General features: G+C 39.2%; 233 protein-coding genes, 1 pseudogene and 1 riboswitch (2 of these 235 running past the window's edge). Of the genes and pseudogenes, 101 read left to right on the top strand and 133 right to left on the bottom strand.

The annotated features are described in order from the left end of the window. The 3 genes in view from GGR22_RS02525 to GGR22_RS02515 are tightly spaced (at most 36 nt apart) and all read right to left on the bottom strand, a layout consistent with a single transcriptional unit that may run on beyond the window. On the bottom strand, positions 1-3,349 hold the 5' portion of the coding sequence (locus GGR22_RS02525; protein ID WP_182492434.1) for a PAS domain S-box protein. It extends 149 nt beyond the left edge of the window; only the first 3,349 of its 3,498 coding nucleotides appear in the window; it begins with the start codon at positions 3,347-3,349; the stop codon falls past the left edge of the window. 2 nt (positions 3,350-3,351) lie between these two features. Next, complete coding sequence (locus GGR22_RS02520) at positions 3,352-3,783, bottom strand: response regulator (RefSeq protein WP_121374828.1); 432 nt, start codon at positions 3,781-3,783, stop codon at positions 3,352-3,354. A 36-nt stretch (positions 3,784-3,819) separates the two neighbouring features. Then, complete coding sequence (locus GGR22_RS02515) at positions 3,820-5,163, bottom strand: sensor histidine kinase (protein WP_121374827.1); 1,344 nt, start codon at positions 5,161-5,163, stop codon at positions 3,820-3,822. Between the two features lie 187 nt (positions 5,164-5,350). Here GGR22_RS02515 and typA point away from each other — a divergent pair, with 187 nt between their 5' ends. Further along, the gene (typA, locus tag GGR22_RS02510) at positions 5,351-7,147 is read left to right on the top strand and encodes a translational GTPase TypA (protein WP_121374826.1); all 1,797 of its coding nucleotides are present in this window, start codon (positions 5,351-5,353) and stop codon (positions 7,145-7,147) included. A 204-nt stretch (positions 7,148-7,351) separates the two neighbouring features. Further along, positions 7,352-7,804 (top strand): hypothetical protein, encoded by a 453-nt coding sequence (locus tag GGR22_RS02505; protein ID WP_182492433.1) that lies wholly within the window; start codon positions 7,352-7,354, stop codon positions 7,802-7,804. A 35-nt stretch (positions 7,805-7,839) separates the two neighbouring features. On the opposite strand, the gene GGR22_RS02500 is transcribed toward GGR22_RS02505, so the two are convergent. The 4 genes from GGR22_RS02500 to GGR22_RS02485 all read right to left on the bottom strand — a co-directional run bounded on the left by GGR22_RS02500 (position 7,840) and on the right by GGR22_RS02485 (position 11,284). After that, positions 7,840-9,135, bottom strand: a complete 1,296-nt coding sequence (locus GGR22_RS02500; protein WP_182492432.1) for an Ig-like domain-containing protein — start codon at positions 9,133-9,135, stop codon at positions 7,840-7,842. A gap of 45 nt (positions 9,136-9,180) precedes the next feature. Beyond that, positions 9,181-9,726, bottom strand: a complete 546-nt coding sequence (locus tag GGR22_RS02495; protein WP_182492431.1) for a dihydrofolate reductase family protein — start codon at positions 9,724-9,726, stop codon at positions 9,181-9,183. A gap of 307 nt (positions 9,727-10,033) precedes the next feature. Beyond that, the gene (locus GGR22_RS02490; RefSeq protein WP_121374822.1) at positions 10,034-10,708 is read right to left on the bottom strand and encodes a hypothetical protein; all 675 of its coding nucleotides are present in this window, start codon (positions 10,706-10,708) and stop codon (positions 10,034-10,036) included. Positions 10,709-10,954: 246 nt separating this feature from the next. Beyond that, positions 10,955-11,284, bottom strand: a complete 330-nt coding sequence (locus tag GGR22_RS02485; protein WP_182492430.1) for a hypothetical protein — start codon at positions 11,282-11,284, stop codon at positions 10,955-10,957. 262 nt (positions 11,285-11,546) lie between these two features. Between GGR22_RS02485 and GGR22_RS02480 the strand changes: the two genes are divergently transcribed. Continuing rightward, complete coding sequence (locus GGR22_RS02480; protein ID WP_182492429.1) at positions 11,547-12,281, top strand: hypothetical protein; 735 nt, start codon at positions 11,547-11,549, stop codon at positions 12,279-12,281. A gap of 292 nt (positions 12,282-12,573) precedes the next feature. Here the strand turns inward: GGR22_RS02480 and GGR22_RS02475 are convergent, their stop codons facing one another. From GGR22_RS02475 to GGR22_RS02425, 11 genes are all read right to left on the bottom strand, one after another. Continuing rightward, on the bottom strand, positions 12,574-13,647 hold the full coding sequence (locus GGR22_RS02475) for a T9SS type A sorting domain-containing protein (protein ID WP_121374816.1): 1,074 nt from the start codon (positions 13,645-13,647) through the stop codon (positions 12,574-12,576). A 249-nt stretch (positions 13,648-13,896) separates the two neighbouring features. After that, the gene (locus GGR22_RS02470; RefSeq protein ID WP_182492428.1) at positions 13,897-14,688 is read right to left on the bottom strand and encodes a hypothetical protein; all 792 of its coding nucleotides are present in this window, start codon (positions 14,686-14,688) and stop codon (positions 13,897-13,899) included. 51 nt (positions 14,689-14,739) lie between these two features. Continuing rightward, positions 14,740-15,615, bottom strand: coding sequence for a tol-pal system YbgF family protein (locus GGR22_RS02465; protein WP_182492427.1), 876 nt, complete (start codon positions 15,613-15,615; stop codon positions 14,740-14,742). A gap of 307 nt (positions 15,616-15,922) precedes the next feature. After that, positions 15,923-16,627, bottom strand: a complete 705-nt coding sequence (locus GGR22_RS02460; protein WP_182492426.1) for a hypothetical protein — start codon at positions 16,625-16,627, stop codon at positions 15,923-15,925. A gap of 54 nt (positions 16,628-16,681) precedes the next feature. Further along, complete coding sequence (locus GGR22_RS02455) at positions 16,682-16,822, bottom strand: hypothetical protein (protein WP_182492425.1); 141 nt, start codon at positions 16,820-16,822, stop codon at positions 16,682-16,684. Positions 16,823-16,996: 174 nt separating this feature from the next. Continuing rightward, positions 16,997-17,530 carry a hypothetical protein gene (locus GGR22_RS02450; RefSeq protein ID WP_182492424.1) on the bottom strand — a complete coding sequence of 178 codons (534 nt, stop codon included), beginning with the start codon at positions 17,528-17,530 and terminating at the stop codon, positions 16,997-16,999. Between the two features lie 739 nt (positions 17,531-18,269). Then, positions 18,270-19,934, bottom strand: coding sequence for a DUF262 domain-containing protein (locus GGR22_RS02445; RefSeq protein WP_182492423.1), 1,665 nt, complete (start codon positions 19,932-19,934; stop codon positions 18,270-18,272). 22 nt (positions 19,935-19,956) lie between these two features. Next, complete coding sequence (locus tag GGR22_RS02440; RefSeq protein ID WP_182492422.1) at positions 19,957-20,946, bottom strand: YiiX/YebB-like N1pC/P60 family cysteine hydrolase; 990 nt, start codon at positions 20,944-20,946, stop codon at positions 19,957-19,959. A gap of 55 nt (positions 20,947-21,001) precedes the next feature. Then, positions 21,002-21,646, bottom strand: a complete 645-nt coding sequence (locus tag GGR22_RS02435; RefSeq protein WP_182492421.1) for a hypothetical protein — start codon at positions 21,644-21,646, stop codon at positions 21,002-21,004. Between the two features lie 6 nt (positions 21,647-21,652). Then, positions 21,653-23,566, bottom strand: coding sequence for an ATP-binding protein (locus GGR22_RS02430; protein ID WP_182492420.1), 1,914 nt, complete (start codon positions 23,564-23,566; stop codon positions 21,653-21,655). Between the two features lie 30 nt (positions 23,567-23,596). Beyond that, the gene (locus GGR22_RS02425; protein ID WP_182492419.1) at positions 23,597-24,007 is read right to left on the bottom strand and encodes a helix-turn-helix domain-containing protein; all 411 of its coding nucleotides are present in this window, start codon (positions 24,005-24,007) and stop codon (positions 23,597-23,599) included. Between the two features lie 138 nt (positions 24,008-24,145). On the opposite strand from GGR22_RS02425, the gene GGR22_RS02420 reads away from it, so the two are divergent. Beyond that, positions 24,146-24,367, top strand: a complete 222-nt coding sequence (locus GGR22_RS02420; RefSeq protein ID WP_182492418.1) for a SymE family type I addiction module toxin — start codon at positions 24,146-24,148, stop codon at positions 24,365-24,367. A 112-nt stretch (positions 24,368-24,479) separates the two neighbouring features. Here GGR22_RS02420 and GGR22_RS02415 read toward each other — a convergent pair whose 3' ends face one another. The 16 genes and pseudogenes from GGR22_RS02415 to GGR22_RS02340 form a co-directional block, all read right to left on the bottom strand. Continuing rightward, a complete protein-coding gene (locus GGR22_RS02415) occupies positions 24,480-25,160 on the bottom strand; it encodes a hypothetical protein (protein WP_182492417.1) in 681 nt (226 codons plus the stop codon). Between the two features lie 76 nt (positions 25,161-25,236). Further along, positions 25,237-25,554, bottom strand: a complete 318-nt coding sequence (locus GGR22_RS02410) for a hypothetical protein (RefSeq protein ID WP_182492416.1) — start codon at positions 25,552-25,554, stop codon at positions 25,237-25,239. Between the two features lie 182 nt (positions 25,555-25,736). Beyond that, positions 25,737-25,817: pseudogene (locus GGR22_RS17125) on the bottom strand (SDR family oxidoreductase); the annotation flags it as partial. A gap of 50 nt (positions 25,818-25,867) precedes the next feature. After that, complete coding sequence (locus tag GGR22_RS02400) at positions 25,868-26,572, bottom strand: SIMPL domain-containing protein (RefSeq protein ID WP_182492415.1); 705 nt, start codon at positions 26,570-26,572, stop codon at positions 25,868-25,870. Between the two features lie 185 nt (positions 26,573-26,757). Next, on the bottom strand, positions 26,758-27,513 hold the full coding sequence (locus GGR22_RS02395; RefSeq protein ID WP_182492414.1) for an SDR family oxidoreductase: 756 nt from the start codon (positions 27,511-27,513) through the stop codon (positions 26,758-26,760). Between the two features lie 81 nt (positions 27,514-27,594). Next, the gene (locus GGR22_RS02390) at positions 27,595-27,981 is read right to left on the bottom strand and encodes a helix-turn-helix domain-containing protein (protein ID WP_182492413.1); all 387 of its coding nucleotides are present in this window, start codon (positions 27,979-27,981) and stop codon (positions 27,595-27,597) included. Between the two features lie 237 nt (positions 27,982-28,218). Beyond that, the gene (locus GGR22_RS02385; RefSeq protein WP_182492412.1) at positions 28,219-28,578 is read right to left on the bottom strand and encodes a rhodanese-like domain-containing protein; all 360 of its coding nucleotides are present in this window, start codon (positions 28,576-28,578) and stop codon (positions 28,219-28,221) included. After that, positions 28,575-28,877 (bottom strand): DUF3817 domain-containing protein, encoded by a 303-nt coding sequence (locus GGR22_RS02380; RefSeq protein ID WP_182493498.1) that lies wholly within the window; start codon positions 28,875-28,877, stop codon positions 28,575-28,577. Before GGR22_RS02380 ends, GGR22_RS02385 begins: the two co-directional genes overlap by 4 nt. 1 nt (position 28,878) lies before the next feature. Continuing rightward, entirely contained in the window at positions 28,879-29,337 is a 459-nt protein-coding gene (locus tag GGR22_RS02375) for a hypothetical protein (RefSeq protein ID WP_182492411.1), read from the bottom strand. A gap of 81 nt (positions 29,338-29,418) precedes the next feature. Next, on the bottom strand, positions 29,419-30,009 hold the full coding sequence (locus tag GGR22_RS02370) for a TetR/AcrR family transcriptional regulator (RefSeq protein WP_182492410.1): 591 nt from the start codon (positions 30,007-30,009) through the stop codon (positions 29,419-29,421). A 75-nt stretch (positions 30,010-30,084) separates the two neighbouring features. Further along, a complete protein-coding gene (locus GGR22_RS02365) occupies positions 30,085-30,387 on the bottom strand; it encodes a hypothetical protein (protein ID WP_182492409.1) in 303 nt (100 codons plus the stop codon). Between the two features lie 58 nt (positions 30,388-30,445). After that, on the bottom strand, positions 30,446-30,910 hold the full coding sequence (locus GGR22_RS02360) for a hypothetical protein (protein ID WP_182492408.1): 465 nt from the start codon (positions 30,908-30,910) through the stop codon (positions 30,446-30,448). A 64-nt stretch (positions 30,911-30,974) separates the two neighbouring features. Continuing rightward, complete coding sequence (locus GGR22_RS02355) at positions 30,975-31,856, bottom strand: tetratricopeptide repeat protein (protein ID WP_182492407.1); 882 nt, start codon at positions 31,854-31,856, stop codon at positions 30,975-30,977. 108 nt (positions 31,857-31,964) lie between these two features. After that, positions 31,965-32,417, bottom strand: a complete 453-nt coding sequence (locus GGR22_RS02350) for a DUF1569 domain-containing protein (protein ID WP_182492406.1) — start codon at positions 32,415-32,417, stop codon at positions 31,965-31,967. Further along, a complete protein-coding gene (locus tag GGR22_RS02345) occupies positions 32,401-32,835 on the bottom strand; it encodes a VOC family protein (protein ID WP_121374799.1) in 435 nt (144 codons plus the stop codon). The genes GGR22_RS02350 and GGR22_RS02345 overlap by 17 nt, the downstream gene beginning before the upstream one ends. A gap of 47 nt (positions 32,836-32,882) precedes the next feature. Further along, positions 32,883-33,335, bottom strand: a complete 453-nt coding sequence (locus GGR22_RS02340) for a helix-turn-helix domain-containing protein (RefSeq protein ID WP_182492405.1) — start codon at positions 33,333-33,335, stop codon at positions 32,883-32,885. Positions 33,336-33,484: 149 nt separating this feature from the next. On the opposite strand from GGR22_RS02340, the gene GGR22_RS02335 reads away from it, so the two are divergent. Continuing rightward, on the top strand, positions 33,485-34,555 hold the full coding sequence (locus GGR22_RS02335) for a type I restriction endonuclease (RefSeq protein ID WP_121374797.1): 1,071 nt from the start codon (positions 33,485-33,487) through the stop codon (positions 34,553-34,555). A 50-nt stretch (positions 34,556-34,605) separates the two neighbouring features. On the opposite strand, the gene GGR22_RS02330 is transcribed toward GGR22_RS02335, so the two are convergent. From GGR22_RS02330 to GGR22_RS02275, 12 genes are all read right to left on the bottom strand, one after another. Then, positions 34,606-37,008 (bottom strand): T9SS type B sorting domain-containing protein, encoded by a 2,403-nt coding sequence (locus GGR22_RS02330; RefSeq protein ID WP_182492404.1) that lies wholly within the window; start codon positions 37,006-37,008, stop codon positions 34,606-34,608. Positions 37,009-37,206: 198 nt separating this feature from the next. Further along, positions 37,207-39,978, bottom strand: a complete 2,772-nt coding sequence (locus GGR22_RS02325) for a T9SS type B sorting domain-containing protein (protein ID WP_182492403.1) — start codon at positions 39,976-39,978, stop codon at positions 37,207-37,209. Positions 39,979-40,009: 31 nt separating this feature from the next. Further along, positions 40,010-42,310, bottom strand: a complete 2,301-nt coding sequence (locus tag GGR22_RS02320) for a T9SS type B sorting domain-containing protein (protein ID WP_182492402.1) — start codon at positions 42,308-42,310, stop codon at positions 40,010-40,012. Between the two features lie 22 nt (positions 42,311-42,332). Beyond that, positions 42,333-43,172, bottom strand: coding sequence for an ABC transporter permease (locus tag GGR22_RS02315; protein ID WP_121374793.1), 840 nt, complete (start codon positions 43,170-43,172; stop codon positions 42,333-42,335). Positions 43,173-43,233: 61 nt separating this feature from the next. Beyond that, positions 43,234-44,130, bottom strand: a complete 897-nt coding sequence (locus GGR22_RS02310; RefSeq protein WP_121374792.1) for an ABC transporter ATP-binding protein — start codon at positions 44,128-44,130, stop codon at positions 43,234-43,236. A 96-nt stretch (positions 44,131-44,226) separates the two neighbouring features. Beyond that, positions 44,227-44,466 carry a hypothetical protein gene (locus GGR22_RS02305; protein WP_121374791.1) on the bottom strand — a complete coding sequence of 80 codons (240 nt, stop codon included), beginning with the start codon at positions 44,464-44,466 and terminating at the stop codon, positions 44,227-44,229. Positions 44,467-44,577: 111 nt separating this feature from the next. Beyond that, a complete protein-coding gene (locus GGR22_RS02300; protein WP_182492401.1) occupies positions 44,578-45,018 on the bottom strand; it encodes a hypothetical protein in 441 nt (146 codons plus the stop codon). A gap of 136 nt (positions 45,019-45,154) precedes the next feature. After that, positions 45,155-46,213: a nucleoid-associated protein gene (locus GGR22_RS02295; RefSeq protein ID WP_121374789.1), complete on the bottom strand. Its 1,059-nt coding sequence runs from the start codon at positions 46,211-46,213 to the stop codon at positions 45,155-45,157. Positions 46,214-46,258: 45 nt separating this feature from the next. After that, positions 46,259-46,618 (bottom strand): four helix bundle protein, encoded by a 360-nt coding sequence (locus GGR22_RS02290; protein ID WP_182492400.1) that lies wholly within the window; start codon positions 46,616-46,618, stop codon positions 46,259-46,261. A gap of 90 nt (positions 46,619-46,708) precedes the next feature. Further along, positions 46,709-47,245 carry an IS1096 element passenger TnpR family protein gene (locus GGR22_RS02285; protein WP_121374787.1) on the bottom strand — a complete coding sequence of 179 codons (537 nt, stop codon included), beginning with the start codon at positions 47,243-47,245 and terminating at the stop codon, positions 46,709-46,711. A 105-nt stretch (positions 47,246-47,350) separates the two neighbouring features. After that, entirely contained in the window at positions 47,351-47,740 is a 390-nt protein-coding gene (gene gloA2, locus GGR22_RS02280; RefSeq protein ID WP_182492399.1) for an SMU1112c/YaeR family gloxylase I-like metalloprotein, read from the bottom strand. Between the two features lie 5 nt (positions 47,741-47,745). Beyond that, on the bottom strand, positions 47,746-48,123 hold the full coding sequence (locus tag GGR22_RS02275; protein WP_121374786.1) for a VOC family protein: 378 nt from the start codon (positions 48,121-48,123) through the stop codon (positions 47,746-47,748). A gap of 164 nt (positions 48,124-48,287) precedes the next feature. Between GGR22_RS02275 and GGR22_RS02270 the strand changes: the two genes are divergently transcribed. The 6 genes from GGR22_RS02270 (at position 48,288) to GGR22_RS02245 (ending at position 54,137) form a co-directional block, all read left to right on the top strand. Further along, positions 48,288-50,441, top strand: a complete 2,154-nt coding sequence (locus tag GGR22_RS02270) for a TonB-dependent receptor (protein ID WP_182492398.1) — start codon at positions 48,288-48,290, stop codon at positions 50,439-50,441. A gap of 223 nt (positions 50,442-50,664) precedes the next feature. Next, positions 50,665-51,291 carry a tetratricopeptide repeat protein gene (locus tag GGR22_RS02265; RefSeq protein ID WP_182492397.1) on the top strand — a complete coding sequence of 209 codons (627 nt, stop codon included), beginning with the start codon at positions 50,665-50,667 and terminating at the stop codon, positions 51,289-51,291. Positions 51,292-51,322: 31 nt separating this feature from the next. Continuing rightward, positions 51,323-52,678 carry a 2TM domain-containing protein gene (locus GGR22_RS02260; protein WP_246336908.1) on the top strand — a complete coding sequence of 452 codons (1,356 nt, stop codon included), beginning with the start codon at positions 51,323-51,325 and terminating at the stop codon, positions 52,676-52,678. Positions 52,679-52,693: 15 nt separating this feature from the next. Beyond that, positions 52,694-53,011, top strand: coding sequence for a 2TM domain-containing protein (locus GGR22_RS02255; protein ID WP_121374783.1), 318 nt, complete (start codon positions 52,694-52,696; stop codon positions 53,009-53,011). Position 53,012: 1 nt separating this feature from the next. Beyond that, positions 53,013-53,330 carry a 2TM domain-containing protein gene (locus GGR22_RS02250; protein WP_121374782.1) on the top strand — a complete coding sequence of 106 codons (318 nt, stop codon included), beginning with the start codon at positions 53,013-53,015 and terminating at the stop codon, positions 53,328-53,330. 51 nt (positions 53,331-53,381) lie between these two features. Further along, on the top strand, positions 53,382-54,137 hold the full coding sequence (locus GGR22_RS02245; RefSeq protein ID WP_182492396.1) for a LytR/AlgR family response regulator transcription factor: 756 nt from the start codon (positions 53,382-53,384) through the stop codon (positions 54,135-54,137). Positions 54,138-54,299: 162 nt separating this feature from the next. Here the strand turns inward: GGR22_RS02245 and GGR22_RS02240 are convergent, their stop codons facing one another. The 6 genes from GGR22_RS02240 to GGR22_RS02215 all read right to left on the bottom strand — a co-directional run bounded on the left by GGR22_RS02240 (position 54,300) and on the right by GGR22_RS02215 (position 60,177). Next, positions 54,300-54,482 carry a CsbD family protein gene (locus GGR22_RS02240; RefSeq protein ID WP_121374780.1) on the bottom strand — a complete coding sequence of 61 codons (183 nt, stop codon included), beginning with the start codon at positions 54,480-54,482 and terminating at the stop codon, positions 54,300-54,302. A gap of 87 nt (positions 54,483-54,569) precedes the next feature. Further along, positions 54,570-56,270, bottom strand: a complete 1,701-nt coding sequence (locus tag GGR22_RS02235) for a S41 family peptidase (protein WP_182492395.1) — start codon at positions 56,268-56,270, stop codon at positions 54,570-54,572. Between the two features lie 2 nt (positions 56,271-56,272). After that, positions 56,273-57,295 (bottom strand): COX15/CtaA family protein, encoded by a 1,023-nt coding sequence (locus tag GGR22_RS02230; protein WP_182492394.1) that lies wholly within the window; start codon positions 57,293-57,295, stop codon positions 56,273-56,275. Between the two features lie 35 nt (positions 57,296-57,330). Further along, positions 57,331-58,764, bottom strand: a complete 1,434-nt coding sequence (locus GGR22_RS02225) for a CCA tRNA nucleotidyltransferase (RefSeq protein WP_182492393.1) — start codon at positions 58,762-58,764, stop codon at positions 57,331-57,333. Between the two features lie 57 nt (positions 58,765-58,821). Then, positions 58,822-59,382 (bottom strand): L-threonylcarbamoyladenylate synthase, encoded by a 561-nt coding sequence (locus GGR22_RS02220; protein ID WP_182492392.1) that lies wholly within the window; start codon positions 59,380-59,382, stop codon positions 58,822-58,824. 3 nt (positions 59,383-59,385) lie between these two features. Next, positions 59,386-60,177, bottom strand: a complete 792-nt coding sequence (locus GGR22_RS02215; RefSeq protein WP_121374775.1) for a glycosyltransferase family 2 protein — start codon at positions 60,175-60,177, stop codon at positions 59,386-59,388. A gap of 100 nt (positions 60,178-60,277) precedes the next feature. Between GGR22_RS02215 and GGR22_RS02210 the strand changes: the two genes are divergently transcribed. Beyond that, positions 60,278-61,186: a hypothetical protein gene (locus tag GGR22_RS02210; protein WP_182492391.1), complete on the top strand. Its 909-nt coding sequence runs from the start codon at positions 60,278-60,280 to the stop codon at positions 61,184-61,186. On the opposite strand, the gene GGR22_RS02205 is transcribed toward GGR22_RS02210, so the two are convergent. Next, the gene (locus GGR22_RS02205; RefSeq protein ID WP_182492390.1) at positions 61,181-62,281 is read right to left on the bottom strand and encodes a glycosyltransferase family 4 protein; all 1,101 of its coding nucleotides are present in this window, start codon (positions 62,279-62,281) and stop codon (positions 61,181-61,183) included. The genes GGR22_RS02210 and GGR22_RS02205 overlap by 6 nt on opposite strands. 5 nt (positions 62,282-62,286) lie before the next feature. Further along, positions 62,287-63,138 carry a glycosyltransferase gene (locus tag GGR22_RS02200; RefSeq protein ID WP_182492389.1) on the bottom strand — a complete coding sequence of 284 codons (852 nt, stop codon included), beginning with the start codon at positions 63,136-63,138 and terminating at the stop codon, positions 62,287-62,289. A gap of 110 nt (positions 63,139-63,248) precedes the next feature. Here GGR22_RS02200 and GGR22_RS02195 point away from each other — a divergent pair, with 110 nt between their 5' ends. Together GGR22_RS02195 and GGR22_RS02190 are read left to right on the top strand one after the other, a co-directional pair. Continuing rightward, complete coding sequence (locus tag GGR22_RS02195) at positions 63,249-64,007, top strand: lipopolysaccharide kinase InaA family protein (protein ID WP_182492388.1); 759 nt, start codon at positions 63,249-63,251, stop codon at positions 64,005-64,007. Between the two features lie 19 nt (positions 64,008-64,026). Further along, complete coding sequence (locus tag GGR22_RS02190; RefSeq protein WP_182492387.1) at positions 64,027-64,839, top strand: glycosyltransferase family 2 protein; 813 nt, start codon at positions 64,027-64,029, stop codon at positions 64,837-64,839. On the opposite strand, the gene GGR22_RS02185 is transcribed toward GGR22_RS02190, so the two are convergent. Beyond that, on the bottom strand, positions 64,836-65,897 hold the full coding sequence (locus tag GGR22_RS02185) for a glycosyltransferase family 9 protein (protein ID WP_246336907.1): 1,062 nt from the start codon (positions 65,895-65,897) through the stop codon (positions 64,836-64,838). The two genes, GGR22_RS02190 and GGR22_RS02185, sit on opposite strands and share 4 nt — an antisense overlap. 74 nt (positions 65,898-65,971) lie before the next feature. Continuing rightward, positions 65,972-66,787 carry a 2,3,4,5-tetrahydropyridine-2,6-dicarboxylate N-succinyltransferase gene (locus tag GGR22_RS02180; RefSeq protein ID WP_121374769.1) on the bottom strand — a complete coding sequence of 272 codons (816 nt, stop codon included), beginning with the start codon at positions 66,785-66,787 and terminating at the stop codon, positions 65,972-65,974. A 205-nt stretch (positions 66,788-66,992) separates the two neighbouring features. Here GGR22_RS02180 and GGR22_RS02175 point away from each other — a divergent pair, with 205 nt between their 5' ends. The 3 genes from GGR22_RS02175 to GGR22_RS02165 all read left to right on the top strand — a co-directional run bounded on the left by GGR22_RS02175 (position 66,993) and on the right by GGR22_RS02165 (position 69,607). Beyond that, positions 66,993-67,583, top strand: a complete 591-nt coding sequence (locus GGR22_RS02175) for a hypothetical protein (RefSeq protein WP_182492386.1) — start codon at positions 66,993-66,995, stop codon at positions 67,581-67,583. A gap of 2 nt (positions 67,584-67,585) precedes the next feature. After that, complete coding sequence (gene ruvX, locus GGR22_RS02170; RefSeq protein WP_182492385.1) at positions 67,586-68,002, top strand: Holliday junction resolvase RuvX; 417 nt, start codon at positions 67,586-67,588, stop codon at positions 68,000-68,002. A gap of 105 nt (positions 68,003-68,107) precedes the next feature. Continuing rightward, the gene (locus GGR22_RS02165) at positions 68,108-69,607 is read left to right on the top strand and encodes a malate:quinone oxidoreductase (protein WP_182492384.1); all 1,500 of its coding nucleotides are present in this window, start codon (positions 68,108-68,110) and stop codon (positions 69,605-69,607) included. Positions 69,608-69,661: 54 nt separating this feature from the next. On the opposite strand, the gene GGR22_RS02160 is transcribed toward GGR22_RS02165, so the two are convergent. Next, positions 69,662-71,884, bottom strand: coding sequence for an FUSC family protein (locus GGR22_RS02160; protein WP_182492383.1), 2,223 nt, complete (start codon positions 71,882-71,884; stop codon positions 69,662-69,664). A gap of 176 nt (positions 71,885-72,060) precedes the next feature. On the opposite strand from GGR22_RS02160, the gene def reads away from it, so the two are divergent. Further along, positions 72,061-72,648 carry a peptide deformylase gene (def, locus tag GGR22_RS02155; protein WP_121374764.1) on the top strand — a complete coding sequence of 196 codons (588 nt, stop codon included), beginning with the start codon at positions 72,061-72,063 and terminating at the stop codon, positions 72,646-72,648. 41 nt (positions 72,649-72,689) lie between these two features. Then, a complete protein-coding gene (locus tag GGR22_RS02150; protein ID WP_121374763.1) occupies positions 72,690-73,127 on the top strand; it encodes a DUF5606 family protein in 438 nt (145 codons plus the stop codon). Positions 73,128-73,181: 54 nt separating this feature from the next. Here GGR22_RS02150 and GGR22_RS02145 read toward each other — a convergent pair whose 3' ends face one another. The 5 genes from GGR22_RS02145 to GGR22_RS02125 form a co-directional block, all read right to left on the bottom strand. Next, positions 73,182-73,730, bottom strand: coding sequence for a PepSY-associated TM helix domain-containing protein (locus GGR22_RS02145; protein WP_182492382.1), 549 nt, complete (start codon positions 73,728-73,730; stop codon positions 73,182-73,184). 95 nt (positions 73,731-73,825) lie between these two features. Further along, complete coding sequence (locus GGR22_RS02140) at positions 73,826-74,257, bottom strand: VOC family protein (RefSeq protein ID WP_182492381.1); 432 nt, start codon at positions 74,255-74,257, stop codon at positions 73,826-73,828. A 35-nt stretch (positions 74,258-74,292) separates the two neighbouring features. Further along, positions 74,293-74,808: a DUF6265 family protein gene (locus GGR22_RS02135; protein ID WP_182492380.1), complete on the bottom strand. Its 516-nt coding sequence runs from the start codon at positions 74,806-74,808 to the stop codon at positions 74,293-74,295. A gap of 74 nt (positions 74,809-74,882) precedes the next feature. Then, positions 74,883-75,692, bottom strand: coding sequence for a helix-turn-helix transcriptional regulator (locus GGR22_RS02130; protein WP_182492379.1), 810 nt, complete (start codon positions 75,690-75,692; stop codon positions 74,883-74,885). A gap of 2 nt (positions 75,693-75,694) precedes the next feature. Beyond that, the gene (locus GGR22_RS02125) at positions 75,695-76,189 is read right to left on the bottom strand and encodes an SRPBCC family protein (protein ID WP_182492378.1); all 495 of its coding nucleotides are present in this window, start codon (positions 76,187-76,189) and stop codon (positions 75,695-75,697) included. 107 nt (positions 76,190-76,296) lie between these two features. On the opposite strand from GGR22_RS02125, the gene prfA reads away from it, so the two are divergent. The 4 genes from prfA to GGR22_RS02105 are packed head-to-tail and all read left to right on the top strand — an operon-like array spanning position 76,297 to position 79,444. Next, positions 76,297-77,373, top strand: a complete 1,077-nt coding sequence (prfA, locus tag GGR22_RS02120) for a peptide chain release factor 1 (protein WP_121374757.1) — start codon at positions 76,297-76,299, stop codon at positions 77,371-77,373. 55 nt (positions 77,374-77,428) lie between these two features. Then, positions 77,429-78,241 carry an orotidine-5'-phosphate decarboxylase gene (pyrF, locus tag GGR22_RS02115; RefSeq protein ID WP_182492377.1) on the top strand — a complete coding sequence of 271 codons (813 nt, stop codon included), beginning with the start codon at positions 77,429-77,431 and terminating at the stop codon, positions 78,239-78,241. 6 nt (positions 78,242-78,247) lie between these two features. Beyond that, positions 78,248-78,634 (top strand): DoxX family protein, encoded by a 387-nt coding sequence (locus GGR22_RS02110; protein ID WP_182492376.1) that lies wholly within the window; start codon positions 78,248-78,250, stop codon positions 78,632-78,634. Between the two features lie 3 nt (positions 78,635-78,637). Beyond that, complete coding sequence (locus GGR22_RS02105; protein WP_182492375.1) at positions 78,638-79,444, top strand: ABC transporter substrate-binding protein; 807 nt, start codon at positions 78,638-78,640, stop codon at positions 79,442-79,444. Between the two features lie 44 nt (positions 79,445-79,488). On the opposite strand, the gene GGR22_RS02100 is transcribed toward GGR22_RS02105, so the two are convergent. The 8 genes from GGR22_RS02100 to GGR22_RS02065 are packed head-to-tail and all read right to left on the bottom strand — an operon-like array spanning position 79,489 to position 85,898. Further along, entirely contained in the window at positions 79,489-80,082 is a 594-nt protein-coding gene (locus tag GGR22_RS02100) for a hypothetical protein (RefSeq protein WP_182492374.1), read from the bottom strand. 33 nt (positions 80,083-80,115) lie between these two features. Further along, positions 80,116-81,618 carry a DUF3570 domain-containing protein gene (locus GGR22_RS02095; RefSeq protein ID WP_182492373.1) on the bottom strand — a complete coding sequence of 501 codons (1,503 nt, stop codon included), beginning with the start codon at positions 81,616-81,618 and terminating at the stop codon, positions 80,116-80,118. Then, complete coding sequence (locus GGR22_RS02090; RefSeq protein WP_121374751.1) at positions 81,618-81,833, bottom strand: DUF4266 domain-containing protein; 216 nt, start codon at positions 81,831-81,833, stop codon at positions 81,618-81,620. Before GGR22_RS02090 ends, GGR22_RS02095 begins: the two co-directional genes overlap by 1 nt. Next, complete coding sequence (locus GGR22_RS02085) at positions 81,830-82,816, bottom strand: FAD:protein FMN transferase (RefSeq protein ID WP_182492372.1); 987 nt, start codon at positions 82,814-82,816, stop codon at positions 81,830-81,832. Before GGR22_RS02085 ends, GGR22_RS02090 begins: the two co-directional genes overlap by 4 nt. Beyond that, complete coding sequence (locus tag GGR22_RS02080; protein WP_182492371.1) at positions 82,816-83,253, bottom strand: thioredoxin family protein; 438 nt, start codon at positions 83,251-83,253, stop codon at positions 82,816-82,818. The genes GGR22_RS02085 and GGR22_RS02080 overlap by 1 nt, the downstream gene beginning before the upstream one ends. A 1-nt stretch (position 83,254) precedes the next feature. Further along, positions 83,255-84,115 (bottom strand): T9SS sorting signal type C domain-containing protein, encoded by an 861-nt coding sequence (locus tag GGR22_RS02075; RefSeq protein ID WP_182492370.1) that lies wholly within the window; start codon positions 84,113-84,115, stop codon positions 83,255-83,257. A gap of 18 nt (positions 84,116-84,133) precedes the next feature. Then, positions 84,134-84,547 (bottom strand): DoxX family protein, encoded by a 414-nt coding sequence (locus GGR22_RS02070; RefSeq protein WP_182492369.1) that lies wholly within the window; start codon positions 84,545-84,547, stop codon positions 84,134-84,136. Positions 84,548-84,572: 25 nt separating this feature from the next. Continuing rightward, complete coding sequence (locus GGR22_RS02065; protein WP_182492368.1) at positions 84,573-85,898, bottom strand: HTTM domain-containing protein; 1,326 nt, start codon at positions 85,896-85,898, stop codon at positions 84,573-84,575. 205 nt (positions 85,899-86,103) lie between these two features. Here GGR22_RS02065 and GGR22_RS02060 point away from each other — a divergent pair, with 205 nt between their 5' ends. The 3 genes from GGR22_RS02060 (at position 86,104) to GGR22_RS02050 (ending at position 90,025) form a co-directional block, all read left to right on the top strand. Then, the gene (locus GGR22_RS02060; protein ID WP_182492367.1) at positions 86,104-87,459 is read left to right on the top strand and encodes an autotransporter outer membrane beta-barrel domain-containing protein; all 1,356 of its coding nucleotides are present in this window, start codon (positions 86,104-86,106) and stop codon (positions 87,457-87,459) included. Between the two features lie 35 nt (positions 87,460-87,494). After that, positions 87,495-88,559, top strand: a complete 1,065-nt coding sequence (locus tag GGR22_RS02055) for an imelysin family protein (RefSeq protein ID WP_182492366.1) — start codon at positions 87,495-87,497, stop codon at positions 88,557-88,559. Between the two features lie 86 nt (positions 88,560-88,645). Next, on the top strand, positions 88,646-90,025 hold the full coding sequence (locus tag GGR22_RS02050) for a di-heme oxidoreductase family protein (RefSeq protein ID WP_182492365.1): 1,380 nt from the start codon (positions 88,646-88,648) through the stop codon (positions 90,023-90,025). 182 nt (positions 90,026-90,207) lie between these two features. Here the strand turns inward: GGR22_RS02050 and GGR22_RS02045 are convergent, their stop codons facing one another. After that, positions 90,208-90,921, bottom strand: a complete 714-nt coding sequence (locus tag GGR22_RS02045) for a DUF4197 domain-containing protein (protein WP_182492364.1) — start codon at positions 90,919-90,921, stop codon at positions 90,208-90,210. A 28-nt stretch (positions 90,922-90,949) separates the two neighbouring features. Continuing rightward, a complete protein-coding gene (locus GGR22_RS02040) occupies positions 90,950-91,708 on the bottom strand; it encodes a DUF4197 domain-containing protein (protein WP_182492363.1) in 759 nt (252 codons plus the stop codon). Positions 91,709-91,874: 166 nt separating this feature from the next. On the opposite strand from GGR22_RS02040, the gene GGR22_RS02035 reads away from it, so the two are divergent. The 10 genes from GGR22_RS02035 (at position 91,875) to GGR22_RS01990 (ending at position 105,200) form a co-directional block, all read left to right on the top strand. Beyond that, on the top strand, positions 91,875-93,356 hold the full coding sequence (locus tag GGR22_RS02035; protein ID WP_182492362.1) for a catalase: 1,482 nt from the start codon (positions 91,875-91,877) through the stop codon (positions 93,354-93,356). 247 nt (positions 93,357-93,603) lie between these two features. Next, positions 93,604-97,044: a methylmalonyl-CoA mutase family protein gene (locus GGR22_RS02030; RefSeq protein WP_121374739.1), complete on the top strand. Its 3,441-nt coding sequence runs from the start codon at positions 93,604-93,606 to the stop codon at positions 97,042-97,044. Positions 97,045-97,216: 172 nt separating this feature from the next. Continuing rightward, positions 97,217-97,741 carry a hypothetical protein gene (locus tag GGR22_RS02025; RefSeq protein ID WP_182492361.1) on the top strand — a complete coding sequence of 175 codons (525 nt, stop codon included), beginning with the start codon at positions 97,217-97,219 and terminating at the stop codon, positions 97,739-97,741. Between the two features lie 194 nt (positions 97,742-97,935). Next, on the top strand, positions 97,936-99,771 hold the full coding sequence (locus GGR22_RS02020; RefSeq protein WP_182492360.1) for an ABC transporter ATP-binding protein: 1,836 nt from the start codon (positions 97,936-97,938) through the stop codon (positions 99,769-99,771). A gap of 80 nt (positions 99,772-99,851) precedes the next feature. After that, positions 99,852-102,512 (top strand): NACHT domain-containing protein, encoded by a 2,661-nt coding sequence (locus GGR22_RS02015; RefSeq protein ID WP_182492359.1) that lies wholly within the window; start codon positions 99,852-99,854, stop codon positions 102,510-102,512. A 231-nt stretch (positions 102,513-102,743) separates the two neighbouring features. Next, positions 102,744-103,073, top strand: a complete 330-nt coding sequence (locus GGR22_RS02010) for an ArsR/SmtB family transcription factor (protein WP_182492358.1) — start codon at positions 102,744-102,746, stop codon at positions 103,071-103,073. A 60-nt stretch (positions 103,074-103,133) separates the two neighbouring features. Further along, complete coding sequence (locus tag GGR22_RS02005) at positions 103,134-103,610, top strand: DUF6428 family protein (protein ID WP_182492357.1); 477 nt, start codon at positions 103,134-103,136, stop codon at positions 103,608-103,610. After that, a complete protein-coding gene (locus GGR22_RS02000) occupies positions 103,583-103,738 on the top strand; it encodes a hypothetical protein (RefSeq protein WP_170148727.1) in 156 nt (51 codons plus the stop codon). The genes GGR22_RS02005 and GGR22_RS02000 overlap by 28 nt, the downstream gene beginning before the upstream one ends. A gap of 6 nt (positions 103,739-103,744) precedes the next feature. Continuing rightward, entirely contained in the window at positions 103,745-104,167 is a 423-nt protein-coding gene (locus GGR22_RS01995; protein WP_182492356.1) for an arsenate reductase ArsC, read from the top strand. Positions 104,168-104,750: 583 nt separating this feature from the next. Beyond that, entirely contained in the window at positions 104,751-105,200 is a 450-nt protein-coding gene (locus GGR22_RS01990) for a response regulator (RefSeq protein WP_182492355.1), read from the top strand. Position 105,201: 1 nt separating this feature from the next. Here the strand turns inward: GGR22_RS01990 and GGR22_RS01985 are convergent, their stop codons facing one another. After that, positions 105,202-105,552, bottom strand: a complete 351-nt coding sequence (locus GGR22_RS01985; RefSeq protein ID WP_182492354.1) for a hypothetical protein — start codon at positions 105,550-105,552, stop codon at positions 105,202-105,204. A gap of 545 nt (positions 105,553-106,097) precedes the next feature. Between GGR22_RS01985 and GGR22_RS01980 the strand changes: the two genes are divergently transcribed. After that, positions 106,098-106,994, top strand: a complete 897-nt coding sequence (locus GGR22_RS01980) for a carboxypeptidase-like regulatory domain-containing protein (RefSeq protein ID WP_182492353.1) — start codon at positions 106,098-106,100, stop codon at positions 106,992-106,994. A 67-nt stretch (positions 106,995-107,061) separates the two neighbouring features. On the opposite strand, the gene GGR22_RS01975 is transcribed toward GGR22_RS01980, so the two are convergent. Beyond that, positions 107,062-108,882 carry a hypothetical protein gene (locus GGR22_RS01975; RefSeq protein ID WP_182492352.1) on the bottom strand — a complete coding sequence of 607 codons (1,821 nt, stop codon included), beginning with the start codon at positions 108,880-108,882 and terminating at the stop codon, positions 107,062-107,064. A 173-nt stretch (positions 108,883-109,055) separates the two neighbouring features. On the opposite strand from GGR22_RS01975, the gene GGR22_RS01970 reads away from it, so the two are divergent. From GGR22_RS01970 to GGR22_RS01920, 11 genes are all read left to right on the top strand, one after another. Then, on the top strand, positions 109,056-109,811 hold the full coding sequence (locus tag GGR22_RS01970) for a helix-turn-helix domain-containing protein (protein WP_182492351.1): 756 nt from the start codon (positions 109,056-109,058) through the stop codon (positions 109,809-109,811). A 32-nt stretch (positions 109,812-109,843) separates the two neighbouring features. Continuing rightward, positions 109,844-111,004 (top strand): FAD-dependent oxidoreductase, encoded by a 1,161-nt coding sequence (locus tag GGR22_RS01965; RefSeq protein ID WP_182492350.1) that lies wholly within the window; start codon positions 109,844-109,846, stop codon positions 111,002-111,004. Positions 111,005-111,088: 84 nt separating this feature from the next. Further along, entirely contained in the window at positions 111,089-111,655 is a 567-nt protein-coding gene (locus GGR22_RS01960; RefSeq protein WP_182492349.1) for an AAA family ATPase, read from the top strand. A gap of 69 nt (positions 111,656-111,724) precedes the next feature. Next, positions 111,725-112,252, top strand: a complete 528-nt coding sequence (locus tag GGR22_RS01955; RefSeq protein WP_182492348.1) for a GNAT family N-acetyltransferase — start codon at positions 111,725-111,727, stop codon at positions 112,250-112,252. A 27-nt stretch (positions 112,253-112,279) separates the two neighbouring features. Beyond that, positions 112,280-112,642 (top strand): cupin domain-containing protein, encoded by a 363-nt coding sequence (locus tag GGR22_RS01950; protein ID WP_182492347.1) that lies wholly within the window; start codon positions 112,280-112,282, stop codon positions 112,640-112,642. Between the two features lie 6 nt (positions 112,643-112,648). Then, entirely contained in the window at positions 112,649-113,530 is an 882-nt protein-coding gene (locus tag GGR22_RS01945) for an AadS family aminoglycoside 6-adenylyltransferase (protein ID WP_182492346.1), read from the top strand. A 64-nt stretch (positions 113,531-113,594) separates the two neighbouring features. Beyond that, complete coding sequence (locus tag GGR22_RS01940; protein ID WP_182492345.1) at positions 113,595-114,467, top strand: alpha/beta hydrolase; 873 nt, start codon at positions 113,595-113,597, stop codon at positions 114,465-114,467. 86 nt (positions 114,468-114,553) lie between these two features. Beyond that, positions 114,554-115,180 carry a hypothetical protein gene (locus GGR22_RS01935; protein ID WP_121374721.1) on the top strand — a complete coding sequence of 209 codons (627 nt, stop codon included), beginning with the start codon at positions 114,554-114,556 and terminating at the stop codon, positions 115,178-115,180. A 131-nt stretch (positions 115,181-115,311) separates the two neighbouring features. Continuing rightward, positions 115,312-115,548 carry a hypothetical protein gene (locus tag GGR22_RS01930; RefSeq protein ID WP_121374720.1) on the top strand — a complete coding sequence of 79 codons (237 nt, stop codon included), beginning with the start codon at positions 115,312-115,314 and terminating at the stop codon, positions 115,546-115,548. A 52-nt stretch (positions 115,549-115,600) separates the two neighbouring features. Then, positions 115,601-116,605, top strand: a complete 1,005-nt coding sequence (locus tag GGR22_RS01925; protein ID WP_182492344.1) for a T9SS C-terminal target domain-containing protein — start codon at positions 115,601-115,603, stop codon at positions 116,603-116,605. A gap of 203 nt (positions 116,606-116,808) precedes the next feature. After that, positions 116,809-117,354 carry a hypothetical protein gene (locus GGR22_RS01920; RefSeq protein WP_121374718.1) on the top strand — a complete coding sequence of 182 codons (546 nt, stop codon included), beginning with the start codon at positions 116,809-116,811 and terminating at the stop codon, positions 117,352-117,354. A gap of 90 nt (positions 117,355-117,444) precedes the next feature. Here the strand turns inward: GGR22_RS01920 and GGR22_RS01915 are convergent, their stop codons facing one another. Next, positions 117,445-119,802, bottom strand: a complete 2,358-nt coding sequence (locus GGR22_RS01915; RefSeq protein ID WP_182492343.1) for a glycosyltransferase — start codon at positions 119,800-119,802, stop codon at positions 117,445-117,447. Between the two features lie 53 nt (positions 119,803-119,855). Continuing rightward, entirely contained in the window at positions 119,856-120,119 is a 264-nt protein-coding gene (locus GGR22_RS01910) for a hypothetical protein (RefSeq protein WP_121374716.1), read from the bottom strand. A gap of 363 nt (positions 120,120-120,482) precedes the next feature. On the opposite strand from GGR22_RS01910, the gene GGR22_RS01905 reads away from it, so the two are divergent. From GGR22_RS01905 to GGR22_RS01860, 10 genes are all read left to right on the top strand, one after another. After that, positions 120,483-122,672 carry a glutamine synthetase III family protein gene (locus tag GGR22_RS01905; RefSeq protein ID WP_182492342.1) on the top strand — a complete coding sequence of 730 codons (2,190 nt, stop codon included), beginning with the start codon at positions 120,483-120,485 and terminating at the stop codon, positions 122,670-122,672. A 463-nt stretch (positions 122,673-123,135) separates the two neighbouring features. Continuing rightward, positions 123,136-123,972 carry a hypothetical protein gene (locus GGR22_RS01900; RefSeq protein ID WP_121374714.1) on the top strand — a complete coding sequence of 279 codons (837 nt, stop codon included), beginning with the start codon at positions 123,136-123,138 and terminating at the stop codon, positions 123,970-123,972. A 61-nt stretch (positions 123,973-124,033) separates the two neighbouring features. Next, a complete protein-coding gene (locus GGR22_RS01895) occupies positions 124,034-124,552 on the top strand; it encodes a hypothetical protein (protein WP_182492341.1) in 519 nt (172 codons plus the stop codon). Positions 124,553-124,556: 4 nt separating this feature from the next. Next, positions 124,557-125,285 (top strand): curli production assembly/transport protein CsgE, encoded by a 729-nt coding sequence (locus GGR22_RS17120; protein WP_245982416.1) that lies wholly within the window; start codon positions 124,557-124,559, stop codon positions 125,283-125,285. Positions 125,286-125,300: 15 nt separating this feature from the next. After that, positions 125,301-125,699, top strand: a complete 399-nt coding sequence (locus GGR22_RS01885) for a curli production assembly/transport component CsgF (protein WP_121374712.1) — start codon at positions 125,301-125,303, stop codon at positions 125,697-125,699. A gap of 4 nt (positions 125,700-125,703) precedes the next feature. Continuing rightward, positions 125,704-127,116: a CsgG/HfaB family protein gene (locus GGR22_RS01880; RefSeq protein WP_121374711.1), complete on the top strand. Its 1,413-nt coding sequence runs from the start codon at positions 125,704-125,706 to the stop codon at positions 127,114-127,116. Between the two features lie 19 nt (positions 127,117-127,135). Further along, complete coding sequence (locus GGR22_RS01875) at positions 127,136-128,620, top strand: carboxypeptidase regulatory-like domain-containing protein (protein WP_182492340.1); 1,485 nt, start codon at positions 127,136-127,138, stop codon at positions 128,618-128,620. A 420-nt stretch (positions 128,621-129,040) separates the two neighbouring features. Beyond that, entirely contained in the window at positions 129,041-129,820 is a 780-nt protein-coding gene (locus GGR22_RS01870; protein ID WP_182492339.1) for an OmpA family protein, read from the top strand. An 81-nt stretch (positions 129,821-129,901) separates the two neighbouring features. Beyond that, the gene (locus GGR22_RS01865) at positions 129,902-130,789 is read left to right on the top strand and encodes an OmpA family protein (protein ID WP_182492338.1); all 888 of its coding nucleotides are present in this window, start codon (positions 129,902-129,904) and stop codon (positions 130,787-130,789) included. A gap of 114 nt (positions 130,790-130,903) precedes the next feature. Beyond that, positions 130,904-132,082, top strand: coding sequence for an AIR synthase related protein (locus GGR22_RS01860; protein ID WP_182492337.1), 1,179 nt, complete (start codon positions 130,904-130,906; stop codon positions 132,080-132,082). Between the two features lie 51 nt (positions 132,083-132,133). Here GGR22_RS01860 and GGR22_RS01855 read toward each other — a convergent pair whose 3' ends face one another. The 8 genes from GGR22_RS01855 to GGR22_RS01820 form a co-directional block, all read right to left on the bottom strand. Next, positions 132,134-132,874 (bottom strand): phosphodiester glycosidase family protein, encoded by a 741-nt coding sequence (locus GGR22_RS01855; RefSeq protein WP_220477621.1) that lies wholly within the window; start codon positions 132,872-132,874, stop codon positions 132,134-132,136. A gap of 30 nt (positions 132,875-132,904) precedes the next feature. Next, the gene (locus GGR22_RS01850) at positions 132,905-133,264 is read right to left on the bottom strand and encodes an iron chaperone (protein WP_182492336.1); all 360 of its coding nucleotides are present in this window, start codon (positions 133,262-133,264) and stop codon (positions 132,905-132,907) included. A 42-nt stretch (positions 133,265-133,306) separates the two neighbouring features. Then, positions 133,307-133,807 carry a hypothetical protein gene (locus GGR22_RS01845; protein ID WP_182492335.1) on the bottom strand — a complete coding sequence of 167 codons (501 nt, stop codon included), beginning with the start codon at positions 133,805-133,807 and terminating at the stop codon, positions 133,307-133,309. A gap of 18 nt (positions 133,808-133,825) precedes the next feature. After that, complete coding sequence (locus GGR22_RS01840; RefSeq protein ID WP_182492334.1) at positions 133,826-134,740, bottom strand: GLPGLI family protein; 915 nt, start codon at positions 134,738-134,740, stop codon at positions 133,826-133,828. Between the two features lie 189 nt (positions 134,741-134,929). Next, a complete protein-coding gene (locus tag GGR22_RS01835; protein WP_182492333.1) occupies positions 134,930-135,295 on the bottom strand; it encodes a heavy-metal-associated domain-containing protein in 366 nt (121 codons plus the stop codon). Between the two features lie 279 nt (positions 135,296-135,574). Further along, positions 135,575-135,733, bottom strand: a complete 159-nt coding sequence (locus tag GGR22_RS01830; protein WP_182492332.1) for a hypothetical protein — start codon at positions 135,731-135,733, stop codon at positions 135,575-135,577. Positions 135,734-135,749: 16 nt separating this feature from the next. Next, the gene (locus tag GGR22_RS01825; RefSeq protein ID WP_182492331.1) at positions 135,750-137,156 is read right to left on the bottom strand and encodes a hypothetical protein; all 1,407 of its coding nucleotides are present in this window, start codon (positions 137,154-137,156) and stop codon (positions 135,750-135,752) included. 110 nt (positions 137,157-137,266) lie between these two features. Continuing rightward, the gene (locus tag GGR22_RS01820) at positions 137,267-137,422 is read right to left on the bottom strand and encodes a hypothetical protein (RefSeq protein ID WP_182492330.1); all 156 of its coding nucleotides are present in this window, start codon (positions 137,420-137,422) and stop codon (positions 137,267-137,269) included. 315 nt (positions 137,423-137,737) lie between these two features. Here GGR22_RS01820 and GGR22_RS01815 point away from each other — a divergent pair, with 315 nt between their 5' ends. Beyond that, the gene (locus GGR22_RS01815; protein ID WP_182492329.1) at positions 137,738-138,355 is read left to right on the top strand and encodes a GNAT family N-acetyltransferase; all 618 of its coding nucleotides are present in this window, start codon (positions 137,738-137,740) and stop codon (positions 138,353-138,355) included. 3 nt (positions 138,356-138,358) lie between these two features. Next, entirely contained in the window at positions 138,359-138,796 is a 438-nt protein-coding gene (locus GGR22_RS01810; protein WP_182492328.1) for a hypothetical protein, read from the top strand. A 52-nt stretch (positions 138,797-138,848) separates the two neighbouring features. Here the strand turns inward: GGR22_RS01810 and GGR22_RS01805 are convergent, their stop codons facing one another. From GGR22_RS01805 to GGR22_RS01780, 6 genes are all read right to left on the bottom strand, one after another. Further along, on the bottom strand, positions 138,849-140,021 hold the full coding sequence (locus tag GGR22_RS01805) for a peptidylprolyl isomerase (RefSeq protein WP_182492327.1): 1,173 nt from the start codon (positions 140,019-140,021) through the stop codon (positions 138,849-138,851). Between the two features lie 38 nt (positions 140,022-140,059). Further along, on the bottom strand, positions 140,060-141,178 hold the full coding sequence (locus GGR22_RS01800) for a peptidylprolyl isomerase (protein WP_182492326.1): 1,119 nt from the start codon (positions 141,176-141,178) through the stop codon (positions 140,060-140,062). A gap of 17 nt (positions 141,179-141,195) precedes the next feature. Beyond that, entirely contained in the window at positions 141,196-141,822 is a 627-nt protein-coding gene (gene gldI, locus GGR22_RS01795; protein WP_182492325.1) for a gliding motility-associated peptidyl-prolyl isomerase GldI, read from the bottom strand. A 4-nt stretch (positions 141,823-141,826) separates the two neighbouring features. Beyond that, complete coding sequence (locus GGR22_RS01790; protein WP_182492324.1) at positions 141,827-142,837, bottom strand: DHH family phosphoesterase; 1,011 nt, start codon at positions 142,835-142,837, stop codon at positions 141,827-141,829. 38 nt (positions 142,838-142,875) lie between these two features. Then, positions 142,876-143,247, bottom strand: coding sequence for a fluoride efflux transporter CrcB (crcB, locus tag GGR22_RS01785; RefSeq protein WP_182492323.1), 372 nt, complete (start codon positions 143,245-143,247; stop codon positions 142,876-142,878). Between the two features lie 150 nt (positions 143,248-143,397). Continuing rightward, positions 143,398-144,861, bottom strand: coding sequence for a T9SS-dependent choice-of-anchor J family protein (locus tag GGR22_RS01780; RefSeq protein WP_182492322.1), 1,464 nt, complete (start codon positions 144,859-144,861; stop codon positions 143,398-143,400). A gap of 469 nt (positions 144,862-145,330) precedes the next feature. Between GGR22_RS01780 and guaA the strand changes: the two genes are divergently transcribed. The 9 genes from guaA to mnmA all read left to right on the top strand — a co-directional run bounded on the left by guaA (position 145,331) and on the right by mnmA (position 156,251). Next, positions 145,331-146,860, top strand: a complete 1,530-nt coding sequence (guaA, locus tag GGR22_RS01775; RefSeq protein WP_182492321.1) for a glutamine-hydrolyzing GMP synthase — start codon at positions 145,331-145,333, stop codon at positions 146,858-146,860. A gap of 98 nt (positions 146,861-146,958) precedes the next feature. Then, on the top strand, positions 146,959-148,977 hold the full coding sequence (locus GGR22_RS01770) for a LysM peptidoglycan-binding domain-containing protein (RefSeq protein ID WP_182492320.1): 2,019 nt from the start codon (positions 146,959-146,961) through the stop codon (positions 148,975-148,977). Beyond that, positions 148,977-149,378, top strand: a complete 402-nt coding sequence (locus GGR22_RS01765) for an OsmC family protein (RefSeq protein ID WP_182492319.1) — start codon at positions 148,977-148,979, stop codon at positions 149,376-149,378. The genes GGR22_RS01770 and GGR22_RS01765 overlap by 1 nt, the downstream gene beginning before the upstream one ends. A 3-nt stretch (positions 149,379-149,381) precedes the next feature. Beyond that, positions 149,382-150,041, top strand: a complete 660-nt coding sequence (locus tag GGR22_RS01760; RefSeq protein WP_182492318.1) for a hypothetical protein — start codon at positions 149,382-149,384, stop codon at positions 150,039-150,041. Next, positions 150,042-150,275 carry a DUF3820 family protein gene (locus GGR22_RS01755; RefSeq protein ID WP_121374688.1) on the top strand — a complete coding sequence of 78 codons (234 nt, stop codon included), beginning with the start codon at positions 150,042-150,044 and terminating at the stop codon, positions 150,273-150,275. A gap of 166 nt (positions 150,276-150,441) precedes the next feature. Then, positions 150,442-152,055 (top strand): CTP synthase, encoded by a 1,614-nt coding sequence (locus GGR22_RS01750; protein WP_182492317.1) that lies wholly within the window; start codon positions 150,442-150,444, stop codon positions 152,053-152,055. Between the two features lie 70 nt (positions 152,056-152,125). Further along, complete coding sequence (gene yidC, locus GGR22_RS01745; protein WP_182492316.1) at positions 152,126-154,069, top strand: membrane protein insertase YidC; 1,944 nt, start codon at positions 152,126-152,128, stop codon at positions 154,067-154,069. A gap of 149 nt (positions 154,070-154,218) precedes the next feature. Beyond that, entirely contained in the window at positions 154,219-154,968 is a 750-nt protein-coding gene (locus GGR22_RS01740) for a toxin-antitoxin system YwqK family antitoxin (protein ID WP_317169769.1), read from the top strand. Positions 154,969-155,048: 80 nt separating this feature from the next. Further along, on the top strand, positions 155,049-156,251 hold the full coding sequence (gene mnmA / locus GGR22_RS01735; protein WP_317169782.1) for a tRNA 2-thiouridine(34) synthase MnmA: 1,203 nt from the start codon (positions 155,049-155,051) through the stop codon (positions 156,249-156,251). 159 nt (positions 156,252-156,410) lie between these two features. On the opposite strand, the gene GGR22_RS01730 is transcribed toward mnmA, so the two are convergent. After that, positions 156,411-157,607, bottom strand: a complete 1,197-nt coding sequence (locus GGR22_RS01730) for a homoserine dehydrogenase (RefSeq protein WP_182492313.1) — start codon at positions 157,605-157,607, stop codon at positions 156,411-156,413. Positions 157,608-157,646: 39 nt separating this feature from the next. After that, positions 157,647-158,825 carry a trans-sulfuration enzyme family protein gene (locus GGR22_RS01725; protein WP_182492312.1) on the bottom strand — a complete coding sequence of 393 codons (1,179 nt, stop codon included), beginning with the start codon at positions 158,823-158,825 and terminating at the stop codon, positions 157,647-157,649. A gap of 148 nt (positions 158,826-158,973) precedes the next feature. Then, a riboswitch (SAM riboswitch) is annotated at positions 158,974-159,082 on the bottom strand. 196 nt (positions 159,083-159,278) lie between these two features. Here GGR22_RS01725 and GGR22_RS01720 point away from each other — a divergent pair. From GGR22_RS01720 to GGR22_RS01710, 3 genes are all read left to right on the top strand, one after another. Continuing rightward, positions 159,279-159,629 (top strand): bleomycin resistance protein, encoded by a 351-nt coding sequence (locus GGR22_RS01720; RefSeq protein WP_182492311.1) that lies wholly within the window; start codon positions 159,279-159,281, stop codon positions 159,627-159,629. A gap of 3 nt (positions 159,630-159,632) precedes the next feature. Beyond that, entirely contained in the window at positions 159,633-161,243 is a 1,611-nt protein-coding gene (locus GGR22_RS01715) for a S8 family serine peptidase (protein ID WP_182492310.1), read from the top strand. A 62-nt stretch (positions 161,244-161,305) separates the two neighbouring features. Next, on the top strand, positions 161,306-162,244 hold the full coding sequence (locus GGR22_RS01710) for an NAD(P)H-dependent flavin oxidoreductase (protein WP_121374679.1): 939 nt from the start codon (positions 161,306-161,308) through the stop codon (positions 162,242-162,244). A 39-nt stretch (positions 162,245-162,283) separates the two neighbouring features. Here the strand turns inward: GGR22_RS01710 and GGR22_RS01705 are convergent, their stop codons facing one another. From GGR22_RS01705 to GGR22_RS01680, 6 genes are all read right to left on the bottom strand, one after another. Beyond that, positions 162,284-162,916 (bottom strand): carbonic anhydrase, encoded by a 633-nt coding sequence (locus tag GGR22_RS01705; protein ID WP_121374678.1) that lies wholly within the window; start codon positions 162,914-162,916, stop codon positions 162,284-162,286. 7 nt (positions 162,917-162,923) lie between these two features. After that, entirely contained in the window at positions 162,924-163,940 is a 1,017-nt protein-coding gene (locus GGR22_RS01700; protein ID WP_182492309.1) for a bestrophin family protein, read from the bottom strand. A gap of 3 nt (positions 163,941-163,943) precedes the next feature. Continuing rightward, positions 163,944-164,360 carry a potassium channel family protein gene (locus GGR22_RS17100; protein ID WP_220477620.1) on the bottom strand — a complete coding sequence of 139 codons (417 nt, stop codon included), beginning with the start codon at positions 164,358-164,360 and terminating at the stop codon, positions 163,944-163,946. 358 nt (positions 164,361-164,718) lie between these two features. Then, on the bottom strand, positions 164,719-166,134 hold the full coding sequence (locus GGR22_RS01690) for an alkaline phosphatase (protein ID WP_182492308.1): 1,416 nt from the start codon (positions 166,132-166,134) through the stop codon (positions 164,719-164,721). 169 nt (positions 166,135-166,303) lie between these two features. Beyond that, on the bottom strand, positions 166,304-167,524 hold the full coding sequence (gene lysA, locus GGR22_RS01685) for a diaminopimelate decarboxylase (protein WP_182492307.1): 1,221 nt from the start codon (positions 167,522-167,524) through the stop codon (positions 166,304-166,306). 124 nt (positions 167,525-167,648) lie between these two features. Beyond that, positions 167,649-168,062, bottom strand: coding sequence for a hypothetical protein (locus tag GGR22_RS01680; protein ID WP_182492306.1), 414 nt, complete (start codon positions 168,060-168,062; stop codon positions 167,649-167,651). A 236-nt stretch (positions 168,063-168,298) separates the two neighbouring features. Here GGR22_RS01680 and sucC point away from each other — a divergent pair, with 236 nt between their 5' ends. Continuing rightward, on the top strand, positions 168,299-169,495 hold the full coding sequence (gene sucC / locus GGR22_RS01675; RefSeq protein WP_121374672.1) for an ADP-forming succinate--CoA ligase subunit beta: 1,197 nt from the start codon (positions 168,299-168,301) through the stop codon (positions 169,493-169,495). A gap of 55 nt (positions 169,496-169,550) precedes the next feature. On the opposite strand, the gene GGR22_RS01670 is transcribed toward sucC, so the two are convergent. The 3 genes from GGR22_RS01670 to GGR22_RS01660 form a co-directional block, all read right to left on the bottom strand. After that, on the bottom strand, positions 169,551-170,072 hold the full coding sequence (locus GGR22_RS01670; RefSeq protein ID WP_121374671.1) for a DUF4269 domain-containing protein: 522 nt from the start codon (positions 170,070-170,072) through the stop codon (positions 169,551-169,553). A gap of 2 nt (positions 170,073-170,074) precedes the next feature. Then, positions 170,075-170,494 carry a DUF1456 family protein gene (locus GGR22_RS01665; protein WP_182492305.1) on the bottom strand — a complete coding sequence of 140 codons (420 nt, stop codon included), beginning with the start codon at positions 170,492-170,494 and terminating at the stop codon, positions 170,075-170,077. Positions 170,495-170,575: 81 nt separating this feature from the next. Continuing rightward, complete coding sequence (locus GGR22_RS01660; protein ID WP_182492304.1) at positions 170,576-171,370, bottom strand: alpha/beta hydrolase; 795 nt, start codon at positions 171,368-171,370, stop codon at positions 170,576-170,578. Positions 171,371-171,427: 57 nt separating this feature from the next. On the opposite strand from GGR22_RS01660, the gene GGR22_RS01655 reads away from it, so the two are divergent. Continuing rightward, on the top strand, positions 171,428-171,829 hold the full coding sequence (locus GGR22_RS01655) for a TerB family tellurite resistance protein (RefSeq protein ID WP_182492303.1): 402 nt from the start codon (positions 171,428-171,430) through the stop codon (positions 171,827-171,829). A 6-nt stretch (positions 171,830-171,835) separates the two neighbouring features. Here the strand turns inward: GGR22_RS01655 and uvrB are convergent, their stop codons facing one another. The 8 genes from uvrB to GGR22_RS01615 form a co-directional block, all read right to left on the bottom strand. Further along, complete coding sequence (gene uvrB, locus GGR22_RS01650) at positions 171,836-173,824, bottom strand: excinuclease ABC subunit UvrB (RefSeq protein WP_121374667.1); 1,989 nt, start codon at positions 173,822-173,824, stop codon at positions 171,836-171,838. Positions 173,825-173,919: 95 nt separating this feature from the next. Further along, entirely contained in the window at positions 173,920-174,504 is a 585-nt protein-coding gene (gene nudK, locus GGR22_RS01645) for a GDP-mannose pyrophosphatase NudK (RefSeq protein WP_182492302.1), read from the bottom strand. Between the two features lie 45 nt (positions 174,505-174,549). After that, complete coding sequence (locus GGR22_RS01640) at positions 174,550-175,212, bottom strand: thiamine diphosphokinase (RefSeq protein ID WP_182492301.1); 663 nt, start codon at positions 175,210-175,212, stop codon at positions 174,550-174,552. A gap of 105 nt (positions 175,213-175,317) precedes the next feature. Beyond that, complete coding sequence (locus tag GGR22_RS01635) at positions 175,318-177,540, bottom strand: NADP-dependent isocitrate dehydrogenase (RefSeq protein WP_182492300.1); 2,223 nt, start codon at positions 177,538-177,540, stop codon at positions 175,318-175,320. A gap of 312 nt (positions 177,541-177,852) precedes the next feature. Further along, positions 177,853-178,617 carry a hypothetical protein gene (locus tag GGR22_RS01630; RefSeq protein WP_121374663.1) on the bottom strand — a complete coding sequence of 255 codons (765 nt, stop codon included), beginning with the start codon at positions 178,615-178,617 and terminating at the stop codon, positions 177,853-177,855. A gap of 180 nt (positions 178,618-178,797) precedes the next feature. Then, positions 178,798-179,148, bottom strand: coding sequence for a 50S ribosomal protein L19 (gene rplS / locus GGR22_RS01625; RefSeq protein WP_121374662.1), 351 nt, complete (start codon positions 179,146-179,148; stop codon positions 178,798-178,800). Between the two features lie 173 nt (positions 179,149-179,321). Then, a complete protein-coding gene (gene trmD / locus GGR22_RS01620) occupies positions 179,322-179,999 on the bottom strand; it encodes a tRNA (guanosine(37)-N1)-methyltransferase TrmD (RefSeq protein WP_182492299.1) in 678 nt (225 codons plus the stop codon). A gap of 93 nt (positions 180,000-180,092) precedes the next feature. Then, positions 180,093-180,542: a DUF1569 domain-containing protein gene (locus GGR22_RS01615; RefSeq protein ID WP_182492298.1), complete on the bottom strand. Its 450-nt coding sequence runs from the start codon at positions 180,540-180,542 to the stop codon at positions 180,093-180,095. A 162-nt stretch (positions 180,543-180,704) separates the two neighbouring features. Between GGR22_RS01615 and GGR22_RS01610 the strand changes: the two genes are divergently transcribed. Continuing rightward, positions 180,705-181,637 carry a peptidylprolyl isomerase gene (locus GGR22_RS01610; protein WP_182492297.1) on the top strand — a complete coding sequence of 311 codons (933 nt, stop codon included), beginning with the start codon at positions 180,705-180,707 and terminating at the stop codon, positions 181,635-181,637. Between the two features lie 100 nt (positions 181,638-181,737). Then, positions 181,738-182,274, top strand: a complete 537-nt coding sequence (locus GGR22_RS01605) for a hypothetical protein (protein ID WP_182492296.1) — start codon at positions 181,738-181,740, stop codon at positions 182,272-182,274. Between the two features lie 9 nt (positions 182,275-182,283). Here GGR22_RS01605 and GGR22_RS01600 read toward each other — a convergent pair whose 3' ends face one another. After that, positions 182,284-182,838 carry a thioredoxin family protein gene (locus GGR22_RS01600; RefSeq protein WP_182492295.1) on the bottom strand — a complete coding sequence of 185 codons (555 nt, stop codon included), beginning with the start codon at positions 182,836-182,838 and terminating at the stop codon, positions 182,284-182,286. Between the two features lie 85 nt (positions 182,839-182,923). On the opposite strand from GGR22_RS01600, the gene GGR22_RS01595 reads away from it, so the two are divergent. Next, positions 182,924-183,277 (top strand): tRNA-binding protein, encoded by a 354-nt coding sequence (locus tag GGR22_RS01595; RefSeq protein WP_182492294.1) that lies wholly within the window; start codon positions 182,924-182,926, stop codon positions 183,275-183,277. Positions 183,278-183,290: 13 nt separating this feature from the next. Here GGR22_RS01595 and GGR22_RS01590 read toward each other — a convergent pair whose 3' ends face one another. The 3 genes from GGR22_RS01590 to GGR22_RS01580 form a co-directional block, all read right to left on the bottom strand. Beyond that, entirely contained in the window at positions 183,291-183,944 is a 654-nt protein-coding gene (locus GGR22_RS01590) for a WG repeat-containing protein (RefSeq protein ID WP_182492293.1), read from the bottom strand. A gap of 80 nt (positions 183,945-184,024) precedes the next feature. Beyond that, positions 184,025-184,402 (bottom strand): PUR family DNA/RNA-binding protein, encoded by a 378-nt coding sequence (locus GGR22_RS01585; protein WP_182492292.1) that lies wholly within the window; start codon positions 184,400-184,402, stop codon positions 184,025-184,027. Between the two features lie 73 nt (positions 184,403-184,475). Continuing rightward, a complete protein-coding gene (locus tag GGR22_RS01580) occupies positions 184,476-186,224 on the bottom strand; it encodes an ABC transporter ATP-binding protein (RefSeq protein WP_182492291.1) in 1,749 nt (582 codons plus the stop codon). Between the two features lie 202 nt (positions 186,225-186,426). On the opposite strand from GGR22_RS01580, the gene GGR22_RS01575 reads away from it, so the two are divergent. The 4 genes from GGR22_RS01575 to yajC all read left to right on the top strand — a co-directional run bounded on the left by GGR22_RS01575 (position 186,427) and on the right by yajC (position 189,329). Then, complete coding sequence (locus GGR22_RS01575) at positions 186,427-187,527, top strand: Glu/Leu/Phe/Val family dehydrogenase (RefSeq protein WP_121374651.1); 1,101 nt, start codon at positions 186,427-186,429, stop codon at positions 187,525-187,527. 116 nt (positions 187,528-187,643) lie between these two features. After that, entirely contained in the window at positions 187,644-188,552 is a 909-nt protein-coding gene (gene nusB / locus GGR22_RS01570) for a transcription antitermination factor NusB (RefSeq protein WP_121376192.1), read from the top strand. A gap of 17 nt (positions 188,553-188,569) precedes the next feature. Then, positions 188,570-189,046, top strand: a complete 477-nt coding sequence (locus GGR22_RS01565; protein WP_121374650.1) for a DUF1573 domain-containing protein — start codon at positions 188,570-188,572, stop codon at positions 189,044-189,046. A 7-nt stretch (positions 189,047-189,053) separates the two neighbouring features. Beyond that, entirely contained in the window at positions 189,054-189,329 is a 276-nt protein-coding gene (yajC, locus tag GGR22_RS01560; protein WP_121374649.1) for a preprotein translocase subunit YajC, read from the top strand. A 48-nt stretch (positions 189,330-189,377) separates the two neighbouring features. Here yajC and GGR22_RS01555 read toward each other — a convergent pair whose 3' ends face one another. The 3 genes from GGR22_RS01555 to GGR22_RS01545 all read right to left on the bottom strand — a co-directional run bounded on the left by GGR22_RS01555 (position 189,378) and on the right by GGR22_RS01545 (position 191,901). Beyond that, on the bottom strand, positions 189,378-189,953 hold the full coding sequence (locus tag GGR22_RS01555; protein WP_182492290.1) for a YdeI/OmpD-associated family protein: 576 nt from the start codon (positions 189,951-189,953) through the stop codon (positions 189,378-189,380). Between the two features lie 13 nt (positions 189,954-189,966). After that, a complete protein-coding gene (gene pepT, locus GGR22_RS01550) occupies positions 189,967-191,208 on the bottom strand; it encodes a peptidase T (protein WP_182492289.1) in 1,242 nt (413 codons plus the stop codon). A 75-nt stretch (positions 191,209-191,283) separates the two neighbouring features. Beyond that, entirely contained in the window at positions 191,284-191,901 is a 618-nt protein-coding gene (locus GGR22_RS01545; RefSeq protein WP_182492288.1) for an HD domain-containing protein, read from the bottom strand. A 161-nt stretch (positions 191,902-192,062) separates the two neighbouring features. Here GGR22_RS01545 and GGR22_RS01540 point away from each other — a divergent pair, with 161 nt between their 5' ends. The 4 genes from GGR22_RS01540 to guaB all read left to right on the top strand — a co-directional run bounded on the left by GGR22_RS01540 (position 192,063) and on the right by guaB (position 197,515). Next, positions 192,063-193,082 (top strand): quinone-dependent dihydroorotate dehydrogenase, encoded by a 1,020-nt coding sequence (locus GGR22_RS01540; RefSeq protein ID WP_182492287.1) that lies wholly within the window; start codon positions 192,063-192,065, stop codon positions 193,080-193,082. Between the two features lie 80 nt (positions 193,083-193,162). After that, positions 193,163-194,026 (top strand): hydroxymethylglutaryl-CoA lyase, encoded by an 864-nt coding sequence (locus GGR22_RS01535; RefSeq protein WP_182492286.1) that lies wholly within the window; start codon positions 193,163-193,165, stop codon positions 194,024-194,026. Between the two features lie 102 nt (positions 194,027-194,128). Then, positions 194,129-195,970 (top strand): tetratricopeptide repeat-containing sensor histidine kinase, encoded by a 1,842-nt coding sequence (locus tag GGR22_RS01530; RefSeq protein WP_182492285.1) that lies wholly within the window; start codon positions 194,129-194,131, stop codon positions 195,968-195,970. 72 nt (positions 195,971-196,042) lie between these two features. Then, positions 196,043-197,515, top strand: a complete 1,473-nt coding sequence (guaB, locus tag GGR22_RS01525) for an IMP dehydrogenase (protein ID WP_182492284.1) — start codon at positions 196,043-196,045, stop codon at positions 197,513-197,515. Between the two features lie 55 nt (positions 197,516-197,570). Here guaB and GGR22_RS01520 read toward each other — a convergent pair whose 3' ends face one another. The 6 genes from GGR22_RS01520 to GGR22_RS01495 form a co-directional block, all read right to left on the bottom strand. After that, positions 197,571-199,445: a monovalent cation:proton antiporter-2 (CPA2) family protein gene (locus GGR22_RS01520; protein WP_182492283.1), complete on the bottom strand. Its 1,875-nt coding sequence runs from the start codon at positions 199,443-199,445 to the stop codon at positions 197,571-197,573. Between the two features lies 1 nt (position 199,446). Next, entirely contained in the window at positions 199,447-200,052 is a 606-nt protein-coding gene (locus GGR22_RS01515) for an NAD(P)H-dependent oxidoreductase (protein WP_182492282.1), read from the bottom strand. Between the two features lie 153 nt (positions 200,053-200,205). Further along, on the bottom strand, positions 200,206-201,552 hold the full coding sequence (purB, locus tag GGR22_RS01510) for an adenylosuccinate lyase (RefSeq protein ID WP_182492281.1): 1,347 nt from the start codon (positions 201,550-201,552) through the stop codon (positions 200,206-200,208). 107 nt (positions 201,553-201,659) lie between these two features. Next, a complete protein-coding gene (locus GGR22_RS01505) occupies positions 201,660-202,352 on the bottom strand; it encodes an SIR2 family NAD-dependent protein deacylase (RefSeq protein WP_182492280.1) in 693 nt (230 codons plus the stop codon). A gap of 65 nt (positions 202,353-202,417) precedes the next feature. Beyond that, a complete protein-coding gene (locus tag GGR22_RS01500) occupies positions 202,418-203,200 on the bottom strand; it encodes an anti-sigma factor (RefSeq protein WP_121374637.1) in 783 nt (260 codons plus the stop codon). Further along, positions 203,200-203,730 (bottom strand): RNA polymerase sigma factor, encoded by a 531-nt coding sequence (locus tag GGR22_RS01495; RefSeq protein ID WP_121374636.1) that lies wholly within the window; start codon positions 203,728-203,730, stop codon positions 203,200-203,202. The genes GGR22_RS01500 and GGR22_RS01495 overlap by 1 nt, the downstream gene beginning before the upstream one ends. 55 nt (positions 203,731-203,785) lie before the next feature. Between GGR22_RS01495 and GGR22_RS01490 the strand changes: the two genes are divergently transcribed. Next, entirely contained in the window at positions 203,786-204,463 is a 678-nt protein-coding gene (locus tag GGR22_RS01490) for a TrmH family RNA methyltransferase (protein ID WP_182492279.1), read from the top strand. 2 nt (positions 204,464-204,465) lie between these two features. On the opposite strand, the gene GGR22_RS01485 is transcribed toward GGR22_RS01490, so the two are convergent. The 4 genes from GGR22_RS01485 to GGR22_RS01470 all read right to left on the bottom strand — a co-directional run bounded on the left by GGR22_RS01485 (position 204,466) and on the right by GGR22_RS01470 (position 208,276). After that, a complete protein-coding gene (locus GGR22_RS01485) occupies positions 204,466-205,224 on the bottom strand; it encodes a carboxypeptidase-like regulatory domain-containing protein (RefSeq protein WP_121374634.1) in 759 nt (252 codons plus the stop codon). An 86-nt stretch (positions 205,225-205,310) separates the two neighbouring features. Continuing rightward, complete coding sequence (locus tag GGR22_RS01480) at positions 205,311-207,209, bottom strand: DEAD/DEAH box helicase (RefSeq protein ID WP_182492278.1); 1,899 nt, start codon at positions 207,207-207,209, stop codon at positions 205,311-205,313. A gap of 100 nt (positions 207,210-207,309) precedes the next feature. Continuing rightward, a complete protein-coding gene (locus GGR22_RS01475; protein WP_121376191.1) occupies positions 207,310-207,882 on the bottom strand; it encodes a non-canonical purine NTP diphosphatase in 573 nt (190 codons plus the stop codon). 88 nt (positions 207,883-207,970) lie between these two features. Further along, positions 207,971-208,276: a hypothetical protein gene (locus GGR22_RS01470; protein ID WP_121374632.1), complete on the bottom strand. Its 306-nt coding sequence runs from the start codon at positions 208,274-208,276 to the stop codon at positions 207,971-207,973. 146 nt (positions 208,277-208,422) lie between these two features. Here GGR22_RS01470 and GGR22_RS01465 point away from each other — a divergent pair, with 146 nt between their 5' ends. From GGR22_RS01465 to GGR22_RS01455, 3 genes are all read left to right on the top strand, one after another. After that, a complete protein-coding gene (locus GGR22_RS01465; protein ID WP_182492277.1) occupies positions 208,423-209,517 on the top strand; it encodes an MBL fold metallo-hydrolase in 1,095 nt (364 codons plus the stop codon). A 432-nt stretch (positions 209,518-209,949) separates the two neighbouring features. Next, entirely contained in the window at positions 209,950-210,111 is a 162-nt protein-coding gene (locus GGR22_RS01460; protein ID WP_170148722.1) for a hypothetical protein, read from the top strand. 47 nt (positions 210,112-210,158) lie between these two features. Next, on the top strand, positions 210,159-210,434 hold the full coding sequence (locus tag GGR22_RS01455) for a hypothetical protein (protein WP_182492276.1): 276 nt from the start codon (positions 210,159-210,161) through the stop codon (positions 210,432-210,434). Between the two features lie 60 nt (positions 210,435-210,494). Here the strand turns inward: GGR22_RS01455 and GGR22_RS01450 are convergent, their stop codons facing one another. From GGR22_RS01450 to GGR22_RS01440, 3 genes are read right to left on the bottom strand one after another with little or no spacing between them, the layout of a single operon-like run. Further along, positions 210,495-211,037, bottom strand: a complete 543-nt coding sequence (locus GGR22_RS01450) for a hypothetical protein (protein WP_182492275.1) — start codon at positions 211,035-211,037, stop codon at positions 210,495-210,497. Positions 211,038-211,043: 6 nt separating this feature from the next. Continuing rightward, positions 211,044-211,736, bottom strand: coding sequence for a response regulator transcription factor (locus tag GGR22_RS01445; RefSeq protein WP_121374627.1), 693 nt, complete (start codon positions 211,734-211,736; stop codon positions 211,044-211,046). Next, entirely contained in the window at positions 211,733-213,091 is a 1,359-nt protein-coding gene (locus GGR22_RS01440; RefSeq protein WP_182492274.1) for a sensor histidine kinase, read from the bottom strand. Before GGR22_RS01440 ends, GGR22_RS01445 begins: the two co-directional genes overlap by 4 nt. 311 nt (positions 213,092-213,402) lie before the next feature. Between GGR22_RS01440 and GGR22_RS01435 the strand changes: the two genes are divergently transcribed. Next, entirely contained in the window at positions 213,403-215,793 is a 2,391-nt protein-coding gene (locus GGR22_RS01435) for a TonB-dependent receptor (protein WP_182492273.1), read from the top strand. Between the two features lie 145 nt (positions 215,794-215,938). Here GGR22_RS01435 and GGR22_RS01430 read toward each other — a convergent pair whose 3' ends face one another. Then, positions 215,939-217,927, bottom strand: coding sequence for a S9 family peptidase (locus GGR22_RS01430; RefSeq protein ID WP_182492272.1), 1,989 nt, complete (start codon positions 217,925-217,927; stop codon positions 215,939-215,941). Positions 217,928-218,331: 404 nt separating this feature from the next. Here GGR22_RS01430 and GGR22_RS01425 point away from each other — a divergent pair, with 404 nt between their 5' ends. Then, positions 218,332-218,718 (top strand): hypothetical protein, encoded by a 387-nt coding sequence (locus GGR22_RS01425; RefSeq protein ID WP_246336906.1) that lies wholly within the window; start codon positions 218,332-218,334, stop codon positions 218,716-218,718. A gap of 331 nt (positions 218,719-219,049) precedes the next feature. Here GGR22_RS01425 and GGR22_RS01420 read toward each other — a convergent pair whose 3' ends face one another. Then, positions 219,050-221,137 carry a T9SS type A sorting domain-containing protein gene (locus tag GGR22_RS01420; RefSeq protein ID WP_182492270.1) on the bottom strand — a complete coding sequence of 696 codons (2,088 nt, stop codon included), beginning with the start codon at positions 221,135-221,137 and terminating at the stop codon, positions 219,050-219,052. Between the two features lie 504 nt (positions 221,138-221,641). Here GGR22_RS01420 and GGR22_RS01415 point away from each other — a divergent pair. From GGR22_RS01415 to GGR22_RS01370, 10 genes are all read left to right on the top strand, one after another. After that, positions 221,642-222,142: a hypothetical protein gene (locus GGR22_RS01415; protein WP_182492269.1), complete on the top strand. Its 501-nt coding sequence runs from the start codon at positions 221,642-221,644 to the stop codon at positions 222,140-222,142. A gap of 94 nt (positions 222,143-222,236) precedes the next feature. Beyond that, a complete protein-coding gene (locus tag GGR22_RS01410; RefSeq protein WP_182492268.1) occupies positions 222,237-222,737 on the top strand; it encodes a hypothetical protein in 501 nt (166 codons plus the stop codon). A gap of 3 nt (positions 222,738-222,740) precedes the next feature. Continuing rightward, the gene (locus GGR22_RS01405) at positions 222,741-222,947 is read left to right on the top strand and encodes a helix-turn-helix domain-containing protein (protein WP_121374619.1); all 207 of its coding nucleotides are present in this window, start codon (positions 222,741-222,743) and stop codon (positions 222,945-222,947) included. Between the two features lie 88 nt (positions 222,948-223,035). Beyond that, on the top strand, positions 223,036-224,325 hold the full coding sequence (locus GGR22_RS01400) for a metallophosphoesterase (protein ID WP_182492267.1): 1,290 nt from the start codon (positions 223,036-223,038) through the stop codon (positions 224,323-224,325). Between the two features lie 66 nt (positions 224,326-224,391). Then, positions 224,392-224,937 (top strand): lipoprotein, encoded by a 546-nt coding sequence (locus GGR22_RS01395; RefSeq protein WP_182492266.1) that lies wholly within the window; start codon positions 224,392-224,394, stop codon positions 224,935-224,937. A 28-nt stretch (positions 224,938-224,965) separates the two neighbouring features. Further along, positions 224,966-225,346 carry a PH domain-containing protein gene (locus GGR22_RS01390; protein ID WP_121374616.1) on the top strand — a complete coding sequence of 127 codons (381 nt, stop codon included), beginning with the start codon at positions 224,966-224,968 and terminating at the stop codon, positions 225,344-225,346. Positions 225,347-225,535: 189 nt separating this feature from the next. After that, entirely contained in the window at positions 225,536-225,868 is a 333-nt protein-coding gene (locus GGR22_RS01385) for a DUF4339 domain-containing protein (protein ID WP_121374615.1), read from the top strand. A 442-nt stretch (positions 225,869-226,310) separates the two neighbouring features. Further along, positions 226,311-226,982: a DUF4339 domain-containing protein gene (locus tag GGR22_RS01380; RefSeq protein WP_182492265.1), complete on the top strand. Its 672-nt coding sequence runs from the start codon at positions 226,311-226,313 to the stop codon at positions 226,980-226,982. 240 nt (positions 226,983-227,222) lie between these two features. Then, on the top strand, positions 227,223-228,491 hold the full coding sequence (locus GGR22_RS01375) for an aminotransferase class I/II-fold pyridoxal phosphate-dependent enzyme (protein WP_121374613.1): 1,269 nt from the start codon (positions 227,223-227,225) through the stop codon (positions 228,489-228,491). Positions 228,492-228,652: 161 nt separating this feature from the next. Continuing rightward, positions 228,653-229,120 carry a hypothetical protein gene (locus tag GGR22_RS01370; protein WP_182492264.1) on the top strand — a complete coding sequence of 156 codons (468 nt, stop codon included), beginning with the start codon at positions 228,653-228,655 and terminating at the stop codon, positions 229,118-229,120. Positions 229,121-229,180: 60 nt separating this feature from the next. Here the strand turns inward: GGR22_RS01370 and GGR22_RS01365 are convergent, their stop codons facing one another. Both GGR22_RS01365 and GGR22_RS01360 read right to left on the bottom strand, forming a co-directional pair. Beyond that, a complete protein-coding gene (locus tag GGR22_RS01365) occupies positions 229,181-230,299 on the bottom strand; it encodes a GTP cyclohydrolase (protein WP_121374611.1) in 1,119 nt (372 codons plus the stop codon). Between the two features lie 6 nt (positions 230,300-230,305). Then, on the bottom strand, positions 230,306-230,686 hold the final stretch of the coding sequence (locus tag GGR22_RS01360) for a transporter (RefSeq protein WP_182492263.1). It continues 585 nt past the right edge of the window; 381 of the gene's 966 nt are visible here — the last part of the coding sequence; its start codon lies off the right edge, out of view — the gene reads right to left on this strand; the stop codon is at positions 230,306-230,308.

The raw sequence follows: 230,686 nt of genomic DNA, 5'->3' as shown, positions 1-230,686 counted from the left end.
GGCCAAATATCTTGTCTTTGTTTCTCTCAATATCGATTCCTATTCCATTGTCTTCAAAGGTAAGAATTGTCTTATCATGTTTCTCCTTTGTCGCTATAGTTATTTTTAATTTTTTTGCTGGATTTCTATATTTTATGGCATTCGTGAGCAAGTTCAGCATAATGCTTTCCAGATAAGCTTTGTTTATAAAGGAAAGCGAATCTTTTTCGAGATTGATTTTTAAGATCGGCTGATGCAGATTTATGAGATAGCTCAGCTGGTCAAAAACACTTTCAAAGACCTCACTGAACAAAACTTCTTCTTTTTGGATGGAAGGATTGTCCTTGATAATGACAACCTTAACCAAATCGTTTATGGTCTCGTTGAGAAGATGCGTCGATTTTGTAAAGCCATTTAGTATTAGCTTTAAGTCGTCATTTTCGATCGGAATGTCTTCTATAAGGTTAAGAAGCCCAGTCAGATTTGACAGCGGCGCCCTAAGATTATGCGACGTGATGTAAGAAAATTGCTTTAAATCTTTGTTGTTTTGCGTCAATTCGCGGATTAGTTGCTCGCGCTCTTTTTCTTGCTTTTTCTGTAAAGTTATATCTCTTTGTATTGAAATCCAGTGCGAAAGCTGGCCTTCCTTATTTGCGATTGGGATCATTGAAAAACTGACCCAATATTCTTCATTATTTTTTCTGTAACTGATAGTTTCTACCTGAGTTTCCTCTTCATTCTTGATTGCATTGATGAGTTTTTTAAACTCCGATTCATCAGAATTTTTTCCTCTGAATATCAATGGTGATTTTCCAATAACTTCAGATGCCTTGTATCCTGACATTTCTGTGAATGCCTGGTTTGCAAAGATGATTTTCGGTATCGGAGTTTCCGAAGTATCGTTTTCCGTGATTATTACGGCATCTTTGGCTTGGGTGATTACGGTTTCAAGAAGTTTTAGGCGCTGTTCTTCTTCTTTCTGTTTGGTGACATCCTGCATGGAACCAATCATCCGAATCGGTTTTCCATCGTTGTCTTTTATAAGGAATCCTCGATCAAAAACGTATTTATAAGTGCCGTCTGAGCATTTGAAACGGTATTCATCTTGCCATTTTTCGACTTTTTTCTCTAGAAAATTATAAAGTTTTACGGATACTCTGAGGCTGTCTTCGGGATGGATTCGGTCGAACCACCATTTTGAAGTATCACCGACTTCGTCTTTTCTATACCCGAAAACACTGCGAATTCCTTTATTCCATTGGAAATCGTCTTCTTGGATTTTCCAGTCCCAGATAGTGTCGCTGGTTGCTTTAGCAACAATATCATAGCGGTCTATAGCTTGTTTCAGCTCTTCGCCAGCTCTTCTGTTTTCAATTAGCACGCCTACTAGGTTTGCTATCCTGTCAAGAAGATAAATTTCGTTTTGATCCGGTTCTCTGTTGGTTTTGTAATACGTTACGAAATTGGCGAGATTGGTACCGTCTGTCTTCTTAATCGGAATAGACCAGCAAGATTTTAAGCCATGGGCAGTTGCAGCGGGAGCAAAATTTTTGCAGAGCGGCTCTTTTTCGATGTCATAAATAAAAGCATTCTCATTTTTGAAAATACTTTTTTTCATATCGAATTCACTCACAGACTCAATATATCCTTTTGGGAGTGAATTGCCTACAAAGTGTTTTATCTTGTGGTTTTTAATCTCAATGATGGAACATATAGCTCCTGGTATGAGAATTTCGATATTTTGGATTACTTTTTCCAAAACTTCTTTCAGCGACTTATTAGGCTCTGCATTGAGCTTATATGTATCTTTTTCAAAAGCAAGTATGGTCTCTTGAAATTTTCGAGTCGTGATGTCTTGAAGCGCTCCTATTTTTTTAATCTGCTTGCCGTCTTCCCATATAAGGTCAAAACGATCAAGAACATAAGCATAGGTATCATCTTGTTTTCTGAATCGGTACTCAATTTCATAATGTGATCCTGAGGCGTCTTCCTTGATAGCTGCTATTTTGGCTCTTACTTCTTCTCTTTCGTCGGGATGCAGTCGCGAGACCCAGAAATCCAGATCGAGATACTGCTGGTCTACAAAATTAAATCCAAATAACTTTTTGTAATTCGATCCTGTAATATAGATTTTTTTGGAAACGGTATCAAATTCATAAATAGCGTCACTAGTAGCCTTGGCAATGGCTTCGTAGCGAAGGTTGCTCTCCTTTATTTTTAGCTCATTTTCGATTCTTTCGGTAACATCGCGGGCATTGAGAACGATTCCGTTGACGGCGGCATTGTCGGTCATGTCGACGATATTAGCTTCGAGCCACCGCCATTTACCGTCGATTTCTATATATCGGAAGGGCCGTGTTGCGACGCGTTTTTCTGTTTTCAGACGGGAAAACTCTTGCTGGAAAAATTCCATTTCATCCGGATGAAGTCGCTCGAAAGCATTAATACCTATATAGTCGTTAGGATTCAGTCCGTAGTTTGTTTCGACATTCGGGCTTATGTAGGTAAAAACTCCGTCCGTATCGAGAATAGCGATAAGTTCGGATCCATCTTGAACTAATGCCCGAAAGCGTTGTTCTGTCAGTTCATTCTCTTTTTCGGACTTTAATTTTTCCGTGACATCTGTAACTAACACGAGTCTGGCTCTTCTTCCGTTAAAATTGATCTCATTACTTTGAGTGATGACATCGATCATCTCTCCATCCTTCTTGATGTGCTTGAAGGAAGTTTCCATGAATTTGCTGTCTTCTCTTATTTCTTTAACCAGATTGAAAGCTTTTTCAGAATCTTTCTTGGCGACAACGGCATAGGCTTTTAGACTTAGGAATTCCTCTTTGGTGTAACCGTATTTTCTCAAGGCAGCATCGTTGGCATCCAGAAAATCTAATGTTTCGATGTCGTAGACTGCTTTTGGAAGCGGACTATGCTGGAAGATATCTTTGTATTTCTTTTCAGAATCGCTGAGCTTTTGCGCAATTTTTTTGCGTTCGATATTGTAAAGCACGCTCTTGAATAGTAACGGTGCATTAAGATATTCTTTTTGAAGATAGTCTGAGACTCCGTAGGAAAGCGACTTAATGCCGAATTCTTTATCCGAAAAGCCTGTCAGTATGATAATCGGGATATTTCTAGATATCGGAATTATTTCATCAAAAAGCTTTTCGCCTTCTGCATCGGGAAGAACCAGGTCCAAAAGAATAATATCTATTTTTTTTGCCGAATTCAGGAAGTTTTTGGCTTCTTTGAGATTTCGCGCCTCATAAAAAACAGGATCAGGGAATTCTTCTTTTATATAATCTTTGATCAGGACCAAATCGCCCTGATTGTCTTCGATTATTAAAAAATGAATACCTTCTTTTTGAAACGTCATCGTTAGTCTTTTTTAGGCAATTGAACTATTGATATCCAAAAATCTTCAATTGCAGCTATGGTATCTAGAAAGTTGTTCGCTTCGACAGGTTTTGTTATAAAGCAATTGACGTGGTTTTGATAGCTTTTCAGGATGTCGCTTTCTGATGACGATGTGGTTAGCATAATTACTGGAATATGTTGAATTTGGGGATTCGATTTTATTCTGGCCAAAACTTCATGGCCGTTTAATTTTGGGAGATTCACATCCAGAAGAATAAGATCTGGCATTGTGGCATTTTCATAGGCTCCCTTTTTTTCCAAGAACTGTACAGCTTCCCATCCGTCTTTTGCGACTGAAACTTCTTTTTTTATCCTGCCGTGGCCTAATGCCTCTTTTGTAAGCAGGATATCGCCTTCGTTGTCTTCAATCAGTAAAATAGCAATTGATTCCATGGGGGCACAGATTAGAATTTAACAAATATAAGAAAACTATTTACTTACTGTGAAATAAAATGTGCTTCCTTGTCCTTCCTCCGATTTCAGCCAGATTCTGCCTCCTTGTCCTTCAATAATCTTCTTACACATGGCAAGACCTATACCGGTTCCAGAGTATTCGTTTTTAGCATGGAGCCTTTGGAAAATCACAAAAATCTTCTCGTTGAACATAGGATCGATTCCGATACCATTATCGCTTACTGAAAATAGCCATTGATTTCCCATGTCTTCATGCGTAATCATTATCTCTGGTGCAATAGCGGTTTTATGATATTTTAAGGCGTTGCCAATAAGATTCTGAAAAACGAGCTGCAATGGAGTTTTTCGGTTATTAATTATTGGAAGATTGTCCCATTTTATGACTGCCTTGCTCTCTTTTATAAAAGCTTCGTTATAAGTAGTGACTTCTTCGATGAGCGTATTGAGATCGATTTCCTCGATTTCTTGGTCAAATTTTCCAACTTTTGAATATTCAAGCAAGTCAAGAATTAGGTTCCGCATCCGATGTGCGCCATCTACTGCATAATGGATGTATTCTTTGCCTTTGTCGTCCAGCTTATCGTCATATTTTCTTTGGATTTCCGACAAGAATCGGGTAATCATTCGTAAAGGTTCTTGAAGATCATGTGATGCTATGTATGCAAATTGTTCCAATTCTGCATTTGAAAGTGCCAGTTCTTCAACTCTTTTGTTGATTTGTATGTTGAGTTCCTTTAACCGCTGTTCATTTACTTTTCTTTCGGTAATGTCTTCCAGCGATCCGATCATGCGGATGGCTTTTCTTTTTTTATTGAACAACAGGTATCCTCTGTCGTATACATGCTTTATTGTACCAGTTTCAGTGATGATGCGATATTCATCAGACCATTTTTCCTTATTGGCTGTTTCGAGAAATTTATCGAACTTTTGGGCGACTCTCGCTTTGTCTTCCGGATGGATTTTATCCGTCCACCAACTGCTGTGGTTCTCGAGATCGGGATAGCCAAGAATCCTTTTTAGCGATTCGCCCCAGATGACTTTGTCTTTTTTGAAGTCCCAATCCCAGATGATATTGTTGGTGGCTTTCGTGACCACTGTATAACGTTTGTTGGAGAGCATGAGCTCTTCGGCCGTGCTTTTCAGCTTGTTGAGGTATTTTTGGTTCTTGTTTTCATAGCGCCTTAGCATAATCCAGAAGACAAAGCCGGATATGACAATGAAAGCTGAACCTTTCAAAGTTTGAAAGAGAATCGAGTCGCCGGTAAAGCCAAAATAGGCGAACGATCGGTCGCTGATTAAAATCCAAAGGATTCCAACCGCAAGATAGATGGAGATTATTTTGCTTGAAGGTTTGTACATGGGGAAATGGTCTTCAATGTAAATATAATGAAAAGTATTTATTCAGATTATTTATGTTAAAAAAAATACGTTTCAATCGATTCTTAATTGATAAGTTAATTGCTTATTATGAATAAGTTAAGCCCTTTGAAAAAAACATTTTTTATATCAAAATAATGCGTACATTTGCACCTTCTAAAAAAATCAGATGGAATCTATCAGAAACATTGCAATTATTGCCCACGTCGATCACGGTAAAACTACTTTGGTTGATAAAATTATGTACCATTGTCAGCTTTTCCGCGAAAACGAAAATACGGGGGATCTGATTCTAGACAATAACGACTTGGAGCGTGAAAGAGGTATTACTATTACTTCTAAAAACGTTTCTGTTGTTTATAAAGGAACAAAAATCAACATTATCGATACTCCTGGTCACGCGGATTTCGGTGGAGAAGTAGAGCGTGTATTAAATATGGCAGATGGTGTTTGCCTTTTGGTAGATGCTTTTGAGGGACCAATGCCACAAACTCGTTTCGTTTTGCAAAAAGCGATTGATTTGGGATTGAAACCTTGTGTTGTTATCAATAAAGTAGATAAAGAAAACTGTACCCCAGAAGAAGTTCATGAGAAAGTTTTTGACTTGATGTTTGAATTGGGTGCAACTGAAGAGCAATTGGATTTCCCAACGGTTTACGGTTCTGCAAAAAACAACTGGATGTCTGATGATTGGAAAAACCAAACTGAAAACATTGAGCCATTGTTAGATATGGTAATCAAAAATGTACCAGCTCCTAAAGTTTCTGAGGGAACTCCACAAATGCTGATTACCTCTTTAGATTTCTCTTCTTTCACAGGTCGTATCGCTATTGGTCGTTTGGAAAGAGGTGTTTTAAAAGAAGGAATGCCAATCTCATTAGTAAAAAGAGACGGTAAAATCATAAAATCAAGAATCAAAGAATTGCATACTTTCGAAGGTCTTGGACGTAAGAAAGTAGAAGAAGTTATCGCTGGTGACATCTGTGCGATTGTTGGGATTGAAGGTTTTGAAATTGGCGATACTGTTGCTGATTTTGAAAACCCAGAAGCATTGCAGACTATTGCAATTGATGAGCCAACAATGAGCATGTTGTTTACAATTAACGATTCTCCTTTCTTTGGTAAAGAAGGTAAATTTGTTACCTCTAGACATATTAGAGAGCGTTTGACTAAAGAATTAGAGAAAAACTTGGCAATGAAAGTTGGTGAAACTGATTCTGCTGATAAATTCATGGTTTTTGGTCGTGGCGTACTTCACTTGTCTGTTCTTATTGAAACAATGAGAAGAGAGGGGTATGAGCTTCAAATTGGACAGCCACAAGTTATCATCAAAGAAATTGATGGTGTGAAATGTGAGCCAATTGAAGAATTGACAATCGATTTGCCAGAAAGTCTTTCTGGTAGAGCTGTTGAATTCGTTTCTATCCGTAAAGGTGAAATGCTTTCAATGGAAGGTAAAGGAGAAAGAATGATTGTGAAATTCAATATTCCATCTCGTGGAATCATAGGATTGAGAAACCAACTTTTGACTGCTACTGCTGGTGAAGCTATCATGGCGCACCGTTTCATTGGATATGAACCATACAAAGGAGAAATTCCTGGAAGAAACAACGGTTCATTAATCTCTATGGAGAACGGAAAAGCAATTCCTTATTCTATTGATAAATTGCAAGATCGTGGTAAATTCTTCGTTGATCCAAATGAGGATATCTATGAAGGCCAAGTAATTGGTGAAAACACTCGTAGTGATGATATGACTGTTAACGTAACTAAAACTAAAAAACTTTCTAACGTTCGTTCTTCTGGAGCTGATGATAAAGCAAGAATTATTCCTGCAATCAAATTCTCTCTTGAGGAAGCTTTAGAATACATCCAAAAAGATGAGTATGTTGAGGTTACGCCTAAATCTTTACGTTTGAGAAAGATTTATTTATCTGAAACAGACAGAAAACGTTTTAAATTTTAATTCGTTTTTCTATATAAATTGAAAGCCGTTCTGAAAAGAATGGCTTTTTTATTTTAATGTAAATCCTTCTTTTTCATCAGATTCGGTTAGTGATATAACAAGTAGAATGTAGCAACTATCATGTCGAAATTAGTTTCGGTCAGGTTGAAAGGAATAGGCATTGATAATTTATAAATTTCTAGTATGTTTACAAAAAAATAAAAGATGAAAAAACTACTATTTTTATTGCTTATGGTTTCTGCAAGTTCTTTTGCACAGCTAAAAGCTACCGATATTAATAAACTGGCCAAAGCTTATAATGCCAAATTGCAAGAGGAGTTTGGTGATAGAGATTTTCAAACTGTAAAAGCCAAAAAGGATGGCAATTCAAATATAAAACAGATTGTCGTTCATACTATTGATTATAATGGGGCTGATATGGATCCTGCTTTTAGGGCTAAGTTAGATGATGAAAATATTGCTGAAGAAATAGAATATTTGTTTGAGTTTGGTTTTTATCCTACTTTCAAAGCTTTAAATGTTCAATATTTTATTGTTGATTTTACCGTAATTAATATCGACGGAAAGAAATATAAAACAACAAGGTCATTCCCTATTAAAGATTATAATGAAACTGAGTATAATGAGGAGAAGGTCATGAAGTTGATTATAAGGTAATTTTTTTGTTGAGGCAATGTAATGAGATTGTGTCTTTATTTTGTCTTGAATTTTACTAGATATTCTTCTTTTAGCGGGTATCCGTCTTTTGATTTGAAGCTTCTGTTGGTCAGTATGAATTCATAGTCTTTGTTGGCTTGTAGTTCAACTAATAGCACCAGCGTATGGTTGTTGTTTTCAAAACCTTTTACTTTTTTTATCGGGAAGAAGTCTTTTCCTTTTTTAGAATAGTTTATGGAATAGTTGTCGGGTTCCATTTCTTTTGAAAATGTCACTCGCAATGCTGTCAAACTTGGATCGACTTCTTTGGAATTATTTTTAAAAGGGCTTATTTCTGTTATATAAGGCAGGTTCTTTTTGTATTCTTTTATGAGTTTCAATTTATTGATCTTTTCTTTGAAGAACTCAGACTTTGAAAGGAAATCTTCGACTGCTTTATCGTTGTCGTAATTTAGTTCAATGATGTCTTTGATGGCTTGTTTTTTGTCTTTTGCAAGGTTGTAGTAGGATTTGCAGATTTCATATCCTACATAATAGCCTAAATCGGCGCTTTCTCCTTTTCTGCCGCCATTGTACAGCCAGTTTGAAAAGTTGCTGGAGAACATTTCTTTTTTGAAGCGTTCTTTTATCTTTTCGGCGTTGGCTCTTCCGTAGGTGAAATATTTTCTTTGTAGAGGCTGTTGCATGGTTAATTCTGCAATAAAGTCGCAGGCACCTTCTTTTATGGATTGGCTCAGTACTCTGTTCCTGTCGCCTATTTGCTGTGTGTGGATGTATTCGTGGATGTTTAGGGTAACGATATTGTCTAGCGACTGTTCTGCAAAAACATTCTTGAGCCAGTTGTTTTGAAACTCTGAAACATCGGTTGCAGGATTTCCGGTTGCTATTTCGGCACCCACAAGTACCATATTTCCTTTTACGGTTCCTCCGGAGCGAAGTCCGCCGATTGTGAAATACATTTCAGCGTCTTTTAATTCGGGATAGAGTTTTCTTAAGGAGCTGATGGCGTTGTCGAATTCTTGGATTTTGGTTTTGGCCGTCAGCGTACTAGGTCTTATGGAATTCCAAAATTTTGGATATTCGTTTATAAGATTTACCCAAAGGGTGTCGTTGAAGTCTCGGGCTTTCATAAAGGCTTTGAGTCCTACGGTACCTTTGTCGATATAGAGCTTGTCTATAAAGTGTATCTTTTTAGAAAAATCGTTTGTCTTTTGGATGCTGTCGTAAGCTGTCCAAAAGTTATCGATGTCTGTGGTAAAAATTTTGCTCGGGCTTTGAGAAAAGGCGTTCGTGATAATAAAGGCTACGATAATTGTAATGGCTTGTTTCATTTGCTATTTTTGATGATGATTTTTTCTGTTTGTAGCGTTTTTAGGTTATGTAGCTTGTTCGTAAATCAATTGCACGACACCTGACTTGAAGGTATTGGTTTTTATCAGTCGCAGAGGTACGCGCTGCTTGAGGTTTTCAAATAAAGGCTTGCCGCTGCCTAAAGCTATTGGGTGCACAGATATTCTGTAGATGTCGATAAGGCCTAATTGCAGGAATGACTTGATTAATCCTGCCCCGCCATAGAGCCATATGTCTTTGCCTCCTTGCTTTTTAATTTCTGCTACTTTGTCGGCTATGTCGGAACTTATAAATGTGGCCTTATCGTCTTGTCTTTCCTGGCTGGAAAAAACGAATTTGTTTTTTGAATGTACGGCTTGCCATAGTTGTTGTTCTGCAGGACTGGCTCCGGCTTCGGGCTGGTAGTTGCCCCAAGCGTCGTAGCTTGCGCGGCCATAGAAAATGGTGTCAATGCTGGCTAAGAAGCCGTCAAAATTCATATCGTCGTCTAGGATGCACCAATCGATTTCTCCGTTAGAGCCTTCGATAAATCCGTCTAGGGTTACGGCTAGGTCTAAAATTACTTTTTTCAATGTTTATGCTGTTTTTTGTGGTTGTTTGTAAACGGATAGCCTTTGTTTACAGGCTTTTGGGTGCTTGCTTTTATTTCTTTGGGTTGCTTAACAAACTTACTAAAACAATTTAAAGGGGTTGAGGTTATTTAGGACAAATTATTTTTATAGAGGGCTCCTACTTTGTTAAAAAGCAGGCCTATTCTTTTGGCACTAGTGGAACTTTTAAAAGGCAGAAAGATGATTTTTTACAAAAAATAATCCCGCCAAAAGGCGGGATTATAGTAGTATTTATACATGTTGTATGGTTTGCAAACCATTATTTGTCTTACATAAGTGAATTAATGTAACGGCCTAACATTACTAGGGATGCTTCTTCTGAAATCGAAAGATCATTGTCTTTAATGAAAGCTGCAATTTCTTTTTCTTTTTCTGGCAGGATAGCAATGATGTTCTTTTTCTTTAGAGGTAATGGTTTTATTTCTGAATCGCCTATTTTTATAAAGTACTCATCTTTTAATTTTGCATAAGTAGCTGGCTTAGAGGTGCCATATCCTAAATCGGCTTCTACTGGAGCTTTACGATAGATGGCTTCTGATTTGTAAATTTTTATTTTTTGATTGTTGCTTATCGTTTTTAAATAGCCTTGTTTTCTTGCTTCTTTTTCAGTCGTATATTCTACGTATTCATAAGATGCAGCACCGTTTGTTAGGTTGATAGGGCTGTATTCAGAAGGGACAATCTTGGTTACATTGTCAATATTAATTTCTATTTCGTCTGTATAGGCATTGTGTCGTATAAAAACGATTTCATTTGAATTTCCAATTTTTGCAGGCTGGAAAGTCTCATTAAAATATTGGGAACCTGGTGTGTTGTCTTGCACAACTTTTTTAGGGAGGAACTTAATTTCGCTAACTGATGTGGTATTGGCAGCTGATTGTGCTAACGCGAAATTTGAAAATAAAGCAACAATAGAAGTGCTTACTAAAAATTTTACTTTCATGTTTTTAATTAATTTTTGATTTGATTGATGTCTTGGATATTTTGTTTTGCAAATAAATGGATTGTTTTTTATTTTTTCTAACTTTTTAGAGGGAATTCTAACGTTAAAATTTATTTTGTAGTATAATTTTTTTTACTTCCGACTAGTTTTAACATTTTTTTTACCAATTATAGTATCGTATTGGACATAGCTCACCGTAGTTGTGAAGTATTTATGTCTTTTTTCTGGGGCTTGCGAAATCAGAGTCTAACTTACAGCTATATAGTTATTTATGATAACAGGAGACGTTATTTTTTTAGCAAATGATTGCATTTCTAAAGGCATAAAAAGAGTTTCTAAAGGCGTGAAAAGAACTTCTAAAGGCATGAAATGAATTTCTAAAGGCGTGAAAAGAGTTTCTAAAGGCATGAAATGAATTTCTAAAGGCGTGAAAGAAGTTTCTAAAGGCATGAAATGAATTTCTAAAGGTGCGAAAGAAGTTTCTAAAGGCGTGAAAAGAGTTTCTAAAAGCATGAAATCAATTTCTAAAGGGGTGAAAGAAGTTTCTAAAGGCGTGAAATGAATTTCTAAAGACATGAAAATAGTTTCTAAAGGAGCAAGCTCTTTTTTGCATAGTAAAGCTGTCCATAAAAATTTGGAAACGGATTTACAATTGGTCTATTTAAAATGTTGTTCGTCTATTGGTGTTTTTTTCGGGAGAACAATGTGAACATCTTTGTTTTTATATGTGAAGCATCAAAACTTTATCAGGCAGGGATTGTATTCCATTTGTACAATTTCTGTAGCGGTGATGACAGCAATTATTTTTTGCAAATAGAAATTTTAAAACCAGAATATTATGAACACTAAATTTAGTATGAAATTATTATCAGTAGCAGTTATGGCCTTGTTTTTTGCTTCGTGCAGCAAGGATGACGACAGCCCGCAACCCGAACCTTTTAGTTATGGAGCTGTTACGGGGATGAGTACGGGAACCGTTTCTATAGCAGGAACGACTTCGCCTGCCGGTTATACTTGGAGCCAAGTAAAAACGCCTCAAACCAGCTGGGGTTTAAATGGAACGATAAATGACCGAATGCTTACCGACGATTTTCAGATTCCTTCGGGTGAAAAATGGACGATCGAGAATTTTTATTTTTATGCCTACCAGACTGGTTTTTCGGGTGCTACGTTTCCGGTGAGTGAGTTTTATTTTGAGATTTACTCTTCAGATCCGTCTGTTGCAGGTGCCGTAAAGGTGTATGGCGATCTTACTACCAACCGATATGTGTCTGCGGAAGATTCGAAAATGTACAGAATTATGCAAGGGCAGAGTGATGACCTTACTAGAAAAATCTATAAAATGAAGATCCAGGCAAGTGATCTTACTCTTAGCTCAGGGACTTATTGGATAAAATGGGGATCTAAAACTTCTAGCGGCGGTCATTTTTATCCGCAGTTTCCACACGACCCGAGCCGAATGAATAATGCAAAACAATTTGTTGTGGCCAATTCTACTTGGGATAATTTGGTAGATGGAGGACAAACGGTAAGCCTGCCTTTTGAAATTACGGGGACAAAACTTCCGGAGTAAATGATTATCGGCTTTTAAAATCACTATTTATTCGGATGAGTTTTAGGTTTTAATAAAACGGAGAAAACCCGAAAGATATAATACCTGACGGATGGTAAAATAGGAATAATGCCTAGCCGATTCATTTTGAAAGGAATCTTTTAGTATCAGGATTATTTTGATAGTAAAATAGTTGCTAGAGGCTTGAAAATAAAAACAAAATCCCGCTTTTGGCGGGATTTTTTTAATATTGTTTTGCCTGTTCTTCTTGTTTATCAGATTGCTGAATCACAAAGAATACCGCAGGTTTTGATTAGTTCTTTACTATTTTTTTATAGGATGTCTTGCCTTCGGCTTCTATTTTTGCAATGTATATTCCGCTTGGCAAGGGCGCTATGTCAATTTGAGCGTTGTTGCTTTTGATGTCGATCTGTTTGCCTCTAACGTCTGTCAATCCTAAAAAGGTACAGTTTTCAAAGTTTACGATGTCTGACGAAGGCACTGGGTAGGCTTTGATTTTGCTAGCCTCTACATCATCGACAGAGAGCGCATTTACGCCTATTTTTATTACTTCATTTCCTTCAACGTCTGAAACATACAGCTTGTTGTCTGTATAAAGCATATCCCAGTTCATTGTTAATGGAGTTGTAACAAAGAGGGTATAGGTTCCATTAGTTGTGTTGACTCTATAGATCTCGCCAGAAGAACTTCCTATTGCTGCATAAATAATGTTATTTGTTTCTCCTTTAACTATTCCGCTTATGGAACTCAAACCAGTAGCAACAACAATTTTTGTTGGATTTGGCGTCACTAAGCTGTATTTGACTAGCTTGCCTTGCTCGCGTTCTGAAACAAAAAGATAATTGCCAATGACTGCCAATCCAACTGTTCCCGAGCCAATTAAGTCGCTTGCAATTACTTCGGGTTCTTGGCCGGGCATGTCGAGGTTAATTCTGAAAATGTTGTTTTTTGACCTTGCATAGAGGTATTGGTTATAGATTGTGAGGCCTGTTGGCAAATACATTTCTACTACATTTTCAACTACAGGATTGGGCTGGCTGACATCTATTCTTATGATTCGATTTGGATTGGGATGGTTGTATTCTGATGCATACAAATAATTACCTCTGAAACAAATGTCGGTAATTTTTCCTAGTCCGGATATAAATATTGACGGGGAAGTATTGGACTGGGAAAGATCTACTTTATAAATGATGTTCGCATTCATACCCGTTCCCGCATATAAAAAATTGTCGTGTATGGCTATTCCGGAAGGGTGTAGCGATTGACCTATACCTGTATTTGTACCTGCAAGTACGGTGGACATGGTTTGGGCCTCGGCGGCAGAAATCACTAAAAAAGAAAATAGGAGTAGTGTTTTTTTCATAGGGGGTATTTTGGTCGGGCTGCTTTTAAGCTGCGCTGGTTTGGTAGTGCTAACTTACAAAATTTTACTCATTACTCTGCATGGGGCGCGGTTGTTTTTTGCTCTATTTGCTTTAGAATAAAGCAATTGTTTTGTGGTGCTTGTCTTTATGTCTGTTGTAATTCTTATACAATAATTTTTGAAAGGCGTGGGTTTGGGACAAAAAAAATCCCGCTTTTGGCGGGATTTTTTTACTTAAGATATCCGAATTTATGCGTCTCCAGCGATGTTTAATTCTGAGTAAGCATGTTTTGTTAGATTTATTTTGAAATGAATATTACAATTTCCGCCATCATGCATACGGATCGTGAAATATTTATAATTCTCATTTACATGGTTTCCTTTACAATAGCAACTAATCCAAACTTCTACTTCTTGTTTCGAGTTTATTACAGGAATACATTGCTTGACGTAATCGTTTATATTTCTTAGTGAAGAATTGTTTTTTGCAAAACATTTCTTCACTATGTTGTCTACTTCTTCTAATTCTGTCTGTTTTAAATCATAGGGTTTTATGGAGTTTGGCTTATAACCATAATATCTAGAGCCATAATGTTTTTCGTTGAATGTGAAAACCGCATAATCTTTGAATTTCTCAAAATTCAAATTATTTTTTGACTTTTGTGCATTTGTTTTTATCTCGATTTTTAATGGAAATTTACCATCTACAAATTCTACAAAATTGTTTTTTATGACTGCCTTTGTTGAATTATTTAGTTTGAAATTAGAGGGAAAAAATAGCATAGTGTCGTTAATAATCTTAAACTTTCCTGTATATCTTTCTATTTTTTCAGAGTTATCATAATCCTGTTTGAATTTTACGTATAAATAGGAACTGTCAGAATATATTTTTAATCCTATTTTTTCTGTAATTCCTATTTGTCCGTAGTTGTTTTCAGCATAAATCTGCTCTGTTTTAGTCGGTTTTTGTATGTCTACTTTTTCTTTTTTACAGCTAAGAAGGGAAGAAGAAATTAGAATACTATATAGAAATTTATTCATTATGTCTGCATTTTTTACACTTTATACAATTGTAAGTGCTATAGTAACTGTTTATTTTTTTTCGCAGAAATCAATCAAATAATTTCTGACTTCGAAATCTGTCTTATCGCCAATCTGATTAAAAATCTGGCAAGCTTCTTCGGTTTTTCCAATAGCTAAATATGACACTCCAAGCTTTTTCTTATATTCTCGAATAAACATTCTAAAGTTGTTGCTTTTTATGTCTATGTCTTTTATTTGCGATAAGGTTTCAATCGCTTTTTCAAACTTATTATTTCTGTAATAATCACCTCCTTTTACCATCAATTCATAAAATTTTTTCTCGTTTTTGTCGGTTAGATCTTGTCTAAATTTGGCATGGTGTACTTCATTTACAATCAATAAGTCTTTACCAGAAATGTTTTTTAAATATTTTTCGGCTTCTTTTAAAGTATTTATATAATCAGTATCATGCTGAGGGTTGATTGAATTTAAAACTTTTATGTCTTTAATTTTGTTGTTGCTTGTTAAGATAAATTCTATCTGAAAGTATAGGTTATTGATAACTTTTGAATCTTTATCTTTTTTGTTGTTACTAATAAATTCATCAAGATCTAATTCGTTATTAAATTCGTATCCTGATAGTTTGTTGTCTAGGTATACTGTATTTCCGTTTCTTTCAATTTCTTTTAATGAAAATTCGGGATACGTCTTGACGTACTCATTTACAGGAAGGAAAAAGCTTGTCTTATTATCTCCTTCATCATAAGCAATCAAATATTTTTCTTCAAAGGCATAATTGATAGTTCGAAAAGGAGTAATGATTTTATTTGATGTAAACGTTGCCTTAAAATTTTGACTATTGATTTTTAAGTTATTCGGATTAATAGTATACACCAATTCTTGTGAATAAAGTGGGGTTGTTGATTTCGATGTTTTTGCCATCATTATAAATGGTCTTAACTAGAATCCATTTTCCAGTTAGTTCTTTATTTTGCGAATAACAAATTGTTATTGAATAGAATAATGCTACGAGTGAAAATATGTGTTTCATTTTTTTATAGTATAATAAAGAAGCTAAGTGTTGAAAATGAATTAAAAATAGGCATGCTTTTCTGGACGAAATTAATAAAAAAACTCTTTATGTAAATCTATCTCTCTTGATATCTTACTTTGTCTGGTTGTTATTGATTATAGTGTGATACTCTGCATCGACAAGACAAAAAAATCCCGCCAAAAGCGGGATTTATGGTTTTTATTTAGGCGTGTTATTATGGGTATTGATGGCTTTTGCGATTTTGGAGAAGCTGAAGAGGTCTTGGCGGGGCCTGTCGTCTTTATAAAATCGGGAGGCGATACGGGCGACTGCCATGACTTGTTCGTAGATGTCGTTAAAGGCTCTTACGGCTTCTTCGGTGTTGATAGGGCGGGCACCTTTTTTGGCTTCCTGCACGGTGTCGAGGGCCTTGAGCTCTTCTCCCATAGCTGCCAAGGCATCGAGGTCTGTCGGCAAGATGCCATTGGCTGTCATTTGTGCCTTGAGGGCGGGCGTAAGGTTGGCCTTGAACTGAAAGAGCAGGTTGATGAGGGCTTCTTGGTCTTTTTGGCGCGCTTTTGCAAAATAGCTGGTGTAGCCCAGGGTGCGGAGCATCTCGGTTTTTTCTGCGGGGAAGTCTTCTTCTATCTGTACCTTGATTTCGGAGGCGAGCTTGTGGGCCCTGTCGCGGGCTTCGTAGATGGCAGCGGTCGAGATGCGGAGCTCGCGGGCATTGTCTGCCCCAAGGTAGTCTGCGGCTATGGCGTCTATCCTGTTTTCGAGGTCTTCAAAATAGGTGCCGCTCCAGCTGGAACGTTTGGACTGCAGGAAGTTTTTTTGGCTGATGGCATTTTTGATGATTGTAGATGCCGTGATGATCATGTCTACGTCTTTTACGCTGTAGTTTCTAGTTAGTTTTTCCATACTATCTCGGTTTTTAAAAATTACTTTTTCTTTTTTGGAGGGTTTGGATTTTGTCTAGTCTTTGTGTTTTTCGAAAAATTCGTCTTGGGTTAATCGGGTCGCGTCGTATTTTCTGATAGCCTCTGGTACTGCAATGACTAAGTAAATGGCGAGTAAAATCAAGACTATGTATAGTATTATTTTTTTGGCTTTCATTATCTGTTGTTTAGAATGTTTAATCTTTATATTTTTCTAGAAATTCTTTCGGGGTCAATGTAGATGCGTCGTATATCTGTATTGCATTTTTTATTACGAATATTAGATATATAAACAAGACTGCGAGAATTATATATAGAATTACTTTTTTTGTTTTCATAGGTATACTATTACTTATTTACATGTATTGCAAATATTTGACTGCAAGCAATCATGATAAGATTCAATTTGTGCCGGAGTATCTCTTGGCAATCCAGAACATCTAAAACTCATAAATAAGCTTACTTTTTGCCAAAAAGAACAAGCTCCTAAATAAATTGTCCCGTTTCTATTTCTAGTGCACGGATCGCCATCATGGGTTCCTAAACCTTCCATTTCAATTTCATGAAGTATCTGTATGTACTCTTCTACCTTTTCTTTTTTATACTTGTCGTAGAGCTCATTTAACGTTTTGTCTATTGCGCTTTGATGTTTTTCTGCAGAGACAAAATCCTGCTTGTCTACTGCTTCTTTCCAGTTTTTTATTTCTGGATCAAGATTGCCAGATTTTGCATCTATTTCAAAAGCTTTTATTGAATCGTCTAGAATTTTCTTGCTTACGATTTCAAGATTTTCTTTTGATTGGATCGTTTCGTCTGTCTCATTATTGCAAGAAATTGAAAGAGACAGTACGCCTAAAAGGAATAGCGTTTTTAATTTGTTGTACATAGTATGAAGTTTTAACGGTTAATAATCAAAATCTTTTAAAAAAGATGCGGCGGAATTACATACTATTCATTGCCCAGAACCTTATTTCTTCCGCCGACATCTTAGTATCTAGAGGATTGCATCAGACTTTTCGCTAAATATATCTATAACCTTTTTGCACTTGTGTGTTTATGTCTTAAAAAAGACGACGACGGAGCTATTGAGAATATCTATGCCTTCAAAATCTAAAAATGATGCTCCGCCGCCCTCTTAAAAACTTGGAGAGATAGGATTAAATACATGACCAAGTTTTGTGATGCTAATTTTTTATTTTTTTTTGAGAAGTCCTAGCAAGAAGTAATAAGTGGTCGATTTTGGGCGTAAGTGGTCGTTTTTTTGGTGTAAGTGGGAAAATGGTAAAAGAAAAAAGGGGTAAAAAACGCGATTTTGAAGTTATAAATGGGCTCTTTTTGTGCCATTAATCGCAAGTTTTTTGATTGTTGTTGTGTGAAGTGTGATGTTGGGTTTTGATAAGGGCGCGGATTATGGTATTAGTAAAGATTGCAAATCTCTGCTGTGGTAATGTACTTGAAGGCCAAAATGTGCTACAAAATAATGTAGCGATAGCATATAGCCGAAGTCGCACAACAAGTAGTGATGCGTTGGGTCCGGGCTATATGCTATAAATCCTCGCTCTGAGCTGCTATCTCTTACGGAAATTCAACATAAAAAAAGGGAATAGATGAATAATTACGTAATACTAGCTATTATCTATTTGTTGTTCTAAATATTCTAATTCTTCTGATAAATTATCTGCTTCTTGTGGAATAATTCTTTTACTAATTTCTTTATTTAGTAATTTTGCTCGCTGTTTGAGGAATTTTCCATAGTCATCTTCCCAAATACCAAACTTATCCAAATCACCAATTAAATGAGTTTTCATCGTTGATTTAATCTCAGTATTTTGCGAATTAAACTTCTTCATATAAATAGATGGTGCTTTTGCTGCAATTTCTCTTTTATTTAAAAAGTCATCTACTATTGTAATATTAAGGATGTGATTTATCCAAAATTGTTTATGTTCCCAATCTATCTTTTTTTCAAGGAATGCTTTTGGAAAAAAATGATGATAATTTTTACTATTTGCCTGCTTTAACCAATCATTACTGATATTCACAATAGAATCATCATTAAAAGATTTGGGTTGCTGGTAGGCATAAATACAAAGCAAGGATTTTATCCAGCTACTTCCAGTACTAAACCAGCCACTTTGTTCCAATTTATTTACAGAATAATCTATAGTCCAATCGTAATAAGGAAGTTCCTCATTTAATATTTTATCAATCCTTTTAATATCTTGTGCAATTTTACCCTCAACACCAGAAGAATAGCGTGTAGCAAGTGAAACTCTCCAAAAGAAATCTTGTAGGTATTTCTGTTTAATTCCTGTTGGTTTATCCTTATGGTGATAAAAGAAATACGAAAAAGGAATTATTAAAGAGTTATATGGCAAAAGTTGAGAAACAGGTATTCTGTAATATCCTTTGAAGTATTCAGCAGCTTTTTCTATAGCATCAACGGCATTATCCCAAATTTCTATAAACTTTTTCTTATCTAGTTTTAGTATGGTTTTCCTGGTACATTCTTTTTCTAGTAAGATTGAAACAGTCTGTAAAACGGTAGCATCTGAAATTGTTTCATAATTAATGCTTGAAAGGTTCTCTATTAACGCATCGTATTTTTCAGCTAAATCAAAATTTTTTTTTGCATCAAATGTTTTTGCAACCATTATTTCAAAAACCGTCAAGGCTTTTCCTCCTTCATTTATTCTTGTGAAAATTTCTGTTGCTACGTCAAGTTCTGCATCACGAATTAAAATAATAGAGTAGCTGTATGCTTCAATCCTTGTTTTATATTCCTGAAGTTTTGAATGATATTTTTCGTTGAACCCAAACAATATTGATAAAGGGCCATATAATAAATCTGTTAGGCGAATTAGTGCACTTTGGTCATAATTTTCTTTATCTATAATAACTATTTCATCATCTTCGTCTGCATCAAGATTTATATATACTTCATCATAATTATCAACTTTCCCGTTTCTTTCTATTTTTAGTCCTTTTAGTGTTGCAAATAAACTTGTTAAACGTTGTTGCCCATCAAGAACATAATCAATGAAATCTCCTTCATCTGGTTCTGGTAAATCAGAATCTCCAAGATTTCTAACCGCACGAAGTCTTTCGTTAGTTTTCCAAAATATAAAAGTTCCTATTGGATAACCCTTAACGATGCTATCCATTAGTTTAGCAGACTTATTAATATCCCAAACAAATTCTCTTTGAAATTGAGGTATTTTTATTTGTCCATTTTCGATATCGGCAATAAGTCCGGTAAAAGTTCTACTAACTGGTTCTGGTAGTTTCATTCAATATCTCGTATTTTAAATTTTACTTTTCTAAATGCTTAAGAACTTTTATAGCTTCAGTTTCTCTTTGCTGACTAAAGCCAATTAATTTTTCATAAAGTTCGATTTCCATTTTAAAGTATTCTCTTGGATAATCTTTGTTCATTTGAATCAACGTATAAATAGTCATATCTAATCTCTCTCTTGTTTTCTTTTCAGTTGAAGCAAAGAACATTGCTGAGCCAGCTAATTGCTTAGGATTTCTATAGTGTTCAATCATTTTTTCAGCGTCATAATGCCATGGATTTTTTTCTATATCACTTTCCATCATTGTTAAATAGCCAGATTCAATAACAAATTTTGTTAGCTCCGCATCAATTTCAGGTTTTTGAATAATCAAGTCATTTACTTGTTCAAAAGTTTGAATGTCTTCTCCTGAAAGTTCTCTAGCCTTTTTGAAAATGCTATTATGTATTTCCATTTGTTTTGCTAAAGGATTTTCAGATTTTGCAAACTCAATTTCTTTTGGAGATGCTTCTCTTAACGGATTCTCTATAACCGTTAGTTCTTCAGACTTTAATAATTCTTCAGGCACACAATAATCAGAGTTTTGAACTAATTTTATTCCTGCGTTTTCATATGCTTGTGCAATAAATCGTGTGCAAAACTGTCTATTAGGTTCTTTTGCCTCCAATTCTTTTGATATAATTGCTATTTTAGCCTCATCTGTTGAATATTCTGTGCCGATTTTTTGTCTTGCAAACTGTTCTGCTTTAATTATCAGTCTTTTTTTACTCTCATCTTTTATTCTTAAAACAACTGCATCATCCTTGCTCTCAATAAGAAGTCTTTGTAAGTTATTTGATTGAACACCATAGCCATCAGAATCAATAATACTCCTAACATCGACATAAAGCATAGCATGTGAAAATTGACTTTCTGTCAATCTTCTTACCATTTGAGAGATTCTTGATTCTGATTTAATCAATATTATATCTCCTAATTCTAGTTTGCTTCCATCTAGTAAATACATACAGTCAATATTTTAAAAAATCACATTTTAGATTATTTATTTTTTGTTACTCAAGTCATTTTTTCATCATGTCAGAAAGATATTTTTCAAGGAGTATAATAAGTGGTTTGCGAAGTCTTTGAATTTCTTTTACCATTTTAATTGACTCAGCTCTAAACTCAGATAGCACTTCATAAGTTTTGTCATCAATATTATCTTGATTGGATTGGATTATACGATTCAGCTTTGTAGCTGTAATATCATAAAGTTGTTGATATTTTAGCGTTTGAATAGTTAAGGGTCCACGTGTTTCATAAAATTCATTCTCTTGGAGGAATAACTCAATTTCTCCTTCCTTCAAGTTATACATATGTTTTGCTTGAGCAATCTCCTCGTATCTTTTTCTATTAATTTCATTACAGTTTTCTGAATAGTCTAAATCAGCATTTGTAATTGTTCTATCCCAATTATTATAGGCTGCGAAGTAATCTAAAATTATTTTTCGTTTTATTGAATTATAATCAACAATGTTACCTGTTAAGACATTGATATTGCTTTCAACAGTTTTAATTTTTTCTGTAATTATTTCAATGTCTTCTTTTGTTGCCATATTTTTTCCTTTTTCAGAAAAATAACTTGGCAATAAGTTCTTAACAGTAAAAAATAAATAGAGACCACCCAAGAGAAGTGCTATTTCAAGTATGATGCTTAGAATTTCCATTTTTAATTATATCGCGGCTTTTGTTTGTTGAGTTAAGATGTCACTATCTGTAAATTCAGAATATCTTTCTGATAGTTTGCTTCTTAAATTAAAAAGTCTTCTTTCGGATGAATCTACAATTTGAGAGAATAGGCAAATTTGGACTTTCCCCATTTCTACTTGATTTTCATTTTTAATTGCTTGGATAGGTTGGATTTTTTCAGAAAATGATTCTCCAACAACAAATGCATTTATATAAGGATTTCCTATGATAGTTCCACAACTCATGAAATCTTCAACATAAGTCACTGCTTGATTACGTTCATCTCTTCCAATTTTGAAACCTCCTCGTTTTAATTCAATAATCAGAATTTTTTTGATACTAGATATTCCAGAATCAGTGTCAACATCATCAGTACAGTTGATTGAAAAAGTAGAATCGCCCATTACAACAATATCAGGTCTTTTTTTATAGTTATTAAAAATACCTCTGTCTATTTTTTTTCCAAAAACATTTTCTACTGTAGTATGTAACTGATTATTATAAGAATATTCAGGAGAGTCAAATTCTGGTCCAAATATCCATCTGGCACTTGCAATTAAAGGGTGGAGTACATGCAATTCATCAACAGTTTTATCGGATGATAATTTTCGAATAGATTCAATAACAGATATTCTTTTATCAATTTCATCTAATACCGTTAATGCATCTTTTATTGTCCAGTTATCTAACAGTTTGTTTAGTCCCTCAACATCTTCAGATTTAAAAGTAGAAAGCTTCTGTAAAAGTTCGCTTCCGCCTCTTGTGTTTTCCAAGTTTATTAAGGTTTCCATTGCAAGATTAATTGAATCTTGCTTTGCTGTAGGGTTAGTTTTTGCAATGTGTTCTAGAGCCTCATTAAATTCATATTTGGCTAATGGACTCAATGAGTTATATTGATTTTGATATAGTTTTTTGACACTTTTCTTAGTGTCTTCAATATTTTCAATCGCTATTTCAGAAAATATCTCGGTAACTCTATCTGCCAATTTTGAAAAGATTAAATTCAAGTTTTTATGATATTTAAAGCCTGACCAATCTTCTCTAATATATTGTTCTAAGTCATTAGTTTCTATAACAATGGAATATTTCTTTGCTTCTTGTGTTCTACCATCAAGTATAATATTTGCTCCTAATGCCCATGAAGGTTCTCCAATTAATCTGCCTGATTGCCAAATTGCAACTCCTTGATATAAGGTGTTTTTTCTGGATTTTTTTGTGTCAATTAAATGGATTTTAAAATTATAATCTTCAAAAGGGAAATCAATCGTTTTTATCAAACCAGCATGTGTAGCAAGATTAATAATATTTCGATTGATAGTTATTTTAAAATTAGGGTCATGCAAAAATCTAGCAGAGATAATATCATTAATTTCGCTTGATTTAGGTAGATTTTTTGTTACTACAACTTCTAATGTTGTTCCTTGTGAAGTAGCTTTTTTGCGTGATTCTTCCTTTATAACAAAAGGTTCTTTCTCACTTTGAGTAGTTATTTGGAAAGTTGACTGAATGGCATTTTTACTAGTAATAACAGTATACTCGTCATTAAAGCACAATAAACCATGTCTACCAACGCCATTTCTTCCGTATGCATATCTTTTAAAATCAACACCGCTAGGAAATACAACTTTTTTGCCTTGATTTTCTAATCTATTATAACCAAGTTTCATCCAACGACTTTTAAACTCCTCTTGTGTAAGACCAGTTCCGTTGTCTTTAATAGTTAAAAGTTCACCATGCTTTTCAGGTATAAAAATTTCGACTTCCGTTGCACCAGCATCCCATGCATTTGCAATTAATTCAGTTAAAGCAATGTCAGGTTGATTGGCTAAATTTCCTAATGTTCTCACTAAGAAGTCTTTTTCAAACAATGCGCCTTGAACGTAATCTTTATTTTTCATAATTTTAGTTTGGCTTTTAGATAATAAAAACTACTTCTTCTCAATCAGCTTCTCCAACTTCTCAATCATTTCCTTTTGCTGTTGAAGCATACGCTCATAAAGCTCAACCATTTTATCAAGAGGATTAAATGTTGGTTGAATATTTATAGCATTTAAGGTAGATGTATCGTTGCTTGTAAATGTATTTGAGATAATATTTACCGCCTGTTCCTCATCAAAATTCTCAATAGCCTCGGTAGGCACTTTCAGGATTTTAGCCACTTGTTCTAAAATATCCTTTTCTACGGATTCTTTTTGTTCCAGGAGAGAGATTTTCTTTTGGTTCCAGTCTTCGCCCAGCTCAAAAGCTAGGGCTTCTTGCTTGATGCCAAGCATTTCGCGAAAGCGTTTGATGTTTCGGCCTTGGTGTATTTTTTTGTTTGGCATGTTGTTGTGTATCATAACTGTATGTATAAATTTTTGTTAAATATAAACAAATATTGTTTCTGAAATATTCTTTGCTTTAGAATAATGTATGCTTTTGCCCACTTGATTATGCTTTTGGTCTTTTGTTGCTTTGGCGTATTAAATGATAACGATATGGAAAATTCTACACCAAACAGCAACAAAAATAAAAAAGGGAAAGAACGTTACCTTACGGTTTTTAGTAAAGGTTTTGCAAGGGCGTATCGGCGCATCGCTTTTTTTCCGGAAATCAGGATTCAGGGGAAATGGCTCCAAGACTGCGGCTTTTATGAAGGCGACAGCGTGAAGGTGAGCGTAGGGAGGGGAAAAATTGTGATTAGGAAGGTGAGGAGTTGAAAGTTGAAAGTTGAAAGTTGAAAGTCGAAAGTTGAAAGTTGAAAGTTGAAAGTTGAGAGGTTATTAAACAACTGTGCTTTTGGCAATGTTTTTTGTTTGTCGAAAAGATAGTCTATTGTATATGCTTGATTTTATAAAATATATGTCTTTCTATATATTGATTGATGTTTACCTGAAGTTTTTTTGGCCTAAATTCATTAAAAAAATCTACTGATTTTTTTGCTTTTATGTCTTTTTTGACTTCTTTATATTCTTTGGTTGTTTTGAATAGCTTAAACTGTTTTTTTGATTCGGTTATATATTCTTGCTTGCTTAAATCTAATTTTTTTGTTATTTCTCCGCTTTTGAATTCAAATATCAAATAGTTTTTATAATATCCGTCTGACCAAGAATCTTCTTCTATTAGATCTCCGTATGGAATAACTGTTATTTTGGAGACATCCATTAGTATTTTGTCTTCATGCGGGAAGTATTCTTTGAAAATGCTTTTTGAATTGAGATCTGTCATATTGGGGTATTTTTTATTTGGTTCCAGTAGAAGGATTTCAACATCTGTCAAGTAAAGTTTTTCGTTGATTATTTCGTACGTGAATAGAAAAATTTTTTGATTGCCCGTTGTTTGAATTGCTTCTTTTGGCGGTTGAAATCCCTTGTCTTGAAAATATTTATGGGCGGGAGAGAAGCTTCTTAGTTCGTATTCTTTTCCGTTGTATTTTAAGACATCAGGAATTTGTTCTGTTGCATAAATTAGGCTTGCAAAAAGAAAGAGTGTAATTAGGAATAGATTCTTCATAAAAAGATGATACTATTATGAGTAGTTGATAATTGATAGTTGATAGTTGGAAGTTGATAGTTTGTGGTGATTAATTTTAATTTGTTTGGAGTACTCTTTTGTTTCCGCAGGCCGCACAAAAAGAAGCTAGAGGCGTGCGGTAGGGCTTGCCACAGTTTTCGCAGGGTGGGCCATATTGTTCGATTCGATGATGCAGTATTGCATTTGGTTCTGTTTCTTCAAATCCCGTAAGGTTGTTGTAGTAGTCAAGCATCGGCTTGAACCGTTCTTCTCTTGACTTGCCTGATTCTATTTTTTCGAAGCCTTGAGAATATAGCTTTGCTGCTATTGCATATTCTTCTTCATCGAGCATAGGTACTTCCATCTGGCAACGCCAACACCAAAGGTTTTTCATTTGTGTAATTTAATTTGTAGTAAAGCTAGGGAATTATTGTAAAAGTTGATAGTTGATAGTTGATAGTCGAAAGTTGAAAGTCGAAAGTCGAAAGTTGGAAGTTGGAAGTTGGAAGTTGAAAGTGAAGTGATGGTTAATGATTTAATAAAAAAACCAGCAGTACTACTGCTGGTTTTTTGTTGCTATCTCGTGGTATATCTGCCGTTTGCAAAAATGGTCTGGCCTGTGATCCACCAGCCCTCAGTTACGATAAACTCAATCATGTGCGATGTTGTTTAGGATGTAGTCAAACATAAAGTTATAAATGATTTTTTTACTCTAATGTGAATCGTACTGTCACTTGTGTTTCGAATTTTAATTTTTGGAAGTCTATTAAAATAGGTTCTGTAGCCCTGTTGCCATAAATACTTGCAGCACCTCTAATTTGTATGCCAGCGACTTGACCTTGAAGATTAAAAGGTGTTGATGAAGTGTCTGATATAAAAATTGCCTTTCCGACTTTCTGTCCTATAGGATTGGCTAGCTTATTGGCATATTTTTTTGCTTTTAATATGGCCGAAGATTTTAGATTTTCAACCAGTTCTTCTGCTTTGGAATATTCTGTTTTGGCAATTTCGACGTTAGAGATACCAACATTTTCAAGTGCTGCCAGAACCTTGCCTGCAATAACAGCATCGTGAACCAATAAGGAATAATTTTTTGATTTTAAGATATTTTGCCCTTTAAGGAAGTATTTTTTAAAATCGCTGCTGTAATCCAAAAGACTCAAATCCTTCTGCGTATTAATATTTAATTTTTTAAGTGTTTGCTCTAGTGTAGTTTCTAATTCTTCGGTAGATTTTTTGTTTTTGCTGTCGCTTTCGTTTAAAACTATGGTGATATAAATATTGTCTGGAACTACTAAAGTGTCTGAATTTGCCGTGGTTTCTATATACGGATGGTCAATAAAATTTTTTTCTTGGCTTAGGAGGTTATGGCTCGTGAGTAGCAGCAATGTGATTAAAGAAAGTGTTTTCATGTTTTGATCGAATTATTTATTAAAAGCTGTTTTTAACTAAGATATAAATTAAGAGCTAAAGGTTGGAAGAGATAATAAAATCTTTTCCATTGGGTAGCTTTTTTAGTTTATCAATCAAATATAGTATTAATAGTTGAGGAGCGTTATAACAAAACCAGCAGTACTACTGCTGGTTTTTTTTGTTATTATCTTGTAGTATATCCGCCATTTGCAAAAATGGTCTGGCCTGTGATCCACCAGCCGTCGCTTACTAGAAATTCGACTAATGGGGCTATGTCTTTAATGTCGGTCAGGCCGCCTAGGGCTGAGGCTGATTTGTGATAGGCTACAGCGTCTGGGGCTTCTTGTCCGTAAAAGAAAGGCGTGTCCATTGGGCCTGGGGCTACGGCTGTAACGGAAATGCCTCTCTGTCCGAATTCTTTTGAGGCCATTCTGGTAAAATGCTCTACGGGAGCTTTGGCTCCGGCATAGGTAGAGTACAGTCCGGTGTAGGCTGCCAATAACGAGGTGACAATGGTGCAGATCTTGCCGTTATCATTAAGCGTCCTGCCTGCTTCTTGGATAAAGAAATAGGCTACTTTTGAGTTGATGTCGAACATGGTGTCGTATTCTTTTTCGGTAGTGTCTAAAAAAGGCTTTTTTAATACCATGCCTACGGTGTTTATAGCAATGTCGATACCGCCGAACTTGGCTTTGGTTGCTTCGAAAAGCTTTTTGATGTTTTCAACTTTTGTCAAATCGGCCTGAAACAAAAAGGCTTCGCCTCCTGCTTTTTGAATGGCTGCCAGTGTTTTTTCGGCATCTGCTTGGGTGCTGCTGCTATTGTAATGTAGGGCTACTTTTGCGCCTTTTGCGGCAAAACCGCGGCTTAATAGGCCTCCTAAGTTTTTAGCGCCTCCGGCAATTAAAACTACTTTTCCGTTTAGATCATTTCTTGTCATGGTCATTGATTGTTTTACGATTATTACTACTGTAAAGGAGCGGAAAATCGATGACTGAAATGTGGTGAACTTTTCGGAACTTTAGGTGTTGTTTATTTTTTGCTTTTTTCTGAATGCTCCGGGTGTCTCTCCTGTAAACTTTTTGAAGAATTTAGAAAAATTGGAAGGGTCGTAGGTTAGCGCTAGTGCAATTTGCGCAATAGAGAGCTGCGGATCTGCCATGAGCTGTTTTGCTTTTTCGATAATTTTTGTGTCGTAAAAATGACAGGGGTGGTGCTGTGTTTCTTTTTGGACGCTGTCTGTGAGGTGCTTGTGTGAAACGGCCAATTCGCGTGCTATTTGGTTTAGTTCCATGAATTCGGAAACACGGCCGCTGCTGACATCGTTTGTATGCCTGTCTATAAAATCGAAATAGCGCCTGGTTATTTCGGCACTTCTTTTTTGGTCGCTTTTTTGTTTATTGGCCATGTCGCATATTCTTTAGTAACTCACAAAAGTCGGCATCTGGATGCAGAGGAGCGTGGTGAACTTTTCGGAATAAAGATAGGCGGAGTACTATTAACAACAATGCCTCTTAAACTTTTATACTCCGCTCTTATCTTTATAATGTAGTATTATTCAAAGATGGCAATTATTTTTGCTATTCTATACCCTAAAACTGCAAAACGGCTGTATGAGTGAGGATTAGCGGGGAGTAAAAAAGAATTAGTGTTTTTTAAGGCTTTGCTGCAGATCGTTCCAAGCGCCTCCGTTGTATATTTTTTTAAATCCTTTTTCTTTTAAGATGTTTTCGACCTTGACGCTGCGGAGTCCGTGGGAACATACGGTGATGTAGGTTTTTGAGGTATCGAGTTCTGTATAGCGGTGGCGGATTTCGCCTAAAGAAATGTTGAGGGCGCCTTGGATATGGCCCATCTCGAATTCTTTTTCTGTACGGACGTCGAGGATGATGGCTCCTTCTGAAATGAGCTGGCCTAGTCCTTTGTCTAAAGTGTAGATCTTGTAGATGCGGTATCCGATATAGGCAAGCAAAAGGATGCCGACGATGAGGATTGCTTTTTTCATATTTTGCTTAAAATTTTTCGGTCGATATAAAAGGTTCCGAACGGAATGATGCAGGCGAGCATGACCTTGTAGGTGGTTTGCCTGAACTTCCATTGCTGTTCGACTCCAACGCTCAAGGTGTTGAAGATAAAGAGCAGGAATAGGGCTCCGTGAAGCGGTCCCATGATTTTTGAGAGCGAGGGATCGCCGGCTGCATATTTAAGAGGTACGGCAATGAAGAGGAGGACGAGGAGGGAAAGTCCTTCGATGTATCCGATGAGGCGAAGGCGCCCGATGGGTGTTTTTAAAAGTGTCTGCATATTATCTGAAATAGGGTCTGTTTGCGAAAGGGGAGAACGGCCAGGGTATGGCAATGAAAATGATGAGCAGGGCCAAGGTATACCAGAAGAGCATCGTCTTGAATTTTTCGGGGCTTGTGGTTTTTCTTTTTGCCAAGGAAGAACCAATGGTAATGATGATTATGGCAGCGAGCATGAGCAGGCTGTGGATGATTCCGAAAAAAAGCAGGTCGAAGCTTTCTTTGGCGGTGCTGAAATTGTTGAGAAAGTATTTTATGATGGGACTCTGGAAGTATAGCGTCATGCCGACCATTAATTGTGTGTGGGCTATGGTGGCTGTCCAATGCCTAACGGCATTGTCTGTTTTTGTGAATGCTGCTTTGCGGAAATAGCCACGGTAGGCTCTGTATAGTGAAACAATCAGGCTGACCAAAACAAGCCAGCGCAGTGTGGAATGGAGGAAGGTAAGGGCTTGATACATATCGAAAAACGACTATTTGTTTGTTACGGGAACAAAAGTAAATAAAAAACATACTAATTAGTATGTTTTTGAATAAAAAAATTATCGGAGGGTTTCGAGGTAGTCTTTTAGCTGTTTTAAAAACACGAGGTATACGGCTTTGCTGTTGCTTAATTTGCCTATGTTTCGGATGCCCCAGTAGCCTGACATGATAAAGATGGCGACCTGGTCTGCTTTTACGTCTGGGTGAATGCTTCCGTCTTTTTTGCCGTTTTCGATGCAGGCAATGATGGCGTCTTTCCATGCTGCGGAAAGGTCGTTTAGTGCTTTTGTGAAATCGGTATTCCAAGGAGCCATTTCTTGGGTGAAATTGGCCGCGGGACAGCCGTATTCTACTTTGAGGAATTCGTTGTCCATGAGTATCTCGTGCATCATGTCGTAGATAATCTGTACAGGATCGCCGCCGGACGCAAGAGGTTTCAGGAATGTGGCCTCGAACGTGGGTTTTAATAGTTCATTGATGATAGCAATGCCCATTTCGTCTTTGTTCTTGAAATGGTAATAGAAGGCTCCTTTTGTTACATGGGTAGTGGCCAAAATCTCGTCGATACTGGTAGTCAGGTAGCCTTTTCCGTAGATGAGCTCAAAGGCTTTCTGGAGGATATTCAGCCGAGTGATTGCCGCTTTTTTCATGTGGGTTGGTCTTCTTTTAAACAAAGAAAGAGATAATTTGTAATTCCTGCAAACGATGTCTTGGCGGTGCGGGGATTATTTCTCTACATATCTTGCGCTTTTTCCGCTCGGAATTGCTTTGATATGGAGTACTTTGTCTCCTGCTAGCCATCGGGTTTCTAGCTTTTCGATTCTAGCTATTGCGGTATCGTTCTTGAAAATGGTGTCGTTTTTTATTTGGATGGACTTGTTTTTGAAATCAATAATATCGCCTATGTAAAATCCTCCGGCATGTTTCCAGAATCCTTCTTTTAATTTGTCGTTCGTGTTGCTGCAGGATAATGTAAAAGCGATGGGGATTAAAATAAAGAATATACTAAACCTTTTTATATGTCTCATGGCTTTCTTTAGATTGATTTTGTATTGTGCCCATTTATTGTTTGTGGCTGCCAATATTTTATTCCTTGACATCGAAAATCATAAGACCTGGAATTTCAATTGTCTTTTTATTATAAGGTATTTTTACTAAAAGTTTTAATTCTTTATCGTCAATGGATTTTGGAGTAAAATTGTAGTCAAATCTAGTACTAGTGTTACTGCCTATTTTTATTTGTTTATCGCCTTCAATTTTATAGATATCGTATTTGGGTAATTTTTTATCAAAAGTTTGAAATAGCATAACTATATTATTGTTTTTGCCGACTTTTAAAAAAGGTTTGTCTGGAACACCAACTAATGTCTGCGAGTATAAAAAAATTTCTTCATATTCAGATAATGAATCTCTTAAAATCTTATTTTGCCTTTGAAGTTCAGAAATCTTACGTGATAAATGATTTATTTCCTCCGTTTTGGTAATAGCGTCAGGGTTTTTACATCCCATGGTTGTTAAGAGTAAAATAATAATAATTCCTGTTAGTCTCATGGTTTTTGATTAGGTTTTGTTCAGAACAAGTTAGCATCACCTCAAAAATACAATTTAATAAAGGTTATTTATTCTCTTCTATTATTTTTCTAGCATTGTCATTTTGAGGATTGAGCGCTAATGATTTTTTATAGGCTTTTAGAGCTTCTTTCTTTTGGCCAAGCTTCATCAGGCATTCGCCGTAACTGTCAAAAGTATTGAAGCCGTTTGGATAGAGTTTTGTGTTTAGCTTGAAGATTTTTAGGGCGTCTTCGTTTTTATTGGCATTCAGCAGGCTATAGCCAAAATTATTGATTTCTTCTTCGCTACTGTTGTATTCGGATTGGTTTCCTTTTTTGAATTCTTGTTCGATAAACTTGATGGTCTTATCAATAGAATTGTTGCTTTCATAATAGGAAGAGACTGATTTTAGATTCATGAATCTTTCTTTTTTTACTTGCTCGGCAAGGCTTTCTACGCTGTAATAGCTGCGATCTTCGTCGGTTACTTTTGTGGTATCGATTTTGTATCGCGCCCATTTGTTGTTTGTGGCTTGGTTTTTTATGAACTGGGTTCCGTAAATCTGGGGCTGTCCTCTTCGCATCAGGTCTCTGTCGACTGCTGCGGCATACCACCATTTGTTGAGCGTTGCATCGAGTTCTATGGCTTTTTTGAAACTTTGTACTGCTATTCGCGAATCGATGGTATCGTTGCCGTGCTGGAAGACGATTCCGGAATTGAAGTGGTCTTTGGCGGTCTTGACTTTGTCTTCTTTTATGAGTTCGAAAATCCTCACGCGCCTAAGGCTGTCTTCTTTGTTGAGGATCATCCAGTTGATGTCTGAAGCCATTCTTGCGCTTTGGTCGTCGTCGGCCATTTTCTGCAATTCGGGATTGTCTGTCTGTGAAAATGCTTGCAATGTGAAAAGCAGCAGCAAAAGGATTTGAAAAGGGATTCTTTTTTTCATGTGTTTGATTGATGATTTTTTAAAGATAAAAATATTTCCTTAAAGAATGACAAACTTGTATAATTGGAACAAGGGTATTTTTTAACACATGGAAACAAAGCTGTTGCCCTAGACGCTAAACTGCCGCAGATGATGGTCGTTGTGTTTGTAGGCAAATATGCCGATTTCTTCTTTTGTCATTTTGCCGAAAAAGTCATGGACGAAATCAGGATTGGAAAAGTGTCCGTAGCCTGCGATCTGTCCTGCCCAGATGTTTTTTTGAGCTTTTAGGTTACCTTCTTTTTCTTTTACTGTAAATGCTGCTCCGGCCGGCATCTTTTTGGCTAAAGGGCGGTCGTCTTTGGTATTGCTCTTGAGGGCCATCTTGCCAAATATCTTGCCTAGAAATTCTTGCTTATAGACATGGTTTTCCTTGCCTAAAACCCACTCGTTCCATATCGTACAGTGCTTGGCCATTTGATAAGCGTTCATTTTTCCCCATTGCCTTGTGCTGTTTTCATCGAAGGAATTGATCCTGCTGATCAATTCCTCTCGTGCTGCTGGATCAAATATTGTTTTCATTGTCGAAATTGTTTAGCGGCTGTAATGAAAAATAGTTGCCGGAGTCGTCTTTGAACAAGGCTTCTGTGCCATAGAATTCTTTTGTGGGCGGTTTGATGAATTCTACGCCTTTTGATTTTAGTTCTTCGTAGGTAGCAAAGATATCGTTGCAGGTGAGTACTCCGCATCCGAATATTCCTCTTTTGATCAGGTCGATTAATGTTTCTGCGACTTCTTTAGGAAACATCTTGCTTACGGTAACGGGAAAGAGGACTAATTGTAGGTCGGGTTGTTCTGGAGGAGAGACGGTGAGCCATCGGGTTTCGGGTCCCATTGGGATGTCGTCTACGAGCTTGAAGCCTAATTTGTTGATGTAGAAATCATAGGCGCTGTCTTGGTCTAAGACATGGATGTTGGTAATGGTCATTTTTGTAATCATGGCTTTTCTTTTTTTATGTTGAACACATTACAAAGATGGGCAATGATTTATTTTTCGGCTTCTTCAAAATTGCTATTTTCTTTCCAGCCGTGCATATAGGCATAACAGCCGGGTACAAAGGCTAAGGGCGTCTGCTGTATCTGGGCTTGTCTTTCTTTATGGGTATCGAGGTATTGGGAAGGTGTTTTGCCGACGAGTTTGGTAAAGAGGCCGCTAAAGGTGCTTGGGCTTTCGAAACCTACTAGGGAACAGGCTTCGGTTACAGGCTTGCCTTGCTGTAGAAACTGTTGGGCTTTTTCGATGCGTACGCTCGTGAGGTATTGGTGGGGCGTCTTTCCGTAGATGGTTTTGAACAGACGTATGAAATGGAATTTAGAAAAATAGGCTTCGTCTGAGATATTGTTAAGGTCGATTTTTTCGGCATAGCATTTATCAATGAAGACTTTTGCCTGGACAATCCTGCGGTAGAGGTAGATCTTTGGATATTGGTCTGCTGTCATGGTGTTGTCTTCTAGAGTTTTGAATTATAAATTTAAATTATTATTTAATTCTTTTAGCGCTTTTTGACATTTATTCGAGAAATGAGGAAAACCGTAAAAATGTGGTAATCAATAGTTATATGTTTGGTACAAACAAACTTATTGATATTATGGATTTTAAAGATCAAATTAGAATACTTGGAGAAAGAGTTTTAAAATTAAAGAGTCAGGTAAATACTGAGGAAGCGACCAAAAATGCTTTTATTATGCCTTTTATTAAAGAATTGGGGTATGATGTTTTTAATCCGTTTGAAGTGACTCCAGAATTAGTAGCCGACATAGGCATCAAACAGGGAGAGAAAATTGATTATGCAATCATGCAAGATGGAGAACCTATTATTTTGATTGAATGCAAACATCATGCTTCCCCTTTAAACGTGAACAATGCTTCTCAACTGTTTCGTTATTTTCATACAACGAAAGCAAAATTTTCTATTTTAACTAATGGTATTGAATACAAGTTCTACACTGATTTGGTAGAGACGAATAAGATGGATGAAAAACCATTTTTTGCTTTCAATATTACTGATATAAAGGATAATCAAATAGAAGAATTGAAAAAGTTTCATAAGGCATATTATGATTTTGAAAACATAGTAACCACAGCCAGTGATTTGAAATATACTTTTGAATTAAAGAAACTTATTAATTCAGAATTTACCAATCCAAGCCCAGAATTTGTAAAACATTTTGCTAAACAAGTTTATCCAAGTGTTATTACAGCCAAAGTATTGGAACAGTTTACCAATCTTACTAAGAAGTCATTGCAACAGTATATCAGCGATATGATTACGGATCGTTTAAAATCTGCCTTGACTAAAGAAGATGAAGTGACAAAAGAGCAAGAAGCAGAATTAAATTCTGAGATAACAAAAGAAGAGGCTAACAAAGTAGAAACTACTCAAGAAGAACTTGAAGCTTTTATGATTGTAAAAACTATTTTGAGACAAAAAATACCTATAACTAGAATTGCATATAGAGACGCCCAATCTTATTTTGCAATACTCCTAGATGATAATAATCGTAAAACAATATGTAGGCTATATTTGGCAGGAGCTAAGAAATATTTTGTCCTACTTGATGAACAGAAAAAGGAAATTCGTCATGAGATTGTTTCAATTGATGATATTTTTGGCTTTGCAGATTCTTTACTTAAGGTTGTTGACTGGTATGAGAAATAGTCAACATAATTATATATAAAAAGAGCCATGATAATTCATGGCTCTTTTTATTATCGCAACAAACTAAAATGCCCTCGAATGGTCCTGCCGCTTTCTAGTTTGACTAAGTACCAATAATCATTGGCTGGCAAAGGGCGTCCGTTGTAATTTCCGTCCCAGCCTGCGCCTTTAGGATCGATATCTGCGAGTAGCTTTCCGAAGCGGTCAAAGATATAGATTTTTGAGCTGGCGAAAAATAGCGGGTTGATGCCGATAATGTCCCAAGTGTCGTTAGCGCCATCTGCATTAGGCGTAAAAAAGGCAGGAATCTTTAGCACGGATATTTTTTGGGATACGATGCCGCAGCCATGGGTATCATAGACATAGACGGTATGTATTCCTGCGGCTACGTTTTCAAAATGATTGGAATCTTGAAACGGGCCGTTCGGCAGGTCAAGACTGTATTGGTAGCTGCCAATGCTGGCAGGGTCTAGAATAACGGTTACGGTATTGTTTTGTGCCAAATCTACAATTACGACTTCGGCTATCGTGGCATTGTTAGACGGGAAGACAGTTATGGTTCTGGTCTGGATGCATCCGTTGGCGTTCGTGACTTTTACAGTATAGATTCCTACTTCGTTTACGAGGATGGCGGGAGTTGTCTGTACGGGCGTAGTCGACCATTCGTAGGTATAATCCGTCGGATTGCCTTGCAGCAGTCCTGCATCGAGGGTAATATAACGGTTGGGCAAGTTGGTGCAAACATAACCAGTGTCTTGTACTTCAATCTGTGGGAGGCGGTTTACTGTTAGCTGGATTGGAGCTATTACAGAACAGCTATTGGCTTCTTCAACGCGTACATAGATAGTCGCGTTATAAGGCGTAGCATTCGGATAGTTGGCGGTATTTGTAATTTCGTTTTGCTCTAGCAGTGCATCGTTTAGGTTGGCGTAAAAATGCGCCGTTTCAGTCGGTGTCAGGACAAGGTCTGTAGTGCTTAGATCGAACGGCATGACACCGGTTTCGGCGATGTCGCATTGCGGAGCGATGGTCACGGTCCTGTTAATTACGTTTACGTTAAGGTCTAGGGTGCTCATACTGGAACATCCGGTCGTAAGGTCGGTAATCTTTACATCGATGGTTTCAGGATTTGTAGTATTGGTATAGGCTGTCGGTAACAGGATGTTGCTCTTAAAAAACTCTACGCCTAAGTTTGGATCTCCTCCCGTGAGGGAAGGAATGGCTTCATTGAGGTTGAACAAAGTGAGTCCGTCTGGAGTAAGTCCGGAATCGCACTGTACCAAAGTGGCAGTCGTTTTTGCAGGCAAGGGATTGACGACAAGCTTGATTTCTTTTATCTTGAAACATCCGTCTGTATTGGTGACTTTGATAAAGGTGCTTTCTTCGTTCGGAGTCATATTGTAATGGGTGGTTCCGTAAGCTGCAGTATTGTTCATGGCATCTCCAAAAGTGGGGTAGTAGCCTACGATGAGTCCGGATTGGTTGGTGCCTGATAGAATACCAATGGTAACATCGCTCATGTTAAAGGTGGCCTGGCCATTCTGGTCGTCGCCGTCGATATTATCGTCGCAGATTGCAAATTGGTCGTTCGGAATATCGACTGAGTTGATTACTTCGATAGAAAATTCGGCAGTCGAAAAGCATCCGGTAATAGTATTGGTGATTCGTGCAAAAATAGGCTGTGGGTTTATAGTATTCGGGAAACTGCCTGATGGTGTTATAGCATTTTCTCCCGTCAGTACGTCGTTGGTGTTGAGGTGATAGGTAACGGCTACCGAAGTCTGGCTGCCGATAATAGTGCTGGTGTTTTGCTCGAGGTCAAAAGTGGTACTGTTGTCGATAAAGCCGTCGTTGTCGCAATTTGTAATATTGAGTGCCGTACCTGTTGGATTCTGGAATGTTGGGGGCTGATTGAAGGTAGCCGTTCCCGTCCACGTGAGCGAAAAATTGCTCGAGCCTACCGGCCTGTCGATGACTAAAAAGTAGCTTTCGCCATTGTTGACGGTGAGCCATTGCACGAAGCTGTTTCCGTCTGCCCCCGGGCCTTCGGAAGTATCGGTTTCGTCTTGGTTCAGGCCTGTAAGATTGTCTGAGGCATTTGCCGCTATTGGGTTGGTGGTCGAACAGCGGATAGCTTGCCCTAAATTAGTACAGTCGGCATTGGGTCCGAATATAAAAAAGTCGAAATCGACATCTATATCACTGCTTTCGGGAGTAAGGGTAAATCCAAGCGTACCGCCCGTGTCTATAGAAAGCATAAGCCAAATACTGTTGTTTTCTTGGCTGCTGCAGTTGTTGAATCCGAGTTCTTGAATGCCAATTCCTGTTGCGCTCAATCCTTCAAATCCAGTATTTCCGCATACAATGATGGCATCGGTGCAGTCATTCTGCGAAAAAGTCTTGGTGATTGTAAAAAGGAGGAGGAGGGCAATGAGGGATTTTTTTAAAGTCATTCGTTACGTATGTTTGCTCAAATTTATTATATTTTTAGTATTTGAAATTTAATTCCTTCTGAAAATTAAGAGTTTCAATCGTTTTAATCCGCTAAAAATTAGTTTTTTAATAGCAATAAGGCAATATCTAAATAGCAAATGGCTATTGTGAATGAGGATTCGATAGATTTGACTTGCTAGTAGCTAGGAGATGGGCAATTATCTTTTTAGCGAAAAATGCCCTCTTACAGTTCTTTCGTTGTTCAAAATAACAAGATACCAATAATCTGTCGCGATAGCGGGATGATTGTTGTAGATTCCGTCCCATCCAGCGCCTCTAGGATCTACGTCGGACAGAAGCTTTCCGAAACGGTCAAAAACATAAATTTTTGCATCGGAATAGAATATGGAATTGATTCCGATGATGTTCCAAGTGTCGTTATAGCCGTCGCCGTTCGGGGTGAAATAATTGGGTATCTGCAAGACAGAAATGTCTTTCTTCACGATGCCGCAGCCATGAATGTCATAGATATAGACCGTATGGAATCCAGGCGAGACATTTTCGAAATGGTTCGAGTCTTGAAAAGGTCCGTTTGGTAGGTCGAGGCTGTATTGGTAGCTTCCGATACTTTCCGGCGCCAACAGCACAGTAACCGTATTGTTAGCAACAAGATCGACGATGACAATTTTTTGGATGGTGGCATTATTAGAAGGCAATACGGTCAGGGTGCGGATTTTTGAGCATCCATGGATATTGGTTACCTTGACGTTATAGGTTCCGGCTTGATTGACTTGTATGGTCGAAGTATGCTCTCCAGTAGACCATTCATACGTATAGTCGGAAGGAATTCCTTGCAATAAGCCAGGTGTAAGCGTTGTGTAGCGGTTCGGCAGATTCGTACATACATAATAGGTGTCCTCGGTCTTGAGCTGTGGCAGCGGATTGACGATGAGGCTGATGGGATAGATGCCCCAGCATTGGTTGTTGTCTTCGACTCTTGCGTAGATTGTCTGCTGGTGAGGTATTGTGTTGGTATAGTTTTCGGCTATGGGATGCTGCTCAAGCAGGGCATCGTCAATATTGGCATAATATAGCGTAGTTGCAGTCGGAGGCAGTCCTGATATCTGGGCATCGGTTAGGGTGAAGTCGGATATTCCGTCTTCGCTATTCAGCTCGTCGCATTTTTTAATTTGCAATGGGGTGTTTGCCATTGCGTTTACAGAGAGGTCGAGCGTAGTAGTGGAAAAGCAGCCCGTAGTGTTGTCGGTTACTCTGACAAAAAGTTGTTGCGGATTAGTTGTGTTCGGGTAGTTTATTGGCAAAGCATTCGTGTCGTTGATGGCTTCTGGCAACGAGCGAAAGAAAGTAAGACTCAGATTGGGGTCGTTTCCTATGATGGACTGTGTGGCTTCTGATAGCTTAAACGGAATATTGGTGTCGGCTGCCGTAGGGCTGCATTGCACGAGGGTTGCAGGCGTGGCTACGGGCAGGGCATTAATCTGCAGATTTTTGGTGCTTCTGATGGTTGTTCCTTCAACAACTACGGTTGCTGTGACGGTATAGGTACCCGGTCCAGGAAAGACATGGGAAGGCAATAGAGAATTGCTGAAGACGCTGCCGTCGCCAAAATTCCAAATGGCGCTTTGCACAAATCCGTTGGCACTTATTTCGAAGGTGGTAGCTTGGCCTGCACAAAGGTTTTTTGCAATGATATTGGTGTTGAAGACCGAGGTGATGAACGGAGGCAGTCCAAAGCGGGATGTACCTGCTCCTAAATTGACTGCGGCATTTTGATAACCGCAGGCAGAGCCGTCGAGTTCGGGATTGTTGATGGCATCGAGGAAGCCATCGTCTAATCCGGTATTGATGTTGGCCTTGTAGATTTTTTTGTCGGGACCGAGCTGCAATGAAGAATAGCTGCGGCTTGAAATGAGCTGTCCTGAATTGGGTATGGATGGGGCTTCGAGATTGAATTGTACGACACCACTTTCTGTAGAGACGTAGAGCTTTTTGGTTTCGGCAGAAAATTCAACTCCGTAGCAGCCGCTGTCTGTTATTACGGCTTGGCCATTTGATACGATTCCTGTGCTGTTGTCAAAGTCATAGAGGTACATCGCCCCTCCCGAAGAAGTTCCGCCCGCGGTCTGTCCGTTCTGTACGTGTGCGATGGCAATCTTTTTTCCGTTTGGAGAAACTTTGATCTGGCCGATGGCGTTTCTCCTATAACCAGAAACGGGAACTACAGGATTTAGCTGCGAAATTACGGGCGTGGTACTTACGCCGCTCGGGTCAATCTTAAAAGCATAGAATTTGTCAATAAAATGGGTTATGACCCAATAGCCTCCTCCGTTACGGATCCTGACGGCTGTAATTTTTTCGGAGCATTTGTATTTGATTTCTTCTCCTGCTGGGTCGGGATTATAAGTAACGAGATGGGTATTGCGAACGGTTATGTTGCCGATGCTTCCGTTGGCTCCTGTGATAGACATATCGACTACAGAATAGTTGAGTCCGTTGTTGAAGCCATCGTCTGCTGCGGGAACGCGTCCTCCGCCTCCGTCATAGTCTCCTAAAAATTGATTGGGATAGACCGATGCGTTTTGATGGTGCGGCTCATCGACCGTAAAAATATAATAGAGGTTTGAATTGGCAGGGTTCGGTACGATTATTCCAGACTGTGTGCTCGAAGGGTCGCCCAGCAGTCCTGTTCCTGCATTATAGTTTCCGTTGGGCATGATGATATGGTTCCTGTCCCAAACGGTCCGTCCGTCCGTGTATAGGAGAAGATTGCCATTAGCATCTGAGAAAGAGCTGCAGCCTTCGTCGGTAACGATTCGAATAGGATTCGGGAAGTTGGAAAGCGTGGTTATGGTATTGTCGCTATTGAACTTAATGCCCGCCCTGTTGCCAAAAAACCAATTGGAGGCTTCTCCTTGCGAGAAGGATTGTAGGGACAAGCATAGAAAAAAGACAAGTAGTTTTATTCTCATAACGAGCCGATTAGCTCTCAAAGATATAGAATTATCTTAAGAGTGAGAAGTGTCCTCTTATTTCTCTTTTGTCTTGAAGTATAATCCTAAACCAGTAGTCGTTTGCAGGCAGGTCGTAGCCATTCAGCTTGCCGTCCCAACCAGGCTGTCCTCCTTTAAAAAAGTAGAGCAGCTTGCCGTAGCGGTCAAAAATAGCAACGGTAGCATTGGGCTGGAACTGCAGGTATGGAATCCTCCACATATCATTCGTACCGTCGTTATTTGGGGTGAAGAATTTAGGGTAATCCATGATGTAAAATACATGGGTAATGATACCGCAGTTGGCTTCTTTTATGATGACTGTGTATCTGCCTGGATCTAGATTTGTAAAGGTAGGCGAGTCTTGGAAAGTAATGCCGTCTAGAGAATATTGGTAAGTTCCGATACTGTCTGATGTCAAGACTACCGTCGCGGAGTTATTGCCTCCTTGGAAATCTCTTATGCTCATGGATGCTACCGTGGCAATGCTGGAAGCCGTGACGATGAATTTTTTAGTGCCTTCACAACCATCTGAATTGGTGACGGTAACGGTATAGGTTCCTGCTGCGGTTACTCGAATGGTCTGCGTCGTTTCGTTGTTTGGAGTATTCCATTTGTAGCTTGAAAAGCCGCTTCCTGCATTAAGCAATACATCGCCGCCTCTGCAGACAATTGCCTGTACGTCGTTTAGACTGTTGCCGAAAGAATTGACTATGACGTTAAATTCGGCAATTCCATAACAATCGATTCCCGAACTTAGTTTGGCATAGATACGCTGTTGGAAAGGAATGGTATTTGGGAAGACATCAGGAGCAGGAATCGGATTTAATCCGGATAGGGCGTCTTCGTATGAAGTATAATAATTAATGTTTCCTGATGGCAGGTTGGCGAGTATAGCAGCCTCTCTGTCACGCAGGTTAAAAACCGACTTGCCATCTGTAGGATTGGTATCGGTATCACACTTTTTCAAGTCTTGCGGATCGGCAATATTATTATTGGAAACGTTCAGCGTTACTTCTGAAATAGCGTAACAGCCGTATTGGTTTTCTGCACGGGCATAAACAACCGGCTGGGTATTTTCGAAATTTGTAACGTTGGTAATTGGATTAGTATTTGAAGCTGCTTCGCCGTTTGTCCTAAAATACACAGGGTCGGTTAAAGTCGGGTCTCCCGCAATGACTTGAGCGTCTGCTTGGTTGAGGTTGAACAGGGCAAGGCCGTTATTGTCTTCGTCGCATTGTACTAGAACAGCATTAGAAACTGCGGGTGCTCCAGCATATTCTACTTTGATTTCTCCTGTAGAAAAACAACCGCCTGTCAGCTCAACGCGAACCGCATAAGTGCCTGCTACAGTAACAGGGTAGGTAGGCGTGATTTCTGGCTGTAGGACTGTGTCTTTGTACCATTCGTATCGTATTGCATTGGCATTCGTAGCATTTAGGGGCAAGGTTTCGTCTTTGCAAAGCGGATTTCCTGTGGCTAATAGCCTGTCTTCGCCAAGATCAGTTTCTATCTTGAAGCTTCCGCCTCCTAAGAAGATGGCCGAGTCGTATCGGTAGTTACCTTCGTCTGCCACGACTAATTTTATGTGGTAAAGTACTCCTGGTGTTACGTCTGAAAGAGCAGTCAGAGCTACGGTCTGTCCGTTAAAATTGGTCGGATGCTCAAAGCCGTTGAAGGCTCCGAAATATTCTTCGTTTTGGGCTTCACAGCCGCCGTTTCCTCCAATCTCTGGGTGAACGGATGTTACTTTTACGGGTATGGTAGTTCCCGGAACGACTGCAAGATTTTTATAACCTCCCGTGCCTCCAACTTCTTTTAGAAGAAACGCAAACCCGTCTGAATAGCGGCATGGAGCATTGTCATGGTATTCTTCTGAAGAGAGGATATAGTCGAAACTGATCTTGTTTCCGAGCGGAATAAAGTCGAATTCGAGTATGGTAGCGTTGATAGAATTGTTTATTTCCAAGGCAGCTTCCAGATCGGTATCGCCCGGCCAGTCCATTCCTTGGCCGTCATCGAGCAGGCTGCTGTTTGGGCCTTGTGCTGCGACGGCTCTTCCGGTACTTAATACGATTCCGTCTGCAAAAGGAAAGGTGCTGCTCCCGGCATTAAAGTAGCCGTAGCTTTGCTGTCCTGAAGCAAAATTTCCTCCAAGCACCGAAATATTTGAAACGCTGGCGCAGGTATTGTTGATGAGTACATCTCTGACCAGCTGTTCCTTTGTATAGGTGTCGTTGACTGTTATATATTGAGCTTTGGCCAGAAACGGAAGGCAAAGAACAAATAAAATAAAAATGTGGGGTTTTGTCATTTTCATAGTATCGGCAAAGATACTATAAATCTCGTTTTTTCAGAATTTTATACGACATTAACATAAAAATAACCGTCCAAACAACCACAATGAGAATTTCATACCAGTGAACACTGTAGTCTTTTGGGGCCACGCCGCCAGAGACTTGGTTTTCGATGGCTTTATAGGCTTGGAATCGGGTTATAGGTTCTTTTATCAGATTTGACATGGATTCCAATGGTAAAAAAGCCGTTACTTTCTGAACTTGCTCTGTGCTTGAAAAAACAAGCCATCTCAAAAGGCCGAAAATAATTCCTTCAAAGAAAAACCACACGAGAAGGAATCCTAGTGCAAATGCGGAACGTTTTACTAATATTCCTAAGAAAAGGCAGAAAGAAAAGAAAGCCACGAGTTTTACGAAATAGGCTAAAAGGTATTCGAGATCTGAAAAGATAATGCCTGCCTCGTCATAGGATGAGAAGCACAGGCCTAATATCATTGACATTATAAAAACAAAAATGGTCGAACCTAGGGCGAACAGAATTACAGTAATAAGCTTGGACTTGATAAATTCGTTTTTGCTAAGGCCGTCGATAAGGTTTTGTTTGAGAGTACCGTAGGTGTATTCGTTTGCCATCATCGAAACAATTACTACGGCCAGAAAGAATTTCAGTATCGAGGCCACATAGGTATTGAAATGCCAGATGTAAGGGAAATTGAAGATTCCTTGGTCGGCAATCCTAAAGTTGATGCCTAGAAAGCTAAAATTGATGGAGGCTATCAGGGCGATGAAGGAAAGCAGGACGAAATAGGTAAGGGTAAGTACTCTGCTTGCCTTGTTCTGCCATATTTTTTGAAGTTCGATGGATAGTAATCGTTTCATGGTTGCTAGTTTTATCCTGATATACTATGAAAGGTATCGGGTTTTGGATTGTTTCGGTTTGTTATTTGTTGTTGGTCAATTGCAGGAATTGTTCCTCTAGGCTGTGCTTGCGTTTCACCAAATGGCTTAAGAAGATGTTTCTTTCGATGAGGAACTTATTCAGCTCAGAAGCATTCACGCTGCCTTTTGGATAGGCAATAAGACGCCCTTCTTCTTCCTCGATCTTGTCTATGGAAGGATGTTGTGCCAAAGCATTTTTTAATTCTTGCAGGTTTTCTGCCTGTAATTCGAAGAAGCCATCCTGGGAGTTCATTCCGTCGACAGTGCCAGAGTATAAAATTTCTCCTTTTCTTAGGACGAGTACATGGCTGCATACTTTTTCTACTTCGTCAAGAAGGTGTGATGCTAAAAGGATTGTGGTTCCGTGAGAAGCGATGGTCTTAATGATGTCGCGGATCTGACGGATTCCTTGCGGATCAAGGCCATTTGTAGGCTCATCGAGAATCAAGATCTCAGGATCGTTAAGAAGTGCTGAAGCAATGGCAAGTCTTTGTTTCATTCCGAGCGAAAAGGTCCTGAACTTGCTGTCTTTCCTATCGAGAAGCCCGACAATTTCTAGTTTTTCTTGAATCTTAGAATAGTTGGTTCCTTTAATCTTGCAGACTAGCTGTAGGTTCTGCTCAGCAGTCATGTAGGGATAAAAGTTAGGCCTTTCGATGATTGCGCCTACTTTTTTAAGGGCTTCATGAGTTTCCATCTGTCCTCCAAACCAGCTGTAGCTTCCTGAGGTTTTATTGACAACGTTGAGGACTATTCCGAGGGTAGTGGATTTTCCGCTTCCGTTTGGTCCTAAAATACCGTAGACATTTCCTTTTTTGATTTCTAAAGAAACGTTTTTGACGGCTTTGACCAGCCCGAAATTTTTATAAAGATTTTCAATTTTAAGTATAGTTTCCAAAATATATAGAGGTTTGGTTTAAAGATAGGACGTTTCAGGCAACAATTTGTTACAAGGAATTAAAAACTCTTTTTTGGAACCGAATTTTGAAAAGATTTATAGGGCAACCTGCCTTTTCTGATATAGTTGATTTAATGTCTTGTTGATGTCTTTTAATTCATCAGAGAGATGAATCTTGTTGCCTTTCACATCGTTTGTTGCATGGCAGTGGCATACTTTGCATTCAAATTCCTTGAAGTGGTCGGTTACTTTTCTGACAGTCTTGAACTTGTGTCCAAAAAATCGACAAAATGCTTTTTCAAAAAGCACATTGTGGCGGGAGGTTAGTGGATTCATGTAGGTTATGTTTGTTTTGGGGTTATAAACATACTACTTTATCCGATTAAAGGCAAAAATAATCGATGAAATGCATAATGTAACTGATTTGTAAACAAAACGTTATGGATTTTATGCCAAGCCATGTTCTTTTAAGGCTTTTTCTTCATCACCTGTTATAAAAGCAAAAATCTTGTGTTTGCCGTCCTTGAAATTCAGGAAATAAGTGATTTCAAAGTCTATTTTTCCTGCTGCTTTGTCTTTTTGGTAATTCGATCTCCAATAAATTTTTACCATGACATAGTATTCGTCGAGAACGGTGATTTCTTTTGAAAGTATGTCCATTGAAGTAATGCCTATTTTCTTATAGAATTCATAGCCTTTCAGCATCTGCTTTTTGAATTGGGCATCGTTTTTTCCACAAATCACTCCCAGCGGACTTGATTCTATAAAGCAGTCGGCAAAGGAATCGGTTGCTTCATCAGCATCTATTTTTTTGCCTATCAGCGCATCGTTGACTCTTTTTTCGTAGTGATTGAAAAAAGTTTCTATGTCTTTGTTTTTTGTTTTCATAGCTAGTAGGGTTTTGATTTGTAATAGATTAGTTCCTAAAATTACAACTACGAAAGAAGATTGTTTTTATATAATTATAAGCAAATAAAAATCCCCAACTGTTGCCAATTGGGGATGCTTAGATTATTTTAGAAAATTAAGATTTTTGCTCTTTGTTGAAATAAACCAGATAATAGTACATCTGTTTTTCTTCGTCCCAGCCTTTTTCTACAAATTTTTCTGCGCTTTCTGGATTGATGAAATCAAGCTTGATCTGGATGTTGGTATCCAAATTGATTACGTTCTTGATTTTTTTTCGGGCATCAGAAACAGCAGCGTTTGCAATTGGAAAGCTTGTCACATCTTCGATGCTGTATTTTTCTCCTTTGTCAACTTTATAGTTTTTGAATTCCGACATCAGGTCTGGATTATCAAGAACTTCATTTAAGAAATTTTGCTCTTCGAAATCGTCGTTTTTCGCAAAATAGTTCACAGAACGGTTCATGAACATGACTTCTTCTTTTTTGTCTTCGGCAGGCAAGACCACGTCTTTTGCAAAGTCTTGGCAGAATTTCAAATATTTTTTAGTGATGAAGTTCTCATCTTGGAAAGCATCTACCGAAAGGAAATGCTCCAGCCAATAACGTGCATCATATCTGTTGCTGTCAACAGTCAATATTTTATAGCCTTCTTCTTTTTTGTGATTGAAGATAAGGCAGCCTTTGTCGAGCTTGTTAAGGTTGATTCCTTGCTGTAGGATCATCTCTAGATTGCTTTCTTTTTCTTCAAATTGAAGGAAATCGGACTGCAGTTCGCTTTTAAAAATACCAACGGCGTCAACTACATTGTTATCGATACTCAAGTTGGTCAGATACGCTACATACACTTCTCCGTTTTTGATGTGCGGATGGTTGGACTGCTCAAACAAATGTTTGGTTATCTTTTTTGAAACTTCGTGAACGCTGCTAGGGTTGGTGAAAATCTCGCTGGCCAGATTGTACATTTCATTATAGTCCAAATCTACATCGTGTGCGAATTGGAAATAGTTTTCTTCTTTTTCTCTAAATGATTTCAAGAAAAATTCTTTAAGCAAAGGCATGATCTCGTCGTTCAGCCCGTATGGGGATTCAGACAAAAAGAAGGCTTCGTTACGGCTTTTGTTTCCGACTCTATGAATGGAAAGAGTCTCGATGTGGGTGTTAAATAAGTTGATCATGTTTAAAAATAAGTTGCTAAGGTAAGAGGGACTAAGGTGCTGAGGTTATTTGCGTTCTTTTATTTTGTTTACAAAAGAGATAAGCATTCTCTCAACCTCTCGGCTGTCTTCATATTGTTTATTAAATTGTTCTGTTGTAAGGTAGCTAATATTTTTGGCTATTTCTAATTGTGTTTGCAATTCAAAAAGAGAACCCACTGAAATATTTAGAAAACGGAGATATTCTTTGTTGCTGTCTCTGCCAAATCCCTCGGCAATATTACTTGGAATTGAAATGGCGCATTTTCTAATTTGTGATGTAAGGCCAAATGTTTCTTCTTTTGGAAATGCTTTTGTGGAATTGTAAATGCCTGTTACCAAAGCCATGGACTTTTGCCAAATAAGTAAGTTTCTAAAATTGTTCATGGTGTATATTTAAGATCTCCTCAAATATAATTTAAATCTAGAATAAAACCTTTGAATCTTAGTGACTTTTGCCTTTTTGGCTCAGGAAAATTAATTCCAGTTCTCCTCGAAGCCGTAGTCTTCAAAATTGTCGCCTCCGTCTAGCATGTCTAGGTCGTCTTCGTCAAAATCGTCTTCGTCGTAGTCAAAATCATTAACGGCTGAATCGCTAAAATCTTTGTCTGGAGCTTCAAGTGGCACTTCACCATGAGAGAACAATACGTCTGGATAAATTTGTCCTGGAACGTGTTCTTCGACTGCTGCCAACTCAACAAAGAAAGTCCACATATTGATGAAATCATACACATAGATGATTTTTGTTCTTTCTTCGTCTAGGACTTCGGAAAGCATAAAATCCGACATTACTTTTTGCTCGCCAGGAACGTCACCCGTATCAAACATCGGAATTTCTTCGTCTTGGTTCCATTGATCATCGCTTGTGTAGAATGAGGCAACTTCCATTCCGTCAAAGCCAAAAGCATTGACAATAGCATTGTGCAGATCCTCTAGGCTGTCATCGTCTAGAATGGCAATATCTCTGAAAACATCTTCTTCCGCATCGAGAATTACCCTGAATTTATAAACCATAATATAAATGTATTGTTGAAACGCCAAAGGTAAAATTTAAATTCTGATTTTTAGATTTTGCGTTCTTGGAATTTTTAATATACGGTCATAAAAAAGACTCAATTCTTAGGCTTCATAGAATTCAATCGGCAGATTATCAGGGTCTGCTATAAATGTGAATCTTTTGTTCGTGAATTCGTCTGTCCTGACGGGTTCTGGGTTTAAATTATTATCGACAAGATAATGCAACGTCTGCTTGATATCGTCGACTTCAAATGCGAGATGGCGCAGTCCGCAGGCTTCCGGCTGTGAAACACGGCTTGGCGGATTGGGAAACGAGAAGAGTTCGATAGAATAATTTCCATTCAAGGCAAGATCCAATTTATAAGAATCTCTTTCGCTGCGGTAGGTTTCGGCCATGATTTCGAAGCCTAATAGTTTGGTGTAAAAATGTTTCGATACTTCATAATCGGAACAGATTATGGCAATGTGATGTACTTTTTTTAGTTTCAGCATAAAGATTATTCGCTTAAAGGTTCTGTAATCCACCATTGGTTTCCGAAGGGATCTTCAAAACCTGCAGTATATCCGTAGTCTTGCTGGCCAGGATTTTTTAGGCTTTTAGAGCCTTTTTGCATGGCAAGATTAAAAACATCGTCTACCTTTTCTATATAGAGAAACATACCAGCTGTTTTTTGATGCCAGTTGTCTGTCGCTTGGGCAAACATAATGACAGCATCCTTGATTTTAATTTCTCCGTGCATTATCGAATTGTTTTCTCCGGGAACAATCAGCTGTTCTTTGGCTCCGAAGACTGCTTTTGAAAATTCAAAAAAATCATTCGCCTTATTCAAGATAAGGTAGGGCATGACCGGAAGGTATTGTTGCGGGATTCTCATGATAGCGGTTTTAACGATAGATTAAAATTATAAAAACAAAACCACATGGCGAAGGGTTTTATGATTTGGATTGCAATTCATCCCTAAAAAAATACAATTCGGCAATCTTTATTATGAAACACGATTTCGGGAATGCAACTTTGCCTCATCAAAACTAACAGACCATGAAAACTATCTTTACATTTTTATTTCTTGCTTTTTCGATTGCTGCTTTTGCGCAACAGACTATTTCTGGAAAAGTTACAGATGAAAAAGGGCATCCCATTGCAGGAGCCAATATTTTTATAGAAGGAACGTATGATGGAGATTCTTCTGATGAACAAGGAAATTTCAGTTTCCAAACGACAGCAGCAGGAAAACAAAATCTTGTCGTTACGTTTTTGACTTACGAAACTTTGAATCAAGAAATTGCTGTTGAAGATTTTAAAGGCAGGACGGTAAAATTAAAAGAATCGGTCAATACACTCGATGCAGTCGTAATCACGGCGGGAACTTTTGAATCGGGCGACAAAGCAAGAGTATCAGTATTGAAGCCGATGGATATCGTAACAACTGCCGGAGCTTCTGGCGACATTATTGGAGCGCTTCTTACGTTGCCAGGAACGCAGACTGTCGGTGAAGACGGGCGACTTTTTGTAAGAGGAGGAGAGGCTGATGAAGCACAGACGTATGTAGACGGACTTCGTGTTTCGCAACCGTATGGAGCGACGACAAACAACCTGCCAACTCGCGGAAGGTTTTCACCTTTTCTTTTCAGTGGTATTGCTTTTTCAACGGGAGGTTATAGTGCAGAATACGGAGAAGCACTTTCAAGCGTTCTGTTGCTGAATACGATTGACGAGCCAGATAATGAAAAGACGGATATTTCTTTAATGTCTGTCGGTTTGGGAATAGGCAATACGCAGAAGTGGGAAAAAAGTTCTTTGAGCGTGAATACTTCTTACGTGAATCTGGCGCCTTATCAGGTAGCTATCCCTCAAGCAGTGGATTGGAACAGGGCTTATCAATCTATTTCTGGCGAAATGGTTTACAGGTATCAGTTTAATAGCGGTTTGTTGAAAACGTATATAGCTTTTGATGCTGCAGATTTCGACCTAAATCAAGAGAACATCAACCAGCCTGAGAAAATTCGAGTAGACGTACGAAATAATAATCTTTACCTCAATTCTTCGTATAAAGGTTATTTTGGAAGCAATTATCAGCTTACGACAGGAATCAGCTATGGCTATTCGCATAACAAGATTGGTATTGGTTTGGACGACGTAAAGAATGCAGAACATGCAACTCACATGAAAATAAAAATAGGAAAAAATCTTTCTGAACGCGTAAGAGTTACTGCAGGAGCCGATTATTTCACGACAAAATTTGATGAGGATTTTAAAGAAAATGCAGGAGATGCTTTTTCTTCTGGATACGACAATAATATTGCCGCGGCGTATGCTGAAACAGATATCTTTTTTTCGAAAAACTTTGCTGCAAAAGCCGGTTTCCGATTCTCTCATTCTGATTTATTGCAAGAATCAAATCTTTCGCCAAGACTTTCACTAGCTTATAAGGTGAGCAAAAACGGACAGTTTTCTCTCGCTTATGGAGATTTCGTGCAGTCGCCAAGGCAAGAATACTTGAAATATTCCAGCCAATTTGAAAGCGAAAAGACAGCACATTATATTTTGAACTTCCAATACAATAAGACAGGAAAAACATTCCGAGCTGAAGCCTATTTCAAGCAATATAGAGATTTGGTAAAATATGATACAGAGATTTCTCAATTCGATTCGCAGTTCAATAACAACGGAAAAGGTTTCGCAAAAGGAATTGATTTGTTCTGGAGAGACAACAATTCTTTTAAGAACTTGGAATATTGGATTTCGTATTCGTATATCGATACAGAAAGAGACTATAAAAATTATCCGAAACAGGTAACTCCAAGTTTTGTGGCCGACCATTCGTTGTCTATCGTAACCAAATATTGGATCAGCGATTTGAGGTCTCAAGTCGGTTTTACGAACAGCTTTAATTCAGGAAGACCTTACAACAATCCTAATGAATCGGTTTTCATGAACGGCAAGACAAAAGCGTATAACAATTTAAGTTTTAGCTGGGCTTACTTGGTTTCACAGCAAAAGATCCTTTACTTCTCTGTTTCCAACGTGCTAGGTACGGACAATGTCTTTGGCTATCAGTATGCGGATAATCCAAATATGAATGGCGAATTCCAACGCCAAGCTATCAGACAGCCAGCCGACCGCTTCTTCTTTGTAGGCTTCTTTTGGACGATAAGCGAGAATAAGAAGGAGAATCAGTTGAAGAATCTTTAAAAAGGTGCTAAGATACTAAGGTTTTGAGGTACTAAGGGTTTGCGAAGACAATTCAAACTTAGCTTCTCAGAACCTTAGCACCTCCAAAAAAACAATTCATCCTCAAAAATCGACAGTTCAGAAAGTCTCTTTTTTATAAGAGCAGATTCTGAAGCAAATTTGTATCAGAAACAACAAAGAGTTTTAATCATCAAAATAGTATCAACTTAAAAACATCACGATCATGACAAAATTTATTCTTACCATCGCTTTTTTTATCACTACGCTAGCTGGCGCACAAACACAATATGAACAAGGAATGCAAAAAGCATTTGCGCTTTGGGGCGAAGGAAAAACTACAGAAGCTTCGGCTTTGTTTGAAAGAATCGCTTCAGCTGAAAAAAACAACTGGCTTCCTAATTATTATGTAGCTTTGGTTAATACGACGACGGCTTTCCAGACCCAAGACAAAAACCAGATTGTAGCATTATTAGGAAAAGCGCAAGAGGCATTAAATACGGAATTGGACAAAAATCCGGAAAATCCTGAACTGCTAGTAATGCAAGCGATGATCAACACGGCCTGGATTGTTGCCGACCCGATGACCAACGGAATGAAGCTTTCGGCAAAAACAATTGAAATTTATGACAAGGCACTTAAAATTGCGCCAGAAAACCCAAGAGCATTGTTTTCAAAAGCCGAATTTGAAATCGGAGGCGCTAGATATTTCGGAAACGACACGAAGCCAATGTGTGCACAGATTGACAAAGCAATAGAACTTTTTGCTAAATTTAAACCGGAAACGCCTTTTCACCCAAATTGGGGATTGGACAGAGCGCTTGAAGCACAAAAAGAGTGCAATAAAAAATAAGCTACAATACTAAGCAATAATACTATTCCACATGCGAGAAATAATCCGATACATTTTTAAGACAATCATAACAGGCGTTATTGTCAGCTTGGCAATCATGGCAATCATGTTCGTGATCGAAGCTATGTTTGGAAGGGATTTTATCGTGAATGCTTCGTTATTCAAAGAAATGGGCTATTACTCGCTTTATGGAATTGTACTAACTTTTATAAACTCTACATATTTTGACTACCTGAACAACGAAATTGTTTGGGGAAAATATAAAAAGTACAGGATAGCTATCAGCATTCTTGGGAGCATTGTATTGACACTTGTAGGTATTTTTATCGTAAGGATGATCATAGCGTTGGTCATAAACAATCGTACTTATTCTGAATTTTTAGAAAAAGAAAATTTTAGGTTTTATGTCGTCTGCCTGATTATAACGATGATTGTGACCTTATTTTTCCACCTGATTTATTTTTATAAGAAATCACAGGAAAATAAAGTCAAGGAGCAAAAGATTATTGCAGGAACGGCTTCGGCAAAATTCGAGACGCTTAAAAACCAGATCGACCCCCATTTTCTTTTTAACAGCTTGAATGTACTGACATCGCTTATTGAAGAAAATCCGGATAATGCGCAGAAATTCACCACGTCGCTTTCTAAAATCTACCGATATGTTTTAGAACAAAAAGACAAAGAATTAGTAAGTGTAGAAGAAGAACTTTCATTTGCAAAAACCTATATGAATCTTCTAAAAATGCGATTCGAAAATAGCGTTTTTTATGAATTGCCAGAAACTTTAAATAATCCTGATGCAAAAGTAGTTCCCTTGTCATTACAGCTGATTCTCGAAAATACGGTCAAGCACAATATTGCCAGCGAAATGAAGCCGCTTCATATCCGGATTTATGAAAAAGATGATTATCTGATTATCGAAAACGATTACCAAAAAAAGGAAGTATTACAAGACAGAAAAGGAGTAGGATTGCAAAATATTGTCGACCGCTATTCCATCATAACCAATAGAAAAGTAAGAATTGAGCAGACAGAAAAACATTTTAAAGTTGAATTGCCGATGCTCACCAAACAAATAGCAATTATGGAAACAAATTATAATACACAAGAAAGCATGTATCTCAAGGCTCAAAAAAGAATAGAGGATATCAAAGGATTTTATGGCAACCTTACCTCCTATATTGTCGTTATTACCGGATTGGCCATCTTAAACCTGATCAGTTCTCCAAGCCACCTGTGGTTTCTTTATCCAGCAATTGGCTGGGGAATCGGAGTGGCCGTTCACGGAATGTCGGTTTTTAACTACATGCCGTTCTTAGGAAGGGATTGGGAAGAAAAGAAAATCAGGGAACTGATGGAAAAGGATAAGTCGGATAAATGGCAGTAATTTAAGTTGGAAATCATGGAAAATTTTGATTCTGAAAAAATGGCGTATGATAAAGCCAAAAAAAAGGCCAAGGAAATCAGATCCTTCTATTTTAACCTTACGTGCTACTGCGTCGTTATACCGATTTTAATTGTGATTAATTTGGTTTTTGTTCCTCAATTTCACTGGTTTTGGTTTTCGATGTTAGGCTGGGGAACAGGACTTTTATGTCACGGAATGGCAGCTTTCGGTTACAATCCATTTTTAGGAAGAAACTGGGAGGAAAAAAAGCTGAAGCAGTTTATGGAAGAAGAAAAGCAAAAACAACATTATTATAATCAAAAATATAAATAAAATGGAAAATCTGACAGCCATAGAGCAACAAAAGCTAGAAAGAGCGCAAAAACGCGTAAAAGCAATTTCGGGTTTTTATAAACATTTGATTGCATACATCTTGGTCAATCTATTTTTAATTTCGAGAGCCTATTTTAATCTCAAGCCAGGCGAAGAATTTTTTGAATTTTCTAATTTTTCAGTAGCTTTTTTCTGGGGTATCGGACTGGCTTTTAATGCCGCGGGAGTCTTTGGAAGAAATGCCTTTTGGGGACAAAACTGGGAAGAAAAGAAAATTAATGAAATCATGGAAAAAGAAAAAACGGCTAAATGGGAATAGTTTTGTAATTATGAATTATTTTTCCCTTAAACTTTAAACGATCAACCAAAGATGACGACCATAATTATTGAAGACGAAAAGCCTTCTGCAAGATTGTTACAGCGAAAGCTACAGAAATTAGCCATAGAAACGGATACCATGCTGCATTCTGTGGAAGAAGCGATTAATTGGTTTCAGAATAATCCGCATCCGGATTTGATATTTTTGGATATTCAGCTTTCTGACGGCCTGTCTTTTGAGATTTTTGACGTCATCGACATCAAGAGTGCTATTATTTTTACGACAGCCTATGATGAATATGCCTTGAAAGCTTTTAAGTTGAACAGCATCGATTATCTTTTAAAGCCGATAGATGAAGAAGATCTTGAGATTGCTATAAATAAATTTAAGGCACGCCAGCCAAAGTCAGAACCCATGTCGCTTGATTTGGAAATGATAAAGAAGATGCTGGTTAGTCCGGATGTAAAAAGCTATAAGAAGCGTTTTACCATCAAAACAGGACAGCATCTGAAAATGATCAATATTGAAGAAGTTGAATGTTTTTATAGCGAAAATAAAGGCACTTACCTGCATACCATCGACAATCGTGACTATCTTTTGGAAGGAACTTTAGAGCAGCTGGAAACAGAATTGGACCCGAAAGATTTCTTTCGTGTGAGCCGGAAATTCATCGTTCCGATGAAAACGATAAAAGATATTGTAGTGTACAGTAATTCCAGGCTAAAACTCATACTGCCAACCTATAAAGAAGATGAGGTGATTGTGAGCCGGGAGCGTGTCAACGATTTTAAAAGCTGGATAGGATAAAAAAAACTGTTTCAAAAGCCAATCAAATTGATCGGGCTGATGAAACAGTCTTGAATGCATCTTAATCTAAATTTTGCAGCAGCATTTGATTATTTTGAATTCATGAACATGAATTAGATGAAATCACTTTCGGCTGCAAGGGTCAAAAAAAATGGATTCGTATTAATCAAATAATGATTTGATTTCTTTTTCAGTCTTGCCTAGCTTTTTTTGAAGCTTGCCCCACATTTCGTCTTCTTTTCCTTCTTCATACAACAAATCGTCGTCTGTGAGTTCGGCAAATTTTTGCTTAAGTTTTCCTTTAAGCTCGTTCCAGTTTCCTTTAATTTCTCTTGAATTCGGCATACACTTTGTTTTGCGATTAATAGTATTGTAAAGTTACTTGTATCACATCAAAAAGGTATTACATCATTTCTGTAAAGAGTTACATCTTTATTTTTTCAGGATGACTTCAAAGCCTTTGTTGATAAGCGGATCGATTTTATTCTGCAAATCAGAAATGGTCGGTTTGACTACAACATCAGGAACAATTCCGATTCGTTGCGTTTCTTTTTTATCTGTATAAAAAATTCCGACACCAGAAAAAATCATCTTTTCGCCGTTCACCAATGGAATTGGAGTCTCATTTCCATCAGCACCAGAAGTCTGGCTTCCTACGATTGTAATATTAGGAGCCATTTGGAAAATCATCGACCACATTTCAGAAAGACTTTGTGTATTTTCATTTACAAGAATGACGATTTTTCCTTTATAATAATCAGGATTTGTCTTGCCTATATATTTGTAATCTTCTGTAATGATATAGTCTTGCCAGCAAAATCTTCCAGGCTTGCCGAAATCAGGCTTGGTCACAATACCAAACCATTTTGGTTCGGGAAAAAGATAGTTGAAAGTTTTTATGACGCCACCGTTTGGATTATATCCTCTTAGGTCAAAAACAATTCCCTTAGTGTTTTTCATGGCTTTCATGATGCTATCAATCTCAGAAGTTTCAAGTAAAGAAAAGTCTATAAAGCCTACATTGTCTTTGTTTATGACCGAATAGATTGCTTTCTGTGCGACTTCATCATAACGTAATAAATTGTTATCTGGAAGTCCGTCTTCAAACCAAACGCCACTACTTCTGTCGATTCTTTCTATCTTCTTTTCAAACGGTTTTTTGTTTTTGTCATAACCTTTGATGGTAAAACCGCTTCCTTTTTCACCAGAAAACATATAATGGTAAGAATCCCTAAGTTTTACGGAATTGTTTGAAGCCGAAATATATTTTGAATTACGTTGGATAATTTTATCAATCGATTCACCATTAACTGTTTCGATTACATCGCCATATTCGATGCCTAAAGCTTGGCAGGTTTCGACATTTACTGGTTTTGTAACTACAATTTTATTTTCGGCAATCTGATACGTAAAAGGCGCACCGTAATTTCCGAAAATTTCGGTGTATTTTTTTGGTTCGATTCTCGAATGCGTATCTTCGATAGCACCCGAAAAAGCCATCATTGTCTTTTTATAAGAAAGCTTATCTGTCGCGTTTTTAACCAAAGGAATAAATTCTTTCAAGACGGCGTCCCAATCTTTGGAAATCCCATATTTGTACGGATAGAAATATTCAATAACATTCCAAGCTCTGAATAAGTTGAGGATGCGGTAATTTTCTTCCAGTGCTTTTTCTTTGTATTCTTTTTCGTTCTGGCCATTATAACGGATGTTATCTGCCTTTTGGCAATAGTAGCCTCCAGGAATTTGATTGGACGAGACTAAGCCTGAAAGATAATTTTTTTGTGCAACACTAAGATTTTTATCTTTTTGGATCCATGCTGTAGAAACGTTTCTGTTGTCTTGGTCTTTGCAAGAAATCAACTCCGAAGTTTTTACAGCAGTTTTGCTTTTCAAAAAATCCATCCAAACTGCTATCGTTTTTTCGGCTGGCAGTTTTTGATCTAAAGCCGTTATCAATAAGGAATCAGCATCTATTTTTCCGTTGGAAACAATAGGATCGTAATATTTCAGCAATCCCCAAGTTTTGCAGATTGTAACCAAATCTTTATCTGAAATAGAACTTTTCTTTTGGCCGAAAGCCAATGTCGTCACCAAAAGACAACTGCAAATAACGTAAAAGGATTGCTTCATGTTTATTTTATTTCTCTGTTTTTGCTTTCTAAAATTAGATAAAATTGCGTTCCGAACAAAAGCGAGGCGATGACAAGATGAACGGATTGAGAACCGAAAGGGAAATCGTACCAATACATCAAAATTCCTGAAAAAATTTCAATAGCCAGCAGCCACATTACCCAATTCATTTTTTTGAAGCCTAACTTTAATTTATTATTTTGCGTAATCAGAATTACGTTAATCAGCAGAACTATAAAGGAAAAAGTCCTGTGGAAATAAAACCCGATAATCGGATCTTCAAGAATTTTATGCATGGCATCATAGCCATAACTTTTTACTTGCTCGTCTACGAATTGGCGTACTTGTGTACCTAATATTATTTGCGTCAGAGTTAGGATCAGTGAAATAATCAGGACGCTGTCAAACACTTTGTCAAATTTCAATGAGGTAGCTTTTGGCTTGGCCAAATTTAAGATATACAATATAACACAGACAATGAGCAGTGCCATCACCATGTGGATCGTAATTTTTACAGGATTGAGTACAGAATACACTACCGTTGCACCTAGCCAGCCTTGAAAGCCCATCAAGAAGACCACAAGCCATGAAAGCAGAGTGATTTTTTTATTGTCTTTCCAAAGGCTGAAAGAAAAAATAGCCATGACAAAACAGGCGAATCCTGCCAAAGCTCCGACCAAACGGTTGATATATTCTACCCAAGTATGCGTCGGGTTAAAGAGTGCGTAATCGTGTTTTGTATAGACTTGCCAATGATTTTCATCGAATTCGCTTCCCGATTTGAAATTGTCTTGGGCAACCAGTAGTTTTTCACCTCTGATAATTACTTGTCCTTTTTCAAATTCACGGCCCGGAGACCATGTCAGTTCTGAGATATCTGTCGGAGGGATATAATAACCGAAGCATTTTGGCCAATCGGGGCAGCCCATTCCGGAACCGGTCATTCGGACCAAGGCGCCTGCAATAATTACCAAATAGACTAAGACTAATGCGGTTTTGGTAATGGAGGGGAAATGTTTTTTCATCTTTTGTTTATTGGATTGCGTATTTTAGGATAGCGCTATTTTGTTGTTTTTTGTAACCCTAGCTTTGCAGCTCTTTTCAGCATGAATTCATAAGCTGGCTTATATTCATTAGGAATTTCTCCTTCTAAGATAGCTTCTTTGATGGCTTCTTTGAGGATGCCTATTTCTCGCCCTGGTTTTAGGCCAAATGTTTCCATGATTTCTTCGCCAGAAATAGGAGATTGGAATTGGCGGATATGGTCGCGTTCTTCAACTTCTACAATCTTTTGACGTACAATCTTGAAATTATTATGGTATTTCTTGAATTTATTCGGGTTTTTTGTCGTGATATCGGCTTCGCACAAAGTCATTAAGTCTTCAATGTCTTCACCAGCGTCAAAAACAAGCCTGCGTACGGCCGAATCGGTCACAATATCTTGAGACAAGACGATAGGGCGCGAGCTCATCATGACCATTTTTGAAACGTATTTCATCTTATGGTTTAGCGGCATATGAAGTCTTTCGAATAATTTCTTGACCATTTTTCCGCCCACAAATTCATGTCCATGAAACGACCAGCCATTTTTTTTGTGATGGCGTTTCGTAGGTGCTTTTCCGATATCATGGAGCAGGGCAGACCAGCGCAGCCATACATCTTCAGTGTTTGGTGCAATGTTGTCTACTACTTCCAACGTATGGTAAAAATTGTCTTTATGGGTTTGACCTTCCGATTCGTCAACGCCTTCTAAGGCTGTTAATTCTGGCAATATGATGTCGAGCAGTTTTGTTTTGTGCAGCAATAAAAAACCAAGAGAAGGTTTATCAGTCATCAGAATCTTGTTGAGTTCATCAACAATTCTTTCGCCTGAAATGATTTTGATTCTTTCCTTGTTCCTTTCGATAGCCTTGAGCGATTCTTCCTCAATGTCAAAATTGAGCTGTGTTGCAAAACGGATGGCGCGCATCATACGAAGCGGATCATCAGAAAAAGTAATATCCGGATTTAGCGGCGTCTTGATGATTTTGGTTTCCAAGTCAGACAAGCCGTCGAAAGGATCGATAAGTTCTCCAAAATTAGCTTCATTGAGTGACAGTGCTAATGCATTGATCGTGAAATCCCTGCGATTTTGATCATCTTCAAGCGTTCCGTTTTCAACAATAGGATTTCTGCTGTCGAAATTATAGGATTCTTTGCGAGCACCGACAAACTCGATTTCGGTATCTTCAAAACGAAGCATTGCCGTTCCGTAGGTCTTGAAAACTTGGACTTTTGGTTTTTTCGGAAGCATCTCTGAAACTTTCAATGCCAGTTCGATACCGCTTCCAACGGCAACAATATCAATATCTTTCTTGAATTTTCTTTTTAGTAACAGATCTCTAACGAATCCGCCAATGACATAACTGTCGATGTTGAGTTCTTTGGAAGCCTGCGTGATTACATGAAATATTTTACTGTCTACTGCTTCTTTATATGAAGTTTTGTCTTTCATTAATTATGCTTAAAGTTCAGGGTTTAGAGTTGGAAACTATAAACGGGGAACGGAATATTATTTTCGGATTACTTTTACTTGGCTGTCAGCTGTCAGCTTGATAATAGCCGAAGGTTTTCCGGTCATCTTTTCCTGTTGCAAATTTACGACATAGTCGACGCCCTTTATAATCTCAGAGCTGATTTCTTTGAAATTTACAGGCGTTGGCATTCCGGAAATATTAGCCGAAGTCGATACCAGAGGTTTTTTCATACGCTCCAGCAGCTTATAGCAAAAAGGCTCTTTTATGATTCGCATGCCTAGTGTTTTGTCAGGAGCAATGAGATTAGGAGCGATGTTTCTTGGATTGTCTAAAATTAACGTAGTAGGCTTTTCAGACAAGTCTAAAATCTGCCAAGCTACTTCAGGGATATCCTTGAAAACATTGTAAATCATTTTCTCGCCATTCATCAGCACGATCATCGATTTTGTCTCCTCACGTTGTTTTAGGGCATATATTTTTGCTACGGCTTCAGGATTGGTGGCATCACATCCAATTCCCCAGACAGTTTCTGTCGGATATAGAATGATGCCACCTTCTTTGATAACTTCGTAGGCTTTGTGAACCTCTTCGTTCATGTTTTAAGCTGTTTTTAGAATACCATTTGGTACAAATATTATTTTTTCTTTAAAAGCCTTTCTTAATAGCATTATGTTGAAATCGGCATTTTTTCGGCAGAGGATAGGATGGTACATGTGATACAGAATTGCTGAATAATAGACTCTTTTCCAGCCAATACCGTTGTTCATCAATCGCTGCGTCATTTCGGAATCTTCTGGTCCCCAGCCGACAAAATCTTCGTTGTATCCATTTATGGCCATGACATCTTTTTTGAAGAATCCCATGTTACAACCGTATGTTCCGTTGGATGATCCTGAAATATAGCGGTTCGTTCTGTTCCACATGAATCGAGCTCTTATCTGGTGCTTTACATTCCATTTTGTTTCTACGAAAATTTCATGGAGATTAGGCAGTCTTTTTCTTCTGACCAATCTTTTTGTAAGCCTTTCTCTCAGGTTTATTCGGTATCCCGAAATATAAAAACCTTCTTCGGCTTGGAGGCTGTAATCTAATATGAAATTTTTATCCAAAATGCAGTCTTGGTCTGTTGTTATGATAAAATCAGACTCCGACATCATGATGGATTTGTTCAGTATTTTGGCTCTTTGATAGCCAGTATCTTCATGCCAAGCGTGTTTCAGATTTTTGATTTTACTTTTGTACGAATTAATCAAATCTCTTGTTTCTTGTCTCGAACCATCATCAGCAATAATTACTTCATCCGGCTGTTTCTTTTGCCTGACAATGCTTTGCAAGGATAGTTCCAATGCTTCAGGCCAATTGTAAGTTGTGATAATTAAGCAAATTTTCATAGCGGCTTTTTTATGGCAAAATTAGCAATTAAAAATGATATAGCGATTCCTTACATTTGTGTCTTTCTTTTATTATAAACGTATAAAATTATTTAAATCCATGGGCTTAGCGAAATATTGGTATAAATACACCAACAAGAAGAAATACCGCAGCTTGAAAAATAAGCTGAACCAGGAGAAAAGGATAAAAAGATATAACCGTGATTATAGTTCTATTATTCAAGGTATTCTTCATAAAATTCAACATCAAAAAAACTTAAGCTTTAGGCATTCGGGGCATTTGGGCGATATTGTCTATTCTTTGCCTGTCATCAAAGAGCTTTCGAAAACCCATAACTGTACCTTATATATCAGAGCTGACAAACCAATGACTTCTGAATATTATAAGCATCCGTCTGGGAACGTGATGCTCTCAAAAAAAATAATTTCTAAATTTTTGCCGTTGCTGCAAGAACAGGACTACTTGCGCCATGCCGCTTTTTGGGAAGACGAAGAAATAGATATTGATTTGGACTTGTTCAGAGATCTTCCGGTTGATTTCAGTTTCTTATCGCATCGATGGTATTTCCATATCGCAGGTATCCAGCCCGACTTAAATCAAAAATATCTGGAAGTTGCAGATCATGCCACCATAAAAGATAAAGTTGTCATCGTAAGAAGCTTAAGAGCCCAGAACTATTTTGCAGATTACAGTTTTCTTTCTAAATATGAAAACTTGCTTTTTATCGGAATCAGGGAAGAATATGAAGAGCTGAAAAAAATGGTGCCTAACCTCGAATTCTATGATGTAAAAGATTTTTATGAAATGGCACAGATTATCAAATCGTCTAAGTTTTTCTTGGGAAACCAGTCTTTTGCTTATGCGTTGGCAGACGGACTAAAGGTGCCAAGATTACTCGAAGCCAATCCTGAATTTCCGGTAGTGTATCCGATTGGAGAAAAAGCGTATGATTTTTATTTTCAAGAACATTTCGAGTTCTACTTCGACAAGCTGTATACTAATTTATAGGCTTTTGTAAAATTGATAATAGTTCTCTTTGATGACGTGGACATCGTGATTTTCTTGCACTAATCTGAATGCATTTTCGGTAATTCTTTTTGCAACTTCACTATCTGTCAAGACTTTCAAAGTGTATTCTGCCAAAGTTTTTGAATCTTTTATGTCGGTCAAAAACCCCGTTTCGTTGTTTTTAACCACTTCGCGGATGCCGCCTGCATCGGTACTGACAACTGGGACTTTGCATGAAAATGCCTCATATACCGTCAAAGGAAGCCCTTCGGTTAAAGAAGTCAGAAGAAAGACATCAAACTCTGGAAGCAAATCCGGAACGTTATTCTGGTAGCCGGTAAAAATTAACGAATCTTCCAATCCTTTTGAGCGAGTATATTCATGAAGTTCATCCCATAAGACGCCGGTTCCGATAATTACAAATTTAATAGCTAGGCTTTCTGGCTTGGTTTCCAGAATGATTTTTGCTGTATCGATAAAAGTAAAAATGTCTTTCTGGTTCGATAATCCCGCAATATTTCCGACAATTTTCGTAGCATTGTCCATTCCATATTTCTGGTGAAGAAGATTTTGGCTTTTTCGATTTGCGAAAGAAGCAACATCAATAGCATCATAAATGGTGACCAGACGACCTTTATCTGGAATGATGTGGTCAAAAATTGCCTCTACAGCTTTTGAAACCGAAATTATTTTTACGATTCGAGGATGGGAATATTTATATCGGTTTAGGAATTTGTCCTTGATGCGATTGTTTCTCTTTCTGCTTAAGACTATCTTGATTGTGCTCGGTAAAAATTTAATAGCAATCAATGTATAGGTTAGAGCAGTAGAATCATGAACGTGGATAACATCGATATTTTCCTGTTTGCAGATTTTGATAATCGCCTTGATGGTATTAAAAAAGCGGAATTTGTTCTTTTTGTAAGTACGGCAGCCCATCTTTTCGATGCCGCACATTTTTGCTAAATCAGAATTTTGAGGACAGAGAATAAATTGTTTCAAGTCATTTTTTTCCTGCAGAAGCTTATAAACGGTGTACATCTGCAAGTCACCGCCTCTCATGCCAACCATAGTTGTAACATTTAATATCTTCATCCAGATTATTTTATTTTATAAATACCTAAAGCTTTCTTTACTTTTTTGCTTAAGAGAACCAGTTTTACATATAGGCGATTTTTTAAGCTCAAAAACAGCCAATTTTTATGCGGAATCAATTCTCTCTCGATTAAGGTATTTATTTTTTCTGAGACTATGAAATCTTTATTAATATTTGTCCACTTTACATTATCATAACCGTCAAATTCATTCACTTTATTTTTTTCGTGAATGATTGACATCCATAAACGTTTGTTGGTAATCTGGGTAATTCTGGTTTCTTTCTTCCAAAGCGTGTGGTCGTTGAACCAAACTGTTTTTGGTTCTTCATTTTTTTCAATGAGGCTGATGAACGGATTGAAAATATGTTCTTTTTTTCCTAATATAAAACGAGGCTTTACTTGAAGCGAATAGCCTTTTATAATATCGACAGCTTCGTAGTCCTGCGACTTGAATTTATGCTGTACTTCGTTGATGAAATTTTTGTGGATGCAGTCGTCGTTGTCAATTCTTGAAGTAATCAGAAAAGGAATACCTTGTGAGTCTTCAGAAATAAATTGTTGAATTGACGGATAAAATTCAGGCATGCCGTTAATATAAAAAGCCTTGATGTTTGCATGATTCGAAATCAAGTCAGCAATAGCCTTTTTGTATTTTTCAGGCGTAGTAGTATCAAAAAATAAAAGCCAATTAAAATTTTTGTTGGTTTGAGCCGCAACAGAAGGAAAGCAAAAGTTCTCAAAGAGCCACATTCTGTCTTCCATCCATTCATCCGTCAGCAAGGTTTCGTTATTTTTAGTAACGTCCCATTCTGGATTTTTCAGATTAAACCTAGTAATAAGATAGTGTTTAAACATTTATCAGATTCTAATTTACTTTTCAGCAATTTTTTTGTAAATTTAAATTAAATATTTGAACTCTAAAATCGAAAATGGTTACTTTTGTGAACAAAATAAGAAAACCATAGATGCACGAAGTTTACAATCCAAAATTCTTATACCAGAAAGAAGCAATAAAAGACTGTATTGCTAATTTTGAGGCTAAAGGTATTTTGTTTGTTGATGGAAAGCGCAATAAGATTAGGCTTTTTGAGATAGAGGGTATTACGCTGAATGTGAAATCTTTCAAGATTCCTAACTTCGTCAATCAGGTTGCTTACAAATTCTTCAGGCGTTCTAAAGCACGCCGTTCTTTTGAATTTGCAAACATACTTTTGGAAAAAGGAATTGGTACCCCGCAGCCAATCGCTTATTTTGAAAATTTTAAAAATGTTCTTTATGACAGCTATTACATCAGCGAGCAACTGGAAGCTGATCTGACATTTAGAGAACTGACTACCGATTTGAATTATCCTGATCATGAAATGATTCTTCGTCAATTTACCCAGTTTTCGTTCAACTTGCATGAAAACGGAATCGAATTTTTAGATCATACGCCAGGAAATACATTGATTAAGAAAAGAACCGAAGGAAAATACGATTTCTTCTTGGTAGACCTAAACAGAATGCAGTTCCATAAGTCGATGACCTTGAAACAGCGCATCGTGAATCTTTCAAAACTGACGCCCAAAAGAGAACTGGTCGAAGTGATGAGCGATGAATATGCTAAGCTGTATGGAAAGCCTTATGAAGAAATACTGGAAATGATGATTGCCGAAACAGAATCTTTCAGAAACAGGTTCTACAGAAAAAAACGCATCAAGAAAAGACTGCTGTTCTGGAAATAATATTTCTTACCAATTGACTATGAAAGCATCCGTAATAATGAGTACCTATAATGCCGAAGAATGGCTTGAAAAAGTCATATGGGGATTTAGCGTGCAGACCGAACTTGATTTTGAAATCATTATTGCCGATGACGGATCCAAACCAAAAACTAAGGAACTGCTTGATACTTTGAGACCTCAGATTTCGATGCCGCTCATCCATGTATGGCAAGAAGACAACGGTTTCCAAAAGTCACAAATCTTAAATAAAGCGATTGTTGCTTCTAATTCCGACTATCTTATTTTTACCGATGGCGATTGTATTCCGCGCAAAGATTTTGTAGAAACCCATCTTCATTACAGAGAAAGAGGCTATTTTCTTTCAGGAGGCTACTTTATGCTCCCGATGAATATTTCGCAGGCTATTACCAAGAATCATATCTTGCACCAAAACTGTTTTGATGTGAAATGGCTTGTCGGGCGAGGCTTGAAAAAATCATTCAAGAACACAAAATTATCCGCTACAGGTTTCTGGGCTCGATTCTTAAATTTTATTACGCCTACAAAAGCGACTTGGAACGGACATAATGCTTCGGGCTGGAAAGATGATTTGGTTGCCATTAACGGCTTCAACCAAGAAATGCAGTATGGCGGACAGGATCGCGAGTTGGGCGAACGGCTTTTTAATAAAGGGTTGAAGTCAAAACAAATCCGCTATAGCGCTATTGTCATTCATCTGGATCATGCGCGTGGCTACGTAAATGAAGCTACTTGGAAGAAAAATTTTGCAATCCGCGAAAACACAAGGAAACACAAGGTCGTAAAAACACCAATCGGAATCGATTCCAACTAATTTTTTCCTAAATAACTCTCAAGCTCTGGAATAATCAGTTCTGGAATAAAAGCCTCATACAATTGCATAGCTTGGTCTTTCATCTCCTTAGCCGATTTTTTTCCGTACAATTCAGGTTTCAAATCTTTTAGATGTACGGACACATTATCTGAGCCATCTTCGAAAGCATTCCATGCTTCTTTTTTTATCCACGTAGAAAAAATTGTAAAAGTCGGTTTGTAAAGTGCTTTCGCCATATTTACCGCACCTCCTTCGTTGCCAATCAAAGCGTTGCAATGATAGGTAATCGATAAAAACTCACGGATGCTTCCCGGAACAATATCAATCTTGATATTTTTTTGAGTTTCCGGTTGGCACAGCTCGAATATTTGTTGTGCCTCTTTAGATTGTGATGGCATATAATTGAATAGGAGGGTAGCGTCAGTTTTTGCTACTATCGTATCTAGAATTTTTGCCATATAGGGGAAAGGATACGTCTTATTATTACCGCTGCCCAAGGCTCCAATCATGTAGACTTTCTTTGAAAAATCGATATTGTTTTTTGTCAATATCTCTTTGCCATTTTTGATTTCTTCTTCTGTCAAAAAGATTTTAGGACGGTTATCGAAAGGAATTTTTGAAGAAAAAGGTTCCAGCAATAACATTCGGTTTTCTATGGCCAGGCCTGCCGGAGTTTTGGGTTTAGAAAGCGCTCTAAAAGTATCTGTATATAAAAAGCTGGTATAGGATTTTCGGAAGCCTATTTTCTTTTTGGCGCCAGACATTCCTACGACCAGATTGCTTTCCAGCTTTCCGTAAGCATCGATGACAATATCATATTTTGCCTTCCTGATCGAAACTAGAAACTGCAATAAAGCCTTTTTGCTTTTGCGAAATTCTTCCTTGAAAAGTATCAGGTTATCGATATTCGGATTGTTTTCGACCACAGGTTTCGTGAACGGATAAATCAGATAATCAATCTGCGCATCAGGATAGGCCACTTTCAAATTATTGCATAGGATTGAACTGGCCAAAACATCGCCGATCATTTTCTGCTGAATCACAAGTATCTTTTTCATCGTTACATAAATTATGAATTACGAATTATGAATTACGAAAGCACAATGCGAATTCGTAATTCCAAACTCATAAATTATACCGCAACATCGTATTCTCTTAACGCATTGTTTAGAGAAGTTTTCAAGTCGGTCGAAGGTTTTCTTTTTCCGATAATCAAGGCACAAGGAACTTGGAATTCCCCTGCTGCAAATTTTTTAGTATAGCTTCCCGGAATCACAACTGATCGGGCAGGAACAACACCCTTCATTTCTACAGGCTCGTCACCAGTTACATCGATAATTTTTGTAGAAGCTGTCAGGCAGACATTGGCACCAAGGACCGCTTCCGTTTCAACACGCACGCCTTCTACTACGATACATCTAGAGCCAATAAAAGCACCATCTTCAATAATTACAGGAGCTGCTTGCAAAGGTTCTAAAACACCGCCGATTCCTACGCCGCCGCTCAAATGCACATTCTTTCCTATTTGTGCGCAGCTTCCAACGGTTGCCCAAGTGTCTACCATAGTTCCTTCATCAACATAAGCACCAATATTTACATAGCTTGGCATTAAGATTACACCGCTGGAGATATAAGCTCCGTGGCGGGCTACTGCATTAGGAACAACGCGGATTCCTTTTTCAGCATAGCCTCTTTTTAACGGCATCTTGTCGTGATATTCAAAAATTCCCGCCTCAAGAGTTTCCATCTTTTGGATAGGAAAATACATTACTACTGCTTTTTTTACCCATTCGTTAACCTGCCAACCGTTTTCTATAGGTTCGGCAACACGAAGCTTGCCGCTATCCAGAAGCTCGATAACTTCACGGATTGCTGTTGTTGTTTTTTCTTCTTGCAGCAGCGCTCGGTTTTCCCATGCCTGCTCTATAATAGTCTGCAAAGTGCTCATAAAATTTGATTTTCAACAAAGATATGTTTTTTTGGATTTATGATTTTCGATTTGAGAAGTAAGATTTTTCTAAAGTCCAGCAATAATACAAAAGCTTCGTAAGATTAGTCAAGATTTGCTGAAGCTTACTAAAAAGCAATTGTTTTTTCGATGCTTTTGAGATTGGGAAAATAAAAATGTAATTTTGAAGCAATTAATTTATTTTATGAAGAATACAATTCTTTTGCTAGTTGCTTTTGCAGTTATTTCTTGTAAAAAACAACAATCTGTTGATGAAGAAAACAATAATTATAGGCTGGAATTAAATAAAAAAATAACTCCTAACAAACCTTTTTTTGATTTTGATGAAGTTACGCATTATCAAATTTCGATTTCTGAGAAGGACTTTTTAGATTTAGTCCATGTAGATAGTGTTTCAGAAGAAGGTAAACTACTTTCCTGTTTATTAGAAGATCCTTGTCCTATAACCCAAGAGGAGAAAGTAAAATTTGAAAAAGCTATTAAATCTGTAGATAAACAGGAAAATGTTATTAATCCCAAATATTATAATGAATTAAGAAATAAAATTTTTACAGAAAAAAAATGTAAGGAGAGTTGGGCTTATGCTTGTGCGCCTCTCTATAGAGATATTTTTATTTTTAAAAAAAATAAAATGGAAACTGGAATGGCAAAAATTTGCTTCGAATGCCAATTGTTTAGTTTTTCAAATGAACAGGCAGTCACAGATTGTTTTAATATGAATGGTGAATTGGGTAGGCTTAAAAAAATAATTTTAGAAAATAAAAAGAAAAACTAAAAATGCCAAGAATTCTAGCTATAGACTACGGACAAAAACGCACAGGAATTGCTGTGACCGACGAGATGCAGATTATCGCGTCTGGATTGACCACAGTTCCTTCTGAAACGGCAATCACATTCCTCAAAGATTATTTTGCAAAAGAAAAGGTAGAAAGAGTGCTGATAGGCGAGCCGAAACAGATGGATTATACGCCATCGGAAAGCACAAAAATTATCGAGGCATTTGTAGAAAAATTCAAAACTAATTTTCCAAACCTCCCAATCGAAAGGGTTGATGAACGGTTTACGTCAAAAATGGCATTCCAGACCATGATTGATAGCGGGCTCAAAAAAAAGCAACGGCAAAAAAAAGCACTAATTGATGAAATTTCGGCAACAATAATGCTTCAAGATTACTTATCTAGAAAAAAATTCTAGATTTTATTTTTATTTTGTCAAAAATCCTTTTTCCTATTTAAATTTAGTATAAATAACAGAATTTTTGCATCTTTCAAAGTATCTTTGCACGACAAAAATTTTGTGATGACAACTACAACTTTACAAACCGAAACGGATGTGGTTTTAATCGGCGCCGGAATCATGAGCGCTACTTTAGGCTTGCTGCTTAAAGAACTGAATCCCAATATTAAAGTTGAAATTTACGAGAGGCTTGATATGGCTGCTGCCGAAAGCTCCGACGCATGGAATAATGCCGGGACGGGCCATTCTGCTTTTTGCGAATTAAACTATACGCCTCAACTTCCTAATGGAGAGATCGAGACTAAAAAAGCGGTAAAAATTGCCGAATCTTTTGAAGTTTCAAAACAATTTTGGGCCTATCTGGTAGAGAAAAATCTGATTTCAAATCCTGAAAACTTTATCAAGAGTATTCCGCACATGAGTTTTGTATGGGGCGAAGAAAATGTAGATTTCTTGAAGAAACGATACGATGCCTTGCAACAATACAGCCTTTTCAAAGGGATGGAGTATTCTGAAGACCGAGAAGTAATCCAGTCTTGGATGCCTTTGGTCATGGAAGGTCGAAATCCAAAATCTTTAATCGCTGCAACTTCGATGAAAATCGGAACCGATGTGAATTTTGGAGAGCTGACCCGAAATATCTTTAATTATCTAAAAACTCTCGATGGCGTGAATATGCATTTCCATCATGAGGTAAGAAGCTTGAAAAAAGGAAGTAATGGAGGATGGGAATTGAAAATAAAAGATCTCGAAAAAAGCGACAAGACCAAAGTAAAAACTCGATTTGTTTTTATCGGAGCCGGAGGTGGATCACTGCCATTGCTTGAAAAAGCAGGCATCCCGGAAGGAGATGGTTTTGGCGGTTTCCCTGTAAGCGGACAATGGCTTAAGTGCGTAAACGAAGAAATAATCGCGAAGCATAACGCTAAAGTATATGGCAAAGCTTCTGTAGGTGCACCACCAATGTCGGTACCGCACATCGATTCTAGAATGATTGACGGTAAAAAAGCATTATTGTTTGGTCCGTATGCCGGATTTTCGACTAAATTTCTGAAAAATGGGTCCTATTTAGATCTGCCGCTTTCGATTAAAACAAACAACCTGATACCAATGCTTTCTGCAGGATTTCATAATCTGCCGCTGACCAAATATTTGATCGACCAAGTGCGCCAATCTCCTGAAGATAGGCTTCAAGCCTTAAAAGAATACTTGCCGGATGCAAAGATGGAAGACTGGGTTTTGGAAACTGCCGGACAGCGAGTCCAAGTTATCAAAAAAGGAGAGAATGGCGGTGGTGTTTTAGAATTCGGGACAGAAGTTGTAACGGCTGGCGATGGTTCTTTAGCCGTATTATTAGGCGCTTCTCCGGGAGCTTCTACTGCTGTTTCAATTATGCTGGACCTGATTCAGAGATGTTTTACAGAACATGAAAAAACAACAGAATGGCAAGACAAGCTAAAAGCAATGATTCCTTCTTACGGAATTTCACTCAATGAAAATGAGGCATTGCTTAAACAAGTAAGAGAACATTCTGCGCAAGTTTTAAAACTGGATACGCTTTAAATTGTAAAAAAATATATAAAAAAGCCCGAAACTCGTAAGAATTTCGGGCTTTTGCTATTTTGTCTGATGTAATTGCTTAGACGCTTTTACAATACTTTCCGAAAGATTTGTAAGCCATACCAGTTGCTCGATAACCAGCTGTGCTTCCTGCATTTTAAGCTGGAATTCGTCATCTTCAGAAAGATGCGCTTCTTTTAATTCTTTGGCGCGCATATTCTTCAATTCCGTGAAACGCATGGCTAAGTCCTCGTTGGTATCGCTGTTTGCCATCTTTTCTGTAATTTCCAAATCGGCAAAAGTTATGGCATAATTCAGGTTTTTTATTACAGTCTGTACCACGACATTAAATGCTTCGGAAGCTTTAGATGTTTTGTGTGTCTGTATGTAAGTTCCCAAAGAAGCCAAAGAAGAAAGTAACGTATGATTTAACACGGCAAGCTTATATACCTGCTGTACTTGTTTTTGTTTCGATTTTGGCTCTTGCGTCATACGCTGGAAAGAAGCCATCAAGTTTCCGATTTCTATAAAAGCATTTTTCCTGGCAATTCTGTAAGATGTCGTCACATCGCCTTTGTTGTTGTAAAAAAGCGAAATTTCGTTGAGATAATCGCGGTTGGCTTCAATCGACTTCTTGATGTAAATTGGCTGGTTCATAAATTCCCACGAAGGCCAGAAAAAGTAATTCGCCAAGAAAGCCAGTCCAGCTCCGACAACAGTATCTAGAATTCGATATTGGATGACATCGTTGATGTTCGGCGTAATGATTCCGTATACAAAAACCACATAAATCGTCACGAAAGTAGCGCCTATCTTATAATTGATAGAAGTAAACGTAAAGCCTAAAATCATTGCTGTGATAGCCAAGGCTCCAATGATAATGTGATTCTGCACAAACAATAATAGGGCAAAAGCAATAAGTCCGCCCGCTACAGTACCTATAATTCTATGGAAAGAACGTTCTTTTGTCAGTCCGTAGCCTGGACGCATAATCACGACAATCGTCAGCAAAATCCAGTATACATTTTGAAACGGGAACAGGCTTCCAATCAAGAACGCAATCATGATTGTGGATGTCAGTCGCAGCGAATGGCGGAAAATGGTTGACGAAAAACTCAAGTTCTCCCTAAGTGTACTCCACGGATAATACTGCGGAGTTAATAGCTTATCGAGGTTCTTATCTCTTCCTTTATAATCATTGCTGTTGAAGTTCGGCATAAAAGCACGCTCGACAATCTTGATTTTCTCGATCTGCTTTTCGGCATAATGGAGCATATTCGAAAGCATCCATACACCTTCAGAAGCTTTTTCTTTTCCTAATTCCTTCTCGTAATCTGAAATGATTTTCTCGAGTGCTTCCAGATCTTTGAGAAGCGAATTCTTCGGAATGTATTTTTTATGGCTTTCTATGCTCTTGAAAATAGCTTTCAGTGATGAGGCCAGATTATACGCCAAATTTTGGTAAGTTGCCAAGACTTTCGGATGGTCTGCAAATTTTTGATGCAGCTTATTGTGGTCGAAAGAGGTCGACAAAGCAAGCTCTAAAATCTCCATCAAAGAGATAAAAACCAAGGTCATCTTTCGCGTTTGGTCAGACGTACCGTTAGAATTACTTCGGTTACGAATCAGAATCTCACGCAAGTTTTCATGAATGGTATTCAATTCGACCTGCAGATACAATTGTTTTTCAATAATTTTTTCACGTGGGGAATCTACTTTCCATAAATCGCCGCGAAGCTTCATGTATTTTGAAGTGAGGCGTATGCATTCCGCAATCTGCAATTCGGCATAGCGATGCGGCCTGATGTAATTAAAAGTCAATGATATGGCAAGGTAAAACAAGCCGCCTACCAGCATCAATCCTGAATATTGTAGCATTTCCCACCCTTCGTGGATGTGCCCAAAAGCCAAACAAATAGACAGCAGCGCAGAAAACGAAACCTGTGTCGCACGCTGGCCATATACCGAAATCATAGAGAAAAAGAAAATCATGACCGCAATGGCAGGATACAATATCCACGGCAGCGGATACAGGAGATTGACAACCAGATTGTTTCCGGCTACTATTAATGCAGCGACCAAAATACCGTTTATTCGATGTTTCCTGTTACTTGGAATATCGCTCGGGTAGGTCAAAAAAGCCCCGAGGGCAATATTGAATCCTATCTGGAAATTTCCGGTATAAGAAAATAAAAGTACAGGAATAGCTGATGCCAAAGTTACTTTTAAGGCATTGGAAAAATTGGTGCTGTCGGTAAAATTTCGGACTTTCTGAATCATTGCGAAGCGGTTCCTAGCAAAGATAGGAATTGATAAACATTTTCGGAATTAAAAAAATAAAGATTTAACGCTTTCGATGTTACTAAAAGATTACCATCTATTATCTTTTTTCACTATTTTTGCCCTCTGAATTTTGCAGAAACCCTGCTAATTCTTTATAATTCAATACAAAAGAAATGATTTTACCAATTATAGGATACGGTGATCCGGTTTTAAGGAAAGTAGGAGAGGAAGTGCCGAGCGATTATCCTAACCTAAAGCAAGTGGTTGCTGATATGTATGACACGATGTATAATGCTTATGGAGTCGGTCTTGCAGCGCCGCAGGTAGGCCTTAGCTTGCGTCTGTTTGTTATTGATACTTCTCCGTTTGCGGATGATGAGGATTTAGATGCTGAAGAACAAGAACAACTAAAAAACTTCAAGATGACTTTCATCAATCCAAAAATGCTGAAAGAAGAAGGAGAAGAATGGGGCTTTAACGAAGGCTGCCTAAGTATTCCTGAAGTACGTGAAGACGTGTACAGAAATGAAAAAATCACAATTGAATTTTTTGATGATGATTTCAATAAAAGAACAGAAGAATACGATGGTTTGATTGCCAGAGTAATCCAACACGAATACGATCATATTGAAGGAATTTTATTCACAGATAAAATATCTTCGCTAAAAAAACAGTTAATAAAGAAAAAACTTCAAAACATCATGGATGGAAAAACGCGTCCGGATTATAAAATGAAGTTTGTTGCCAAAAAAGGCAGATAATACGAACATAAATTAATTTCAATTATAAAAATATCTTTAAAATGAATTTAGAAAAAATATTAGCCATTTCTGGCAAGCCAGGTTTATACGCTTTAAAGCTTCAAACTCGTACGGGATTTGTTGCAGAATCTTTGCTTGACGGAAAGAAAATTACTGTCGGTTTAAGAAGTAATGTGAGCCTTCTTTCAGAAATCTCTATGTATACCTACGATCAAGAAAAACCATTGGCTGAAGTAATGAGAGCTATTGCAGTAAAAGAAGACAATGGTCCTGCTATATCACACAAAGAAGACAATGCAAAATTAGCCGCTTATTTCTTGGAAATTTTGCCAGATTATGATCAAGACAGAGTATATCCGTCAGATATCAAAAAAGTATTGAACTGGTACAATATGCTTCAGGCTAAAGGTTTGGTTTCAAAAGAAGCTCCAGCTCCAAAAGCGAAAGAAGAAGTTCCGGCAGAAGAAAATTCAAAGTAATATTCTCCTAAAACATAAAAAAACCTCGTTTAGCAATAAACGAGGTTTTTTATTTTAGCTCAATAAGAACAAAAAGAGCAGTGGAAAGACGACGCCTGCAATGGCTAATTTCCAGCCTCTCTGCTTGAACGTGAATTTTCCATACGGAATCATCAATGCTCCTGTTACTGCAATTAGGATTAATGAAATTCCAAAAATGTCTGAATAGTAGATCCACCATTCCGAAGTGTTTTTATGCAGCTTCATGGCTTGGCTAATGATAGGCGTTTTCTTGAAAGCGACAATTTCTCCTTTTCCAGAAGCCATATCGATTTCTACATCGTGGTTTTCGAAAGAAATCTTGAATGTTCCTTTTTTTATGGAGTGACGCCTGATTTTGTCGTCGATTCCGAATTCTTTGCCTAACGATTCGGCATATTTCTCGCTGATGAGTTCTTCCGACGGTAATTTTACTTCAATCGATTTTGTTTCAATCGTATATTTTTCAGGATGCCAGCTTTCTCGGTGGTTCATCAGGATGCCCGAAAAGGCAAAAGAAATAATCAATCCGATATAGAAATAGCCTAAGTCGCGGTGCAGTCCTCTTATTTTTTGTTGCTTCATGGTAGTTTTTAAAAAAGATGCCGCAAATATACTTTACTTTTCTAAAGTGCTAGGCAAAAAAAAGCCCCGTTTTAAACGAGGCTCTGTATCTTAATTTATTTCTGTTCATAATCATAATTCACCATCCAAAGGATACCAAATTTGTCTATGAACATGCCGAAAAAGGCACCCCAGAAAGTTTTTTCTAGCGGCATAGTTACTTTCCCGCCATTAGAAAGTCCGTCGAAAAGTTTTTGAGCTTCCGCTTCGCTTTCTGTATTGATAGAAACTGAAAAATTGGTTCCTGCAATAGCTGCTTGCTGTCCGAAAGCTTCGCTTGTGTCGCTTCCCATCAATACAGTTTCTTTGCTGATAGGCAGTGAAACGTGCATGATTAATTCTCCTGTTCCATCAGGAAGCGGCTGTTCTGAAGGCATGTCTTTGAATTTTCCGATATATGAAAATTCGCCACCAAATACAGATTTGTAAAATAGAAACGCTGCTTCGCAGTCTCCATTAAAAGTAAGATAAGGATTTACTTGTGCCATTTTTGATTGTTTTATTGTTTTGTTCGTTTGTAAAGCTATTGAACTTTTTTCATAGGAAATTGCTCTGCTTTTGCTTTTCCGTCTTTCATTCCAGAAATTTCTGCTACAAGGCTGTCATTTGTAATCTTGTTATAGGTGATTTTATTTGGATAATCGTGTTTAGTGTTTTCAAAAATCAACTGTTTGTCAGAAGAAGAAGTCAGGGCAAAGTCGACAGGCTTTTCATCGTTTTGGCCTTTTACCGAAACTTCATAAACCAGCTGGTTTTCTTTCTGCCACAATCGTACGCTTTCAGCAAAGACAGTGTCTTTTCCGATGACGAAGTAGCTTTCTCCGTGAAAAGTAGAATCGTTTTCTTTGGTCCAGATTTCAGACATATTGCCTTCTTTAGAACTGTTTTCCCAACGTCCCAAGAACCAGTTTGCCTTTTGGATTTCAGCAAAGCTTTTTGGTGTAGGTTCAACAGGAGGCAGTTTTGCATCGTGTGCTTCTTTACAAGAAACAGCAGAAATTGCTGCCAAGATAGCTATTGCATAAAAAGTTGTTTTCATAATGTTCTGTTTTTGTTTGTATGCAAATATGGGGAAATTGGCACGGATAAAAATTGTAAAAAAGCGACTTGGACTTATTCTAAGTTGAAATATTTTGCCATTTCCAGATTTTCAGAGAAATATTGCTTCGGATTTAGTCCCGTAAAGTACTTGAAATCTTTGATAAAATGGGCTTGGTCATAAAAACCGCCGTCGTGGGCGACATTAGTAAAATTCCTAAAATCTTTATTTTCAATCAGCTGTAAGGCATTGTTGAATCGGATGATTCTTGAAAATAATTTCAAGCTTAATCCGACGTTAGAAAGGAATTTTCGTTCCAGATGTCGCTTTCCTGTGTTCAGATCTTCGGTTAGTTTTTCTATAGAAATCATTCCGTCCGATTTGATGATTTCTTCAACACAGCGTTCGATGTCGTCATTGTTAGGAGCATTTTCGAGTCTGCTTTCAAGAAAGTTTTCGATTACGGTAATGCGCTCGTCATTGCTTTGGCAACGGTTCATGTCTTCTTCTAAAAGACTTCCTTCTTTCCAGATTTTTGAAACCTCCATGAAGACTTCGGTCAGGTTGCTGACAGGAAGATCAATAAAAGGTTGTAATCCAGGAGGCTGAAATCGGATGCTGAAAATCCCCACTTTTCCTATTCCTTGTACTTCGATAAATTTTTTAAGCTGTCCGTGAATAAAGCTTTTTGGCTGTACTTCGGCCTCACCTTTAGGATTATAGGTAACAAATAAGTCGCCATGATTAAAAATCAGCTCGATACAACCATCAGGAAAAATCCGTTCTCTCGAATGAGGCGTGGAATCTTTCAGGTTGTCGAGACTCCAATAACAGCGAATGTATTTCGAAAGCCTATTGTTTGGTGAATAAAGTTTATAGTCCATCCCTAATTGTTTACCATAGGAAATGTATTTTCATCCTTGTTTCTTAAATCGAGTCCGCCTTCATAAACCGATTTTAGATTGACTAGGTAGAAGCTCCAGCCAGTGTGACAGCCCAAGCGAATGTCTCTTTTTGAGCCTTCGTCGGTCGGAATGTTTTTCTGGGTCAGTTCCACAATAACATAATCATTTTCTTGAGAGAGTTTTATGTCGACAAGACAATTTCCGGCAAACGTAAATTGCACGAAATCGGCACCATTAGCTTCTGTAATCTTTCCCTTTTCAACATCCTCATATAAAAACCATCGCCATTCATAAGAAAAACCTTTAGCTACAGGGCTGTCAGCATGAATCTTTTTTCCGTCTAAATCAAAGAAAGAAGCGTTGCTTAGAAACCATTTTTCTATCTCAGAACTTTTTGTCCAGGCATCATAAAGTTTTGAAATGCTTGATTTTACTGCAATTTTTCTTGTAAATTTTGTCCAGTCGAAATTTTCCATAATCAACGTTTTTATTTCAAAAGTAAGTAAAAAATCTCATGGCCTTGCTCCATAAAACGTAAACAATTTTTTTGTAAATTTGCACTCCAAACAAAGGAAAGAAAAAGATGTTAGATAGATTGCAGATTGTAAAACAGCGTTTTGACGAGATTTCGGATCTGATCATCCAGCCGGATGTGATTGCCGACCAGAAGCGTTATGTTCAATTGAACAAGGAATATAAAGACTTAAAAGCGCTTGCTGAAAAGCGTGACGAGTACGTAAATATAATGGGCAACATCGAAGAAGCAAACGAAATTATTGCTGACGGTAGCGACCCAGAAATGACTGAAATGGCAAAAATGCAGTTGGATGAAGCCAAACAGAGATTGCCAGAACTAGAAGAAGAAATCAAATTCATGCTGATCCCAAAAGATCCGGAAGATGCCAAAAACGTAATGGTTGAGATTCGTGCCGGAACAGGTGGTGATGAGGCGAGTATCTTTGCCGGAGATTTGTTCCGTATGTATACTAAATATTGCGAAAGCAAAGGCTGGAGAACTTCAGTTGTAGACATGAACGAAGGAACTTCTGGAGGTTTCAAGGAGGTTATTTTTGAAGTAACTGGCGATGATGTTTACGGTACTTTAAAGTTTGAAGCAGGCGTACACCGCGTGCAACGTGTTCCGCAGACGGAAACACAAGGTCGTGTGCATACTTCGGCAGCAACGGTAATGGTTTTGCCAGAAGCGGAAGAATTTGACGTGCAGATTGATATGAATGATGTCCGTATTGACTTTTTCTGTTCATCAGGACCTGGTGGACAGTCGGTAAATACGACAAAATCTGCTGTTCGTTTGACGCACATTCCGACAGGATTGGTAGCGCAATGCCAAGATGAAAAGTCACAGCACAAAAATAAAGACAAAGCATTTACCGTTTTGCGTTCTCGTCTGTATGAGCAAGAATTAGCTAAAAAACAGGAAGAAGATGCTCAAAAACGTAGTTCGCAGGTAAGCTCGGGTGACCGTTCTGCAAAAATCCGTACCTATAATTACGCTCAAGGGCGTGTAACGGATCACAGAATCGGATTGACGTTATACGATTTAGGAAATATCATGAATGGAGATATCCATAAAATTGTAGACGAGCTTCAATTGGTAAGCAATACCGAAAAATTAAAAGAAGCCAGCGAAGTATTCTAAAATAAACAAGCCTCATTATTGGGGCTTTTTTTATAAAATTAACCTTTTCCAAGCAATGACAACACAACAACTAACTGAACAAATTCGCCAAAAAAAATCATTTCTCTGCATCGGCCTTGATGTGGATTTAAATAAAATTCCGCAACATCTTCTAGCAACAGAAGACCCGATATTTGAATTCAACAAAGCCATAATCGATGCTACGCATGACCTTGCTGTTGCTTATAAGCCGAATACTGCTTTTTATGAAGCGTATGGTATTAAAGGCTGGATTTCGTTAGAAAAAACTATTGCCTATATCAATCAGAAACATCCAGAGATTTTTACGATTGCGGATGCAAAACGTGGCGATATCGGAAATACTTCGGCTATGTATGCCAAAGCATTTCTACAAGATATGGCTTTTGATTCGGTAACTGTAGCGCCTTATATGGGAAAAGATTCGGTTGAGCCTTTTTTAGCTGTGGAAGATAAATTTACGATACTCTTGGCACTGACTTCTAATGAAGGTGCTTTTGATTTCCAGACCAAATCTGTGGACGGAAAAGAGCTTTACAAACAAGTAATCGAAACGTCTAAGTCATGGAAAAATTCTGAAAACCTGATGTATGTTGTAGGTGCGACCAAAGCGGAATATTTCACTGAGATTCGAAAGATAATTCCAAACAGCTTCTTATTGGTTCCTGGTGTTGGTGCTCAAGGCGGCAGCCTATCGGAAGTATGCAAATACGGAATGTCTGAAAATGTAGGCTTGCTGATCAATTCTTCAAGAGGAATTATTTATGCTTCGCAAGAAAAAGATTTTGCGGAAAAAGCTAGAGAAGAAGCTCTAAAAATACAGCAACAAATGGAAGCCATCCTCAAATAAATCTCTATGGACAGAACTTTTATCCTTCGTTTTGCCGTTGCCGTAATCTTGATCATGCACAGCGTCCCGGGCATGTTTAACAATGGCATTAATGATTTTGGTAATCTGTATCTGAATACGGTAGGTTTTGCACCTTACGGAGTTTTTCTGGCATGGCTGATCAAATTGTCGCATGTGGCAGCGGCTGTATTGTTGCTCTGGAACAAATATGTTAAGCTGGCATCGATTGTTACCATTTTTATTTTGGTTATAGGAATCGTCATGGTTCATTTTAGCGAAGGCTGGTTCGTTGTCGGCGGTGGAAGAAATGGAGTGGAATTTAACTTTCTGCTTATTTTCGTATTGCTGGCGATTATGTTTCCTAACGGAATTAATAATAAGATAAAAGAATAGCCATTGAAAACCTATACTGACCAATTAGGAAATCAGTTTGCCTTTGAGACAGCGCCGAAAAGAATCATTTCATTAGTGCCGTCGCAAACGGAATTGCTGTTTGATTTAGGCTTAGAGGAAAGTATTATCGGAATAACCAAATTCTGCGTGCATCCTTACCATTTAAAATCGACCAAGAAAATTATTGGAGGAACAAAAAAAGTCCATTATGAAAAAATACGGCTTCTTCAGCCGGATATTATCATTGCGAATAAAGAAGAAAATACCTTAGAAATTGTTGAAGAACTACAGAAAATCTGCCCTGTTTGGGTGACTAATATTGTAACTATTGAAGACAATCTGCAGATGATTTTAGATTTCGGACAGTTATTCAACAAACGTACCGAAGCTCAAAAATGGATTGACAAGACCAATTTTGCTTTGGCCGATTTTCAGCATTTTATCAAAGATAAAGAAGTCCAAAAAGTAGCCTATTTCATCTGGGCCAATCCATATATGGTTGCTGGCGGCGATACTTTTATCAATGAATTGCTGAAACTGAATAAGTTTGAAAACATCTACGATAACAATCCAAAATACGAAGGCAGGTATCCTGAAGTTGTCGTTCAGAAGATGCGAATCCAGGGCGACCCTGATCTAGTCTTGCTCTCTTCAGAACCTTTCCCGTTTAAAGACGAGCATGCTTTTGAATTGGGAAGACATACGCATCATGCCAAAACGATTTTCGTCGATGGCGAAATGTTTTCTTGGTACGGAAGTCGTGTGTTTAAAGCCTTTGACTACTTTAAGAAATTACACGAAAATCTATAAAAAAAGCTGTTCTAAATGAACAGCTTTTTTGTTTGGGGAATGTCTTATTGCCTTTGGAAGACGTAGCGTTTTACTTTTGTAACTCCACTAACAGTTATGGTCTTTTCATAATAAAATCTGTTATTGGCATCAGTAAAATGAATCGTCAGGTTTTCTGAAATGCCATCTACAGTAAGGACATAATTATTATTCTGTGCCGTCCAGAAACCTATTTTTTGATCTTGCATCAAGCATTCTCCGCTCGGATTGTCGTCATTATCATCAGACACGTCGTCAGAGGTATCATCTGAAGTATCATCGCTTCCATCATCCCCATGGTCATCGCTAGAATCATCATCTTCATCGTCGCTGTTATCATCGCCGCCATCGTCATCTCCTTCATCATCAGAAGAAGCTCCAGATCTTCTGGAAGAATTCGAATAAATCTCGTGTGTAAATTGCTCCGCTCCGAAAATATAAGTTTCTTGCAAAGCGCAGCTGTTTAGGCTCACGGCAGTCCCGTCGGTATATTCTTCAATAATTTTCCATGTCCCGATGATTGAATTTCCGCCATCACGAGCATTTTCGTCATCCTTATTGCAATTGGAAAGGATGAGTCCAGAAAGGATTAATAAAATAATAGCTGTAATTTTTTTCATTGTTTTGATTTTTAAAAGAGTGATATAATTGGTTTATTGGTTTACGAATTTGATGGCGATTGTAAAAATATCGGCTTCTAGCTGGTCGCTTCGGCTGTAATGGTTGTATCTGAAATCGACGTTTTTCAATCCAAACTTGAAAATTTTAAACGGAGAAAATACAGCCGCATAGCTGAATCCTGCCCCATATTGATGGCTGTCAAACGAAGAAAGATCATAATCTGAGGTATAATACTTTTCGCTGGAATAATGCTGTTCAAATGGTGCGAAATAATCTAGCGCCTTTTGGGTATAAAAGCGATACATCGGATAAGCCGTAAAAGAATTCGAGATTTTTATGGGAAGCTCGATGCTGGCCGTATGCGACACAAGCCCCCAGTCATCGGAATAAAAGCGATAATAAGTCCTCAATACCATCAAGTCATTGATATAATAATTCAGCCTTGCTCCAAGCGGCAATTTGAATCGATTATCAGGCAATCGTTCTACATCATCGGCAAGCCTGTAAACACCTTTGTTTTGCGGCGTATCATAAAGAGGAATATAGCGTTTCTGGCCTATGTAATAGTTCGCTTTGTCTGCAAAATAGACTCTATGATAAGGAGTCGAGAGCAAGCCTTCCTGATACAGCACATCCATGAAAATCGAAACCTGCAGTTCTTTCGTAAGCACTTGTGAAAACCCTAGCGACAGCGAGTATGAATTTCTTTTTTCATTATCAAATTCAGAGAAATAGAACGGAAGGTAATTGCTAGATTCAAGCCCGTACTGGTCATAAACCGTTACGTTTTCAAAATAGCCGTTATTTTGAAAATTGAAGCCGTATTTGGCATATTCATGAAGTTCTGTAGGATAGATGGCTTTCCATTTGTCCAAATAAGCACTGGCTTTTATTGAAATTTCAGAATTTTTTTCATTGAACAATTTTGCAATTCCGCCGCCAAAACCAAAGGACTGGTAATCGTATTCTCTTGAAACAGACAGATTCCCGTTCCAAATTAGGTTCCTGTCATCCGAACTGTGGCTGTAGTTGGCAGACAATGTGGTCAAAACGTCTTTTCTAGAAGCCCCAGTCGATTCAATCCAGGGACTGCCATACGGCAAGGGCTGTGTCGTTCCGTAGTCATCGTCGTCGTCGCTATCTCTATTCAGGTCTTTTGTGCTTTTGGCATAACCGCGCGATGCTCCAGTATTGTTGCCGTTATCGACGTAACTTCCGTCCGTAAAAAATGGATTTATATTGCTGGAAGAAGCCGAAGTGTAGGCAGAAAATCCAGCGTCGATTGTCAAGACATTATCTGCATTCAAAGGGATTGTAAGAACAATGTTTGAAGCTACGTCGGTCAGTTTTTCTGTTCCAATGCCGCCTGAAACAGCAGAATGGCTTCCGTCTTGCTTGTAATAACTGCTGATAAATTCAATTTCGGATGCTTCAAGAAGACGCCTTTTATAGACCACCTCTGTAGAATCGTTTTCTTGCGCAAATCCGCTGATGCTCAGTAAAAAAACAAAAATAATTTTTCGTATAGTATACATTAGTTGCAGCCACAGCCTCCGCCTGTCTTGCCTCCGTTGGCACCTGAAGCGCCTTCACGATAGACTTGAAAATTTGTTTCGTGCCGTTCTGCTGTTTTGGCAGAAAGCTTCATCTCGGGATCGTTAATATGTTGTTTTTCATATTCTTTAACTTGCGTACTCTTGCAAGATTGCAGGATCAACAAGCAGAAGAAAATCAATAGCGTATATTTCATTTTTGGTATTTTTTTATGTCAATCGCGTCAGAGTAAAAAATCTGGCCGTTTTCGTCAACAATTACGCAGCTCATGCCTGAAATCTGATTGACTAAATTTAAACCCGCATCTTTTCCCATGACCATTATCGAAGTCGAAAGTCCATTGGCCAATTCAGCGCTAGAAGCAAAAACTGTTACGCTTGAAAGACCATGAGCCGGATAACCAGTACGAGGGTCAATAATGTGCGAGTATTTTTTTCCATTCAGCATGACGAATTTTTCATAATCACCCGAAGTGACCACGGCATTTCCAGACAAAGGAAATGTCGCAAAGACTTTGTTCTGGTTCATCGGATTTGTAATTCCGATAGTCCATTCTTTTCCGTCAGGCTGTTTTCCCCACGTATTCATATCTCCGGAAGCATTGATTATCCCTGCTGTTACGCCTTTAGAAACCATTAATTCTTTGGTCTTGTCGGCAGCATAGCCTTTTCCGATGGAACCAAAACCGATTTTCATTCCGGGCAATTTTAGGAAAATCGTGCTGTTTTTTTTGTCGAGAATGATGTTCTTGTAGCCGACTTTTTGCACTGATTTCTTGACCGATTCTTCTGAAGGCAACTCGGTCATCGAGCCATCGTATTTCCAGATTTTGTCCATAGAAGCAAAGCTGATGTCAAACGCGCCATCTGTTAGTTTTGAAAATCCTAAAGCTCTTTCGGTCAGGCCAAAAAGCTCTGGAGTTACCTTAACAGGTTTGATTCCTGCGTTTCGGTTGATTTCTGAAACTAGCGTTTCTGCTCTCCATTCGGATATTACGTTTTCAATCCGCTCAATTTCTGTAATCGCCGTATCGATATAAGCTTCCGCATCAGGAGCTGATTTTGCGGAAATCGTAATATCAAAACGACTTCCCATTAGCTTGACTGTCCTTTTTCGAACGATTTGGGCTTGAAGAATTGTTGTGCTTAAGAGGAAAATCAGTAAAACCGCTTTTTTCATTATTTGGAAAGAAAAGATTTGATCAAAGAAATATATTCTGAGGCTTTGATGCTGTTGAAGCCTGTCTTTCCCAAGACTTTTCCAGTTTTGTCAAGTACAACAATGAGCGGAAAAAAACCTTCCTTGTTGTACTTTTCAGCCAAGGCTCGGTTTTGTGCTTTCAGCTCTTCCGACTGTGTATTGTTTTTCTTTTTAGGGAAATCGGCTTTGACCAAGACCCAATTGTTATTGGCTTCTTTTTTGAATTCTTCCGATTGCCACACGCTTTTTTCAAGCTTGATGCACGGAGCGCACCAATCAGACCCAGAGAATACGAGTACGATTGGCTTACTTTCTTTAGAAGCGATTGATTTTGCTTCTGCAATTGAAGTGTTCCATTTTTGCGAAAAAGCAGGGAAGCTGACAGTAAGCAGAAACAGTAGCAAAATATTTTTCATTCTAGAAGATTATTTTTTTATTGATGATATGGTTGTCGGCAGTCTTGATTTGTACAATCAGAACTTGTTTGGCCAAGTTTAGGTCGATGGTAGCCGTTTCTGAATTGCTTTTGATTGCTGCAAGTTTTCGGCCTGAAAGATCAAAAACAGTAATTTCTGAGATAATTGTTTTTTCTGAAGAGATTTGTAATTGTTGGTTTTGTGCAAGAATCTGTACATCGTCTTTCGCTGAAATAGTTTCTCCAAGTGAAAGTGAAGATTGGAGTGTCAATACCAAATTCGGACGTTCCCAAACTGGCGACATAGACGAAGTAGAATTCCAAGTATTGGTTCCGTCACACCCGATGCTTCCATCTGTAAATCCTGCCGACATTTTAGAAGGTGTTGTCGTGTATCGATATTGAGGCCTTCCAGAAGAAATGCATGTTGAACCAACGACTAGAACGGATAGGTTTTTTGAACCATCAGTAAAAAAGAATGGAGTCTGTAAGCTAATTTCCATTGTACCTGAAGGCGTAGCATTTGGAATTGTTCCCTCATAAACCAGCGTATAATTGCTGAAATTACTATCGCCGATAGAATATGCCGCTGTTCCGATTACAGCCAATTCAGTAGTCTTCATATAGATTCTCACATTCGGCTCTATGGTGGAAGAACCTGATGCTTTTTGATAGGAAATTTTAGTGATAATTCCAGTCGTACCAATTTCTGTTCCCGTATAGATACTTTCAGTTGCCGAAGAATTATACCAAGAAGCGACTGGAGCTGATGTACCTGATGAAGTACCGTTTCCTAAAGTGATTGTTTGTGCAATCATGCTCGTTGTGGCAAGCATAATAGCACTAAAAAGTAATGATTTCATTGTGGGGATTTGATTGGATTAATTTTTTCTTCCGGTAAGAATGACTTTCCAGACGTCATAATAAGAAGCAAAAACCACAATGGCTACGAAAAGAGGAATTCCGGTTTCTACAAGCTCGTGCGGACGGTTGTCAATAAGCAAGTGGAAGAGAAAAATAGTAATGATTACAGGAAGTAAAATGATGCTGCCCAGCAATCTTGTTCTTGGAATAATCAGGAGAATTCCCGAAGCGATTTCTAAAATTCCGACTACTTTGGTGAACCCAGAGGTGCATAGTGCTGTTATCAGATTTCGATAGTTTAATGGCAACGGACTGTCCGGTTCATATACTTTGCATTCTGAAAGAAAATGCTTGTCAAGGCCTTTGTAGATAAAGAAAGCTCCAAGGACAATTGCTAATCCGGCGACTAAATAATGTATTGTTTTTTTCATAAGGTTGGTGTTAAAAGTGATTGTATTAATGAATAAGATTTCCGTTTTTGTCGTACAATAAGATCCAGTCGTTATGCCAGAAATAATTCCACTTGACCCTGCCTAAATCCACATCGGGATTGATCAGCCTTCTTGCTTCGCCGTGATTTATCGAAACTTTTGAATCTGCATAAACGCTGACGTCTTTTCCAATTCGCGCATATTTTTCCCGAATCTTTTGTGCTGTCTGCCAGATCATGTCAGGTTTGGACTGCATGCCCTTGATTTGTTTTTTGGTTAAGATTTTCTTGAGCTTATAGAATTTGACTTCTTTAGTCTGGTTGTTAACGACCTTGAATTTCGTAGTTCCTTTTCTGGAACGAAGCATCATTCTCCAGCTTAATCTGTGGCCTTCTTCGGTCCAAAGTACATCGCCTTTTATAGCGTAATGCCTGATGGGCAGCAGTAGTTGGAGGACGAAATAGGGGACGAGTATCCATTGGATGACTTTCTTTCCTTCCGTACCATCTTCATTGACTATTGCTTCAGGCTTTCTCCACAGAAATAACTTTCGTATGGTTTCTGGCGGATAAAAAAACACGATAAGACTCAACGCCAAAAAAGGAAAAATTCCTATCCCCAAATGTGCTTTGTTGAAAATGTGAAAGAGGATAGAAGCCACAAGAGCAAGATTGCGTGTTTTCTTCCAGAGAAGCAGTGGAATGACAAGAAAGTCAAAGGCTAGCCCGGCATAAGCGATAAAAAGATAAAACCATTCTTGAGCATAAAAATCTTTTAGGAAATCAGGCGCATGCCTTGCTAGCATTCCTTTGGTAAAAGAACCGTCCATCCATCCCGAATACAGCTTGGCGACTGAGGCATAAAAATAAACAATGGCAATCTGCAATACCATTATCCACGAACACCAAGAAGGCATTGTGAAACTCTTTATTTTGGGATTTATTCTTGAATCGATAGAGGCATAGGCGTTAGCAGGCAGTAAACACATCAAGAAACAAATCAGTATGATGAGGTAATGATGGTTGTTATACGTCGTTTTTTGCATGAAATAAATACCCGACCATAAAATTGTAAATACTATAATACTCATACGGTATTGCAGCCCGATCAAAATCAACAAGGCCGAAACTTCCATCAAAGCAAAATAATAATACATGCCATTGCCAGGAAGCGGTTGCAACCATTCTATGCCGATATGTGAAAATGTAAAAGAAGGTTTTATAAAATTGTTCTTCACCCATCCAGATAAAGCATAATCGAGTACTTGCCATAGAAGAAGAGCTCCGAATAAAATCCGAAATACAACTAGCTGGCTATTATCTATTTGCTTGTAAATAAATTGGCGTACCATTTGTTTGGAGAGCGTAATTTCTTAATAAATTTTGGACAAATGTATTTAATATTTATTTAGACTTATTTAAAATAGATTGATTTTTTTGAAAATATTTTTTAATTATTTCAAAATCAAGTTCTTAAAATTAAGTTAAAAAATATTCTATTTTTATTTAGACTGTATTTAAATAATTTTATAGATTTGCGCTAAATTCTATTTTCCAATGAAAAAAGCAGTACTATTTTTCTTCTTATTTGCGTCAGTTTGTTTGTTTGCCCAAAAGACGGATTCGTTAGATATTGAAAAAATAAAAACAGAAATAAAACAAGAACTCCGCGAAGAATTAAAAGCAGAAATCAAGAAAGATTTTGCCAAAGAAAACAAAACACTTTTCAATTGGAGCAACTTTACTTTAAGCGGCTACGGAGTCGTGAATTACTATAACTACACAAAATTCGATACGGATCCCAACATGAAAGACAAGTTCGATGCAGAACGTCTGAACCTGTATCTAGGCTACAATTTCAACGATTGGATCAGCTTCAAGTCAGAAATCGAGTTTGAGCATGGTGGTACCGGATCTACAGTAGAGCTGGATACTCAAGAAGAATTTGGTGAATACGAACAAGAAATCGAAGCAGGAGGAGAAGTAAAAATCGAGCAGATTCATATCAATTTTGCCATCCGTCCGTATTTTAATATTAGGGCGGGTAGGATGAAAATACACTTCGGATTGGCTCAAGATTTAGACCGTCCAATTTCTTATTTTACGACGCACCGTCAGGAAATGGAAAACGAAATCCTGCCGTTGGGCTGGTACGAAAACGGAGTGCAATTTCACGGAACTTTCCTGAAAAGAGTAAAATATGAATTCTCAATCACGAACGGTCTTGATGCTTCAGGATTCAGTTCAAGAGGCTGGATTAAAGAAGGCTACCAGACTCGTTTCGAAATGTCAAATGGAAATTCTTGGGCTTTCACCGGGCGTTTGGATTATAAATTCGGAAAAAACAAATACACTTATTTCGGAGCTTCAGCTTACATCAACGATGCGGCGGCTAACCGTCCGAAGAATGACATGAAAGAATCGGCTTATGTGATGATTTTTGAAGGGCATATCACATATGATGAAGACTACCTTCGATTCAATTCCATCGTATTATGGGGAAATCTTGAAAACTCAAACATCGTCACAGCAAAAAATGCTTCGCTTTCTAACAATTTGGGCGTGAAGAGAACGCCTGTCGGGAAAAATGCTTTAGGATTCTCGTTTGAAGGCGGTTACGAAGTATTGCATTTCTTCAACCAGACGACAAAACAAAAAGTCTATCCATTCGTACGCTACGACTACTATGATACCATGAATGAAGTCGAAGGAACCGTAGTCAAAAAGCCAAGATGGGAAAGAAGTGCCATCATGGGAGGCTTCAACTGGTTCGTTCACCCACAGATTGTATTAAAAGCACATTACCAAAACAGAAGGCTAGGTTCTGAAAACTTCGATCCAAACACATTGGCTTTCACAGGGAAAAAACAACAAGAAAATACCTTTTCAGCAGGAATCGGATTTTCATTCTAAAATAATTACTAACCAATATTTTAAACTTGAACATAATGAAAAAGAGAATTTTTAGCCTGAGCTTATTGGCAATGTCTTCTGTAATGTTAGTGAATTGCAGTAATAATGATGATTCTTCTGGAACAGACCCTAATGCAGGATTATATTCAGAAGTACTTACAGATTTGTCGAAAGACGTAATCACTAAAACGTACGAAGATTTGAATAACAAAGCAATCGCTTTAAAAACAGCTGTAAATGCTCTGACAATCGGAAACGAAACAGCTTTGACAGCGGTAAAAGAAGCTTGGAAAGCGACAAGATCTCCTTGGGAACAATCAGAAGGATTTTTATACGGACCAGTAGACACAGGAGGAATCGACCCTGCGATGGATACTTGGCCAGTTGATGTTAACGCGATGAACGACATCTTGAACAGCGGTAACCCAATCACGACAGCAACTATCGAATCAAACGTAGAAGCACGCGGATTCCACTTGATCGAATATTTAGTTTGGGGAATTAACGGAAACAAAGCTGCAAGCGCTTTGACAGCTAGAGAATTGGAATATTTGAGAGCCGCAGCTGCTGATTTGCAAAACAATACACAGCTTCTGTATGACGGTTGGAAAGAATCAGGAGGTAACTTCGCAAGACATTTCATCAATGCTGGAAATACAGGTAACCAAGGATATGCTTCACAAAAAGCAGCTTTAGAAGAAATCATCAACGGATTGATCACGATTGCTGATGAGGTTTCTACAGGAAAAATCCAAACGCCACTAGACGAAGGTGTTTCTCAAGAAGAATCACGTTTCAGCAACAACTCTAAAAAAGATTTTGCTGACAACATGAGAAGTATCAAAAACATCTATTTAGGTGATTTTAATGGAGGTACAAACTCAGGACTGACTGATATTGTTGCTCCAAAAAACAGCGCTTTGGATGCTAACATCAAGGCGAAAATCGACGGCGCTATTGCAGCAATCGAAGCCATCCCTGGAACTTTCACCGATGCCGTTACAAACAATGTCCCAGCAGTAGAAAATGCAAGAGACAAAGTAGCAGAATTGCAAGTTTTGATCCAGTCACAATTGAAACCATTTATTGCTAACAACTAGGCAGTTTTCAATCATAATCAAAAGCAAAAAGGATATTCAGGATATGGATATTCTTTTTGCATTTCTATAAAAATCAGACAAAAAGAATGATCAGAAAAGGATTTTTACTGGCAAGCTTAGGACTCACGCTGCTTTCCTGCGATAAAAATGATGACGAGTCGTATATTGATATCGATCTTTCCGAAAGGATGTATGCCGGAGGCGAGACTACCATATTCTCTGCCACCAGTATTGCATTCAGGACACCGGCACCCAACCTTTCGGCAGCTGACTTGCAGATGCATCTTATGGGAGATACGCAATTCGAAGCGGTTTTTGTCACGGCTCCCGCGCTTGTAAACTCTGGATTGGGATCAATCTTTAATAATTCTTCCTGCATTTCGTGCCATCCGAATGACGGACGTCCTAATTTTCCAGCCAACTTAAACAGCAGGAGCGGACTGCTAATGAGAGCCAGTATTTTTGGACAAGACGAACATGGCGGGCCGAATCCTGTTCTTGGTTTTGGCGTGCAGATTCAGAACCAAGCCGTTTTTGGATTCCTGCCAGAAGCACGTTATCAGGCTGCTTTTATAGAAAAAACAGAAACATTGGCAGACGGCACTGTAATTGTTTTGCAGAAGCCGGTCATTTCTCTGGTCGATCCTTATACAAACCTTCCGGGCGGACTCATGCTGTCGCCTCGAATTGCGACACCGGTTTTCGGTTTGGGACTTCTGGAAGCCATTCTTGAGCAAGATATTTTAGCAAACCAAGATATCAATGATGCCAATGGTGACGGCATTTCAGGAAAAGCCAACTATGTATGGGATCCCTATTTGAGACAGACTGTCTTGGGAAGATTCGGATGGAAAGCCAATACAGGTACATTATTAGTACAATGCACTGCTGCATATGTAGAAGATATGGGAATTACCAATTATGTCTTTCCGAACGAAACAGGACACAATCAGTCTAACGGACAGGACGGACGCGATGATGATCCCGAAATACCGCAAGCTATCGTAGATCAAGTTGTCTTATACTGCAAGACATTAGCTGTTCCAGGAGCTAGAAATATCAATAGTAAAAGCGTAAAACAAGGAGCAAGACTGTTTGAAAGCTTAGAATGTTCCAAATGCCATATTCCGAAGCAAGTGACAGGACCGAGCTCGATTTCGGCTTTGGCGTATCAGACTATTTATCCCTATTCCGATATGCTTTTGCACGATATGGGCGACGACCTTGCAGACGATAGGCCCGATTTCCTAGCCACAGGAAGAGAATGGAAAACACGTCCGTTGTGGGGAATTGGCCTCACGGGACTTGTCAACGGGCACACTACTTTTTTACACGACGGAAGAGCCAAAAACTTGACAGAAGCCATTCTCTGGCATGGCGGAGAAGCCCAAAAAGCAAAAGAAAAATTCAAGCAATTATCCGCAGCCAAAAGAAATGCCTTACTCGATTTCTTGAATTCCTTATAAAAAAAACAGCATCAAATAAAAAAGCCAGAGCTCCTAAAAGCACTGGCATTTTTTTTCTAACTAACCCTAACCAAATGAGAAAACCATTAATCTCTTTGCAAATGTCCAATTTTTTTCGGAGCATATATGTTAAGGCAATGTTATTTATATGTTATTGATTACTAATTTTTTACGAGCCCTTTTTAACTCTTCTTGTCTTGCATTGCAAACACTCTTTTTAACAAGTCAGACGTCCTGGCAGAAAGGTTCGTGCGTATGTCTTTTTCTTCTACGGCAATCATTTTAAAAACACCTTCCATAGCCTTGTCGGTAACATAATCTGTCAGGTCAGGATTCACATCGGCAGTCATCGGAACAGCATTGTATTTTGTGATGATGGTGCTCCACACTTTATCAGCTCCAACCTTTCCTAAAGAATTTTGAACAACCGGACTGAATTTAGAATACAGTGCCTGAGAAGTAGAATTCTGCAAATAGGTCGTAGCCGCATTATCAGCTCCCAACAAGATATTCTTGGCATCAGTAAATGTCATGTTCTTGACCGCATTCACAAAAATAGGAGTGGCTTCTTTTACGGCATCCTCGGCGGCACGGTTCAACACCTTTAAGCCTTCGTCGGCTAGGCTTGATAAGCCTATGTTGCGTAACGTTTTATCTACTTTCTGCAGTTCTGCCGGAAGCAAGATCTTTACCATCTGGTTTTTAAAAAAGCCATCCGTTGCGGTCAATTTAGAAACCTCTTTCGTGATTCCGTTATTCAAGGCTTCCTTGAGTCCTGCCGCAATATCCGGATTTCCGAGAGCCGTTCCCAATTGCGGGTATTGGCTGGCAACCTGCTGCAGTTCGGCACAGCCGAAAAGAGAAATAAAGGAAGCAAAAAAAATAATCTTTTTCATAGTTCTTAATTTTTTAAAAGGTACGGAATTAATCCTGCATTGCAAACACCTTTTTTAATAGCGGCGAAGTGCGTGCGCCTATATCCGTACGGATTTTTTTCTCTTCTACAGAAATCATCTTGAAGACGCCTTCCATCGCTTTGTCGGTTACATAATCATTCAGGTCCGGATTTACTTTTGTTACCAAAGGAATCGTATTGTACTTTTTGATAATGCCTTCCCAGATCTTGTCGGCTCCTACATTGCTTAGTGAAGTCTTTACCACCGGACTGAACTTAGAATATAATTCTGTAGAAGTAGTACCTTCAAGATAAGTCGTTGCGGCATTTTCATTGCCTAATAAGATATTTTTAGCATCCGAAAATTTCATGCTCGTAATAGCGTTTACAAAAATAGGAGTAGCTTCCTTCACGGCATCTTCAGCAGCGCGGTTCAATACTTTGATGCCCTCATCTGCTAGGCTCGACAATCCCATAGAACGTAAAGTCTTGTCGACTTTCTGCAATTCGGCAGGAAAAAGAATTTTTACCGCTTCGTTTTTATAAAATCCGTCCACGGCTGTCAGTTTGGTCACCTGCTCGGTAATACCTTTCTGTAGCGCTTCTTTCAGGCCGGCACTGATATCGGTACTGCCTAAAATACCTCCAGAACTTTTAGAACTTGTTTTAGATTGTAGTTTTTCAGTTTTAGATTGCACCTTGTCAGATGCCTTTTTAATGAATCCGTCTAATTGTCCAAAGCTCGCGATTGGCACAACAAATAACGCTAAAAGGAATAGTCTTTTCATAAGATTAAATTTTCGATTTCAAAGATAATCAAACATCATACCGTTTACTACTATAATGTAAAGCTATTAAAAGATAAAAACAATCAATTTTGTTTATAATAATCAATTTCCTAAATTTGAGAAAACAAACTAGAAATAAAGCATTTATCAATAAATCAACTAAATTATGAAAGAACACAACAAACTCACCACGGCCTCCGGAAAACCTTATGTAGAAAATGAAGACTCACAATCCGTAGGGCCAAGAGGACCACTTTTGCTACAGGATTTTATCCTGCACGAAAAGATGGCGCACTTCAACCGGGAGCGTATTCCAGAAAGAGTAGTGCACGCCAAAGGCTCGGCAGCCTTCGGAACCTTTACCGTAACACACGACATTACGAAGTACACCAAGGCAAAAATTTTCTCCCACATTGGTAAAGAAACAAAAATGCTACTGCGTTTTTCTACCGTTGGTGGTGAAAGGGGATCGGCCGATACCGAAAGAGATCCTAGAGGATTTGCCATGAAGTTTTATACCGAAGACGGAAACTGGGACCTTGTAGGAAATAACACGCCTGTGTTCTTCATCAAAGACCCGAAAAAGTTCGGCGACTTTATCCACACCCAAAAACGCGATCCGTATACCAATATGAAATCGCCTACGATGATGTGGGACTTCTGGTCGTTAAATCCCGAAAGCCTTCATCAAGTCACGACGCTCATGTCTGACAGAGGAACGCCTTACGGATACCGCCACATGCACGGATTCGGAAGCCACACCTTTTCTTTTATCAATAAAGATAACGAACGCTTCTATGTGAAATTCCACATGCTGACCAAACAAGGCATCAAGAACTTTACCGATACCGAAGCCGCCGAAATGAAATCAAAAGACATGGACTTTGCACAGCGAGACCTGATCGAAAACATCGATAAAGGAAACTTCCCGCGTTGGGACATGAAAATACAGGTAATGACCGAAGCCGAATCAAGAACGTATCACATCAATCCGTTTGACTTAACCAAAGTTTGGCCGCACGGCGACTATCCGCTGATTGATGTAGGTGTTATCGAGCTCAACAAAAATCCAGATAACTATTTCCAAGATGTAGAACAGGCCGCTTTTGCTCCGGCACATGTCGTAGATGGAATAGGCTATTCTCCAGATAAGATGCTGCAAGGAAGGTTGCTGTCCTATCCTGATGCGCACCGCTATAGGCTGGGAGCCAACTACGAGCAGATTCCTGTGAATAGATGTCCGTTTGCCACAAACAACTACCAAAGAGACGGGCAGATGCGTGTTGACGGAAACGGAGGCAGCGCACCGAACTATTTCCCAAATAGCTTTGACGATATTGTAGTAGACCAATCCTATAAAGAACCAGCATGGGCATTAGAAAGCAATGTGGCTGCATGGTACGACCGCAATGCCGAAGGCGAAAACGACCACTATACCCAGCCGGGCAACCTATTCAGGCTTTTAGTGCCAGAACAGCAGCAGAACCTAATCAGCAATGTCGTTGGAGCCATGTCTGGAATCGAAGGGCCGAAGCGAATGGAAATCATCAACCGCCAGCTATGCCACTGGTTTAGGGCCGACCCTAGACTAGGAATGGGAATAGCGCAAGGATTAGGTGTCGATATCGACCCAGCGATGATGAAATAATGCAGTCCACAGAATACCCAATAGTTTTGTAAATGTTGTGTCCATAAACAATATTTAGAGTTTTTATCCCCGACCCTTCTAGCGTCCAAGCGCTAGGAGGGTTTTTTATACGATGTTATTCGTTAAGACCCTGTCAGGGTTTTAAACCCTGACAGGGTCTTAACCTTAAATTAAAATACCAAATAAATCCTTCCAGATTTTTAGGAATTTCGTAAATTGCACACCTAAAATTGACATATATTTTAAAATGGAACAAGCAAAACCTTATATTCCTAAAAATAAAGTAAGAATTGTAACCGCTGCAGCTCTTTTTGACGGACACGATGCTGCAATCAACATAATGCGACGTATCATCCAGTCGACTGGAGTCGAGGTAATCCATTTAGGACACGATAGAAGCGTTGAAGAAGTAGTAAATACCGCCATCCAAGAAGATGCCAATGCCATTGCCATGACATCTTACCAAGGAGGACACAACGAATATTTCAAATACATGTATGACCTGCTCAACCAAAAAGGTGCAGGGCACATCAAAATCTTCGGAGGCGGAGGCGGCGTAATCCTGCCAGACGAGATAAAAGAACTCCAAGACTACGGTATCACCAGAATTTATGCTCCAGACGACGGGCGCGAGCTTGGCCTTCAAGGCATGATCAATGACTTGGTACAGAAATCGGACTTTCCTATCGGCGACAAGCTGAACGGCGAAGCCAGCCACCTCGAAGACAAGAACCCTACGGCAATTGCCCGTGTTATTTCCGCAGCAGAAAACTTTCCGGAAATTGCAAAAGAAACTTTAGACACGATCCACAAGCAGAACGAAACCAGCAAGATTCCTGTATTGGGTATTACCGGAACAGGCGGTGCTGGAAAATCTTCTTTAGTAGACGAATTGGTGCGAAGATTCCTGATCGATTTCCCAGAAAAAACAATCGGTCTTATCTCTGTAGATCCGTCAAAACGTAAAACAGGCGGAGCACTTTTGGGCGACAGGATTCGTATGAACGCCATCAACAACCCGCGTGTCTATATGCGTTCGTTGGCGACAAGACAGTCCAATTTAGCATTGTCTAAATACGTTGCCGAAGCCATTCAGGTCTTAAAAGCCGCCAAATACGACATCATCATATTAGAAACTTCAGGTATCGGACAATCGGATACCGAAATCATGGACCATTCCGATGTGTCATTATACGTAATGACTCCAGAATTTGGAGCGGCAACCCAGCTTGAAAAAATCGACATGCTTGATTTTGCCGACCTTGTCGCAATCAACAAATTCGACAAAAGAGGTTCGCTTGATGCGCTTCGCGATGTCAAAAAACAATTCCAAAGAAACCATAACCTTTGGGATGCCAATCCAGATGACCTTCCGGTTTTCGGAACCATCGCTTCGCAGTTCAATGACCCGGGCATGAATACGCTTTACAAGGCCATCATGGACAAGATTGACGAAAAGACCGAAGCCGACCTAAAATCGACTTTCGAAATTACCCGCGAGATGAGCGAAAAAATCTTTGTCATTCCGCCGCACAGAACGCGCTACCTTTCAGAAATTGCCGAAAATAACCGTAAATACGATGCTACAGCGCTTACACAGCAGCAAGTAGCCCAAAAACTATACGGAATTTTCAAGACGATCGAGACCGTTTCCGGAAAGACGCCAGAAATCAACAAAGCCGGAATCAATGATGATTCTGTTTTGCCAAGCGCTCTAGAAGAACAAAACGAGACCCGCATCTTCTTGAACCTGTTGCTCAACCAGTTCGACAAAGTAAAGATGGACCTTGACCCGTACAACTGGGAAATCATCTTGACATGGGACGAAAAAGTAAACAAATACAAAAATCCAGTCTATACGTTTAAAGTACGTGACAAAGAAATCAAGATCGCCACGCACACCGAATCGCTGTCGCACTCGCAGATACCAAAAGTAGCCCTGCCAAAGTACGAAGCCTGGGGCGATATCCTCAGATGGTGCCTGCAAGAAAACGTGCCGGGAGAATTCCCGTTCACTTCCGGGCTGTATCCGTTCAAGCGCGAAGGCGAAGACCCGTCAAGAATGTTTGCCGGAGAAGGAGGGCCAGAAAGAACCAACAAGCGTTTCCACTATGTGAGCGCCGGACTTCCTGCCAAAAGGCTGTCTACCGCTTTTGACAGCGTGACCTTATACGGAAACGATCCGCACCTTCGACCAGACATTTACGGAAAGATCGGTAATGCCGGAGTATCTATCTGCTGTTTAGACGATGCCAAGAAATTATATTCAGGCTTTAACCTGGCGCATCCGCTTACGTCGGTGAGTATGACCATCAACGGTCCGGCGCCGATGCTGTTGGGCTTCTTTATGAATGCCGCTATCGACCAGCAGTGTGAAATCTACATCAAAGAAAACAATCTCGAAGACGAAGTAGAAGCGACGATCAACGAAATCTACAAAAAGAAAAAAATAGAAAGGCCGCGTTACAACGGTGCGCTTCCAGAAGGAAACGACGGACTGGGTCTTATGCTCTTAGGAGTAACGGGTGACCAAGTACTGCCGAAAGACGTCTACGAGCAAATCAAGGTCAGAACGCTCTCGCAAGTGCGCGGAACCGTTCAGGCCGATATCCTTAAAGAAGACCAAGCACAAAACACCTGTATCTTCTCTACCGAATTTGCCTTGCGATTGATGGGCGACGTACAAGAGTACTTCATCACCAACAATGTCCGCAACTTCTATTCCGTTTCAATCTCCGGATACCACATTGCAGAAGCAGGAGCTAACCCAATCACGCAGCTGGCGTTCACGTTGGCCAACGGATTCACTTATGTAGAATACTACCTAAGCCGCGGCATGGACATCAACGACTTCGGTCCGAACCTTTCGTTCTTCTTCTCGAACGGAATCGACCCAGAATATGCCGTAATCGGACGCGTAGCCAGAAAGATTTGGGCTAAAGCCTTAAAGAACAAATACGGCGCTAACGAAAGAGCCCAGATGCTGAAATACCATATCCAGACATCAGGCCGTTCGCTGCATGCGCAGGAAATCGATTTCAACGATATCCGTACAACATTGCAGGCATTGTATGCTATTTATGACAACTGCAACTCGCTGCATACCAATGCCTACGATGAAGCCATCACGACGCCTACAGAAGAATCCGTACGCCGTGCCATGGCCATCCAGCTGATTATCAACAAAGAGCTGGGACTTGCCAAAAACGAGAACCCGATACAAGGCTCGTTCATCATCGAAGAACTGACCGACTTGGTAGAAGATGCCGTACTGCAAGAATTCGACAGGATTACCGAAAGAGGAGGCGTATTAGGTGCTATGGAAACCATGTACCAACGCTCTAAAATCCAAGAAGAAAGTATGTACTACGAAATGTTGAAGCATACAGGCGAATTCCCGATTATCGGTGTCAACACCTTCTTGAGCTCTAAAGGATCGCCAACGGTCATTCCGGCTGAAGTTATCCGTGCCAGCGAAGAAGAAAAACAATTCCAGATCCACACGCTAGAAAACCTGCACAAGGCCTATGGCGAAAACATGAAAGAACAGCTCGCCATCATTCAAGATGCGGCCATCAACAACCAAAATATCTTTGCACAATTGATGGAAGCCACGAAAGTATGTTCTCTTGGCGAAATCACCGCATCGCTATTTGAAGTTGGCGGACAGTACAGAAGAAATATGTAATCGGCTTTGCCATCTTCATAAAAAACAAAAAGACCTTCCAAAGAAGGTCTTTTTTTAGTTTCCTATCCAAAACAGTTGCTGTTCATAGATTAAAAACGCCGTTCGTATATTTTAGCTTTTGGGCTTGCCATGGGTTGCTTAGTTTCGTGGTATAAATGAAAACCTAATTGTTATGAAACCAACCCTAAAACCAACCCACTTACTAGTAGTGATGATTTTTGCCGCCTTGGCTATTTCTTGTTCTGATGATGGAAAAGATGGTGAAGACGGACTCAATGGCGAGCCCGGAACAGCAAACGTAATCTATAGCGAATGGCTTGCCGTTCCAACGGGAGCACCCGCAACCATAGACGGTACTTCTGGACTCCTCTATAATTTTGCTGCGCCTGAGATTACGACAGGCATCTTGGAAACAGGTGCCGTATTGGCCTACCTTCGGTTTAGCACAGAAACCGTTCCCTTGCCTCATACTTCGCGCGCAGGAGGCACTGAAAATACAATTGCAGCCTATCCCGCTCTAGGCAATCTCAAAGTTTTCAGGTTCCGTCACGATGGAGGAACCCCAGCGGTACCTATAAGCTCCTTGGTGACCATCCGCTATATAATTATCCCAGGCGGCACTCCTGCGGCACGGCAAGTAAATTATAGAAATAAGAGCTACGAAGAAATCTGTGCCCTGTTTGGTATTCCAGAATAACCAATTACAAGTGCGGCCTGTTTTTATAATTCAAGTGAATGCAGAAAGACCTTCGTTACGGAGGTCTTTTTTTATGCGGCTAACCAAAAGAATACAGCCTTTGTGCTGCAAACAAATGTGGTTATCGTTTCAGAGTACAGAAAACCAAGTCCGGCGCCTGCCATTGGCCTTGCAAAAATTTGTAAATTTAAGGCATGAAAAAACCACAGCCGCCCATAGCTCCCAAAAAGCCTACCTTCAAAGAAAAGATAAGCGCCTTGAGCAACCTTCCTGCCTTTTTCAAGCTCGTCTGGCAGAGCAGTCCCAAAAAGACATTGTTCAGCATCGTCCTTCGCGTCCTTCGTTCCGCCATGCCCGTAGCCCTGCTCTATGTTGGCAAGCTCATCGTAGATCAAGTCGTGCAGCTCAGCACCACCCCACAGCCGCACGACACCACTTACCTGTGGGAACTCGTTGCCCTTGAGTTTATCCTTGCCATCACATCAGACGCCCTGAGCCGTACCATTGCGCTCCTCGACAGCCTGCTCGGAGATACCTTTTCCAACCATACATCAGTCAAGATCATGCGGCATGCCGCCGACCTAGATTTAGAACAAACCGAAGACTCAGAATACTACGACAAGCTCGAGCGTGCCCGCCAGCAGACCCTCGGCCGTACCATGCTGCTCTCGCAGGTCATGTCGCAGCTGCAAGACATTATCTCTATGGTCTTCCTTATCGCAGGGCTCGTTACTTTCAGTCCGCTGCTCATACTATTGCTCATCATCACCATACTGCCGTCCTTTCTCGGAGAATCCTATTTCAACAGCCAGAACTATTCCCTTACCCGAAGCCAGACCCCCGAGCGCCGCGAGCTCGATTACCTCCGCTACCTCGGTGCCAGCGACGAGACGGCCAAAGAAATCAAGATATTCAATCTGGCCGATTTTGTCATCGCCCGCTTCAAGAAGCTTTCAGACCAGTTCTATTACGACAATAGCAAGCTCGCCAAACGCAGGTCGTTCTGGGGCACGCTCTTTTCCATGCTCGGCAGTACCGGATACTATGGCGCCTACGTTTATATCATTACCCGCACCATTACGGGCCACCTTACGGTGGGCGACCTGACTTTTCTGGCAGGTTCCTTCCGCCAATTGCGAACTTTTACCGAAGGCATACTGTTGCGCTTCACCGTCATCTCGCAAGGCGCCATCTATCTCAACGACTTCCTTGACTTTTTCGAGATCAAGCCCTCTATAGCTGTTGCCAAGGATCCGATACCGTTCCCGAATCCGATTCGCGAAGGATTCACCTTCGAGAATGTCGGCTTCAAGTACCGCCACAGCGAGAACTGGGCCAACCGCCATCTTAATTTCACGCTGCATCCCGGCGAAACGCTGGCGCTCGTCGGCGAAAACGGAGCCGGAAAGACCACTTTGGTCAAGCTGCTCGCGCGCCTCTACGAACCGACGGAAGGACGCATCCTGTTAGACGGGATCGACCTTAAACAATACGACCCCAAAGAGCTGCAGCACAATATCGGCGTTATCTTTCAAGACTACCTTCGCTACCAGATGACCCTATCCAGCAACATTGCCGTAGGCGATATCACCCAGCTTGGCAACCAAGCGCTGATCAAAAAAGCAGCACAAGGCAGCATGGCAGATGCCATAGCCGACAAGCTGCCCAATCAGTACGAACAGGCACTCGGCAAGCGTTTTAATAATGGAGTAGAACTCTCGGGAGGCGAATGGCAGAAAGTAGCCTTGGCCCGTATCTATATGAAAGAAGCACCCGTGCTCATTCTCGACGAACCGACGGCCGCGCTCGATGCCCGTGCCGAATACGAAGTCTTTCAGCGTTTTGCCCAAATGACCGAAGGACGTTCTGCCGTGCTGATCTCGCACCGTTTTTCTACAGCCCGCCTGGCCGACCGTATCCTGGTGTTAGACAAAGGGCAGCTCCTTGAAATCGGAACGCATGAAGAATTGCTTGCGTTCAATGGAAGGTATGCAGAGTTGTTTTTGTTGCAGGCGAGGGGATATAAGTAATTATAAATAACAATTTTATTTTATTGTAAGAAAAGTATTTAAAAATATATACATTAGCAATATCAATAAAACTAACTAAGATGCAAATAAATCTAAAATCATCCCAATATACTTCGAAAGTTGAGTTTAAGGAAATAGTAAGAAATCTTTTCGATTTTAATTTAGGCTCAGTTTTAACCGATATAATTACTATAGACAATACAAAAGAAATGAAAGCGTTTCTTTTAATTTTTAAAACTATCAAAAAGACCAATTTCGATTTGTCAAAAGAACTTGGACAGTTAGAATTAAATAAATCTTCGGATTTATTATCTATAACTCAAGGAATTGAGACAGAACTTATAGAACTCTTAGAAAAAGAAATAAAAATAACTAAAGAATTTTTTGAAGATGTAATTAATTATAACCCAGAGTATTTGACAAAAACATTTTTAGTTTTTAAAAAATATTTAAATGTATTGGGAATAAAAATAGAAGATGACTTAAATTATAAATATTATAAAAGCTTTAGAAATAATCTTGAAATTGAATACCAAGAAAACAAAGAAATTTATAAAGAGCTTGTAGATTTTTTTGATAACCCAATTTTTAAGCAAAATATTCAATTGGATAAGCAGTTAGATTATTATAAAAACTTAATAAAGTTGTTTACAAATCCACTGCAACCCAAGCTACCAGAAAATTTAGAGACATTAAAGGATCTTTATATTGAGCCATATTTCAAATTTCATAAAAACAATATTCACAAACAAACTAGCTATAAAGATTTCCACGAACCGTTAGACAATACATTATCGTTACATAAATTTGTTAATGAATTTTTTCTTAAAGGAGTAACTTATCCTGATTGTAAAGAAACATATAATTTGATTTTTTTGCTAGGACAACCAGGTCAAGGAAAAACATCTTTCTGTTATAAATTAATATATGATTATTTAGAAAGTTCTATTGGGTTACCATCATCACCATTATATTTTATAAAGATTAGAGAACTAGTTGCAAGAGATTTCATAGATAATCCTTTACAAACTGTAAACAGTTTTATTGGTCAAAATATAGATTTTAGAGAAGATAAATGTGTCTTAATTCTAGATGGTTTAGATGAAGCATATATGAGCGGAGGACTAAATGATAATGATTTAAGGGTTTTATACGAACGATTAAATAAAGTTTCTTTTCAGAACAAAAAATTGAAAATAATTTTAACATCACGTTTAAATTATTTAAATGTAAACGATTCATGTTTCGATAATTCCTTGGTAATACAATTAGAAGTGTTATCTGACAATCAAATAAAAGAATATTCAGAAAGATTTAAAACGTTTTATCCAAATAACAAACTAGTTGAAAAAATAGACTCCATTTTGACAGATTATAATTATGAACATATCAAGGAATTATTACAACAAGCAGTTTTAATTTATTTTATAGCAATGTCTAATATTGACATAGATAAAGATGATTCCCGTTCAATCATATATGACAAAATATTTTCATCGTTAGCAAAACGAAGTTGGGAAGAAAATGGACAATTAAGCTATTTAAAATCAGATGTCAGGACTAATCCTAAAAAATATGAACGGTATTTGCGCGAATATATAAGAAATATTGCTTTTGAAATTTATCAATCTCCCAATTTACATATTTCAGTAGATAAATTAAGAAAATTAGATGCAACTAAAATATTTATAAAAAAATGTTTTGACGATTCAATAGAAATAACACCTGATAAAATCAATGAGATAAGTAAATATCTATTGATAAGTTTCTATTTTCAAGAATCGAAAAATAATCAGAGTTCCGAAACAGCAATTGAGTTTTTTCACAATTCTTTATGGGAATATTTAACTGCCGAGTATATGTGGGAAGAAAATAAAAAAATGCTATTGCAAAAAGATTCTGATGGAGACATTATTACAAAAACAGCAGATGAATACTTTGAGTTTATAAACAAAATAATAGGCCAGAAAAAATTAGTATTTACAATTAAAAATAATTTAGAGGATATAATTTACAGAGAAAATAATGTTGTAAAACAAGAAATTTTTAATAATTCGAAAGAAATATTTTTTAGTTTATTACATAATGATTTTCTATTAGAATATTCAAGTAGAAATAATAGTTTAACATCTTTTGAAAAATCAGTTAGTATTTTTGAACTTTTTTGGACTTTTTTTTATAATTCAAATGATTCTCGATTGTACATATATACTAATACTAAGTTAAATTCATATTTATTATCATTCTCATATAATTATTATGCAGATTACCAATTTAATGATATTGTTTTTGGCTATGATTTTCCATTATCTCGAACATTTAGTGATTGTGAATTTAATAATGTACATTTTAATTTTAATTACATAGAAGATCTCTCTTTTATTAATTGTAATATAAACGGAGGCTCTATCTCTTGCATATTTGACAATTCACAACTCATTAGAAATAAATTTTCTAATGTAATTTTCAGGGAATGTATAATTGATTTCAAAGCCTTCTTTGAGAAAAATGAATTTATTGATTGTATTTTCTTAGATCTTCACATTCCTGATAAATTATGGCTTGACAATTTTTTTAAAGACAACAATATGGATGAAATTATTTTAGCAAATCATAAGGTTGTTAAAAGAAGAGAAACTTATGGAGGAAAATATGTTTATAGATATTTTTTTGATTACAAAGGGAGTGCTGATCTTTTAAAAAAAAGAATTCCAAAAGAATGGTATCATAAAAAAGTCTGAATTCCCCCTAAGAGAACAACATTTTTTATTCCTCAACTTCCTTTAAAGTATGCTATGGTATGATCCAACAGGCAACAATGAAAATTACGAGTGCTATAGTTGTAAAAAAAGCAATATAGTTATGGTAGGCATTGGTGTTTTCTTATTTTTTTTCCAAGCAGCATAATTATTTCACGAATAATTTGGTGGCGTAAATTATATATCGTAATATTGCGATATAATAAACAAAACATGGGCGCTACAAAAAAAGATATCTTTAATGAAGAGCAGAACAGGCTGGCAACAGTCTTGAAAGCTTTGGCGCATCCGGCCCGCATTGCCATACTGCAATACATCATCAAGCAAGATGCCTGTATCTGCAACGACTTGGTGCAGGAACTCGGACTGGCCCAAGCCACCATCTCCCAGCATCTAAAAGAACTCAAGAACATAGGGATAATAAAAGGGAATATTGAAGGCGCCAGCGTTTGCTATTGCATAGACGAAAAAGCCTGGAAACAGATAAAAATAGAATTGAACCATTTTTTTGCAGATACCATCAAAACAGAAGAATGCTGCTAGGCTTTTTTTTGGATTTATATATCGCAATATTACGATTAATACGTTAAAAGTAGACAGCACATGAAATTATCAGACGTAAAACAAATTTTGCCGGCATTAGAAAATGTCGAATTCCAGCTAGAAGACGGGACATTTGTTCCCGAACACTTTCACGTTACAGAAGTAGGGACCATCCAAAAACACTTTATCGACTGCGGCGGTACCGTCCGCCATGAAAAAGCCGTAAGCTTCCAGCTCTGGAATGCAGATGATTTTGAACACCGGCTAAAGCCAAACAAGCTGCTGCACATCATCCAGCTGTCCGAAGAAAAACTAGGCATAGAAGATTCCGAAATAGAAGTAGAATACCAGAGGGGCACGATCGGAAAATACGATCTAGACTTTAACGGAAAAACATTTGTACTAAAAAACAAGACAACCGCGTGCCTAGCGCAAGAAGCGTGCGGCATTCCGTCCCAAAAACAAAAAGTAGCGCTATCAGGACTACAAGCAACGGCAGACACTTCCAGATGCGCGCCAAATTCAGGATGCTGCTAGTCATGAAAGAAAAATGGATTCGATATAAAAAACCAATAATTATCACCACATCGGTTATCGTCTTGCAGCTTATTTTCGGATTCGATCCTAAATTCTGCATCATCAACCTGATCTGGCTGCTTGTATAAGAATATATGAAAACAAAAAAGATTTTAGTGCTCTGCACGGGCAACAGTTGCAGAAGCCAGATGGCAGAAGGCTATCTCAGGCACTTCGCGGGCGATAAAGCCGTTATCGTTAGCGCCGGAGTTGAAACCCATGGCGTAAACCCTAAGGCCATTGCTATCATGCAAGAAGACGGTATCGACATTGCGTACCATACCTCAAACAATCTCGACGAATACCTTGATATTGATTTTGACTTTGTCATCACCGTATGCGACAATGCCAAAGAAAACTGCCCTTTCTTCCCGACCAAAGCATTGCGTTTCCATCATAATTTCCCCGATCCTGCCAAAGCGCTAGGCACGGAGGATGAAATTAAGGAACAGTTTAGGCACACAAGAGAGCTCATAAAAGACTACAGCAGAAAATTTGTAGCCGAGCAATTGCAATAAGGAAAAAGCCGTACTTCTGAAACATTGCTTCAGAGGTACGGCTTTCTTATTCCTTTATAATAATTTCCCGTAGTGCTTTCTCCCTCACGCAATGAATATGATACATACAGCAAGCTGCAAGAATAACCACAAGTGCTACGGCAGTAATAAAAAGCAATATATTTCTGGACAAGCATCCGGCGTTTTCATGCACTTCGTCTAAGCGATCATTTTTAATCATAAAAGGAGAGTCTTTTTTCAGGCATTTAAAATACTTCCATTTAGGTAGCTAAAAATTATACGATTTCACGCAGAATTTATATCGTTTTATAGTTTTTCTTTGAAAAAAGCAAAATAATCTGCTTTTTCTAGCAACGCTCTAGCGAATAAACAAAAAACATTACGTTATGTGATAAGAAGAAAACGGAAGTCACTAGATGCTGTTTAGTAAGAAGGATCTCAAAGTAGAGATCACCAAAGAAAGCTTTATAAATTAAAGCCAAAGCCAACAATACCCTAAATAAAAGCCAAAAAAAATCTTTTGGCTGCTTTTTGACTACCTTTACGAAAAACGTATAAATTACATTATTAATATCGAAGGTCAATGAAGGAGTATGCTATTACGAATATAGTTTTGGTGGATGAAGATATAGAAGAATGCCGTAATTTCCGCAAAGCGGTCGAAGAAATCGACCGCAACCTAAAGCTCTTGTGTTTTCATAGCTGCGAAGACGTGATGGAGCATCTGAACGATACCGATATACAATTGCCGAATATTATTTTTTTAGAAATCCATTTTCCGGCAATGAGCGGTATCGACTGCCTTAAAGAAATCCGTTCCCACAATACTCTTAAAGATTTGACAATTGCCATCTATTCCAATTCCACTACAGAAAGCAATCAAGAACTGGCGTTTAATAATCGGGCAAATATCTTTGTCAAAAAGCCAAAAGACTTTGAAGGACTTAAGAAGATTATCAAGTCCATCGTAGACATCTCGTTTCAGTTCGACAGTGCAGATTTTAATAAAGATACCTTTCTTTTTTCGGTATGACCTAATCAATATAAAGGCTTACGCCCTTATCATCAATCCCAATCTGCTGTATCGTGTTTTCTGAAAGCGCAGACAATACCAATTCAAACACGTCTTCATCACCGACCTTATAGTTGATGCTGGCCGTTTTTTCGCCGTTAAAGTAAAAATGGATATGGCCTGACTTCTGGAGCTCCGAAAGAAATTCCCCTTCGTTGCATTCGATGCTCCCGTCCAGTTCTTTTCCAAAATACCGTGGCAGTTCCTCTCCGCTCTCGATTCTCTCGGTCAAAAACTGCCTGATATCTTTTTCCTCTATCAGGACCTTGCACTTAGAAAAACTCAGGGTAAGAATGTGGGATATAGCTTGCATCTGGATGTGTTTATTGTAAAGCTAGTCATTAATAGTTCGGCAGTACCCAAAAAGAACGTTAAATTAAGGCAGGCACAAAATTAAATAAAGCCAAGAAGAGTACCATCGCAGAATATGAGGCTGCTATAGCCAAAAAGCAACAAACAACAGTAATTCATAGCGGTGCAATCGACTTTTAAATCGCTACAATCTATTTTTTGTTTCATGCAATTCACTTATAAAAGCATGCAATCCATCTTTTACCTTTAAAAATCCACTTTTTTATCGCTACAAGTAGCTTATTAGGTGCTGCAATCGACTCTGTATCCTGTGCAATACGCTTTTAGAGCATGCAATCGTCTTTACAAGTTCAGCAATTGCCTTAAGAGTGTGTACAACGCACTTTAATCACTCTACAATCGACTTTACAACCTTTTCAATTAAATATAACAATCAATAATTTATATCAATAATTGTGATAATTGATATAAATTATCATAAAATACAATATTATATAACAAAATTCGTTAAATTTGGAAAAGTATAAACCATAAAATCAGCTCACGATGAACAAGACACAAGAAGCACGCCTGCGAATGAGCAGGGCCGTAGAAGCCCATGGAGACAGCAACGCTGTAATTATCGCCACAGTACCCGCCTTTCAAGAATCGTTTCTTTTACTCAAGGCCAACAATGCAGCCATAGTAGCAGCATTCCAGCAAGAAGACCTGGTCACCAAAGGAATCACGACCGACAAGGTGGAAGCCAAAAAAGCACTGGCCATGATGGCCATAGACATCGCCCTGCCGATTTCTGCCTATGCTGTCAAATCAGGCAACAATGAACTCAAGGAAAAAGTTAGTTTTTCATTTTCAGACCTATTCCGCACTAAGGATGGACAAGTAGGCTCGCGTATCCGCAACATTAGCGATATCGGAAAAGAACACCTGTCGGGGCTGGCACACTACGGAATCAACCAGTCTGCGCTCGATACCTTAGAAGCCATGATAGACGACTATGAGCAGAAGGTGCCGAATCCCAAGAATGCGGCGGCTATCAAAAAAGCAGTACGCGAGAACATCAAAAACCTATTTGCGAAGAACGCCCTCCTTTTAAAAGAGCACCTCGACAAGACCGTTGTAGGCTTTAAGAAGAACTATCCCGATTTTGTATTGGCCTACAAAGCCAACCGCGTGATTATTAATCTTTCCTCAACCTCCACACAGCTCAAGGGCAAGATTGTCGATACGCAAGGAAAACCCATACCCGATGCCGTACTAGCCCTGAACGGCACGGCCTTTACCGCTGTTACAGATGACAACGGACACTACCAGATGAAAAGCATTCCTTACGGAATGATCATTGTGACAGCCAAGGCCAGAGAGTACCAGCCGTTTAGCTCCAGGCCATTCCAAATCAAAAGAGGGCAGATCAACAACCTTGATATGACACTCTCCAAATAAGCAGATTCGCTAGTAAGAAGGCCTTTCAAAAGAAAGGTCTTCTTGTATAATAGTATAGGGTAGTGCTCTAGCCAACCGATGGAAGAACAGGCGTATTATTTTCTATAGTAATTCTCTCAATCTCCTCCTGTAACACGCTCCATGGATCAGCATCCGTTCCCAAAACCACAGGAACCGACTCGAACAATTCCTTATAATACGCAATCCCCCCAAGCAAGTTCTTCTGAAACGCAGCCCATTTCTTTAGCTGTCCTGCCGTAGCTGCCGCGCCATTTTGCAGCACCTCCTTTTTTAAGTAATCGATATACAGCCGCGCCTCTTTTACAAACAGATTCGGACGGTCCGGAAAATCCATTACCGAACCGTTGCCGTAAATATGGCGCACCATATCATACAGCGACACCTCTCGGTCAAAATACGCCATATTAGGTCCCGGGCAGACCACAACGCCCTGCGCTTCGCCCTTTACCGTGATGCCCTGCTCCAGATACGACGCATTGGCAAGCCCCACGCACAGGCAGGCTTTTTCCGTAATATCAGACCGTTTCTTTTCATACGCTTCGGCACTAAGCCCCTCTTTCTCATGCTCTACTAAGGCCAGCTGATGCTCCTGATACTTGCGTGATGCCGTACAAAGCCCCTTCTCGTCAAGCGTCTTATCCAGCGCAAGGTATTTCTTTGGACACGAACTCCCCGGACGTCCTAAATCGATGCGGTGCTGTTTCAGCCGCTCGTTCGTCGTGCCCCGTACCGTATTAAAAGGCACGCCCAACGGCGAAATGTGACTCAAGTACAAATCCTTTTCGCCGGCGGCAGCCAGCAGCTTTCGGGTTTCACCATCAACAGAGGTGGCCTCGGGCACCAGCAAGAAAGGAGAGCCCCATCCCACGGCATCGGCCCCGTACTGCTGCCGTAAAAAATCATGCTCAGCCGCCGTACCCACGCCTCCTTGCACCGTAATCTTTAACGGCAGCGGCCGTGCCGGAACCGGAAGCCCTTTCTGTTCCAAGGCTTTCGACAACAGCGCGTGCGCTCCTGCCGCCAGCTCATTGCGTTTCAGCCGAAACTCCTCCAGTATCGGGCCCAGCAGCAATCCTTCCGTAGCAAACGCATGCCCGCCGCAGTTCAGTCCTGATTCGATACGGTATTCTGATACCCATAAGCCTTTCTTGGCCAAAAAATTTCCCTGTATCAAGGCAGATCGGTAATCGCTCACCTTCAAGACGATTTTTTTCTCGAGCCGTCCCTCCGCATCCGGAAAAAAACAGCCGAAGCTTTCCAGATAGCTGTAGAGCCGCGGATTCATGCCCGCAGAAAATACGACCGACGATTGCAGCCGGCTCATCGCAAAGCCCCGCAGGGCCGTATGGGCATCGCTAAAGGCAGGCGGTAGCAGTTCATTTTTGTCATAAGTATCCCTGTCGACTTTCGTCATGATGTTCACGTCGATAGCCCCCGGCGAGAAATGCCGCTCCAGAAAGTCGCGTACGCTCTGTCCCAATTGGTTGCCGTTCTCGAGCAGTTCGAGCAGTCCCTTTTTAAAGTCCGATTGGTTCGGCAGCATGCCGAGAAAACGGTCGAGGGCCAGCCGGCTTTCCGAAAGCTCCAGTTTAAAAGCCTCAAATTTCTCGCCAACGATACGGTCCATCAAGTTGAGGTAGCTTTTGATGCGTTCCGCACGATAATCATGAAATTTTTTGGTAATCTCCTGATACGGCAGGCTAAATTTCTGGCTGTAAAACGCGCTCATCTTTTCGATAAGCTCATCATCGACTATAGAAACGACAGAAGAAATTCCGTACTGTGCGACCCGTATCGGACTGTCGATCGTAAACGAAAGCCCCATGACAGGAATATGGAAGGTATGGATAGAAGAAGTAGTGGTCATGTAATACAATTTAAAAGAATAGCAAAGATGGGCAAACCTGTTCGTCTAAAAGATGATAAATATCAGCTTCGGCGCGGCAAGAAGTAATGATGCTTTGCGCAGGCGACTTTTTTTAGTAATTTCGTAGGGCAGTGAGGCCAAGAAGCCATAGTACTGCCAGCATACAGTAAAGAATGGAAAGCCCGCTACTATACAAGATTGCCAAGCCCGATCCCTCGATAGCCCACTATGTCGAAAGCTTCTGGATGCTTCATAGCACCTCGTCCGAGCCCAAAAGTATCATCGTGCTGCCCGATGGAAGGATCGATATATTGTTTTCCTATTCCGATTCAGACCCTTTCGAAAGCAACCTTCGCGGACTCGATACCGAACCTTCGTATACCAAATTGGAACCCGGACGGATCATGCTTGCCGTCAGCCTTCGCCTGCTTGCAGTAGAATACCTGCTAGAAAACAGCGTTTCTTCGCTGCTGAATAACGGATGTATTCTGCCTGCCGATTTTTGGGACATCACAAAAGACGACCTTTCCGATTTTGATTCTTTCTGCCATAAGATAACCCAGAAGATACAAAGCCTGATACAGACCAGTCCCGACAGCAGGAAGTTGCGGCTTTTTGAACAGATCTACGCTTCTAACGGTAGTATGACGGTAAAAGAACTCTCCGAAACAGCCGGATGGAGCAGCCGGCAGATCAACCGCTATTTCAGCAGCCAGTTCGGCCTTCCGCTCAAGACCTATTGCGACATACTACGGTTCAGGGCCTCTTTTGACCACCTCAAAGAAGGCAAGCTGTTCCCCGAACAAGACTTTGCCGACCAGGCCCATTTCATACGCGACGTCAAGAAGTTTTCCGGTGTGCCTCCCAAAGCTTTATCCCAAAACAAAAACGACCGATTTATACAATTTTCACTGTTGAAGAAGCAATAGTTTTGCCCTATAAAACTTAAATTTTCAACATTATGGTACTACAAGACAAAAAGATAGCCATCGTAGGCGGCGGTCCCGGAGGACTCACGCTCGCCAGGCTTTTGCAGCGCAAGGGCGCCAACGTAAAAGTATACGAAAGAGACGCCGGACGGTTTGTAAGAGTACAAGGAGCCACGCTCGACCTGCATGACGACTCAGGACTCAAAGCCCTTAAAGAAGCAGGCCTTATGGATGCCTTTAAGCAAAGCTACCGACCGGGAGCCGACAAGATGCGTATTGCCGACAAGCACGCGCACATCGCTTACGACCAGCACGAAGAAGAAGACAGCCGCACCGACTTTGGCCACGAACACTTCCGTCCCGAGATCGACCGCGGGCCGCTGCGCGACATCCTGCTCGATTCATTAGAGCCCGAAACGGTCGTATGGAACAGCCACATACTGTCGCTACAGCAAGAAGAAAGGGGCTGGACGCTGTTCTTTCAAGACGGTACGACAGCAACGGCCGACCTGGTTATCGGAGCCGACGGCGCCAATTCAAAAATACGTCCCTATCTCACGTCCATCAAGCCGTTCTATTCCGGCATCACTGTCGTAGAAGGGACGCTGTACGAAGCCGAAGAGAACGCGCCCCGTATCTATGAGCTCGTCAAAGGAGGCAAGGTCTTTGCGTTTGGCGACAGCAAATCCTTAATCGTCAGTTCCAAAGGCGACGGCAGCCTGGCTTTCTATACCGGATGCTGGACAGACGAATCTTGGGTACGTGACAGCGGTATCGACTTTAAGGACAGCCAATCGGTAGCCGCCTGGTTTCAAAAAGAATTTTCAGATTGGGATGCGCTCTGGCAAGAGTTAGTAACGGCCAAAGGGACCTCTTTTGTTCCAAGGCCGCAATATTGCATGCCGCTCGACCAGACTTGGGAGGCCCGTGCCGATATGACCTTGCTTGGCGATGCCGCGCACCTTATGCCGCCCTATGCAGGAGAAGGCGTGAACATGGCCATGCTGGATGCTTTAGAACTTAGCGAATGCCTCACGTCGCCAGAATATGCAGACATGACCACTGCCATCGCACACTACGAAAAACAGATGCGCAGCAGGGCCTCGCAGACCGCAAAGATGACTCTCGAACAGACCGATGCCCTGCATTCAGAAGGAGCCATCGACCACATGCTGCGCCTGTTTGAAGAATAAAGAAAACCAAGAAACCTTTGCCGCGGCAAAAAGCCGCTTTTTCCTAACTTTGAAAGCAGTATCAAAAAGACAATACAGATTGATATGAAATTCCAAAACGAACATTTTTACATTCTTACGGGCGGACCGGGGGTAGGCAAGACCGCCGTTTTAGAGGAGCTCCAAAAAAGCGGCTACAGTACCGTGCCCGAAACCGCACGCGCGATCATCAAAGAACAGATAGCCACAGCAGGAGAGGCGCTCCCATGGAAAAACAAGGAACGTTATATGGAACTGATGCTGCTGGCTTCTGTAGAAAGCTATAAAGATGCGGCAGCTGCGGCTAGTCTGTCGCCTCTGTTTTTTGATCGAGGTATTTTAGATGCTTTTTGTTATGCGGCTATCATAGGCAAAGATCCAACGCCCGAGATGCAAGAAATAGCCGCAACCTATCGCTACAGTTCTACCGTTTTTATCTTCCCGCCCTGGAAAGCCATTTATGAAACCGACAGCGAAAGAAAGCAAGACTGGAACGAGGCCGAAGCCACCTTTGAACAGATGAAAAAGACCTATGAAGCCTACGGCTACAAAATCATTGAAGTACCAGAAGGCACTGTTGCAGAAAGGAAAGATTTTATACTGCACCAGATCCACAAGCAAGAACAGAAGTAAGTAAACCGCCCAATCGAGCTTTATTTTTTATAACTTCGTGTTCAGCAAGAAAACGCTGCTAGAGCAAGTATGGAAAGCAAAGAATACATCGTACGAAAAGCACGGCCTTCCGAATTTGAAGAAATCGGAAAGCTGATGGTAGCAACCTATTCGCAGCTCGAAGGTTTTCCAAAACCGTCAGAACAGCCCGACTACTATAAAAAGCTGGCTGCCGTTGGCGAATTTGCCGACAAGCCCAGTGGAACGCTTTTGACAGCCGTTTCTCCTTCAGGAACTATTGAAGGTGGCGTGGTTTATTTTGGCGATATGCAGTACTATGGTTCCGGAGGAACCGCCACGCAGGAAAAACACACTTCAGGATTCAGGCTTTTGGCCGTAAGTCCTTCCGCAAGAGGCAAAGGCATCGGCAAATTGCTGACCGAAGCCTGTATCAATAAAGCCAGAGAAGAAGGCAACAGGCAGATCATCATCCATACGACAATGGCCATGCAGACCGCCTGGAAAATGTATGAACGCATGGGATTCAAAAGATCAGAAGACCTCGATTTTATGCAAGGGGAACTGGCCGTTTACGGATTCAGGATGGTTTTAGAATAAGACACAATAACAAGTCACGGTAACGAAATGGAAAAAGTAAACATAACACAAAAACTTTCCTTATTCAACGATTATTGGAATCCAAGAATTGTCGGAGAGCTGAACGGACAGCACGTCAAGCTGGTCAAGTTTCAAGGAGAATTTGTCTGGCACAAGCACGATAACGAAGACGAGATGTTCATGGTTCTCAGCGGCCAGTTCCAGATGGAATTTCGCGACAAAACTGTAGAATTGAAAGAAAACGAATTCCTGATCGTGCCGCGAGGCGTAGAGCATCGGCCGGTAGCACCGCAAGAAGTCTCTGTCTTGCTTTTTGAGCCCGCAACCACGCTGAATACAGGCGATGCAGAAAACAGCGAACTGACAAAACGCACCCTAGATACCTTATAACCGGCAATGGAAAACAAGCGAGAAATCCAATTGATGGAAATTGTAGACTGGGCGGCCTCCAGTGAGGCTATCAGGGCGGTACTTTTGACCAGTTCGCTCGTGAATCCCTATGCGCCAGTAGACCCGTTCAGCGATTTGGACATTGAGTTTGTCGTAAGCGACATCCAGCAGTTTTTATCAGACGATACTTGGGTTGAAAACTTCGGCAAAAAGATAGCCATGATTGTCGAAAACGAAGAGGCCTTTGAAGGCAGGCACGCCATGCGGATGGTCTTTTATGAAAACTATACCAAGGTAGACTTCAAGATCTATTCTGTAGAAAAGTTTTTAGAAGATGTCGAAGCAGACGAACTCCAAGAAGATTGGGATGTAGGTTATGTCGTGTTATTAGACAAAGACCGCCTTACAAAAAACATGAAGCCGCCTACTTATGAAGCCGTAATGATCCACAAACCTACGGAGCAGGAATTTGCAACGCTGTTTAATGATTTCTGGTGGGACATGACCTACGTAGCCAAATGCCTTTGGCGCGGCGACCTGTTCTACGCCAAGTTCATGTCTGAAGATAACATGCGGACGCAGTACTTCACCACAATAATCGAATGGCACATCGGACTGGAGCACGATTGGAAAGTCTCGACCAATAAAAAAGGAAGGCTGTTTAAAAAATACCTGCCGCCAGTCCTATGGAAAAAAATTGAAGCCACATTTTCTGGCAGCGACATAGAAGACAACTGGCGTGCCCTGTTTGCCTATGCCGATATCGGCTCAGAATTAGGAATCGAGATGGCGAAAAAGCTCGGCTATCCCTATCCGATAGAACTCGAGCAAAACATAAGGACCTATCTGGAGCACGTACGGACCATGAAAAAAAAGGAAGAGCTATAAACACCGCAACGTTCTCTTCAAGATGTTGAAATTAAATCGTTAATTTGAATCAATATATTCGCTTATGAAAAATATAAAGCTACTCTTAGTTGTTTTCTTCCTGCTGTCTGGCCTCGCTTCGCAAGCAGCCAAAGTAGATACGCTAGCCATTCCAAGCACCGCTATGGGAAAAACCTACAACGCGGCGGTAGTCTTGCCGAACTCGTATTCAAAAAGCAAAACGAAATATCCGGTGATGTACCTTCTCCACGGAGCCTACGGACATTTTAGGGACTGGCTGAAAAGCACGCCGAATAAAATGACGGTCAAAGACCTGGCCGATCAATACGATATCATTATCGTGATGCCAGAAGGCGAGACGTTTAGCTTTTATCTCGACAGTCCCGTAAACAAAGGAAGCCAGTTTGAAACTTACATCACCAAAGAAGTCGTCCAGAAAATCGACCAGACCTATAGGACGATCCATGAGAAAAAGGGACGTGTCATCACGGGCCTTTCTATGGGCGGACACGGCGCTTTGTATTTAGCGACAAAACACCCTGACCTATATGCCGCAGCCGGAAGCATGAGCGGCGCCGTCGATATGGGAACCATGAAAAACATGGGCGTAGACGCGCCAGAAAGAATAGACAAACTGATGGAGCCTGTTTTCGGGCCGGAAGGAGCGCCCCAAGAAGTATATGCAGCCCATGCCGTGCTGAATATGGTTGACAAGATGAAGGCAAACGCCCTGCCGCTGATTATTGATTGCGGCGTAGATGATTTCTTGATCGGACCCAACAGAGAATTGCACAGAAGGCTTGTCTACGGCAAAGTGTCTCATGAGTATACCGAACGCCCTGGCGCCCACACTTGGGAATATTGGGAGAATGCACTGCCGTATCATGCTTTGTTCTTTTCAAAAATTTTTAAAGCCAATGGCACTGTAGCACAATAATATAAGAGACAGTAATTTAAAAGACAAAATAAAAAGATTTTTAAAACGTTCTTTCTATACGCTATTAAAACAAGTAAACCCACATAATGAAATTTCTACAAGCAATTGTTCTCTTGATATCGCTTAATGCTATGGCACAAGCGGATATCGGAATCGGAATCGTATCTGTAAAATTGAACGGACAGACGGTACTGAAACTATACGCAGACCCTTATGACAAAGAACCCAAGCACATTCTCGAGTTCTTTAACGATGAAAATACAGAAAGCCTCGACCTGAAAGATTTCGAAAACCATGAAAAATGGCTAAAACCCGAGATATTTGCTATAGAAGACAATCAGCTGATTTTTAGATGCAAGTCGGAAGAACGATTTTGGGTCGAAATAATTGTAAACAACGAAACAGGAGAATCATATTGGCTCAGGAAAACCAAAACAACCGACCTCAATACTTGGGAAGGGTTCTTGAAAGAAATGTTTATGATTTCCCGAAATGATTTTCCGCAAGAAATCAAGACACAGCCCAACGATGAAGCCAAAGAAATCCAATTTGATGGAGACGAATGCTTTCAGGTCAAGACCATGAAAGGCGACTGGATCCAGATCTTCACAGGTCCGCATTGCGACGATGTTGGCGGCGGCAGTCTGAAGTCGGGCTGGATACGATGGAAAGAAGGCAGCAAGTTGCTCATTGATTATTTTTTGACGTCGTAAACTATTAAAGAAATAACAAAAAGGCTTTCAGGATGTATTTCCGAGAGCCTTTTTTTGTTAAAACACTTATGGAGTAGGGGATTCTCTATTTCAAATCCCGTACTTTGTAGTACAAGAATTTTAGCCTCACCATGATCAAAAAACTAAAAGAAGAAATCCTGCTGAAAGACGCTTCCATAAAAAAAGTACAGTTTGACAAGTATTGGTTTTACGACCTGAAAGATGTAGAAGATTATCTGAATGAAGACCTTTCAGAAGTAGAATGCATACACCTGCCTTTTTTAATCGATGAGGTCAGGGTCAACACCAAATGCGCCACGCTAGAAGATATAGAACGTGCAAGAAATAGAGAAGGCAAAACTTTTTAGCCGAACACAATCCATTTCTTTTTCGTTATTTTTATGCGGTAAATAAAAAAACATGAAGACTCTCTGCTGGCTCGTCGTCCTTCTGAATATTGCTTTTACTTTAGGTGCAAGAGCGCAGGTTTCGGGCTGTACAGATCCGCTGTCTAAAAACTATAATCCGCAAGCCACATGGAACGACGGGAGCTGCGACTATAAAAAAGCAAAGATAAAACCCGATTTTTCTAAAAAGCTAGACAAGAAATTGCACGAAACTTCTGGCCTTCTCTTTTGGGATGGAAAACTGTGGACGCAGAATGACGACAAGGATACGGCTCTTTATGCCTTGGACACGATTTCCGGCGAAATACAGCAATCGTATGAATTGAAAAATGTGACAAATAAAGACTGGGAGGAGATTTCGCAGGATAGCAGTTATCTTTATATAGGCGATTTCGGAAACAACTCGGCCGGAAATAGGAAAGACTTACGCATCTTGCGAATTGAAAAGAATTCGCTTTCCGTAAATCCAGTAATTGATACGATTCATTTCAGTTATTCCGACCAGATAGATTTCACGCCTTCAAGAGCCAACAAGACAGAGTATGACGGCGAAGCTTTTATCGTTTCAAAAGACAGCATTTACATTTTTACCAAGCAATGGACATCTCAGAAGACGGCGGTATATTCGCTTCCAAAACTTCCAGGCCAGCACATAGCAAAATTAAAAACAGTACACGATGTAAGAGGATTGATTACCGGAGCTACTTTTTTAGAATCAAAGAATTTGGTCGTCTTATGCGGCTATACCAAACGACTCAAGCCTTTTTTATATCTCTTATACGATTTTAACGGCGCTGATTTTTTTGCCGGAAACAAAAGAAGAATCAAGCTGCGGCTGCCATTCCATCAAGTAGAAGGAGTTGCCACAGAAAACGGATTGCAGTATTACCTGACCAATGAAAATTTCTCCAGAAAGCCTTTTATAAACAAACCTCAAAAATTCCACAAGGTGGATTTGAGTGGTCTTTTGAAAGCATATTTAGAAAAGAAAAAAGAAATAGTTAGAAAGGAAAATTAGTAGTGATTTACTATTTTTTGAAAAAGACGGATTATTTAAGAGAAAATATATTTTTAGTTTATTTAATTAATATGTAATAAGTTACAACCTTTTTAAGGAAAGTAAAACCCAGAGAATCGAATAAAAAAGTATTAAATTTCTCTAAAAACTTTTTTTTGGCTTTATTTTTGGAATACATTTATAAACAAATAAAAAATAACATTATGAAAAGAATATTTTTACTTTTAGCTATTGTCGGAATGACAGCATTACAAAGTTGTACTAACGATGACGACCGTGTTGATAACGACACAATTGCAGAGGTTTTTGAAATCAACCAAAACACAACTTTCAACGCAGGAAACGGTTATAAAATTAACTACTCTTTGCTTCCTCCTATTTTCAATTCAGACATGATTATGATATATAGGCTTTCAGGTACTGCAGGAGGACAAGATGTATGGGAAGCACTTCCACAAACGTATTTCTTTAGCTCTGGAGCTGAGTATTTGCAATATACTTTTGACTTTACTGTAAATTCAATCAATATTTATATTGATAGTAATTTCCCTGCTGAAGAAGAACCAGCATTTTCTGTAAACCAAGTTTTCCGTGTCGTAATTATTCCAGGCTACCTGTCTAACAAAGCAGCAAATTCTGGTAAAGGAGCGACAGCTGCACCTGCAGTTGACCTTAGCGACTACAATGCAGTAATCAAAGCATACGGATTGAATGACAGCAATGTGAAAACATTAGAATCCAGAAAATAATATAGAAATAAAAAAGAGGCTTCGGCCTCTTTTTTTATGCCCATAAAAAAAGCCAGCTAAACAGCTGGCTTTTTTGCAGTGAATTAATAATTAACTCTTTAGAAGCAAAAGTTTTGTTGCTTTTAATTTTTTGCGGAAGTAAATCGTATTTGCATTTCCGAAATAGCGTGCTATTGTCAGTCTGGCCATCAAATAACTCAAAGTAGATTCGGCGCCTTGGTTAAGGTTTACGTTGTTTTCTTCAAGTCCGTCGAAACAGCCGCCCGTACACGGATTGTAAATAATCTGTTTTAGATGATTGTTGCCCAAGAACCAGTTGAAAGCAATTTCCATCTTATTAAGGTATTCTTCATCCTTAAAAATATCATGGAACTTACGCAAGGCTAAGATAGTATACGCCACATCAATTGGCTGTTCTCCATAACTATGCTTGTCTTGCCCTTTAATATGCCAGCTCTTGTTGGAAATTACTTTGATACTGTTATCAGAAAAAGTATTGTCCAGCAAGAAGTCAAAAGATTCTCTTGCAATTTCTTTATATTCTTCTTTATTTGTGACAGCATAAGCACAAAGCAGCGCTTCTGGAAGTACGCTGTTGGCGTAGGTAAGGTAGCTTTCAAACCATTTCCAGTTTATAGAGCTTTCATGCTTGTACATCTGCACGAGCCTGTCGGCAAATATTTTGATGTAGATTTGATTGTCGAGATCTTTCACCTGTCTGTTGAAATAATACAGTCCTTTGATTATAAAAGCCATCGCTCTTGTCGAGTGCATCTTTTCGGTCTGCAGCATGGCTTTCCTGAATAAGGCTTCGGCTTTTTTAGTAAAATTTGAAGGCAGCATAGGAGCCAATGATACCAAATATCCTAAAGCCCATATAGCACGGCCGGAGCTGTCTTCAAGATTTACAGAATTATTCTGAGGCGTGAAATTTTTGTCTACATCCACATAATTCTTGAATTTTCCATCATCGTCGATACAATAGGAAATAAAATTGAGGTAGATGTTGATGTATTTTAAGTCTTCAATATCTCTTGTGAGCTTGTAATCTTGGCACAAAGCAATTAATGCTCTGGCATTGTCGTCAAGCGTATAGCCTGAATTTGGGTCCGGACGGTTTAATTTTGAAAACTGGAACATTCCGAATTCAGTAGTCATCTTTTTAATATGATCCAAGTTGAGTTTCGGATTCCTGTAATGCAATTCTATTTTTCCGCCTGAAACTTTCTGGAACAATACGGCATGTGCCACCGCTGAATTTTCCCAAGCGGTATGCATGATTTTATGAAGACCATTCAGTATCATATTTTTTCGCAAGCCGATGTCGTAAATAAGCAAGTTGACGGCTTCGGCTAATTGTTTGGAATTTCCAAAGTCGAAAGTAAGTCCAGAACCGTCGGCAAGCATTTCTTTGGCATGAGGAATCGGCGTGGAAACAATCGCACAACCACAGCTCATGGCATACGAAAAAGTACCGCTGACAGCTTGGTTTGGGTCTTTAGAAGTGAAAAGATAAATATCGGTTAGCTGCAAATAATCCAGCAATTCATTTAACGGAAGATATTTGTTTACGAACTGCACATGATTTTCAAGTTTCAATTCTTTGATTTTTTGCTGTAAGGAATCGCGATACGATTCTCCTTCATGCAACACAACGCCCGGATGGGTCTTGCCTATAATTAGGAAAAGTACGTCCGGGCTTTTGTTTATAATGTTTGGCAGTGCGTCTAAAGTCGTCTCAATGCTTTTTCCAGAACTAAGAAGTCCGAAAGTAGAAAGCACCTTTCTGCCTTTTACGCCATATTTGGCTTTCAACGCGTTTTTATCGGTATGCGGTACCAAGTGGGTTCCGTGCGGAATCACACTGATTTTTTCAGAAGCTACCGTATAATCTTCTTTAAGGATGGCTTCTGAATTTTTTGTCATTACAATTATAGAATCCGCCCTGTCGAGAATATGCTGTACCTTTTTCTGGAATTCAACATCGGGCCTTGGCAATACCGTATGGAAAACAACCACCAAAGGCTTCTCGATTTCTAATAAGAATGCATTGAAGCTCTCATTGTCCTGAAAAAGCCCGAACTCATGCTGAATTACGACTACCTTAATATTGTCATCATTATTTATAGTTTCTGCAATAGTCCTAAATGAAGCAGGATCAGAAGTATTTAAAGTATATTTTACTTCTTCGTCGGCATACAGATGTTTTTCGTGTTCGTTTTCCAGAGCGCAAACGGTCAAGGAAAAAGAACTTACATATTGATTGTTCAATGCTTTCATCAAATCTTGAGAATAGGTGGCAATGCCACACTCTCTCGGAGGATAGGATGTTATAAATAAGATTTCCGGCAATTGCTCGTCATCTCCAAGCGTATTGACGCGTGATGGAAAGACAAGACTGTCTGATTTTAAGATAGGAGTAGCGGAGTTGTGTGGTAGGTTTTTCATATTCCTTTTCAGTTTTTGGCAGTTCTTATTAGTATAGTTCTCTAGTGATGGATTTATGGATTAACTCGATGCGCCCATTCATTAGCTCTGTCTTTCGCTTTATTAGCCAAAGCTTCACCATCTTCCAAAGCACTATTGAATTCTTTTTTTGCCTTGCGCTGCAATTCGTTCAGTTTGCTTTTGAAGTTGTCTCTTGCCTCAAGGGCTTTTTCAGACAGCTTGTTCTTTTTGGATTTCTTTTTTGCGACTATAAGTCCGACTACAGCTATGGCAGCGACTCCTACGGCAATACCTAAAACTAATTTTTTTGAGCTCATAACGATTATTTTTTAGTGATTAAATATCTTGGATTCTAAAATTAGTTATAAAGTAGTAAAAGTGTATTTGTGTTATGTAATGTTTAACATAATTAACAAATCATTGATTTTTTAGTATTTATTTTGAATTGTTTTTGTTTTTAATGAATATTATATAATTCTTAGATTAAGTTATAAAATTCTGAATGACTAATAATGGTCTTTTAAATGTATGTTTGGTGTTTTTGATATATTTTAGGGGTGTATGGTATGTTATTTTGTAAAATTATAGGTTTGACCCTAAAAAAAATAGGGTAAAAATAATTTCAAGTAATAAAAATTATATCTTTGCATCAAATTAATCAGAAATCTAAAATCACTCTTATGTCGACATTTCGTTTTCAAGCATTAGCACAGACGGCCGGAAGAAAGCCAGTTAAATTTGAAGAACTGGAAAGAAAATCTGCAATTTTTGGCAGCAATGTATTTAATGACAAAGCCATGCGCCAATTTTTAACGCAAGATGCCTATCAAGGTGTAAAAGATGCCATCCAGCACGGAAAAAAAATTGATAGAAAACTAGCGGACTATATTGCTCTTGGAATGAAAGAATGGGCATTGACAAAAGGAGTGACACATTATACGCACTGGTTCCAGCCTTTGACAGGAACAACTGCCGAAAAACATGATGCTTTTTTTGAAACATCGTATGACGGAAGCGATCCAGTTGAAAAATTCGGTGGCGGACAATTAGTACAGCAAGAACCAGATGCTTCTAGCTTTCCGAATGGAGGAATCAGAAATACCTTTGAAGCTAGAGGATATACCGCTTGGGATCCTACATCTCCTGCTTTTATTTTTGGAACGACATTATGTATTCCTACAGTTTTCATCTCCTATACAGGTGAAGCTTTAGATTATAAGACGCCTTTGTTGAGAGCTTTGCACTCTATCGACGAAGCTGCAGCATCTGTTTGCCGCTATTTCGATAAAAACGTAAAGAAAGTCACTGCAACTTTAGGATGGGAACAAGAATATTTCCTTATCGATTCAGCTTTGGCTAATTCTCGTCCAGACATATTAATGACGGGAAGAACATTATTAGGACATACTTCTGCAAAAGGACAGCAATTGGACGACCATTATTTTGGTTCAATTCCGACAAGGGTCCTTACTTATATGAGAGAGTTGGAATACGAATGTATGCTTTTGGGAATTCCAGTAAAAACACGTCACAACGAAGTAGCTCCGAATCAATTTGAGTTGGCTCCGATTTTTGAAGAAACCAATTTGGCTGTAGACCACAATTCATTATTGATGGACGTAATGCAGAAAGTGGCAGAGCGTCATGATTTTAAAGTACTTTTCCACGAGAAGCCATTCAAAGGCGTAAACGGTTCTGGAAAACACAATAACTGGTCTTTGGCTACCGATACTGGAGTAAACTTATTAGGTCCTGGAAAAACGCCGATGAGCAACCTGCAATTCCTGACTTTCTTTATCAATACAATCAAAGCAGTACACACACACGAAGAATTATTGAGAGCTGCAATTGCAACAGCGAGTAACGACCACCGTCTTGGTGCCAACGAAGCGCCTCCTGCAATCATCTCCGTTTTTATCGGTCAGCAATTGACTAAAGTTTTAGAAGAATTAGAAGGTGTTTCTAAAGGAAAACTATCTCCTGAAGAAAAAACCGATCTTAAGTTGAACGTGGTAGGAAAAATTCCAGACGTATTATTAGACAATACAGACAGAAACAGGACGTCGCCATTTGCATTTACAGGAAATAAATTTGAGTTTAGAGCTGTAGGTTCTTCTGCGAACTGCGCGAACGCGATGACTACTTTGAATTCGATCGTTGCAAAACAATTGATTGATTTCAAGAACGAAGTCGATGCCTTGATCGAAGGTAAAGACATGAAGAAAGATGACGCCATCTTCAACGTATTGAGAGAATACATCAAGCAGACAAAAAATATCCTTTTTGAAGGCGACGGTTATAGCGATGCTTGGCAGAAAGAAGCAGCAAAACGAAAATTGAGCAATTTCAAGACAACTCCTGAAGCTTTAAAAGCGAAAGTTTCTAAAAAAGCAATCGAATTGTTCCAAGAATTAGGAGTAATGAACCACGTAGAAGTTGAGGCTCGTTATGAAATCGAAATGGAAGAATACACTAAGAAAATCCAGATTGAAGGAAGAGTTCTTGGTGACATTGCTAGAAATCATGTAGTTCCGACAGCGATTCGCTACCAAAACCTTTTGATCGAAAATGTAAGAGGCCTGAAAGATATCTTTGGTAAAGAATATGAAACGATTGCTAAAGAGCAGATTTCATTAATCAAAGAAATTTCCGGACATATCGAAGGTATCAATACTAAGGTAGAAGAAATGACGGAAGAACGCAAAAAAGCAAACAACCTTCCAGATACAGAAAAAATGGCAATAGCTTATTGCAATAAAGTGAAGCCTTATTTCGAAATCATCAGAGAACACTGCGATAAGCTGGAACTTTTGGTAGATGATGAAATCTGGACACTGACTAAATACAGAGAATTATTATTTACAAAATAATAATAATCTGCTATACACAAACAACACAACAACACAAAAAGCCTGCTTAAATAGCAGGCTTTTTTTATGAAAAATAAGAAACAAGGAGATAACGAATTATTAATAGCAGAAAATTTGTACACTTTAATTTCTACAAAATTGTTTTTTGCAAACAATCTCTTACGAAATAGTTAATCTAATATGATGTAAATATGAATTTTTTAATTATTTTTTTAAAAATGTATTCAAAATGATGTATTTCATCCGATATTTTGCACAATTCATAGAAAAGTTGGTTTTTGACTCGCTTTTCTTGTAGTTCAGATTTTGTTTTTTGTAAAAAAGAAATACCTTTGAAAAGCAAGATACCACAATTGCAATCCAAAAATACTTCATTATAACAGGCTATTCTATGGCCTCCCTCTAGAACTTTTTTCGACCCCCAATATTAAATTGTAATTATAACCAATTAAATATTTTTATTATGAAAAAAGTGATTTTAAGCATCTCAGTGATGCTGGTAAGTGCAGTTTCTTTTGCACAATTCAACGACAGCAACGTGTTGCAGTTAGGAGGATCTAACAATTCGTCGGTTAACCAAAAAGGATCTTACCAAGATTCAGACGTAAGACAACAAGGAAACAGTAACGTTTCAAATGTTACACAAGGTATTAATCCTAACAATTCTTCAGCTTCTAACCACAACAAAGCTGACGTGAAGCAAATCGGAAACCTAAATAATGCATTTGTTTCTCAAAACAACCTTTACAATGAAGCTTACCAAGTTCAGACAGGAAATAGCAACCAAGCTACGATCTGGCAAGACCAATTAAACCCAACTGCTGGAAACGGAAATGACTGGGCTAAGCAATTGCAAACAGGAAACAACAACAAAGCTACCATTGACCAAGGTACTTCTGGAAACGAGATGCCAACAGGTGCTCCTTTCAGTGCAGAAGCTCTTGGATTTGTAAGTGCTGTTACAGTTCCATTCATGCCTCACGGATTCAATGATGCGTTACAAACTCAAGTAGGTGACTTTAACGTTGCTTATACTAGCCAAGGCGGTGAGTTGAACGACTCTAAAATTACGCAAACAAGTACAGCCGTAGCTGTTTCTGGAGCAAACAAAGCAAGCCACTACCAATATGGTAAAGACAATGATGCCTTGACTACTCAAAACGGATTCGGACATCTTGACAATACGCTTCAAATAGGAAACTACAACTATTCTAATGTTATGCAAAGCGGCAACAACCAAACTAGCATGAACGTTCAAAAAGGAAATTCTAACATTAACAATGTTACTCAATCTAACTAGTTGAACACTAAAAATGGGGCGGTCACACAAGGCAGCCCCATCTTTTATAAAACAATAACTTATGAAACCTTTATTTAAGATAATGCTCTTTGTCTTTGGGCTTTTCTTTCAGGCTGCGTTCGCACAGGAAGAAGACAATCCGGGATTTGACCAATATAGCTCGTCTATTTTTGATTCAAAAGAAAAAACATTGCATGTGGTTTCAAGCATGAATCCTGAACAATCAACCTCAGTGTTATTGCAAAAAGGGGATGTTTTGGTACAGCAGATCGGAAATTATAATTTGTTCAATGCCAATCTGAAAGCCAACGATGTTGATATCTCTGTGCTTCAAAATGGTAACGACAATGCCGTTTCCTTAACAAAACAAGCCAATACCATAACACAAAGAATTGTACAGTCTGGAGAAAATAATGCAATACAAGATTTTACCTATTATACAAGGTATGATGTAAATACGCAGATGATCCAGCAGGGCAATAACCAGAATATACAAAGCTATGGAACCAATTCGCTTTCAAAAGATATGAAAGTGACCCAATCGAGCAATGGTTCGTCAGTCATTATTTTAAACCATTAGAACAATGCAAAGATATCTTCCATATAGCCTTTTTATGATGTTGCTTTTTGCTCCGGTTTCCTATTCGCAGCTGTCGAATACTCAGGTCAAGGCAAAAATACATCTAGAAGAAATTGAAGGAACCATAAAAATTACCGGTACTGCGGAAAATTTAACCGATATCGTTCAAAGCTTATCGTATAAATTATCAGTAATAAAAAAGAATAAGACAAGTAATAACCAATCTAATAATGCCCAAGAAGGACTTTTTACCTTGGAGCCAAGCGAAACAAAAAAACTGTCGACAACCCAAGTAAATTCGGGAAAAGACGACGAAATTATTGTGATGCTCCTTTTTTATGATAGCGATAAGAAACTTGTCGGAAAGGACAGGATTGTTATCGGCGAAGAAAAAAAAAAGGATGAAGGAATGATTCCCGCAGACGGTTTTGAATTGTCAGGTATTGTTACCGATGACACGAAAACCAAGGCAGGTAAAGACTTTTATGACTTATATTTTTACCGATATAATGACCTAAAAGTCAATTCCAAAAAGATGGTTACTGTTAGTGAAGAATTGAGTTTTGCAAGAAATACAAAAATTATAATAAGCATAGAGAACAATGTGATCTACGAATTTTTAGTGAATCCAGACGAAGAATTCCTGAGTCTTGTCGCCGGAGATGCCGTCAACGTAACCTATGCCTATCTTAAAAACTTGGAAAAACAAAGCCAATACATCACTCAGTATTAATTTATTACTTAAATTATGAAACTCCTATCCACTGCAATTATCATTTTGCTGGCACATGCCGCAAATGCCCAGGATTTGGTCTATAAGCCCAAAAATCCAAACTTCGGAGGTGATACGTTCAACTACCAGTGGCTTCTAAGTTCTGCAGAAGCTCAAAATAAATTAAAGGATAATACTGCTACATCTAAGACAAAAACAGAATTAGAAAGCTTTACAGAAAACCTAAACTCGCAGTTATTAAACCTAGTTTCCAGATCATTGTTCACGCAGCAATTTGGCACTAACGGAATTTCCGAAGGAAGCTATACATTTGGCAGCCTTTCTGTCGAAATTTTTCCCTCAGAAAACGGACTGACCGTTACCATTCTGGATACCAACACTGGAGAACAAACCCAAGTTATCATCCCAAAATAGCACTATGCAAATCAAATATTACTTAGGAATAGCTATGCTGCTATTGCTGTCAGGCTGTGGTGCCTATTATAACCAGCCGACCGGAATAGAAAGAGCATCTATAGGCGAAATCACGCCCGCAACCACGCTATTAAGAGAACTCCCAAAACCAAAAGAACCGATTGTTGTCGGCATCTATAAGTTTAGGGACCAAACCGGACAATACAAAGCCTCTGATAACGGAAGTACATTCAGCACTGCCGTGACCCAGGGAGCTACCTCTATATTAATCAAAGCATTAGAAGACTCCAAATGGTTTATTCCCATTGAGCGCGAAAACATCGGAAACCTGTTGCAAGAGCGTAACCTGATCCGATCTACAAGACAAGAATATTCTAAGAACCCAAATCCCAACGATCCGCAGCTCACGCCTTTGCTGTATGCAGGTGTATTGTTGGAAGGCGGTATTGTTTCTTACGATTCCAATATCATCACAGGCGGTTTTGGAGCAAGATACTTTGGAGCCGGAGGTTCTACAAAATACAGACAAGACCGAGTAACCATTTACCTTCGGATGATTTCTACCGCAAGCGGAAAAATCCTCAAATCAGTTTACGTTTCTAAAACGATTCTGTCACAGGCAGTCGACCAAAGCCTTTTCAGATATGTGAAATTTAAGAGATTGCTGGAAGTAGAAACAGGTTATTCTACCAACGAACCCGTACACATGGCCGTAACAGAAGCCATCGAAAAAGCAGTACAATCTTTAGTGCTCGAAGGAATTAAGGATAAGATATGGGAAGCTGATGCAGATAAAGCCGAAGTCGATTCCATCATCTCAAAATTTGAAATGGAAAAAGAAGTGGCCGATGCTACTGGAATTTATCAACGACACAAAACTGAAAGAAGATCAAGATTCGCCATGGAAATCTCAGGAGGCGCAACGCTTATTGACGGCGATTACGATAAATCCCTACTTCGTCCAATGGGACGAGGTGCTTTAAAATATTTTTTGACTCCAGGTTTTAACCTGAGTGCTTCTACCAATGTGATCAACCTCGCCAACAAAGATCGTCTCGACGTAGGCTATCTAACGTTTGATCTGAATGCAGAAATTATTTTGCTTCCAAAAGAACAATTCAGTCCCTATATTTTTGGCGGCGGCGGATTCGGAGCCAATCGCCTTTTCGAAAATACGCATGCAAAAGTGCAATATGGTGCAGGATTGGAATATCTGGCTTCAAAAACAGTCGGCATAAAAATATATGCCGAGCACAATCTCAACTTTAGCGACAATATAGATTATTTAGAAAGAGGCGTCCGTGACGATTATTATTTCCGATTCGGTTTTGGCGTTACCTATTATTTTCCAAAGAAAAAAGAGAAGGTGTATGAGAAATACATCATTGAAGAAGCCCAAAACCCTGTAAAGCAATAATTTTTAATCTTTAAAAATCATGAAAAATATTCTTATAAAATCAGGCCTCTTTCTTTTATTGCTGCTGTTTTCGTGCAGCGAAGAAAAGGTCGCAGGAGAAGATTTTGGAACCGTTACCGGAAGGGTAGTTATTGCCGATACTTTTGAACCGTTAGTCAATGCAAAAGTTTTTTCGAATCCGACCTCGAGCATTGTTTTTACCGATGAAGACGGAAGATTTACAGTTTCTAATGTTCCTGTCGGGCAATATTCTTTTCAAGCCCAAAAAGATGGATACTTGACAAAATTTGAAGCCGCCACAGTCAATAGTAACAGCACCACAGAAATTGTTTTTGAATTAGACCTCTCCACAAGCGGCAACAGATCACCCAATACTCCAGCTTTGGTTTTACCAGCAGATAATGCCGTAAACCAAAACAGACAAGTAGTATTGACATGGACCGCGACTGATCCTGAAGAAGACTCGCTTACCTATGAAGTGACCCTCCGAAATGATGCCAACAGCGATGTTGTAGTCTATTCCGATATTGTAACGCCGACCTATACGTTGCAGAATCTTGCTTTCGGAACGAAATATTTTTGGCAGGTTTCAGTTTCAGACGGACTGAATCCTCCTGTATTGAGCGCTGTGCGATCCTTCACTACGACTTCTTTTCCTGATGCTCGGTTCCTGTTTGTCAAAAAACTCAGCGAAAACAATGTGATATATGCCGGCGACAATTCCGGAAACCAGATACAGCTCACAAGTTCTGAAACTAACAGCTGGCGGCCTCGCAAAAATAACCAGTCTAATAAGATTGCTTTTATCCGTTCTAATGGCGCCCAAAATCATCTCTATACGATGAACCTCGACGGAACAGGAGTGTTTAAAGTAACCAATTCAGTTCCTATTGCAGGATTCAATTCAGAGTTTATCAATTTTTCATGGAATACGGCCGGAAGCCAGCTCATCTATCCGAGTTTTGACAAGCTTTATAAGATAAACAGCAACGGCAGCGGATTGACCCAGATTTTCCAGACACCCAACGGCAAATTTATTTCAGAATGCGACTGGAGTTATGACGGTTCCAAAATAGCCCTGAAAGTTAACGATGCCAGTGGTTATAATGCCGAAATATATGTGATTACGGCTGAAGGTGCCATTTCAGATTTGGTTATTTCGGGCGTGAATGGTGCTGTCGGAAGCTTGAATTTTTCAATAACAGGACAAAAATTACTTTTTACCAGAGACGTGTCAGGTTTTGAAAATCCAGATTATAGGCAGTTGGATTCGCGTATCTTCCAGCATATTTTTAGCACAAATACGACAGCAGAAATAAATACCGAAAAACCAGCCGGAACAGTGGATATCGATGCCCGGTATTCGCCAAATGAAGCAGAAGTTATTTTTGTCAACACGTCTAATGATTTTATAAGCGCTAGGAACGTGCAAAAATACCTTATCGGAATTGTGGCTTCAAGAACTACTTTGTTCACCAATGCATCAATGCCCGATTGGGAGTGATTTTTTTGAACAATTTTTTCGCTTTTTGTTATTTTGTTTTTACAAATTGCTGGTAAATAGTGTTTTGTCTAAGAATGTTGCGGTTTGTCGATTATAAGGACAAATACATGAAATCTTTATTCTTTTAATTTAATTTAGTAATGATATAACGAGTTTCAATAGAAACTTTATCCCCATAAGTTTTTTACTTATACTTATTTATTTACCCCCATCGTAAATAAATATTTTAATTTGCTCTGTTAGAATTTTGTGTATTTGAAATACCCCATTCTGTTTTTTGAAAAAAATTCAGACGTAACCTAAATTCTAATTTTTCCAAGCAAATTAATTCTAAAACCGGTGAGACAGTTTCGGCTGTCTCACTTTTTATTTTGGCGTAATAAAAATCTTATTCTTCCGTTTGCTGTAAAAACCATAAACGTGAGACAAAAAATTACGACAGCTTTCCTACTGTTATTTTCGACTTTTATTTATTCACAAGAAAATCGTTTCCAGGTCTTTTTTGATTTTGACATTTCAGAAACAAACACAACATCTTCCAACAAACTATCCCAATGGATTAGCGAAAATCCCACAGCAATAATCGATAAGATTTATGGCTATTGTGATGCCGTTGGTACGATGGAATACAACGACGCACTTTCAGTAAAACGGGCAGAGTATGTCCTTCAAACGCTTAAAGCCAATAGCATAAAAATAAACGAAGCTATTGAATTAAAAGGCTTTGGAGAGCAGTTTGCCCAAGCTACCGTGCAAGAGGCCAATCGAAAAGTAACAGTCTATTATACAATTCCCCAAAAAGAAGCACCCAAAAGCAAGCTCTCTGAAGAAATCAAGACCCTTAAAGCAGGGGATAAACTGACGCTTAAGAACCTAAATTTTTATGACCGCTCCGGAATTATTGTCCCAGCCTCAGAACCTACCCTAAGAGAATTGCTAACTATTTTGACAGAAAAGCCAAACCTGAAAATAGAAATTCAAGGACACATCTGCTGCCAATTAGGAACCGACTTAGAAGACATCGCTACGATCCGAGCCAAAGCGATTTATAATTATTTAATTGCAAACGGAATCAGCAGCAGCAGGCTGAAATATAAAGGATTCGGAAGCACCAAGCCCATCTATCCAATACCCGAAAAGAACGAGCAGGAACGTAACGAAAATAGGAGGGTAGAAATATTAGTGCTCCAAAGCGAATAATCCTGTAGGCCAGCTCTTTCGGGCAGGCTTTTTTATGTAATAAATAATTTGTTACTTCGTTTTTAATTATAAACTTATCCCATGAAAAACACAGCCATCTATATACTCTTCTTGCTTTTTTCTGTAGCTACGCAAGCACAAGAAGCGTTCTCGGTCTATTTTGACAGCAATAAACACGAACTTAAAAAACAAGAAAACGACAAGCTTCAGAATTTTATCAATGCCAATAAAGACATCAAGATTGTTGCTATAAATGGATATACCGATGAAGACGGAACTTCTGGATTTAACGATACGCTGGCTCAAAAACGCGTTAATTTTGTGTATGAGCTAGTAAAAGGAAAGCTAAAAATAAGAGAAGACTTCAAGACTCGAAGCTTTGGCGAAAAGCACAAGCATTCAAAAATAAAAGCCGAAAACAGAAAAGTGGTAATCTACTTTATCGAAGCGAAAGACTTGGCCCGGGAAAACGAAATTCTCGGAATCAAAGAACAGCCTGTTGTCATAAAGCCGAGAGAAATGCCTAAATACCCCGAAAAGATAACCATCCAAAATCCTAACGGGAGCTCTACAGAACTGGTTTTTGATGTGGCTTTTATGGAAAAACTGACCGTTGCAAAAGCGGGAGAAAAACTAAAGCTCGACAACCTCAATTTCCAATTAAATACTTTTGCGATCACCAACGATTCCAGACCCAAAATGTATGAATTGTTGGAAGTCATGAAAAGAAATCCGCAGATGAAGATTCAAATACAAGGACACATCTGCTGTATGCAGAATGACAAGCAAGATTTGTCTACCAAAAGAGCAAAAGCCATTGCCAAGTTTCTAGAAATAAATGGAATCGAAGACGAAAGAGTCACCTATAAAGGATTTGGGGTCACGCAGCCGCTTTTCGCTATTCCAGAAAAAACCGAGCAAGAAAGAGCTTCCAACCGTCGTGTAGAGATTGAAATTATAGAAAATTAGTTTCTTGTATTTTAAAGTTTTTTGCTCGTAAGAAAGTCTAAAATCTATAGCCATACAGCAATCTTAACTAAAAAAAACTGATTATCTTTGCGCCACAACAACACAACCAATTTTATGAGTTCCGATACAAGCAAGCGCTATAATCTGCGAGGAGTTTCTGCTTCAAAAGAAGACGTTCACAACGCAATCAAAAACATAGACAAAGGATTATTTCCAAAAGCTTTTTGCAAAATAGTTCCCGATTATCTTACCAACGATGAAGAGTATTGCCTGATTATGCACGCAGATGGCGCCGGAACAAAATCTTCGCTGGCCTATTTGTATTGGAAAGAAACAGGCGATTTGTCGGTTTGGAAAGGCATTTCTCAAGATGCCCTTATCATGAATATCGACGATCTTTTGTGCGTTGGAGCCACAGATAATATCTTGCTTTCCTCAACTATCGGAAGAAACAAAAACCTGATTCCAGCCGAAGTAATTTCTGCCATCATTAACGGAACCGAAGAACTTATAGACGAATTGAAATCATTTGGAGTTACGATTAATTCCACTGGAGGCGAGACTGCCGATGTTGGAGATTTGGTCCGTACGATAATTGTCGATTCTACCGTAACGGCAAGAATCAAAAGAGACAAAGTAGTCGATAACGCAAACATTCAAGCAGGCGATGTTATTGTCGGTTTGGCTTCTTTCGGACAGGCTTCTTATGAGAAATCATACAACGGAGGAATGGGCAGCAACGGACTTACTTCTGCACGCCATGACGTTTTCCATAACTACCTCGCGCAGAAATATCCAGAAAGCTTTGATGCTTCCGTACCGTCTGACTTGGTCTATTCTGGCAATGTCAGATTGACTGACGAGGTGGAAGGTGCTCCGATTGATGCCGGAAAATTAGTACTGTCGCCTACAAGAACCTACGCACCTATTATTAAAAAAATCTTGGATACCTATTCTCCAAAACAAATTCACGGAATGGTACATTGCAGCGGTGGCGCACAGACAAAAGTGCTTCATTTTGTAGACAATGTCCATGTTATAAAAGACAATCTTTTCCCGATTCCGCCGCTTTTCAAATTGATACAAGAACAATCTAAGACAGATTGGAAAGAAATGTACCAAGTATTCAATTGCGGCCACCGAATGGAAATCTATGTACCGCAAGAAATCGCAGACGAGATTATTGCGATTTCAAAATCATTCAATGTAGACGCTCAGATTGTCGGCAGGGTAGAAGCGTCAGAAAGTAAAAAGCTTACGATACAAAGCGAGTTTGGAAACTTTGAGTATTAAAAACTAGAGAATTTTAAATAGAGAAAACTCCCGATACCACTCTGGAGTTTTTTATTGCTTTTTCTTTTTTGTAGTTACACCAACGATCACGCCAAAATTGCCATCAACTTGAAGCCAATTTTCTTTTGGAAGATACGTTCGAGAAACAAAACCATCTAGATATAGTGCATTCTTGCAGCCCAGGCTTTTAAAATAAGAAGCAAAGTCATAGAAGCTTATTTCTTCTTTTGACATCGCGAAAATAATCGTGTTGTTTGGCAGAATACCCACGCCGTTTCTAATATTTAGATTGGCAGAGCCCTTTTTAAATTTAGGATGAATTTGTCCATCAATTACCAGCATCGGGCCAGACTGCGTGGCATATTTCATCGTGTTCTTATTTGCAATTTTTTCAGTAGCGCACACAAAAGGAACATTTTCTTTAGTGATATAAAATACGCCGTTAGGTTTCAGATAAAAATTCCCATTACCGCTGGCCGTGTCTAGAGGAAACAATTCTTTTTGATTTTCAATGTAAAGACCTTGAGGGGAGTTATCCGTTTTATACATTCCAGCATTCATCGCAAATTCGAGATTTTGGCTCTTTTTTTCGAGCCAAAGCTTTAAGTTGTTAATGCTTTTGAAATTTTGCTGCTTTTCGTCTTTTAAGTACAGTTTTAAAGTTTGCTTTTTTGGATCAACCACATAACTGATAAAGCGGCTGTCGCTATAGGATACCTTTTTTGCAAATGCACAAAACCCTAACGTCCCTAAAGCCAGAACGAATAGTGCGATCGTAAGATTTTTTTTCAATGCTCTCAATATTAAAAAATGATTTCTTGGCTATTTCTTTTTCTCAGAATTCTGTTTTGCCCTAAAAGCCGTTATCTTAGCAATCAATTCCAAAGGAATCGGCTGGTCAAGCGGAAACTGTACAGAACCTTTTCCTTTTTTATAAGCCGAAAATTCTTTATCAAATTCTTCCATGCCCTCAGGAGCAGGATAGAATCCGATATGATTTTTAAAAGCGGCAAAATGCACGAGATTTCCGTTGAGCACAAAAGTAGGGATGGCATATTTGATGGCTTCGGTTGCCTCTGGAGCCGCCTTTTGTATCGTGGCGCGGACTTTTTCCAGAATCTCTTGCACCTCGATTGAAAAATCTGAAATGTACTCGTCTATGGTGTTGTGTTTGACTGCCATGTTACGCTATTTAATAGGCTAAATATAATCTATTTATAGAATCTATGGTTCGGTTGCTTCCAGATACTTGCTGTCCCAGTTTTTATAAAGCCTGATTAAGCTCGAATAGTTGCGGTCTTTCGGAAGGTTTTTGTCCCAAGATTTAATAATCTTGCTTAATTTTTCTTGGTCTCTTTCGATAAAGGCCACCGTTCCTTTGGCATAATAATACCATGTTTTTCCGTCTTCGCCGCCAAACCATTTGTATAAGAAATTATATGTTTTTCGAAAGTAATGCACGGCTAATCTATCGTTTTGCGCTTTTGCAAACATTTGTCCTGCATGCCAATGTAGAGCATGTATATTGGAGCGTTTTTTATTGTTTTTAAGATAAGAAACAATCAAATCGCCTGCTTTTTCATATTCGTTATTCTTCGCAAGTTTCCTCCAGCAGCAAGTGTCGCTGTCAAAAATAGGCTGTTCATAACCCAGTTCCCTGCTCCTGTTTTGGGCACGAACGCAAAGACAAGAAAATAAAAAAAAGACGATTGTTGCTGTTTTCATATCAACAGTCCAATTAAGTTAAGGCATTGAACGCTCAATAGGATTATTAAATACAGGCATTTGAAACGGAACAGGGGAGCTTTTGCCCTTAGAAACCGGTTGTAGGCCGCCAAGTCCTAGCAATTCCATTTGGGTTTTAAAAAATTTCTCAGGATCTTTTTTCTGAAGATCTTTCAATTCCTTTATTTCTTCAGGAGTTGCTTTGAAGGTATGAGCATCTGTAGGCAGTTGGATTTTGGTATCGGAAAGAGCGTTGCTGCTTCCCATTCTTGGTACGTATTTGTATTCATCAGCAAGAGGCTTTGCGTTTTCATCAATTTTCTCCAACCCGGCAAATACAAAGCTTACTTCGCTATCCTCATCATAGGCTTCAATGATTAGTCCTGGTAATCCAACCAACTTCCATGGGCCGCTAGAAAAAGGTAATTCTTCTGCAAACCATACTGTCCAGTTCCGGCCTCTAAAATAACCTGTCGCTTTTTTGCAATTTAGGTTCTCGATGATGCGAGTTTCTGATGTGATGTTCCAATCTATTTTTTCAACTTTTTCCTCCCAAAGATAAAAAGCGCCCAAATGCTCTTTTATTATAAACTTGTGGGCATCGGCAAAATAGAAAATCTCCATGCTGTTCGTCGGTCGTTTTTTAGGCGGCATACTAAAGGTTGGGGTTTTTACATTGGCCTGCTCACGAGTTTGTTTTTCAAAAACCTCTTTAGTCTGAATATCTTGTAAAACTTTATCATAGCTCAAATATACCGAAGCCTTTTTTCCCGCAATGAGTACCATCGTTTCCTTATAATAATTCTCCCTGTTGTGTATGTCATGCATATGCGAAAAGGCATATTTTACCCGAATCAAAACTTTGTCAGGTTCTTGTGCATAAGCACTAGAAGCAATCGCTGTGGCGAAAAAAGTAAGTAGAATTGTTCTCATGTCTTGTTGTTTTAAGTAAGTTTTACATCATATATAATTTTGGAATTTAAAAGTCGGTTACTATTCAGTCTTCTTTAAGTAATGTATATCTCTAGCGTGTTGAAATTTAAGTATTTATGTCTATGAAATAAAAAAACTGCAAGAGTTTTTGAAGCTTGCAGTTTTTTGAAATTACAGTTTAAAAAAATATTATGCTTTCTTACAGCAGTTATCCAATTTGTCATAAGCCGCTACATCTGCCTTCACATCATCGGCATCATAACCCAGTTTAGAAATAGCTGTTTTGATAGTCTGCAGGTCGGTTTTTGTAGCATTATAATATACCGTTATGGTCATTTCTTTTTCATCGAGCTCATACATTCTTACGCCTTTTATTTTCAGCATATTCGATTGAAAATTAGCCCCGCAGGTTTCACACTCCTTGCAGTGGTCGCAAGAGATAGAGGTTTTGATTACCGCTTTTTGGTTCTTTTTATTTTCTTGCCCAAAAGAGGTTGCAATGGCAAACAGCATAAAGAAAGCTACGAATGATTTTTTTAGGAAATTGCTTTTCATAAAATATGTTTTTTTACAAATATAGAGTAATTTTAAAACCAGTAGTAAGAGAGATTAATTTTTCATATCGATCAATCTCGTATTAAAAAAAATGCTAATTCAAAGATCATTCAAACTTTAATATTTTCCTAACAAGAAGTAATAAGTGGTCGATTTTAGGCGTAACTGGTCACTTTTTTGGTGTAAGTGTATTTCGCTCGTAACCAAAGGGCATTCTAACTAACAATAAAAAACGGCAAGGAAATATCTTGCCGTTTAACTTAAAAGCCCGTAGTTGTATCAAGAATTCTTATCCAAAAAATTGATAACCTTTCTATAAAGTTTTACGATAAAATAGATAATAGCTACAAGCAGTGCTAGATTAAGTACCTCCCATACCGTACTCAAGATAAAATCTAGATGGTAGACCGTTTCCGTTTCAAAAACTTGTTCTCTCATAAGTTGTTTTTTTTAGTTAGTTATAATTCCATGAAGAACTTACGATGGTGGCATCGGCTGGATTTAAGATCAGGACTAAGCGTATTCCTTTGATAACCTTGAGACCCAAGCCTTGGATAGAATAGTCATACGTCATAGAGCCTATAACTTCAACCCTTATATTGCCATTTGGCAAAATATCGACACTATGGTCGCTTTGTTCCCATTCTCCTAGAGATGCCCCATATTGTTCGGTATTCACGCTTGTGACAGTGTGATTGTATTCACGTGAAACAGAAAATTTGATATTGATTTTTATGCCGGTGATCATATTGATCTTGAATTTGTAGCTCCCCAAAAAAGAATTTCTTTGGTTAGGCAGCTGGTCTGTTGATACAGAAGTAATCTCTAAATTGTTTAACGAAGCCCCCAATTGTCCAATACTGTTGATAGGCACCGCATTTTCTGCAACAGTATCGTCAAATGCAAAGGCAAACGAATCTTCCATAGCCAAGTTAATCAGTTCCCATCCAAACTGTTGGGCCTCCTGCCGATACTGTTGCTGTATGACATATTCCACAACACTCTGACACATTTCATAATTAGTCATCAAAAAGCCCAATTTAGCCTTAAACTCATCTCGAATGTCCACGATAGCACTAATAGATGGCACGCCAATATACCCCTCGATAAGCCTTGCTTTAAAAAACGGATTCGCATCCAGCCAGCCCTGTTGTACCAGATCAAGCTCTAAGGCAGTCATAAAAACCTTAACCGGAATACCGCCGCCGCCAGGATTGATGCCAAATCCAGGCTCTCCGCCAGTGCCGGTACCCGGGTCTTCAGGCTGGGTCGTGCCGCACGGAACAGGAATGGCACTCGAAGAAACACACAAGTTACACAAGTCGCAGTTGCCTCCTGCACAAGGCCCCGTACGCGTACAGTGAAATTTATATTCCGTTCCCCAGCACACTACATTGGTGCTACGACTCGAATATACCTGCTTGATGTTTTCATAGAGCGTATTGCTTCCTTCAACAACCTTTATTTCGGCAGAAAATATACTCGTTTCCCATTTGCCGTTCTCTTTATGATAGACCAGGTTGAAGATTTCATCCTTTCCCGCCGTTTTATCATTGACCGGATATACAAAAAATGAATAAGTAGGATTGCTGTCTGAACGTTTCTCTATAGAAGTAGTGTCAATAACAAAGCCCTGAGTCAGCCCAGCCGTTCTTGCATTTTCTCCAAAATGTGAAGCCTTTACCCTAAAGACCGTCTGAAAATCAACAATATCCGTTTCCTTTTTAAACTGGCTAAAGGAAATCGCCATATTCTTAGTCTGATGAGCATGCGCCGTCACTGGCTTTTCGTCATCGCAGTTAAGAAACAATAATACAATACCCGCATACAGCAGGCCCTTAAAAAATGCAGTGTTTTTCATAATTGATTGGTTTAGATTACTAATTATTTGGCGGGTAAAATTTTATGAGAAGACTGCAAGCCGTCTGGTCTAGAAAACAGTCGCTGATTTCCAGCTAAGACAAGCTTTACTTATATTTTAGGAGGAGGCTTATAAGACCCTTCACACCTTTTTGTCAAGACGATAGACACGATTTCTTCTTTTGGTGTGACACAAGCCAGACAGCTAGGCACCAATTTGCCTCGGGTAGAATAAATGCTTCTGATAAAGTGCTTTTTTGGATTCATATCATTGGTTTTTAATTAGTTATTTAGGTTAGATAGGCTACAATAATACAAAATATAATTTATAAATAAACTAATTTATTTATTTTTTAATTAAAAAAATACAAAACCATCAAACCAAATAGGTACATATAAACCCAATTATCCTTATTTAAACTACTAAAAGCAACCCCTTTAATAAATTATTTAATAAACAATACTATTTATTAAAGTAATAACCATCTCGTAAAACAGTAGTAAACATTTTATAAGAGTTTTATAATAATTTATAGCCACATAAAACCTATTTTTGATATCCAAAAGAACCTACCACACTATATGGCACAGATAAAAGAATTTGACTTTTCAAAAGAAGTGATACTCCAAGACGATGCAGTCCTGTTGCGGCCGCTGCAACATTCAGACATAGAAAACCTGCTGCACTTTTCGCTCAACGAGCCCGAAATCTGGACATTTTCTTCTATTCCAGCCGCAGGCAAAGAAAACCTCGAAAACTACATAGACTTGGCGCTAAAAGCACGAGAAAACAAGACCGAATTCCCCTTTATCGTCTACGATAAAAAAACAAACACCTATGCCGGCAGCACCCGCTTTTACGATATCAATCTGCCATTCAAGACGCTCCAATTAGGCTATACGTGGTACGGAAAAGACTATCAAGGGACAGGACTAAACAAGCGCTGTAAGTTCCTGATGCTCGAATTTGCCTTTGAAGTGTTGGGAATGGAAAGAGTAGAGTTTAGGGCCGACAACAATAACGCCAAAAGCATTGCCGCCATGAAAAGCATAGGCTGCCAAGTAGAAGGCGTATTGCGAAGCCACATGCCGACAATCCAGAACGGAGTCCGTCGCGATTCTATCATACTCAGTATCCTAAAAAGCGAATGGGAGGGGGGCGCAAAAGAACAATTGAAGAATAAAATAAACAACAGATAAAACATGAAAATAAACCCAAAAATCGGAATCGACAAGCTCATCTTCGGGATGCTGCAGAAAGACGTAGAAGCACTTTATGGCAAGCCAGACAAGATCTATAAAGACGAAGAAGACAATGTCATCTTTCAGTACAACAAGCAAAAAATCCGCTTGACATTTTATCAAGAAGAAGGATTCAAGCTCGGATATCTCGTAGCATCAAGCCCAGAATTGGCTTTGTTTGACAAGAAAGTCATCGCCCGTCCGATAGCTGCGCTTCAAAAAGAACTAGAAGCAAAAGGACTGGCAAAGTGGGAGAAAGAAGAATTCGATACTTTTGAAAACTTCTTCAACGAATCCAACTGGCTCATCCTCCAAGCCGAATTTGATGAAGTCGTTAAAGTAGAACTGGGAGCCATCATCAACTCCAAAGACGAATTTGAATGGAAGTTTAAGAAATAAAAAAAAGAGGTTCATTTAGAACCTCTTTTTTAGTATAAATACTTGCGATTAATTATTGTTTAGGAGCTTCCAAAAGTTCCACCTCAAAAATAATATTAGCATTTGGCGGAATTACGTTTCCAGCACCTCTTTCGCCATAGCCCAAAGCAGCTGGGATAAAGAACGTAGCCTTGTCTCCAAATGACATAAGATTAATACCTTCAAGGAAACCAGGAATCAGGCCGCCTTTGTTAGAAATGTCGAAAGGAAAAGGCTGGTAGCCGTTCTGAGCTGCGCGGTTAGCATCGAACTTACCGTATAGCTTAGATATTTCGGCATCGCTGCTGTCAAACAAGCTTCCATCTTCAAGATATCCTGCATAATTAACATATACCGTTCCAGAAGCCGGTTTTATTCCTTTGCCTTTTGTGGTAATACTATATTCTAAACCAGAAGCAGTCTTTGTTGTTGTCGCTCTGATGGCGTTCAATTCGGCCACTTTTTTAGCTTTTACAGGAGCAAATTCAGCTTCAAGCGCTTTCTTTTTCTCGGCTTCGGCAGCTAATTGTTTTTTCTCAACTTCATCTTTGTTAGCAAAGTACTCATTAAATACTTTAGCCGCGTCAAACTTCTTAGCCTCGGCGCCATTTCTAATGATTTTGATTTCCATGATTACGTCGTTTTGCTCGATTGCATTCACAACGTCCATGCCGCTAGTCACTTTGCCAAACACAGTATGCTTGCCATCCAACCACGGCGTATCTTTGTGCGTAATAAAGAACTGGCTTCCGTTGGTTCCAGGACCAGAATTGGCCATAGAAAGAATTCCTCCCGTATCATGTTTCAAAGTTGGGTCGATTTCATCCTTAAACTTGTAGCCAGGATCTCCAGAACCATTGCCCAGCGGATCCCCACCTTGAATCATAAAATCTTTGATAACTCTATGAAATTTAAGTCCGGTATAAAAAGGCTTTCCTTTGTATTTTGCATTTACGGCAGTATTGGTGCCTTCTGCCAACGAAATAAAATTGGCAACCGTAATTGGTGTTTTTTGGTATTCTAATTTGACCATGATTCTTCCTTTGGTCGTTTCAAACTGAGCATAGATTCCAGGCTCTTGGTTAGGAGTTCCAGCTTTTTTAGTTGTAGTTGCAGCTTTTTTTGGAGCAGCGGCTTTCTTTTTTGTCTGCGCACCTAAGCCAGCTGTCATGGCCAAAAACAATAAGCAAATAAATTTTAATTTCATTTTAGTACAGATTAAGTTTTCTACTTTATTTTATATGCCTATTTGTTGGCAGGCATTGATTCGAGCATTTCAATTTCAAATATAATATTAGCGTTTGGAGGAATAGCACCTTCCATGCCTCTTTCTCCGTAGCCCAAATACGAAGGGATAAAGATAACCGCTTTGTCGCCAATAGATAACTGTTCGACTCCCTCAATAAATCCAGGAATGATGCCTTCTTTGACTCCAATCTGGAAAGGAATTGGACTATACGCTTTAGCCGCAGCTCTGTTTGGATCTAGCTTTCCGAAAACTGTCGCCACGCTTTCAATGTTGGTGTCGAACAAGTCGCCGTTCTCAAAATAGCCCGCATAGTTGATGAAAACCTGCGCTCCGGCAACAGGCTTTTTGCCATTACCTTTAGATAAAATCTTAAATTGCAATCCAGATTGAGTTTTAACTGATTGCGATTTTAATTGTTGGAAAGAGGCCTCCTTTTCTTTAATAACGCCAGTATATTGTTCTCTTAATTTTAGCTGTTCCTCTTCCATCTTTTTTTGTTCGGCAGCCTGCTTTGCAAAATTATCTTTGAAGATTTTTGGAGCATCAAATTTTTTAGCATCCTCTCCTTTGCGGATGATGGTAATTTTGTTGATTACGTCATCCTGCTGGATAGCGTTTACCACTTCCATGCCGTTTTCAATCACATGTCCAAAAACAGTGTGGATTCCGTCAAGCCAAGGCGTTGCTTGGTGTGTGATAAAAAACTGGCTGCCGTTTGTAGCTTTTCCACCATTTGCCATAGACAAGATACCGCCTTTATCGTGTTTTAGTTCTGGTACAATTTCGTCTTGAAAACGATATCCTGGACCGCCACTGCCATTGCCATCAGGATCACCGCCTTGGATCATGAAATTAGGCAGTACTCTGTGGAATTTTAATCCGTCATAAAACGGCTTTCCTTTATATTTTTCGCTCACCATTGGATTTTTTCCCTCCGCTAGCGATACAAAATTGGCAACCGTCACCGGTGTCTTTTTGTATTCTAATTCAACTACAATAGTTCCTTTGTTGGTTTCGATTTCCGCATACATGCCATCAGGCAGATTGCTGCTCGGGTTGTTACACGAAAAAAACAGGGCGCTGATACCTAAAAATAGACTTGTTATTCTCTTCATTTTGATAAATTGGTTGTTTATTGTTTCGGCTCTTCCGTTGGTTTTGGAGCTTCGGTAGGTTGTTGTGTTTTCGATTCGTTTTCTGTTCGGGCTTCTTTTTCAGGCTTGATGTCTTTCAACGCAATGGTAACCATAAGCGGCTGATTGTGGCCGATTCTTCTGTCATCGCCATGATAGCCGTAGCCCATGTGCGAAGGAAAAAGAAAAGTGATTTTTTCGCCTTTTTTCATCAATTTGATGCCGTCGCGCATTCCCATCATGATGTTTTGCTTGTCGACAAGATACACTTGCGGACGGAGTTCCAGTTCCGTATAGATTACATTGCCGTCAAGATCTTTTACTTCGTAATCAAAATAAGCCACATCGCCCTTTTTAGGAGTTATAGAATCAGTCGCTGTGCTTTTTACGTCATATTTATACCAATATCCTTTAGCCGTAGCGATATAGTTCGATTTTGCATCTTTTTTGATCACAGACTCGATTTTGGCTTCTTCGCCAGCAATCAGTTTTTTGTTTCGCTCGACAGACTCTTTCATGAAAGTTCCCGAAGAATGCGAAAGAGGCTTGCGAGCCTGTTGTTGCGTACAGCCTGTAACCAACATAGTGCCAGCCGCGACACTCAAAATAAGCTTGAAAAGTTTCATAGGCCTACACATTAAAATTTTGTTTTGATAAAATGCTTTCAAATTGTTTTACGGTTTCTTCCAGCGATAATGTCGATTTTCCGCCTGCCGCATTAATATGGCCGCCGCCGTTGAAATAATCACGTGCAAATTGGTTCACGTCAAAATTGCCTTGCGAGCGGAACGAAATCTTGATGATTCCTTCGTCTTTATTCTCAATAAATATGGCTGTAAAGATAATTCCGCTGATAGTTAGTCCATAATTCACGATGCCTTCAGTATCCCCTTTGACATAATGAAACTCGTCAAGTTCCTGCTGCGTAAGCTTTATATATGAAGTCTTGTATTCTGGCAGCACTTTCATGTTCTGTAATGCCCGTCCTAAAAGTTGTAATCGATGGTACGAATTATTGTCGAATAGCGAATTGTGGATATCCCCGTTTTGTACTCCGATGTCCAATAATTCAGCAACAACCCTGTGTGTCATACTCGTTGTTGACGGAAAACGGAACGATCCTGAATCGGTTACGATTCCTGTATAAAGGCAAGTTGCGATTGTTTTGTCAAGAAGCTCTTTATAGCCTAAGAACGTAATGAAATTATAAATCATTTCGCAAGTAGACCCAAAGTTAGTGTCAGAATAGCGGTAAAGCGCGTAATCATCAGGCTTTTGATGATGATCAATCATGATGAAAGGCGCTTTTAGCTTATTGAGTACGTTTTCCATTTCGCCTGTTCTGTGCAAGGCATTGAAATCTAGCGTAAAAATAAGCTCGGACTCATTAAGAATTTTTGCTATGTTTTCTTTGTCTTTTTCAAAAATAAGTACCTTTTCCGAGCTTGGAAGCCAAGCCAGAAAATCAGGAAATTCATTCGGAGCGATTACGATCGGCTCGTGGTTCAATTTTTTTAAAAAATGATACAGGCCTAAAGTAGAACCCATTGCATCGCCATCGGGGCTTCGGTGCGGAATAATGGCAATCTTTTTAGGAGAAGCCAACAATTCCAGTATTCCTTTAATCTCTTCTTCTTTCATAGATTGCGAAATTACATTTTTTTATGTGGAAACATAAATTATTTGGTAAGAAATAGCCCGAACCAGACCGCCAGAAGTCCGAAGAATAAACTTGCGCCGATATAGGCAAAAGCCAGAAGAGAATTATTGCTTTGGAAAAGGCTAATGTTTTCATAGCCAAATGTAGAAAATGTCGTGTAGCCGCCACAGAATCCGGTTGCGAAAAATAATTTCATATCGGAATTGACTAGATTGTTTTTTTCGAAATAACCAAACAGCAATCCGATAATAAAACAGCCTAAGATATTAGCCGTAAAAGTTCCCAAAGGAAATTTAGTAGGCATGTATTTTCCAATCGCTAAAGAGGTGAGGTATCTAAAAATACTTCCTAAAGCGCCACCTAAGCCAACTATCAACAAGGATTTAATCATTTGTAGTGTATTTAGTATGACAAACTTAATGAAAAAACGCGAAGAATGTTTTGTTTGAAAAGGAGGAATACTTGTTGGGTTTAACGCAGGAGCCATAAAAAAATACCGCTCATTGAGCGGTATTTTATATAAATGGAAAAATAAATTTACTTATTTTTTCAATACTTTAATCATTTTAGTCTCATTTCCGCTTGTCACTTTTACCAAGTAAGTACCTTGCTCTAAAGCTGACATATTCAGTTGAGATTCATTTTCGTTAACTGTTTTTTGCATTACTTGTTGTCCTAATACATTAAAGACAGCTACTTCAGAAATACCGTTTTGGTAGGATAGATTTAATACATCAGTAACTGGATTCGGATAGAAAGAGAATTTAGGAGCATCAACAGTACCCGTTCCTAAAGAAGCATTAAACGCTGAAATTTTAAATTCGCCTCTAACTGCAGGACCAAAGATACTTTCATATTGCCAAACTGCTATATATAAAGTTTCTCCTGGCGTTAAGCCTGTTAGTGATATTTTAGAGAAAAAAGTATCTTCTACATCTTCATTATCATCATTACATCCAGATGGTACTTCAACCAATGCAGCACAAGTGCCTCTAAAAGCGGCTATAATTGTATCATCATTTTCTGATCCAACTACTTCGTTTGTTTCAATAGTTACATTTCCATCTGCTGGAACAACTAACGAAAACCACACGTCATATACGCCTGAATCTGAACACGACGGTATTGTCGCGCTTGTTGTAGCACCAACTGAAGTTGCAGTTACCGGATTGGTATCAAAAGTAGTTCCTATTGTTAACGGAACTGCACCAGCGCAAATGTCATTTGCAACTGGGGTTACAAATACAACGCTTGACCATACGCTTTCACTTGTTCCGCTGCAAACAGCTTTCACATAAGCTGTATATGATGTACTGCCTGCTAAACCAGATAGAGGTGTGGAAGTTCCAGTAGTGACATTTACAATTGTTCCAGTACCTTGTGTAAAGCCAGTAACGCCATATTCTACAACAAAAGCAGAGGCTGCAGAGGTCCAACTTATATTGGCTGTTCCTGAAGTAACCCCTGTTACAACGACTGCATTAGGTTCCAAACATGCTGGTAATGCTGAACTCACTACATCATCGATGTCAAATACAAATTGATCAGTCGTTGTGCTTTGGAATCCAACATAAATGGTTTGTCCAACATAAGCAGATAAATCATACGAATACTTTACGAAGGCAGTTCCGCTTGGTGGTGCAACCGAAGCTTGTAATGTGTTCGTAAAACTTGCGGCTTCAGGCGTTGTTGTTGATACCTTCACTGCAATCGTTTCAGGATATAAAGGGTCTCTACTTCTCCCCCAAAAAGAGATTAGATCGTTCACGCCTGCGGTTACAGTTATGCTAGGCGTAATCAAAAAGTCATTGTGGGCTGTTGCTCCATAGCGAATTGACGCCGCATTTGTGCCTGTATGTGCTTGAACTTCACCTCCCGTAAAATCAATTACAGTCCACGTTTGGGCTGCATCGCCACCATTAATTACTGTCCATCCCGCAGGAATAGTCGTTGCTCCTTCAAATCCTTGATTAAATTGGCTAAAGCCTAATAGAGGTGCTAACAAGAATAAAAAAAGTAGTTTTCTTTTCATAAGTATATGTTTTAATTAAAAGTTTATTAAAAGTAAGTATATTTTTACGTTCGGCATTTATAATGTTATGATTTTAACATCGTTGAATTTAAATTTAACATATATTTAAGTATTGTGTTTATGGGCACTAATAATAAAAAAACACACCAAATTAGCAGAAATCCTATACTTTTTTTAGCCTATAACACGAAAGACTTTTTATAAAAGCCTGCTTTTCCTTCGACTTGATTTGAAGGTTTAAACAAGAATATCACAGCTGAAATTTTCAAATCGATTTTTAGACTTAAAAAAGGCACTATTGTGTCTCCTTTTTGCTCATTTAATTGTAAATTTGCGCCTTTATTTCTATTGAGAGTAGGAAGAGATTGTCCTTTCGACCAAAAAAGATAAAAAACACAGCTACTAACAAACAACATCTTACAAGATTAACTTAATTTTGCGCATGCAACACAACGTACTTATTTTAGATTTCGGATCGCAATACACACAACTAATTGCGAGAAGGGTTCGCGAGTTAAATATTTTCTGCGAAATTTTCCCATACAATCATTTTCCGAGTGATTTATCAAGTTATAAAGCCGTAATTTTATCTGGAAGCCCTTTTTCAGTAAGAGCCGAAGATGCGCCGCATCCTGATTTGTCTCAGATTCGCGGCAAGTTGCCATTGCTAGCTGTTTGTTATGGCGCCCAATACTTAGCCCATTTTTCTGGAGGCGAAGTAGCACCGTCTAACATTCGCGAATACGGTAGAGCTAATCTTACGTTTATTAAAGACGAAGAGGCTTTCTTCGACGATGTGCATTTGAACAGCCAAGTCTGGATGAGCCATAGCGACACCATTAAAAAGATGCCGGAAAACGGAGTGAGATTGGCGAGTACTAAAGATGTAGAAAATGCCGCCTATAGAATTAATGGCGAAGAAACCTATGCAATTCAGTTCCATCCTGAAGTATATCATTCTACTGACGGGAAGCAGATCTTAGAAAACTTCTTGGTCAAAATTGCAAAAGTGCCTCAAAACTTCACGCCAAATGCTTTCGTAGAAGAAATCGTGGCGGAATTGCAAGAAAAAATAAAAGACGACAAAGTCGTTCTCGGACTTTCAGGCGGAGTTGATTCTACTGTAGCTGCAGTTTTGCTGAACAAAGCGATCGGTAAAAACCTGTACTGTATCTTCGTGAATAACGGATTGTTACGCAAAAATGAATTCCAAAATGTTCTTGAACAATACAAAGGAATGGGCTTGAACGTTAAAGGAGTTGATGCTTCGGCACGTTTTTTGGATGAATTGGCTGGTATCGATGATCCGGAAACAAAAAGAAAAACAATCGGACGCGTGTTCATTGAAGTATTTGACGATGAATCGCACCTGATAGAAGACGTGAAATGGCTGGCGCAAGGAACAATCTACCCAGATGTAATCGAATCGGTTTCTGTAAAAGGACCATCGGCTACAATCAAGTCGCATCATAATGTGGGCGGATTGCCTGATTTTATGAAACTGAAAGTGGTTGAGCCGCTTCGTATGCTTTTCAAAGACGAAGTAAGAAGAGTAGGCGCGACACTCGGAATTTCGCCAGAATTGCTAGGAAGACATCCTTTTCCTGGGCCAGGATTATCCATCCGTATTTTGGGAGATATCACGCCAGAAAAAGTAAGGATTCTTCAAGAAGTAGATTATATTTTTGTAGAAGGATTAAAGTCACACGGATTGTATGACAAAGTTTGGCAGGCTGGAGCGATTCTTCTTCCTGTAAACAGCGTTGGTGTGATGGGAGACGAAAGAACGTACGAAAAGGTAGTTGCCTTGAGAGCCGTAGAGTCTACAGACGGTATGACAGCTGACTGGGTGCATCTTCCGTATGAGTTTCTAATGACAATCTCGAACGAGATCATCAATAAAGTAAAAGGCGTGAATAGAGTGGTCTACGACATCAGCTCAAAACCGCCAGCCACAATTGAGTGGGAATAAGAAATTTAAAAATTAATTAATTAAGTCGTTGCTTTTCTCTAAATTAGTAACGACTTATTAGCTTATAAAATCTAATAGCCTTAAAAAGTAAGAATAAAATGAAGCAGTTTTTTATAGTATTTGTATGGATGTTTTTAATGTCTTTTTCAGGACAGGCACAGCAGAATGTGAAACATACGGTGTCGAGCGGAGAGACCGTGACGCAAATCGCACAAAAATATAAAGTTACTCCTTTAGATATTTATACCCTGAATCCAGATGCGAGGAATGGTCTGAAAGAAAAATCAGTTTTGCTTATTCCTTCAAAAGGAGTAGTGAAAATTCCGGTAAAAGAACAGAAAGTTGTCGAAACGCCATCGGTTCAAAAGAAAGGAAACACGCATACTGTTGCTCCAAAAGAAACTGCTTATGGATTAGCAAAGCAGTACAATGTTTCTGTGGCTGATTTAGAAAAAGCAAATCCAGAAATAAAAGACGGACTAAAAATTGGCCAAGTCTTGACAATTCCTGGAAAACAACAAGAAACGCCAAAACAAGAAACTAAGCCTTCTAAAAAAGAAGAAAGAAAAGCAGAAAAGAAAGCCGAGAAAGAAGAAAAAAAAGAGGCTAAAAACGGCGGACAAAATATCGTCCACGAAGTACAGCCCAAAGAAACGAAATACTCGATCGCAAAGAAATACGGCATTACTTTAGAAGAGCTAGAGAAGAAAAACCCAGAAGCTAAAGAAGGCTTGAAAATAGGACAAGTGCTCGTCATCAAAGGAAATGCTCCAAAAGTTGAAATAGCTGAAAAGAAATCCGAAACTCCTAAGCAAGAAACTCCGAAGCAGGAAACGACAGATGCTGGTTTTGGAAAATACGAAGTAAAGCCTAAAGAAACACTTTACAGCTTGTCGAGACAGTTCGGATTGAGCCAAAACGATTTGACAGATTTGAATCCGGAATTGAAAGACGGCGTAAAAGTGGGAATGATATTAAAAGTTCCAAATACGTTACCATTAGCAAATGCTTCTTCTAAAAACTTTACCGATTTGACCAAGTCGCTTTCAACAAAAGAAAGAAAAGAATTAGTATTGCTGTTGCCTTTCAATGTGTCAAAAATTGAAGGCGATACAACCTCTAGCGTTCAGGCAAGATTGAAAAAAGACAACTTCCTGAACATGACCCTTGATTTTTATTCAGGTGCGTTGGTGGCTATAGATTCTGCAAAGACGTTGGGCTTGAATATCGACGTGAAGATTCTTGATTCCCAAGAAAACAGAAATTCGTCAAGCATTTCCAGCACTTTTGTACAAAATAATTTGACAAAAGCCGATGTAGTCGTAGGACCATTTTACCAAGCCCATGCTGAAAAAACAGCCGAAATGCTTAACAAAAGCAATGTTCCTGTGATTTCTCCTTTGTCAAAAGACAGCGGAAAACTGTACAGCAATCTTTACCAATCAATGCCGACTGTTGACTATCTTAAAAGCGCCATGTTTGATTATATGAACAGTAAAAATGGTAATATAGTCGCTGTTGTAGATCCGAAAAAAGCGAGTACACGCAAATACATTTCAGACAATTACAGTAATGTGAAATTCGCAAGCTTTACAGATAAAGGCGGTTTGTCCCCAGAAAGCCTTAAGTCGCTGTTGGTGAAAAACCAGATGAACTATGTTGTGATGGAAACCGCTAGCATATGGATGATCAAATCGACTATCTCCGCTTTGCTGGCTGCACAATCAGAATATCAATTGCAGTTAGTGATTTTGGAATCGAATGATGCTTTAGATTCGGACGAAATTTCTATAGCCAACTTGGCAAAATTAAGAATGCTGTATCCGGCAGTAACGCGTGATAATGATACGCCTGAAGCATTGATCTTTTCAAAAGTGTACAAAAAGAAAAACAATATTTTCCCTAATCAATATGCTACGCGCGGTTTTGACGTGACTTTCGATGCGATGCTCAGATTGTCACAAGAAAAAAGTTTCGAAGAAACAATCTATGATGCGACTACAGAACAGGTCGAAAATAAATTCAATTACAACAGGAATCCATCAGGAGGCTATTCAAACAAAGGAGTGTATATCCTTTATTATGATGAAGACCTGACGGTTAAAGAAGCAAAATAATGACATCAAAAGTAACCTATTTAGGAGATTTAAGAACATCTTCAATACACTTGCAATCGGGAACTGAAATACTTTCTGACGCACCAACAGACAATCACGGAAAAGGCGAAGCTTTTTCACCGACAGATTTGCTAGCCAATGCTTTGGGAAGCTGTATGATTTCGATAATGGCAATCAAGTCAAAAGACATGAACCTAGATTTGGTAGGCTCTACTGTTGAGGTAACGAAAATTATGCAAGCCGAACCACGAAAAATTGCCAAAATTGAAATCGTGATGAATATGTCAGTTTCAGTTGATGAAAAAGCCAAGACTATTTTGGAAAGAACGGCAATGAACTGTCCGGTTCTTTTGAGCTTGAATCCTGATATCGAAAAAGCAATCACCTTTAACTGGAAATAATCGTTGGAAACCCCTCAATTTATTACGTTTCAAAAATTCAACTTAAAAGAAGATGCCGTAGAATTGGCTACCTTTTTAAGAGAAAGCCAAATTGAATACCGAATTGAAGATACTTCTTCAGGATTGGACGGCAATTTTGGAAATTCAGAATTATCAAAAGACTACCTCATAAAGCTGAAAAAAGAAGATTTCGAAAAAGCAGACATTCTGTTATTGCAGATTTCTTCAAACTTGGTTGAAACTATAGACAGAGACCATTATCTACACGAATTTACAGATGAAGAACTCAAAGAGATTATTGTAAAAAAAGACGAGTGGAGTCATCTTGATTTTTTGCTGGCTCAGAAAATACTCAAAGAAAGAGGGCAGGAGATAATTCCCGAAGAAATAGAAAAACATAGAAAACAAAGGCTGGAAGATTTATCTAAACCCGAAGAACATCAAGGCGGTTGGATTATTGCGGGCTATTTGTTTGCCTTTTTAGGAGGCTTTCTCGGTTTTTTCATTGGATGGTTTTTAAAAACTCATAAAAAGACATTGCCTAACGGAGATCGAGTTTACAACTACACAGAATCCGATAGAAAACAAGGGAACAGGATATTGATTGTAAGTTTGTTCTTCTTCTTATTTTGGATCGGAGTCAGAATTTTTTTCTCTGAATAAATGGACGACCAGAAAAAGCTTCTTATAAAATTAGCCCACACAAAAATGCCCTTCGGCAAGTATGAAGGTTGGCATTTGATTGATCTGCCAGAGTATTATGTAGTTTGGTACAGCAACAAAGGCTTCCCGAAAGGAGAATTAGGACAGCAACTCCAATTAGTCTATGAGCTAAAATTAAACGGACTAGAAGAACTGATCAGAAACATAAAGAAACAATACCCAAAACCATCCTAAACAGGTTTTTTTGCTTCCCAAAAAGAGGCGTACGATTAATTACAGGTTTGCAAATCTAAAAATATAACTTCGGAGTAATCTAAGCGATGGAATTTCTAATATTCCAATTTTATTCACTACTTTTGCCACGTTTTTTTACACAACTACAACGACAAACAACAGCACAATGAATCAGACAAAATATATTTTTGTTACAGGCGGTGTGACATCTTCTTTAGGGAAAGGAATCATAGCCGCATCTTTAGCAAAATTATTACAGGCCAGAGGATACCGAACGACAATCCAGAAATTTGACCCATACATCAACGTTGACCCAGGGACATTAAATCCTTACGAACACGGAGAATGTTATGTGACAGATGATGGAGCTGAAACCGATCTAGATTTAGGACATTACGAGCGTTTTTTAAATGTCCCGACTTCGCAAGCCAACAACGTGACGACTGGAAGAGTCTATCTTTCGGTTATCGAAAAAGAGCGAAGAGGAGAATTTTTAGGCAAGACAGTACAGGTCGTTCCGCATATCACCAATGAGATCAAGGAAAGAATGCAATTGCTTGGAAGATCTGGCGACTTTGATATTGTGATTACTGAAATTGGAGGAACGGTAGGGGATATCGAATCGCTTCCTTATATTGAGTCGGTTCGCCAATTAGTTTGGGAATTAGGCGAAAACAACGGAATCGTTATTCATTTGACGTTAGTTCCGTTTTTAGCTGCTGCGGGCGAATTAAAAACTAAGCCAACACAGCACTCAGTAAAAACCTTGATGGAAAGTGGTATCAAAGCCGATATTTTGGTTTGCAGGACAGAACACGAAATTTCAGACGAATTGCGTCAGAAACTGGCCTTGTTCTGTAACGTAAAAAGAGAAGCTGTGATTCAGTCTATCGATGCTTCTACAATCTATGACGTTCCGAACCTGATGTTGGAAGAAGGTCTTGACAAAGTAGCCTTGAAAAAATTAGACTTGCCAGAAAAAGCAACTCCAGATTTAAAACAATGGAACGAGTTCTTGCAAAAACTGAAAAATCCAAAACATATCGTGAACATCGGTCTGGTTGGTAAATACGTAGAATTGCAAGATTCATACAAATCGATTTTAGAAGCCTTTATTCATGCAGGAGCTGCAAACGAAACGAAGGTAAATGTAGTGAGTATTCATTCAGAATATTTAGACGAAAAAAATGCGTCAGAGAAACTGAAAGATTTAGACGGAATTCTGGTAGCACCAGGTTTTGGAGAAAGAGGAATTGAAGGAAAAATTGAAACAGTTCGTTATGCAAGAGAAAAGAACATTCCGTTTTTCGGAATCTGTCTAGGAATGCAAATGGCTGTCATAGAATATTCAAGAAATGTTTTGGGACATAAAGATGCCAATTCAACAGAAATGAATGCCGGGACAGCACATCCGGTAATCAATCTAATGGAAGAGCAGAAAACCATTACAGACAAAGGTGGAACAATGCGTTTGGGAGCTTGGAAATGTGATATCAAGCCTGATACATTAGCCTCAAAAGTTTATGGCAAAAGCCAAATCCAAGAGCGTCACCGTCACCGTTATGAATTTAACGGCGAATATTTAGAAGCTTTGGAAAATGCAGGATTAAAAGCATCGGGTGTAAACCCAGATACAGGATTAGTAGAAATCATTGAGATTGAAAGCCATCCGTTTTTTATCGGAGTGCAATACCATCCTGAATATAAAAGTACGGTCGCAAAACCACATCCGCTTTTTGTGAATTTTGTGAAAGCGACTGTAGCACATAAAAATAAATAGTAGTTGAAGAAAACCTTCAAGACCGAGCATAACGCATAAATGCGGAATTAAATTAATTATTTAGAATAAAATGGAAGAAAAAAAGTTTGACCGTAATTCGATTATTGGCTTCGTGTTGATTTTTGCGCTCCTTATTGGCGTAATGTACATCAATAAACCTTCGCAGGAAGAAATTGACGCAAAAGCTAAAATTGAGCAAGCAGAAAAACAAAAAGCAGCAACAACAGCAGTAAAAGAAGCCGCATTGACGGTGGCAGACACTACAGCAAAAGATTCAGTTCAGTTAGAAAAACTGAAAACTTCTTTAGGCAGTTTTGCTTATGCTGCAACGCTTCCATCTGCAAAACTTGAAACCAAGACGATCGAGAATGATCTTGTAAAACTTACTTTTTCAAACAAAGGAGGTTATATCGTTGGTGCTGAAATGAAGAATTTCGAAGCTTTCAGCAAAGGTTCTGGAAAATTGGTCAAAATCATAAAAGATAACAATGCCAATCTAAATATTGAACTTAAGACGCAAGGCAATTTGGTGTTGAACACAAAAGACTTGTATTTTGAGCCTACGCTTACAAAAGAAGGCGAAAACCAAGTCTTGACGATGCGCTTGAAAGCAGGCCCAGAACAATATTTAGAATACCGCTATGTGCTGAAGCCAAAAGACTATATGCTTGATTTCTCTATCAGAACGCAAGGGTTGAGCAAGGTACTTCAAACATCGAATCCGCTTCCGATGGAATGGAGCCTGAAAACCTACAGAAACGAAAAAAGCGTTTCTTACGAAAACCGTTATTCTGAATTGGTGTATGAATACGAAGGAGGAAAAGATGATTATTTAGGGCAATCTTCTGATAGCCAAGAAGCCAAAGAAGTTTCGTATATTGCTTTTAAACAGCACTTTTTTGCTTCGATTCTTTTGACGGATACGCCGTTTAAAGTAGCAGAACTGAAATCTGATAACTTGGTTAAAGATGTTGAAAAAGATACCATCTTCACCAAATCGTTCAAAGCAACCGTTCCTTTAGCTTTCAAAGGAGGCGAAGTCAACTATAATATGAACTGGTACTATGGGCCAGCCGATTATAAAATTTTAAACAGCTATGAGAAAAACCTTGACGAAGTAATTTCATTAGGTTGGGGAATCTTTGGTTGGATCAACCGTTGGATTTTTATTCCAGTATATGATTTCTTGAGCCTATTCTTGGCACACGGAATCGCAATCATTGTCTTCACGATTTTAGTTCGTTTGGTGATGTCACCAGTTACCTATAAGTCCTATCTGTCGCAGGCAAAAATGAAGGTTCTTCGCCCTGAAATTCAGGAATTGAATGAAAAATTCAAGAAAGACCCGATGAAGAAACAGCAAGAAACGATGAAACTGTACAATAAAGCAGGCGTCAACCCAATGGCGGGATGTCTTCCGGCATTGATGCAGATTCCGGTATTCTATGCCTTGTTCCAGTTCTTCCCGTCGGCAATCGAGCTAAGACAAAAGAATTTCCTTTGGGCAGAAGATTTATCTTCTTTTGATGCTATTTTTTCTTGGAAACAGCACATTCCTGTAATTTCCTCTTTCTACGGAAACCATATCAGTTTGTTCCCGATTTTAGCAGCAATCGCAATTTTCTTCTACATGAAAATGACGACTGGCGATCAAGCCATGAGTGCGCCTCCGCAAGAAGGTATGCCAGATATGGGCAAGATCATGAAAATGATGATTTACATTTCGCCATTAATGATGATGATTTTCTTCAATAATAACGCATCTGGATTGAGTTTGTACTATTTTATCTCTAACACGATTACGATTGGAATCATGCTGGTCATCAAAAATTACATCATCAATGATGAAAAGATCCACGCTAGAATCCAAGAGAACAAGACAAAAGAGAAGCCAAAAAGCCGTTTCCAGCAAAAAATGCAAGACATGATGGAGCAGGCGCAAGAGCAGCAGAAACAAAAAAGCAAGTCTTTAGAGGATAAGAAAAAATCTTTAGAAGACAGAAAAAAGAAATAAAATTTAAAAAGCACTCATCACCGGGTGCTTTTTTAAATTCACACACATTTATTGCGAAAGGTTCTTTAATAGTGGAAACTTGAAAGCAGAAAGCAATAAAATGGCATATTTTTAGTTAACAAGAATAATAAATCAGCTATTGCATGACTATGAAATCAATTATTATAATAGTACTCTCATTTTTATCTTTTTTTCAGTATTCCTATTCTCAGGAAACCAATAAGCTCGATGATAAAGGTCAGCGACATGGACTTTGGAAAGGAACCTATACCGAGTCTAAAAGACCGCGCTATGAAGGAACTTTCGATCACGGAAAAGAAACAGGAGTCTTTAAGTTTTTTGATGATACTAAAGAATTAAAAGTAATTGCGACGCGAGATTTTACGGCAAAAGACGGTTCTGCCTATACCACTTTTTTTGATCAAAAAGGGAATAAAGTAAGCGAAGGAAAAGAAGTCAATAAGCTCAATGAAGGTGAATGGAAATACTATCACCTTGAGTCGAAAGAAATAATGACCCTTGAAAACTATTCGAAAGGAAAGCTAAACGGAATCCGAAAAGTGTTCTACAGAAGTGGCAAGATAGCCGAAGAAGCAACATATACAAACGGAATTAAAAACGGACAGTACAAAAAATACAGCGAAAAAGGCGCTGTTCTTGAAGATGCCATCTATAAAAACGGCGAATTTGACGGAGCGGTAACCTACAATGACGACGCTGGAAAAATGATAAAAGGACAATTCAAAAATGGTAAAAAGTTTGGTATCTGGAAATATTACGAAAACGGCAAACTTGTGAAAGAAGAAAATCCGAATAAAGTAAAAAAAGAAAAGTTCAAAATTGACAGCAAAAACAAAGGAGCTAGAAAATTGCCGCAAAACGCTCCGAGCAACAAATAAATTTCTCAAATACATTCATAAATTAAACAAATATAATAGAGCATAAATCATGCTCTATTTTGGCGTACTTTTGGAGCGTCATAAAATTAGAAAAAATGAAACGTGTAGTAGTTGGTCTTTCTGGAGGTGTTGATTCTAGTGTTGCTGCTTATTTATTGAAGGAGCAGGGCTATGAAGTCATTGGCCTTTTTATGAAGAACTGGCACGACGATTCTGTTACAATTTCTAACGAATGCCCTTGGCTAGAAGACAGCAATGATGCACTTCTAGTGGCAGAAAAATTAGGGATTCCTTTCCAGACAGTCGATTTAAGCGAACAATACCAAGAAAAGATCGTGGATTATATGTTCCGCGAATACGAAAAAGGAAGAACGCCTAATCCAGACGTATTGTGCAATCGCGAAATTAAGTTTGACGTTTTCATGAAAATTGCGTTAAGCTTAGGAGCCGACTATGTAGCGACTGGACATTATTGCAGAAAAGGCGAAATTGAAGTGGACGGTAAGCCAGTATATCAATTGCTTGCCGGTGTCGATGGAAACAAAGACCAATCTTACTTTTTATGCCAGCTTTCGCAAGAACAATTAGCAAAATCCTTGTTCCCGATTGGAGAACTGACAAAACCGGAAGTTCGTGAAATCGCCGCAAAAATGGAACTGGTTACGGCAGAAAAGAAAGATTCACAAGGATTGTGTTTTATCGGAAAAGTACGCTTGCCAGAGTTTTTACAGCAAAAATTACAACCAAAAGACGGACTGATTTTTGAAATTGAAGCCAGTCAAGATATTTATACAAAAGACAAGGCTGAGTTCGATTCTTTGCAAGAAGAACTGGCGTTCGAAGCTGCGTCTATTCCATATGCTCCAGAAATGGGGAAAGTAGTCGGGAAACATCAAGGGGCTCACTATTTTACGAAAGGACAACGCAAAGGACTAAATGTTGGAGGAACAGCTGAACCGCTTTTCATTATCGAAACCGATGTGGAAAATAATATCATTTATACCGGACAAGGAAGCCACCATCCCGGATTATTCAAAAAAGCACTCTTTGTTGAAAAATCTGAAGTACATTGGATTCGTGAAGATTTAGCCCTAAAAAATGGTGAAACTATGGAAGTAATGGCAAGAATCCGTTACCGCCAGCCGTTGCAAAAAGCGACTTTATATCAGTTTGAAAACGGTTTGTATGTCGCTTTTGAAAATCCACAGTCCGCCATTACAGAAGGACAATTTGTCTCTTGGCATTTAGGAGAAGAACTTATAGGTTCTGGCGTTATAGCATAATTTGAAAATACTATCATAGATAAAAACCCGACAAGAAATTGTCGGGTTTTTTAATGAACAAAATATATAAACAAACAATTGAAATAGTATAGCTAGCTAGCATTCTTCATCGCTTATTGAAGTCTTCTATTGCTTGGAAAAATAACCAGTAAAAAGGCACTAATTAGCAATTTCCAGCAAAACAAAAGATTTATCAAAGCTTTCATCAAAATGTATATTTCGTAAGTTTTCTAAGGAAATAGTTCCAGTGATATAACCCGACTCATGATTTAGATACGATTCGTCAATAGTTGAAAAATGCTTCTTTAAAGTAACTGCATCCTCAATCTGATGTCTTAAGAATACTTTTAAATTTACGTCATCAGACAAGCTTATGTTTTCCTGCTGAGCAATTTTTTTGTACTCGTACTGGTAATCATAACTCAAAGCAGAAATATCGCTTAACACTGCCGAAGCTGTCGGATGAGCACCCGCGCCTTTACCGACAAAAAACTGTTCGTCTGCAAAACTGGTTTTCGTAATCACGCCATTAAAAACATCATCCACATTAAACAAGCGATCTTCTGTATCTACGAATTTTGGAATAACAAAGGCCGAAATGTTTCCATCATTATTTTTAAAAGCTTGGGCTACAAGCTTAATCTTTAAGCCTTTTTCTCGAGCATATTTTAATTCTAAACCGCCAATATTATTAATTCCGATATTCAGTAAATCCTCAGGTTTTGCAATATATCCGAAAGAATGCGCTAGCAAAATCAACAACTTGTATTTGGCATCAAAGCCGCCCGTGTCTAAAATCGGATTGCTTTCTGCAAAGCCTTTTTCCTGTGCTTGTTTCAGCGCCTCATCATACGATAGATTTTCCTTGAACGTCTTTGTAAGGATGTAATTAGTAGAACCATTCACGATGCCTTGGATGGATTCCAAAAGATCATTATCATAGTATTCTTCTAAATTTCGGATAATCGGCATGCTCGCACAACACGCAGCTTCATACAATAAAGGGACATTGTGTTTTCGCTGCAATTCGAGCAGTTCTTCAAAATGCTCTGCAATCATTTTTTTGTTGGCAGAAACCACTGCTTTGCCGCTTTTTAAGGCTGTAGTTACAATTTCATACGCCGCATCGGCATCATCGATTAATTCTACAATGACGTTGATTTCCGGATCATTGAAGATATCATTCTTATCGAAAGTGAAGTTTTCTACACCAATTTCGCGCGTTTTGTTTCTGTCTTTTACGCAGATATTCTTGATGTTTGCTTTCAGTCCAGGGGTTTTCTGTAAAACTTCATACAGTCCGAAACCGACGCATCCGAAACCAAACAATCCTATATTTAATTTTTTTCTTGACATTTTGAGTGTTATTTATATGATGATTAAAATAGGATAGGATTAGTTTTTATGGAATTCGATGGCAACATTTTCTTTGACTGCATTTTGGATAGCCTGTTTTAAGTCGGCAATCAAATCATCGGCATCTTCCAAGCCAACAGAAAGTCGGATCAAACTGTCGGTTACGCCAGACTGGTATCTTTTTTCTGCAGGAATTGATTTATGAGTCATTTCGCAAGGCAAACAACACAAGCTTTTCACGCCGCCCAAACTTTCGGCAAGCTTGAACAATTTGGTTCCCGAAACAATTCTGGAAGCCAGTTTTTTATCATCAATCACTAAATCAAACGTTACTACGCCCCCAAAGTATTTCTGCTGGCTTTTAGCAATTTCGTGGTTGTGATGCGTTTTCAGCCCCGGGTAATAAACGTTTTGGATTAGTTTTTCTTTTGTCAGGAATTCGGCTATTTTTTGCGCATTTTCAGCATGCTGTCTAATTCTCAAGTTTAAAGTCTCGATTCCTCGTATTACCAACCAGCTGTCGAAAGGTCCTAAGATAGCACCCGAAGCATTTTGGATAAACTTAATCTTACTGCCTAATTCTTCAGTTGCCGTAATAACCAAGCCTGCAATCAGGTCGCTGTGTCCCGAAATGTATTTTGTTGCACTGTGCACGATTAGGTCGGCTCCAAAATCAATTGGCTTTTGGGCAATAGGAGAGGCAAAAGTGTTATCGACGCAAAATAAGATACTGTTTTCTTTTGCGATTTTTCCAATAGCACGCAGGTCAGCGATTTTTAGCGTAGGATTCGTCGGAGATTCAATCCAAATTAAAGCTGTTTTATCTGTAATTGCTTCGGCTACATTTTTAGCATCAGTAGCATCGACATACTTTACTTTGATTCCGAATTTTTCATAAATGTGCGTAAATAGGCGGAAGGCACCGCCGTAAATATCGTCAACCGCTATAATCTCGTCTCCAGCCGATAATAATTTCACGACCGCATCGATAGCTGCTAGGCCGCTGGAAAAAGCATAGCCATTAGTTCCATTTTCTAGTTTGGCGACTAAATCTTCTAAGACTTTTCGTGTAGGATTATTGCTTCGTGCATAATCAAAACCTTTGTGAATGCCAGGTGCTTCTTGTACGAAAGTGGAAGTCTGGTAAATTGGAACTGAGATAGAACCTGTTAATTCGTCAACTGGAATGTAATTTAAGATTTGTGTCTGCTCTTTCATCTTGATACTTTTTAAGATTGTTTTTAAATATTTTTTGTTTTTAAAAAAAATATTCGAAACCAGATATCGGGAGAGCAGAAATAAAAAATGCTCTTCCGATAAGTCAGAAGAGCATATAATATCTTGAAGTATTATGTACTATTTTCTAAGCTTATCTTTCCCTGCCAAAGCAAGGGTTGAATGTGGCACCTTATCCGAAAATGGACAGGTTGCCAAGACGTCATAGGGTCAATTCCCTCGGTCTTTCTGGATAAGAATAATTTTTTAAAGAACTTAAGTGCAAATTTAGAGTATAAATATTTTAAAAACCTAATAAATTTTAAAATATTTTTTATTTCGTTGATATTTAGTGTTTTATATAGTTGTCTGACTCCTGTAAATATTGGCGGCTAAAGCGTTTTATAAAATTTCATTTTTGTAAATTTGACTTTTATATCTAAAACAATAGAGGTTTTGAATTCAAAAATTGCCCAAATCATATCCCAGCTTCCATCTTTAAATTTTGAAAAATCTAAAAAATTTTACCAAGAAATTTTAGGCTGTGAACTAGCAAACGAATATGATGATCTTCTGATTTTTGTTTGGGATGGTATTGAAATTCATTTATGGAAATGCGATGATGAAATAGTTGCAGAAAACTCAAGCTGCTATATTCGCGTAAATGATATTGAGGCTGTTTTTGAGCGGTATAAGAAAGTGCTAGGCGATACAATAGCGCTAAAAAAACAACCTTGGGGAATGCGCGAATTTTATATAATCGATGACAGCGGTAATCTGTTCAAGTTTGGACAACCAATACAATAATTTATGAAAAAAATTACTCTTTTACTGCTTTTGCTTTCGAGTGTATATGCCATAGGCCAAGAAGATGCCTGGGTATATTTTACAGATAAGCCGGATGCGGCTCATTATCTTGCAAATCCTTTAGAAATGCTTTCGCAAAGAGCTTTGGATAGAAGAACGACTCAGAATATTCCGCTTGATGATAAAGATGTTCCGATTTCAGTTTCCTATATCAATCAAGTTACAGCTACGTCCGGAATTACGGTAAAAGCTAAATCCAAATGGTTGAATGCTTTGCATATCAGAGGGTCAATAACGGATATTCGTGGTCTTGAAAATTTGGCTTTTGTAGATCGTGTGCAATTTGCAAATCCAACATTGAATGGTGAAGGAAGGGCGTTGCGCCAAACCAATTCGGTTGGGGTAAAAGACTTAGAAGTTCAGGTGAATTATGGATATGGTACTTCTGGTAATCAGATTAGGATGTTAAAAGGTAATCTGTTGCATCAGCAAGATTTTACAGGAAATGGGAAGATAATTGCGGTTATGGACGCTGGATTCCCGAATGTAAATACTGCACAGCCTTTCCAAAGGCTTCTAGTCAATAATAAGATTTTAGGAGGCTATGATTTTGTTACCAGAAATGCTGATTTTTATAGCGGCGGCACGCACGGAACGCAGGTACTTTCAACCATGGGAGGCTATGTTGAAAACCAATTGGTAGGAACAGCTCCAGATGCTTCTTATTATCTTTTTATCACAGAAGATATTTTAGATGAAAACCCTGTTGAAGAATCCTACTGGGTCGAAGCCGCAGAAATGGCAGATAGTTTGGGCGTAGATATAATCAATACCTCTTTAAGCTATTTCGGCTACAACAATCCTGATTATAGCTATGCATATTTTAACATGAATGGCACAACGACTTTTATTTCTCGTGGAGCAGAAATTGCCTATTCTAGAGGTATGATTTGCGTGGCTTCTGCTGGAAATACAGGAGCTGGCCCAGAGCCACATATCGGTGCTCCAGCCGATGCAGAAAATGTTTTGGCTGTTGGTGCGGTGACATCAACAAAATTATATGCAAGTTTTAGCTCTATCGGGCCTTCTGCAGATTTTAGGGTCAAGCCTGATGTCATGGCTCAAGGTGAAGCAGCAGTCGTTTCCAACCAGTTAGGAAATGTTGTGTTTGCTAACGGCACTTCTTTTTCGTCGCCTATTATAGCTGGAATGGTAGCTTGCTTGTGGCAGGCTTTTCCGAACAAGACGAATACAGAAATCATGCAGTTGATCAAGCAATCGGCTCATTTATACAATACGCCAAATGATCAGTTCGGATACGGAATTCCGGATTTTAATTTGGCTTTGACAAATGCTTTGGAAGTTCCTACTTTTTCTTCTAAAACATTTACCATTTATCCAAATCCAGCCACTTCTATTGTAAATTTGGCCTTTCCGAATGACTATGAAAAAGCTCAGGTTTCTATTTATAACAATCTGGGACAAGAAATTCTGTATACGGAAATCCAAAATTCAAGGCCGAGTTTTTCGGTTGAAAATTTGGTAGCAGGTATTTATTTTTATAAAATTAAAGCAGGAACCAATTACCAAACCGGAAAATTAGCCATAAAATAATTCCCTGAATTTCAAGATAGAATCAAATAAAAACCAATAAAATAATACTATAAATCATTTAAATGAATAAGATTACGCAGCTTTTCAACATACAATATCCAATCGTTCAAGGTGGCATGATTTGGAATAGCGGTTATAAATTAGCAAGTGCTGTCAGCAATGCAGGAGGATTAGGGTTGATCGGAGCCGGATCGATGTATCCAGAAGTCTTGAGAGAACACATCCAAAAATGCAAAAAAGCAACCGACAAGCCGTTTGGAGTAAACGTTCCGATGCTCTACCCGAATATCGAAGAAATCATGAATATTATTGTTGAAGAAGGCGTAAAAATAGTTTTCACTTCTGCAGGGAATCCGAAAACATGGACTAGCTTTTTAAAGGAAAAAGGAATAACGGTTGTTCATGTAGTCAGCAGTTCAAAATTTGCATTGAAAGCCCAAGAAGCTGGAGTTGATGCTGTAGTTGCCGAAGGTTTTGAAGCCGGAGGACATAACGGAAGGGAAGAAACGACAACATTAACGCTGATTCCGATGGTTCGTGAAAAAATACAGATTCCGTTAATTGCGGCTGGAGGTATTGCGACAGGAAGAGGAATGCTGGCAGCTATGGTTTTAGGCGCTGATGGAGTGCAAGTTGGAAGCCGTTTTGCGGCGTCGGTTGAAAGCTCTTCACATGATGATTTTAAAAAGACTATCGTTGATTTAGAAGAGGGCGGAACGCAGGTAACGTTGAAAGAATTAGCACCAGTGCGGTTGATAAAAAACAAATTCTACCAAGACATCCAAGAACTTTATGCCAAATGTCCGACTCCAGATGATTTGAAAGTCTTGTTAGGAAGAGCCCGTGCCAAAAGAGGAATGTTTGAAGGCGATTTAATTGAAGGCGAATTAGAAATCGGACAAATTTCTGGCCTCATCCACGATATAAAACCGGTTAAAGAAATTATAGATACCATGGTTTCTGAATTTGAAAGTGCCAAACAAGAGGCAATTCATTTATAAAAAAAATCCCTTTACAAAACGTAAAGGGATTTTTTTTTTTTAATCGTGCCCAAGATTATAAATTTCCATGATGTTTTTCATGATATGGTCAAAATCTAGTTTTAGATCGATTAGCTTTCCAGAGTGTATGTCGAAAACCCAGCCATGAATCTGAAGCCCTCTTTCGCTATACGCTTTTTGCACTTCAGCAGTCTTGACGAGATTGATGCACTGTTCTTGTACATTTAATTCGACCAATCGGTTGTATTTTTGAGTTTCGTCTTCAATTGCGTTAAGCTCGTTCTTATGAAGGCGGTAAACGTCACGGATATTTCGCAACCACGGATTGAGCACGCCTAAATCTTCTGCCTGCATCGCTGCTTTTACACCTCCACAGAAATAATGTCCGCAGACTACCACGTGGTTTACATGCAAATAATTTACGGCATAATTTAAGACCGACATTACATTCAGATCAATACTGATGACCATATTGGCGATGTTTCTGTGTACGAAAACTTCACCAGGAGAAACTCCCATCAAATCTTCTGCCGTAACGCGGCTATCCGAACATCCGATATACAGAATATCAGGACTTTGTCCTTTCGACAAATTTGCAAAATAGTCTGGATCTTTTTCTAATTTTTCAGCGATCCACTTTTCGTTATTTTTGAATACTTTTTCTAATTCCATAAATAGTTTACATTAAAATATTGTTGATTGGTGTTATGGCTGGAGGCAGGTCGGTTTCGTCCAGCATGTCTTTTAAATCTATTTCTATAGTTCTGCTCATTGCGGTAATCGGAACATCGTTTGCGCTTCCTTCAAAAGGATTTTCAGTGCTTTCGCCAACGCGTTCCATCGAATTGAATACCCAGCCGACGATGACGCTAAACGGAACGGTAAACCACACGCAATGTTCTCCTAATTTAGCAAATTCATTGATGAGTCCGAACGGCAGCATGATGACGAACAGTCGGATGAAAAACATATTTATACTTGCAAATTGGCGCGGATAAGGAAAGTTTTTTATGCGTTCGCATCTTCCTTGATGGTCGAATAAATCTTTGAGTCGGTCTTCCAAAGCTACGTGCTTAAATTCGCTTAAGAGTCCTTTTTCGGTAAGTTCTGTAAGATGTTTTGATTGCAGGGTTATAATTTGGGTGGCCCTGTTTTTTTTGCTTACGATATAATTCAGCTCTTCTTGGCTTAGGTATTTTTGAAGTTCTGCCTCTAGTGTGGTTTCGTATTCCAAGACTTTGTACAATTGCTGGTATTCTTTGTTGGATGGCTTGTCCATGTTTTCCCAAGCTCTTTTTTCTCTAAGTTGGAAACGCAGTGCCGTGAGCCATGCAATATGTCTGTAGATTAGTGTCTTACGTATCGAATGAAGTTCTTCTTCAGTTGCAGGTAAAGCAGGTGAGTTTGTTATAAAATCTTTTGCCATGATTCCCCAAGTACGGCTCGTATTAACGATGCTTCCGTAAATCTGCCTTGCTTCCCATAATCGGTTATACGTTTGTGTGTTTCTAAAACCTACAATAAATGCCGCTGCCGTGCCAATCATGGCAATCGGAACCCAAGGAATGGCGAGCCATTTAAATCCGAAAAAATCAAAAAGAGCAGTCGGAATCGCAGCAAGCAGAAAAATCCAATAGATGTCTCTTCTGGTCCAGATGATAAATTCTTTTAGGGAGTATTGTTTTCCTGAATGCATAATTTATTTTTTAGACGAATTTCCAGTTTCTGAAGTATACTTACTGATCATTATTCCCACCAATACTACCGAATAAAACTGACCTGCAATTCCCAAAATAGACGTTGCCAGTTTTGCATAATGATTGGAAGGCACAATGTCTCCAAATCCGATGCTGGTAACCGTAATGCTGCAAAAATAAACAATATCGAGATATATGGTAGTGAAAGAAGTGGTATCAATACCTTTGAACGGATTTGTAGTTCCATAATAAATGGCCTGCATCGAAAAGATCCCGATTTCTATCAGCAGCAAATAGCCGCAGGCTGAAGCAGAAACGATATCAGAATTAATATAGCTCGGCTTTAGCAGATAACGCAAAACTTCAATAAAAATATAGCAGTAGAATGCGATATGGGCAATATTGATCAACTCCATCATTAACGGAGTCGGTTTTAAGTAAATAATAGAAATAGGAAGGAAGATGATCAATGCGAGAAGAATATTCTAAAAATGAGCTGCATTCTTGATTTTTCCGAAAAAATTCCCAAGCTAAAAATTCCTAAAATGAGCATGTTTAAAGGCCAAATAATGTTGGTGTAAAAATCCAAATCATACAGCAATACAGCAATAAAAAGATGAATCAGCAATGCTGCTAATAAAAATTCATACTTTCTTTTATGTAATATCTTCGGAATATTCATCTTCTCGGCAGTCCTAGTTTTAGTTACAACTTTATGTTAAATATAAAAAAAAGACTGCCTAAAAAGACAGTCCTTGAATTTTATTTTAATTATTCTTAAAATTTGTTTTCAACTTCAGCAGCCTGTAACATCAAATAGTGCAAATCTGTATTTTTCACGAAAGGTTTCAAAAGTTCGCTTCCCGGTCCAAACATAGCCAATTCCACATAATCTGCAGAGTGGTCCATGCTGATCCATCCGACAGAATTTGTCTTCTGCTGCATTTCAGAAAATGCTTTATACGGAAGCTTTTTGTAATTGTACAATCCGTCTTCTTTATGCAGCCCGTCGTAGTAACTCAATACGGTTTTCGCATCTTCATCACCTAAAGTGTGCCCATTTGCCTTTTCAATGATTTCCTTTACTTCGGTAATAGAGAAGCTAGGCTTGATCTGGTTCAAGATCCATTCGTTGGTCTGAGTATACTTTTGGATGCTGTCAAAATTATCGTTAGCATCCTTTCCGTAAATGACTCCTGGGTTTGCATTTCCGTGGTCAGTAGTAATAATGACTAAAGTTTCTTTGTCTTTTTCGGCAAAATCAATAGCGACTTTCACGGCTTCATCAAAAGCAATCTGGTCGTGTATCAAGGCCGCAATATCATTAGCATGTGCCGCCCAGTCTACTTTTCCGCCTTCGATTTGGAGTACAAATCCATTTTTATGGTTTTTCATACGATCGATTGCTTTTTGTGCCATTTCGGCCAAAGTAGGAATCGTTTTCTTGAGGTTTTCATCGCTATTTCTATCTACGGAATAAGGAAGTCCGTCTTCATAAAAAACACCAAGAATAGGAGAGTCGTTTGAAACGTTGAACATTTCTGAACGTGTTTTTGCTATCTGGTATCCTTTTTCTTTGAAAGCGGCAAACATATCTTTTTTGTCTTTTCGTAATTCTGGCGCGAAATAATTAAGTCCGCCGCCCATCATAATGTCGAAATTTAAATCAAGGTATTGTTCGGCAATATCTTCTTGGCTATTTCTGCTTTTGCTGTTCACGCAAAAACCAGCAGGGGTTGCGTGGGTAATCGGAACAGTGGTTACGCATCCCGCCATTTTTCCAGATTTTTTGAATTTTTGCCAGATTGGCAAGTGCGCTTGTCCGTCAGGGCCAACGTTCAATGAGCCGTTATTTACGCGAAAACCGCCACCCCAAGAAGAGCTTGCTGCTGCTGAATCTGTGACGATAGAACTGGCCGAAGCCGTATCCATCAAAGCTCTAGAAACTCTATTGTCTTTATATAATTGGATCCAATTGGAACCTTTGCCATATTTTCTGTTTAGAAACAAGTCGGCCATATTAAGAGTTCCTGTGCTCATACCATCGCTTACAAGCAAAATGATATTCTTGGCTTTCTTATTCTTGTTTAGGGTTTCGAAATCCAAAACATTGGCGTTGCCTTGAAAAGGATTCAAAACCGCTGTTCCGATTGTAAATAGCGAACCGTTTCTGAAAAATTTCCTTCTATCCATCTGAAAAAATACTTCTTTGGGTTTGTAAAGTTCAAAGATAATGAACAATCATTTTATGCAGATTAACTATCTGTTATTTATTTTTAGAAGTTTCTAGACGCCAGAAAGCCTCAAAGCGGCAGCAATGAGGCCTTCACGCAAAATATATTTACCAAACTAATTTGGGAAACTAACTCATGGTTTTTTCAAATTCCAAAATGACCTGATTTTTGACCAAATCGTCAAAAGTTTCTCTTTCTCTGATCAAGTGTCCTTTTCCTTCGTACCAAAGGACTTCGGCTGGCTTAAATCTGGAATTGTAATTGGAGGACATTGAGAAGCAGTACGCTCCTGCATTTTTAAAGCATAAGATATCCCCTTCCTTGATTTCTGAGATTCTTCGGTTGTTGGCAAACGTATCTGTTTCGCATATATAACCGACAACAGAATAGAATCGTTCTTTACCTTTCGGATTGGAAATATTCTCGATATGGTGCTGGGAACCGTATAACATCGGGCGGATTAAATGATTGAAACCACTATCTATTCCTGCGAAAACCGTTGAAGTTGTCTGTTTTACGACATTTACTTTGGCAAGAAAGAAACCGGCTTCGCTGACCAAGAATTTTCCAGGTTCGAAAGCTAGCGTTAGTTCGCGTCCGTATTCTTTGCAGAAAGCATTAAACCTTTTGGTCAGTTTTTTGCCTAGTTCTTCGATGTTGGTTTCGATATCGTCTTTTTTGTAAGGTACTTTAAAGCCACTTCCGAAATCAAGAAAATCCAGATTGCTGAAATGTTTTGCCGTGTCAAAAAGAATTTCTGCAGCGTATAAGAAGACTTCAATATCCAAAATATCAGAGCCTGTATGCATGTGGATTCCGTTGATGTGCATGCCTGTATTTTCTACGATTCTCAAGATGTGCGGCATCTGGTGTACAGAGATTCCAAACTTGCTGTCGATGTGACCTACCGAAATGTTGGCATTTCCGCCAGCCATAACGTGCGGATTGATTCGAATACAGACAGGAATTGACGGGTATTTTGTCCCGAAATGTTCTAATATAGATAAGTTATCAATATTGATTTGAACGCCAAGATGGGCTACTTCTTCAATCTCTTCAAAAGAAACGCCGTTTGGCGTATAGATTATTTTTTCTGGCGAAAATCCAGCCAATAATCCTAATTGTACTTCTTGGATAGAAACGGTGTCTAATCCAGAGTCCATTTCTTTCAAAAGTTTTAGGACGGAAACATTGGATAAGGCCTTTACGGCATAATTTATTCGCAGGCTTTCTACTTTTGAGAAAGCATTTGTGAGTCTTGTGTATTGAGATTGGATTTTTGCAGCATCATAAACATAGAGCGGACTTCCAAATTCTTCTGTCAGATGCAATAAATCTTTGGTTTGCATAACTTTAAATTTCTTTCTGCAAAGCTATCACTCCATTTCTTCTTATGCAAAATAAATAACGAAAATAACAAAAAACAACAATTAGTTATGAATACAACTTATTTTTGCTAATAAACGAGATTTTCTAACGAATAAGTTTGATAATAATTCCATCCGCTTCACCTTGATTAATCTGCAAAGTGGTAGTTGTCATAGAATAACAGCCGTAATTTGTTCCGTCTAAGACTAAAGTCCGGTTGCATAGTTCAGGCGTGGCATCATTGCCTTCGATAGAATAAGTATAGGTGCCAGATTCTAACACATCTTGCTTGGTTTCATCAGTATTGTTATTTACGACTGTAAACGTATGGTTTGAAGTATTAAAATTCCATTTGATGATTCCAGGCACAAATAGGTGTCTTATGCCAGCGATAGTGCCATTCACTTCTATCAATTTCCATTCACCGCTTAATGTAATATCATTTCGATTATCGTCGTCACCATTGCAGCCGAGCAATATCAATAGTGCAAATAAGCTTAAGAGTTTAAGATTTTTCATGATTATTTGTTTTGATTAGTGTCCTGTTTGTTTTTTGATATATACTAAAGATGTTAAAATGGTAAAAAGGTTGCTTCTGAAAGAAGATTTTTAATTGCAAAAAGAAGATTTGGAAAATCTAAAAAGGTTCAGCAGAAATCACTTGCCAAGCATCAAATAAAAAAGATAATTCCTTTCGCTGATTAGATGGAATTTGCTATTTTTGTGGCACTTTTAAAAAGTCAAAAAACTTTAATATGGATATACACGAATACCAAGGAAAAGAGATATTAGCCAGTTATGGCGTGAAAGTTCAACGTGGTTATGTTGCTAACAACCCGCAAGAAGCTGTAGCAGTTGCAAAACAATTGACAGCTGAAACAGGAACGGGATGGCACGTTATCAAAGCTCAAGTTCACGCAGGTGGAAGAGGAAAAGGCGGTGGTGTGAAATTGGCTAAAAACTTGCAGCAAGTTGAAGAATTGGCAGAACAAATCATCGGAATGCAGTTGATTACGCCACAAACTTCTGCTGAAGGAAAAAAAGTACACAAAGTTTTGGTTGCTGAGGATGTTTACTATCCAGGCGAAAGCGAAACTTCAGAATTCTATATGTCAGTTTTGTTAAACAGAGGAAAAGGACGCAACATGATCATGTATTCTACAGAAGGTGGAATGGATATCGAAGAAGTTGCCGAAAAAACACCTCATTTGATTTTTACTGAAGAAATCGATCCAAATGTTGGATTGCAAGCTTTCCAAGCGAGAAGAATTGCTTTCAATCTTGGACTTTCAGGAAATGCTTTCAAAGAAATGGTTCAGTTCGTTGACTCTTTGTATAAAGCATATATCGGTTCTGATTCTTCAATGTTCGAAATCAATCCAGTATTAAAAACATCTGACAACAAAATTATTGCTGTAGATGCGAAAGTAAATCTTGACGATAACGCATTGTACAGACACCCAGCTTTAGCTGAAATGCGTGATGTTCGCGAAGAAAATCCAATCGAAGTTGAAGCGAAAGCTGCAGGCTTGAATTATGTGGATCTTGACGGAACTGTAGGCTGTATGGTTAACGGTGCTGGTCTTGCGATGGCAACAATGGACTTGATTAAGTATGCAGGTTTTGAGCCAGCGAACTTCCTTGATGTTGGTGGAACAGCTGATGCTAAACGTGTAGAATTGGCTTTCAGAATTATCTTGAAAGATCCTAACGTAAAAGCAATCTTGATCAATATTTTTGGAGGTATCGTTCGTTGTGACCGTGTGGCGCAAGGTGTTATCGATGCTTACAAAAATATGGGAGACAGCATAAAAGTGCCGATTATTGTTCGTTTGCAAGGTACTAACGCAGAACTTGCTAAAGAAATGATTGACAACTCTGGAATGCCGATCTTGTCTGCAGTACAATTCCAAGAAGCAGCTGACCAAGTGAAAGCAGCTTTGAGCAAATAATAAAAGAATATATTCTATAAAAAAATCCTAATCGAAAGATTAGGATTTTTTGTTTTTATTCAAGTTCCAGAAGTGCTTCGTAAGGATTTCCTTCTAAGCCTAAAAGTGTGGCAAAGGCAGGCTCTGTCTTATAACCTTGTTCTTTAAGCGCTATTATTTTTTTTCGGAATTGTTTGCCTTCTTGTTCTAAAATTTTATTTTCGATGAGCATGTGGCGATAGCCATATTGCTCTATCACAGGAATATTCTGTCCGAAGATTTCAATCTCAAAATTGTCTATAAAGAAACTGGCAATAATTGTTTCTCTGTTAGAAATTAAAGTTTCGGTAATTTCAAAATCAATTTCATTTCCGAAAGCTTGCGTGACTTGAGCTGTAAAATACTTTTTATCATTCCAATAACAGGCAATGTCTAAATCGCTAGAAGCAATGTCAATATTGATAGGAATAGTCCCGACTAAGACAGGAGAAAATTCAGAAAGCTTTTCAAAAACGGCTTGCCTTATCAAGATTTCAAAGGCTTGCTGTTGTCTTTTGTTTCCTGATTTGAGATAGTCTAAGGTCAGAAAATCAATCAATGCTACGCTTTTTTATTCTTTCCGTTGTTAAAACGTACTTTCTCAACCGGATTGACTTTGCTTTCAACCTTTTTAGGTTTGAAGTTTTTCCCAGGAGCTTTAGGCGCGGGCTTTTTTACATTTTCTTTCGGAACAATTTTTTTAGCAACCGATTTTAATTGGGCTCTATTTTCATTGATAACATCCATCGCATTCTTTGGATTCTCTTTTGTGCCTCGTAGGTGGATGATCAGTCCGTTTAAGAAATTACGCAATACTTGGTCGCCGCATTCCATATAATTCGGATGATCTTCTGCTCTGAAAAAAGCGCCCAATTCCGCTTTAGAAATCCTGAAATCTACCAATTGCATTATTTCTGCTATTTGGTCATCACGCAATTGCAATGCTACGCGAAGCTTTTTGAAAATATCGTTATTGTTCATATCCTTGATTTGTTGCAAAGATAGATTTATTTTATGAATAACCCTGTCAGAGTTGAAAACTCTGACAGGGTTTGGAATTACTTACAACAACCATAAAATTGCTTTGGCAAAGCCTTCTCGCCATAATTTTTCGCCATGCTGTCCGCCTTTTACAACAACGGTCTTGTCAAGCTTCAGGCAGTAGCACCTATTTTCGTCTAAAAGCTTTTTTATCTTTTGGGCATCGATGACCATGTCGTCGCTTTCAGAATCGCCATATAAAAAATAAATCTTGGCTTTGATCTTTTTTGATTTTTCTGTCATCGTATAAATTTCATCCGTAAACCAGAACGAAGGCGAGAAGACACCCGCTTTCCCAAACACGTCAGGATATTTCAGGACGGCATAATACGAAACCAATCCTCCCAGAGAACTGCCAAAAATTATAGTATTATTGGCATTGGTTTTTGTCCTGTAATTTTTATCTATATAGGGTTTTAAGGTGCTGACAATAAAATCTAAATAATCATCTGCCTTGCCGCCGCCATGCTTTTTGTTCGGAAAAGGAGTCAGCTCATCCATACGTTTTTCATTTCCATGCTCGATGCCGATGACAATGGCCTGCGTTTTCAGACTGTCCAGCGTCTCATCCACGTTCCATTCGCCCGCATACGAAGTCTTTGCGTCAAACAGGTTCTGTGCATCATGCATATAGATTACAGGATATTTTTTTTCAGAAGTCGCATAGCTTTTCGGAAGATAGACCCATATTTTCTTGACGGTTTTTAATTGAGGGGCTTCTATTTCAAAAGTGCTGACCTGCGGCGAGGCCGTGCTTTTCTGTGCTTTTACATTTAGAAAAAAGCAGAACAAGAAAATTGTGAATAAATATCTCAAGCGAATGATTTTTGGGATTGGACAAAAAAGAATATTTTAGCTAAAAATAAGGATTTAATGAATACTTACAAACAGAAATTAAGCCTCCTTGCCGAAATGATTGCTTTTGCAATCGTCGATGGGAAGCTCCATGATAGAGAATACCAGTTTTTGAGCATCGTTGCCCAAGAATTAAAAGTTACTAAAGAAGATTTCAAGAATCTTTTCCACCAAGAATTAATTGCTATTCCTATAAAATCAGAACAACAGCGCATACAGCAATTCTACAGGCTGGCCTTGTTGATGCATTGCGACGGTGTCCTTCATGAAAAGGAGGAAATAGCCATCAAGCAGATGGGCGTCAATATGGGACTGAATCCTTTTGCCATCAAAAGAATCTTGAAAGCTATGGAAGAATCACCTAACGGCATGATAGCACCCGAAGTGTTGATTGAAATTTTTAGGGAACAGCTAAACTAAAAAGCTCTATATTTTCTCCTGCAGCGCTTTTATCTCATCACGATATTTCGCTGCCTGCATGAAATCTAAATCTTTGGCCGCTTTTTCCATTGCTTTTCTGGCTTCTCGAATCTTTTTCTCGATTTCGGGCTTGGTCAGGTATTTGCTTTCGGGTTCGGCAGCTTTTAAGGCTTGGTTTTCGAAGTACTGTGTCGAAACAGAATTTTTTGCCAAAGTGCTTTCTATTTTTTTGTTCAGCGCTTTTGGCGAAAGATTGTGTTTCGTATTATAATTCATCTGTTTTTCTCTTCTGTAATTCGTCTGGTCGATTGTTTTCTGCATGCTTGCCGTAATCTTATCGGCATACATGATCGCCTTGCCGTTGATATTTCTGGCGGCCCTTCCTACGGTCTGCGTCAGCGAACGGTTATTTCTCAAAAAGCCTTCTTTGTCGGCATCTAATATGGCCACAAGAGATACTTCGGGCAAATCCAGTCCTTCTCTCAAGAGGTTTACGCCAATTAGCACATCAAATAATCCTTTTCGTAAATCTTGCATGATTTCTACGCGTTCAAGCGTATCGACTTCAGAATGGATGTAGCGACAGCGGATAGCTACTTTGGTAAGATATTTTGCAAGTTCTTCCGCCATTCTTTTGGTCAGCGTGGTGACTAGTACCCTTTCGTCCAATTCGACACGTTGCTGGATTTCTTCAATCAGATCATCGATTTGATTGAGGCTCGGGCGTACTTCGATAATCGGATCCAACAGCCCAGTCGGACGTATGATCTGCTCTACGTATATTCCTTCTGATTTTTCCAACTCATAATCGGCTGGCGTTGCAGAAACATAGACGACTTGGTTCTGCATAGCCTCAAATTCTTCAAACTTTAACGGACGGTTGTCCATAGCTGCTGGAAGGCGAAAGCCATATTCTACCAGATTTTCTTTTCTAGATCGGTCGCCGCCATACATGGCATGGACTTGCGAAACGGTTACGTGACTCTCATCAACGACCATAAGATAATCTTTTGGGAAATAATCAAGCAGGCAGAACGGCCTTGTGCCAGGCAGACGTCCGTCGAGATATCGTGAATAATTTTCGATTCCAGAGCAGTAGCCTAGTTCTCGAATCATTTCCAAGTCGAAATTGGTTCGTTCTTCCAAACGTTTTGCTTCCAGATGTTTTCCTATTTCTTTGAAATAATCGACTTGCTTCACTAAATCTTGCTGAATTTCCCAGATAGCGCCATTCAAAACTTCAGGTGAAGTCACGAACATGTTGGCAGGGTAGATGTTCAGATTGGTATATTTTTCTAAAACTAATGATGTCTTGGCATCAAAGGCTTCTATTTCTTCAATTTCATCTCCAAAAAAGTGAATTCGGAAAGGCTCGTCGCCATAACTCGGGAAAACTTCGACCGTATCGCCTTTGATTCGGAACGTTCCAGGATTGAACTCAGCTTCTGTCCTTGCATACAGTGACTGGACCAGTCGGTGCAATAGCTTTGTCCTAGAAATAATTTGGTTTTTGGCTACCGAGACTACATTTTTTTGAAATTCCACAGGGTTTCCGATACCATACAAGCAGGAAACGGAAGAAACCACGATGATATCCCTACGTCCCGAAAGGAGCGAAGAGGTCGTGCTCAATCGCATCTTCTCCAATTCTTCATTGATAGATAAGTCTTTCTCGATATACGTTCCAGTTACGGGAATAAAAGCTTCCGGCTGGTAATAATCATAGTAGGAAACGAAATATTCTACCGCATTGTTCGGAAAAAACTGCTTGAATTCAGAATACAGCTGTGCCGCCAGCGTCTTGTTGTGCGCCAGTACCAAGGTAGGCCGTTGTACTTCTTGGATGACATTGGCCATCGTAAAAGTCTTTCCGGAGCCTGTCACTCCCAAAAGCGTTTGAAAACGTTCGCCGTCATTGATGCCCTTGCTTAATTTTTCAATGGCTTGTGGCTGATCGCCAGTAGGTTTGTAATCTGATACGACTTGAAATTTCATTTGGAGATAGAAGTTTAAGTAACAAAGTTACAAAGGAAAATACGAAAAAAGACTTTAGGAAAACTTAAAAATTTAAAGCTTTCTCTATGGATTGTCTAACCCAAAAGGTTGTTGATTTTGGCATATTGCAGCAACATGATGGTCTTGGCGTCTTTGATTTCGCCGGTCTCAATCATCTGCATGGCCTTTTCAAAGGGAATTTCCAGCACGTCGATATTTTCATGTTCAGTTGACAATCCGCCGCCTTCGCTTACTTTCATGTCTTTGGAATATTCTGCCACGAAGAAGTGTATGATTTCAGTAACGGAACCAGGCGACATATAGGCTTGGAATACTTTTCTGACTTCGGTCAGGCTGTAGCCAGTTTCTTCTTCCGTTTCGCGCTTGATGCATTCTTCTGCATTTTCTTCTTCCAAAAGTCCAGCACAGGCTTCGATAACCATTCCGGTTTCGTTGCCATTTACAAAAGTGGGCATGCGGAACTGACGGATAAGGATGACGGTTTTTTGAATTTTGTTGTAAAGCAGAATGGTCGCGCCATTGCCACGGTCATAAACTTCTCGGGACTGGGTTTCCCAGCTGCCATCTTTTTTCTGGTAATCGAAAACAATCTTCTTGAGGATGTACCAGTTATCAGAAAGAATTTCTGAACTCTTGATTTTTATAGCAGGATTTGTCATTTCGTTTTAGGGTTGGTTTATACTGTATTTATTTGGGTGAAGGCATTAGTCAAAGCATTCCATCATCAATAGGTCGCCTTCTTTGTACTCAATAATCACCATGCCGTCTTGTGCTACATGGTTGCTGCTTCCGGTGCGATAGCCCATGGTCAGCGTCTCGTTATGCAATAGGTAATCAAGGTTGGTAGAGGTAACGCCGTTTACGGTTCCTACGGGAATCAGTGAAATCGGAAAGCCTTTCGGGTACCATTTCTCATAGCGTTTCGGAAGCTGGAAAATTTTGGAATAATCATCTAAGATGACAATTTTCAGCTTATTTTGGAAACGCACGATATTGGTCATATTTACGATCGTATGGTCGGCTCTACGTCCGGTTGCCCAGACTACATTCACGGCCTTATGTCCTTTTTCGATCAGATAATCAAAAGCTTTTTCTAGATCGGTCTTTTCTTGGTCAGGAGTATAGACGATTTCTAGCGGAAACTGCAGGTTTCTGTAATATTCCGGATCAAAGCCATAGTCAAAATCGCCTAACAGCACATCTACCTTTATGCCTAATTCCAAAACTCTTTCGATCGCAGAATCCAATACGATAACTAGGGGCGACCATTCGAGCAGCTGTCCTAACAATTCGTTGCTGCAGGCGGCACCGTTGGCAATGATTAAAGCAGGTTCTTGGTCGTCTCGGACAATGTGGTGGCTTGACATTTTGTAATTATGAATTATGAATTAGGAATTGCGAAGATTGAGATGTAAAAATATAAAAAAGACGACCGTTTCCAGTCGTCTTTTTTTATAAAATACGTTAAAGCCTTACGCTAATTTAGCTAAAGCTTTGTTAAGCGTTTCGCTTGGTCTCATGGCTTTGTCCGTCAATTTGAAATCGGGCTTGTAATAGCCGCCAATTTCTTGGTGTTTGCCTTGAGCGCCGATCAACTCTTCGTTGATTTTGGCTTCGTTTTCTGTCAGTTCTTTTGCAATTTCAGTGAAAGTAGCTTTCAATTCAGCATCTTTGTCTTGCGCAGCCAAAGCCTGTGCCCAATATAAGGCGATATAAAAGTGAGAGCCTCTGTTGTCGATTTGGCCTACTTTTCTTGCAGGAGATTTGTCGGTATCTAAGAATTTTTCAGTAGCCTGGTCTAAAGTTTCAGATAATACCAACGCTTTTGAATTGTTTAAAGTCTGTCCTAAATGCTCCAAAGAAGCGCCCAAAGCCAATACTTCGCCAAGCGAATCCCAACGCAGGTAGCCTTCTTCAATGAATTGCTCTACGTGTTTTGGTGCAGAACCTCCAGCTCCGGTTTCGAACAAGCCTCCGCCGTTCATCAACGGAACGATAGAAAGCATTTTTGCTGAAGTTCCTAATTCTAGGATAGGGAATAGGTCAGTTAAATAATCACGCAAAACGTTTCCTGTTACTGAAATCGTGTCTTTTCCGTCTTTGATTCTTTCTAACGAGAAATTAGTAGCGTCTACCGGATTCATGATTCGGATGTCTAATCCGTTCGTATCGTGGTCTTTTAGGTATAGTTTTACTTTTTCGATCAGTTGTCTGTCGTGCGCTCTATTTTCATCCAACCAGAAAACAGCCGGAGTGTCAGACAATCTTGCTCTATTCACGGCTAATTTTACCCAGTCTTGAATCGGAGCGTCTTTTACTTGGCACATTCTGAAAATATCGCCTTTTTCAACTTTTTGTTCTGTAAGGACTTCTCCTTTAGAATTGATAACTTTTACAGTTCCGTCAGCAGTCATTTGGAAGGTCTTGTCATGCGAGCCGTATTCTTCAGCAGCTTGCGCCATCAAGCCTACGTTTGGAACGCTTCCCATAGTTTTTGGGTCAAAAGCGCCATTCTTTTTGCAGAAATCGATCGTTGCTACATATACGCCTGCATACGAACGGTCTGGAATGATTGCTTTGGTGTCTTGGCCTTTGCCGTCTTTATTCCACATTTGTCCAGAGGTACGGATCATTGCTGGCATCGAGGCATCAACAATTACGTCAGAAGGAACATGAAGATTCGTGATTCCTTTGTCTGAATTAACCATGGCGATGGCTGGTCCGTTTTCGTATACAGCATTTAGGTCAGCTTCTATCTCCGCTTGTTTCGGATGCCCTGCAATTTTAGCATACACATCGCCTAAACCATTTTTAGTGTCTATTCCTAATTCTGCAAATAGTGTTTTGTATTTTTCAAAAACCGGCGCGAAGAAAACGTCTACGATCGCTCCAAAGATAATCGGGTCGGAAACCTTCATCATCGTAGCTTTCAAGTGTACTGAGAACAGGACGCCTTTTGCTTTTGCATCTTCGATTTCTTTAGACACAAAGCTTTTTAGTGCTTTCATGCTCAAGACTGCGCTGTCTATAATTTCTCCTGCTTTAAGCGGAGAGGTATCTTTTAATGTTTTTGTAGTTCCGTCGTTGCCAACGAATTCGATCTTGAAGGTATCGGCATCTTTTACCGTTACTGATTTTTCACTTCCGTAGAAATCGCCTTCGCTCATACTGGCTACGTGCGTTTTAGAGTCTGCACTCCAAGCGCCCATAGAATGCGGGTGTTTTTTAGCATAGTTTTTCACGGCTTTCGGAGCTCTTCTGTCAGAGTTTCCTTCGCGAAGTACTGGATTTACAGCAGATCCTAAAACTTTTGCATAACTTGCCTTGATGGCTTTTTCTTCGTCAGTTTGCGGATTTTCAGGAAATTCAGGAAGCTTGTATCCTAGAGCTTGAAGTTCTTTGATGGCTTCTTTTAATTGAGGAACCGAAGCGGAAATGTTCGGTAATTTGATGATGTTTGCTTCAGGAGTCGTTGCCAGCTTTCCTAATTCGATCAAGTCATTATTGATTCTTTGCTCTGGAGTCAAATACTCCGCCAGATTCGCGATAATTCTTCCTGCTAAGGAAATGTCTCTGGTTTCTACGGTGATTCCAGCCGGAGCCGTAAAGGATTTTACAATAGGTAAAAAGGAATGTGTGGCAAGCATCGGCGCTTCGTCCGTAATCGTATAAAAAATGGTTGCTTTATCTGACATTTTGGAAAAGTTTGTTTTGTTTATTTTACTTGTAAGGATTGCAAATATAAGAAAAGCAACGCGAATTTAAGAATTTGGAGAATGCGAAAACGTTTGATTTAAGGAATTGATAATTAAAAGATTGATTACTGCGAAATCGACAAATAAGTAGAAAGTTTTAACGCGGATATTTTATAAGATGAAAATATTTTAGCACTTGAAAGTAACGGTAATGGTCAGTCGAGCTGTGGCAGGTAGCTGGGTTTAAAACTAAAAAAAAACAGCTATAAGGAAAGAACCTATAGCTGCTATTGGAATTGTAAAGATGTATTTTTAATAAAACAGATGGTCTGCCGCCGTATTACTGTCTTTATTGATCGTTTTAGGGAATCCTTTGTCGTTGTATTCGTAGGTATTCATGATTTCAACTACGTTTGGATTGGCAATCAGGCTGTTGCTGATACAGTTTTTGGAGCTTCCGATGTTTGTCGTAAAGCCATTAAAATGCGCCGAATTGTAAAAGTAATGGAATAGGGATAGCTTGTTGTATCCTGTTACGTTTTTCAAAGGATGGTTTTTATTGTCGTATTGATACCGTACAGATGGCCTAGGCGTACCTCCGTTCAAGTAGACGTATTCTGTGATTTCATTGTCTTTTACCAAGAAATAGCCTGTGAAATTATAAGCGCTTCTTGCAGCAACTGCAACAAAGTTTACGGTATCGCGGCCAGCGTAAGTAAAGTCAACAGCTAAAGGGTAGCTGCTGTGCTGGTTGAATTTTTTTAATTTTCCGTCGGCAGTATATTCAAAATCTACATATTGAGAAAGGGTGTTGTCGGTATCCGGATTGTCATACCAACTGATTTTTGAGATATTCTCGCCTTGATAGCTGAACTTTTTATTTTCTTTACTGCTTCGGGCTTCCAGCAATTTTTTGCCGTCGTATTTATAAAGGGTCTCGTAACTCCCATCGAGGCCATAAGTTATGGTCTTTTGCAGCAGCACATTCGATGTGTCCTCGTGTGACGGCGAGTCATCGCTAGAACAAGATGAAAATAGAAGCGCCACAAGACTGGATAATAAAACTATTTTTTTCATAATGTTTGGTTTTAAGGAGGTTTGCCTACTTGAACGTAAAGGTATAATTTTTTAGTTTATATCAATCTATAAATATTCAAGGTATGTTTTCTCCGAAAATCTTCTAGGGCTGAAAGGATAGAAAAAGGCAAAAAAAAATCCCGAACTGCTTCGGGATTTTTATAGATAAGAGATAATAAATTATCTTCTTCTGTCTTTAATTTTAGCTTTTTTACCAGTAAGTTCTCTGAAGTAGAAAATTCTAGCTCTACGAACTTTACCAGTTTTGTTTATTTCAACTTTTTGCAAAGCTGGCATATTCACTGGGAAGATACGCTCAACTCCAACAGCACCAGACATTTTACGGATTGTAAAAGTTTCAGTCGTTCCAGAACCTCTTCTTTGGATTACAACTCCTTTGAAGAACTGAGTTCTTGTTTTTTCACCCTCTTTAATTTCGTAGTAAACTGTGATTGTGTCTCCAGCACCGAAATCTGGGAAATCTTTTTTTGTTACAAATTCGTCTTTAACGAATTTCATTAAATCTGCCATTTTGTTTGATTTAAGTATTTGATTATCAGAGCAACATTCACGGTTCTCGCCAGAGGTTGGTCCAAAGTGGGTGCAAAGATATAAAAAGTTATGAATTATGGATTATGAATTGGAAGTTTTTTTATAATTATCATTAAACTGAAATCTAAAATCTCAAATCCGAAATCTCAAAATTATCGATCCAACAAATCCGGTCTTCTGTTTTTCGTATGTTCAAAGGCTTTTTCTTCGCGCCATTGATCGATTTTGGCAAAATGGCCGCTGAGCAATATGTCGGGCACTTTCCAGCCTTTGTATTCTGAAGGGCGGGTATAGATAGGAGGAGAGAGCAGGTTGTCTTGAAAGCTGTCGGTCAGTGCCGAAGTCTCATCGCTCAATACGCCGGGAATCAATCGAATCAATGCATCTGATAAAACTAACGCTCCTAATTCGCCGCCCGAAAGTACATAATCGCCGATAGAAATTTCTTTGGTAATAAAATGGTCGCGTACTCTTTGGTCCACGCCTTTATAATGGCCACACAGGATAATGATGTTTTCTAAAGACGACATCTTGTTGGCCATGCCTTGATTTAAAGTTTCTCCGTCGGGAGTCATATAGATGACTTCGTCATACTTGCGTTCGCTTTTCAGCTTTGCGATGCAGTCGTCAATCGGCTGGATCATCATTACCATTCCCGCACCGCCGCCAAACTGGTAGTCATCTACGCTTTTTTGTCGGTTGGTAGTATAGTCTCTCAAATTATGGAAATGGACTTCTACGAGTCCTTTATCGATAGCTCTTTTCATGATTGAGGCTTCGAATGGGCTTCTTAATAATTCGGGAAGTACGGTAATAATGTCGATTCTCATCTTGGGAAATTAGGGTTTTATGATTTTGGATTTGAGATTTAAGATTTCAGACAGTCCTAAATCTAAAATCTTAAATCAAAAATAACAAATGAATTAAGCTCCAAACTGTTTCAGGTGGTGATCCAAATGCTTCCATTGCATATAATCCCATTCTTCGGTTGTCAGGTGGCCGAAAAAAGGATGCTTGGTATTTTTTATAACGCTTGGGCCTTCGTGTGCAAATCGTGTAATCATAGAGACTAAATCAGCTTTTGACTGCTCAAAATCAGGATGCCCCTTTACGACAAATTCTTTGGCTGTAGGAAGGTTTTTCTTGATAGGATTTTTACTGGTCAAGTTTCTCTTTGCTAACTTTCCGAAGAAAATCGCTATAAGTCCTGCCTTGATTTTTAGTTCTCCAAAAGCTACTTTGATAGGCATCTGGCAATGCACAAGCATCTGGCTAACGTTCATCGTTCCCCATTCGTTATGCGTAATCGGCGTAAGCGTTTCGATACGCTCGATTAATTTTTTATTTCCTTCTGGATGAAAAATACTGTTCATGTGGTCGGCGGTTTTATTTTTTCAAAGCAGATAATTGTCTTTTTTTCTGTGGTGCAAATTTAAGCAAATACCAAGCTAGTTTGTTTGACATAGGTCATTAAATTGTATTTATTTTCACATTTTAATTCGTAATTTTGGCAATTCAAAAATAAAACAAATAAGATGGAAAACGGAATATACGCAAAATTCAATACTCCAAAAGGTTCGATTTTAGTGAAATTGACTCACGATAAAACGCCAGGAACGGTTGGCAACTTTGTTGGATTGGCAGAAGGAAATTTAGAAAACAAATCAAGACCACAAGGAAAGCCGTATTATGACGGATTGAAATTCCACCGTGTGATCCCTGATTTTATGATCCAAGGAGGATGTCCTCAAGGAACAGGAACAGGCGGCCCAGGGTACCAATTCGATGATGAGTTTCACCCAGAATTGAAGCATGACAAGCCAGGAGTATTGTCTATGGCTAATTCAGGTCCGGGTTCTAACGGCTCTCAGTTTTTCATCACGCACGTTCCTACGAACTGGTTGGATGACAAGCATACGGTTTTCGGACATGTAGTTGAAGGACAAGATGTAGTAGACGCTATCGCTCAAGGCGATGAAATTGAAAGTATCGAAATCATCCGCGAAGGCGAAGAAGCAAAAAAATGGAACGCTATTGAAGCTTTCAGAATATTTGAAGGTTCTCGTGCCAAACGCGAAGCTAAAGCCAAGGAAGAAGCTGAAGCTAAGATGGAAAAATTAGCAGCCGGATTCGACAAAACCGAAAGCGGACTTCGTTACAAAATGATCCAAAAAGGAAATGGTAAAAAAGCAGAAAACGGCAAGACGGTTTCTGTACATTATACAGGACAATTGGAAGATGGAAAAGTATTCGATTCTTCTTATCCAAGAAAAAAACCAATCGAATTTCCTTTAGGAAGAGGCAATGTTATTGAAGGTTGGGACGAAGGAATTGCTTTGTTGCAAGTAGGCGATAAGGCACGTTTTGTAATTCCATCGCACTTAGGATATGGTTCTCGTGGCGCAGGCGGCGTGATTCCTCCAAATGCTACCTTGATTTTTGATGTAGAATTGATGGACGTGAAATAATCGCGTTCTGCCTATAAAGTTAAAAGCACTCTATTTCAGGGTGCTTTTTTATTGGAATGCTATTTGCTTTTGTATTTTTGCCACTCTATAAATTGATCTGATGCGTTATTTGTTTTTTATACTTTTTCTCGTTTCGTTTTCCTCAAAAGCCCAAGTTGCACAGCATTGCGGTTATGATTTTACTTCGTATTTTGTGCTGAATGTCCATGAATCGGGCAAAAAAGAGAACATCCCTGGACTGAAAATTACTATTATCAACGGATTGGGCATGGACCTGCTCAATGCAAATAATCTGTACAGCTGGACCAACAGCGGCAAGCCTTTGGTTTTTACGGCTAATTATAAAGTAGATGACAAAGGAAATAGGATAACGGCAGATTCTCAAGTTTCAAAAGAACGCTGGTTTTTTCCGTTTGCAAAAGACAATTACCTGCTTTCTATAAAAAGTACTTTTCCTGCGGATGATTTCAGCTTAAAGATCGAGGATGTTGATGGAGATGAAAATGGAGGGCATTTCAAGACGCAAGTCGTAAAACTGAACAGCTTTAATATGTATGTCTTGTGCTCGAGCAAAGCCCGTGAGGTGCAATTCGGTCCAAAAATGAACCGCCCGATAGATATTGTGTTGGAAAAGTAATAATTTTAATTACTTCCACTTGATGTTGCAGCCCAGGCTTGGCTTTTGGATGGCAGCAAGGCTTCTGTTGTAGATCAGCGCGTCGATAGCATTTCTCAGGTCGCTTCCACTTAAAGGAATTCCATTTGAAGGTCTTGAATCGTCCAACTGTCCTCTGTAAAATAATTTTTCCTGAGCGTCAAAAAGATAAAAGTCTGGCGTACAAGCTGCATCGAAGGCTTTCGCAACTTCTTGCGTTTCGTCGTATAAATAAGGAAAATCAAAACTGTTTTTAAAGGCAAACTCAGTCATCATTTCGGGTCCGTCCTGCGGATATTTTTTTACATCATTGCTGCTGATGGCGATGATTCCGATTCCTTGTACTCTGTAATCATTAGCAATCATCAAAATTTCCGGCAAAGCATGGATAACATACGGACAATGGTTGCAGATAAACATTACCAAGGTTCCTTTGCTTCCTTTGAGGTCTTCAAAAGAATAATAGAAATTGGAATTGGTATCTTTTAGCCTGAATTGTGGAGCGGCAGTCCCCAGCGGGAGCATATTGGATGGAGTTTTTGACATGGCGCCTTGAAATGAAATTGAGGTTTAAATATAAGCAGAAAATTCCGAACTTTGGACAATCCAATCAGTATAGAAAACTAAAATTATGAACCCAGAAGCACAGAACAATTTATCTTGGACTGAATTTGAAAGAGTCGAAATGCGTGTCGGGACTATTCTCGAAGCTAATGATTTTCCTGAAGCCAGAAAGCCAGCTTACCAATTAGTCATTGATTTTGGCAATGAAATTGGAACCAGAAAAACTTCGGCGCAAATTACTAAGTATTATGAAAAAGCAGATTTAGTCGGAAGACAGATTATTGCTGTCGTAAACTTTCCTAAAAAACAGATCGGAAAATTCATGAGCGAATGTTTGGTTTTGGGAGCTGTAGGCGAGGAAGGATCTGTTGTTTTGTTGTCTCCGGATTTAAAAGTGGAGAATGGCTTGAGGATCGGATAAAAGATTTGAAAGATTAATATGCTTTTGAGCAATCTTCTTTGGTTAAAGGTGCTATTTCTTTGCCTGATGTATTTACATAGCCACATTTTCCATCTTTGACAACAAATGCTATATCTTTCCTGAAGAAATTTGCTTTATCATAAATACAAGGAACAATTTCTTTACCGCTTTTATTGATAAAGCCCCATTTCTTGTTTCTTTGGACTCGTGCAAATCCGGACGTGTCATTGTTGAAATTATCCATGCCGTCATAAATAAGCGGAGTTACTTCTTTTCCTTTTTTGTCTATAATGCCGCATTTGTTATTGTTTCTAACGATAGCCACACCGCCTTTGAAATCATCGGCAATATCATAAATAAAAGGAACGACCATTTTTCCGGTTTTATTAAAAAAACCAGATTTGTTTTCCTTTGTAACGACTACTAGTCCTTCTTTAAGATTTCCGACTCCGTCATAGATGATCGGAATAACAACAGTGCCAGTGCTGTCAATCAGTCCGAAAGATTTGCTGTTTGAAACAGGAGCAAACCCGTGTAAAAAGAACCTTATGCTATACGTATTGTCGGTCGTGGTAAATTTTTGAGTATTCGTGTCATATGTGCCAGGAATTTTAGTTTGCGCCAAAAGGCAATTCCCAAGCAAAAGACAGATGATCAGGTATTTCATATAGCTAAAAGAAAATTAGTTATTTCTCTAAATAAAAATTCCCGAAAGGTTATTTCGGGAATTTTGGTATTGTAAATCGATTAAATATCGTCAAAATCAATATCTGTAAAGCTTGCCGTCGCGGTGGTTTCAACTGGCGCTTTCTCTGCGTAGAATTCTTTCTTGAAATCTTTCTGGTGTCTTTCAGAGATTACTTCTTCGCCTTTGTGGTTTAAGACATACGAAGTCATTTCTTCTAAGATTTCTGAAAATGCAGCAAAGTCTTCTTTGTAAAGATAGATTTTGTGTTTCTTGAAATGAAAAGATCCGTCTTCTTCAGTGAATTTTTTGCTTTCCGTGATTGTGATATAGTAGTCGTCAGCTTTTGTAGCCCTAACATCGAAGAAATAGGTTCTTCTTCCGGCTCTCAATACTTTAGAAAAAATCTCTTCTTTTTCTAGCATGTCATTTTCTCTCATAATCCTTCTTTCAAATGGTTTGTGTGTTATCTTGAACCAAAAATCTAAAAAATAGCTGAATTAAACAACATTTTTATAGGATTTCTTTTTCAGAAAGTTGTTTCAGATACAAGTCTTTGTAATATCCTTCTTGGTTTACCAATTGATTATGAGAACCTTGTTGGATGATTTTTCCATCCTCCAGAATAATGATTTTGTCAGCGTTTTTAGCTGATGATACCCTATGGCTCACCAAAATTGTAGTCTTGTCTTTGCAGAACTCGAGAAGGTTGTTCAAGATTGCTTCTTCTGTTTCTGTATCAACGGCCGAAAGGCAATCGTCTAGCAATAAAATCTTTGAATCCTTGATGATAGCTCGAGCAATTGAAACACGCTGTTTTTGTCCGCCGGATAATGTAATTCCTCTTTCGCCGATAACCGTCTGATATTTATCGTTGAAGCCCATGATGTTGTTGTGGACTACCGCTTTTTTAGCTGCTTCCATAACCTCTGCTTCTGTCGCGTCTTCTTTCCCGAACTTGATGTTGTTCATTATAGTATCTGAAAACAAAAAGGCATCCTGCGGTACAAAAGCGATACTGTTTCTGACATCATGAAGGTTGAGTCCTTTGATGTTATGATTGTCTATGGTAATCTCGCCGTCTTTTATATCGTACAGTCGGCTAATTAAGCTTAGTATCGTCGATTTTCCAGAACCTGTTTTTCCTAATATGGCCAGCGTCTCTCCTTTTTGTATTGTGAAGCTTACATTGTTCAACGCTGTTATATTGGTGTCTTCGTATGTGAAGCTCACGTGGTTGAAAGTGATTTTTCCTTCGATTACCGAACTTTCTAAAGTCTTGTTTTTGATTTCAGGCTGTATTTTAAGGAACTCGTTAATTCTTTTCTGCGAAGCTTCGGCTTCCTGAATCATCGAAGATACCCATCCTAATGAGGCTACCGGCCAAGTCAGCATGTTTACATATAATATGAACTCCGCAATAACGCCGATGCTTTTTACCGAACCGTTGATATACATCATGCCTCCGACATAGATTACGACCAAGTTGCTCATTCCGATAAGCAAAATCATCAAGGGTCCGAACAATGCGTTGGTCTTGGCTAATTTCATGCTCTTTTCACGGCTTTCTTCCGACAAGTCCGAAAATTCATTATGTGATTTTTCTTCCAAACTGTAGGCTTTTATGACGCGGATTCCAGAAAAGATTTCTTGAGTGTAGCTCGAAAGCTGGGAAAGATTCTGCTGGAAAATACCGCTCCTTACGTTAATCTCGTTACTCAGCTTGAATATAAGGTAAGACAATATCGGCAGCGGAAGCAAAGTATATAAGGTAAGTTTCGGTGAAATGATATACATCTGAACAATTACGACTGCAAAACGGATGAAGGTATTGAGCGTATACATTACGGCAGGACCAACATACATCCTTACTTTTCCGACATCTTCGCTGATACGGTTCATCAAATCACCCGTGCGGTTTCTTTTGTAGAAATTCTGCGAAAGATTTTCATATTGCCTGAAAACCTCGTTTTTAAGGTCGAATTCTACATAACGTGACATTACAATCAACGTTTGGCGCATTAAAAAAGTAAGTATTCCGGCAATAAATGTAGTTGCTAATACCCATAAGATATTTTCAAGCAGGATGCTTTTTGTCGTTTCTGCATCAAACTCATTACTAGTCAAAGCATTGATGGAATTTCCAATTAATTTAGGAGTATAGAGGGAAAATATCTGCGCAATAATTGTAGTGACAATTCCTAATAAAAAATGGTATTTGTATTTGACGAAATATTTGTTTAAATATTGAAGTTCTTTCATTGTATTATATAAAAAATAGGGAAATAAGTGTGTTTATATGTTAAAAATATATCTAAAATGATTTTTTATTTAAAATGCAAAAACGCTAATCTCATTAGTGGATTGCTAATAAAAGTTAATTTCATTGCAAAGTTTTGATTTAAATCTTAATTTTGCCACATCTTTTTGATGAAATCATAATTAACCACTTAATAAAGATAGTATGATAACAGAAGTAGCAAAAGCAAGTGAGCTTCACAAAATCGACCCGGTTTTTGGACAATTATCATTTGACAATCACGAACAAATCGTATTTTGTAATGACAAAGATACTGGTTTGAAAGCAATAATCGGCATTCATAACACAGTTTTAGGACCAGCTTTGGGTGGAACGAGAATGTGGAAATATACCAACGAATGGGAAGCTCTTAATGACGTTTTGAGACTTTCAAGAGGAATGACCTTCAAATCTGCTATTTCAGGTTTAAACCTTGGTGGTGGAAAAGCGGTCATCATTGGTGACGCAAAAGTGGACAAGACTCCAGAAATGATCACAAAGTTTGGTGAATATATCAATTCATTAAGCGGTAAATATATCACGGCAGAAGACGTAGGGACTACAACTCCAGACATGGACTTGATTAGAGACGTTACGCCTTATGTAACGGGAATTTCTGAAGCTAGAGGCGGTTCTGGAAATCCTTCTCCTGTAACAGCTTATGGTGTGTACATGGGAATGAAAGCTGCTGCAAAATACCAATTCGGTTCTGATAATCTTAGCGGTAAAAAAATCTTAGTTCAAGGTACTGGAAACGTTGGGGAAACGCTTATCAAGCATTTGACTGCTGAAGGTGCTTTGGTTCAAATGACCGACATCAACGAGGCTAGATTACAAGAAATTAATGCAAAATACGGTGCTCAAATTTATACTGGCGATATCTATGGTGCCGATGTTGATATTTATGCGCCTTGTGCACTTGGAGCTACTATCAATGACGAAACTGTAAACAAAATCAAAGCTAAAGTTATTGCTGGTGCGGCTAACAACCAATTGGCAAACGAAGAAATCCACGGAAAAATCTTGAAAGACAGAGGTATTGCTTATGCTCCTGATTTCTTGATCAATGCTGGTGGAATTATCAATGTATATGCTGAAATCGTAGGTTATGACAGTGCTGAAGCATTAAGAAGAACTGAAAATATCTATAATACTACATTGGAAATCTTCAGTTTTGCTGAAACTAACGGAATCACTACGCACCAAGCTGCTTTATCGATTGCTCAAAAACGTATTGACGACAGAAAAAAAGAAAACGCTAAATAATTTAGGGTTTCAATAATATTCTTATTTTTGCAAAGCGAAAGAAAATCTCTTTCGCTTTGTTAATTTTTAAAAGTTCTTATAAGGTGTTAAATAGAAGACATATCCGTGTGAAAGTAATGCAGTCAGTATATGCCATGCATCAAAACAATTCTGATAATCTTGAAAAAGAAGAAAAATTCTTATTCTACAGTATCGAAAATATTCAAGATTTATACCTTATCATGCTGTCTTCGCTGATAGAAATCCAAAAAAGAGAAGAAGATTTTCTTGATAAATCAAGCAAGAAACATCTCGTGACAGCCGAAGAACGAAATCCAAACAAAAAATTTATCAATAATTCAGTACTACAGCTGTTGGTAGAAAGCAATTCTTTAAGCATGGCCTTAGAGAATCGAAAAATCAACGACTGGCATTTGAATGAAGACTATATAAGAATCCTGTTAGAAGAAATCAAGAACAGCGATCTTTATAAGACTTACATGAGCAATCGGGTGAACAATTTTGAAGAAGACAAACGATTCATCGTTTCTGTTTTTACCGATTTAATTGCTCCTAACGAAAAGCTATACGAATATCTTGAAGATAACAAATTGACCTGGGTAGATGATATTCCGTTAGTCAATACGCACATCGTAAAACAGCTAAAGGCATTGAAATCTACAGATGAAGATTTTTCAATCCCGAAAGTGTATAAAGATTCTGAAGATAAAGATTTTACGAAAAACTTATTCCGTAAAACAGTTTTAAACGAGCCAGAATTATCTAAAGAATTTATCGACAAGACACCTAATTGGGATTCGGACAGGATAGCAGAAATCGATACCATTATATTAAAAATGGCTATCTGTGAGTTATTGAAATTCCCGTCTATTCCTGTAAAAGTAACTATTAACGAATATTTAGAAATTGCAAAGGAATATTCTACGCCAAAAAGCAGTATTTTTATCAACGGAATTTTAGATAATCTTGTAAAAGATTACCAAACCGCAAATAAACTTAACAAAACCGGAAGAGGTTTGATGTAACTTAAATACTAGTAATTATGATTAGAAAAACTGTAGGTTTGCTGGCAATTGCCTCGCTAGTCTTAACCGTTTCTTGCAAAGACAATGCGTCTTCAAAAGTAGAGGCTTCTAACGTTCAAGAAACAGCAATGCGCGAAGAGTCGACTGGAAAAGTTCCTGTGATGAGCTTTACAGAAAAAGAATTCGACTTTGGAACGATTAAAGAAGGAGATAAAGTAGAGCACGTTTTTACATTCACTAATACAGGCGATGCAGATTTGATCATTGCAGATGCTAAAGGAAGCTGTGGCTGCACGGTTCCTGTATTTAAGAAAGAACCGATCAAGCCGGGTGAAACCAGCACAATGAAAGTAACTTTCGATTCTACTGGAAAACCTGGAAAACAACAAAAATCTGTAAACATTACAGCGAATACGGCTTCTGGAAACGAATTATTAACAATCAAAGCAGAAGTGACGCCAAAAGCTGGTGGCATTGGAGTAACAAATCACTAAAATTATCATGGAACAATACGGAAATATATTATTATTTGGAGGAATGTTCGTGGTCATGTACTTTTTCATGATCAGGCCTCAACAAAAAAGAGCAAAAGCAGAAAAAGAATTCGAATCAGCACTGAAAGTAGGAGACAAAGTCATTACTAAAAGTGGTCTTCACGGAAAAATTTCTGAATTGGCAGAAAGAACAATTGTTCTTGAAACGATGTCTGGAAAATTAAAAATGGAGCGTTCTGCAATTTCTTTGGAATTGAGCAAAATGGCAAACGAAGCTAAATAATAAGCTTTTCTATAAAATAAAAAGTCCCGATTTATCGGGACTTTTTTGTTATCTGTATTTGTCATTCAGGCCAATTCCTTCTAAAATCATGGGCTTGATTTTTTCAAACCTTGAAATTTTTGTTTTTTCCTGTTTGGCAGTTTCGATATATTCTAGAAATTCTCTTTGCTTAAAAGGAGTGAACAATTCAAAAGCCTTTTTCAGTGCCATATCTGATTTAAAATGCTCTTCCACAAATTCCGAAACGATGGCTTCTTTTTTTGTTGGCTTGCTTGAAATTCCGGCCTTTTCATTTTCAATCGCTTCTTGTATGTAATAAAGAACGAGTTTTTCATCAATCTCTTCTTTGGATTGAAAACGCCATTGTCTTAAAGCTTTGGTAACACCTTCATTAGCATTTACCAATACTTTTTTTGGATCTTTCAGAAAAACGCCATTGTAAAACCAGATGGTAAAAAAGTTCTTGAAGCCTCCGATTGCCAATACATTTTTGTTGTTTAAGGTATAAACCGGTGCTCCCCATTTTACCATTTCAACAAGCTCTGTCTTGATAATTATCGATTTTAGATACTCCAATTCCTCTTCCCATTGATTGGTCTTGTCCCATATGTGTTTTTCTTCCATCGGCAAAAAAAGTTTATTTTTTTTCTGCAGTCAGCTCGGCAATTTTCACAATAACTTCTACCGCTTTCTGCATGCTTTCTACAGGAACGTATTCGTATTTCCCATGGAAATTATGTCCGCCTGCAAAAATATTAGGACATGGGAGTCCCATATAAGACAGCTGGCAGCCATCAGTTCCACCACGAATCGGTTTGATGATTGGCTTAATTCCAAGCTGTTTCATTGCTTTTTCGGCAATATCAACAATATGCATGACTGGCTCGACCTTTTCCTTCATGTTGTAATACTGATCCTTGATTTCGGCAGTTGCTATATCTTCGCCAAATTGAGTCGCAAATTTTTTGTTGATTTTTTTCGTGATTTTTTCGACTAGTTTCTTTCTTTTTTCGAATTTATTCTTGTCGTGATCACGAATGATCAGTTCTAATGTAGTTTCTTCGATTGTTCCGTTTAAGTGATGTACGTGGAAAAATCCTTCGTAGCCTTTTGTTCTTTCAGGAACTTCATCTTTTGGCAATTTCGAAAGGAATTTATTCGCGATCAGCATAGAATTAATCATTTTTCCTTTGGCATAACCTGGATGCACGCTTTTTCCTTTGAAGGTGATTTTCGCGCCAGCAGCATTGAAATTTTCATATTCCAGCTCGCCAATCTGACTTCCGTCCATTGTATAAGCCCAGTCGGCATTGAATTTTTTTACATCAAATTTATGAGCACCGCGACCGATTTCTTCATCAGGAGTAAATCCGACTCTGATCTTTCCGTGCTTGATTTCCGGATGTTGGATCAGATATTCCATAGCTGTCACAATTTCGGTAATTCCAGCTTTATCATCAGCGCCAAGTAACGTTGTGCCATCTGTCGTGATAATCGTCTGGCCTTTGTATTGTAATAAATCTTTGAAATAATTTGGAGAAAGAACAATGTTCTGCTCTTTGTTTAAGATAATATCGCCACCGTCATAATTTTTTACGATTTGCGGCTTGATGTTAGCTCCCGTAAAATCAGGTGTCGTATCGAAATGCGAAACAAATCCGATAGTTGGAACTTCATGGTCTACATTGCTAGGCAAAGTTGCCATGATATACGCATTTTCGTCAATCGTAACATCTTCCAATCCGATTGCTTTTAGCTCCTCAACTAATTTGTTCGCTAAGTCCCACTGTTTTGCTGTACTTGGAGTTGTATTTGAATTTGGGTCCGATTCCGTATCAATAGTAACATAACTGATAAAACGGTCAATAATATGTTGCATAATATATGTTTAAAATGTGACGCGAAGTTACAATTTATTTAGGTTTTCTCCCTTTTTTAGCGGAAGGTTTAACGATTATTTGCCTAAAATCTGAAGCTCTTTTTCTAGATTTCTTCTAGCTTGACTTTCGTATTTGTTTTGGAAATAACTCGTCTTGAAAATATATTCCATATCTAAGAAATGCTGTAGCGCTTTTTTCCTGCCATTAGTGTACATGAAATCAGGATAGATGCTGTATTCTTTTCGAATTTGCTGGTAATAAGTTGCATAAACTTCCCAGCTTTTTCCTAAAATAGATAAGTCGGCATCGGTAAATAAGTTCGTATCTGGATCGGCGACAGCATGCAATTTTGTGGCAAGAATTTGGCGTTTGCATTTTTGAACATTGTCTTCAGGATAGCTAATCTGTCCCAACCTTTCCACAGCAAGCTGAGCGCTTTTTTCTTCATTGTCGCTTCGTGTCGTTTTGTAAACAATGTCGTGATAGTATATCGAAAACTGTACGGTATCCCAATCCTCAAATTCTTCTTTAATAGGAATTAATTCTTCGAACAAATTTTCCAAATGCGACAGGTTGTGATAATTTCTTTTTTTAGAAGAATGATTTTTCTTGATTTCTAGCCAAAGCTTCTCTTGTAAAGAAAAATCTTGATTGTATTTTTGAAAGAGACTATTGAAGTTTTGTTGTAACATATCTAAATTTAGAAAGTATCAATGCTCATTCTGAGAGTCTACAGAAGAGATTTTGTAGGCTAAATATAAAATAAACAATTGATAACATCTACAAAAAAATCTGGCAAACATTTAATAATCGGATTGATAATTCTATTTTTGCAAAACACAACACAGCTAAAATGTACAAATCACTAATCCGCCCACTTCTTTTCGGGTTTGATCCGGAAAAAATCCATTATTTTACTTTTTCAACACTGCGTTTTCTAAACAAGATTCCAGGCTCGAAATCAATTTTCAAATCGCTTTATCAAATTGATGATAAACGACTCGAACGTGAGGTTTTTGGCTTGAAATTTAAAAATCCTGTTGGCTTGGCCGCCGGATTTGATAAAGATGCAAAGTTATATAAAGAACTTTCGAATCTTGGTTTTGGCTTTATCGAAATCGGTACGCTCACGCCAAAAGGACAGGAGGGAAATCCTAAAAAACGCCTTTTCCGCCTAAAAGAAGATTCGGCAATCATCAATAGGATGGGGTTTAACAATGGTGGCGTGGTTGAAGCTGTCGAAAGACTGAAAAAAAATAATGGCGTGCTGATTGGAGGAAATATCGGGAAGAATAAGCTGACTCCAAATGAAGAAGCGACTTCAGATTATGAAATCTGCTTTGATGCCTTATATGATTATGTAGATTATTTTGTCGTGAATGTAAGTTCTCCAAATACGCCAAATCTTCGTGCATTACAAGATAAAGAACCGCTGACGCAGCTACTGCAATCTCTCCAAGATAAGAATGCTACAAAGCCAATACAGAAGCCGATTCTCCTCAAGATAGCACCTGATTTAACAGACGAACAGCTTTTGGATATAATTGACATCGTAAACGACACAAAAATTGCGGGCGTAATTGCTACCAATACGACTATTTCTAGAGAAGGGCTGAAATCCGAAAACAAAAAAGAAACAGGCGGCTTGTCTGGAAAGCCTCTGACAAAACGTTCTACAGAAGTAATCCGCTTTCTTTCCGAAAAAAGCAATAAATCCTTTCCGATAATTGGAGTAGGAGGAATCCATTCTGCCGAAGACGCGCTTGAGAAATTAGAAGCGGGTGCCAGCCTAGTGCAGTTGTATACAGGATTTATTTATGAAGGCCCGGCTCTGATTAAAAAAATCAACCAAAAGATACTAAAAGAAAAGTAAGATAATTCGATAGTTCGATAGTATAAAATTAGGAAAAAACGATTTCGTACAATAGAATTCTTTCCTATCTTTGGACTTCTATGGAACAAGTTAAAATTATAGAATGTCCGAGGGATGCGATGCAAGGAATCAAGGCATTTATCCCGACAGAAAAAAAAGTGGACTACATCCAATCCTTATTGCGTGTTGGTTTTGATACCATAGATTTTGGAAGTTTTGTTTCGCCAAAAGCCATTCCTCAAATGGTCGATACGGCTGAAGTATTAGCCAAGCTTGATCTTTCTCAGACAAGAAGCAAGCTTTTAGCAATTATTGCCAATACGCAAGGTGCAGAAATGGCTTCAAAACACAAACAAATACAGTACTTAGGTTATCCATTTTCCATATCTGAAAATTTCCAGATGCGGAATACCCATAAGACCATAGCCGAATCTTTAATTACTCTACAAGAAATTCTGGATATTGCCAATGCTACCGACAAAGAAGTCGTGGCCTATCTTTCCATGGGATTCGGAAATCCATATGGTGATCCGTGGAATGTTGAAATTGTCGGCGAATGGACAGAAAGATTGTCTAACATGGGCGTCAAGATATTGTCGCTTTCTGATACGGTTGGTTCTTCAACACCAGAAGTAATCGATTATCTTTTTTCGAACCTGATCCCAAAATACAAGCATATCGAGTTCGGAGCGCACTTGCATACAACGCCAGATAAATGGTTCGAAAAAGTAGATGCAGCTTATAAATCCGGCTGTCGACGATTTGACGGCGCTATCCAAGGTTTTGGCGGCTGTCCTATGGCTAAAGACGATTTGACAGGAAATATGCCGACCGAAAAGATGCTTTCGTATTTTACGACGCAAAAAGCTTCAACAGAAACTAGCCCGATGAGTTTTGAGAGTGCCTATAACGAAGCGACAAAGATTTTTACGGTATACCACTAATTCCGGCCAAATTTTGATATCTTTATCGCGGAGTAATTTTAACGTAACGATAGTTTGCCCAGTTCTATAATAAGCTTTTTTACCTTATTAATTTGCTTGGTTTTGCCAAAAACCGAGAGCTATTCTTTTAATCTCCAGAAAGATTCTGTCCGTTACTACCTTGAAGAATCTAAAAAGCAGGTATACAGCGATTTTAAAGCCGCAAAAAAGTCGCTTGTAAAAGCCGAAGCTATTGCAAAAAAATCCAAAGACCCTAATCTGATTGCAGATGTTGCCCATAATTACGCTGCCAGCTATTATATTGTTGGAACGTATGATGTAGCCCTGCAGAAATTTATGGAGGCTTTATCGTTGTATGAAGAAACCGATAATAAGCTCGGGATTGCAAAATGTCTTATAGGCCAAGGCCTTATCCAACAAGGAATCGGCAGAAATAAAGAAGCCATAAAGTTATTTCAAAAGGCAAATACGATTATCAAAGAATTAAACGATACTGTCTTAGAGAGCAAGGTGTATCTGAATATAGGCATTTCCCAAATTGAATTAAAGGAAATAGACGATTCGTACGATAATTTTCATAAATCTTTAAAATTAGCAGTCCAAAATAAAGATTCCAACATGGAACATCTTTCCCAAAACAGGTTGGGAAACCTCCATTATCTTCGGAACGATTTAGATTCTTCTGTCTATTATTACAAAAAAGTACTTGATGCCAGTCAAGCCAATCAATGGGAAAAGTCGTTTGCAAACACGGGGCTTTCAGAAGTTTATATTAAAAAAGGCGATTATAAAAAAGCAGAAGAATATGGCTTGAAAGGCTTTGAAGCCGCAAAAAACACACAAGCGAAGTGGGATATTGCCAGGGCTGCGGAAATCTTATCGATTGCTTATAAAAATGACCATAACTATGAGCTGGCTTTTAAGTATCTGGCCATCTGCAAAAGCTATAACGATTCGCTTTTTAACGACGCAAAATTGAAAGAAATCAACTTGCTGCAGCTAAAAAGAAAAGAAGCCGAAAACGAAAAACTCGTTGCCAAAAATGAAGCGGCACAGCACAAGCTCAAAAACACAAGACTATTTTCAGTATCCGTAATTCTCTTCATGCTGTATCTTTTGACCATCATATATCAGTATACTAAGAATAATAAGGTAAGAGAGAAGCTATATTCAGAATTAGAGCTTAAAAACCAAGACATCGAAAGCCAGCAAATGCTGATAACCGCACAGAACCATAACTTGAGCGAGTTAAATCAAACAAAAAACAAATTGTTCTCTATATTGTCACATGATTTGAGATCCCCGATTGCTTCTATTCAGCAAGTTCTCGGACTGCTACGCGAAGGCGAAATCAGCAGTGAAGAACTGAAAGTATTGGCCGAACATTTGATTACTCAAGTCGATAGTACTTCGATCATGCTGAATAATATATTGCATTGGTCTATGACACAGCTCGATGGAGCAAAAATCAATAAAGAGGATATTGATTTAGAAAAAATGGTCAAAGATTCCATAGCTGGGTTGAACCTTATGGCGAAAGCTAAAGAAATAAAATTTATCCATACAAATTCAGAAAAAGATACTGTTGTCGATGCAGATAAAGGACATGTCCAAATCATACTAAATAATTTGCTGTCTAATGCAATAAAGTTCACTCCTATAGCCGGAACTATTGAAATCAGGTATTCTGAAGACGGAACATTTATCCATATGCATATCAATGATTCGGGTAAAGGTATTTCTCAAGCCAAGATTGAAGAAATCCTGAATTTTGACAAAAGAGTAGTGTCCGAAAAAGGAACTGGTTTTGAAGAAGGTACCGGTCTTGGGCTGCTTCTGGTAAAACAATTTTTATCAGATAATAATGGACAGCTCGATATTGTCCACCATCAAGAAGGCGGGACGGAATTTATTGCCTCATTGCCAAAAGCTAAATATTTCTAAATAAAACCTTAGATTTCCTTTTCTCCCTAAAAATGATTACATTTGCACGCAATTTAACTACAAATTGCAACAATGAAAGCACACTCAACTAAAGTTATAGGAGAAGGCCTTACCTACGACGATGTCCTCCTGATCCCCAATTATTCTGAAGTTTTACCACGCGAAGTAAGCATTCAATCTAAATTTTCCCGTAATATTACATTAAACGTTCCTATTGTTTCTGCAGCAATGGATACAGTTACCGAAAGCGCTATGGCGATTGCTATGGCTCAAGAAGGGGGTATCGGCGTACTGCACAAAAACATGACCATCGAACAGCAGGCTGCAGAAGTACGAAAAGTAAAAAGAGCCGAGTCTGGAATGATCATAGATCCTGTGACTTTGCCTTTGACGGCGACTGTAGGCGATGCAAAACAAGTAATGAGAGAATACAGCATTGGAGGTATTCCTGTCGTAGATGAAAATCAAATTTTAAAAGGAATCGCCACAAACCGTGATTTGCGTTTCGAAAAAAACAATACCCGTTCTATTCTAGAAGTTATGACGACTGAAAAGCTTGTCACTGCTGGTGAAGGAACTACATTGGAAGTCGCGGAAGGTATCCTTCAAAAAAACAAAATTGAAAAACTGCCGGTAGTAAATTCTGACTATAAGCTAGTCGGATTGATTACCTTTAGAGATATCACAAAACTGACGCAAAAACCAATCGCCAACAAAGATAAGTTCGGACGTTTGAGAGTAGCGGCTGCCCTTGGTGTTACGGCTGATGCCGTTCAAAGAGCAGGCGCATTAGTTGCAGCTGGAGTAGATGCTGTTATTATTGATACTGCTCACGGACATACCAAAGGCGTTGTAGATGTTTTGAAAGACGTAAAGAAAAATTTCCCAGATTTAGATGTTATTGTCGGAAATATCGCGACACCAGAAGCGGCTAAATATTTAGTTGAAAATGGTGCCGACGGCGTAAAAGTAGGAATCGGACCTGGCTCTATTTGTACTACTAGAGTTGTGGCTGGTGTTGGCTTCCCGCAATTTTCTGCAGTTTTAGAAGTAGCTGCTGCTATCAAAGGTTCTGGAATTCCTGTCATTGCTGACGGTGGAATCCGTTATACAGGAGATATTCCAAAAGCGATCGCTGCTGGTGCTGACTGTGTAATGTTAGGCTCTCTTTTAGCAGGTACTAAAGAATCGCCAGGGGAAACTATCATTTTTGAAGGAAGAAAATTCAAATCGTATAGAGGGATGGGATCGGTTGAAGCGATGCAAGAAGGTTCCAAAGACCGTTATTTCCAAGATGTAGAAGACGATATCAAGAAATTAGTTCCAGAAGGAATCGTTGGACGTGTTCCATACAAAGGTGAACTGTTCGAAAGCATGCTCCAATTTATCGGAGGCTTGAGAGCAGGAATGGGCTACTGCGGATCAAAAAATATAGAGACGTTGCAAGAAACCGGACGCTTTGTTAGAATTACTGCTAGCGGTATCGGAGAAAGTCATCCCCACAATGTTACAATTACGAAAGAAGCGCCAAACTATTCAAGATAAGCTTCTTACTCATAAAAGAAAAGCCGAGGTACTTTCAAGTTCTTCGGCTTTTTTGTTATGTTGAAGTATCTTTTTTCAAATTTTCGCTGTCCCAAGCATGATCTCCCGGGCCAATAGGATTGAAAAGGTCGCTTTTAAAAAGCTGTTCCTGCATTTCGATTTCTTCCATAGCCGAAATCATAAACGCTTTTTTGTCATGTCGTTTCTTGGCCAACCTGAAAATAGCATCCTCATCATATTTGATGAATCTTTGTCCCTGCCTTGTAGCCGAATAACGACGATGGCCTAAATAAACCAAAGCATCAACGCCTAAATGCACGGCACTATATAGATTTTCACGGTAGATATTTTCTATTCCCATGTCGATGATTTCAAAAGCATCATTTCTGTTTCTGGCTCTAGCCAAAATTTTGAGGTGCGGAAAATGTTTTTTCAGCATCTCAATTACGATTAGGTTCACGGTCGGGTTGTCGATGGCAGCAATAAACAATTTGGCATTTTCACAACCGGCAGCTTTTAATAGTTCTAGACGGGTCGCATCACCATAATATACCTTAAAGCCCATTTTTCGCAAAGAATCCACACGATCTGAATCCAAATCTAATATGGTAGCTGGAATTTTGTTAGTCTTTAGTAAACGGCCTATGGTACTTCCGAAGTTTCCAAAGCCAGCAATAATGACTTCGTTGTTTTCGTTGATTTCGTCATACGTCTTGGACTCTTTTTCTTTTACTCCAAAATAAGGATCGATCAAACGTTCATTAATCAGCAGTAAGAAAGGAGTCGAAATCATGCTTATCGCGATAATCGCCATGATCTGATTGGCCAGCATATTCGGAATAATATTTAGTTCCATAGAAAAACTCATGATCACAAACCCGAATTCCCCAGCTTGACTCAAACCAATCGAAAAGATAAAATTTTGGTCGATTTTTTTGTTGTAGAGTTTTCCGATTCCCAAGAAGACAAAGAACTTAATCATGGTCAGTATAAAACCAAAAATCAAAATAAAAGCTGGATTGTCGATAATCAGCCTGAAATTGATTGAAGCGCCGACACCTATAAAAAATAAGCCAAGCAATAAGCCTTTAAACGGAGCGATATCGCCTTCCAGTTCATGCCTGAACTCAGAATTGGCCAAGACGACTCCGGCCATAAATGCACCCAAAGCAGGGCTTAATCCGACCAATTGCATAAGGTAGGACACGCCTAATACTAATAATAAAGCCGACGCGGTAAACAATTCCTGCAGCCTTGTTTTTGCGACTACATGCAGAATAGGAACAATTACATATTTCCCTGCAAAATAGATGGTAGCAATAACACCGATTACGATTAAAGTCTGTAGCCAGCCGTCTAAATTTGAAATCAGCGAATGGTGAATATCTTCATCAGGGATTATATTAGAACTCGAAACAAGCAAAGGAATGATGGCCAAGATTGGAATGACGGCAATATCTTGAAAAAGCAATACGGCAAAAGAAGAACGTCCGACGGAAGTCTGAAGCATTCCTTTTTCTTTGAGCGTCTGTAATACGATAGCTGTTGAAGAAAGCGATAAGGCCAGAGAAATGGTCAGGGCTGTCTGCCAGTTCCAATCGAAAATAATCGATGAACAGATGAAAAGCACTAATGAAGTAATCCCGACTTGTAGCGAGCCCATTCCTAATATGAACCGTCGCATTTTCCAGAACTTATAAGGATCGAGTTCCAGTCCGATCAGAAAAAGCATCATCACAACGCCAAATTCAGCAAAATGCATCAGGTCTTGGCCTTCCGAGCCAATAAATCCTAATACAAAGGGACCGATGATGATTCCAGAAAACAGGTAGCCTAAAATAGAGCTCAGTCCGATCTTTTTCGCGATAGGAACGCAGACTACCGCAGCGGCCAGATAAATTATTGCCTGAAGAAAAAAACTATTTTCCATGTCAAATATTTTTAGATTGCATCCAATCGTTCATGTAAAAAAACTGCTGTATTTTTTTGGCGTCTATTTCATTAGTTTCAAGATAGTTCAAAAGCCTTGCATAAGATGCCCCGTGTTCATAATAGGTCTCTTCTTCCATTTTGTGCGTACCGTGGATTACAAAAGGCGGCAGGTATTCCATTCGGCAGACTTTTGCGGTCTGGCTGAAAGGACGCAATAACTCAGGTAATGTAAACAAGTTGTCTCCCTCTGTGGAATAATTTTCCATGTTGGCACCGGTAGTTATGGCCTGGAAGATAATTTTATCCTGTAACGCTAATCCATTTTTGCCATACGCCCATCCGTATTCCAAGACCATGTCGATCCATTGTTTTAGCAGTGGCGGACAGCTATACCAATACATAGGATGCTGCCAGATGATAATGTCGTGGTTTTTTAGCAATTCCTGTTCGTACTTGACATTGATGTCGAATTCAGGATAGATTTCGTATAAGTCGTGGAAGGTAATGTTTTTGGAGGGTGGTATATGTTCCGCTAAAATTTTATTCGCAAAAGATTTTTCGAATAAGGGATGGGCAAACACTATTAGTATTTTGTTCTTCGACATCAATTTTAATTTGAATTCGAGGGTGTGTTACAAGGCTAGGGGATTTTGTTAACTAATATCGGAAAAAAATCAAGGCCATCCAAAAATAAAAAATCTCGAGAAGGAAGCTGTTCTATTCCTGCTCGAGATTGTTTTTCTATACAAAATACTATTTTAGATTCCTAGGTAATTGCTTGGCGTAATTTGCAATAGTTCAGCTTTAATGCTTTCCGAAACCTCAAGCGTCTTGATAAATTCATGAATGGATTCTTTGTTCATCACGGTATTGGTTCTCGTAAGGCCTTTCAAGGCTTCATACGGATTCGGGTAGCCTTCTCTTCTCAAGATGGTTTGAATGGCTTCGGCAACAACAGCCCAATTTCTTTCAAGGTCTTCCTCGAATTTTGGAGCGTTCAAAAGTAGCTTGTTCAACCCTTTTAAAGTAGCCTCAAAACCGATAATCGTATGGCCCATCGGCACGCCGATATTTCTCAAAACGGTACTGTCGGTCAAGTCTCTCTGCAATCTTGATAAAGGCAATTTGGCGGCCAGATGCTCAAAAATAGCGTTGGCAATTCCTAAATTTCCTTCTGAGTTTTCAAAATCAATAGGATTGACTTTGTGCGGCATGGCAGAAGAACCTACTTCGCCAGCTTTTATTTTTTGCTTGAAATAATCCATCGACACATAAGTCCAGATATCCCTGTCCAAATCGATGATAATGGTGTTGATTCTTTTCAGCGCATCAAAAAATGCAGCAAAATGATCGTAATGTTCAATCTGTGTAGTCGGGAAAGAATGGTGCAAGCCTAAGTTTCCTTCTACGAAATCTTTTCCGAATTGTTTCCAATCAATTTGCTTGTAAGCGACATGATGCGCATTGAAATTTCCGGTTGCGCCTCCAAATTTGGCAGCAAAAGGAACATTAAAAAGAAGACGCATTTGTTCTTCTAGTCTTTCTACAAAAACGGCAATTTCTTTTCCTAAACGGGTAGGAGAGGCAGGCTGTCCGTGGGTTCTGGCTAGCATTGGCACATCGGCCCATTCTGTGCTTAAATCTTTAAGCTTTGAAGTCAATTCGATTAATGATTTCAAATACACTTCTTGAAAAGCTTCTTTTGTCGATAATGGAATTGCGGTATTGTTTATGTCTTGAGAAGTCAGTCCAAAGTGGATGAATTCTTTATGTTCTGATAAGCCCAATTTGTCAAACGCAGTCTTGATAAAATATTCTACGGCTTTGACATCGTGGTTGGTTGTTTTTTCGATTTCCTTGATGGCTTTCGCATCGTCGGCACTGAAATTTTTGTAGAGGTTTCTCAAGCTGTCAAAAACCGAAGCATCCACCGTTTTTAGCTGCGGCAGCGGAATTTCGCAAAGCGAGATAAAGTATTCTATTTCAACAAGTACGCGGTATTTTATCAAGGCTTCTTCAGAGAAATACTGTGATAAAGAATACGTTTTGTTTCTATACCGTCCATCAATTGGAGATATAGCGTTCAGTTCAGTTAAAGTTGTCATTTTGTGTTGTTATTCAGATAAGCGCAAATATACTTTATATGTCTGAAGTATTAAAAGATAAATGCGATTTGTACTGCTTTTTCTTCCTGCTTTATAACCTTTTCGGATTATAAACGGGCCAGCAGCTTTTCTTTTAGCACTTTCATCCCTTCGGAAGCTGTTGTTGGAATGACTTCTAATTCGTTTCTGAGGTTTGGAATACGTGCAGGATTTAAATCGACATAAAACAAGGGAGTCCCAGGTTTTGTAAAATCAACCAGTCTGGCTGCAGGATAGACTTGCAGCGATGTTCCTACTACCGCAAAGAAATCGGCTTCGTTGGTGATGCTGACCGCTTCTTCTAGAGCAGGGACGGCTTCTCCAAACCACACGATGTGCGGGCGGAGCTGGTGTCCGTTGTCGTCAAGATCGCCAAAATTTAAGTCGTCTGTCCAATCCAATATGTAATTTTCTCTTTTGGTGCTTCGTGCTTTCAGCAGCTCGCCATGAAGGTGAAGCACATTTGAGCTTCCGGCTCTTTCGTGAAGGTCGTCTACATTTTGGGTAATGATATGTACGTCGAAATGTTGCTCCAGTTCGGCCAAAATTAAGTGTGCGGCATTGGGCACGACTTCTTTTAATTGCTGCCTTCTCTTGTTGTAAAAATCCATGACCAAAGCAGGGTTGTTTCTCCAGCCTTCTGGCGATGCGACTTCCATGACGTCGTGGCCTTCCCACAAGCCGTCTGAATCGCGAAAGGTCTTGATGCCGCTTTCAGCGCTGATTCCGGCTCCAGTAAGGACTACAAGTTTCTTTTTCATAGAATTAAATAGAAAGCGGAAACGGACATTACTAATGCCATTTCCGCTCTAAAAATAGTGTTTGATTATGCTTTTCCTAAAGTATATAATTGTTCCAATGTAGGCGATGCACTTCCGCCAGCTGGTTCCAGTGTGATTCCGAAGGCTTCGGCTTCATTGGCATTTTCAACTGTAAAGATTCGTTTTGCATTGCCTTTGAAATTCTCTAAAAGTCCGATACTTGTCGGTGTCAGAGGATTCAGTTTTAAAGCCCATACTTGATAGACCATGCCTTCAGGCGGTTCTGGAAGTCCAGCGGCATCGATATGGACAGCTTTGGTGTCTTTGTTCCAATATACTTTTGCATACGATTGCGGCGAAACTTCTTGCCCTTCCAGCTTTACTATTGTATTGCTGTTGTCGCGAATGATGGCTAAAGTAGCCTCATTGTTTTTATTTTGCAGGGTCAAGTCCACTACCGATTCTTGCAGCTTGCTTTTTTCGGTTTCTACCGTTTCTATTTTCGTTTTCTTGTCTTCCAGTTGTACGTATTGATATCCTACGCCAATCAGCAGTAAAATGGAAGCCGCCCATCCCAAATAAAGATAGATGCTCGATTTCGGCTTCATATCGACAACTCCGTGTTTGAGCATCAATGCTTCGCGTATTTTTTCATAGTTTCCTGACGATAGGAAAGGAGCAACGCTTTCTGAAAAATTGATAATCGCTTTTTCTATAGAAATAATTTCATTGCGTATGTCCTCGTCTTTTTCGGCCATTTTTGTGACTTCGCTGAATTCCGGCTCGTCCAATTGCCCAAAGACGTACAGTTCTAAAATACCTGACTCTATGTATTCTTGTTTGTCCATTATACTTTTAAAAAGTTTCTTAAATCATTGATGCAGTTTCTGTTCTGGGTCTTTACAGTCCCAAGCGGAATCTGCAATTCTTCTGAGGCTTCTTGCTGAGTGTATCCCTTAAAAAACAAAAGGTCTAAAATCTGGATGCATTTAGGTTTTAATTTCTTGACAAATTCTTTGATTCCGATCGTGTCAATCTTATTGCTCAGTTTGTTACTGTCGTCGAGTAGATGTACGAAATTATCAGACGAAAGGTTTTTCTGCCGGTTGTTAAAGCCTTTAGAACGAAGCTTATCGATAGAAGTATTGCGAGCAATATTGAGTATCCACGTATAGAATCTTCCTTTAGATTCGTTGTAGCTGTCAATGTTTTTCCATATTTTCACAAAAGTTTCCTGAAGGATATCTTCGGCCTCTTCATTGTCGCGTACCAGATTGTAAATCACGCTGTAGAGACTTTTAGAATACATATCATACATCAAAGTGAATGCTCTGTCGTCTTTTTTATAAATTTGTGGTAGTAATTCTTCCTGAGTCATAGCCGAATTTTAGGTAAGCCAATTTAAGGAAACTATTTTATAAATCCATCCATCCATGAAAGAAAAAACATCCGAAGTCGAATATCTGGCCTATTTAGAAGAGTTTATAACAGAAAACAGAAAAGAAAAATTCATAAAAGTCCTTCAGCAGCGGACCAATCATTTTACTATCGCTATAGAAGATGTCTTTCAGTTGCACAATACGAGTGCTGTTATGCGCAGCTGCGAAGTGTTCGGTATCCAGAATCTTCATGTGGTCGAAGAAAAATACGGAAAGAAAATCGATAAGGAAATTGCGATGGGAGCGCAGAAATGGGTCGATGTGAGCCGTTACAATTCCAATATGGATTGTCTCAAGGCTTTAAAAGAAAAAGGCTATCAGATTATTGCGACAACGCCGCATGACAATTCCTGCTTGCTCGATGATTTTGATATCTCAAAACCTTCGGCTATCTTTTTCGGTACGGAAAAGAACGGACTTTCGGACGAAGTCATGAACGAAGCGGATGGCTTTTTAAAGATACCAATGGCCGGTTTTACGGAAAGCCTGAATATTTCTGTTTCTGCGGCGATCATCATACAAAGTATCATGAGCCGATTGCGAAAATCGGATGTGGATTGGAAGCTTACGGAAGAGGAAACAATTTCAAGGAGATTGGCCTGGACCAAAAATTCGATCAAAGATATCAAGCGGATTGAGCAGCGCTATAAGGAAATCAATAATCTCTTGTAAGGTTATTTCTTGCCTTTCAAAATTTTGTATTCTTCATAGCATTCGTTAATGGCATCCATGATTTGGAGGTCATTAGCGGTCTTGATAAAAGTTTCTGAGTAGTTGCAACGCTCCAAGATTTCAGCAATCTCGTTTGGGCTGACACCTAGAAGGGCTCCTAAAGTTTCTCGGTCAAATTTAGACGAAAGAAGGTTTTTTACCGCATCGTCCTTTTTCATTTCTTTCAGCCTTTTCAGCTCTGTAGGCTTTTTTCCGAAGAAATTATAAAGCATGTCGGCAGGGTTGAAGATAGATCCTACGACCCTTGAGAAAGCGCCAGGGGCGTATCTTCCCATTTCATAGCCTTGCGACAATCCGGAAATGCTATACCTGAAATTTTCCTTAATCGGGATGATCTTGTAATCGATTTCAAGATATCCGGTCAGGTTGTATTGGTTAATGACAACTTCTTCTAATGCATAGGCCTTTTCGGTCATTTTTATTTTTGTGCTTTTGGTCTTGAACCAGTCGTTGGTGACTCTTACTTTAATGGATTTGTATCCTAGAGTCGAAATGTGAAGAGTATCGTTTACTTCGGCAACCAATTCAAAGTAGCCGCTTGCGTTTGTCGTCGTTCCTTTCACCTTGTTGAGGTTGATGATGCTGACGTCTGCGAGGGGGAGCAAAGTATTGTCGTTAATTACTGTAGCCGAAATTTTTGTATCCTGTGCAAAAGCAAAAGAGGTTACGAATAAGAAAAAGAAAACTGCAAAATATCTCATAGCCTTGTTAGAAGCGTTAAAAGTAATAAAACTCTTTAAGATATTTTGCAGTCTGTTTATAATTATAAGAAAATTAACTAAAAGATTTAGTCTCTTCTCGGTCTTCTTGCTCTTGGAGCTTCAGATCTTGTTCCTTCAGAACGACGTGGAGCTCTTTCAGAAAATCCGCCCTCTCTTCTTGGTCGGTCAGATGAAAAACCTTCGCTTCTGCGAGCTGGTCTGTCAGGTGATCCGCCTCTGTCGCTTCTAAAGCCGCCTTCTCTTTTTGGAGCCGAGCTTCTGTCGCTTCTAAAACCGCCGCCGCCGCCAGATCTGCCTCCGCCAAAACCACCACTTCTTCCGTTGTGGTCTCTTCTAGAGCTGCTTCTGCCGCCACCGTCGTTTTTAGAAATCTCGACATTGATCTTTCTTCCTTCCAATTCGATTCCGTTCAAGATATCCATTACTTTAGCAGAATGCTCTGCATCTGTATTGAAGAAAGAGAAACCTTCTTTTACGTCTACTTTGAAAACGTCATCACGTCCAAGATCTAGCGTTTCTTTCAAGAAATCTTTCAACGACATCCAGTCGAAATTGTCTCTAGAACCAATGTTCACGAAATAACGAACTGCACCGCTGTTGTCTCTTGGAGCGCCGTCGCTTTCGCGTCTTTCGCCAGCAGACTGAGCAGAAATATCTCTGTTTTTCTTGTAATAGTTGATGAAACGGTTGAATTCTACAGAAACCATTTTCTTGATCAATTCTTCTTTTGAAAGATCTTCAAGAACATTGTTGATTGCTGGAAGGTAGTTGTCGATTTCGTGGTCAACTTCTGTATCCTTGATTTTGTTCGCTAAGTGCAACAATTGGATTTCGCAGATTTCGATTCCAGAAGGAATTGATTTCTCTTCAAATTTCTGCTTGATGATTCTTTCGATCGCAGAGATTTTTCGCAATTCACTTTTAGTAACGATTACGATAGAAGTTCCTAGTTTTCCAGCACGTCCGGTTCTACCAGAACGGTGGTTGTAAGTTTCTACCTCGTCAGGAAGCTGATAGTTTACAACGTGTGTAATGTTATCAACGTCGATTCCACGTGCTGCAACGTCTGTTGCTACAAGCATCTGGATTTGTCTTCCTCTAAACGATTTCATTACGCCATCTCTTTGTGCTTGAGATAAATCTCCGTGCAAAGCTGCTGCGCTGTATCCGTCTTCGATTAATTTTTCAGCAACTGCCTGCGTGTCTCTTTTGGTACGACAGAACACCACAGAAAAGATATCCGGATTTGCATCTGCCAATCTTTTCAAGGCTTCGTAACGGTCACGAGCGTTTACTAAATAAAATTCATGTGAAACTGTAGCCGAACCTGAATTTTTAGTTCCTACAGTGATTTCCAATGGCTCGCTCATGAATTGTTTTGCAATTCGGGCAACTTCTTGCGGCATTGTAGCCGAGAATAACCATGTGCTTTTTTCGTCTGGCGATGTAGAAAGGATGTTCACGATATCCTCATAGAATCCCATGTTCAACATTTCATCTGCCTCGTCAAGTATGCAATAGTTGATTTGTGAAATGTTCACCAAACCTCTATTGATCATATCTTGCATTCTTCCCGGAGTAGCCACGATAATTTGTGCTCCTCTCTTGATTTCCCTAGCCTGCTCTGTAATGCTGGCACCGCCGTAAATCGCAACTACATTAATACCTTTTTCGTATTTTGAGTAGTTTTTGATTTCATTTGTAATCTGCAAACAAAGTTCGCGTGTCGGTGATAAAATCAACGCCTGAGTATTTCTGTTGTCGGCATCAATCTTTTGGATAAGCGGAAAACCAAACGCTGCTGTTTTCCCTGTCCCTGTTTGAGCCAACGCAACCATGTCTGTGTCTTGTGCCAATAATAGGGGAATCGCTTTTTCCTGTACCTCGGTCGGATTTTCAAATCCTAGATCTAAAATCGCCCTCAGTAGCGACTCACTCAATCCTAATTGTTCAAATTTATTCATATATGTATTTAAAATAGGCTGCAAAGGTACGTTTAAAAAACCATTAAAACTAATCCGAATTGGAAGTTTATTTTTTTATGAATAATTGAAAATCAGAAAGTTAGTTTTTTAGGTAGGCGATGAGTTGCTTCACTGCTTTAGCTCGATGACTTATAGCACCCTTTTCGTCGAGCGAAAGTTGTGCAAACGTGTAAGAAAATCCATCAGGTTGGAAGATAGGATCGTAGCCGAAACCGTTCGTTCCTTTCTTTTCAAAAAGGATAGTTCCGAACACTTTTCCAGTAAATAATTTTTGCTGTCCGTTAAGGTTCAGCGCTATAACAGTTTTGAAGTTGGCAGACCTGTCTGTCGTATTTTCCAATTCACGCAACAGTTTGTCCATGTTGTCGTGGTCATTTTTATGTTCTCCGGCAAAGCGGGCAGAGTAGACGCCAGGAGCGCCTTCTAAGGCATTGACTTCGAGACCAGAGTCGTCGGCAAAACAATCGTAACCGTAGTTTTTGGTCACGTAATCTGCTTTTAATATGGCATTGCCTTCAATCGTATCGGCAGTTTCGGGTATATCTTCATGACAGCCAATGTCTTCCAGACTTAGGATTTGTATATCATCCGGAAGCAGGCTTTGTATTTCTTTAATCTTATTTTTATTGTTGGAAGCGAAAACGAGCTGTATCATTTTATTTTGGATTTGTGATTTTAGATTTATGATGTAAATAGTGTCTGCAAATATAACCCAAATCAAAAATCAAAAATCCCAAATCCTATAACTCGTTGACTTCTTTCTTATAAAAGTTGACGTAGAAGAAATCATCTGGATCTAGTCCTTGCTCGAGGATAGCGGCATTGATGAGTCCTATTTTTTCCTCGTCGATTTCTTCCGGGCTTGAAAAGTTGAGGAAGGTGATAAATTCCTCGCTATTATGGAATTTGAAACTCAGCGGCGTATTTAGGGAATACTGCGTAATCTTAAAATCAAGCTTGCCGCCAAGTTCCTTGACGTGCTGTTCTGATTCTATGAAACCGTTCATAATCAGCGATTCGATGATGGTCTTGAAATTATCGTTCATGGTAGCGGATGTATAAAATTGCCTTACTAATATACGATTTAAAAATGAAATTGCCACCCCAATAGCTTTCTTAAGTTATATTTAGCAGTGCTTTTATTTTTTGGATTTAATTTATCAATAGCTTTGGCAAAGCTAAAATTACAACAATGACTTTTACGGTTATACTCTGCATTCTGCTGGCATTCTATGTCTTTTTATTCTTCAACCATCCTAAGTTTGGGAGAAGGCCGTCTAACGGAAGACTCGAACGAATCAAAAAAATGCCTAATTACGGACAAGGACAATTCCAAAATATTTCAAACACGCCCGACCTGACTGATGGAGCGAACTATTATACAGTACTCAAAGATTTTTTCTTCGGGAAGAGCAAGCGAAATATTCCCGCAGGGCGCATTCCTTCTCAAAAGACAGATCTTAAAAATCTGGATCCAAGCAAAGATGTGTTGGTGTGGTTCGGACATTCGTCTTATTTTATGCAATTGTCTGGAAAGACATTCCTTGTCGACCCAGTTTTCAGCAACCATGCCTCGCCGCTGTCTTTTACTGTAAATGCGTTCAAGGGTGCCAATGTGTATTCGGCCAACGACATGCCAGAGATTGATTTCCTGCTGATTTCCCACGACCATTGGGACCATTTGGATTATGATACGATGCTCAAGCTGAAACCAAAAGTGAAAAGAATCATCACGGGCATAGGAACCGGCGAGCATTTCGAACGCTGGAATTTTGATAAGAACATTGTAGATGAACTTAACTGGCACGAATCGCTCGACCTCGGTTCGGGATTCAAGATCAATACGGTTCCCGCGCGCCATTTCTCAGGAAGAGGTTTCAAAAGAAACCAAGCGTTATGGCTGGCATTTGTAGTAGACACGCCGCAGCATAGGATTTACGTAGGCGGCGATTCTGGCTATGATACTTTTTTCAAGCAAGCAGGCGATGCTTTTGGTCCGTTTGATTTGGCCATACTAGAATGCGGACAATACAACAAGAGCTGGAAATTTATCCACATGATGCCAGAACAGACCGTACAAGCAGCGCAAGATCTTAACGCCAAGGTATTGCTTCCGGTGCATTGGGGCAAGTTCCCGCTGGCACTGCATGCTTGGGACGAGCCTATCAAGAGAGCCGTAGCCGCAGCCGAAACAGCCGGACAGCCTATCGTGCATCCGATGATTGGTGAGCCGCTGGATCTTGATCTTTTAGATAGCAGGAAAAAATGGTGGGAAGGGATTGATTAATTACGAATTAGGAATTAGGATTTGAACAAGATTCGTAATTCCTAATTTGAAATTCGTAATTCCTAAAAAATGCAAAAGCCGACCTGGAGCGATCGACTTTAGCGGTGAGAGCGTAACCCTGTTTCCAGGTCTCTCGCTGCAAAAGTAGTCTTATTTAGTAGAACTGCAAGTTTTATTTTAGTTTTTTTTAGTCAAAAGTCGAAAGTTGGAAAGTCTAAAGTTTGAAAGACCGAAATCCCAAATCATAAATCAAAAATCAAAAATCCGAAATTCCACAGCGTTTCCTAAAAAATCTCATTACACGTTTCTTCCTTTTGGTTACAAAATACACTGTTTTTGTATTAAAATTATATTAAATCCGCATTCTCATTGGGTCTTTTGTCGTATCTTCATGACGAATTAATAATTACAAACTCAAAAATCGCAACCAAAATGAAAACAAAAAGCCTTTTGCTAATCGGAATCGTGAGTCTCTCTCTGGTGACTATAATAAAGACGGTAATGAACAGAATGGAAATCTTTAATGAAGAAGAGGAAGAAGATCAAGAACTAGACGGTCAGGATGAGGAATATGGCTTTCCGCTTTTCATCTAGGCATAACAAAAGAACAATTTCGAATCAAATTATATAAAAACAGCGCTATGAAAAACAAGAATCTGATTATAGGGATTGCGGCCGGAGTCGCTGCCCTAGCAGTAGTAGGAATTATTTGCAACAAAAAAGGATATATCAATTTTGGATCGATGCTTGACAAGGCGGGTGACATTGCTGGAAAAGTAAAAGGCTCTTTAAGCAAAATAAAAGAGGCCGCAGTTTCCGAAGCAGATACGGTTATCCAAGAAGGTAAAAACATTGCCGGTAAGGCTATTGATGCCGCTGCCGGACTAAACGACAAAATGTCAAACGCTGTAAGCTGATTTGATTCATTTGTTAGTTTGAAAACGGCTTGCTGATTATCAGCAAGCCGTTTTTTATGCTTATTTCTCAGAGAGCGCGTCTGAAATCTTTTCGCCCAGCGCTACGAAACGTTCGATAGAGCTTTTAGAATTGAGTTCCTTGTTTACGAAGGCTCTCAGTCTTCCGTCAGACAATGCAAAGCTGTACGCTATGTCTTCGTCTTCAATTCTTTTCCAGACATAAGAATCGCCTTTTGCGGTCAGGTGTTCCTTTTCAAGGTTCTCCATCAGGAGTTTTTTGATTCTTTCGGTCTTGTGGTCGTCAAAGCTCGCCCTGATGCTGTAGGTGATGTCTGAATTGTCGATAGATACCGAAGTAGAGCTGCTCGAGCTGTTCTGCTTGATTTTTACTTTCGAATTGGAAGCTTCTCCTTTTCCAGAAGAAGTGCTGTTAGATATATACGTCTTTCCGTTAATCGTTACGCTAGTGTTCGAATTGACCGTCACCTTGGTACCAGGCGTTGCCGGCGTAGGAGGTGTAGGAGGCGTTGGAGGTGTAGTCCTGACCTGTCCGCTAACCAAATGGCTGCAGACAATAAATGCGATGATGATAAATAGTCTCATAATGTTTTATTCTTTAATGTTAAACTCAAAACCCAAGCCTCTCACGCTTGGAATAGCTATGGCAGGATCTTCGCTGAAATACTTGCGCAGTCGGCTGATAAAGACATCCATGCTCCTGCCGGAAAAGAAATCGTCGTTGCCCCAGATTTCTTTCAGGATGTCTTCTCTTTTAACGAGCTTGTTTTTGCTGGCATACAAGAACTGGATCAGGTGGGCTTCCTTTTCCGTGATGCGGTGCGTCGCTTTTTCATGCGTTAAGAGATAGTTTTCGCTGTCAAAAAGATACTGTCCGATCTTGAATTTCTTTTCAGACACATGCTGTGGCGCCGTTTTCTGCACGCGCTTCAAGATGTTCGTAATCCGCAATATCAGTTCTTCAACTTCAAAAGGCTTGATGACATAATCATCGGCCCCGAGCCTCAATCCCTTGATTTTGTCTTCCTTCATCGATTTGGCTGTCAAAAAGATAAAAGGCGTTTCGGGATAGGCGTCAACGACTTTTTCGGCCAGCGTAAAGCCGTCCATCTGCGGCATCATCACGTCAAAGACGCAGATGTCGGGCTGGGCATCGGGAAAGAGCTTTAGCGCTTCCTTGCCGTCTTTGGCCCAAGTGACCGTAAAGCCTGAAAATTCAAGATACTGCTTCAGTATGGAAGCATAATCAAAATCGTCTTCTGCTAATAAGATGTGCTTTTTCATGAGGGAATGGTAATTAAAAATAAAGCTCCTTTGTCTTCTTCGCTTTCTACCTTGATGGTTCCTTTATACGACTCTACCAGCTGCTTTACATAAAATAGCCCGAGGCCGAGTCCTTTGGTTTCGTGTATGTTTCCTTTTTCGATACGGTAAAACTTATCAAAAATAGCCGTCTGTTCTTTGGTCGCGATGCCTTTTCCGTTGTCCTTGATGCCCATGGCAAAGCGGCCGTGCTGTTTTTCCATTCGTATGTCGATTTCTGTCGCGCCATATTTTACGGCATTTTCCATAAGGTTCACGATAATCGTGTTCAAGTGGAAAGGATCGATCTTGGCCGTGATGTTTTCCTGTTCTTGATGGCAGCGGATTTCCGTAGCCGGATGCGACAATTTGAAATCATCAATGATGTTATGAATCTCGCTGCAGCCGATTTCCATTTTTGCATTGCGGCTTACGGTAGGCGTCAGCGAAGCCTCGGTTACTTGTCGGAACAGCTTCTGCAATCGGTCGTTCTGCCTTTCCAGCATCGACAGCGTATGCCTGTAGTGCTCTGGAGTCATTTCATTTTCCTTGCGCTGCAGCGTCTTGATGGCAATGTCCATCGTAGCGAGCGGTGTCTGGAACTCGTGCGTGATATTGTTCACAAAGTCGGTCTTGATATCGGCGATTCTTTTCTGGCCGATAAGGTTTTTGAGCGACAGGTAATAGAGATAGACCACAAAGACCATCAGCAGCAATGAAAAGATAAGCAATCCTGCCATCTGGCGGATGATTGTCTGCCCCCAGTTGGCAATGCTGTAATAGCGTTCGCTCTTGATTTCAAAATCGACTGCTTTCTTGATGGGCACAGCTGCCCTGTCGTCTACATATTCTTTTTCGCCTTCCCATCGTCCGGTAGAGGCTACCACTTCGTCTTTGTTCTTTACGTTGTTGCCCAGCACGAATAATTTTCCGCGGTAGAGGCTGTCAATCGTATTGTCTTTTTTGATGGTGGCCGAGGTGATATAGATAGAATAGCCAATATCAAAATCGCCTGGTCGCTTGCGCTTGTTCATATACGCTGTCATTACGGTAGACAGCGAATCGGATTTGCTTTTCATAAACTCCACAAAGTCCTTTTTCTCGAGCCTTTCAAAAGCATAGTTTCTGACAAACTGGCCCGCTTGGTTCATCCAGCTGTCGTTGAGCTCGTACCATTCTTCGGTATCTTCTAATTCTATCAGCTGTTTCTTGATCTTGGCGCTTACTTCTTTTTCGGTCAGCAGGTAGGTATTGTATATAAAATACCCCTGGATGGCTGCCAGCGCAGCTACCGTAAAGATACAGGCTCCTATCAATAGCATTATTTTTCGTTTCATGGCAAAGCTGGTTTGTTGGGACAAAGCTAGGGGTTTCTTGGCTTGGCTGTGCTAAAAAACAAACCGTTAACCGTTCTTTAACCAAATTTGAAAGGGCAGCCATGCGCCATGCCACGCCGTACACGGCAGGGCGTCACAGGATAGCTTACTTTGTTAAATAGGCAGCAGCCAGCGCTTTTGTGTTTAACCCTTCATTAACCCTTCGTTAACCCGATTGCAGAAAGGGTTTGCAGAGATTTGCACCATCAATCATCGAGTTTCAATCATCGTCAATCAAGTCAATCAATCGAATTTCAATCATCAATCAAATCATGAAACAGTTAGTTATTTTTTTATTGCTGCTTCCTTTCGGGAGCATGGCACAGCACAGGCTCTCGGGTACCGTTAAGGATGCCGAGGGCAGGGCAGTGCCTTTTGCCGACATGGCGTTGCTAAAAGCACAGGACTCTTCTGCCTACAGGACGGCGCTTGCCGACGAGCTGGGGCGTTTTGAGATAGGAGCGGTCGAAAAAGGAAATTATATTGTAAAGGCAGGTTCGGTAGGAATGTCTACTATCTACAAAAATATAGAGGTTACAGGCGACATGGAGCTGGGCGATATCCTGCTGGCTCGTGCTGCTGAAATGCTGGAAGGCGTAGAGATCGTTTCCAAGCGTCCGGTAGTAAAAAGGCTGGTCGACCGCATGGAGTTTACGGTCGAGAACTCATCGCTGGCGTCTAATAATGCATGGGAGATTGTTTCTAAAACCCCAGGCGTAACCACTTCAGGAGGCGGAGGCATTACCATTCGCGGCAGCCAGAGCATACTGGTAACCATCAACGACAAAAAAGTATACATGTCGGGAGACGAGCTGAAACAATATCTTGAAAACACGAGCGGAGAAGACGTAAAGTCGGTTGAGGTCATCACGAATCCGCCCGCCAAATACGATGCGCAGGGCAGTGCGGTGCTCAACATCAAGCTCAAGAAAGCGATTTCCCCAGGCTACAAAGGATCTATCAATACTGCTTACGTACAGTCGATGTATCCGAAAGCGATAACTTCTACAGGACATATCTACAAAGGCAAGAAGCTGTCTTTGATGGGACGCTACAGTTTCGGTATGGGCGAATATGTAGACGAAAGTACCGACATTGTCCGCTATTATGACGAAAACGGCAACAAGGCATCAGAATGGAAGAGCTTGCTGCGCCGCAAGAGCAAATCGCTAGAGCAGCATTCATACCGTCTGGAAGCATCGTATGAACTGGATTCACTGAATTTATTTTCTATCGGTACTACGGGTTTCCAAGCACCAGAACAGCACGGGAAGTATGCGGCCCCGACTTCTATCACGGGTGCCGACGGACAGCTTGATTCGCTCTATGTCACGATGAACAACCGCAAGAATCCGGCCCGTAATGCGGCGTACAATTTTTTATACGAACGCAAGCTTTCAGAAAAGTCGAAGCTGGTCTTCAATTCCGATTTTACGAACTACTTGTCTAAGGACAATCAGGATATCAACACGACTTTTTCACTGCCAGACAGCGCCCCTTACCGCGATGTGCGTTTTGTAAGCAAGAGCCGTCAAGGCATCAAGCTGTTTTCGGCACAGGCGGATTACAGCAACGAGACAAACGGCGCGTTAGAGGCGGGGATCAAATACGGCAATGTATCGGCCAACAGCAACTTAGATTACCGCGATGCTATCGGCGGGGTATTGGTGCCGAATGAAGGACGCACGAGCAAGTTTCTGTATGACGAGTGGATATATGCGGGTTATGTAAGCTATGGCAGGGAATTTGGCAAATGGAGCGTCAAGGCAGGACTGCGCGGCGAATATACCTCGCTCGAAGGTAATTCGGTTACCACTTCTGAAGTGAACGACCAGAATTATTTCAAGCTTTTCCCTACGTTTTATACGATGTATAAGCCTTCTGAAAATCATGAGATCGGGTTTTCGTACGGCAAGAGAATCAGCAGGCCGCGCTACAGCATGCTCAATCCGTTTCGCGTTTACAACAATAATTATTCGTATTTCACGGGCGATCCAAAATTGTTGCCGACCATCACGCACAACCTGAATTTGCTGTATACGCTAAAAGGCAAGTATAATTTCGACTTGTTCTACCGATTGGAGAAAGACCCGTCGATGGAGATTTCGTACCAAGATTACGAAACGAATACCGTTGTGTATCATTTTACGAACATCGACAAGGATTATGCGTTTGGCTTGGAGTTTAACACCAATCTGGCGTTTACCGGCTGGTGGGATGCGGGAATCCAGTCTGGGTTGAGCTATGTAGAGGATCGTTTTCAAGGGGTTGACGGCAAGCTGTATAAAAACGGAAAACCGACGTATAATGCGAGCATCAACAATCGTTTTGCGCTGAACAAAAAGAAAGATTTTAATGGCGAGATCAACTTCTACTACAATTCGTCTTCGGTACAAGGTACTTTTGTCTTTACGTCTACGACCAACTTATCGCTGGCACTGCGCAAAAAGATACTAAAAGGCAACGGAGAGGTGTATGGTATCTTTTCGGACATCTACCGCGGCGAAAAGATTACCATAACGACCAACTACGGCAACCAATACAATTCGTCTGATTCTTATGGCGACACGCAGAATTTCAGGCTGGGCTTCCGTTATAGTTTCGGAAATCAAAAATTAAAAGAAAGAAATAAGGAGCAGACGGAGGAGCAGAGGAGAATTTAGGGATTTTTGATTTGGGATTTTTGATTTTTGAGAATTACGAATTTTGAATTAGGAATTGCGAATTTTGAACTATCAACTATCAACTATCAACTATCAACTATCAACTCCTAAATAAAAAAAATCCCGCCTTTACAGCGGGATTTTTTTATTTCAAATGTTTAGCAAAGAAGCCCATCATGCACTTATAGAGCTCGATGCGGTTTTCTTCGCGCCCGAAGCCGTGGCCTTCGTTATATTTTACCATATACGGCGTGTCCAGTCCTCTTTTTCTTAGGTTTTCGACAACTTGGTCGGATTCGTTGATGTTGACCCTTGGATCGTTGGCGCCTTGTACGACAAAGAGCGGCTTGGTAATCTTGTCCGCATTCAGGGCTGGAGATACTTCACGCATTATCTTTTGGTCGTCGGCGCTGTTCTCGTCATACCATTGTTGGTATACCTGTGCCAAGAAAGGCTTCCAATAGGGAGGGAACGACTTGAAGAAGGTAAACAGGTTGGATACGCCTACATAGTCTACGCCGCAGACATACAAATCTGGCGTTTTTACCAAACTGCCCAAAGTAGCCAGTCCGCCATAGCTGGCACCATAAACTGCTATTTTTTTGTCGTCGATCAATCCGAGCGACTTGACATAGGCAACGCCGTCTTCAAGGTCGTTCAGCATGTTGCGGCCGATCTGCTTGTTGCCCGCCAAGAAAAATTTCTTGCCATAGCCTCCAGAACCTCTGTAGTTGACTTGCAGCGTAGCATAACCTCTGCTTGCAAACAGCTGTGTTTCTGGGTTAAAGCTCCATTCGTCTCTTACACCGTAAGGTCCGCCGTGAGGATTCACAATCAATGGTACTTTCTTGCCCAGCGTGGCTTGTTTCGGAATGGTCAGATACGCATACACGTCTAGTCCGTCGCGGGATTTGAATTTAATCGGACGCATCTCGGCCATGTCGGCTTCCTTAAGCTGCGGCATCAGGTTCATGATTTCTTTAAAGCTGTCTTTTTTAGCATCATACAAGTAGTAGCTGCCATAGAGCCTGTCGCTGGAAACATACAGTAAGAATTTGTCCTCATCGTCGGTCACGCCGCTGATTCCGAATTCCCTGCCGCTGAATTGTTTTTCGAATTTGGCATGCAATTTCTTATAAGTCGCGCTCACGGGCACGGTTTCGTTTTTCTCTCCGGTATAGCTGTAGTAGTCTACCTCATAGCCTCTTTTTCGGGAAGTGCTGAGGCCGCCCACGTCAAATGTAGGATTCGAGAATACTTTCTTGAGGGTTTTGCGGGTAGCGAAGTCATACAGTATGATCTCGGCCGTGTTGCTCTCCAAGTTGCTCAATACATACGCATCATGCGGATTTGGCGTCGTATAGTCGAAGGCAATGATCGAAAATTGGTCTTTCCAGGTAGTCGTGGCAATCTTTTCAAAAGGCTTGTCCTCGGCAGTTCTGTAATAGATTTCGTTCTCGGTACCGTTGTGCTGTTTGGTATAGCCTTTCAGCACGCCGTCCTTGTCAAAATCATAACCTCCAATCGGATTGGCGGCATCTTTATTTTCGAACAATTTGACCAGAGCCCCGGTCTTGATGTTAAGCTTGAAAGGTTCGAAGATTTCCGGATTGTCTTTGTTCATCTGGATAATCATATAATCAGGCTGCTCTTTCAGTATCTTGATGATGCCGGCACGAACGCCTTCAAAAGGAGTAAGGTCCATCTTGTTGCCGCCGTCAAGGTCTACGCCATAGATGTGGAAGTTTTCATTACCGCCTTTGTCCTGTACATAGATCAGGCGCTCGTTGTTCGCCCAGCCGTAGCCGCGGATCAGTTCGTCTTTTTCTTCGATGGCCTTGACAACCTTGCCGGTAGCGGTGTTCTTGATATAGACATGGTTCTTGCCCTTGTCGTCGCGCTCCTTATACGAAAAATAAAGTCCGTTTGGCGAAAACTGGAAGCTGCTCTGTGCAGGTCTCTTGAAATAATCGTCTACGGAATAGCCGTAGGTGCCTGTTTCTAAGGCGGCGAGCTTGGCAAGCTCTTCTTTGCTCGATGGCAGGGACTTGTTGCCCGGCTGACTGTCTTTGGTCTGGGCATGGGCTGCCGACAGGGCCAATAACGACAGCATCACTGTTGTTTTTTTGATCATGATTTAGTTGTTTAATGGTGAACGGTAATAGAAAAACGGAAGCGGTACAAGCTGCTGCCGTTCAAAGGTATATGTCGTGGGTTGTTGTGTTTTGTTACATGGAGGGATTTAGGATTGGTGATTTTTTGATTTAGGGTTTTTGATTTGAAATTTATGTTGTGTGTGCTGCTTTTTTGGTGTGTATTTGTTTGTGTAATTGTTAATTTTTAATTAAATACAGTAAAATTTAACTATAATTATACTTTTTGTTGTTTTTATGCGTTCATGTGGTAGTAATAACTTAATACTTTTTTTCAATGCCATTTGTAAACTTAAATTCGAAGCATTTCACCCCCGAAGAAAAGACGGCGGTGATGGATGCGCTTGCTGCCATGGAGGCAGTACTGACCCCTAAACTGTCAGCCTTGACGCCACAAGAACGTATGTTGTACGGAAGCGTGAACGAGCAGAACAAGCTCGTCATTAACAAGGTCAATGACTTTTATGACACCCAGAGTAGTTTAGCCAGTCCAGATGTGGACTGGGCAGAATTCAAGAGGGATTTTGACAGCCGTTCGTTCCTTCAGGGACTGCTGATGCGACTGGACAACTTGAAGATCGGGCTTGACAGCTCGAAAATCCTTCATGACTGGGACAATTATCAAGCTGCGCTTACCGACTACGACTACACCAAATATAAAGTGGCGTCGGGTATGGGAGGTTTTGAGGCTAAAGTATCAGAACTAAAGCAGTTTTTTAAAGGTGGCGGCCCTGCTACAGGCCATCCAGATTCAGGCCCTAAGTCTGAATAGCTCTTAATTACCCCTAAAACCGTATATATGTTGAACCTGGAAGCGAAAGCTTCCAGGTTTTTTTATGTGCATTTGGCGTCCGGAACGCCACGGATGGCGTTCTATCACCCGCGTTTGGCGTTCCGAACCCCGTGCGTGGCGTCCGGAACCCCATGCGACACGTTCCCGACGCCAAATTTGGCGTTACCTAACGTGGATTTTGGCGTTCCGAACGCCAATTTTTACGTTCCGAACGCCATCCGTGGCGTTGTATAACGCCAAACGCGGGTGATAGAACGTGTCGAGCGGGGTATTTTGAGGCGTTGGTGGGGATTTTTATTACTCCAAAGGCCTATTTTTTTATTATGGTTTTTGAAGTTGTGGCTAGGCTGATAATTTTTACAAAATAGGTACCGCTTCCCAACGTACTTATGTCAACCGAATTGTCTGTTATTTTATCGGTCAGGTTTTGTATGAACTTTCCATTAATGTCATACAATTCAACAGCTTTTAAAGAATCACCTTCCTTGATTTCGAAAGTGATTTTGTCTTTCACAGGATTTGGATAAGTTTTTATTTCATTATCTACAATAATGCGTTGGATTTCTTCTGTAGCTTCTTCCTCTTCGTTTTCTGAAACTTGTGAGGTTTCTTTCTCTTCTGTTTTCTTTTTTGCGCTCACTACAGGAGTGGCATCTACTAGTATTATTTCTTTAATTTCTTTTGTAGAATTTCTGGCGGCAATCGCAATGTAATAAATTTTGCTTGGATCAAAATAATCAGCCGGTACCTGATTGGAAGACGCATTTGAAAAAGGATAGGGGATAGTAACGCTCAAGGTAGCAAAATTATCTCCATTAGGAATTTCAATATTAGTCCAATATAAAGGCAATGGCATTTCTACGGTGCTTGTCTTGATACTAAAATACAGGTCGTTGGCATTCGTATCTAATGGATCTTGTGGTGTTTTTCGGTAATTGCGTACCTTGATCTTGAGGTTGATGTTTTTCGGCAGGTTTCCAAAAGAAGCATCATCTGGTTTTTGGTCGATTCGTATAAAAATAGATTGGTCTTTATTCAATAAAAAACCTCTGGAATTAAACTTCTGCATCAGATATTGTCCGTGATAGGTATTAAAAGGCAAGCTTGACGGGTCGATGATGATATCGCCATTAGAAGATTGTCTAAAGTATCTTGAGGTTGAAAAGTTTTCCCACCCTATAAAAGAATCACTTTGTATGTTTATGATTTTGTCCCAATGGTTAATATTGTCCATTTGAAAAAGAATATGCGAGACAGGATCGCTTGTTTCGTCGCTGCAGAAAGTAGAACCCAGGGTATAGGCCGATATATTAGGAGATTCAATCAAATTCAGGCTTTTAAACCTTTCGTTTATAAAATAGATAAAGTTGGTGCAGGTATTGTTTTCGACATCGGATCGATTTCCGGTAATGTCGATAATTTTGGTAAATTCTCCTGGAATATAATCTTTATCTGTTCCAGCTACTAAGTCGCGTTTGGAGCAGTCAATATAGGCATAGATTCGGCTATTAGGATATTGCGGATTTTGTGTAGATGGCTGGTTTTCAAGATAATTGTCTCGAATAATGATATGTCTAGACGTTGATTTTATGAAAGCTCCTTTGTTTTGGTCACCTTTATAACCCAACAAGTCGTTATGTATGATAGTATTTTGAGAACCAAAAGTGCCAAAAGCCAAATCGCAGATGGCATAATTATAAAAATTCGTTATTCTATTGTCCCGAATAGTATTGATATCCGAACCTTTAAATTTGATTCCAGTTCCGAAATCAATGATATAATTGTTGGAAATTTCAGAGTCAAATACTTTCTTAAAAGCTATAGCAATATTGTTGTTGCTGGTGTTTGCGATAACTTGATGAAAGCGGCAGTTGTTGATTTTTACATTTTGGATAGCATATCCTTCGTCCAAATCGCCAAAACTCCCAGAAGATTCGATAGATATACCTTTGCTGCAAAAGAAACTCAGGTTTTCAAACTTGAGCCCGCCATGATAGCCGTTTGGCGGCGTATTGACACATTTAAAAACAAAATCGGCTTGCTGAGATGCATAAGTACTAAAAACCGAACCACGGCCAACGCCCGTTAGTATATAACCTGCTTGGTCATTTCTGCTGAGGTCGAGCAGAATGGGAACTGATATTGCATAACCATTATTTCTGTTGGAAAAGAAAATCTTTGAATGAAAATCAACAGCACTTTGAATGGCTTTGGACCAATAAGTATCATCTGGTTTATGCCACCATTCTGGATAAGCACTTTCAATTAGAGGATAACCATTTGTTTTACCGGTATCTGCAATATCAAAAATTTGGAAAGCGCCAGCATCTATAGGACAATTCAGTGTTAGAGTCGTACTCCCAGGAATTGTTATTTTGAAACCATTCAGAAATTTCAAGGAAATATATTTAGGAATTTCAAGGTTGCCAGATAAGCTAATATTTGCGTTTATAATTAGCGTCGAAGGCGGAGAATTTATTGAATCAGTTAACTCCCCAATTGCATCATCCAAGTTGGTGAAATTGTAAGGAGGTGCTAAAAAATTACTTAGATAATAAGTCCCGCTTTGGGCTGATAGGTTAAGAAAGAAAAAAAGAAAGAAAAGAGGATAGATTTTTTTCATAAAATGCTAATCTAAAGTTAATACTTACTATAAAGAAGAAATAGTTATTCCAATTTTGAGATATAAAGATAGTATAAAATTAATCAGTCAAATCTCACTTATTTGTTGATTGCCCTATCTTTGACTGATGAGATAAATTGAAGATTGAGAAATTAAGGATATACAGCTATATGCAATTGAAAATGAAAAACATATAGTACATTTGATTAAAATATCCGAAGATTTGATACAATGTCTGGTTTGATTATTGATAAAATTGAAATAAATAAGCTTAATGCAATGAAAAAACTATTTCTCTTAGTAGTACTAACTTTCTTCTCCTGCTCCCAAAAAGAACAGCGAAAAGAAGAACGCGCCAGCGTTTCAACCATCATCATCAATCTAAGCCATGCCAAATATCCCAAACAGATTACTATCAATAGCAAAAAAGGGGTTGCCGAGTTTAAGAATCTGAATAGCGTAGTAGCAGCGTCTGCCGATGCGAAGAATCATCCGTCAGATAGCCAAACCGTGCCTCTTGATGAAACCTCGCTTACGGAAATCCTGAACCTTTTTAATGCCATCGATAGGGCTCCGCAACAACGTAAGCTGCACGGTAACGGAATGCTGTCGTCTATAGAAGCCCATACGAACGACGGAAAAACAATAAACCTTGATCAATTGGACGATAGGCACGAAGATGAAATCGCTTTTATAGAAGCCGTACTGCGAACCATAACCGCCAAATCAAAAGACCCTAAAGCACAAACAGAAATGACAGCTTTACTCGAAGCGCTTTAATAAGCACAAAATGTTAAATTTTACTCCAATACGAAATAAATTTACCGTAATACGGTAAATTATTCTATTTTTGCGGTAATAAATTCTATCGCAAATGAAACTCATCGGAAAAAATTCGCTTTCGCGGCTGCTGGTACACGGCTGCTTTATTGCTTTTGCCCTGCAATTGTTGAATCTGGGTTATGCCGCCTTTGCTTACTTTTCGGGAGCTACGGGCATAAAGCAGATTGAGATTCCATTTAAGGGCGGTGCGCTGGTTGCCAGCGCCAATTTTGCCAACTTGGGCATGGCACTGTTTTATTTGGCTTTCTATGCCGTCTTTACGTTTTTCTTGTGCAAGATTTTCCACGGCATGAGTTCCGAAATCACCTTTAATCAAGAGGTTATTGCCTGGCTCAAGCGCTTTGCCCTGCTTAACGTGCTGGCAGTGCCTTTACTGCTATTGCTCGGCTTTTGGCAGTTTCAGGACGAAGCCTATGCGAGAAACGACTCCTATATAGTGCTGCACCTCGTGCTGGGCATCGTGATCTATTTTATGCTGGCCTATTTTAAGGAAGGCTATGAGCTGCAGTCCCAAACCGAACTAACCATATAACGGATGGCCATCATTATCAACATCGATATCATGCTGGCGAGGCGCAAGATGCAGTCGCAAGAACTGGCCGAAAAGATCGGTATCACGCAGGGCAACCTGTCGGTGCTAAAGACAGGCAAGGCCAAGGCCTTAAAGCTTTCGACCTTGGAAGCGCTCTGCAAGGCACTTGACTGCCAGCCCGGCGACCTGCTGGAATACCAGGAAGACTAATCCCCGACCGTACTGCCTTACTAATTGCTGAGCCCAAAGGCTCGGACAGGATTCGTATGTCCAAAAAATAACGCTAAAATTAGCAATCATGCCATCATCAAAATTTAAAAAACGAGCAAAAAAAATTATAAAATGGACGGCTATCGTCGTGCTGGGCTACTGGGTCGGCACCACACTGTATTTTGGCTATTCCGACATCGACGAGCGGGAAGGAACCTATGTCTATTACTGGTCGGGACTAAATGCGCTCTGGCGCGATGACAAGGAGTTCGGCTTTAAGCACAACGAAATCTTCGAGACCAAGCTAGACGGCGAAGACGGACCTTATGTGTTTGGTGACACCGTCTATCGAGTGGATGGCACGAACAGCCTGTATGTAGAACGGCTTGACAGTTCGCGCAGCGTAATCGTAAAAGCAGCTAATGCAGACCACGATGAATTTCGCGTTAGCCTTCGGAATAGTTATGCAACGGGTCAGGACCGGTTTCCGCTTCCCGAAAAGCTGCTGGCTATTTCGGATATTGAAGGCAACTTCGATGGCTTTTATAGCTTTCTGATGGCCAATGGCGTGATGGACAAGCAGTACCGCTGGACATTCGGCAAAGGGCATCTGGTACTCGACGGCGATTTTGTAGACCGCGGCAAGAATGCCACACAGGTACTGTGGCTGATCTACAGGTTGGAGCAGGAAGCTGAAAAAGCGGGCGGCAAGGTACATTATATCTTGGGCAACCACGAGATCATGAATCTTTACGGTGACGTATCGTATTGCGATTTCAAATATATGGAAGCCGCCAAGCGCATTGCCGGTACGACCCGATGGGACCAAGGATTGCGGCGGCTGTTTTCTGCCGATTCAGAATTGGGAAAGTGGCTCCGTACCAAAAACATAGCAGAAAAAATCGGATCCTATCTTTTTGTGCACGCGGGACTGAATACGAAGCATGTCGATGAAAAGCTGTCGTTTTCGGAAATGAACGCCATTGCCAGAAAATACTATGGAGTCTATCCCGACCAAAAGCTGGAGAACCCACGCGAGGCGCTAGTGCTGAGTTCGTATTACAGTCCGTATTGGGACAGGAGCCTGTCGCTCACTATGCTGTACCGCGCGGTCTATTTCTTTAACAATCCTTCTAATGCGCCTACGCACAAGCCCTCGCAAGAAGAGCTGGAAGGCGTGCTGCGCTATTATGGAGGCGAAAAGCTGGTCATCGGACATTCGGTTGTCGATGAGATTACCGCCGATTATGAGAGCAAGGTTTTTAAGATTGACGTAAAGCACGGAACCGAAAAAAGCAGCGGCAAGACCCTAGGACTGCTTATCGAACAAGGGAAAGAATATGCTGTTGATGACCTCGGCAGGAAGACAAAGTTATAACCTTGAGGGTACTGAAAAAGGAGGAATTGTAAACAAATACTCGTACCTTAGCGGAAATATTCTGCCATGAAAAAATACATCCTCTTGCTGTGCTTTACCGCTCTGCTGGCTTCCTGCAGTACGGGAAGACTGTCGAAATCGGACGCGCTTTCGGAGTCCGAAACCATCATTTTGGGTGAAATCAAGATCCTAAACGAAGGCAAGGACGTGACCAAAAATGCCAAGATTTATTTTGACGAAAATGAGAAAGGAGTGCTGTCGTATAAACTGTCTGAACACGGACTGCTGGTCATGAAGCTGCCAAAAGGCAATCATTTTGTAAAATACATCTATACGCCGTATGGCTCGATCAACCTTCCGATCGGCTATGCGAACATCGCGGTTCCCGAAGCAGGCAAGTCGTATTATATTGGCACGATCGTGATTGATGCGCAGGGAAAGCTGCGAAAAAAATCAAGAGGCATTATTTATGATACCGATCCAAAAGGCCTGAAAGAAGAAAAGGCCGAGATTACGGTAACCGATGCTCCTGATGCCGCTACGAAAGCCTATCATGATGAATTTGGTGCCAACAAAAAGATCGAGAAGGCACTGATGACTGTAACAGAATAAATTTAACGTAACTCAAATACATACAACAATGGGATTATTTTCTGCTTTATTGGGCAACGCAGGTGCGGTGAGCCAAGAAGAACTTCAAAAGAAATACGGACAGCTGCTAACGGACGACGAGAACATCGAGCTAGGCTTTAAGCTGATCCGCGACACCTTTATCTTTACGACAAAGAGATTGATCTTGATTGACAAACAAGGACTTACAGGAAGCAAGACCGAATACAAGTCAATCGCTTATAAAGCCATCAGCCGCTTTAGCGTAGAAACGGCAGGTACTTTTGAATTGGATGCCGAATTAAAAATCTGGGTATCTAGCGAAGCCAACCCGAGTATCAAGAAGCAGTTCAACAAGTCGGTGAACGTATATGAAGTGCAAAAAGTATTGGCGCACCATGTGTTAAAGTAAGAAAAGAGTAATTGCTTTTTCAAGAAAAATAATAGCCCGAAGCATTGCTTCGGGTTTTTTTATTTACTAATTTGTAACACAAATAAAAAAAATAATAAGATTTACGGGAATCCGTAAGGGAATTTTTTTTTTGACGGCTATTTTTGGCGTTATGTAACAAAAAGCGATATAGATTGTAAATTGTAAACCATGAAGAAGTATTATCTGAACAGGGGTAACGAAAATCTGGGCCCTTTTAGCCTGGAAGACTTAAAAGACCATAAGATTACGCAGGAAACGATGGTATGGTTTATAGGGTTAGACGGCTGGACGCCGGCAAAAGACATCAGAGAACTTCATGTACTGTTTAACAGCCTGCCGCGTCACGAACTGACGGGCCGACAAGGACTGGAGAATTATTATATTGCCAAGATGGAAAAAGAAGAATCTTTTTTCCTAAAACATATCGATAAATTTTTACTGCTTTTTGTACTGGTATTTGCGGGCACGATTATTTTCTTTTTCATGCGTCTTAGCTTATAAATACAGGCCTTTTGGACTTCAATAAATACGTATCCTTCCCTTCTGTCAAACTATTTATCAAAAAAGAAACGCTTTTACGGATAGCCGTAAGGAAAGAGCAACTTAGGACTTTATATTTGGTGTTAAGTATATTTTGATTAACAGTTGGGACACGCAGAGCTTGCCATAATAGTGATGCGAATCCAGATTAAACCGCCTTCGGGCGGTTTTTTTGTTCTTGCTGTACATCATGCTACCATACGTTTCGCATTGAAAAAGAGAAAATAGATAAAAAGAAAAAGCAGCATTTAGCGGTATTTTCTAGCTTTTCGGCATTACTAGAAATAATTTTTTCAAAAAAGAAGCCTTTTTACGGAAACCCGTAAGGAAATCGGTTTTTGTGATAGTACATTTGATGTAGTTTGCCTGCCTCAGGTTGCAATTTTGAAGTCACTATTCTTTTATGAAAAAGTATTACATAAATAATGGGGAGCAAAATCTGGGTCCTTTCGATCTCAACGATTTGAAATCTAAAGGAATTGACAGGGATACTCTAGTCTGGTTTTTTGGATTGGAGCGCTGGTCAAGAGCCAGAAGCATTCCAGAATTAAAAGAGCTGTTTCGGACAAGCTTGAAGAGGAGGGAAGGAGGGTTCCGCGAATCGGTAGATGACGAAACAGCTTCTTTTTTTAAGGACCGTCTGCTACTTTTTGTAGCTGCGGGATTGTTATTAGGTTTTGGCATCCTGTTTTATAGTTTTTACATTACGAGCACCATCACGCAAGACGAGCAGCGAAGCCATAACGAGCTTCAAGAATCAAAAGAGCTGTTTATGCAAGAGCGTGTGGTATCGGTACAAGCATTGCCCGAAAAGCTGCCCTTGTTGCTGGCAGAGAAAAAGGCATCAACCAAAAGGATAGCGCAGATTGAGATTGAGCTTGCTATAGCAGACCAAAATCTGGCAGCGGCAGAGCAAGAGCTTATGGGAGCCAGGTACTTTCAGTTTTTGAGGATGTCGGATGTCAGGCAGCAAGAAATAGAAGCTGCCAATAAAAAAATAGAAGTCTGGAAAGACGAAATCAAGCTGCTGAAAGCAGAAATGCATGGGCTCGACACAGCAGTTGCAAAAGATTGATCACTAAGAGAGAATAACCAAAAATTTCCATTTATACCACAAGTTTGACCCAACCCTAATGAAAACCGCTCCCCTGCACAGGAGCGGTTTTATTTTTGAAGCTTTCAGGCTGTAGACGGAAAGAATACATTTGCAGGTAAAATAAATCAGCTTTCGGGAGCGTAATAATGTATAAATATTTATTTTTGCACGCGAGTCTAAAAGACTCGATTCCAATAAAAGAAAATTAACTATCATATTATGGTAAAAGATTTATTCGAAAGAATACAGCAAAATAAGGGGCCTCTTGGAAAATGGGCTTCACAGGCAGAAGGATATTATGTGTTTCCTAAATTGGAAGGTGATTTAGGGCCGAGAATGAAATTTCACGGAAAGGATATTTTGAACTGGAGTCTTAACGATTATTTGGGACTGGCCAACCACCCTGAAGTACGCAAGGCAGATACGGAAGCAGCAGCAGCTTATGGAGCGGCCTATCCTATGGGTGCCCGTATGATGAGCGGACATACCAAGTATCACGAACAATTGGAAAACGAGCTTGCTACCTTCGTAATGAAAGAGGCGGCTTATCTTTTGAATTTCGGCTACCAAGGAATGGTATCTATTATTGATGCCTTGGTGACTAAAAACGATATTATAGTGTATGACGTAGATTCGCATGCGTGTATCATTGACGGAGTCCGTCTTCACATGGGCAAGCGTTTTACGTACAAGCACAACGATCTGGAAAGCATGGAGAAAAACCTGCAGCGTGCCACTAAAATGGCTACCGAAACAGGTGGAGGAATCCTTTTTATCACAGAAGGTGTTTTTGGGATGAGAGGACAGCAAGGAAAGCTGAAAGAGATCGTGGCGATGAAAGAAAAATACAATTTCCGTCTTTTGGTAGATGACGCGCATGGTTTCGGTACGCTTGGAAAAACAGGTGCCGGTGCCGGAGAAGAGCAAGGCTGTCAAGATGGAATTGACGTGTATTTCTCTACGTTTGCCAAATCAATGGCGAATATTGGAGCTTTCGTGGCTGCAGATAAAGACATTATCGATTACCTAAAATACAACCTGCGTTCACAAATGTTCGCGAAAGCACTTCCAATGATCCAAACCATCGGTTCGTTGAAGCGTCTGGAATTGCTGCGCAACTCGTCTGAAATAAAAGACAAGCTTTGGGAAAACGTAAACGCGCTTCAAAAAGGACTGAAGGACAGAGGTTTTAATATTGGCGATACCAATACATGCATCACTCCGGTATATCTTGAAGGAAGCATCCCTGAAGCTATGGTAATGGTAAACGACTTGAGAGAAAACTATGGTATCTTCTTGTCTATAGTGGTATATCCAGTTATCCCTAAAGGTATTATCTTGCTACGTATGATTCCGACGGCTTCGCATACTCTTGGAGACATCGAAGAAACGCTGTCTGCTTTTGAAGCGATACGCGAAAAACTGGTAAACGGAACCTACAAAGAAATCGCTGCCAAGACTACGGTTGACGTAAGCGACGAACGATAAAATAGAAAACATTGCAAAAAAGCCATTCTGAAAAGAGTGGCTTTTTTTATTTAGTATTTGCTCTTTACCAACTTTCAGGCTTTCCAACTTTACGACTTAATTAACAAAAGCCTCGCTTAAAAATTTTACCTTTAGGACTGCTAACCACAAAAAGAACACCTATGAAGACCAGATTTTTAGTATTGGGAATGATTATCAGCTTGGCCGCCTGCAATAAAAAAGCAGAAGATACGCAAGTTGTTACAGAACCTGAAATGGAACAGCCGGAAATAACGGCTCCTGCAAAAGAATGTTATGAATATGCCAACGGAAAAGACACGATTAGTCTATCATTGGCCATAACCAACGGCAATAATGTATCGGGCGACCTCAAGTACGCTCTGTTTGAAAAAGATGGCAATACTGGCACGTTTACGGGTATGTTTAAAGGCGATACTTTGTATGCAGATTATACATTCCAGTCAGAAGGCATGACTTCGGTAAGAGAAGCCGTTTTCTTGCGTAAAGGCGATGCCTTGCTGCAAGGCTTTGGAGACATAACCGAAAAAGATAACAAGCAGGTTTTTAAAGACAAGAAATCAGTGAAATTCGATGAGAAGATGGCGCTTAAAAAAATAGCCTGCGAATAGATTGAATTAATTTCGAGCATAAAAAAAGTTCCAGTACGAAAGTGCTGGAACTTTTTTATGTTATAGGTTTTTTACATAGGTGCATCTCCTTTTATGGATCACAGGCTCAAAGTGCTTCCACAGGTTGTGGATGGCCGTATTGTCGGTCAGTTCTGGCGTTCTGTAGCAGGTTTGGATTCCCTTTTCTGTAAAAGTCTTGTAATATTCGTTGAAGATGATAGCTGTTACGCCCTTGTTCTGGTATTCCGGATCAACGCCGATCAAGTAGAAAATCATATCCTTGCTGTTCTTCCTGGCTTTCAGCAGATGCAAGAACCCGAAAGGGAATAGCTTTCCTTTGGCTTTCTGCAGCGCTTCAGAAAAGGAAGGCATTACGATACTAAAAGCAACAATGTTCTGGTCTTTATCTTCGATAAACTTGATAAACTCAGGATTGATAAAGCTGATGTATTTTTTCTTGAAATATTCTTTCTGGATATCCGTTATCGCCACAAAAGAAGCCAGGTCGGCATAGCTCTTGTTGAACAGGTCAAACATTTTGTCTACATACGGCATCACATCTTTAGTAGATTTGAAATTCAGCGGCTTGAGCTGGTACCTTTTTATGATAAGATCGTTCACCTTGAGGAAAAATTCAGGCTTTACGTTGCTGAACGGAAATTTGCTTTCGACATATTCTTTTTCGACCGTCATTCCGAGCTTTTCGAAATGTTCTTTGTAGTACGGGAAATTATACCACGTAATCATGGTACTGATCTGGTCGAAGCCTTCTGTAAGCACGCCTACTTTGTCGAGATTGGAAAAGCCTACCGGACCTTCAACATATTCAAGCTGGTTTTCTTTTCCGAATTCATGTACTTTTTCTAAAAGCGCTTTGGTGACTTCGATATCGTCGATCACATCAAACCAGCCGAAACGTACTTTTTTCTTGCCTTGGTCTTTGACTTCGTTCCAGTTGATGATGGCGGCGATTCTTCCAACAATAGTATTGTCTTTGTAAGCCAGATAGAATTTGGCGTCGGCGCTGGCAAAAGCAGGATTTTTAGTCTTATCGAAGGTTTCTAATTCTTCGCTTATGATGGGCGGAACCCAATATTTGTTGTCTTTGTATAGTGAAAATGGAAATTTTACGTAGTCCAAAAGCAGGGCTTTGGTATTCGCTTCTTTAATTGTTATCATTGCTTGTTATTCTTTTTCTCCTCCGACTTCGTCAATTCGTTTTTTCTCTTCTTCTTTTTTCTTGTCCTTCTTTTTATCTTTTTTGTCGCTCTTGTCTGGGCCTTGAATCATGATGTCTTTGTAGAAGCCATCGAATCTCCAAGAAACACCAACTCCTCCGTAGAAAATAGAAGGCGTATCCTTGATGTTTTTGCTGATAGAGGCATCGACCTGCAAGTTAGGCTGCAAAAGATAAGCCGCACCTACACGCCCGATGGCATCAGAATAATAATCACTTTGGTAGCCTTGGAGTTCTAAAAACCCTGACCATTTTTCGTTAAATCCTCGGGTCATGGTCGCGATAATCCCGTAGCTTGGATAATCGGTAGTAATCCTGTCGGCAATAAT

This window comes from Flavobacterium gossypii (assembly GCF_014138495.1).
Classification (GTDB): domain Bacteria; phylum Bacteroidota; class Bacteroidia; order Flavobacteriales; family Flavobacteriaceae; genus Flavobacterium; species Flavobacterium endophyticum.
Note: the sequence above shows the minus strand (reverse complement) of the source record. Positions and strands in the feature narration are given on the sequence as shown.

Bases quoted from the DNA above. Each gene is read 5' to 3' on its own strand.
- GGR22_RS01955 (WP_182492348.1), top strand. From the start codon at position 111,725: ATGGAAAGCAAAGAATACATCGTACGAAAAGCACGGCCTTCCGAATTT.
- GGR22_RS01380 (WP_182492265.1), top strand. From the start codon at position 226,311: ATGAAAAAGTATTACATAAATAATGGGGAGCAAAATCTGGGTCCTTTC.
- GGR22_RS02290 (WP_182492400.1), bottom strand. From the start codon at position 46,618: ATGAACAATTTTAGAAACTTACTTATTTGGCAAAAGTCCATGGCTTTG.
- GGR22_RS01465 (WP_182492277.1), top strand. From the start codon at position 208,423: ATGACTTTTACGGTTATACTCTGCATTCTGCTGGCATTCTATGTCTTT.
- GGR22_RS02205 (WP_182492390.1), bottom strand. From the start codon at position 62,281: ATGAAGATATTAAATGTTACAACTATGGTTGGCATGAGAGGCGGTGAC.
- GGR22_RS01960 (WP_182492349.1), top strand. From the start codon at position 111,089: ATGAAATTCCAAAACGAACATTTTTACATTCTTACGGGCGGACCGGGG.
- GGR22_RS02500 (WP_182492432.1), bottom strand. From the start codon at position 9,135: ATGAAACAAGCCATTACAATTATCGTAGCCTTTATTATCACGAACGCC.
- GGR22_RS02450 (WP_182492424.1), bottom strand. From the start codon at position 17,530: ATGTACAACAAATTAAAAACGCTATTCCTTTTAGGCGTACTGTCTCTT.
- GGR22_RS01495 (WP_121374636.1), bottom strand. From the start codon at position 203,730: ATGACTCAGGAAGAATTACTACCACAAATTTATAAAAAAGACGACAGA.
- GGR22_RS01520 (WP_182492283.1), bottom strand. From the start codon at position 199,445: ATGGAAAATAGTTTTTTTCTTCAGGCAATAATTTATCTGGCCGCTGCG.
- GGR22_RS01410 (WP_182492268.1), top strand. From the start codon at position 222,237: ATGAAACTCATCGGAAAAAATTCGCTTTCGCGGCTGCTGGTACACGGC.
- GGR22_RS02295 (WP_121374789.1), bottom strand. From the start codon at position 46,213: ATGATCAACTTATTTAACACCCACATCGAGACTCTTTCCATTCATAGA.
- GGR22_RS01405 (WP_121374619.1), top strand. From the start codon at position 222,741: ATGGCCATCATTATCAACATCGATATCATGCTGGCGAGGCGCAAGATG.
- GGR22_RS01885 (WP_121374712.1), top strand. From the start codon at position 125,301: ATGAAACTCCTATCCACTGCAATTATCATTTTGCTGGCACATGCCGCA.
- GGR22_RS01450 (WP_182492275.1), bottom strand. From the start codon at position 211,037: ATGAGACTATTTATCATCATCGCATTTATTGTCTGCAGCCATTTGGTT.
- gloA2 (WP_182492399.1), bottom strand. From the start codon at position 47,740: ATGCTGAAACTAAAAAAAGTACATCACATTGCCATAATCTGTTCCGAT.
- GGR22_RS02325 (WP_182492403.1), bottom strand. From the start codon at position 39,978: ATGAGAATAAAACTACTTGTCTTTTTTCTATGCTTGTCCCTACAATCC.
- GGR22_RS02160 (WP_182492383.1), bottom strand. From the start codon at position 71,884: ATGATTCAGAAAGTCCGAAATTTTACCGACAGCACCAATTTTTCCAAT.
- GGR22_RS02275 (WP_121374786.1), bottom strand. From the start codon at position 48,123: ATGAGAATCCCGCAACAATACCTTCCGGTCATGCCCTACCTTATCTTG.
- lysA (WP_182492307.1), bottom strand. From the start codon at position 167,524: ATGCAAACCAAAGATTTATTGCATCTGACAGAAGAATTTGGAAGTCCG.
- GGR22_RS01375 (WP_121374613.1), top strand. From the start codon at position 227,223: ATGGTAAAAGATTTATTCGAAAGAATACAGCAAAATAAGGGGCCTCTT.
- GGR22_RS01460 (WP_170148722.1), top strand. From the start codon at position 209,950: ATGAAAACAAAAAGCCTTTTGCTAATCGGAATCGTGAGTCTCTCTCTG.
- GGR22_RS01730 (WP_182492313.1), bottom strand. From the start codon at position 157,607: ATGTCAAGAAAAAAATTAAATATAGGATTGTTTGGTTTCGGATGCGTC.
- GGR22_RS02220 (WP_182492392.1), bottom strand. From the start codon at position 59,382: ATGAACGAAGAGGTTCACAAAGCCTACGAAGTTATCAAAGAAGGTGGC.
- GGR22_RS01980 (WP_182492353.1), top strand. From the start codon at position 106,098: ATGAACAAGACACAAGAAGCACGCCTGCGAATGAGCAGGGCCGTAGAA.
- GGR22_RS02470 (WP_182492428.1), bottom strand. From the start codon at position 14,688: ATGAATAAATTTCTATATAGTATTCTAATTTCTTCTTCCCTTCTTAGC.
- GGR22_RS02360 (WP_182492408.1), bottom strand. From the start codon at position 30,910: ATGAGACTAACAGGAATTATTATTATTTTACTCTTAACAACCATGGGA.
- GGR22_RS02300 (WP_182492401.1), bottom strand. From the start codon at position 45,018: ATGAAAACAAAAAACAAAGACATAGAAACTTTTTTCAATCACTACGAA.
- GGR22_RS01900 (WP_121374714.1), top strand. From the start codon at position 123,136: ATGAAAAAAGTGATTTTAAGCATCTCAGTGATGCTGGTAAGTGCAGTT.
- GGR22_RS02110 (WP_182492376.1), top strand. From the start codon at position 78,248: ATGGACAGAACTTTTATCCTTCGTTTTGCCGTTGCCGTAATCTTGATC.
- GGR22_RS02505 (WP_182492433.1), top strand. From the start codon at position 7,352: ATGAAAAAACTACTATTTTTATTGCTTATGGTTTCTGCAAGTTCTTTT.
- GGR22_RS01765 (WP_182492319.1), top strand. From the start codon at position 148,977: ATGACATCAAAAGTAACCTATTTAGGAGATTTAAGAACATCTTCAATA.
- GGR22_RS02050 (WP_182492365.1), top strand. From the start codon at position 88,646: ATGATCAGAAAAGGATTTTTACTGGCAAGCTTAGGACTCACGCTGCTT.
- GGR22_RS01705 (WP_121374678.1), bottom strand. From the start codon at position 162,916: ATGGAATTAGAAAAAGTATTCAAAAATAACGAAAAGTGGATCGCTGAA.
- GGR22_RS02390 (WP_182492413.1), bottom strand. From the start codon at position 27,981: ATGGCCAATAAACAAAAAAGCGACCAAAAAAGAAGTGCCGAAATAACC.
- GGR22_RS02010 (WP_182492358.1), top strand. From the start codon at position 102,744: ATGGGCGCTACAAAAAAAGATATCTTTAATGAAGAGCAGAACAGGCTG.
- GGR22_RS02330 (WP_182492404.1), bottom strand. From the start codon at position 37,008: ATGACTTTAAAAAAATCCCTCATTGCCCTCCTCCTCCTTTTTACAATC.
- GGR22_RS01480 (WP_182492278.1), bottom strand. From the start codon at position 207,209: ATGAATAAATTTGAACAATTAGGATTGAGTGAGTCGCTACTGAGGGCG.
- GGR22_RS01485 (WP_121374634.1), bottom strand. From the start codon at position 205,224: ATGAGATATTTTGCAGTTTTCTTTTTCTTATTCGTAACCTCTTTTGCT.
- GGR22_RS02000 (WP_170148727.1), top strand. From the start codon at position 103,583: ATGCGCGCCAAATTCAGGATGCTGCTAGTCATGAAAGAAAAATGGATT.
- GGR22_RS02445 (WP_182492423.1), bottom strand. From the start codon at position 19,934: ATGAAACTACCAGAACCAGTTAGTAGAACTTTTACCGGACTTATTGCC.
- GGR22_RS02305 (WP_121374791.1), bottom strand. From the start codon at position 44,466: ATGAATCCACTAACCTCCCGCCACAATGTGCTTTTTGAAAAAGCATTT.
- GGR22_RS02235 (WP_182492395.1), bottom strand. From the start codon at position 56,270: ATGAAGCAATCCTTTTACGTTATTTGCAGTTGTCTTTTGGTGACGACA.
- GGR22_RS02375 (WP_182492411.1), bottom strand. From the start codon at position 29,337: ATGTATCAAGCCCTTACCTTCCTCCATTCCACACTGCGCTGGCTTGTT.
- GGR22_RS02410 (WP_182492416.1), bottom strand. From the start codon at position 25,554: ATGAAAAACCTTTGGTGTTGGCGTTGCCAGATGGAAGTACCTATGCTC.
- GGR22_RS02430 (WP_182492420.1), bottom strand. From the start codon at position 23,566: ATGAAAAATAAAGATTACGTTCAAGGCGCATTGTTTGAAAAAGACTTC.
- GGR22_RS02230 (WP_182492394.1), bottom strand. From the start codon at position 57,295: ATGAAAAAACATTTCCCCTCCATTACCAAAACCGCATTAGTCTTAGTC.
- GGR22_RS01610 (WP_182492297.1), top strand. From the start codon at position 180,705: ATGGAAAACGGAATATACGCAAAATTCAATACTCCAAAAGGTTCGATT.
- GGR22_RS01500 (WP_121374637.1), bottom strand. From the start codon at position 203,200: ATGGACAAACAAGAATACATAGAGTCAGGTATTTTAGAACTGTACGTC.
- GGR22_RS02285 (WP_121374787.1), bottom strand. From the start codon at position 47,245: ATGGTTTATAAATTCAGGGTAATTCTCGATGCGGAAGAAGATGTTTTC.
- pepT (WP_182492289.1), bottom strand. From the start codon at position 191,208: ATGCAACATATTATTGACCGTTTTATCAGTTATGTTACTATTGATACG.
- GGR22_RS02475 (WP_121374816.1), bottom strand. From the start codon at position 13,647: ATGAAAAAAACACTACTCCTATTTTCTTTTTTAGTGATTTCTGCCGCC.
- GGR22_RS01615 (WP_182492298.1), bottom strand. From the start codon at position 180,542: ATGAACAGTATTTTTCATCCAGAAGGAAATAAAAAATTAATCGAGCGT.
- uvrB (WP_121374667.1), bottom strand. From the start codon at position 173,824: ATGAAATTTCAAGTCGTATCAGATTACAAACCTACTGGCGATCAGCCA.
- purB (WP_182492281.1), bottom strand. From the start codon at position 201,552: ATGACAACTTTAACTGAACTGAACGCTATATCTCCAATTGATGGACGG.
- nusB (WP_121376192.1), top strand. From the start codon at position 187,644: ATGCAGTCAGTATATGCCATGCATCAAAACAATTCTGATAATCTTGAA.
- GGR22_RS01365 (WP_121374611.1), bottom strand. From the start codon at position 230,299: ATGATAACAATTAAAGAAGCGAATACCAAAGCCCTGCTTTTGGACTAC.
- GGR22_RS02455 (WP_182492425.1), bottom strand. From the start codon at position 16,822: ATGAAAGCCAAAAAAATAATACTATACATAGTCTTGATTTTACTCGCC.
- GGR22_RS02490 (WP_121374822.1), bottom strand. From the start codon at position 10,708: ATGAAAGTAAAATTTTTAGTAAGCACTTCTATTGTTGCTTTATTTTCA.
- GGR22_RS01970 (WP_182492351.1), top strand. From the start codon at position 109,056: ATGGAAAGCCCGCTACTATACAAGATTGCCAAGCCCGATCCCTCGATA.
- prfA (WP_121374757.1), top strand. From the start codon at position 76,297: ATGTTAGATAGATTGCAGATTGTAAAACAGCGTTTTGACGAGATTTCG.
- GGR22_RS01880 (WP_121374711.1), top strand. From the start codon at position 125,704: ATGCAAATCAAATATTACTTAGGAATAGCTATGCTGCTATTGCTGTCA.
- GGR22_RS02135 (WP_182492380.1), bottom strand. From the start codon at position 74,808: ATGAAAACAACTTTTTATGCAATAGCTATCTTGGCAGCAATTTCTGCT.
- GGR22_RS02060 (WP_182492367.1), top strand. From the start codon at position 86,104: ATGAAAAAAGCAGTACTATTTTTCTTCTTATTTGCGTCAGTTTGTTTG.
- GGR22_RS02260 (WP_246336908.1), top strand. From the start codon at position 51,323: ATGCGAGAAATAATCCGATACATTTTTAAGACAATCATAACAGGCGTT.
- GGR22_RS02195 (WP_182492388.1), top strand. From the start codon at position 63,249: ATGCACGAAGTTTACAATCCAAAATTCTTATACCAGAAAGAAGCAATA.
- GGR22_RS01370 (WP_182492264.1), top strand. From the start codon at position 228,653: ATGAAGACCAGATTTTTAGTATTGGGAATGATTATCAGCTTGGCCGCC.
- GGR22_RS01860 (WP_182492337.1), top strand. From the start codon at position 130,904: ATGAGTTCCGATACAAGCAAGCGCTATAATCTGCGAGGAGTTTCTGCT.
- GGR22_RS02520 (WP_121374828.1), bottom strand. From the start codon at position 3,783: ATGGAATCAATTGCTATTTTACTGATTGAAGACAACGAAGGCGATATC.
- GGR22_RS01710 (WP_121374679.1), top strand. From the start codon at position 161,306: ATGAATAAGATTACGCAGCTTTTCAACATACAATATCCAATCGTTCAA.
- GGR22_RS02210 (WP_182492391.1), top strand. From the start codon at position 60,278: ATGGGCTTAGCGAAATATTGGTATAAATACACCAACAAGAAGAAATAC.
- GGR22_RS17120 (WP_245982416.1), top strand. From the start codon at position 124,557: ATGCAAAGATATCTTCCATATAGCCTTTTTATGATGTTGCTTTTTGCT.
- GGR22_RS01655 (WP_182492303.1), top strand. From the start codon at position 171,428: ATGAATACTTACAAACAGAAATTAAGCCTCCTTGCCGAAATGATTGCT.
- GGR22_RS01935 (WP_121374721.1), top strand. From the start codon at position 114,554: ATGAAATTTCTACAAGCAATTGTTCTCTTGATATCGCTTAATGCTATG.
- GGR22_RS02025 (WP_182492361.1), top strand. From the start codon at position 97,217: ATGAAACCAACCCTAAAACCAACCCACTTACTAGTAGTGATGATTTTT.
- def (WP_121374764.1), top strand. From the start codon at position 72,061: ATGATTTTACCAATTATAGGATACGGTGATCCGGTTTTAAGGAAAGTA.
- GGR22_RS01435 (WP_182492273.1), top strand. From the start codon at position 213,403: ATGAAACAGTTAGTTATTTTTTTATTGCTGCTTCCTTTCGGGAGCATG.
- GGR22_RS02215 (WP_121374775.1), bottom strand. From the start codon at position 60,177: ATGAAAATTTGCTTAATTATCACAACTTACAATTGGCCTGAAGCATTG.
- GGR22_RS01700 (WP_182492309.1), bottom strand. From the start codon at position 163,940: ATGCATTCAGGAAAACAATACTCCCTAAAAGAATTTATCATCTGGACC.
- GGR22_RS02395 (WP_182492414.1), bottom strand. From the start codon at position 27,513: ATGACAAGAAATGATCTAAACGGAAAAGTAGTTTTAATTGCCGGAGGC.
- GGR22_RS02480 (WP_182492429.1), top strand. From the start codon at position 11,547: ATGAACACTAAATTTAGTATGAAATTATTATCAGTAGCAGTTATGGCC.
- GGR22_RS02065 (WP_182492368.1), bottom strand. From the start codon at position 85,898: ATGGTACGCCAATTTATTTACAAGCAAATAGATAATAGCCAGCTAGTT.
- GGR22_RS02250 (WP_121374782.1), top strand. From the start codon at position 53,013: ATGGAAAATCTGACAGCCATAGAGCAACAAAAGCTAGAAAGAGCGCAA.
- GGR22_RS02355 (WP_182492407.1), bottom strand. From the start codon at position 31,856: ATGAAAAAAAGAATCCCTTTTCAAATCCTTTTGCTGCTGCTTTTCACA.
- GGR22_RS02180 (WP_121374769.1), bottom strand. From the start codon at position 66,787: ATGAGCACTTTGCAGACTATTATAGAGCAGGCATGGGAAAACCGAGCG.
- GGR22_RS01595 (WP_182492294.1), top strand. From the start codon at position 182,924: ATGAACCCAGAAGCACAGAACAATTTATCTTGGACTGAATTTGAAAGA.
- GGR22_RS01770 (WP_182492320.1), top strand. From the start codon at position 146,959: ATGAAGCAGTTTTTTATAGTATTTGTATGGATGTTTTTAATGTCTTTT.
- GGR22_RS02385 (WP_182492412.1), bottom strand. From the start codon at position 28,578: ATGAAAAAAGCAATCCTCATCGTCGGCATCCTTTTGCTTGCCTATATC.
- GGR22_RS01580 (WP_182492291.1), bottom strand. From the start codon at position 186,224: ATGAAAGAACTTCAATATTTAAACAAATATTTCGTCAAATACAAATAC.
- trmD (WP_182492299.1), bottom strand. From the start codon at position 179,999: ATGAGAATCGACATTATTACCGTACTTCCCGAATTATTAAGAAGCCCA.
- GGR22_RS01750 (WP_182492317.1), top strand. From the start codon at position 150,442: ATGAATCAGACAAAATATATTTTTGTTACAGGCGGTGTGACATCTTCT.
- yidC (WP_182492316.1), top strand. From the start codon at position 152,126: ATGGAAGAAAAAAAGTTTGACCGTAATTCGATTATTGGCTTCGTGTTG.
- GGR22_RS02090 (WP_121374751.1), bottom strand. From the start codon at position 81,833: ATGAAATATACGCTATTGATTTTCTTCTGCTTGTTGATCCTGCAATCT.
- GGR22_RS01805 (WP_182492327.1), bottom strand. From the start codon at position 140,021: ATGAAATTAAAATTTATTTGCTTATTGTTTTTGGCCATGACAGCTGGC.
- GGR22_RS01515 (WP_182492282.1), bottom strand. From the start codon at position 200,052: ATGTCGAAGAACAAAATACTAATAGTGTTTGCCCATCCCTTATTCGAA.
- GGR22_RS01565 (WP_121374650.1), top strand. From the start codon at position 188,570: ATGATTAGAAAAACTGTAGGTTTGCTGGCAATTGCCTCGCTAGTCTTA.
- GGR22_RS01905 (WP_182492342.1), top strand. From the start codon at position 120,483: ATGTCGACATTTCGTTTTCAAGCATTAGCACAGACGGCCGGAAGAAAG.
- nudK (WP_182492302.1), bottom strand. From the start codon at position 174,504: ATGACAAATCCTGCTATAAAAATCAAGAGTTCAGAAATTCTTTCTGAT.
- GGR22_RS02055 (WP_182492366.1), top strand. From the start codon at position 87,495: ATGAAAAAGAGAATTTTTAGCCTGAGCTTATTGGCAATGTCTTCTGTA.
- GGR22_RS17100 (WP_220477620.1), bottom strand. From the start codon at position 164,360: ATGATGGAGTTGATCAATATTGCCCATATCGCATTCTACTGCTATATT.
- GGR22_RS02365 (WP_182492409.1), bottom strand. From the start codon at position 30,387: ATGAGACATATAAAAAGGTTTAGTATATTCTTTATTTTAATCCCCATC.
- GGR22_RS01815 (WP_182492329.1), top strand. From the start codon at position 137,738: ATGGCACAGATAAAAGAATTTGACTTTTCAAAAGAAGTGATACTCCAA.
- GGR22_RS02035 (WP_182492362.1), top strand. From the start codon at position 91,875: ATGAAAGAACACAACAAACTCACCACGGCCTCCGGAAAACCTTATGTA.
- GGR22_RS02020 (WP_182492360.1), top strand. From the start codon at position 97,936: ATGAAAAAACCACAGCCGCCCATAGCTCCCAAAAAGCCTACCTTCAAA.
- GGR22_RS01440 (WP_182492274.1), bottom strand. From the start codon at position 213,091: ATGAAACGAAAAATAATGCTATTGATAGGAGCCTGTATCTTTACGGTA.
- GGR22_RS02145 (WP_182492382.1), bottom strand. From the start codon at position 73,730: ATGAAGCAACAAAAAATAAGAGGACTGCACCGCGACTTAGGCTATTTC.
- GGR22_RS01680 (WP_182492306.1), bottom strand. From the start codon at position 168,062: ATGAAAAATCTTAAACTCTTAAGCTTATTTGCACTATTGATATTGCTC.
- GGR22_RS01925 (WP_182492344.1), top strand. From the start codon at position 115,601: ATGAAGACTCTCTGCTGGCTCGTCGTCCTTCTGAATATTGCTTTTACT.
- GGR22_RS02005 (WP_182492357.1), top strand. From the start codon at position 103,134: ATGAAATTATCAGACGTAAAACAAATTTTGCCGGCATTAGAAAATGTC.
- GGR22_RS01600 (WP_182492295.1), bottom strand. From the start codon at position 182,838: ATGTCAAAAACTCCATCCAATATGCTCCCGCTGGGGACTGCCGCTCCA.
- gldI (WP_182492325.1), bottom strand. From the start codon at position 141,822: ATGAAACTTTTCAAGCTTATTTTGAGTGTCGCGGCTGGCACTATGTTG.
- GGR22_RS01605 (WP_182492296.1), top strand. From the start codon at position 181,738: ATGCGTTATTTGTTTTTTATACTTTTTCTCGTTTCGTTTTCCTCAAAA.
- GGR22_RS01910 (WP_121374716.1), bottom strand. From the start codon at position 120,119: ATGAGCTCAAAAAAATTAGTTTTAGGTATTGCCGTAGGAGTCGCTGCC.
- GGR22_RS01945 (WP_182492346.1), top strand. From the start codon at position 112,649: ATGGAAAACAAGCGAGAAATCCAATTGATGGAAATTGTAGACTGGGCG.
- GGR22_RS01965 (WP_182492350.1), top strand. From the start codon at position 109,844: ATGGTACTACAAGACAAAAAGATAGCCATCGTAGGCGGCGGTCCCGGA.
- pyrF (WP_182492377.1), top strand. From the start codon at position 77,429: ATGACAACACAACAACTAACTGAACAAATTCGCCAAAAAAAATCATTT.
- GGR22_RS02270 (WP_182492398.1), top strand. From the start codon at position 48,288: ATGAAAACTATCTTTACATTTTTATTTCTTGCTTTTTCGATTGCTGCT.
- GGR22_RS01800 (WP_182492326.1), bottom strand. From the start codon at position 141,178: ATGAAGAGAATAACAAGTCTATTTTTAGGTATCAGCGCCCTGTTTTTT.
- GGR22_RS01690 (WP_182492308.1), bottom strand. From the start codon at position 166,134: ATGGATAGAAGGAAATTTTTCAGAAACGGTTCGCTATTTACAATCGGA.
- GGR22_RS01845 (WP_182492335.1), bottom strand. From the start codon at position 133,807: ATGAAAACAGCAACAATCGTCTTTTTTTTATTTTCTTGTCTTTGCGTT.
- GGR22_RS01810 (WP_182492328.1), top strand. From the start codon at position 138,359: ATGAAAATAAACCCAAAAATCGGAATCGACAAGCTCATCTTCGGGATG.
- GGR22_RS01470 (WP_121374632.1), bottom strand. From the start codon at position 208,276: ATGAACGATAATTTCAAGACCATCATCGAATCGCTGATTATGAACGGT.
- GGR22_RS02335 (WP_121374797.1), top strand. From the start codon at position 33,485: ATGGATTTTAAAGATCAAATTAGAATACTTGGAGAAAGAGTTTTAAAA.
- ruvX (WP_182492385.1), top strand. From the start codon at position 67,586: ATGCCAAGAATTCTAGCTATAGACTACGGACAAAAACGCACAGGAATT.
- GGR22_RS02015 (WP_182492359.1), top strand. From the start codon at position 99,852: ATGCAAATAAATCTAAAATCATCCCAATATACTTCGAAAGTTGAGTTT.
- GGR22_RS02085 (WP_182492372.1), bottom strand. From the start codon at position 82,816: ATGAAAAAAGCGGTTTTACTGATTTTCCTCTTAAGCACAACAATTCTT.
- GGR22_RS02125 (WP_182492378.1), bottom strand. From the start codon at position 76,189: ATGGAAAATTTCGACTGGACAAAATTTACAAGAAAAATTGCAGTAAAA.
- GGR22_RS01895 (WP_182492341.1), top strand. From the start codon at position 124,034: ATGAAACCTTTATTTAAGATAATGCTCTTTGTCTTTGGGCTTTTCTTT.
- sucC (WP_121374672.1), top strand. From the start codon at position 168,299: ATGGATATACACGAATACCAAGGAAAAGAGATATTAGCCAGTTATGGC.
- GGR22_RS01950 (WP_182492347.1), top strand. From the start codon at position 112,280: ATGGAAAAAGTAAACATAACACAAAAACTTTCCTTATTCAACGATTAT.
- GGR22_RS02225 (WP_182492393.1), bottom strand. From the start codon at position 58,764: ATGAAAGACAAAACTTCATATAAAGAAGCAGTAGACAGTAAAATATTT.
- GGR22_RS02185 (WP_246336907.1), bottom strand. From the start codon at position 65,897: ATGAAAAAGATACTTGTGATTCAGCAGAAAATGATCGGCGATGTTTTG.
- GGR22_RS01505 (WP_182492280.1), bottom strand. From the start codon at position 202,352: ATGAAAAAGAAACTTGTAGTCCTTACTGGAGCCGGAATCAGCGCTGAA.
- GGR22_RS01665 (WP_182492305.1), bottom strand. From the start codon at position 170,494: ATGAACAATAACGATATTTTCAAAAAGCTTCGCGTAGCATTGCAATTG.
- GGR22_RS01415 (WP_182492269.1), top strand. From the start codon at position 221,642: ATGAAAAAACTATTTCTCTTAGTAGTACTAACTTTCTTCTCCTGCTCC.
- GGR22_RS01555 (WP_182492290.1), bottom strand. From the start codon at position 189,953: ATGGAAGAAAAACACATATGGGACAAGACCAATCAATGGGAAGAGGAA.
- GGR22_RS01640 (WP_182492301.1), bottom strand. From the start codon at position 175,212: ATGTCAAGCCACCACATTGTCCGAGACGACCAAGAACCTGCTTTAATC.
- GGR22_RS01400 (WP_182492267.1), top strand. From the start codon at position 223,036: ATGCCATCATCAAAATTTAAAAAACGAGCAAAAAAAATTATAAAATGG.
- GGR22_RS01445 (WP_121374627.1), bottom strand. From the start codon at position 211,736: ATGAAAAAGCACATCTTATTAGCAGAAGACGATTTTGATTATGCTTCC.
- GGR22_RS01940 (WP_182492345.1), top strand. From the start codon at position 113,595: ATGAAAAATATAAAGCTACTCTTAGTTGTTTTCTTCCTGCTGTCTGGC.
- GGR22_RS01540 (WP_182492287.1), top strand. From the start codon at position 192,063: ATGTACAAATCACTAATCCGCCCACTTCTTTTCGGGTTTGATCCGGAA.
- GGR22_RS02030 (WP_121374739.1), top strand. From the start codon at position 93,604: ATGGAACAAGCAAAACCTTATATTCCTAAAAATAAAGTAAGAATTGTA.
- GGR22_RS01385 (WP_121374615.1), top strand. From the start codon at position 225,536: ATGAAGAAGTATTATCTGAACAGGGGTAACGAAAATCTGGGCCCTTTT.
- GGR22_RS01395 (WP_182492266.1), top strand. From the start codon at position 224,392: ATGAAAAAATACATCCTCTTGCTGTGCTTTACCGCTCTGCTGGCTTCC.
- GGR22_RS01990 (WP_182492355.1), top strand. From the start codon at position 104,751: ATGAAGGAGTATGCTATTACGAATATAGTTTTGGTGGATGAAGATATA.
- GGR22_RS02415 (WP_182492417.1), bottom strand. From the start codon at position 25,160: ATGAAGAATCTATTCCTAATTACACTCTTTCTTTTTGCAAGCCTAATT.
- GGR22_RS02400 (WP_182492415.1), bottom strand. From the start codon at position 26,572: ATGAAAACACTTTCTTTAATCACATTGCTGCTACTCACGAGCCATAAC.
- GGR22_RS02340 (WP_182492405.1), bottom strand. From the start codon at position 33,335: ATGACAGCAGACCAATATCCAAAGATCTACCTCTACCGCAGGATTGTC.
- GGR22_RS02150 (WP_121374763.1), top strand. From the start codon at position 72,690: ATGAATTTAGAAAAAATATTAGCCATTTCTGGCAAGCCAGGTTTATAC.
- yajC (WP_121374649.1), top strand. From the start codon at position 189,054: ATGGAACAATACGGAAATATATTATTATTTGGAGGAATGTTCGTGGTC.
- GGR22_RS02255 (WP_121374783.1), top strand. From the start codon at position 52,694: ATGGAAAATTTTGATTCTGAAAAAATGGCGTATGATAAAGCCAAAAAA.
- GGR22_RS02420 (WP_182492418.1), top strand. From the start codon at position 24,146: ATGGAAAATTCTACACCAAACAGCAACAAAAATAAAAAAGGGAAAGAA.
- GGR22_RS02070 (WP_182492369.1), bottom strand. From the start codon at position 84,547: ATGAAAAAAACAATACATTATTTAGTCGCCGGATTAGCAATTGTCCTT.
- GGR22_RS02440 (WP_182492422.1), bottom strand. From the start codon at position 20,946: ATGTATTTACTAGATGGAAGCAAACTAGAATTAGGAGATATAATATTG.
- GGR22_RS01825 (WP_182492331.1), bottom strand. From the start codon at position 137,156: ATGAAAAACACTGCATTTTTTAAGGGCCTGCTGTATGCGGGTATTGTA.
- GGR22_RS01835 (WP_182492333.1), bottom strand. From the start codon at position 135,295: ATGAAAAGCAATTTCCTAAAAAAATCATTCGTAGCTTTCTTTATGCTG.
- GGR22_RS01820 (WP_182492330.1), bottom strand. From the start codon at position 137,422: ATGAATCCAAAAAAGCACTTTATCAGAAGCATTTATTCTACCCGAGGC.
- GGR22_RS02190 (WP_182492387.1), top strand. From the start codon at position 64,027: ATGAAAGCATCCGTAATAATGAGTACCTATAATGCCGAAGAATGGCTT.
- GGR22_RS02095 (WP_182492373.1), bottom strand. From the start codon at position 81,618: ATGTATACTATACGAAAAATTATTTTTGTTTTTTTACTGAGCATCAGC.
- GGR22_RS01790 (WP_182492324.1), bottom strand. From the start codon at position 142,837: ATGAAAGAAGAAGAGATTAAAGGAATACTGGAATTGTTGGCTTCTCCT.
- crcB (WP_182492323.1), bottom strand. From the start codon at position 143,247: ATGATTAAATCCTTGTTGATAGTTGGCTTAGGTGGCGCTTTAGGAAGT.
- GGR22_RS01430 (WP_182492272.1), bottom strand. From the start codon at position 217,927: ATGATCAAAAAAACAACAGTGATGCTGTCGTTATTGGCCCTGTCGGCA.
- GGR22_RS02080 (WP_182492371.1), bottom strand. From the start codon at position 83,253: ATGAAAAATATTTTGCTACTGTTTCTGCTTACTGTCAGCTTCCCTGCT.
- GGR22_RS01455 (WP_182492276.1), top strand. From the start codon at position 210,159: ATGAAAAACAAGAATCTGATTATAGGGATTGCGGCCGGAGTCGCTGCC.
- GGR22_RS01635 (WP_182492300.1), bottom strand. From the start codon at position 177,540: ATGTCAGATAAAGCAACCATTTTTTATACGATTACGGACGAAGCGCCG.
- GGR22_RS02350 (WP_182492406.1), bottom strand. From the start codon at position 32,417: ATGAAAACAATATTTGATCCAGCAGCACGAGAGGAATTGATCAGCAGG.
- typA (WP_121374826.1), top strand. From the start codon at position 5,351: ATGGAATCTATCAGAAACATTGCAATTATTGCCCACGTCGATCACGGT.
- GGR22_RS01930 (WP_121374720.1), top strand. From the start codon at position 115,312: ATGATCAAAAAACTAAAAGAAGAAATCCTGCTGAAAGACGCTTCCATA.
- GGR22_RS02425 (WP_182492419.1), bottom strand. From the start codon at position 24,007: ATGATACACAACAACATGCCAAACAAAAAAATACACCAAGGCCGAAAC.
- GGR22_RS02140 (WP_182492381.1), bottom strand. From the start codon at position 74,257: ATGGCACAAGTAAATCCTTATCTTACTTTTAATGGAGACTGCGAAGCA.
- GGR22_RS02465 (WP_182492427.1), bottom strand. From the start codon at position 15,615: ATGATGGCAAAAACATCGAAATCAACAACCCCACTTTATTCACAAGAA.
- GGR22_RS01725 (WP_182492312.1), bottom strand. From the start codon at position 158,825: ATGAAAGAGCAGACACAAATCTTAAATTACATTCCAGTTGACGAATTA.
- GGR22_RS01840 (WP_182492334.1), bottom strand. From the start codon at position 134,740: ATGAGAACAATTCTACTTACTTTTTTCGCCACAGCGATTGCTTCTAGT.
- GGR22_RS02045 (WP_182492364.1), bottom strand. From the start codon at position 90,921: ATGAAAAAGATTATTTTTTTTGCTTCCTTTATTTCTCTTTTCGGCTGT.
- GGR22_RS02075 (WP_182492370.1), bottom strand. From the start codon at position 84,115: ATGAAATCATTACTTTTTAGTGCTATTATGCTTGCCACAACGAGCATG.
- GGR22_RS01575 (WP_121374651.1), top strand. From the start codon at position 186,427: ATGATAACAGAAGTAGCAAAAGCAAGTGAGCTTCACAAAATCGACCCG.
- GGR22_RS02315 (WP_121374793.1), bottom strand. From the start codon at position 43,172: ATGAAACGATTACTATCCATCGAACTTCAAAAAATATGGCAGAACAAG.
- GGR22_RS02175 (WP_182492386.1), top strand. From the start codon at position 66,993: ATGAAGAATACAATTCTTTTGCTAGTTGCTTTTGCAGTTATTTCTTGT.
- GGR22_RS01535 (WP_182492286.1), top strand. From the start codon at position 193,163: ATGGAACAAGTTAAAATTATAGAATGTCCGAGGGATGCGATGCAAGGA.
- GGR22_RS02345 (WP_121374799.1), bottom strand. From the start codon at position 32,835: ATGATTACAAAAATGACCATTACCAACATCCATGTCTTAGACCAAGAC.
- rplS (WP_121374662.1), bottom strand. From the start codon at position 179,148: ATGGCAGATTTAATGAAATTCGTTAAAGACGAATTTGTAACAAAAAAA.
- GGR22_RS02100 (WP_182492374.1), bottom strand. From the start codon at position 80,082: ATGAAAAAAATTACAGCTATTATTTTATTAATCCTTTCTGGACTCATC.
- GGR22_RS01995 (WP_182492356.1), top strand. From the start codon at position 103,745: ATGAAAACAAAAAAGATTTTAGTGCTCTGCACGGGCAACAGTTGCAGA.
- GGR22_RS01865 (WP_182492338.1), top strand. From the start codon at position 129,902: ATGAAAAACACAGCCATCTATATACTCTTCTTGCTTTTTTCTGTAGCT.
- GGR22_RS01920 (WP_121374718.1), top strand. From the start codon at position 116,809: ATGAAAAGAATATTTTTACTTTTAGCTATTGTCGGAATGACAGCATTA.
- GGR22_RS02320 (WP_182492402.1), bottom strand. From the start codon at position 42,310: ATGACAAAACCCCACATTTTTATTTTATTTGTTCTTTGCCTTCCGTTT.
- GGR22_RS02515 (WP_121374827.1), bottom strand. From the start codon at position 5,163: ATGTACAAACCTTCAAGCAAAATAATCTCCATCTATCTTGCGGTTGGA.
- GGR22_RS02200 (WP_182492389.1), bottom strand. From the start codon at position 63,138: ATGTTTAAACACTATCTTATTACTAGGTTTAATCTGAAAAATCCAGAA.
- GGR22_RS01755 (WP_121374688.1), top strand. From the start codon at position 150,042: ATGGACGACCAGAAAAAGCTTCTTATAAAATTAGCCCACACAAAAATG.
- guaA (WP_182492321.1), top strand. From the start codon at position 145,331: ATGCAACACAACGTACTTATTTTAGATTTCGGATCGCAATACACACAA.
- GGR22_RS01740 (WP_317169769.1), top strand. From the start codon at position 154,219: ATGAAATCAATTATTATAATAGTACTCTCATTTTTATCTTTTTTTCAG.
- GGR22_RS01630 (WP_121374663.1), bottom strand. From the start codon at position 178,617: ATGAAAAAAATAGTTTTATTATCCAGTCTTGTGGCGCTTCTATTTTCA.
- GGR22_RS02245 (WP_182492396.1), top strand. From the start codon at position 53,382: ATGACGACCATAATTATTGAAGACGAAAAGCCTTCTGCAAGATTGTTA.
- GGR22_RS01390 (WP_121374616.1), top strand. From the start codon at position 224,966: ATGGGATTATTTTCTGCTTTATTGGGCAACGCAGGTGCGGTGAGCCAA.
- GGR22_RS01985 (WP_182492354.1), bottom strand. From the start codon at position 105,552: ATGCAAGCTATATCCCACATTCTTACCCTGAGTTTTTCTAAGTGCAAG.
- GGR22_RS02165 (WP_182492384.1), top strand. From the start codon at position 68,108: ATGACAACTACAACTTTACAAACCGAAACGGATGTGGTTTTAATCGGC.
- GGR22_RS02265 (WP_182492397.1), top strand. From the start codon at position 50,665: ATGACAAAATTTATTCTTACCATCGCTTTTTTTATCACTACGCTAGCT.
- GGR22_RS02435 (WP_182492421.1), bottom strand. From the start codon at position 21,646: ATGGAAATTCTAAGCATCATACTTGAAATAGCACTTCTCTTGGGTGGT.
- guaB (WP_182492284.1), top strand. From the start codon at position 196,043: ATGAAAGCACACTCAACTAAAGTTATAGGAGAAGGCCTTACCTACGAC.
- GGR22_RS02040 (WP_182492363.1), bottom strand. From the start codon at position 91,708: ATGAAAAGACTATTCCTTTTAGCGTTATTTGTTGTGCCAATCGCGAGC.
- GGR22_RS02370 (WP_182492410.1), bottom strand. From the start codon at position 30,009: ATGAAAAAAGCGGCAATCACTCGGCTGAATATCCTCCAGAAAGCCTTT.
- GGR22_RS01715 (WP_182492310.1), top strand. From the start codon at position 159,633: ATGAAAAAAATTACTCTTTTACTGCTTTTGCTTTCGAGTGTATATGCC.
- GGR22_RS02460 (WP_182492426.1), bottom strand. From the start codon at position 16,627: ATGGAAAAACTAACTAGAAACTACAGCGTAAAAGACGTAGACATGATC.
- GGR22_RS01915 (WP_182492343.1), bottom strand. From the start codon at position 119,802: ATGAAAAACCTACCACACAACTCCGCTACTCCTATCTTAAAATCAGAC.
- GGR22_RS02380 (WP_182493498.1), bottom strand. From the start codon at position 28,877: ATGCAGACACTTTTAAAAACACCCATCGGGCGCCTTCGCCTCATCGGA.
- GGR22_RS01590 (WP_182492293.1), bottom strand. From the start codon at position 183,944: ATGAAATACCTGATCATCTGTCTTTTGCTTGGGAATTGCCTTTTGGCG.
- GGR22_RS02485 (WP_182492430.1), bottom strand. From the start codon at position 11,284: ATGTCTTTAGAAATTCATTTCACGCCTTTAGAAACTTCTTTCACCCCT.
- GGR22_RS02130 (WP_182492379.1), bottom strand. From the start codon at position 75,692: ATGGACTATAAACTTTATTCACCAAACAATAGGCTTTCGAAATACATT.
- GGR22_RS01545 (WP_182492288.1), bottom strand. From the start codon at position 191,901: ATGTTACAACAAAACTTCAATAGTCTCTTTCAAAAATACAATCAAGAT.
- GGR22_RS01975 (WP_182492352.1), bottom strand. From the start codon at position 108,882: ATGACCACTACTTCTTCTATCCATACCTTCCATATTCCTGTCATGGGG.
- GGR22_RS01850 (WP_182492336.1), bottom strand. From the start codon at position 133,264: ATGGCAGTCAAACACAACACCATAGACGAGTACATTTCAGATTTTTCA.
- GGR22_RS01830 (WP_182492332.1), bottom strand. From the start codon at position 135,733: ATGAGAGAACAAGTTTTTGAAACGGAAACGGTCTACCATCTAGATTTT.
- GGR22_RS02240 (WP_121374780.1), bottom strand. From the start codon at position 54,482: ATGCCGAATTCAAGAGAAATTAAAGGAAACTGGAACGAGCTTAAAGGA.
- GGR22_RS01490 (WP_182492279.1), top strand. From the start codon at position 203,786: ATGAAAGAAAAAACATCCGAAGTCGAATATCTGGCCTATTTAGAAGAG.
- GGR22_RS01585 (WP_182492292.1), bottom strand. From the start codon at position 184,402: ATGAGAGAAAATGACATGCTAGAAAAAGAAGAGATTTTTTCTAAAGTA.
- GGR22_RS01875 (WP_182492340.1), top strand. From the start codon at position 127,136: ATGAAAAATATTCTTATAAAATCAGGCCTCTTTCTTTTATTGCTGCTG.